At 64.6% G+C, this 229,221-nt stretch carries 197 protein-coding genes and 2 pseudogenes (2 of these 199 cut by a window edge); 92 read left to right on the forward strand and 107 right to left on the reverse strand.

The genetic code is table 11. The features are described 5' to 3' along the window. The 7 genes from glpK to AB4Y35_RS03390 all read left to right on the forward strand — a co-directional run. A protein-coding gene (gene glpK, locus AB4Y35_RS03360) for a glycerol kinase GlpK (protein WP_368703322.1) crosses the window boundary here: on the forward strand, positions 1-1,307 show its 3' portion. It extends 196 nt beyond the left edge of the window; the window shows 1,307 of its 1,503 coding nt (coding positions 197-1,503); its start codon lies beyond the left edge, outside the window; the stop codon is at positions 1,305-1,307. 113 nt (positions 1,308-1,420) lie between these two features. Then, a complete protein-coding gene (locus AB4Y35_RS03365; protein ID WP_028203061.1) occupies positions 1,421-2,137 on the forward strand; it encodes an MIP/aquaporin family protein in 717 nt (238 codons plus the stop codon). Positions 2,138-2,374: 237 nt separating this feature from the next. Continuing rightward, positions 2,375-3,238, forward strand: coding sequence for a fumarylacetoacetate hydrolase family protein (locus AB4Y35_RS03370; RefSeq protein ID WP_368703323.1), 864 nt, complete (start codon positions 2,375-2,377; stop codon positions 3,236-3,238). Continuing rightward, complete coding sequence (locus AB4Y35_RS03375; protein WP_368703324.1) at positions 3,235-3,987, forward strand: SDR family NAD(P)-dependent oxidoreductase; 753 nt, start codon at positions 3,235-3,237, stop codon at positions 3,985-3,987. Before AB4Y35_RS03370 ends, AB4Y35_RS03375 begins: the two co-directional genes overlap by 4 nt. A 166-nt stretch (positions 3,988-4,153) precedes the next feature. After that, positions 4,154-5,452 carry an MFS transporter gene (locus AB4Y35_RS03380; RefSeq protein ID WP_368703837.1) on the forward strand — a complete coding sequence of 433 codons (1,299 nt, stop codon included), beginning with the start codon at positions 4,154-4,156 and terminating at the stop codon, positions 5,450-5,452. A 24-nt stretch (positions 5,453-5,476) separates the two neighbouring features. Further along, positions 5,477-6,655 carry an L-rhamnonate dehydratase gene (rhmD, locus tag AB4Y35_RS03385; protein WP_133180329.1) on the forward strand — a complete coding sequence of 393 codons (1,179 nt, stop codon included), beginning with the start codon at positions 5,477-5,479 and terminating at the stop codon, positions 6,653-6,655. A gap of 53 nt (positions 6,656-6,708) precedes the next feature. After that, positions 6,709-7,491, forward strand: coding sequence for an SDR family NAD(P)-dependent oxidoreductase (locus tag AB4Y35_RS03390; protein WP_069266104.1), 783 nt, complete (start codon positions 6,709-6,711; stop codon positions 7,489-7,491). 16 nt (positions 7,492-7,507) lie between these two features. Here the strand turns inward: AB4Y35_RS03390 and AB4Y35_RS03395 are convergent, their stop codons facing one another. Further along, complete coding sequence (locus AB4Y35_RS03395; protein ID WP_324161797.1) at positions 7,508-8,500, reverse strand: LysR family transcriptional regulator; 993 nt, start codon at positions 8,498-8,500, stop codon at positions 7,508-7,510. 222 nt (positions 8,501-8,722) lie between these two features. Between AB4Y35_RS03395 and rhaM the strand changes: the two genes are divergently transcribed. From rhaM to rhaS, 6 genes are all read left to right on the forward strand, one after another. Then, positions 8,723-9,037: an L-rhamnose mutarotase gene (gene rhaM / locus AB4Y35_RS03400; RefSeq protein ID WP_368703325.1), complete on the forward strand. Its 315-nt coding sequence runs from the start codon at positions 8,723-8,725 to the stop codon at positions 9,035-9,037. Positions 9,038-9,057: 20 nt separating this feature from the next. Continuing rightward, complete coding sequence (locus AB4Y35_RS03405; RefSeq protein ID WP_368703326.1) at positions 9,058-9,963, forward strand: amidohydrolase; 906 nt, start codon at positions 9,058-9,060, stop codon at positions 9,961-9,963. 28 nt (positions 9,964-9,991) lie between these two features. Next, the gene (locus AB4Y35_RS03410; protein WP_368703327.1) at positions 9,992-11,533 is read left to right on the forward strand and encodes a sugar ABC transporter ATP-binding protein; all 1,542 of its coding nucleotides are present in this window, start codon (positions 9,992-9,994) and stop codon (positions 11,531-11,533) included. Continuing rightward, complete coding sequence (locus AB4Y35_RS03415) at positions 11,530-12,585, forward strand: ABC transporter permease (protein WP_324156572.1); 1,056 nt, start codon at positions 11,530-11,532, stop codon at positions 12,583-12,585. Before AB4Y35_RS03410 ends, AB4Y35_RS03415 begins: the two co-directional genes overlap by 4 nt. Further along, positions 12,578-13,597 carry an ABC transporter permease gene (locus tag AB4Y35_RS03420; RefSeq protein ID WP_368703328.1) on the forward strand — a complete coding sequence of 340 codons (1,020 nt, stop codon included), beginning with the start codon at positions 12,578-12,580 and terminating at the stop codon, positions 13,595-13,597. The genes AB4Y35_RS03415 and AB4Y35_RS03420 overlap by 8 nt, the downstream gene beginning before the upstream one ends. A gap of 78 nt (positions 13,598-13,675) precedes the next feature. Further along, the gene (gene rhaS / locus AB4Y35_RS03425; RefSeq protein WP_368703329.1) at positions 13,676-14,683 is read left to right on the forward strand and encodes a rhamnose ABC transporter substrate-binding protein; all 1,008 of its coding nucleotides are present in this window, start codon (positions 13,676-13,678) and stop codon (positions 14,681-14,683) included. Between the two features lie 61 nt (positions 14,684-14,744). Here the strand turns inward: rhaS and AB4Y35_RS03430 are convergent, their stop codons facing one another. Then, positions 14,745-15,431, reverse strand: coding sequence for an SOS response-associated peptidase (locus AB4Y35_RS03430; protein WP_368703330.1), 687 nt, complete (start codon positions 15,429-15,431; stop codon positions 14,745-14,747). Positions 15,432-15,511: 80 nt separating this feature from the next. On the opposite strand from AB4Y35_RS03430, the gene AB4Y35_RS03435 reads away from it, so the two are divergent. From AB4Y35_RS03435 to AB4Y35_RS03445, 3 genes are all read left to right on the forward strand, one after another. After that, positions 15,512-15,838 (forward strand): hypothetical protein, encoded by a 327-nt coding sequence (locus tag AB4Y35_RS03435; protein ID WP_368703331.1) that lies wholly within the window; start codon positions 15,512-15,514, stop codon positions 15,836-15,838. A gap of 202 nt (positions 15,839-16,040) precedes the next feature. Beyond that, on the forward strand, positions 16,041-16,886 hold the full coding sequence (locus AB4Y35_RS03440) for an alpha/beta hydrolase (RefSeq protein ID WP_368703332.1): 846 nt from the start codon (positions 16,041-16,043) through the stop codon (positions 16,884-16,886). A gap of 250 nt (positions 16,887-17,136) precedes the next feature. Beyond that, the gene (locus AB4Y35_RS03445; protein ID WP_028210724.1) at positions 17,137-17,301 is read left to right on the forward strand and encodes a DUF1328 family protein; all 165 of its coding nucleotides are present in this window, start codon (positions 17,137-17,139) and stop codon (positions 17,299-17,301) included. Positions 17,302-17,425: 124 nt separating this feature from the next. Here the strand turns inward: AB4Y35_RS03445 and AB4Y35_RS03450 are convergent, their stop codons facing one another. The 7 genes from AB4Y35_RS03450 to AB4Y35_RS03480 form a co-directional block, all read right to left on the reverse strand. Further along, the gene (locus tag AB4Y35_RS03450) at positions 17,426-18,220 is read right to left on the reverse strand and encodes an SDR family NAD(P)-dependent oxidoreductase (RefSeq protein WP_368703333.1); all 795 of its coding nucleotides are present in this window, start codon (positions 18,218-18,220) and stop codon (positions 17,426-17,428) included. 146 nt (positions 18,221-18,366) lie between these two features. Further along, positions 18,367-20,499 (reverse strand): phosphocholine-specific phospholipase C, encoded by a 2,133-nt coding sequence (locus tag AB4Y35_RS03455; protein WP_368703334.1) that lies wholly within the window; start codon positions 20,497-20,499, stop codon positions 18,367-18,369. 102 nt (positions 20,500-20,601) lie between these two features. Further along, complete coding sequence (locus AB4Y35_RS03460) at positions 20,602-21,123, reverse strand: PRC-barrel domain-containing protein (RefSeq protein WP_368703335.1); 522 nt, start codon at positions 21,121-21,123, stop codon at positions 20,602-20,604. A 133-nt stretch (positions 21,124-21,256) separates the two neighbouring features. After that, on the reverse strand, positions 21,257-21,463 hold the full coding sequence (locus AB4Y35_RS03465; protein WP_368703336.1) for a hypothetical protein: 207 nt from the start codon (positions 21,461-21,463) through the stop codon (positions 21,257-21,259). Positions 21,464-21,734: 271 nt separating this feature from the next. Then, the gene (locus AB4Y35_RS03470) at positions 21,735-22,085 is read right to left on the reverse strand and encodes a response regulator (protein ID WP_368703337.1); all 351 of its coding nucleotides are present in this window, start codon (positions 22,083-22,085) and stop codon (positions 21,735-21,737) included. A gap of 167 nt (positions 22,086-22,252) precedes the next feature. After that, entirely contained in the window at positions 22,253-22,555 is a 303-nt protein-coding gene (locus AB4Y35_RS03475) for a DUF2795 domain-containing protein (protein WP_368703338.1), read from the reverse strand. 140 nt (positions 22,556-22,695) lie between these two features. After that, complete coding sequence (locus AB4Y35_RS03480; protein WP_324150797.1) at positions 22,696-22,998, reverse strand: antibiotic biosynthesis monooxygenase; 303 nt, start codon at positions 22,996-22,998, stop codon at positions 22,696-22,698. A gap of 291 nt (positions 22,999-23,289) precedes the next feature. Between AB4Y35_RS03480 and AB4Y35_RS03485 the strand changes: the two genes are divergently transcribed. Continuing rightward, the gene (locus tag AB4Y35_RS03485; protein WP_368703339.1) at positions 23,290-24,459 is read left to right on the forward strand and encodes a GGDEF domain-containing protein; all 1,170 of its coding nucleotides are present in this window, start codon (positions 23,290-23,292) and stop codon (positions 24,457-24,459) included. 588 nt (positions 24,460-25,047) lie between these two features. Beyond that, entirely contained in the window at positions 25,048-26,349 is a 1,302-nt protein-coding gene (gene cqsA / locus AB4Y35_RS03490) for an alpha-hydroxyketone-type quorum-sensing autoinducer synthase (RefSeq protein ID WP_368703340.1), read from the forward strand. A gap of 60 nt (positions 26,350-26,409) precedes the next feature. Here cqsA and AB4Y35_RS03495 read toward each other — a convergent pair whose 3' ends face one another. From AB4Y35_RS03495 to AB4Y35_RS03510, 4 genes are all read right to left on the reverse strand, one after another. Beyond that, on the reverse strand, positions 26,410-27,435 hold the full coding sequence (locus AB4Y35_RS03495; protein ID WP_324150790.1) for a response regulator: 1,026 nt from the start codon (positions 27,433-27,435) through the stop codon (positions 26,410-26,412). Continuing rightward, positions 27,432-28,793: a sensor histidine kinase gene (locus AB4Y35_RS03500; protein ID WP_368703341.1), complete on the reverse strand. Its 1,362-nt coding sequence runs from the start codon at positions 28,791-28,793 to the stop codon at positions 27,432-27,434. The genes AB4Y35_RS03495 and AB4Y35_RS03500 overlap by 4 nt, the downstream gene beginning before the upstream one ends. Before the next feature lie 284 nt (positions 28,794-29,077). Further along, positions 29,078-29,899 carry an alpha/beta fold hydrolase gene (locus tag AB4Y35_RS03505; RefSeq protein ID WP_368703342.1) on the reverse strand — a complete coding sequence of 274 codons (822 nt, stop codon included), beginning with the start codon at positions 29,897-29,899 and terminating at the stop codon, positions 29,078-29,080. A 14-nt stretch (positions 29,900-29,913) separates the two neighbouring features. Beyond that, entirely contained in the window at positions 29,914-31,527 is a 1,614-nt protein-coding gene (locus tag AB4Y35_RS03510; protein WP_368703343.1) for a benzoate-CoA ligase family protein, read from the reverse strand. A 129-nt stretch (positions 31,528-31,656) separates the two neighbouring features. On the opposite strand from AB4Y35_RS03510, the gene AB4Y35_RS03515 reads away from it, so the two are divergent. The 5 genes from AB4Y35_RS03515 (at position 31,657) to AB4Y35_RS03535 (ending at position 37,796) form a co-directional block, all read left to right on the forward strand. Further along, positions 31,657-32,613, forward strand: a complete 957-nt coding sequence (locus AB4Y35_RS03515; protein ID WP_133180285.1) for a helix-turn-helix transcriptional regulator — start codon at positions 31,657-31,659, stop codon at positions 32,611-32,613. Positions 32,614-32,739: 126 nt separating this feature from the next. After that, complete coding sequence (gene boxC, locus AB4Y35_RS03520) at positions 32,740-34,416, forward strand: 2,3-epoxybenzoyl-CoA dihydrolase (protein WP_368703344.1); 1,677 nt, start codon at positions 32,740-32,742, stop codon at positions 34,414-34,416. Positions 34,417-34,455: 39 nt separating this feature from the next. Further along, positions 34,456-35,883, forward strand: a complete 1,428-nt coding sequence (boxB, locus tag AB4Y35_RS03525; RefSeq protein ID WP_368703345.1) for a benzoyl-CoA 2,3-epoxidase subunit BoxB — start codon at positions 34,456-34,458, stop codon at positions 35,881-35,883. A 52-nt stretch (positions 35,884-35,935) separates the two neighbouring features. Next, positions 35,936-37,195, forward strand: a complete 1,260-nt coding sequence (gene boxA / locus AB4Y35_RS03530; protein WP_368703346.1) for a benzoyl-CoA 2,3-epoxidase subunit BoxA — start codon at positions 35,936-35,938, stop codon at positions 37,193-37,195. A gap of 151 nt (positions 37,196-37,346) precedes the next feature. Then, on the forward strand, positions 37,347-37,796 hold the full coding sequence (locus AB4Y35_RS03535; protein ID WP_368688203.1) for a PaaI family thioesterase: 450 nt from the start codon (positions 37,347-37,349) through the stop codon (positions 37,794-37,796). Between the two features lie 31 nt (positions 37,797-37,827). On the opposite strand, the gene AB4Y35_RS03540 is transcribed toward AB4Y35_RS03535, so the two are convergent. Both AB4Y35_RS03540 and AB4Y35_RS03545 read right to left on the reverse strand, forming a co-directional pair. Next, a complete protein-coding gene (locus tag AB4Y35_RS03540) occupies positions 37,828-38,739 on the reverse strand; it encodes a ketopantoate reductase family protein (protein ID WP_368703347.1) in 912 nt (303 codons plus the stop codon). Between the two features lie 61 nt (positions 38,740-38,800). Continuing rightward, positions 38,801-39,658: an NADPH-dependent oxidoreductase gene (locus AB4Y35_RS03545; protein ID WP_368703348.1), complete on the reverse strand. Its 858-nt coding sequence runs from the start codon at positions 39,656-39,658 to the stop codon at positions 38,801-38,803. A gap of 271 nt (positions 39,659-39,929) precedes the next feature. On the opposite strand from AB4Y35_RS03545, the gene AB4Y35_RS03550 reads away from it, so the two are divergent. Beyond that, on the forward strand, positions 39,930-40,790 hold the full coding sequence (locus AB4Y35_RS03550; protein ID WP_368703349.1) for an oxidoreductase: 861 nt from the start codon (positions 39,930-39,932) through the stop codon (positions 40,788-40,790). Positions 40,791-40,799: 9 nt separating this feature from the next. Here AB4Y35_RS03550 and AB4Y35_RS03555 read toward each other — a convergent pair whose 3' ends face one another. Then, a complete protein-coding gene (locus AB4Y35_RS03555; protein WP_368703350.1) occupies positions 40,800-41,441 on the reverse strand; it encodes a hypothetical protein in 642 nt (213 codons plus the stop codon). 14 nt (positions 41,442-41,455) lie between these two features. Next, on the reverse strand, positions 41,456-42,850 hold the full coding sequence (locus tag AB4Y35_RS03560) for a selenium-binding family protein (protein WP_368703351.1): 1,395 nt from the start codon (positions 42,848-42,850) through the stop codon (positions 41,456-41,458). 250 nt (positions 42,851-43,100) lie between these two features. Here AB4Y35_RS03560 and AB4Y35_RS03565 point away from each other — a divergent pair, with 250 nt between their 5' ends. Next, positions 43,101-43,436, forward strand: coding sequence for a DUF4148 domain-containing protein (locus AB4Y35_RS03565; protein WP_342918681.1), 336 nt, complete (start codon positions 43,101-43,103; stop codon positions 43,434-43,436). 131 nt (positions 43,437-43,567) lie between these two features. Here the strand turns inward: AB4Y35_RS03565 and AB4Y35_RS03570 are convergent, their stop codons facing one another. Further along, positions 43,568-44,125 (reverse strand): TetR/AcrR family transcriptional regulator, encoded by a 558-nt coding sequence (locus AB4Y35_RS03570; protein ID WP_368688221.1) that lies wholly within the window; start codon positions 44,123-44,125, stop codon positions 43,568-43,570. Between the two features lie 110 nt (positions 44,126-44,235). Between AB4Y35_RS03570 and AB4Y35_RS03575 the strand changes: the two genes are divergently transcribed. From AB4Y35_RS03575 to pbpC, 3 genes are all read left to right on the forward strand, one after another. Next, positions 44,236-45,024, forward strand: coding sequence for an SDR family NAD(P)-dependent oxidoreductase (locus tag AB4Y35_RS03575; protein ID WP_368703352.1), 789 nt, complete (start codon positions 44,236-44,238; stop codon positions 45,022-45,024). 355 nt (positions 45,025-45,379) lie between these two features. Then, on the forward strand, positions 45,380-51,424 hold the full coding sequence (locus AB4Y35_RS03580; RefSeq protein WP_368703353.1) for an MG2 domain-containing protein: 6,045 nt from the start codon (positions 45,380-45,382) through the stop codon (positions 51,422-51,424). Continuing rightward, positions 51,421-53,697: a penicillin-binding protein 1C gene (pbpC, locus tag AB4Y35_RS03585; RefSeq protein WP_368703354.1), complete on the forward strand. Its 2,277-nt coding sequence runs from the start codon at positions 51,421-51,423 to the stop codon at positions 53,695-53,697. Before AB4Y35_RS03580 ends, pbpC begins: the two co-directional genes overlap by 4 nt. A gap of 13 nt (positions 53,698-53,710) precedes the next feature. Here the strand turns inward: pbpC and AB4Y35_RS03590 are convergent, their stop codons facing one another. From AB4Y35_RS03590 to AB4Y35_RS03615, 6 genes are all read right to left on the reverse strand, one after another. Next, the gene (locus AB4Y35_RS03590; RefSeq protein ID WP_368703355.1) at positions 53,711-55,255 is read right to left on the reverse strand and encodes an efflux transporter outer membrane subunit; all 1,545 of its coding nucleotides are present in this window, start codon (positions 55,253-55,255) and stop codon (positions 53,711-53,713) included. Then, positions 55,252-56,232 carry an efflux RND transporter periplasmic adaptor subunit gene (locus tag AB4Y35_RS03595; RefSeq protein WP_368703838.1) on the reverse strand — a complete coding sequence of 327 codons (981 nt, stop codon included), beginning with the start codon at positions 56,230-56,232 and terminating at the stop codon, positions 55,252-55,254. The genes AB4Y35_RS03590 and AB4Y35_RS03595 overlap by 4 nt, the downstream gene beginning before the upstream one ends. A 7-nt stretch (positions 56,233-56,239) precedes the next feature. Next, on the reverse strand, positions 56,240-56,449 hold the full coding sequence (locus AB4Y35_RS03600; RefSeq protein ID WP_027818583.1) for a DUF1656 domain-containing protein: 210 nt from the start codon (positions 56,447-56,449) through the stop codon (positions 56,240-56,242). A 37-nt stretch (positions 56,450-56,486) separates the two neighbouring features. Then, positions 56,487-58,625 carry an FUSC family protein gene (locus tag AB4Y35_RS03605; RefSeq protein ID WP_342918687.1) on the reverse strand — a complete coding sequence of 713 codons (2,139 nt, stop codon included), beginning with the start codon at positions 58,623-58,625 and terminating at the stop codon, positions 56,487-56,489. Positions 58,626-58,642: 17 nt separating this feature from the next. Next, positions 58,643-59,107, reverse strand: a complete 465-nt coding sequence (locus AB4Y35_RS03610; protein WP_069266182.1) for a MarR family winged helix-turn-helix transcriptional regulator — start codon at positions 59,105-59,107, stop codon at positions 58,643-58,645. Positions 59,108-59,280: 173 nt separating this feature from the next. Continuing rightward, positions 59,281-59,967 (reverse strand): HAD family phosphatase, encoded by a 687-nt coding sequence (locus AB4Y35_RS03615; RefSeq protein WP_324155459.1) that lies wholly within the window; start codon positions 59,965-59,967, stop codon positions 59,281-59,283. A 223-nt stretch (positions 59,968-60,190) separates the two neighbouring features. Here AB4Y35_RS03615 and AB4Y35_RS03620 point away from each other — a divergent pair, with 223 nt between their 5' ends. Continuing rightward, positions 60,191-60,937, forward strand: coding sequence for a class I SAM-dependent methyltransferase (locus AB4Y35_RS03620; RefSeq protein WP_368703839.1), 747 nt, complete (start codon positions 60,191-60,193; stop codon positions 60,935-60,937). 31 nt (positions 60,938-60,968) lie between these two features. On the opposite strand, the gene AB4Y35_RS03625 is transcribed toward AB4Y35_RS03620, so the two are convergent. Continuing rightward, positions 60,969-62,114, reverse strand: a complete 1,146-nt coding sequence (locus AB4Y35_RS03625; protein ID WP_368703840.1) for an alanine--glyoxylate aminotransferase family protein — start codon at positions 62,112-62,114, stop codon at positions 60,969-60,971. Positions 62,115-62,465: 351 nt separating this feature from the next. On the opposite strand from AB4Y35_RS03625, the gene AB4Y35_RS03630 reads away from it, so the two are divergent. Continuing rightward, positions 62,466-62,867: a PaaI family thioesterase gene (locus AB4Y35_RS03630; RefSeq protein ID WP_368703356.1), complete on the forward strand. Its 402-nt coding sequence runs from the start codon at positions 62,466-62,468 to the stop codon at positions 62,865-62,867. Positions 62,868-62,972: 105 nt separating this feature from the next. On the opposite strand, the gene AB4Y35_RS03635 is transcribed toward AB4Y35_RS03630, so the two are convergent. The 3 genes from AB4Y35_RS03635 to AB4Y35_RS03645 all read right to left on the reverse strand — a co-directional run bounded on the left by AB4Y35_RS03635 (position 62,973) and on the right by AB4Y35_RS03645 (position 65,816). Continuing rightward, positions 62,973-63,767, reverse strand: a complete 795-nt coding sequence (locus AB4Y35_RS03635) for an ABC transporter ATP-binding protein (RefSeq protein ID WP_368703357.1) — start codon at positions 63,765-63,767, stop codon at positions 62,973-62,975. A 1-nt stretch (position 63,768) separates the two neighbouring features. After that, positions 63,769-64,665 carry an ABC transporter permease gene (locus AB4Y35_RS03640; protein ID WP_368703358.1) on the reverse strand — a complete coding sequence of 299 codons (897 nt, stop codon included), beginning with the start codon at positions 64,663-64,665 and terminating at the stop codon, positions 63,769-63,771. Positions 64,666-64,826: 161 nt separating this feature from the next. Further along, complete coding sequence (locus tag AB4Y35_RS03645; RefSeq protein ID WP_324155443.1) at positions 64,827-65,816, reverse strand: ABC transporter substrate-binding protein; 990 nt, start codon at positions 65,814-65,816, stop codon at positions 64,827-64,829. Between the two features lie 1,014 nt (positions 65,817-66,830). On the opposite strand from AB4Y35_RS03645, the gene AB4Y35_RS03650 reads away from it, so the two are divergent. From AB4Y35_RS03650 to AB4Y35_RS03670, 5 genes are all read left to right on the forward strand, one after another. Then, positions 66,831-67,946, forward strand: a complete 1,116-nt coding sequence (locus AB4Y35_RS03650; RefSeq protein WP_368703841.1) for a branched-chain amino acid ABC transporter substrate-binding protein — start codon at positions 66,831-66,833, stop codon at positions 67,944-67,946. 136 nt (positions 67,947-68,082) lie between these two features. Beyond that, complete coding sequence (gene livH, locus AB4Y35_RS03655) at positions 68,083-69,009, forward strand: high-affinity branched-chain amino acid ABC transporter permease LivH (protein WP_069266061.1); 927 nt, start codon at positions 68,083-68,085, stop codon at positions 69,007-69,009. Between the two features lie 7 nt (positions 69,010-69,016). Continuing rightward, on the forward strand, positions 69,017-70,288 hold the full coding sequence (locus AB4Y35_RS03660; protein ID WP_368703359.1) for a high-affinity branched-chain amino acid ABC transporter permease LivM: 1,272 nt from the start codon (positions 69,017-69,019) through the stop codon (positions 70,286-70,288). Continuing rightward, a complete protein-coding gene (livG, locus tag AB4Y35_RS03665) occupies positions 70,285-71,055 on the forward strand; it encodes a high-affinity branched-chain amino acid ABC transporter ATP-binding protein LivG (RefSeq protein WP_368703360.1) in 771 nt (256 codons plus the stop codon). Before AB4Y35_RS03660 ends, livG begins: the two co-directional genes overlap by 4 nt. Further along, the gene (locus AB4Y35_RS03670) at positions 71,055-71,756 is read left to right on the forward strand and encodes an ABC transporter ATP-binding protein (protein WP_028203114.1); all 702 of its coding nucleotides are present in this window, start codon (positions 71,055-71,057) and stop codon (positions 71,754-71,756) included. The genes livG and AB4Y35_RS03670 overlap by 1 nt, the downstream gene beginning before the upstream one ends. Positions 71,757-71,852: 96 nt before the next feature. Here the strand turns inward: AB4Y35_RS03670 and AB4Y35_RS03675 are convergent, their stop codons facing one another. Then, positions 71,853-73,064, reverse strand: a complete 1,212-nt coding sequence (locus tag AB4Y35_RS03675; RefSeq protein ID WP_368703361.1) for a helix-turn-helix transcriptional regulator — start codon at positions 73,062-73,064, stop codon at positions 71,853-71,855. Positions 73,065-73,429: 365 nt separating this feature from the next. Between AB4Y35_RS03675 and AB4Y35_RS03680 the strand changes: the two genes are divergently transcribed. After that, positions 73,430-74,032: a DUF4337 domain-containing protein gene (locus tag AB4Y35_RS03680; protein WP_069266055.1), complete on the forward strand. Its 603-nt coding sequence runs from the start codon at positions 73,430-73,432 to the stop codon at positions 74,030-74,032. Between the two features lie 4 nt (positions 74,033-74,036). On the opposite strand, the gene AB4Y35_RS03685 is transcribed toward AB4Y35_RS03680, so the two are convergent. Together AB4Y35_RS03685 and AB4Y35_RS03690 are read right to left on the reverse strand one after the other, a co-directional pair. Continuing rightward, positions 74,037-74,573 (reverse strand): hypothetical protein, encoded by a 537-nt coding sequence (locus tag AB4Y35_RS03685; RefSeq protein ID WP_368703362.1) that lies wholly within the window; start codon positions 74,571-74,573, stop codon positions 74,037-74,039. Positions 74,574-74,666: 93 nt separating this feature from the next. After that, on the reverse strand, positions 74,667-75,098 hold the full coding sequence (locus AB4Y35_RS03690; protein WP_368703842.1) for a DUF2501 domain-containing protein: 432 nt from the start codon (positions 75,096-75,098) through the stop codon (positions 74,667-74,669). Positions 75,099-75,835: 737 nt separating this feature from the next. Between AB4Y35_RS03690 and AB4Y35_RS03695 the strand changes: the two genes are divergently transcribed. After that, the gene (locus AB4Y35_RS03695) at positions 75,836-77,071 is read left to right on the forward strand and encodes a transposase (protein WP_368688237.1); all 1,236 of its coding nucleotides are present in this window, start codon (positions 75,836-75,838) and stop codon (positions 77,069-77,071) included. Positions 77,072-77,130: 59 nt separating this feature from the next. Here AB4Y35_RS03695 and AB4Y35_RS03700 read toward each other — a convergent pair whose 3' ends face one another. Continuing rightward, positions 77,131-78,651, reverse strand: a complete 1,521-nt coding sequence (locus AB4Y35_RS03700; protein WP_368703363.1) for a mannose-1-phosphate guanylyltransferase/mannose-6-phosphate isomerase — start codon at positions 78,649-78,651, stop codon at positions 77,131-77,133. A gap of 498 nt (positions 78,652-79,149) precedes the next feature. On the opposite strand from AB4Y35_RS03700, the gene AB4Y35_RS03705 reads away from it, so the two are divergent. The 10 genes from AB4Y35_RS03705 to AB4Y35_RS03750 all read left to right on the forward strand — a co-directional run bounded on the left by AB4Y35_RS03705 (position 79,150) and on the right by AB4Y35_RS03750 (position 92,041). Next, a complete protein-coding gene (locus AB4Y35_RS03705) occupies positions 79,150-80,529 on the forward strand; it encodes an undecaprenyl-phosphate glucose phosphotransferase (RefSeq protein ID WP_368693164.1) in 1,380 nt (459 codons plus the stop codon). 77 nt (positions 80,530-80,606) lie between these two features. Then, complete coding sequence (locus tag AB4Y35_RS03710; RefSeq protein ID WP_069266050.1) at positions 80,607-82,022, forward strand: UDP-glucose/GDP-mannose dehydrogenase family protein; 1,416 nt, start codon at positions 80,607-80,609, stop codon at positions 82,020-82,022. Positions 82,023-82,075: 53 nt separating this feature from the next. Beyond that, on the forward strand, positions 82,076-82,525 hold the full coding sequence (locus AB4Y35_RS03715) for a low molecular weight phosphotyrosine protein phosphatase (protein WP_368688240.1): 450 nt from the start codon (positions 82,076-82,078) through the stop codon (positions 82,523-82,525). Further along, entirely contained in the window at positions 82,522-83,697 is a 1,176-nt protein-coding gene (locus tag AB4Y35_RS03720) for a polysaccharide biosynthesis/export family protein (RefSeq protein WP_368688241.1), read from the forward strand. The genes AB4Y35_RS03715 and AB4Y35_RS03720 overlap by 4 nt, the downstream gene beginning before the upstream one ends. A gap of 60 nt (positions 83,698-83,757) precedes the next feature. Next, complete coding sequence (locus AB4Y35_RS03725) at positions 83,758-86,004, forward strand: polysaccharide biosynthesis tyrosine autokinase (protein ID WP_368703843.1); 2,247 nt, start codon at positions 83,758-83,760, stop codon at positions 86,002-86,004. A gap of 40 nt (positions 86,005-86,044) precedes the next feature. Continuing rightward, positions 86,045-86,971 (forward strand): glycosyltransferase family 2 protein, encoded by a 927-nt coding sequence (locus tag AB4Y35_RS03730; RefSeq protein ID WP_368700088.1) that lies wholly within the window; start codon positions 86,045-86,047, stop codon positions 86,969-86,971. 34 nt (positions 86,972-87,005) lie between these two features. Beyond that, a complete protein-coding gene (locus tag AB4Y35_RS03735; protein ID WP_368703364.1) occupies positions 87,006-88,151 on the forward strand; it encodes a glycosyltransferase in 1,146 nt (381 codons plus the stop codon). 2 nt (positions 88,152-88,153) lie between these two features. Further along, the gene (locus AB4Y35_RS03740; protein ID WP_368703365.1) at positions 88,154-89,635 is read left to right on the forward strand and encodes a glucose-6-phosphate isomerase; all 1,482 of its coding nucleotides are present in this window, start codon (positions 88,154-88,156) and stop codon (positions 89,633-89,635) included. Further along, on the forward strand, positions 89,632-90,852 hold the full coding sequence (locus AB4Y35_RS03745) for a glycosyltransferase family 4 protein (RefSeq protein ID WP_368703366.1): 1,221 nt from the start codon (positions 89,632-89,634) through the stop codon (positions 90,850-90,852). The genes AB4Y35_RS03740 and AB4Y35_RS03745 overlap by 4 nt, the downstream gene beginning before the upstream one ends. Positions 90,853-90,883: 31 nt before the next feature. Then, the gene (locus tag AB4Y35_RS03750) at positions 90,884-92,041 is read left to right on the forward strand and encodes a glycosyltransferase family 4 protein (protein ID WP_368688246.1); all 1,158 of its coding nucleotides are present in this window, start codon (positions 90,884-90,886) and stop codon (positions 92,039-92,041) included. Positions 92,042-92,121: 80 nt separating this feature from the next. Here AB4Y35_RS03750 and AB4Y35_RS03755 read toward each other — a convergent pair whose 3' ends face one another. Genes AB4Y35_RS03755 through AB4Y35_RS03765 form a run of 3 tightly spaced genes read right to left on the reverse strand, consistent with a single transcriptional unit; the run spans position 92,122 to position 95,240 of the window. Continuing rightward, positions 92,122-93,078 (reverse strand): GDP-mannose 4,6-dehydratase, encoded by a 957-nt coding sequence (locus AB4Y35_RS03755; RefSeq protein WP_368703367.1) that lies wholly within the window; start codon positions 93,076-93,078, stop codon positions 92,122-92,124. Next, entirely contained in the window at positions 93,065-94,108 is a 1,044-nt protein-coding gene (gene gmd, locus AB4Y35_RS03760; RefSeq protein ID WP_368703368.1) for a GDP-mannose 4,6-dehydratase, read from the reverse strand. Before gmd ends, AB4Y35_RS03755 begins: the two co-directional genes overlap by 14 nt. A gap of 37 nt (positions 94,109-94,145) precedes the next feature. Then, a complete protein-coding gene (locus AB4Y35_RS03765) occupies positions 94,146-95,240 on the reverse strand; it encodes an acyltransferase family protein (protein ID WP_368688248.1) in 1,095 nt (364 codons plus the stop codon). A gap of 410 nt (positions 95,241-95,650) precedes the next feature. Here AB4Y35_RS03765 and AB4Y35_RS03770 point away from each other — a divergent pair, with 410 nt between their 5' ends. Genes AB4Y35_RS03770 through AB4Y35_RS03780 form a run of 3 tightly spaced genes read left to right on the forward strand, consistent with a single transcriptional unit; the run spans position 95,651 to position 101,802 of the window. Continuing rightward, positions 95,651-97,822: a hypothetical protein gene (locus AB4Y35_RS03770; protein ID WP_368703844.1), complete on the forward strand. Its 2,172-nt coding sequence runs from the start codon at positions 95,651-95,653 to the stop codon at positions 97,820-97,822. Between the two features lie 30 nt (positions 97,823-97,852). After that, positions 97,853-99,319, forward strand: a complete 1,467-nt coding sequence (locus AB4Y35_RS03775; RefSeq protein ID WP_368703369.1) for a flippase — start codon at positions 97,853-97,855, stop codon at positions 99,317-99,319. Continuing rightward, positions 99,316-101,802 (forward strand): glycosyltransferase family 4 protein, encoded by a 2,487-nt coding sequence (locus AB4Y35_RS03780; RefSeq protein ID WP_368703370.1) that lies wholly within the window; start codon positions 99,316-99,318, stop codon positions 101,800-101,802. Before AB4Y35_RS03775 ends, AB4Y35_RS03780 begins: the two co-directional genes overlap by 4 nt. 624 nt (positions 101,803-102,426) lie before the next feature. Here the strand turns inward: AB4Y35_RS03780 and AB4Y35_RS03785 are convergent. Further along, the gene (locus AB4Y35_RS03785; RefSeq protein ID WP_368703371.1) at positions 102,427-103,611 is read right to left on the reverse strand and encodes an acyltransferase family protein; all 1,185 of its coding nucleotides are present in this window, start codon (positions 103,609-103,611) and stop codon (positions 102,427-102,429) included. A 199-nt stretch (positions 103,612-103,810) separates the two neighbouring features. On the opposite strand from AB4Y35_RS03785, the gene AB4Y35_RS03790 reads away from it, so the two are divergent. The 4 genes from AB4Y35_RS03790 to AB4Y35_RS03805 all read left to right on the forward strand — a co-directional run bounded on the left by AB4Y35_RS03790 (position 103,811) and on the right by AB4Y35_RS03805 (position 108,921). Then, on the forward strand, positions 103,811-103,954 hold the full coding sequence (locus AB4Y35_RS03790; protein WP_165979327.1) for a hypothetical protein: 144 nt from the start codon (positions 103,811-103,813) through the stop codon (positions 103,952-103,954). A 265-nt stretch (positions 103,955-104,219) separates the two neighbouring features. Beyond that, positions 104,220-105,110 carry a UTP--glucose-1-phosphate uridylyltransferase GalU gene (gene galU, locus AB4Y35_RS03795; RefSeq protein WP_368688252.1) on the forward strand — a complete coding sequence of 297 codons (891 nt, stop codon included), beginning with the start codon at positions 104,220-104,222 and terminating at the stop codon, positions 105,108-105,110. A gap of 363 nt (positions 105,111-105,473) precedes the next feature. Then, complete coding sequence (locus AB4Y35_RS03800; protein WP_368703372.1) at positions 105,474-107,111, forward strand: protease pro-enzyme activation domain-containing protein; 1,638 nt, start codon at positions 105,474-105,476, stop codon at positions 107,109-107,111. A 136-nt stretch (positions 107,112-107,247) separates the two neighbouring features. Beyond that, on the forward strand, positions 107,248-108,921 hold the full coding sequence (locus AB4Y35_RS03805) for a S10 family peptidase (RefSeq protein WP_368703373.1): 1,674 nt from the start codon (positions 107,248-107,250) through the stop codon (positions 108,919-108,921). Positions 108,922-108,958: 37 nt separating this feature from the next. On the opposite strand, the gene AB4Y35_RS03810 is transcribed toward AB4Y35_RS03805, so the two are convergent. Beyond that, complete coding sequence (locus AB4Y35_RS03810) at positions 108,959-109,483, reverse strand: nucleoside 2-deoxyribosyltransferase (protein WP_342918716.1); 525 nt, start codon at positions 109,481-109,483, stop codon at positions 108,959-108,961. Positions 109,484-109,687: 204 nt separating this feature from the next. On the opposite strand from AB4Y35_RS03810, the gene AB4Y35_RS03815 reads away from it, so the two are divergent. The 9 genes from AB4Y35_RS03815 to recD all read left to right on the forward strand — a co-directional run bounded on the left by AB4Y35_RS03815 (position 109,688) and on the right by recD (position 126,601). Then, a complete protein-coding gene (locus tag AB4Y35_RS03815) occupies positions 109,688-110,995 on the forward strand; it encodes an MFS transporter (protein ID WP_368703374.1) in 1,308 nt (435 codons plus the stop codon). 202 nt (positions 110,996-111,197) lie between these two features. Further along, entirely contained in the window at positions 111,198-112,106 is a 909-nt protein-coding gene (locus tag AB4Y35_RS03820; protein ID WP_368703375.1) for a glutamate/aspartate ABC transporter substrate-binding protein, read from the forward strand. Positions 112,107-112,269: 163 nt separating this feature from the next. Then, positions 112,270-113,511, forward strand: a complete 1,242-nt coding sequence (locus tag AB4Y35_RS03825; protein WP_368703376.1) for an NAD(P)/FAD-dependent oxidoreductase — start codon at positions 112,270-112,272, stop codon at positions 113,509-113,511. 383 nt (positions 113,512-113,894) lie between these two features. After that, positions 113,895-114,776, forward strand: coding sequence for a sn-glycerol-3-phosphate ABC transporter permease UgpA (ugpA, locus tag AB4Y35_RS03830; RefSeq protein ID WP_133180179.1), 882 nt, complete (start codon positions 113,895-113,897; stop codon positions 114,774-114,776). Next, complete coding sequence (gene ugpE, locus AB4Y35_RS03835) at positions 114,776-115,621, forward strand: sn-glycerol-3-phosphate ABC transporter permease UgpE (protein ID WP_368688261.1); 846 nt, start codon at positions 114,776-114,778, stop codon at positions 115,619-115,621. The genes ugpA and ugpE overlap by 1 nt, the downstream gene beginning before the upstream one ends. Before the next feature lie 25 nt (positions 115,622-115,646). After that, a complete protein-coding gene (locus tag AB4Y35_RS03840; protein WP_368703377.1) occupies positions 115,647-116,723 on the forward strand; it encodes a sn-glycerol-3-phosphate import ATP-binding protein UgpC in 1,077 nt (358 codons plus the stop codon). Positions 116,724-116,976: 253 nt separating this feature from the next. Further along, positions 116,977-120,561, forward strand: coding sequence for an exodeoxyribonuclease V subunit gamma (recC, locus tag AB4Y35_RS03845; RefSeq protein ID WP_368703378.1), 3,585 nt, complete (start codon positions 116,977-116,979; stop codon positions 120,559-120,561). After that, on the forward strand, positions 120,558-124,394 hold the full coding sequence (gene recB / locus AB4Y35_RS03850) for an exodeoxyribonuclease V subunit beta (protein WP_368703379.1): 3,837 nt from the start codon (positions 120,558-120,560) through the stop codon (positions 124,392-124,394). Before recC ends, recB begins: the two co-directional genes overlap by 4 nt. Continuing rightward, on the forward strand, positions 124,391-126,601 hold the full coding sequence (gene recD / locus AB4Y35_RS03855) for an exodeoxyribonuclease V subunit alpha (protein WP_368703380.1): 2,211 nt from the start codon (positions 124,391-124,393) through the stop codon (positions 126,599-126,601). The genes recB and recD overlap by 4 nt, the downstream gene beginning before the upstream one ends. 75 nt (positions 126,602-126,676) lie before the next feature. Here the strand turns inward: recD and AB4Y35_RS03860 are convergent, their stop codons facing one another. The 4 genes from AB4Y35_RS03860 to AB4Y35_RS03875 all read right to left on the reverse strand — a co-directional run bounded on the left by AB4Y35_RS03860 (position 126,677) and on the right by AB4Y35_RS03875 (position 129,520). After that, positions 126,677-127,102, reverse strand: coding sequence for an organic hydroperoxide resistance protein (locus tag AB4Y35_RS03860; protein WP_324157093.1), 426 nt, complete (start codon positions 127,100-127,102; stop codon positions 126,677-126,679). Positions 127,103-127,381: 279 nt separating this feature from the next. Further along, entirely contained in the window at positions 127,382-127,948 is a 567-nt protein-coding gene (locus AB4Y35_RS03865) for a TetR/AcrR family transcriptional regulator (RefSeq protein WP_069266028.1), read from the reverse strand. Positions 127,949-128,049: 101 nt separating this feature from the next. Continuing rightward, positions 128,050-128,685, reverse strand: coding sequence for a LysE family transporter (locus AB4Y35_RS03870; protein WP_342918724.1), 636 nt, complete (start codon positions 128,683-128,685; stop codon positions 128,050-128,052). Between the two features lie 112 nt (positions 128,686-128,797). Next, positions 128,798-129,520, reverse strand: a complete 723-nt coding sequence (locus AB4Y35_RS03875) for a CerR family C-terminal domain-containing protein (protein WP_368693146.1) — start codon at positions 129,518-129,520, stop codon at positions 128,798-128,800. 95 nt (positions 129,521-129,615) lie between these two features. On the opposite strand from AB4Y35_RS03875, the gene AB4Y35_RS03880 reads away from it, so the two are divergent. From AB4Y35_RS03880 to AB4Y35_RS03890, 3 genes are read left to right on the forward strand one after another with little or no spacing between them, the layout of a single operon-like run. Beyond that, positions 129,616-130,752 (forward strand): HlyD family secretion protein, encoded by a 1,137-nt coding sequence (locus AB4Y35_RS03880; RefSeq protein WP_368703381.1) that lies wholly within the window; start codon positions 129,616-129,618, stop codon positions 130,750-130,752. Next, complete coding sequence (locus AB4Y35_RS03885) at positions 130,688-132,334, forward strand: MDR family MFS transporter (protein WP_368703382.1); 1,647 nt, start codon at positions 130,688-130,690, stop codon at positions 132,332-132,334. Before AB4Y35_RS03880 ends, AB4Y35_RS03885 begins: the two co-directional genes overlap by 65 nt. A gap of 16 nt (positions 132,335-132,350) precedes the next feature. Next, a complete protein-coding gene (locus AB4Y35_RS03890; RefSeq protein WP_368703383.1) occupies positions 132,351-133,859 on the forward strand; it encodes an efflux transporter outer membrane subunit in 1,509 nt (502 codons plus the stop codon). Here AB4Y35_RS03890 and kdgR read toward each other — a convergent pair. The 3 genes from kdgR to kduI form a co-directional block, all read right to left on the reverse strand. Next, a complete protein-coding gene (kdgR, locus tag AB4Y35_RS03895) occupies positions 133,856-134,677 on the reverse strand; it encodes a DNA-binding transcriptional regulator KdgR (protein ID WP_266227188.1) in 822 nt (273 codons plus the stop codon). The two genes, AB4Y35_RS03890 and kdgR, sit on opposite strands and share 4 nt — an antisense overlap. A 127-nt stretch (positions 134,678-134,804) precedes the next feature. After that, positions 134,805-135,575, reverse strand: coding sequence for a 2-dehydro-3-deoxy-D-gluconate 5-dehydrogenase KduD (kduD, locus tag AB4Y35_RS03900; RefSeq protein ID WP_368703384.1), 771 nt, complete (start codon positions 135,573-135,575; stop codon positions 134,805-134,807). Positions 135,576-135,618: 43 nt separating this feature from the next. Further along, a complete protein-coding gene (gene kduI / locus AB4Y35_RS03905) occupies positions 135,619-136,455 on the reverse strand; it encodes a 5-dehydro-4-deoxy-D-glucuronate isomerase (protein WP_368703385.1) in 837 nt (278 codons plus the stop codon). Positions 136,456-136,745: 290 nt separating this feature from the next. Here kduI and kdgT point away from each other — a divergent pair, with 290 nt between their 5' ends. After that, positions 136,746-137,762 (forward strand): 2-keto-3-deoxygluconate transporter, encoded by a 1,017-nt coding sequence (gene kdgT / locus AB4Y35_RS03910; protein ID WP_368703386.1) that lies wholly within the window; start codon positions 136,746-136,748, stop codon positions 137,760-137,762. 47 nt (positions 137,763-137,809) lie between these two features. On the opposite strand, the gene AB4Y35_RS03915 is transcribed toward kdgT, so the two are convergent. Together AB4Y35_RS03915 and AB4Y35_RS03920 are read right to left on the reverse strand one after the other, a co-directional pair. After that, positions 137,810-138,355, reverse strand: coding sequence for a cytochrome b (locus AB4Y35_RS03915; protein WP_368703387.1), 546 nt, complete (start codon positions 138,353-138,355; stop codon positions 137,810-137,812). Beyond that, positions 138,352-139,410: a catalase family peroxidase gene (locus AB4Y35_RS03920; protein ID WP_368703388.1), complete on the reverse strand. Its 1,059-nt coding sequence runs from the start codon at positions 139,408-139,410 to the stop codon at positions 138,352-138,354. Before AB4Y35_RS03920 ends, AB4Y35_RS03915 begins: the two co-directional genes overlap by 4 nt. Positions 139,411-139,633: 223 nt before the next feature. Here AB4Y35_RS03920 and AB4Y35_RS03925 point away from each other — a divergent pair, with 223 nt between their 5' ends. Further along, on the forward strand, positions 139,634-140,032 hold the full coding sequence (locus AB4Y35_RS03925) for a GFA family protein (protein WP_368703389.1): 399 nt from the start codon (positions 139,634-139,636) through the stop codon (positions 140,030-140,032). 35 nt (positions 140,033-140,067) lie between these two features. Here the strand turns inward: AB4Y35_RS03925 and AB4Y35_RS03930 are convergent, their stop codons facing one another. The 4 genes from AB4Y35_RS03930 to AB4Y35_RS03945 form a co-directional block, all read right to left on the reverse strand. Then, positions 140,068-141,510 carry an NAD-dependent succinate-semialdehyde dehydrogenase gene (locus AB4Y35_RS03930; RefSeq protein WP_254317584.1) on the reverse strand — a complete coding sequence of 481 codons (1,443 nt, stop codon included), beginning with the start codon at positions 141,508-141,510 and terminating at the stop codon, positions 140,068-140,070. A 266-nt stretch (positions 141,511-141,776) separates the two neighbouring features. Next, positions 141,777-143,909, reverse strand: a complete 2,133-nt coding sequence (locus tag AB4Y35_RS03935; protein WP_368703390.1) for a phosphocholine-specific phospholipase C — start codon at positions 143,907-143,909, stop codon at positions 141,777-141,779. A 78-nt stretch (positions 143,910-143,987) separates the two neighbouring features. Further along, entirely contained in the window at positions 143,988-144,434 is a 447-nt protein-coding gene (locus AB4Y35_RS03940) for a hypothetical protein (protein WP_368703391.1), read from the reverse strand. A 157-nt stretch (positions 144,435-144,591) separates the two neighbouring features. Beyond that, positions 144,592-144,939 (reverse strand): DUF1330 domain-containing protein, encoded by a 348-nt coding sequence (locus tag AB4Y35_RS03945; RefSeq protein WP_368703392.1) that lies wholly within the window; start codon positions 144,937-144,939, stop codon positions 144,592-144,594. 311 nt (positions 144,940-145,250) lie between these two features. On the opposite strand from AB4Y35_RS03945, the pseudogene AB4Y35_RS03950 reads away from it, so the two are divergent. From AB4Y35_RS03950 to AB4Y35_RS03965, 4 genes and pseudogenes are all read left to right on the forward strand, one after another. After that, a pseudogene (locus tag AB4Y35_RS03950) lies at positions 145,251-145,733 on the forward strand (Hcp family type VI secretion system effector). A gap of 19 nt (positions 145,734-145,752) precedes the next feature. After that, entirely contained in the window at positions 145,753-146,271 is a 519-nt protein-coding gene (locus tag AB4Y35_RS03955; RefSeq protein WP_342918741.1) for a DUF2778 domain-containing protein, read from the forward strand. Further along, positions 146,252-146,533 (forward strand): hypothetical protein, encoded by a 282-nt coding sequence (locus AB4Y35_RS03960; RefSeq protein WP_342918742.1) that lies wholly within the window; start codon positions 146,252-146,254, stop codon positions 146,531-146,533. Before AB4Y35_RS03955 ends, AB4Y35_RS03960 begins: the two co-directional genes overlap by 20 nt. 187 nt (positions 146,534-146,720) lie before the next feature. Further along, positions 146,721-146,939: a hypothetical protein gene (locus AB4Y35_RS03965; RefSeq protein ID WP_028206128.1), complete on the forward strand. Its 219-nt coding sequence runs from the start codon at positions 146,721-146,723 to the stop codon at positions 146,937-146,939. A 43-nt stretch (positions 146,940-146,982) separates the two neighbouring features. On the opposite strand, the gene AB4Y35_RS03970 is transcribed toward AB4Y35_RS03965, so the two are convergent. Together AB4Y35_RS03970 and AB4Y35_RS03975 are read right to left on the reverse strand one after the other, a co-directional pair. Continuing rightward, a complete protein-coding gene (locus AB4Y35_RS03970; protein WP_368703393.1) occupies positions 146,983-149,118 on the reverse strand; it encodes a tetratricopeptide repeat protein in 2,136 nt (711 codons plus the stop codon). 329 nt (positions 149,119-149,447) lie between these two features. Continuing rightward, entirely contained in the window at positions 149,448-150,512 is a 1,065-nt protein-coding gene (locus AB4Y35_RS03975; protein ID WP_368703845.1) for an alcohol dehydrogenase, read from the reverse strand. Positions 150,513-150,713: 201 nt separating this feature from the next. Between AB4Y35_RS03975 and AB4Y35_RS03980 the strand changes: the two genes are divergently transcribed. Next, the gene (locus AB4Y35_RS03980) at positions 150,714-151,130 is read left to right on the forward strand and encodes a MarR family winged helix-turn-helix transcriptional regulator (protein WP_368688283.1); all 417 of its coding nucleotides are present in this window, start codon (positions 150,714-150,716) and stop codon (positions 151,128-151,130) included. 77 nt (positions 151,131-151,207) lie between these two features. Next, positions 151,208-151,357 (forward strand): hypothetical protein, encoded by a 150-nt coding sequence (locus AB4Y35_RS03985; RefSeq protein ID WP_324151143.1) that lies wholly within the window; start codon positions 151,208-151,210, stop codon positions 151,355-151,357. 51 nt (positions 151,358-151,408) lie between these two features. On the opposite strand, the gene zwf is transcribed toward AB4Y35_RS03985, so the two are convergent. Beyond that, positions 151,409-152,884 carry a glucose-6-phosphate dehydrogenase gene (zwf, locus tag AB4Y35_RS03990; RefSeq protein WP_368703394.1) on the reverse strand — a complete coding sequence of 492 codons (1,476 nt, stop codon included), beginning with the start codon at positions 152,882-152,884 and terminating at the stop codon, positions 151,409-151,411. 224 nt (positions 152,885-153,108) lie between these two features. Further along, positions 153,109-154,434: an Nramp family divalent metal transporter gene (locus tag AB4Y35_RS03995; protein WP_368703395.1), complete on the reverse strand. Its 1,326-nt coding sequence runs from the start codon at positions 154,432-154,434 to the stop codon at positions 153,109-153,111. Positions 154,435-154,671: 237 nt separating this feature from the next. On the opposite strand from AB4Y35_RS03995, the gene AB4Y35_RS04000 reads away from it, so the two are divergent. The 3 genes from AB4Y35_RS04000 (at position 154,672) to AB4Y35_RS04010 (ending at position 157,981) form a co-directional block, all read left to right on the forward strand. Next, positions 154,672-155,658: a beta-propeller fold lactonase family protein gene (locus tag AB4Y35_RS04000; RefSeq protein WP_368703396.1), complete on the forward strand. Its 987-nt coding sequence runs from the start codon at positions 154,672-154,674 to the stop codon at positions 155,656-155,658. Between the two features lie 13 nt (positions 155,659-155,671). Next, the gene (locus AB4Y35_RS04005) at positions 155,672-156,679 is read left to right on the forward strand and encodes a sterol desaturase family protein (protein ID WP_368703397.1); all 1,008 of its coding nucleotides are present in this window, start codon (positions 155,672-155,674) and stop codon (positions 156,677-156,679) included. Positions 156,680-156,859: 180 nt separating this feature from the next. Continuing rightward, the gene (locus tag AB4Y35_RS04010) at positions 156,860-157,981 is read left to right on the forward strand and encodes a 3-deoxy-7-phosphoheptulonate synthase (RefSeq protein WP_324151138.1); all 1,122 of its coding nucleotides are present in this window, start codon (positions 156,860-156,862) and stop codon (positions 157,979-157,981) included. A gap of 5 nt (positions 157,982-157,986) precedes the next feature. Here the strand turns inward: AB4Y35_RS04010 and AB4Y35_RS04015 are convergent, their stop codons facing one another. The 7 genes from AB4Y35_RS04015 to AB4Y35_RS04045 form a co-directional block, all read right to left on the reverse strand. Beyond that, a complete protein-coding gene (locus AB4Y35_RS04015; protein WP_368703398.1) occupies positions 157,987-158,634 on the reverse strand; it encodes a DUF2894 domain-containing protein in 648 nt (215 codons plus the stop codon). Next, a complete protein-coding gene (locus AB4Y35_RS04020) occupies positions 158,624-159,271 on the reverse strand; it encodes an OmpA family protein (protein WP_368703399.1) in 648 nt (215 codons plus the stop codon). The genes AB4Y35_RS04015 and AB4Y35_RS04020 overlap by 11 nt, the downstream gene beginning before the upstream one ends. Next, the gene (locus tag AB4Y35_RS04025; RefSeq protein WP_368703400.1) at positions 159,268-162,147 is read right to left on the reverse strand and encodes a DUF802 domain-containing protein; all 2,880 of its coding nucleotides are present in this window, start codon (positions 162,145-162,147) and stop codon (positions 159,268-159,270) included. Before AB4Y35_RS04025 ends, AB4Y35_RS04020 begins: the two co-directional genes overlap by 4 nt. A gap of 22 nt (positions 162,148-162,169) precedes the next feature. After that, on the reverse strand, positions 162,170-162,886 hold the full coding sequence (locus AB4Y35_RS04030; protein WP_368703401.1) for a DUF3348 domain-containing protein: 717 nt from the start codon (positions 162,884-162,886) through the stop codon (positions 162,170-162,172). A gap of 161 nt (positions 162,887-163,047) precedes the next feature. Continuing rightward, positions 163,048-163,698 (reverse strand): DsbA family oxidoreductase, encoded by a 651-nt coding sequence (locus AB4Y35_RS04035; RefSeq protein WP_368703402.1) that lies wholly within the window; start codon positions 163,696-163,698, stop codon positions 163,048-163,050. A gap of 95 nt (positions 163,699-163,793) precedes the next feature. After that, positions 163,794-165,200 (reverse strand): ATP-dependent RNA helicase DbpA, encoded by a 1,407-nt coding sequence (gene dbpA / locus AB4Y35_RS04040; protein ID WP_368693128.1) that lies wholly within the window; start codon positions 165,198-165,200, stop codon positions 163,794-163,796. A 102-nt stretch (positions 165,201-165,302) separates the two neighbouring features. Next, positions 165,303-165,479: a hypothetical protein gene (locus tag AB4Y35_RS04045; RefSeq protein ID WP_368703403.1), complete on the reverse strand. Its 177-nt coding sequence runs from the start codon at positions 165,477-165,479 to the stop codon at positions 165,303-165,305. 318 nt (positions 165,480-165,797) lie between these two features. Between AB4Y35_RS04045 and AB4Y35_RS04050 the strand changes: the two genes are divergently transcribed. Next, positions 165,798-166,952 (forward strand): porin, encoded by a 1,155-nt coding sequence (locus AB4Y35_RS04050; RefSeq protein ID WP_069266003.1) that lies wholly within the window; start codon positions 165,798-165,800, stop codon positions 166,950-166,952. A gap of 194 nt (positions 166,953-167,146) precedes the next feature. Here AB4Y35_RS04050 and AB4Y35_RS04055 read toward each other — a convergent pair whose 3' ends face one another. From AB4Y35_RS04055 to AB4Y35_RS04100, 10 genes and pseudogenes are all read right to left on the reverse strand, one after another. Continuing rightward, positions 167,147-168,433, reverse strand: a complete 1,287-nt coding sequence (locus AB4Y35_RS04055; protein ID WP_368703404.1) for an MFS transporter — start codon at positions 168,431-168,433, stop codon at positions 167,147-167,149. A 61-nt stretch (positions 168,434-168,494) separates the two neighbouring features. Then, entirely contained in the window at positions 168,495-169,304 is an 810-nt protein-coding gene (locus AB4Y35_RS04060; RefSeq protein ID WP_368703405.1) for a siderophore-interacting protein, read from the reverse strand. Between the two features lie 65 nt (positions 169,305-169,369). After that, a complete protein-coding gene (locus AB4Y35_RS04065; protein WP_368703846.1) occupies positions 169,370-170,014 on the reverse strand; it encodes a helix-turn-helix transcriptional regulator in 645 nt (214 codons plus the stop codon). A gap of 957 nt (positions 170,015-170,971) precedes the next feature. Further along, a complete protein-coding gene (locus AB4Y35_RS04070; protein WP_368703406.1) occupies positions 170,972-171,535 on the reverse strand; it encodes a hypothetical protein in 564 nt (187 codons plus the stop codon). Positions 171,536-172,582: 1,047 nt separating this feature from the next. Further along, a complete protein-coding gene (locus AB4Y35_RS04075) occupies positions 172,583-173,467 on the reverse strand; it encodes a hypothetical protein (protein WP_368703407.1) in 885 nt (294 codons plus the stop codon). A gap of 629 nt (positions 173,468-174,096) precedes the next feature. Then, positions 174,097-174,837, reverse strand: a complete 741-nt coding sequence (locus AB4Y35_RS04080; protein WP_368703408.1) for an SDR family NAD(P)-dependent oxidoreductase — start codon at positions 174,835-174,837, stop codon at positions 174,097-174,099. Between the two features lie 317 nt (positions 174,838-175,154). Continuing rightward, positions 175,155-175,298, reverse strand: a pseudogene (locus tag AB4Y35_RS04085) (pseudouridine-5'-phosphate glycosidase); the annotation flags it as partial. A gap of 12 nt (positions 175,299-175,310) precedes the next feature. Then, on the reverse strand, positions 175,311-176,891 hold the full coding sequence (locus tag AB4Y35_RS04090; protein WP_368703409.1) for a phytoene desaturase family protein: 1,581 nt from the start codon (positions 176,889-176,891) through the stop codon (positions 175,311-175,313). Positions 176,892-177,139: 248 nt separating this feature from the next. Then, the gene (locus AB4Y35_RS04095; RefSeq protein ID WP_368703410.1) at positions 177,140-177,892 is read right to left on the reverse strand and encodes an SDR family NAD(P)-dependent oxidoreductase; all 753 of its coding nucleotides are present in this window, start codon (positions 177,890-177,892) and stop codon (positions 177,140-177,142) included. 476 nt (positions 177,893-178,368) lie between these two features. Beyond that, positions 178,369-178,632 carry a hypothetical protein gene (locus AB4Y35_RS04100; RefSeq protein WP_368703411.1) on the reverse strand — a complete coding sequence of 88 codons (264 nt, stop codon included), beginning with the start codon at positions 178,630-178,632 and terminating at the stop codon, positions 178,369-178,371. Between the two features lie 342 nt (positions 178,633-178,974). On the opposite strand from AB4Y35_RS04100, the gene AB4Y35_RS04105 reads away from it, so the two are divergent. After that, on the forward strand, positions 178,975-179,973 hold the full coding sequence (locus AB4Y35_RS04105; RefSeq protein WP_368703847.1) for a lyase: 999 nt from the start codon (positions 178,975-178,977) through the stop codon (positions 179,971-179,973). Between the two features lie 445 nt (positions 179,974-180,418). Here the strand turns inward: AB4Y35_RS04105 and AB4Y35_RS04110 are convergent, their stop codons facing one another. From AB4Y35_RS04110 to AB4Y35_RS04120, 3 genes are all read right to left on the reverse strand, one after another. After that, positions 180,419-181,618 (reverse strand): dienelactone hydrolase family protein, encoded by a 1,200-nt coding sequence (locus AB4Y35_RS04110; RefSeq protein WP_368703412.1) that lies wholly within the window; start codon positions 181,616-181,618, stop codon positions 180,419-180,421. Between the two features lie 511 nt (positions 181,619-182,129). Then, positions 182,130-182,474 carry a putative quinol monooxygenase gene (locus tag AB4Y35_RS04115; RefSeq protein WP_368703413.1) on the reverse strand — a complete coding sequence of 115 codons (345 nt, stop codon included), beginning with the start codon at positions 182,472-182,474 and terminating at the stop codon, positions 182,130-182,132. Between the two features lie 12 nt (positions 182,475-182,486). Next, positions 182,487-182,792 carry a DUF1330 domain-containing protein gene (locus AB4Y35_RS04120; protein ID WP_165979362.1) on the reverse strand — a complete coding sequence of 102 codons (306 nt, stop codon included), beginning with the start codon at positions 182,790-182,792 and terminating at the stop codon, positions 182,487-182,489. A 168-nt stretch (positions 182,793-182,960) separates the two neighbouring features. On the opposite strand from AB4Y35_RS04120, the gene AB4Y35_RS04125 reads away from it, so the two are divergent. Continuing rightward, positions 182,961-183,590 (forward strand): TetR/AcrR family transcriptional regulator, encoded by a 630-nt coding sequence (locus AB4Y35_RS04125; protein WP_368703414.1) that lies wholly within the window; start codon positions 182,961-182,963, stop codon positions 183,588-183,590. Between the two features lie 109 nt (positions 183,591-183,699). Here AB4Y35_RS04125 and AB4Y35_RS04130 read toward each other — a convergent pair whose 3' ends face one another. The 5 genes from AB4Y35_RS04130 to AB4Y35_RS04150 form a co-directional block, all read right to left on the reverse strand. Further along, positions 183,700-184,554 (reverse strand): SDR family oxidoreductase, encoded by an 855-nt coding sequence (locus tag AB4Y35_RS04130; protein WP_368703415.1) that lies wholly within the window; start codon positions 184,552-184,554, stop codon positions 183,700-183,702. A gap of 14 nt (positions 184,555-184,568) precedes the next feature. Continuing rightward, entirely contained in the window at positions 184,569-185,075 is a 507-nt protein-coding gene (locus AB4Y35_RS04135; protein WP_368703416.1) for a hypothetical protein, read from the reverse strand. A 156-nt stretch (positions 185,076-185,231) separates the two neighbouring features. Next, positions 185,232-186,155 (reverse strand): LysR substrate-binding domain-containing protein, encoded by a 924-nt coding sequence (locus tag AB4Y35_RS04140; RefSeq protein ID WP_368703417.1) that lies wholly within the window; start codon positions 186,153-186,155, stop codon positions 185,232-185,234. Between the two features lie 364 nt (positions 186,156-186,519). After that, the gene (locus AB4Y35_RS04145; protein WP_368703418.1) at positions 186,520-187,503 is read right to left on the reverse strand and encodes an NAD-dependent epimerase/dehydratase family protein; all 984 of its coding nucleotides are present in this window, start codon (positions 187,501-187,503) and stop codon (positions 186,520-186,522) included. Positions 187,504-187,509: 6 nt separating this feature from the next. After that, positions 187,510-188,085, reverse strand: a complete 576-nt coding sequence (locus AB4Y35_RS04150; RefSeq protein WP_368703419.1) for a TetR/AcrR family transcriptional regulator — start codon at positions 188,083-188,085, stop codon at positions 187,510-187,512. A gap of 349 nt (positions 188,086-188,434) precedes the next feature. Here AB4Y35_RS04150 and AB4Y35_RS04155 point away from each other — a divergent pair, with 349 nt between their 5' ends. After that, positions 188,435-188,905, forward strand: a complete 471-nt coding sequence (locus AB4Y35_RS04155; RefSeq protein WP_368703420.1) for a hypothetical protein — start codon at positions 188,435-188,437, stop codon at positions 188,903-188,905. 142 nt (positions 188,906-189,047) lie between these two features. Here AB4Y35_RS04155 and AB4Y35_RS04160 read toward each other — a convergent pair whose 3' ends face one another. Both AB4Y35_RS04160 and AB4Y35_RS04165 read right to left on the reverse strand, forming a co-directional pair. Continuing rightward, a complete protein-coding gene (locus AB4Y35_RS04160) occupies positions 189,048-189,452 on the reverse strand; it encodes a DUF934 domain-containing protein (RefSeq protein WP_368703421.1) in 405 nt (134 codons plus the stop codon). Further along, positions 189,449-191,239 carry a nitrite/sulfite reductase gene (locus AB4Y35_RS04165; protein ID WP_368703422.1) on the reverse strand — a complete coding sequence of 597 codons (1,791 nt, stop codon included), beginning with the start codon at positions 191,237-191,239 and terminating at the stop codon, positions 189,449-189,451. Before AB4Y35_RS04165 ends, AB4Y35_RS04160 begins: the two co-directional genes overlap by 4 nt. 338 nt (positions 191,240-191,577) lie before the next feature. On the opposite strand from AB4Y35_RS04165, the gene AB4Y35_RS04170 reads away from it, so the two are divergent. Both AB4Y35_RS04170 and AB4Y35_RS04175 read left to right on the forward strand, forming a co-directional pair. Then, on the forward strand, positions 191,578-191,892 hold the full coding sequence (locus AB4Y35_RS04170; protein WP_368703423.1) for an ArsR/SmtB family transcription factor: 315 nt from the start codon (positions 191,578-191,580) through the stop codon (positions 191,890-191,892). After that, a complete protein-coding gene (locus AB4Y35_RS04175; RefSeq protein ID WP_368703424.1) occupies positions 191,889-192,293 on the forward strand; it encodes an SRPBCC domain-containing protein in 405 nt (134 codons plus the stop codon). The genes AB4Y35_RS04170 and AB4Y35_RS04175 overlap by 4 nt, the downstream gene beginning before the upstream one ends. Positions 192,294-192,405: 112 nt before the next feature. Here AB4Y35_RS04175 and AB4Y35_RS04180 read toward each other — a convergent pair whose 3' ends face one another. Continuing rightward, positions 192,406-192,750 carry a cupin domain-containing protein gene (locus AB4Y35_RS04180; protein ID WP_368703425.1) on the reverse strand — a complete coding sequence of 115 codons (345 nt, stop codon included), beginning with the start codon at positions 192,748-192,750 and terminating at the stop codon, positions 192,406-192,408. A gap of 366 nt (positions 192,751-193,116) precedes the next feature. On the opposite strand from AB4Y35_RS04180, the gene AB4Y35_RS04185 reads away from it, so the two are divergent. Further along, entirely contained in the window at positions 193,117-196,056 is a 2,940-nt protein-coding gene (locus AB4Y35_RS04185; protein ID WP_368703426.1) for a GH92 family glycosyl hydrolase, read from the forward strand. Between the two features lie 397 nt (positions 196,057-196,453). On the opposite strand, the gene AB4Y35_RS04190 is transcribed toward AB4Y35_RS04185, so the two are convergent. Together AB4Y35_RS04190 and AB4Y35_RS04195 are read right to left on the reverse strand one after the other, a co-directional pair. Further along, on the reverse strand, positions 196,454-197,377 hold the full coding sequence (locus AB4Y35_RS04190) for a transporter (protein ID WP_368703427.1): 924 nt from the start codon (positions 197,375-197,377) through the stop codon (positions 196,454-196,456). A gap of 1,109 nt (positions 197,378-198,486) precedes the next feature. Beyond that, entirely contained in the window at positions 198,487-198,738 is a 252-nt protein-coding gene (locus AB4Y35_RS04195; protein WP_368703428.1) for a DUF4148 domain-containing protein, read from the reverse strand. Between the two features lie 676 nt (positions 198,739-199,414). Between AB4Y35_RS04195 and AB4Y35_RS04200 the strand changes: the two genes are divergently transcribed. After that, positions 199,415-200,086, forward strand: coding sequence for a hypothetical protein (locus AB4Y35_RS04200; RefSeq protein WP_368703429.1), 672 nt, complete (start codon positions 199,415-199,417; stop codon positions 200,084-200,086). A gap of 1,285 nt (positions 200,087-201,371) precedes the next feature. Here the strand turns inward: AB4Y35_RS04200 and AB4Y35_RS04205 are convergent. Both AB4Y35_RS04205 and AB4Y35_RS04210 read right to left on the reverse strand, forming a co-directional pair. Further along, entirely contained in the window at positions 201,372-202,175 is an 804-nt protein-coding gene (locus AB4Y35_RS04205) for a hypothetical protein (RefSeq protein ID WP_368703430.1), read from the reverse strand. Between the two features lie 326 nt (positions 202,176-202,501). Then, entirely contained in the window at positions 202,502-203,266 is a 765-nt protein-coding gene (locus tag AB4Y35_RS04210) for a TerC family protein (protein ID WP_368703431.1), read from the reverse strand. A gap of 779 nt (positions 203,267-204,045) precedes the next feature. Between AB4Y35_RS04210 and AB4Y35_RS04215 the strand changes: the two genes are divergently transcribed. Then, positions 204,046-205,854, forward strand: a complete 1,809-nt coding sequence (locus AB4Y35_RS04215) for a diguanylate cyclase (RefSeq protein ID WP_368703432.1) — start codon at positions 204,046-204,048, stop codon at positions 205,852-205,854. Positions 205,855-206,226: 372 nt separating this feature from the next. Here the strand turns inward: AB4Y35_RS04215 and AB4Y35_RS04220 are convergent, their stop codons facing one another. The 5 genes from AB4Y35_RS04220 to glaH all read right to left on the reverse strand — a co-directional run bounded on the left by AB4Y35_RS04220 (position 206,227) and on the right by glaH (position 212,125). Further along, on the reverse strand, positions 206,227-206,673 hold the full coding sequence (locus tag AB4Y35_RS04220) for a MaoC family dehydratase (RefSeq protein ID WP_368703433.1): 447 nt from the start codon (positions 206,671-206,673) through the stop codon (positions 206,227-206,229). A gap of 85 nt (positions 206,674-206,758) precedes the next feature. Next, entirely contained in the window at positions 206,759-207,718 is a 960-nt protein-coding gene (locus AB4Y35_RS04225; RefSeq protein ID WP_368703434.1) for a LysR family transcriptional regulator, read from the reverse strand. A gap of 57 nt (positions 207,719-207,775) precedes the next feature. Beyond that, a complete protein-coding gene (locus tag AB4Y35_RS04230; protein ID WP_368703435.1) occupies positions 207,776-209,788 on the reverse strand; it encodes an FUSC family protein in 2,013 nt (670 codons plus the stop codon). 80 nt (positions 209,789-209,868) lie between these two features. Continuing rightward, the gene (locus AB4Y35_RS04235; RefSeq protein WP_368703436.1) at positions 209,869-211,107 is read right to left on the reverse strand and encodes an alpha-hydroxy acid oxidase; all 1,239 of its coding nucleotides are present in this window, start codon (positions 211,105-211,107) and stop codon (positions 209,869-209,871) included. Between the two features lie 85 nt (positions 211,108-211,192). Then, positions 211,193-212,125 (reverse strand): glutarate dioxygenase GlaH, encoded by a 933-nt coding sequence (gene glaH / locus AB4Y35_RS04240; protein ID WP_368703437.1) that lies wholly within the window; start codon positions 212,123-212,125, stop codon positions 211,193-211,195. Positions 212,126-212,220: 95 nt separating this feature from the next. Here glaH and AB4Y35_RS04245 point away from each other — a divergent pair, with 95 nt between their 5' ends. After that, entirely contained in the window at positions 212,221-213,138 is a 918-nt protein-coding gene (locus tag AB4Y35_RS04245; protein ID WP_368703438.1) for a LysR family transcriptional regulator, read from the forward strand. A 65-nt stretch (positions 213,139-213,203) separates the two neighbouring features. Here the strand turns inward: AB4Y35_RS04245 and AB4Y35_RS04250 are convergent, their stop codons facing one another. The 3 genes from AB4Y35_RS04250 to AB4Y35_RS04260 all read right to left on the reverse strand — a co-directional run bounded on the left by AB4Y35_RS04250 (position 213,204) and on the right by AB4Y35_RS04260 (position 215,160). After that, positions 213,204-213,839 carry a glutathione S-transferase family protein gene (locus AB4Y35_RS04250; RefSeq protein WP_368703439.1) on the reverse strand — a complete coding sequence of 212 codons (636 nt, stop codon included), beginning with the start codon at positions 213,837-213,839 and terminating at the stop codon, positions 213,204-213,206. Between the two features lie 4 nt (positions 213,840-213,843). Next, on the reverse strand, positions 213,844-214,470 hold the full coding sequence (locus tag AB4Y35_RS04255) for a glutathione S-transferase family protein (protein ID WP_368703440.1): 627 nt from the start codon (positions 214,468-214,470) through the stop codon (positions 213,844-213,846). A 66-nt stretch (positions 214,471-214,536) separates the two neighbouring features. Continuing rightward, positions 214,537-215,160 carry an isochorismatase family cysteine hydrolase gene (locus tag AB4Y35_RS04260; protein ID WP_368703441.1) on the reverse strand — a complete coding sequence of 208 codons (624 nt, stop codon included), beginning with the start codon at positions 215,158-215,160 and terminating at the stop codon, positions 214,537-214,539. A 252-nt stretch (positions 215,161-215,412) separates the two neighbouring features. Between AB4Y35_RS04260 and AB4Y35_RS04265 the strand changes: the two genes are divergently transcribed. Next, positions 215,413-215,925, forward strand: coding sequence for a winged helix-turn-helix transcriptional regulator (locus AB4Y35_RS04265; RefSeq protein WP_368703442.1), 513 nt, complete (start codon positions 215,413-215,415; stop codon positions 215,923-215,925). 20 nt (positions 215,926-215,945) lie between these two features. Here the strand turns inward: AB4Y35_RS04265 and AB4Y35_RS04270 are convergent, their stop codons facing one another. From AB4Y35_RS04270 to AB4Y35_RS04285, 4 genes are all read right to left on the reverse strand, one after another. Continuing rightward, positions 215,946-217,169: a YbfB/YjiJ family MFS transporter gene (locus AB4Y35_RS04270; RefSeq protein ID WP_368703443.1), complete on the reverse strand. Its 1,224-nt coding sequence runs from the start codon at positions 217,167-217,169 to the stop codon at positions 215,946-215,948. A 43-nt stretch (positions 217,170-217,212) separates the two neighbouring features. After that, on the reverse strand, positions 217,213-218,199 hold the full coding sequence (locus AB4Y35_RS04275) for an MDR family oxidoreductase (RefSeq protein ID WP_368703444.1): 987 nt from the start codon (positions 218,197-218,199) through the stop codon (positions 217,213-217,215). An 85-nt stretch (positions 218,200-218,284) separates the two neighbouring features. Further along, positions 218,285-219,463, reverse strand: coding sequence for an MFS transporter (locus AB4Y35_RS04280; RefSeq protein WP_368703445.1), 1,179 nt, complete (start codon positions 219,461-219,463; stop codon positions 218,285-218,287). 85 nt (positions 219,464-219,548) lie between these two features. Next, positions 219,549-219,734 (reverse strand): hypothetical protein, encoded by a 186-nt coding sequence (locus AB4Y35_RS04285; RefSeq protein ID WP_368703446.1) that lies wholly within the window; start codon positions 219,732-219,734, stop codon positions 219,549-219,551. A 338-nt stretch (positions 219,735-220,072) separates the two neighbouring features. On the opposite strand from AB4Y35_RS04285, the gene AB4Y35_RS04290 reads away from it, so the two are divergent. Together AB4Y35_RS04290 and AB4Y35_RS04295 are read left to right on the forward strand one after the other, a co-directional pair. Continuing rightward, positions 220,073-220,363 (forward strand): muconolactone Delta-isomerase family protein, encoded by a 291-nt coding sequence (locus AB4Y35_RS04290; RefSeq protein WP_368703447.1) that lies wholly within the window; start codon positions 220,073-220,075, stop codon positions 220,361-220,363. Positions 220,364-220,462: 99 nt separating this feature from the next. After that, positions 220,463-221,035 (forward strand): hypothetical protein, encoded by a 573-nt coding sequence (locus AB4Y35_RS04295; RefSeq protein WP_368703448.1) that lies wholly within the window; start codon positions 220,463-220,465, stop codon positions 221,033-221,035. A gap of 374 nt (positions 221,036-221,409) precedes the next feature. Here AB4Y35_RS04295 and AB4Y35_RS04300 read toward each other — a convergent pair whose 3' ends face one another. The 5 genes from AB4Y35_RS04300 to AB4Y35_RS04320 form a co-directional block, all read right to left on the reverse strand. Further along, positions 221,410-222,117, reverse strand: coding sequence for a RibD family protein (locus AB4Y35_RS04300; protein WP_368703449.1), 708 nt, complete (start codon positions 222,115-222,117; stop codon positions 221,410-221,412). Between the two features lie 337 nt (positions 222,118-222,454). After that, positions 222,455-222,682 (reverse strand): hypothetical protein, encoded by a 228-nt coding sequence (locus tag AB4Y35_RS04305; protein WP_368703450.1) that lies wholly within the window; start codon positions 222,680-222,682, stop codon positions 222,455-222,457. A gap of 24 nt (positions 222,683-222,706) precedes the next feature. Then, complete coding sequence (locus AB4Y35_RS04310; protein WP_368703451.1) at positions 222,707-223,228, reverse strand: SRPBCC domain-containing protein; 522 nt, start codon at positions 223,226-223,228, stop codon at positions 222,707-222,709. Continuing rightward, on the reverse strand, positions 223,221-223,634 hold the full coding sequence (locus tag AB4Y35_RS04315) for an ArsR/SmtB family transcription factor (RefSeq protein ID WP_368703452.1): 414 nt from the start codon (positions 223,632-223,634) through the stop codon (positions 223,221-223,223). Before AB4Y35_RS04315 ends, AB4Y35_RS04310 begins: the two co-directional genes overlap by 8 nt. 294 nt (positions 223,635-223,928) lie before the next feature. Beyond that, entirely contained in the window at positions 223,929-224,894 is a 966-nt protein-coding gene (locus AB4Y35_RS04320; RefSeq protein WP_368703453.1) for a GlxA family transcriptional regulator, read from the reverse strand. A gap of 83 nt (positions 224,895-224,977) precedes the next feature. Between AB4Y35_RS04320 and AB4Y35_RS04325 the strand changes: the two genes are divergently transcribed. Both AB4Y35_RS04325 and AB4Y35_RS04330 read left to right on the forward strand, forming a co-directional pair. Further along, complete coding sequence (locus tag AB4Y35_RS04325) at positions 224,978-225,784, forward strand: GNAT family N-acetyltransferase (protein WP_368703454.1); 807 nt, start codon at positions 224,978-224,980, stop codon at positions 225,782-225,784. 31 nt (positions 225,785-225,815) lie between these two features. After that, a complete protein-coding gene (locus AB4Y35_RS04330; RefSeq protein ID WP_368703455.1) occupies positions 225,816-226,028 on the forward strand; it encodes a hypothetical protein in 213 nt (70 codons plus the stop codon). A gap of 26 nt (positions 226,029-226,054) precedes the next feature. On the opposite strand, the gene AB4Y35_RS04335 is transcribed toward AB4Y35_RS04330, so the two are convergent. From AB4Y35_RS04335 to AB4Y35_RS04350, 4 genes are all read right to left on the reverse strand, one after another. Then, positions 226,055-226,342, reverse strand: a complete 288-nt coding sequence (locus AB4Y35_RS04335; RefSeq protein ID WP_368703456.1) for a DUF1330 domain-containing protein — start codon at positions 226,340-226,342, stop codon at positions 226,055-226,057. 216 nt (positions 226,343-226,558) lie between these two features. Then, positions 226,559-227,380, reverse strand: a complete 822-nt coding sequence (locus AB4Y35_RS04340) for a DUF4377 domain-containing protein (RefSeq protein WP_368703457.1) — start codon at positions 227,378-227,380, stop codon at positions 226,559-226,561. A 295-nt stretch (positions 227,381-227,675) separates the two neighbouring features. Beyond that, positions 227,676-227,903 (reverse strand): hypothetical protein, encoded by a 228-nt coding sequence (locus AB4Y35_RS04345; RefSeq protein ID WP_368701183.1) that lies wholly within the window; start codon positions 227,901-227,903, stop codon positions 227,676-227,678. 235 nt (positions 227,904-228,138) lie between these two features. Further along, positions 228,139-229,221, reverse strand: the 3' portion of a protein-coding gene (locus AB4Y35_RS04350; RefSeq protein WP_368703458.1) for a GNAT family N-acetyltransferase. It continues 210 nt past the right edge of the window; the window shows 1,083 of its 1,293 coding nt (coding positions 211-1,293); its start codon lies beyond the right edge, outside the window — the gene reads right to left on this strand; its stop codon occupies positions 228,139-228,141.

Consider the following 229,221-nt stretch of genomic DNA (forward strand, 5'->3'; position numbering starts at 1 on the left):
GCGCCGGCATGAACGGCACCAACATCGCCGCGATCGGCATTACGAACCAGCGCGAGACGACGATCGTCTGGGACCGCGAGACGGGCCATCCGGTCTATAACGCCATCGTGTGGCAGGACCGTCGCACGGCCGACTTCTGCGACTCGCTCAAGGCGCGCGGCCTCGAAGAGAAAGTGCGTGCGAAAACAGGTCTGCCGATCGATTCGTACTTCTCGGCAACCAAGATTCGCTGGATTCTCGACAACGTGCCCGGCGCACGCGAAAAAGCGCGTCAAGGCAAGCTCGCGTTCGGCACCGTGGACAGCTGGCTCGTGTGGAACTTCACGAAGCACGAACTGCACGTGACCGACGTGACGAATGCGTCGCGCACCATGCTCTTCAATATTCACACGCGCCAATGGGACGACGAGCTGCTCGACGCGCTCGAAATTCCGCGCAGCATGCTGCCCGAAGTCCGTTCGTCATCCGAAGTGTATGGTCCGACCAGGACCACGGTGTTCGCCTCGAAGATTCCGCTCGCCGGCATCGCAGGCGACCAGCAGGCCGCGATGTTCGGCCAGATGTGCACGAGCACGGGCATGGTGAAAAACACCTACGGCACGGGCTGCTTCCTGATGATGAACACGGGCACGAAGCCCATCGAGTCGAAGAACAACCTCGTCACGACGATCGCATGGCAAATCGGCGACGAAGTCAACTATGCGCTCGAAGGCAGCATCTTCATCGCCGGCGCCGTGGTGCAGTGGCTGCGCGACGGCATGGGCATCATCAAGAGCGCGCCGGAAATCGAAGCGCTCGCCGCAAGCGTGCCGCATACGGACGGCGTGTACCTCGTGCCGGCGTTCGCTGGCCTCGGCGCGCCGCACTGGAACGCGCACGCACGCGGCACGCTGTTCGGCGTGACGCGCGGCACGACCTCGGCGCATCTCGCGCGCGCGGCGCTCGATTCGATCGCGTACCAGTCGCTCGACGTGCTGGCGGCCATGGAAGCCGATTCGGGCATCAGCGTGGGCGAGCTGCGCGTGGACGGCGGCGCGAGCGCGAACAATCTGCTCATGCAGTTCCAGGCGGATCTGCTCGGCGTGGATGCGGTGCGCCCGAAGATCACCGAAACCACGGCGCTCGGCGCGGCCTACCTCGCCGGCCTCGCGACCGGCTACTGGCAGAACGTGGGCGAATTGCAGAGCCAGTGGAAGCTCGACCGCCGTTTCGCGCCGTCGATGCAGGGTGCGCAGGTGGACGCCTGTCGTGCGGGCTGGCAGCGTGCGGTGCGCGCGGCCAAGGCCTGGGCGGACGACTCGCACTGAGCAGCGCAGTCAGTTTTACAACCTACAAGCATAACTAATTAACATAACCCGCAGCGGGATCGCATGCGCTTCGTGCGCATGCACCGCGCGGGCAGAGAGAGACTACGACAATCATGTCACCCTATATTGCGGAATTCATCGGCACGGCCATTCTCGTGCTGCTCGGTAACGGTGCCGTTGCAAACGTGCTGCTGGCAAAAACGAAGGGCAAGGGCGCCGACCTCATCGTCATCGTGATGGGCTGGGCCATGGCCGTGTTCGTGGCGGTCTACGTGACCGCTTCGTTCAGCGGCGCGCACCTCAACCCGATCGTCACGATCAGCCTCGCGCTCGCGGGCAAGTTCGCGTGGTCGAAGGTCGGCGGCTATATTGCGGCGCAGATGCTTGGCGGCATGGCGGGCGCGCTGCTCGTGTGGCTTGCCTATCGACAGCACTTCGCGAACGAAGCCGACCCGGATATCAAGCTCGCGGTGTTCTGTACGGCGCCCGCCATTCGCAGCAAGCGCCACAACGTGTTGACGGAAGCGATCTGCACCTTCGTGCTGATCCTCGGCGTGCTCTATCTGGCTTCGCCGCAGGTGGGACTCGGCGCACTCGACGCGCTGCCCGTGGGCCTGCTCGTGCTCGGCATCGGCATTTCGCTCGGCGGCCCGACCGGCTACGCGATGAGCCCGGCACGCGATCTCTCGCCGCGCATCATGCACGCGCTGCTGCCGATTCCGGGCAAGCGCGACAGCGACTGGCGCTATGCGTGGATTCCGGTGTTCGGGCCGCTGGCCGGCGGTGCCGCGGCGGCCGGTCTCTATCACTACCTGCACGCCATGCACTGACTGCGCTGACCGAGTTGCCCCGTAACGCGCCTGCGCGACAGGCGCGTTGCAGTGCACCAAGCCCGCGTACGCCCCGGCGTTCGCGGGCTTTTGTTTTTCTGCGTACCCACGACGCATCACGCGACAAAGGGCGCGATCCGGTTTCGCTATCGCCTCATGCGGCTTTCGGATTGTTCGGCTATCGCGGCACCCCTATATTGGCTGTCAACGATCCATTCCAATATCAGGAGACGCCGCATGAAGCTGGTCCGCTGGGGCAGTAAGGGAGCTGAAAAGCCGGGTGTGATCGATAACGAGGGGCGCGTGCGCGATCTCTCCGGCGTCACGCCGGACGTGGCGGGCACGGGCCTCGGCGCGGCCGCGCTGCGCCAACTCGCCGGCTGCGATCTCGCTGCCTTGCCGCTCGTTCCCGCCAACACGCGCCTCGGCCCCTGCGTGGGCGGCGTCGGCAAGATCGTCTGCGTGGGCCTCAATTATTCCGACCACGCCGCCGAATCGAACATGCCCGTGCCCACCGAGCCCGTGCTCTTCCTCAAGGCAACGAGTTCCATCACCGGCCCCAACGACGACGTGCTGATTCCCCCGGGCGCGACGAAGGTCGACTGGGAAGTCGAGCTGGGCGTCGTGATCGGCGAAGCAGCGCGCAACGTGCCGCGCGAGCGCGCGCTCGATCATGTGGCCGGTTATTGCGTGGTCAACGACGTTTCCGAGCGCGCGTGGCAGATCGAGCGCGGCGGCCAGTGGGACAAGGGCAAGGGCTACGACACCTTCGCGCCGCTCGGCCCCTGGCTCGTCACGCGCGACGAAGTCGCCGACCCGCAGGCGCTCGACATGTGGCTCGAAGTCGACGGCAAGCGGTACCAGAACGGCAACACGCGCACGATGATCTTCGACGTGGCGACGCTCGTTTCCTATATCAGCCAGTTCATGAGCCTGCAGCCCGGCGACGTGATCTCGACGGGCACGCCGCCCGGCGTCGGCATGGGGCAGAAGCCGGAGCCGATCTATTTGCGCGCGGGACAGACCATGCGGCTGGGCGTGAGCGGCCTGGGCGAACAACAGCAACGCCTCGTGGCGGAACAAGGAGGGCAGGCGCAATGAATCAACTGGATCTGAACAATCGCGTGATGGTCGTGACGGGCGGCGCGCGCGGTCTGGGTTATGCCGTGGCGCAACGCGCACTGCGTTCGGGCGCGTCGGTCGCGCTCTGGGACATCGACGCCGAACGGCTCGAACGCGCGCGCGCCGAATTGTCGGAACTGGGCAACGTCTCGGTGGTGACGGTGGAACTGACCGACGAAGCGTCGGTCGAGGCCGCCGCACAGCAAACCGTGAAAACGCACGGCGCGATTCACGCGCTCGTGAACAGCGCGGGCATCACGGGCGGCAATGGCCTCACGTGGGAACTGCCCGTGGACGTGTGGCGCCGCGTGATCGAAGTGAACCTGATCGGCAGCTATCTCACCTGCCGCGCCGTGGTGCCGCGCATGATCGAGCAGGGCTATGGGCGCATCGTCAATATCGCCTCCGTGGCCGGCAAGGAAGGCAATCCGAACGCTTCGCACTACAGCGCATCGAAGGCCGGGCTCATCGGACTGACCAAGTCGCTCGGCAAGGAACTGGCCACGAAGGGCGTGCTCGTCAATGCGGTGACGCCGGCGGCGGCCAAGACCGAGATTTTCGATTCGATGTCGCAGCAGCATATCGACTACATGCTCGCGAAGATCCCGATGAACCGCTTCCTCATGCCGGACGAGGCGGCTTCGATGATCGTGTGGCTCACGACGGAAGACTGCGCGTTCAGCACCGGCTCGGTGTTCGATCTTTCGGGCGGGCGCGCGACTTACTGAAGCGGGAAGCAGGACCCGCGCGCATCGGCCGGATAACGCGCGGGATCACGATAACGGCGCGGTGGTAATAGAAGAGCGCCGACAGGAGACATCGATGTCGATCGAGGCACCTACCCTGGCACCCAAGCTGGCAACTACGCTGGCAGAAGCCGCGGGCCGCAAGGCCATGCGCCGCCTTTTGCCTTTCCTGCTCTTGATGTATGTGCTCGCGTTTCTCGACCGCGCGAACATCGGCTTCGCGCAAAAAGCGCTGTTGCACGATACGGGTCTTTCGGACGCGGCATTCGCGTTCGGCGCGGGCGTGTTCTTCGTCGGCTACGCGCTCTTCGAAGTGCCGAGCAATCTCGCGCTGCACCGCGTGGGCGCGCGGATCTGGATGTGCCGCATCATGGTCACGTGGGGTTTGATCTCCGCGGCGATGGCGTGGGTGCAGTCGCCCACTTCGTTCTATGTACTGCGCTTCCTGCTGGGCGTGGCCGAAGCGGGTTTCTTCCCCGGCATCATCTATTACCTCACGCAGTGGTTTCCGCAGTCCTCGCGGGCGCGCGCCATCGGCCTGTTCTATTTCGGCGCGCCGCTGGCGTTCATCTTCGGCGGACCGTTGTCGGGGCTTCTGCTCGAGATGCACGGCACCTTTGGGCTCGCGGGCTGGAAGTGGCTCTTTCTCGTGGAAGGCGGCCTGGCCTCGGCCGTGGGCGTGTGGGCCTTCTGGTATCTCGTCGACAAGCCCGCGGACGCGCGCTGGCTCTCCGCCGACGAGCGCCGTGCGCTTACGGGCGCGATCCAGCTCGACGCCCGTGAAGCCGCCGCACACGGTCCGCGCGATGCGCTCGCCGCGCTGTTCGACCGCCGCGTGCTCGCCTATGCCGGCATCTATGCGCTGATCCAGATGAGCGTGTACGGCGTGATCTTCTTTCTGCCGCAACAGGTGGCCTCGCTCGTGGGCGCCTCCGTGGGCTTCAAGGTGGGCCTGCTCGCGGCTGTGCCCTGGCTGTGCGCCGTGGCGCTCACGTGGATCGTGCCACGCCGTGCGGACCGTCTCGGAGGCCATCGTGCATGGGCTGCGCGTCTGCTCATGATGTCGGGTGTCGGCATTGCCGTGTCGGGCCTGGCGGGAGGCCTTGGCGGCACCGCGGGCGCAATCGTCGCGATGCTCGGCCTGTGCTGCGCGGCGAGCGGCTTCATCGCGGCGCAGCCGCTCTTCTGGACCTTCCCGGCGCGCGATCTCGCGGGCGCGGCCTCGGCCAGCGGCATCGCGCTCATCAATTCGCTCGGCGGTCTGGGCGGCTTCATCGCGCCGATGCTGCGCGCCGCCGCCGATCGACACTTTGCTTCCCACGCGGCGGGCCTCGAACTGCTCGGTCTTGCGAGTATTGCCGCCGCGCTGCTCATTCTTGTCGTCGCGCCGCGCGCCGTTGCGCCGGCGGCTCGCTCGTTCGAGCCGCCCGTGCGGCGCGCGCGCTAATCCTTTACCCAGGAGCTACGTAACATGGCCATGCCAACCATCAAACACGTGCGAGCCTTCACCGTGCGCGGCGGCGGCGCCGACTATCACGATCAACCCGACGGCCACTGGATCGACGACCATATTTCCACGCCGATGGCGCGCTATCCCGAGTATCGTCAGAGCCGCCGCTCGTTCGGCATCGACGTGCTCGGCACACTCGTCGTGGAAATCGAGGCAAGCGACGGCACCGTGGGTTTCGCCGTGACCACGGGCGGCGAGATCGGCGCATTCATCGTCGAGAAGCATCTCGCACGCTTTCTCGAAGGGCAGCGCGTGACCGACATCGAAAAGATGTGGGATCAGATGTACTACGCCACGCTCTACTACGGCCGCAAGGGCGTCGTGCTCAACACCATCTCGGGCGTCGATCTCGCGCTGTGGGACCTGCTCGGGCAGATCCGCAAGGAGCCCGTGTATCAGCTGCTCGGCGGCCCCGTGCGCGACGAATTGATGTTTTACGCTACCGGCGCGCGCCCCGATCTCGCGAAGGAAATGGGTTTCATCGGCGGCAAGCTGCCGCTGCTGCATGGTCCGGCCGAAGGTGAGGAGGGCCTCAGAAAGAACCTCGAACTGCTTGCCACGATGCGCGAGCGCGTGGGCGACGACTTCTGGCTCATGTACGACTGCTGGATGAGCCTCGACGTGCGCTATGCCACGCGCCTCGCCCAGGCCGCGAAAGAGTACGACCTCAAGTGGATCGAGGAGTGCCTGCCGCCCGACGACTACTGGGGCTATGCCGAACTGCGCCGCAATGTTCCGCGCGGCATGATGGTTTCGACCGGCGAACACGAGGCCACGCGCTGGGGCTTTCGCATGCTGCTGGAAATGGGCTGTTGCGACCTGATCCAGCCCGACGTGAACTGGTGCGGCGGCATGACCGAACTCATCAAGATTTCGGCGCTCGCCGACGCGCACAACGTGCTGGTCGTGCCGCACGGCTCCTCGGTGTACAGCTATCACTTCGTCGTGACGCGCCATAACTCGCCGTTCGCGGAATTCCTCATGATGGCGCCGAAGGCCGACAAGGTGGTGCCGATGTTCACGCCGCTGCTGCTCGACGAACCGGTGCCGGTGAAAGGACGGCTCAAGGTGCCGGACGCACCGGGCTTCGGCGTGCGGCTCAATCCGGACTGCAAACTTTCGCGGCCATACACGCACTGAGCGCGCCGAACGCGCACCAGGCGAGGCGCATCACAAGCTACGAGGAGAAACACGTGCTGCTCAAGGACAAGGTGGTGATCGTCACCGGCGGTTCGCGCGGCATCGGCCGCGCCATTGCGATTGCGAGCGCCCGCGAGGGCGCCGATGTCGCGATCAACTACTGGGGCGACAACGACGCCTCGTACGGCCGCCGCTCGGCGATCGACGAGGTGCTGGGCGAGATCGAGCGGCTAGGGCGCCGCGCGATCGCGCTGGAAGGCAACGTGGCCGCGCCGCAAACGGGCGTGGATCTCGTGCGCCAGACGGTGGAGCGCTTCGGCAAGGTCGATGTGCTCGCCAGCAATGCGGGCATCTGCCCGTTCCACTCGTTTCTCGACATGCCGCCCGCCGTGCTCGAACGCACGATCGGCGTGAATTTGAACGGCGCGTTCTACGTGACCCAGGCCGTTGCGCGGCAAATGAAGGAGCAGGGCACGGGCGGCGCGATCGTGGCGACGAGTTCGATCAGCGCTTTGGTGGGCGGCGGCATGCAGACGCACTACACGCCCACCAAGGCCGGCGTGCATTCGCTGATGCAGTCGTGCGCGATCGCGCTTGGACCCTATGGCATCCGCTGCAATTCGGTGATGCCGGGCACCATCGCCACCGACCTGAACGCCGAAGACCTCAGCGATGAAGGCAAGCGCGCGTACTTCGAAAAGCGCATTCCGCTCGGGCGGCTGGGCGCGCCCGAAGACGTGGCCGAATGCGTCGTGTTTCTCGCCTCGGACCGCGCGCGCTATGTGACGGGCGCCGCGCTGCTCGTGGACGGCGGGCTATTCGTGAATCTGCAATGAGCCCAGGGCCAGCGTTTCAATGAGGAGCGAGCACGGTCGCGTGCGAACCATCGTGAGCGATATCGTCCATCTTGAAGGGCTGCGAAAAGCGCCGCAGCAAGCCGACGAAATGCTCGGCCGGCTCGGCGAGCGGCTCGTTCTTCCGTGTGAGCACGCCGTAGCCCGGCAGGCTCTTGCCGATTTCGAGCGGCAGCACGACGAGCAGCTTGCCGCGCACATGGTCGCGCACGACCGACTCGGGCAGCATGGCCACGGCGTCGAAGCTTTCGAGCAGTTGCAGCGTGGCGAAGATCGAGGCCGACTCGGTGAGATTGGCGGGCGTGCCGAGACCGGCGCGCGCGAGTTCGCCTTCGAACAACTCACGCGCGGGACTCGTGATGGGCTGCGCCACCCACGGCCAGTCCATCAGTTCCGCGAGCGTGACCTGTTCGCGCCGCGCAAGCGGATGGCGCGCGCGCACCACGAGCACGAGCGTTTCCCGCGCGATCGGCTCGAAGCTGAAGTCGTTGTGCTGCAGCGGCGTGGTGAGGCGCCCGAGGGCGAGATCGACTTCGCGGCGATGCAGCAGCTGCACGACCTGGTCGCTCGTTTCGCCGAGAATGCGCACGTGCAGCAGCGGCCGTTCGGTCTTGAGCGTGGCGACGGCTTGCGCGAGCAGGTCGGGCGCGGCGCCCATGATCGCGCCCACGGTGAGCTGGCCGTGACCGCCGCGGCGCTTCACGTCGAGGTCTTCGGCAAAGCGCGTGAGTTCGGCGAGCGCGCGGCGCGCGTAGGCGAGCGTGACGACGCCGAGCGCGGTGGGCTGCATGCCGCGCGCGTTGCGCTCGAAGAGCCGGAAGCCAAATGCTTCTTCGATGTCGCTCAGCATGCGGCTCGCGCTGGGCTGGGCCACGTTGATGGCGTCGGCGGCCTGATGAACGTTGCGCGCGTCGTCGAGCGCGACGAGCAGGGCAAGGTGCTTGAATCTGAGCCGGTTGACGAGTGCGACGACGGAAGTGTGATGGTTCATGGAGCGATCCGGTTTGTGCATCGCCCGATCCCAACATCGGATTGGTTGGCTATCGATGCGGGAATTATAGTCGGATCACAACGCAGCTAACCACGTAAAAAACGCGTGCCATCGCACGCTGCGAAGCCAGGGCAAATACCGAGTCAACGCGTACCCCTGGTCACATAAGCAGCGAAGGCGGCATAAGCGCACGACGTAACAAGGCTGGACGGAGACACGATCATGGAGACAATGGCGTTTCGCATGCAGCTCGATCCCGGCAAGCGGGACGAATACGAGCAGCGTCACCGCGAAATCTGGCCCGAGCTGGCGAGCGCGCTGCGCGACGCGGGCGTGAAGAATTACCGCATCTTTCTCGACGAAGCGACCCACCATCTCTTTGCCGTGCTCGAACGCCGCGACGATCACACCATGGACGCGCTGTCCGAGTTGCCCGTCATGCGCAAATGGTGGGATTACATGGCCGACATCATGCAGACGGATGCGCACAACGTGCCGCTGCAACAGCCGCTCGTGCAGGTCTTTCATTTGCCTTGAGCTCACGCGAGGAACATGCCATGCAGGTCGTCGATCCACACGTCCACTTCTGGAACCTCGATACGCATCATTACCCGTGGCTCGCGAATCCGGGTACGTCGTTCGTCTGTGATGCGCGCGAACTCAAGCACAACTATCTGCCCGCCGACCTGTTGCGCGAGGCCGGCGACATCGACGTGCTCAAGGTCGTGCACGTCGAGGCGAATCACGATCCGGACGATCCGGTGGAAGAAACGCGCTGGCTGGAAGGGCTCGCGGACATTGCCGCGAACGCGGGGGAGGCGCGCGCGTTGCCCGACGCGATCGTCGCGGCCTGCGATCTCAGCTCGCCCAATGCGCCCGCGGTGCTGGAGGCGCATGCGGCGTTTGCGCGTACACGCGGCATTCGCCAGATTCTCAACGTTCACGAGAACAAGCTCTACGACTACGTGGGGCGGCATTACATGCATGAGGCCACGTGGCGCGAGAACTTCGCGCTGCTGGAGAAGTACGGTCTTTCGTTCGATCTGCAGCTTTATCCGTCGCAAATGGAGGAGGCCGCCGCACTCGCGCGTGCGCATCCCGGCATTCAGCTCGTGATCAACCACGCGGGCATGTTCGTCGACCGCAGCAGCGTGGCGGGCTACCGCGCGTGGCGCGACGGCATGCGCCTGCTTGCGGCGTGCCCGAACGTGGCCGTGAAGATCAGCGGACTGGCGATGTTCGACCATGCGTGGAGCGTCGAAAGCCTGCGCCCTTATGTACTGGAGACGATCGACGCATTCGGCGCGGAGCGCGCGATGTTCGCCTCGAACTTTCCGGTCGACCGCCTGTTCGGCGGCTATTCGAAGCTCTGGCAGGCGTATGCGTCGATCGTGAGCGGCGCGAGCGAGAGCGAACACACGGCGCTGTTTCGCGGCAACGCGGAACGTATCTACCGCATTTGAGCGTGCGCGCAACGACAGGGAGACAGGCGTGGAAGCAGAAGCAAACAGCAGGGCCGATGACACTCCGCGGCTCGAACTGCGTAGCGCGAGCAAGGCGTTCGGGCGCGTGCGCGCGCTCATCGACGGCAGCTTGAGGCTCATGCCCGGCGAGGTCCATGCGCTGCTCGGCGAAAACGGCGCGGGCAAGTCGACGCTCGTGAAGATTCTCGCGGGGGTGTATCAGCCCGACGGCGGCGAGATGCGCATCGACGGCGTGGAGCGCGCGTTCGCGACGCCCGCCCAGGCACGCGACGCCGGTATCGCGGTGATTTATCAGGAGCCCACACTGTTCTTCGATCTGTCGATTGCGGAGAACATTTACATGGGGCGTCAGCCCGTGGATCGCGTGGGCCGTATCGACTACGACACGATGCATCGCGAGGTCGCGGCGCTGCTCGAATCGCTCGGCGTCGAGCTGAAGCCCGAACGGCTCGTGCGCGGCCTGTCGATTGCGGACCAGCAGGTGATCGAAATTGCGAAGGCGCTTTCGCTCAACGCGAACGTGCTCATCATGGACGAGCCCACGGCCGCCCTCTCGCTGCCCGAGGTCGAGCGGCTCTTTACGATCGCGCGCACGCTGCGCGACCGTGGCGTGGCGATTCTCTTCATCACGCACCGGCTCGAAGAAGTCTTCGCACTCACGCAGCACGTGACGATCATGCGCGACGGCGCCAAGGTGTTCGACGCGCCCACGGCGACGCTCAAGACCCAGGACATCGTCGCGAAGATGGTGGGACGCGACCTCGCGACGTTTTACCCGAAGGCGGACGTGCAGCCGGGCGAAGTGATGCTGCGCGTGCGCGGCCTCACGCGCCGCGGCGTCTTCAAGGACATTTCGTTCGACGTGCGCGCGGGCGAGATCGTCGCGCTCGCGGGACTCGTGGGCGCGGGGCGCAGCGAAGTGGCGCGCGCGATCTTCGGCATCGATCCGTGCGACGCGGGGCAGGTGCAGATCGCGGGCAAGCCGCTGGCCTCCGGCATGCCCGCTGCGGCCGTGAAGGCCGGGCTCGCGCTCGTGCCCGAGGACCGGCGCCAGCAAGGTCTCGCGCTCGAATTGAGCATTGCGCGCAACGCCTCGCTCACGGTGCTCGGGCGGCTCGTGCGCTTCGGCCTCATCTCCACGGGGCGCGAGGTGGAGCTGGCCGGCCAGTGGGGCAAGCGCCTGCGCTTGAAAGCGAGCGATCTGAACGCACCCGTGGGCACGCTCTCGGGTGGCAACCAGCAGAAGGTGGTGCTCGGCAAGTGGCTCGCCACCGGGCCGAAGGTGCTCATCATCGACGAACCGACGCGCGGCATCGACGTGGGCGCGAAGGCCGAAGTCTACGGCGCGCTCGCGGAACTCGTGAAAGAGGGCATGGCCGTGCTGATGATTTCGAGCGAACTGCCCGAAGTGATCGGCATGGCCGACCGCGTGCTCGTCATGCACGAAGGCCGCATCACCGCCGACATCGCGCGTGCCGACGCCAACGAAGAGCGCATCATGAGCGCCGCGCTCGGCGAAACCAACATTCATCTGGGGCACGCCGCATGATGCGCCATTCCACTTCTCCTCATCCCCTGCACGGCGGCGAGCCGCGCCCGCAGCGGCGCAACGCGGGTGCGTGGGCCGAAGCGCTGGCGCGCAGCCGCGAGACCACGCTTTTCGTGGTCCTGCTGCTGATCGTGGGCGGCACGGCGCTCGCGCGGCCGCAATTCCTCAACCTGCAGAATCTGCGCGACGTGCTGCTCAACGTCTCCATCGTGAGCTTGCTCACGGCGGGCATGACGATCGTGATCCTGATGCGCCATATCGATCTCTCGATCGGCTCGACGGTCGGCATCAGCGCCTATGGCGTGGGCAGTCTCTACGTGGCGTTCCCGCACATGCCCGTGCTCGTGGCGCTGGTCGCTGGGCTCGCCATCGGACTCGTGGCGGGCGCGATCAACGCGCTGCTCGTGGCCGTGGGACGCGTGCCGTCGCTCGTCGCGACGCTTTCCACGCTCTACATCTTCCGCGGCGCCGATTACGCGTGGGTGCATGGCGGCCAGATCAACGCCACGAGCCTGCCCGACGCGTATTCGCGGCTCGCCACGGGCTCGGTGCTCGGCATCCCGGTGCTGGCGCTCATCGCGATCGTGCTGCTGGCCGCGCTCTCCGTGTATCTCAAGCAGTTCCGGCCGGGCCGCGAGTACTACGCGATCGGCTCGAACCCGGAAGCGGCGCGCCTTGCCGGCATCAACGTGGAACGGCGCGTCGCGACGGGCTTCTTGATCAGCGGCGCGATTGCGGGCCTGGCGGGCGCGCTGTGGCTCGCCCGCTTCGGCACCGTGGACGCGAGCACCGCGAAGGGCATCGAGCTGCAGGTGGTCGCGGCCGCCGTGGTCGGCAGCGTGGCGATCACGGGCGGCGTGGGCACGATACTCGGCGCGACGCTCGGCGCGCTCGTGCTGGGCGTGATCAGCATCGCGCTCGTGGTGCTGCACGTCTCGCCGTTCTGGGAGCAGGCGATCCAGGGCGCGCTGATCGTGGCCGCCATCGCCGCCGATACGCTGCTCGCCCGCTCAGTGGCAAAACGCATGATGAGGAAACGCGACCATGGCTAAGAACGCCCCGAAACCCGACGCCGCGCTGCTCACGCGCAAGCCCGGCCTGCCGCTCAGCTGGGAAGCGCTGCTGGTCGTCATTCTCATTGCATCGCTGGTGGCGGGGCGCGTGCTCTCGCCCGTGTTCCTCACGGGCGCGAACATCAGCAACGTGCTCGCGGACCTCACCGAAGTCGCGCTCATGGCCTTGCCGATGACGCTCATCATCGTCGCCGCCGAGATCGATCTTTCGGTGGCCTCGGTGCTCGGCGCCTCGAGCGCCTTGCTCGGCGTGCTCTGGCACATGGGCTTGCCGATGCCGGTCGCCATGGCGCTCGTGCTCGTGGCAGGCGGCCTTGCGGGCCTCTTCAACGGGCTCGTGATCGTGAAGCTCAATCTGCCTTCGCTCGCGGTGACGATCGGCACGCTCGCGCTGTTTCGCGGGCTGGCTTACGTGTTGCTCGGCGACCAGGCGATTGCCGACTTCCCGCCGGGTTACACGCTCTTTGGCATGAGCAACCTCGGCAGCACGTTCATCCCGTTGCCGTTCCTGATCGTCGCGGCGTGCGCCATCGTGTTCACGATATGGCTGCAGGCCACGGCGTTCGGCCGCAGCCTCTTCGCGATCGGTGCGAACACCACGGCCGCGTCGTTCTCGGGCATCGACGTGCCGAAGATCAAGCTGCGCCTCTTCGTGCTCTCGGGCGTCATGAGCGCGCTCGCGGGCATCGTCTATACGCTGCGCTTCACGAGCGCGCGCGGCGACAACGGCGAGGGCTTCGAGCTTTCGGTGATCGCGGCGGTGCTGTTCGGCGGTGTGAGCATTTTTGGCGGGCGCGGGTCGATGTACGGCGTACTGCTCTCGCTCCTGATCGTCGGTGTACTGAAGAACGCGCTCACGCTCGTCGACGTATCGAGCGAAACGCTCACGATCGTGACCGGCGCGCTGCTGCTGGCTTCGGTGCTGATCCCGAATCTCGCCGCGCGCTGGCGCACGATGCGCGACCGGCGCGCGCTGGCGCGGGCGGCGTGAACGTGGTGTGAAGAGGCAAGGAAGTCAAGAGGCAGTCAATCAGCCGGACGCGTCCGGTACCCATCGAGGAGACGATTCATGAGAAAGCCAGTACGTCACATGTGCACGGCCCTGCTGTGCGCGATGCTAGTGGGAGGCGGTGTCGCGGCGCATGCGGCCGGCATCAAGGAGGGGGTGAAGATCGCGTTCGTGCCCAAGCAGATCAACAACCCCTACGAGGTGATCGCCGATAACGGCGGTCTGGACGCGATCAAGGAGTTCAAGGGCGAGGGCAAGGCGGTCGGGCCTTCGGACGCGGGCGCGTCCTCGCAGGTCTCGTACATCAATACGCTGACCACGCAGCACCAGGACGCGATCGTCATCGCGGCCAACGATGCGAATGCGCTCGTGCCGTACTTGAAGCGCGCGATGGACCAAGGCATCAAGGTCGTCACGTTCGACTCGGACACGGCGCCCGAAGGGCGGCAGATCTTCGTGAACCAGGCGAACGCGGAGAGCATTGGCCGCGGCCAGATCCAGCTCGTTTCGAAGCTGATGGGCGGCGAGGGCGAGTTCGCAATTCTCTCGGCCACGCCCAACGCGACGAACCAGAATACCTGGATCAAGTGGATGCAGGAAGAGCTGAAGAAGCCCGAGTATTCGAAGATGAAGCTCGTGAAGATCGCCTACGGCAACGACGACGACCAGAAGTCTTTCGTCGAGACGCAAGGCTTGTTGCAGGCGTACCCGAACCTGAAGGCGATCGTTGCGCCCACCTCGGTCGGCATCGCGGCGGCGGCGCGTTATATCTCTTCGTCGCCGAGCAAGGGCAAGGTGGCGGTGACGGGCCTCGGCACGCCTAACCAGATGCGCGCGTTCGTGAAGAACGGCACCGTGAAGGCGTTCCAGCTTTGGGATCCGGGTGCACTCGGTTACCTCGCCGCGTATGCGGCAGCCAATCTTGCTTCGGGCACGATCACGGGCAAGGAAGGCGAGTCGTTCGAGGCGGGCAAGCTGGGCAAGCGTACGATCGGCAAGAGCGGTGAAGTGATTCTCGGGCCGCCCACGACGTTCGATGCTTCGAATATCGATAACTTCAACTTCTGATTCGCGTTGCTGGTTTGATCGATGTGGAATGCCAGACGACCCGGCCTTGCCGGGTCGTTTGTTATTGGCCGTTCGAATCGGGCTTCGGGCTCGCGCGCGGGGGCAGGGGCTGAGGCTCGGCCGCCATTCCCTCCACTGGGTACAGATTGAGAAACGACCTTGCCTCGTCCATCGAACGGCTCGCCAGCCAGTTCTCATACTCGGAGGGCGGCACGATCACCACGGAACGTTTCTCGTCCCCGGGTTTGTGGAAACGCTTCATGAGCGGATGATCGCTCGCGTTGACGGTGAGCATCGTGAACGAGTACGCCTTGCCGGCCTCGCCTTCGTCCCACTCGCGCCATAAGCCGGCAATGGCGAACGGCGCGCCATCGGCAAGACCGATGCGCCAGCGCACCGCCTTGCCGGTCTCGTAGCTCGGCTCGAAAAATGCCTCGCAGGGAATCAGACACAGCTGCAGCTTCTTCCACGCGCCGCTGAAGCTGCGCTTCTCGCCCACCGATTCGGCACGCGCATTCATCGTGTCGAACACTTTCACACCGGGCGGAATCTGTTTGCGCGGCACCATGCCGAAGGTCGCGAGCAGGGCTTCGGGCGCCTCGGGCACAGTGTGCGATGGGCTCGCACGGCGGATCACCGGCGCGGCATAGTCCTTGAAGATCTCGTCGCGCCACGGGTCGTCCGGCGGCAGGACACCGTAATGCCTGAAGAGGTAGTCACGGCGTGCGGCGGCGTAGTTCGTGCACATGGTCGTCTCTCCGTCCCGTCCTTCAGAATCATTCTGACATGTGATAGGCTGTATAAATATACAGTGTTTTGGGGCGGAAAATGGGACGGGATCATCGTCACTTCCCTCCGCTCACGGCGGCGGAGCTGGCTGAAATCTACGACCGGCATCCCTTGCCCGTCGTACTGCGGTTGCTATGGGAAATCCACCGGTTGCGCTCCACCATCAGCCGGGCGAACCAGATCCGGCTCACGATCGGCACGCGCGTCGGTAAGGCGAATACGCCTGCGGGCATGTGGGAGCGTTTCGAACAGGAACTCGACGCGGAGCCGTGTTTGACCGATCCGCTCACGGCGCGTCAAAAGGGTTTGCTGCACGAGGGCGAGCCCGAAGGGCGGCTGAGGCGCAGGCGGCGCAACGGCGATTGAGGGTTGGCCTGCACTGCGGAGCTTCAAAGATAGAGGGCTCTCTCGAAAATGCCGGCGTGCGGGGTTTCATCTCCCATCATGTGGGCTCGCACACGCTTGCCAACCATTCGTATGGCACGCTGAAATTTGGCTGTAAGTGGCGCTTGTTAGAGTCCATGAAAGCAGTTGTCTTTCGTGGCAGTCAACACAAGAGCGACTTCTCATGGCCATTCTCCGCGCATGCTGGTTCGTTCTGGCGCTGCTTCTCAGTGCTCCCGTCTGGGCCTACCAGACACGTGTCGTGTCGATCCCCAGCGCCGCAATGGAGCGCTCGTTCGACGCGACCGTCGTCTTGCCCGACGACTACGCACGCGGCAACCACGCAGCGCGCTTTCCGGTGATCTACGTGCTGCACGGTTCGGGCGGCAGTTATGCCGACTGGACCTCGAACACCCGCATCGGCAAGCTCGCCGACCGCTATCACGTAGTGCTCGTGATGCCGGACGGCGGACACGAGAGCTGGTATATCGACAGCCCGTTCGATCGCAGCAGTCGTTATGAAACGTATGTGGGCAGCGAGGTCGTGTCGTATATCGACATGCATTTCCGCACGATCGCCACGCGCGAGGCGCGCGCGATCACGGGTTTGAGCATGGGCGGTTTCGGCGCGCTGCGCATCGCGCTGGACCGGCAGGAGACCTTCGGCGCGGCCGGCAGCATTAGCGGCGCGGTCGATCCGCGCAACTGCGAAGACGAGCCCGGTATCGATCACGTGTTCGGCGATCCCGCGCGGCACGCGTCGTTCTGGAACAGCAATGCGATCGTGGATAGCGCACAGGACTTCGAACAAGCCCATATCGCGCTGACCATCGACTGCGGCGTGAGCGACTTCTTCGTGCAATCGAACCGCACGCTGCATGAGAAGCTCGTCGAACTGGGCGTGCCGCACGATTACGCGGAACGTCCAGGCGGCCATACGTGGTCCTACTGGTCGAACTCGATCCGCTACCAGGTGCTCTTCTTCGCCACGGCGTTCCAGCGCGCCGGCTGGCATCCGCAAGTGGCGTGACGCATCACGAAGCGCGCGCTTTTCCGGCGCGCGCGCGTGTTTGCCAACGTCTTTTCAACCTCATTCCGTCACACCATTTCCCGCGAAGCCCTGCCCGGTCTCGGGCACCGCGCTTGCTGTCATGATCCTGCAGGGGCGGGCGCGTCGATCCGTCCTGCTCAACCAGATGCCGGGCATCAGGCGACCGCACGCGGCGCCGGGGCGCGGCGACCACCCTTGAGCCGGTTCGCACCGGATGCAGGAGGACGTCATGCTTCAATACGCTGTCATTTTCTTTATCATCGCGATCATCGCGGCCGTGTTCGGTTTTGGCGGCATCGCGGCGGGTGCGGCATCGATCGCCAAGATCCTGTTCTTCATCTTCCTCGTGATCTTCCTCGTCACGTTGGTGCTTGGCGTCGTGAGACGGGGCTGATCAACGAACCCCCTTGTTGCAGTTGAATCGCAGCCCGCTCGTGCGGGCTGCGTTTTTGTATTCGACAGCCGCGTCCGGATACTTCGTATGACGAATTAACTAATCTCGCTGGCAGCCTGATGCATCACGCGATCGTATCCACCACGCCGCCGTCCACGCGCAAGGCCGCGCCCGTGGTTGCGGACGCCTCTTTCGAGCACGCGTAGACGATCATGTTCGCCACTTCCTCCACGCTCGCCGCGCGCCGGATGATGGAAGAGGCGCGATGTGTCTGCACGAACTGCGCGGCGACTTCCTCGACGGTTTTGCCCGAAGCGGCCACTTCGTCCTTGAGCATGTGCGTCACGCCATCGGAGAGAGTCGGGCCCGGCAGCACCGAATTGACCGTAACACCCGTACCCGCAAGGCGCTTGGCGAGGCCGCGTGCGAGCGCGAGTTGCGCGGTCTTCGTCATGCCGTAGTGGATCATGTCGCCGGGAATGTTCAATCCCGATTCCGACGAGATGAACACGATGCGCCCCCAGCCGCGCTCGACCATGGCATTCGCATAGGCGCGCGAGAGCCGTACGCCCGACATCACGTTCGTTTCGAAGAAGCGCAGCCACTCGGCGTCGGGAATTTCGAAGAAGTCCTGCTGCTGAAACACACCGAGATTGTTCACGAGGATGTCCACCTGCGGATGCGCTTTCACGAGCGCGTCGCATCCCTGGGCACTGGAAAGATCGCCGACGAAACCCTGCACGCGCGCGCCGGGCGCGGCGGTACGCAGCGCCGCTTCGGCTTCGCGCACGTTTTCGGTGTGACGGCTGCTGACGATCACGTCGGCGCCCGCGAGCGCGAGGCCCTTGGCCGCGGCAAGGCCGATGCCCGCAGCCGAGCCGGTGACGAGCGCGAGTTTTCCAGTCAGATCGATTTTCATGCGGGCTCCTCGAGGAGAAGGCTGGCCACGCTTGCGAACGCCCATTGAACGTGTGTCGAACGTTCTGGACGCAACGTCGCGCGCGGCCATTGTGAAGGGAACGGGCAGTGTACTGCGCAGGCGCTCCGGATGCGTTCTGAGGCGCCTCACGCGCCCATTGCCGGATCGCTCACGCTGTCCCTGCCGGTTTCCACCCGGCCCGCGAAGCGCCTTAGCACGCCGTTCTCCGCCCTCAGCGTGAAGTCGTACCAGCCGCCCGAATCCGCGAGCGCCCAGTTCGACTGAACCTGCTCGCCGGCGCGCAACGCGTAGGTCCAGGGGCCGTCGCTGCGGTAGGCATTGGCCGCCAGGCTCACATTCGACGCCGCGCTCGCGCGGTTCGCGATGCTCAGCACGAGTGCATTGCTCGCGGCGTCGTAGCGCACGCGCACTTCGGGATTGGGCCCATGCGCCGCCGCGCGCACGTTGCCCTCGAAGGCGCGATGAAAACCGTTCGGGCCAAGCACCCACAGGCGGTATGCACCGTCGTCCGCGGCGCTGGGCGTCCACGTGTCGCGCAGGGTCTTGCCGGCTTCGACGGTGTAGCGGCGCGGCGACCTGTCGAGATGAAGCGTGTCGTACACGTGAAAGACGGCGCCGGCTTTGCCTTCGTTGCCGAACTCCAGCTGAACCTTGTGATGACGCCCATCGACGCTCGCATCCACGTCGAGGCGGTACGGCAGCGCGCGCGAGGGCCGCGCCTTGCGCGCCTGCTGCGGCAGGGTCTGCATATCGGGCTGCGGCACGGGCACGGGCTTGAGCGCGTTCTGCTGCTTGTTCAACGCATCGGCGTCGGCCTTCGTGGGCGCGGAAAACGCCTGCACGGGCTTTTCGTTCGGTGTGCCGAAGTTGAATGCCGAGGTGAGATCGCCGAATACCGCGCGCCGCCACGGGCTGATATTCGGTTCGCGCACGCCGAAGCGCGTTTCGATGAAGCGCAGCACCGACGTGTGATCGAAGACTTCGGAGTTCACGTAGCCGCCCGTGCTCCATGGCGAGACGACGATCATCGGCACGCGCGGCCCGGGCCCGAACGGCAAGCCGTCTGGCTTGACCGGCTTGCCGTCGCCGGGCGGGTTCGGCAGGGTGAAGTATTCGTGGCGCGTGGTGGCCGTGGATTTGCCTGCGTACTCGCCGTCCTTGATGGGCGAGGGCGGGCAAGGCGGCGGCATGTGATCGAAGAAGCAATCGTTCTCGTCGAAGTTCACGAAGAGCACGGTCTTGCTCCAGATGTCCGGGTTGCGCGTCAGCGCTTCGAGCAGCTTCTGGAGATAGTAGGCGCCCTGGCCCGGTGTCGAAACGGCGGGGTGTTCGGAATAGGCCTGCGGCGCGATGATCCAGCTCACCTGGGGCAACTGGTTCGCCGCGATGTCGTCATTGAGCGCCTGCAGGAAGCCGCCATCGGGCATGGTATTGCCGACGCCCTTATAGAGCGGCTCGCGTGCGTCGAGCGCCTCGGTCCACGGCACGTTGGGCGAGCCTTCGATCGTCTCGAGCACCTTGCGATAGCTCGCGAATCCGACGAGCGGATTGTCGGTGTAGTTATCGGGCTGGTTTTCGTAAACCTTCCATGTCACGCCTGCGGCCTGCAGGCGCTCCGGATACGTGGTCCATTTCAGGCCCGTGGACGGCGCACCGATGTTGTCCCAACCATTGTTGTCGACCACGGCATAAGCGGAGGCCGTGGGGCCGTTGGTGCCGGTGAACAGAAAGAGCCGGTTCGAATTGGTGCCGCCGTGCAGCGAGCAATAGTAGGCATCGCAGATCGTGAAGGCGTTGGCGAGCGCGAAATGAAACGGCAGGTCGGAGGCCTGAAAGTAGCCCATCGAGGCATCGCCCTTGAACTTGGGCCAATGCGTCATGCGGCCGTGGTCCCAGGCCGCGTGGGCGTCGGCCCAATTGTGCGCGCCGCCCGCGAGCAGCGCGTTGCCCTTGCGGCTGTCCAGGTAGAACGGCAGCAGCGTGCGTGTGCCGTCGCTCTGTTGCCACACGTTGTCGCCGTCGGGCAGGGGAATCGTGATGCGGTCCGAGAAGCCGCGCACACCGGGCAGCGTGCCGAAGTAGTGGTCGAACGCGCGGTTCTCCTGCATGAAGACGACGATATGCTGCACGTCTTCAATCGTTCCGGTTGCGTTGTTGGCAGGAATGGCCAGGGCACGCTGGATGGCGGGCGAAGCCAGGCTGAGCGTCGCGCCCGCGGCGGCGGCGCGAAGGAAATCACGGCGGTCCATCGAAGTCATGGTGGGTTCGCGTTGTTGTCGTTGTGCTCGCGACCATTAGCATGACACGTTGGCGCCGCCGCGGGCGCTCGATGAACGATTACGGGTGCGCGTGCGCGCCCGTCAGAGCTTCACGCCGCCGGCCTCTGGCGGCTCGCGCCCCGGCTCGTCCAGCGGCAGTCTCGCGGCGTCGTCGCTCCAGTACGGCTCCCGGCCGTAGTACTGGTGCACGGAACTGGCCCAGGTGCGATCGGCCATCGAGGGCCATTCGCCTTTGTCGAAGCCCGGTGCGTTCTTCACGCGCTCGGAGTTGAGCGCAATCACGAAGCACTTGCGTGCCGCGTCGAGCGTGAGGGCATTCCACGGCACCGCGAGCAGCTTGTCGCCGATGCCGAGAAAGCCGCCGCTCGACATCACCATGTAGGCGATGCGGCCGCTTTCCACGTCGAGCATGATCTCCTTGACCTTGCCGACTTCGTCGCCGTCCGAACTCATCACGCGGTCGCCGTCCAGCGTACTGGCCGCCATCACGTCGGGGCCGGGGCCACGCGTGTCCGACTGGTCGCGGCCGACGATACGTGCACCGTCGCGTGCGCCTTCGCCGCTGGGCGACGCTGAACCGATCGGGGTTTGCGAGTAGGCCATGATGTTCTCCTTGTTCACGATGAAACACGCACGCCGGGGGTCTCCCGCGCGGCGCGCGCCGGTTATGCAGCAGATTGCGGAAGTTGAGGGCGCAACCATGCGCCCTGGCGGTCGTGGTGGCTCGAAGGAAGATTCAGCTGCTCTTGCCGCCGCCGTCCAGGCCGGCGCCTTTGCGCCACACTTCCTTGCCTTGCTCAGAGAGCTCGCCGCTGCTGTGGGTGGCGTCGGGCTCGGTGCCGTGTACGGCCATATCGCCGCCTGGCGGCTCCGTCGCGCCTTTCTTCTCGCGCTTGCGTTGCGCCACGCGCTCGTCGTGCGAGCGGCCTGCGTATTCGCTCATTTCGACCTCCCTCGGTTATGCGCATCGCATGACGACGCAATGCGGCTAGGGTTCGATCCCGTGCCGGCCCGAAATGGACCGGCCACGCCGATTCCACAGCATCGGTCATGCCGTGGCGCGCGAGACGCGGCTATCGATCGAGAACCGGTCAGGATGCCGAATCAAGGAAACGCCCGCGAACCGCAGCGTTGGGCGCGCCGGTGTCGCGTCAGTCGCTACAACGAGGATGTAAATCGTTCATGCGGCGCAGGAGGCAGGTGGCTCGAGCCTGTCAGGGCGTGGCGACCCGGTGGAGGATGTCGAGCAGTTGCGAAACCGCGAAGGGCTTGCGCAGGAAGCCCACGACGTCGGCGTCGGGCGGCAGGGTGACGAGCGCGGAGACGAGCACGAGCGGCACACCCGCGAGCTTGCTGCTGCGCTTCATTTCGCGCATGAGGGAGAGACCGTCCATGCGCGGCATCATGCAGTCGGAGATCACGACATCGGGAGGGTCGTCGAGCGCGCTTTGCAGGGCATCCGAACCGTCTGCGGCAGTTCTGACCCGATAACCTTCCTGCCCGACCAGTTCCTTGAGCGCGTCGAGCGCGTTCGTGTCGTCGTCGACTAGTAGTACGGTAGCCATACGTTTCTTGCGTGAGCGGCCCGGCAGATCGTGGCGGCTGGGCCTTTGTTCTTCGCGATCGCGTCGCGGCGGGCCGAGGGTGTCCGGCGGCCGTCCCGCAGCGCGCAATTTCTGTTCCCGCGGCGCGCAATTGCGATCCGCGCTCGGCATCGTCGCCGTTTCGTTCGTCATCCTTGCGTCGCCGCGCCGCGTTGCGCGGTCGAGCCGCGCGCGCCCAGTTGCGCCGCGACGATGAGTGCCGAGACTTCGGCAAAGCTGCCGAACGCCTCGTCGGGCAAGCGGCGCAGGGCGTCGATCACGTCGCGCGGCGCGCCGCTGCGCTCGGCGGTTTCGATCAGCGTGGCGGGGTGCGCGGGCCAGGTGACGCGTTCGAGGGCGTGCAGCACGCGATCGCTCAGCGCCTCTGCATTCGAACGCGCCTCGTCAGGGGTGTCATATCGTGCGGCTTCGCAAGCGGAAGCAGGCTTCATCGGCTCCTCCTTCGAAGATCGCGACGTCTCCCGCAGTTGCCGTTCCCGGCGCCCATTACCTGTGCGCGCCGTGCACCGTGGTTACGGGCTGGGAGAGGACGTGGCCGCGCGCACGTCCTCCCGGGCGATCGGGCGGCCGTTCAGGCGGGAAGCTTGTCGGCGAGCACGTCGGCGCGGCGGATCTGCGGCGGCGCGGCCAGCAGTTCGCCTGCGCGCGCCATCAATGCCGCGGCCACCTGGCCGTTCAGATGCGCGCTGCGGCCGGCTTCGTCGTCGAATGCGTCGAAGATCGCAAACGTCGTGGCGTCGAAGCGCACGCCGAACCAGGCCGGCGTGCCGGGCTCCGCATCGACCAGCGGCTTCGCACTCGCGAGAAATGCCGCGAGTTCCTCTTCCTTGCCGGGCTGCGCGTGCAGCTCGACGTACAACGCATGCTGGGTCATGACATGGCTCCTGTTACGTCGTGGCGTCTCAGGCATGGTCGCGGTCCTGCGGGGCGTTCGTCAAGCGCCAGGAGGGCGCGGCGGGTTTTTCCCGCCTGCTGCGTGCAGATTACGATTCGTAGTCCAAATAGAGCCCGGGGGTTTCATGGTTTTGTCTGACTACGCCGGGGGCACCGGCGCGCTTCGGCCGGCCAGCCATGCGGTTTTGAATAAACCTTCTACACGCGGCCAGGGCGAATGTTTTTCAAATTGATGCCGTAAACTCAGGCATATCTTCAGACCACGCTGTACATGCTAGATCCGGTCAATATCCTTCTCGTCACGGTGCTTTCGAGCATCATGAGCCTCGCCATTCTCGGCTCGCTGCGGCCTGCGGGTATTCCCGGTGTCGGGCGGTGGATCGGCGCCTATTTGATGGCCAGCGTGGCGCTCCTGCTCGCGGGCCTGCAACGGCTTGGTTTTCCCATCCTCACCGTGTTCGTTTCGAACACCTTGCTGGCGCTCGCGGTCGTGCGGCTGCTCGAGGGCTGCCGTCAGTTCTTCGGGCTCAAGCCGCGTGTGCCGCTCGCCTACGCGGGAACCGTTGCGCTCGCAATGGGTATTGTGTGGTGGTATTGGGTCACGCCCAGTCTCGGCGCGCGCGTGGCCGTCGTCTCCGCATTTCATGCGGCTATCTACGCGTCGCTCGGCTGGCTCTCGCTGCGTTGCCGCCCGCCTGAGCGCCCCGTGTACAGCTATCGGTTCGTGACCCTCGCGGCGTGGCTGGGCGCGTTCGCGCACGCGCTGCGCGGGGTGATGTACGGCAGCGGCTTCGTGAAGCAGTACGGGCTGCTCGACTTCACGCCGCTCAACGTCGCGTGGCTCGCGCTCGGCATTCTCGTGCTGCCTGCGCTTTCGATCGGCATGGTCCTGCTCGCGCACGATCGCATGGCCGAGCGGCTCGAACGCCTCGCGAACCAGGACGAGCTGACCGGCGCACTCACGCGCCGCGCCTTTCTCGCTCAGGCGAACGCGTCGCTCGAAGCCGCGCGCGAGAAGGGCCAGCGGGTCGCGTGCGCGATTGTCGATATCGATCACTTCAAGTCGATCAACGACCGCTACGGGCACGCCACAGGCGACCGCGTGCTCGCGCAGTTCTGCCGCGTCGTGAAGGGCGGCGTGCGCGTGGAGGACTTGTTCGGCCGCCTCGGCGGCGAGGAATTCGCGCTGCTCTTCGTGGGCATGACCCGTGACGATGTCGTGACGCGTCTCGATGAATTGCGCGTGTTGACGCTCTCCGTGCGCCGCAGCGCCGACGCTCACGCCCGCGAATCCGGCGAGGAGCCCCACGACGGCCTGACGTTCAGCGCCGGCGTGGATGAACTGCGGGCGCAAGACTCGCTCGCCACGTTGATGGCGCGCGCCGACGCCGCGCTATACGTCGCCAAGTCACGCGGGCGCGACCGCGTCGTGGCCATCTGACGATTCCGTCGCTCTCCTCCACGCAATCTATGCGTGGTGAATCAGCGCTCGCGCCCTTTCGCGGTGCGACGGGCAATCCTTGTCGAAACTCCATGCGCTACGCATAGTTGCGCAATGCGAGGCGCTTAACAGCGCTGTTTTTAAACGATAATTATCAATGGCGCGACTGACGTTGCGTGCAGCGTGAAGGCGCTTTCGCTGCATGACGTGCATGTCCAGGTGGCCTGCGTGGCGCGCCTCAAAAATTTTCGGGCGGGCGTTTCTTCCCTTGTAACCAGTGGCGATCACGCGAAGCGGGATTCGTGCGGATATGAAGGCGCCTGCTCCCGGCGCCCCGCGCCCGCATTGGTTTTCTCTCGAGCGCGCTCTGGCGCCGCCGGCCGTGACCACTCCCCGCCGCGCGCCGCGACTCACGCGCTCGCCAGTCATTGCATCAGCCACATTCATAAGTCCGCTGCCGGAATGCGCACGTCAGGCCTCATCGCGCGTGTCGTTTCGTTGCGGGCACATTACGGGCCTGCCTTTCGGAATCCTTCCTGACCAGACAAGTCGCCTCCGGGGCCGGCCTTTAACCACAAGGAGCCTGAGATGAAAGTTGGCAGCAACTGGCGTAACGCACATAACAACGACGCGGCATTGCCCGCATTCCTCGCAGCACGTGTCGATCGCTACTACACCGAGCGCGTGCAGGAAAGCTGGGCCGGGGGCCACATCATGAAGGGACGTGTTGCCGATGCTGATGCCTTGCACCTTTCGAGTAATGACTACCTCTCGATTGCACGCCACCCCGAGATTCTCGATGCAATGTGCATGAGTATCCGCTCGGAGGGCAACGGGCTCCTGATGTCCGGTGTGTTCCTGCACGGCGACGACTGCCCGCAGCTCGCGCTCGAAGACCGCTTCGCGTCATACATGGCGGCCGAAGCGAGCGTGCTGTGCCAGTCGGGTTTTGCCGCGAATACGGGGCTGATCCAGTCGATCGCCAATGCGCAGACGCCAGTGTACGTCGACATGATGGCGCATATGTCGCTGTGGGAAGGCATCCGCAGCGCCGGTGCGCGGGCGATTAGTTTCTTCCACAACGATGTCGATCACCTCGAGCAGCGCATCCAGCGCTACGGGGCCGGGATCGTGATCGTCGATTCGGTGTACAGCACGAACGGCAGCGTGGCGCCGCTCACGGCGATCGCCGAAGTGTGCGCCGAGCACGACTGCGTGCTGGTCGTCGACGAGTCGCATTCGCTCGGCACGCACGGCCCGCACGGTGCGGGCATGGTGGCCGAGCTCGGGCTCATCGACCGCGTGCATTTCCGCACCGCGAGTCTCGCGAAGGCGTTTGCCGGGCGCGCGGGCATCATCAGCTGTTCGCGGCGTTTTCAGGAGTATTTCAAATGCGAGGCGCTGCCCGCCATTTTCAGCTCGACGCTGCTGCCGCATGAAACGGCGGGTCTCGCGGCGACGCTCGACGTGATCGAGCGCGAAGACTGGCGGCGTGCGCGTGTCGCGGCCAACGCGCGTTACGTGCGCTCACGGCTGGCCGAGCTTGGCTACAACCTGAACGGCAGCGAAACGCAGATCATCGCGCTCGAAGCCGGGCCGGAGCCGCAGACGATCGTGCTGCGCGACGCGCTCGAGGCACGCGGCATTTTCGGTTCGGTGTTCTGTGCGCCCGCCACGGCGCAGAACCGCTCGCTCGTGCGGCTCTCGCTCAATGCGGCGCTGTGCGATGAAGAACTGGAGCGGCTCGTCGAAGTGTGCGCGGAGATTCGCGACGAGGTGCAGATGTGGAACTGGCCGTCCACGCGCCGCAACGAACGCAACGCGGGCCGTGCGCGCATGCGTCTGCCGCAGGCCGTGGTGAACATGCCGATGGTGGCCGTGGCGGCCTGAGCCGTGCGCGATTGAGGCGGCATGGAGCGAGACTGCGGTAGCGTGGGGTGCGCCCGGCTATCAGGGCGAGTCCCACGCCGCCTGGATCTCGCGGTCCAGCTGGTCGAGATGCCGGTCGTAGGGCAGCACGTTGTCGAGCGCGAGCCCCGCCGGCTTCTTCACCACGGCGTAGAGATAGCGGCGGTCGCCGTGAAACTCCGATGCGGGGTGCATATACGGCTGCCATTCCGCGCACTGTGACGGGTAATAGCCTTCCGTGCGCCAGAAATAAGGCAGGCTGCGACGGCTGTCGAGCTCGGCCAGAAAGCTGATGGGCGCACCTTGTTCGACGGCGATTTCGCGCACGCCGCGCAGCGATTCGTCGGTGTGAATGACGAGCAGGTACGCGGTGCCGACACCGTCGAACATCAGGAGTCCGTGCGGTTGATACGAGAGATAGTGCTCGACGATGCCCAATGAATCGGCAATGCCCTTCACGTGCGCGGCGAGCGCATGGTCCTTGAGGAAGGCATATTCGGAAACGGCGAGCGCGTCGAGCACCGTGCTGCAGCAGCGGTCGAAATACGCACGCTGCATATCGTCGATCGCCTGGTTCAGCGTTTCCACCGCATCGACTTCATGCTTGCGGATGAAGCGGTCGATCAGCCCTTCGTTGAAGCTCTTCACGGCCACGTGCTCATCGGCTTTGCCGGTCAGCACGATTTTCCTGATCGACGGGTCGGTAATGCGGCGGCAAAACTCCATGCCGTTGAGTTCGGGCATGTCGTAATCGACCACCACGACCGAAACCGACTCGAAGCGCGAAGCGTTATGTACGAGACTACGTATCGCATCGACGCGCATGGCGATGACCTGGTGCGCATCGTTTTCTTCCGTGCGGTCCAGATAGGGGCTGAAGATAGGCTCCGCCGCGCGGTCGTGCGGCGTACGGCCGTTGAGGAATTTCAGCGCCTCGGAAGGCGAACTGAACAGGCGGAAGGCCAGGTCGGGGTCGAGTTGCAGGCTCAGGTTCGAAAGGAACGCGGCGCTGTCGTCGACGAAGGCGACGGTGGTCGGATAGGAGAACGGCTGAATGGCTTTCGTCATGGCGCAGGGAATGTCAAAACGAACTCGGTGTATTCGCCTTTTACGGAAGAGCAGGTGATTGCTCCACCCATCGCTTGCATGACATCGCGGCAGAATGCCAGCCCGATTCCTGCTCCGAGCGTCACGTCATCGGTGGCGGTTGTCGAAGTATAAAAGCGCGTGAAGATGTGCGGCAATACCTCAGGGGAAATACCGGTGCCCGTATCGCTGAAAATCAAACGATTGGCCCTTTGCCCTGATTCAAGACGAATCGAAATCTGCGCGCCTTCGATGCTGCCCATATGCCGGAAGGCATTTTTGAGCAGATTGAAGAGCACGTGAACGGTTAGCATTTCAGATCCGTGGAATTCGAAATCGGGGCGCAGATTGCAGATTACCCGACGCCGGTCGCCTTCGCGAAACGGAAAACGCGCGAGCGCGGTTTCCACGCAATGTACGATCGAACATATCGTTGCGTTTTGCATGTTGCCGCCCGTGAAGCGCGCCGTGGCGAGCAGCATGTCGATGATCGCATTCGAATGCAGTGCTTCCTGTTCGATGCGGCCTACCACGCCTTGCAGGGAATGCAGATGCGCCACGCGTATTTTGGGTACCGGCAAGCGGCTGCGCTGGGCGAGTTGATAGGTGTCGAGCAGCGCGGGCAAATAGCGCATGAGGCCCGCGGCGCCCACGCGGATCGCCACGAGCGGCGTGCGCAGTTCGTGCGCCACGCTGCCCGCCGTGGCCAGCATGGCGCGCTCCTGTTCGATCTGAATGCGGTCCTGATCGTAATTGGCCACCGCGCCGATCGCCACCGCGAATGAAAAGATCGCCAGATGCGTGAGGTAGTTCGGCCCGAGCACGATGGGGTAGGTGGTGAGGCAGTACGCGACCACCGCGAGGCTGATGCCCACGAGGAACTGCAGCACGAGCATGAGCCAGTCGAGCAGCAGCACCATCACGAACGCCGCGATCAGCGCGCTTTCCACCCACACTTCGTTGCCGTTGTTCTTGAGCAGCATGAACGTAAAAAAGAACGGCAGTGCGTAGAGCGTGCAGAAGTACCAGTACCACGGCAGCAGCTTTTTCAGCGCGGCGGGCCAGCGCTCGAACGCGAGGATCGGTATGAACAGAAACGAGCCGATCAGGCGCAGCGTGAGATTTTCATACGGCTGAGGAAAGAGGTCTTTCCAGACGTAGTAGTAAAGCGGGAAGCCCACGCTCGCCACCACGGCGAGCGGGCGCATGCGGCGCTTCACGTATTGCAGGTTGCGCAGCGCGGGCGCGAAGGCGCGCACGAAGCGCGGACGCATCGACGCCCAGGCTCGCCTCAGTCGCACCGAGGTTCTTGAAACGTTCATCAGGATGGAATCGCTCATCGTTCTGGCCGGCGCGCGTGATCCGGCCGGTCTTCTTGCGTCTCGCTTTTTTGGTGCCCCGTTCTGCCATTGGGTTCGCGTGGTCGGACCCCGTCTCCACCCCGCAAAGAAAGACAATATCACCAAAGGATTGCAGCGATGAGGCGGGTTTGGCCCTTAGTTCGGCCTGCGATGGGCTTCGGCGCCGCGTTGACGGGGGAATGTTATGCGCGGTGCATCGATTCGCCCCTGTCTGGAGGCGTTCGATGGGCGCAGGAGGGTCTTGCGGGGGCGCTGGGGTGTGTTCAGGCCGTGGGCTTGCGTGGTGCGGAAACGAATTGCTCGATGCTGTCGTTCAGCGGCTGCGGCGCGTCGCGATGCGGGGAATGGCCGCCCTGCGTGAGCGCGTGGACGCGCGCGTGCGGCACGGCCGCGCCGATCGCTTCGACTTGCGCCATGGTGCCGTAGTGGTCGTCGAGCGCCTGCACGGCGAGCAGCGGCACGCGAATCGACGCCAGCTCGCCGACGATGTTCCAGGACCGGAAGGCGGGATCGAGCCAGATATCGTTCCAGCCGTAGAATGCGGAATCGACATCGTCGTGATAGCGCGCGAGCTTTTCGCGCAAGCGGGTCGTTTCGTACGCAACCTTCGCCTCGCCGATGCTATCGACTGAAACGTCTTCGACGAACACGTGCGGCGCAATCGCCACCGCGCCCGCGAGTGCTTCGGGGAAAGCGGCGGCGTAGAGCAGGGCGATGGTGGCGCCGTCGCTATGACCGATCAACCACATGCGCGCGCGGTCGGCCGCGCTCACGCCAAGCGTGTCGAGCAGCGCGGGTAACACGTCGCGCGCCTGCGCCGACATGAAATCGACCGGCCATTTCACGCCTTGCGCGCGTGGTGTGGAACGCCCGTAACCCGGACGCGAATAAACGAGCCCGCGCATGCCGAGGCGCTCGCAAAGCGCGGCGGGCCAGTCTCTCCACATCGCGATCGAGCCGAGACCCTCGTGCAGGAACACAGCGAGCGGCGCGTCGCTGGCGGCCGCGGCGATCCAGCGATATTCGATGCGCAACGCATCGCGCGTGGACGTGGCGGGCAGATCGGCGAAAGCGCTTTCGTTCATGGCGTTTGTCACTGTCACGACTGAAACTGCTGACGCAGCCGGAAACGCTGGATCTTGCCGGTCGCCGTTTTGGGCAGGTCGTCGACGAACAGAATGTCGCGCGGATACTTGTGCGGCGCGAGCCGCGTTTTCACGAATGCCTTCAACTGGTCGGCCAACGCGTCGTGCGCGGTTTCCATGGCTGTTTGCTTGAGGACGACGAACGCGCAGGTCTTCACGAGCCCGCCCTGATCGACGCCGATCACGGCCGCTTCGAGCACGGCTTCGTGCTGCATGAGCACCATCTCCACTTCGATGGGCGAGACATACTGGCCGCTCACCTTGAGCATGTCGTCGCTGCGGCCCGCATAGACATAGGCGCCGCCCGGCAGGCGCCGGTACTTGTCGCCGCTCCTCACCCAGTCGCCGAGGAAGGTCGCGCGCGACTTCTCGCGATTGCACCAGTACATCACGGCCGCGCTCGGCCCGCGGATGAAGAGGTCGCCGATCTCGCCGTCGGCCACGAGTGCGCCGGTCTCGTCGCGCAGTTCGATTTCGTAGCCGGGCACGGGGCGGCCCGTGGTGCCGTATTCGACCGCGCCTGGCCGGTTCGAGAGGAAGATGTGCAGCATTTCCGTGGAGCCGAGGCCGTCGAGAATGTCGCTGCCGAAGTGCTCCCTGAAGCGCTCGCCCAGTTCGCGCGGCAGCGCTTCGCCCGCGGAGGTGCACACGCGCAGCGCGACGTCGGCGCGTGCGGGGAGATTGGGTGAGGCCATCATGCTCGCGTAAAGCGTGGGCACACCGTAGAACACCGTGGGCCGGTGCTGCACGAGGCGCGCGAATACGGCGCTGGCGGTGGGGCGTTCGGCCATCAGGATCGTGGTCGCGCCGACCGAGAGCGGAAACGAAAGGCCGTTGCCGAGGCCATAAGCGAAGAACAGCTTGGCTGCCGAAAATACGATGTCGTTTTCGCGTATGCCGAGTATCGGCTTCGCGTAAGTCTCGACGGTCCAGTAGAGATTGGCGTGCGTATGCACCGTGCCTTTGGGCTTGCCCGTCGATCCCGACGAGTACAGCCAGAATGCGATGTCGTCACAACCCGTTTGCGCGGCGCGCGGGGCGGGCTCGGCGCGTGCGATCAGATCGGCGAGGACGTGTTGGGGTTCGTGAGAAATGGACTGCGACGCAGGCAGGGAAGCGGGCTGCGAAACGATTAACTGGCAGTCCTCACATTGGGCTTCGGCCAGCGCGGCGCTCACGGCGGCCAGCACCGCGCCCGACGCGATCGCCACGCGCGCACGGCTGTGCGTGAGCATATACACGTAGTCGGCCGGTGTGAGCAGCGTGTTGACGACCACCGGCACGATACCCGCATAGAGCGCGCCGAGAAACGCAATCGGCAGCTCGACGGTGTCGAGCATCACGAGCAGAACGCGCTCTTCCGTGTGGACGCCTAGCGCGCGCATGGCGGCCGCGAAGCGGCGGGCCTGCGTTTCGAGTTCGCCGTAGTTCAGCGCGAGCGTGTCGTCGATATACGCGGTTTTCGCAGCGCGCGCGGCGTTGAGCGAGAACAGGTGTGTGGCGAAGTTGAATTGCGCGGGCGGCGGCGCGGCCGCGGCGTGTTCCTGCGACGCTGCTGGGATGGGCACGGTGTTGTCTCCGCTCAGTCTGATTCGATCCGATTTGTCGTCGATCAACCTTTTCGCGGAAAATTAGCCGTTAGCAAAATGCATGTCAAGCACTATAGTACACAAACACGGGTTCAGGGATTCCCTAAGATGAAGCAAACTTACATTGCCGAGCCGCCGGCGGAAGCCGCCGACGACGCTTCGCGCGGCGAGCGCACCGAACGCGATCCGTTCCTGACCGCCATGGGCGAGCGCGTACGCATGCTGCGCGCGCGGCGCGGCATGACGCGCAAGACGCTGGCGGCGGAAACCGGGCTCTCGGAGCGGCATCTGGCGAATCTGGAGTCCGGGGTGGGGAATGCCTCCGTGCTGGTGCTGCGGCAGATCGCGACCACGCTGAACTGCCCGCTCGCCGAGGTGATCGGCGACGTCACGACCTCGTCGGCGGAATGGCTGCTGATCCGCGAGCTGCTGCAGGGGCGCGATCCGGCGGCCTTGCAGCGCGCGCGCGTGGCGCTCGCCGAGATGTTCTCGCACACGAGCGCCGACCCGCACCGCAACGAGCGCATCGCGCTCATCGGCCTGCGCGGCGCGGGCAAGTCCACGCTCGGGCGCATGCTCGCGCAGGAGCTGAAGGTGCCGTTCGTCGAGCTGACGCGGGTGATCGAACAGCTGGCGGGCTGCCCGCCTTCGGAGATCCATTCGCTGTATGGCGCGAGCGCTTATCGCCGCTACGAGCACCGGGCGCTCGAGGCCGTGATCGCGGAGCACCCGCGCGCCGTGATCGCCTCGCCGGGCGGCCTCGTTTCCGAGCCCGCCACGTTCAACGTGCTGCTCGCGCATTGCTTCACGGTCTGGCTGCAGGCCGCGCCCGAAGAGCACATGCGCCGCGTCGTGGCGCAGGGCGACCTGCGGCCCATGTCGGGCAACTCGGGCAACAGCGAGGCGATGGACGACCTCAAGCGCATCCTGGCCGGCCGCAGCGAACTGTATGGCCGCGCCGACATGACCTTCGACACCAGCGAAAAGACGCTCGCCGACGCCTACCTGCAACTGCGCGACCGGCTCGCCGCCCGGCTGGCCGCGGAGGCGCCCCGCATCGAGTGAGTGGCGGGCGCGGACTGCGGCATCGCGGGTTTACCCCTTTCATGCATTAAAATGCACTAATGTACTTTACATGAGCAATCCATTGCACTATCGTTCATTGAAATGATGTGTAGACAGGAGACGCTCATGGCCGCAGCCGAAACCGCCGTCGCCCCGCAGCGGGTCGATTACCGCACCGATCCCTCGCAGTACCGGCACTGGAAGCTCACGTTCAACGGCCAGGTGGCGACGCTCGGTATCGACATCGCCGAGGACGGCGGCATTCGCGACGGCTACAAGCTGAAGCTGAACTCGTACGACCTCGGCGTCGATATCGAACTGCACGATGCCCTCCAGCGCATCCGCTTCGAGCATCCGGAAGTGCGCACGGTCGTGCTGACCAGTCTGAAGGACCGCGTGTTCTGCTCGGGCGCCAACATCTTCATGCTCGGCCTCTCCACTCACGCCTGGAAGGTCAACTTCTGCAAGTTCACCAACGAAACGCGCAACGGCATGGAAGACTCGTCGCGCCATTCGGGCCTGAAGTTCATTGCAGCCGTGAACGGCGCGTGTGCCGGCGGCGGCTACGAACTCGCGCTCGCCTGCGACGAGATCATGCTCGTGGACGACCGGTCGTCGTCGGTGGCGCTGCCGGAAGTGCCGCTGCTCGGCGTGCTGCCGGGCACGGGCGGCCTCACGCGCCTCACCGACAAGCGCCGCGTGCGCCATGACCGCGCCGATATCTTCTGCACCGTGGTGGAAGGCATTCGCGGCGAGCGCGCGAAGGCCTGGCGTCTCGTGGACGACGTCGTGAAGCCGAACCAGTTCGGCCAGGCCGTGCAGGCGCGCGCGCTCGAGCTGGCCGCCGCGAGCGATCGTCCCGCAGACGCGCAGGGCATTGCGCTCCCGCGCATCGAACGCGTGGAGCACGACGGCGGCCTGAGCTATGCCACCGTCGAAGTGGCGATCGACCGCGCGAAGCGCATCGCGACGTTCACGGCCAAAGCGCCCGCTACGGCGCCTGTTTCGGATCTCGAATCAATCGTCGCCGCCGGTGCATCGTGGTGGCCGCTGCAGTTCGCGCGCGAGCTGGACGACGCAATCCTCTCCATGCGCACCAACGAGCTCGACATCGGCACGTGGATTCTCAAGACCGCAGGCGACGCCCGCACCGTGCTCGCCGCCGACGCCGCGCTGCTCGCGCACCGCGACCACTGGTTCGTGCGCGAGACCATCGGCATGCTGCGCCGCACGCTGGCGCGCATCGATGTCTCTTCGCGTTCGCTGTTCGCGCTGATCGAGCCGGGCTCGTGCTTCGCCGGCACCTTCGCCGAACTCGCGTTCGCCGCGGACCGCACGTACATGGCCGCGCTGCCCGCGAACGAAGACGAAGAACCGGCCATCACGCTCTCCGAAGCGAATTTTGGGCTCTATCCGATGGTCACGCATCAGTCGCGCCTTGCGCGGCGCTTCTATGAGGAAACCGAACCCCTCGATGCCGTGCGCGCGAAGATCGGTGAAGCGGTCAAGCCTGTCGAGGCGGAGCGCCTTGGCCTCGTGACAGCTTCGCCCGACGACATCGACTGGCCCGACGAAATCCGCCTCGCGCTGGAAGAGCGCGCTGTCATGTCGCCCGACGCGCTCACGGGCCTGGAGGCGAATCTGCGCTTCAACGGGCCGGAGACCATGGAAACGCGCATCTTCGGCCGGCTCTCCGCGTGGCAGAACTGGATCTTCAACCGGCCCAACGCCGTGGGCGAGAAAGGCGCGCTCAAGGTGTACGGCAAGGGCAGCAAGGCGCAGTTCGACGTCGCCCGCGTTTGATAGCCGTCTCCGCCAAGGCGTTTGCCACAAGGAACCGCAATGTCCACGATCAATTACAGCGAAAAGATCCCGAACAACGTCAACCTCGCCGACGACCGCGCGCTGCAGCGCGCGCTCGAACAGTGGCAGCCGAACTTTCTCTCGTGGTGGGGCGACATGGGCCCCGACGGCTCGCACGGCTACGACGTCTACCTGCGCACGGCGGTGAGCGTCGACGCGGGCGGCTGGGCGCACTTCGACCATGTGAAGATGCCTGACTATCGCTGGGGCATCTTCCTCACGCCGGGCGATGCGGACCGCAAGATCCATTTCGGCGCGCACAAGGGCGAGGCGGCGTGGCAGGACGTGCCGGGCGAGCACCGCGCGAACCTGCGCCGCATCATCGTCACGCAAGGCGACACGGAGCCCGCCTCGGTCGAGCAACAGCGCCATCTCGGCCTCACCGCGCCTTCCATGTACGACCTGCGCAACCTGTTCCAGGTGAACGTGGAGGAAGGCCGGCACCTGTGGGCGATGGTGTATCTGCTGCATCGCTACTTCGGCCGCGACGGTCGTGAGGAAGCCGAAGCATTGCTGGAGCGCCGCTCGGGCGACGACGACAACCCACGCATTCTCGGCGCGTTCAACGAGAAGACGCCCGACTGGCTGGCGTTCTTCATGTTCACGTACTTCACCGACCGCGACGGCAAGTTCCAGCTTTCGGCGCTGTCCGAATCCGGCTTCGACCCGCTCGCGCGCACGACGAAATTCATGCTGACCGAAGAGGCGCATCACATGTTCGTCGGCGAGTCGGGCATCTCGCGCGTCGTGCAACGCACCGCGCAGGTCATGAACGAACTGAAGACCGACGACGTGAACCGTTTGCGCGCCGCGGGCGTGATCGACCTCGAAACGATCCAGCGTTACCTGAATTTCCACTACTCGGTGACGATCGACCTGTTCGGCGCCGATCACTCGTCGAATGCCGCGACCTTCTACAGCTCGGGACTGAAGGGCCGCTACGACGAGACCAAACGTGACGACGACCACCAGCTCGAAGGCCAGCAGTACCGCCTGCTCGACGTGCAGGACGGCAAGCTCGTGGAGCGCGAAGTGCCGATGCTCAACGCGATGAACGAAGTGCTGCGCGACGACTACATCAAGGACTCGATTGCGGGCGTGAACCGCTGGAACAAGGTGCTGGAAAAGGCTGGCATCGATGCTCGCCTCAGCGTGCCGCACAAGGCCTTCAACCGCCAGATCGGCACCTTCGCGGGCGTGCGCGTGTCGCCGGACGGCCGCGTGATCGGCGAGACCGAATGGGCCACGAACGAAGCGAAATGGCTGCCCACCGCGGAAGACCGCGCCTACGTGGCCTCGCTCATGGGCCGCGTGATCGAGCCGGGCAAGTTCGCCAACTGGATCGCGCCGCCGGCCATGGGCATCAACCGGCAGCCGATCGATTTCGAATACGTACGCTTTAACTGAGGGGAGCGGCGGCGCGCAGCCACGCGTATGCGCGCCGCGGTGGGAGACAATCATGAACGGTCCGCTACCCGTGGAAATTCTCAGGCAACACCTGATCGATCCTGAAATTTGCATACGCTGCAATACGTGCGAGGAAACGTGCCCGGTCGACGCGATCACGCACGACGGCACCAACTATGTGGTGAAGGCCGATGTCTGCAACGCCTGCATGGCGTGCGTGCCGCCTTGCCCGACCGGCGCGATCGACAACTGGCGCAACGTGCTCAAGGCCGAGACGTACAGCATCGACGAGCAGTACACGTGGGACGAGCTGCCCGCGCAGAATCCATCGGTGGGGGCGCCAGTCGTTGCGCAGGAAGCGGGCGATGCGGCGAGCGTTGCACAAGCGGCGCCGAATGCCGCCGATGCACCGGTGGGCGGCTCCGACATGGTGCGGGGCTCGACCGTGCCGCCGTGGTCGGCGGCGCGCCCCTATGTCCAGCTCTACACGCACAAGGCGCCCACCACGGCGACCGTGGTCGGCAACTATCGCCTCACCGACGACGCCACCGAAAGCGACATCCATCACATCGTGCTCGACTTCGGCACCATGCCGTTCCCGGTGCTGGAAGGCCAGTCCATCGGCATCCTGCCGCCGGGCGCGACCCCTGAAGGCCGGGTCCATCACGCACGCCAGTATTCGATTGCGAGCCCGCGCGACGGCGAGCGCCCCGGCTACAACAACGTTTCGCTCACGGTGAAGCGCGTGACGCGCGATCACAGCGGCAACGCAACCGATGGCGTGTGCTCGAACTATCTCTGCGATCTGAAGAAGGGCGACGTGGTGACCGTGATCGGGCCGTTCGGCAATACCTTCCTCATGCCGAACCATCCGAACTCGCATCTGCTGATGATCTGCACGGGCACCGGTTCCGCGCCCATGCGCGCGATGACCGAATATCGCCGCCGCCGCAGGCTCAAGGGCGCCACCGGCAAGCTCATGCTCTTCTTCGGCGCGCGCACGCAGCAGGAGTTGCCGTACTTTGGACCCCTGATGAATCTGCCGAAGGATTTCATCGACACGAACCTCGCCTTCTCACGCACGCCGGGCCAGCCCCGGCGCTATGTGCAGGACGCCATGCGCGAGCGCGCCGTGGACGTCGCGCAACTGCTCAAGGACGGTAACACGCATGTCTACGTCTGCGGCTTGAAGGGCATGGAAGATGGCGTGCTGCAGGCGCTTCAGGAGATCGCCGAAAAGCACGGCATGGGCTGGGAGGCGTTGTGGGAGCGCCTCAAGCGGGAAGGGCGGCTACATCTCGAGACGTATTGAAACGTTCGGTGCAATGAATCGAGGCCTGAATCGAAACAGGTGAGAGGTTCGCGAAAATTTAAGCACGATCGTTCGAAAGGCGTTACGATGGCGCATCGCATAGGCGCACACAGTCACGAACAGACGCGCGCCATAGACGGAGATCGCCTCGATGAACCTCGTTGCTGAAATGCCCGCCGGACTGACCGGCGTCGAACAGTTGCAGCGCATGCTGCACGGGAGCCGTGGCCCGGCCATCGGCGAAACGCTCGGCTTCAGGCTGGTCGAAGTCGAGGAGGGCCGCGTCGTGTTCGAGGGCACGCCCGGGCTGCACGTGTACAACCCCATCGGCACGGTGCACGGCGGTTATGCGGCCACGCTGCTCGATTCCGCGTGCGGGTGCGCCGCGCACTCGCGGCTCGGCGCGACTCAGGGCTACACCACGCTGGAACTGAAGGTCGCGTACCACCGGCCCATGACCGCCGACACCGGCACCGTGCGCGCAGAAGGGCGTGTGCTCAGCATCGGCCGCCGCGCGGCCTTCGCGGAGGCCAGCATCACGGATGCGCAGGGCAAGCTCTACGCGTCCGCCACTTCCACCTTGCTCGTGTTCGACCGCTGACGCAGCGCGAGCGATGCATGAGCGGCGCGCGCTAGATCGCTGCGCGCGCCTTGTCCTCGATGAGCCGCACGAGCGTCTGCAGCATCCGGTTCGCGGGCGTGGGCACGCCAAGCGCCGCGCCGCGTTGCACGACATAGCCGTTGAGATGATCGATCTCGCTGAGCTTGCCGCGCGCGAGGTCTTGCGCCGTCGACGAGTATTGGCCCGGCATGGTCTGCGCGATGCGCGTCACCGCGCTGTCCATGTCCGGCGGCAGCGTCACGCCGTCGGCCTGCGCGACGGCCATGCATTCGCCCACGATGTCGCGCATCGTCTCGCTCACGCCCGCACCCTTCACGAGACGCCCATAAGGCAATTGCGTGATCGCCGAAAGCGCGTTGTACGCGCAGTTCACGATCAGCTTCGCCCAGAGCGCGCCGCGCACATTCGGTGAGATTTCCGTGGGCACGCCGGCGTCGATCAGTGTGCGCGCAGCGGCGTCGCTCGAACGCGAAGGCTCGATCACCAGCTCGCCGCGGCCGTGATGCCGTACGTGGCCCGGCCCCGCCATCTCCGTGGCGACATAGACCACGGCGGCCGCCACGTCCTGCGGGATCACCGTGCGCAGGCGCTCGGCGTTATCCGCGCCGTTCTGCAATGTGAGCACGAGCGTGTCGGCGCCCAGGTGCGGTTTGATCGCGGCGCCCGCGCTTTCGGTATCGGTCGACTTCACGCAGAACAGCACGAGGTCCGCGCCCGCCACGGCGGCGGCTTCGGTGCTGGCCGTGAGATGCGGCGCGCCGATGCGCTCGTCGAACTGCTGCGCTTCGAGGCGCAGCCCGTCGCGCGTAATGGCCTCGACATGCTGAGGCCGGCCGATCAAGACCACATCGTGTCCCGCGCGCGCGAGCATGCCGCCGAAAAAGCAGCCTACTGCGCCTGCGCCCATGACGGCGACTTTCATTTGCGTCTCTCCTGTGTGGCGTGCTTCGTTGCCTGAAATGTCCCGCGGCGTGCCGGTGCGTTCAGCGCAGCTCGAAGCCGAGGGCGTTGAGCGCGTCGCGCAGGCGGTCGCGGCCGTGCAGCGACTCGCGGCTGCGCCAGCGCGCGAGCGATCGCACGGTCCAGCCTGCCGCGCTCAATCCCTGGGCGGTCTGGAAGCCGCCCATGACTTCGTCGTAGCGGGCAATCGCGGCTGCCTGCGAAGGCGCGTCGTATTGCTCGCGGTGGAGCACGACCTCCTGCGGCAGGCGCGGCTTCACATCCGCAGGGCGAGTTTCGTCGGGATAGCCCACGCACATGCCGAATACGGGGAGCACGCGCGGCGGCAGGCCCAGTTCCGCGGCCACCTGCTCAGGCTGATTGCGGATGCCGCCGATATACACGGCGCTCATGCCGAGCGATTCGAGCGCGACCACGGCGTTTTGTGCAGCGAGCGCCGCGTCGATCATGCCGACGACGAGCGTCTCCATGTAGTGCAGACCTTCGACGCTCGCCCCGCTGCGCGCGCCGGCCGCTTCGAGGCGCGAGAGGTCCGCGAGCCACACGAGAAAGAGCGGCGCGGCGCGAACGTGCGACTGGCCGCCCGCAAGCTCGGCGAGGCGCGCCTTGCGTTCGGGGCTTTCGATGGCAACCACGCTCCACGTTTGCAGGTTCGACGAGGTCGAGGCCGATTGCGCCGCGGCGATCAGCGTTTCGAGCGTGCCAGCGGGCAGCGGACGGTCTGCGTAGTTGCGCACCGAGCGGTGCGCGAGCAGCGTGTCGAGCGTTTCGTTCCAGGCCGGCAGCGGCGCGGACCACGGCGTGCCATAGCGCGCTTCGAGGGCGCGCACGGCATCGGCGAGATCGGCAGCGGGTCGTGCGGGCGTGGTGACGGTGGACATCGGGTTTCTTCTCCGGCAAATGACAGTGGATGCGTGGCGCTGAAATTCGGGGCGCCAGGCGCCGTATGGTACATGGGACGGGCGATCGGCGCAGGCGTTCATCGGCGCGGGCCCACGGACCCACGGGCGCGCCAGCAGAGTTCTTGCGTGACCGGTATCATCAAAGGCTGCGCATGCGTTCGAAAGCGACCTGCTTCGTGCGGCGGCGCCATCTTCCGCTTTCCCCTGTCTTCGGCAGCCCTGTCTGCCCCTTCTTCCGGGAGGCCTTCCCATGTCCGTTGATTCCCCGAATGCGTCGCCGGTCTGGTTCGTGACCGGCTGTTCGACCGGCTTTGGCCGCGAGCTCGCCCGCGCGGTGCTCGCGCGCGGCTGGCGTTGCGTGGCGACCGCACGCAACAAGGCGTCGCTCGACGATCTCGCGCCCGAGGCCGGCGACTGCCTGCTGCCCGTCTCGCTCGATGTGACCGACGCCGCGCAAATCGACGCCGCCGTCACGGCCGCGCAGAAGCAGTTCGGCGCGATCGACGTGCTCGTCAACAACGCGGGCTACGGCTATCAGAGTTCGATCGAGGAGGGCGAGGAGCGCGAGATCCGCGCGCAGTTCGACGCCAACGCGTTCGGCCTGTTCGCGCTCACGCGCGCGGTGCTGCCGGGCATGCGCGCGCGCCGCAAGGGCCACGTCGTCAACATTACGTCGGTGGCGGGGCTCGCGGGCTTTCCGGGTTCTGGCTACTACGCGGCCTCGAAACACGCCGTGGAGGGTTTCTCCGATTCGCTGCTGGCGGAAGTCGCGCCGCTCGGCATCAAGGTGACCTGCGTGGAGCCGGGGCCGTTTCGCACGGACTGGGCAGGCCGCTCGCTCGTGCAAACGGCGAACCGTATCGACGACTACGCCGAAACGGCGGGCGCGCGGATGCAGCGCACGGCGCAAGGCAGCGGGCATCAGCCGGGCGATCCGGTGCGCGCGGCGCAGGCGATGATACGCATCACGGAAACCGACAAGCCGCCGCGGCATCTCGTGCTCGGTGCATTCGGCGTCGATGCGGTGGCGAACCGCTTGCGCGCGGCGCTTGCCGATATCGAGGCGTGGCGCGAGTTGAGCCTCGGCACGGACTATCCGGCGAAGAGTTGAGCCGGCGGCTCACGCCGTGGCGATCATCAGCGTGCCGGTTGCCACGAGCGCCCCGCGCCAGAGCCAGTCGAAGTTGATCCAGCCTCGCCGCAGCACGCCAAGACCGAGATACTCGTAGGCGAGCAGCGCGATGACGGCCGTGGTGGCGAGCGTCGTGGCGGTATGCAGCGCGGTGAACGCAAACGAAAGCGCAAGCGGGTTCGCAAGGCCCGCCGCGCTGCCCGCCCCACCGCACAGCGGCAGCATGGCGGGCATCAGCATGAGTCCCGCGCCGTGCAGCGTGGCCATTAACGCGGACCACGCCACAAGCCCGGCAAAGCCCACGGTCATCCCCACGCGCACGCGGTGCCGATGCCCATACGCGTACTGCCATGCGGCCCACGCGATCAGGAGTGCGCCCAGGCACCCGTGCAGCGCCGCGCCCGGCAGATGCGCGCCCAGCGCCGCCGTGGAACTCGTGAATAGCAGAATGGACGCGGCGTGACCGAGCGCGATGGGCGGCAAGGCGAGCAGCAACGCCGTGCGGCTGCCGCGCTGCAGCCCGAGCGCGGTCGCGAAGAGCCAGCCCATCGCCGGATTCACGCCGTGGAAGACGCCGCTGCCCACCACGGCTGCCCAGGTGCCCCAGTGCGCGCCGAAGACCTCCTCCATATCGTGCTCCGCGCTTATGGGTAGCAGTACGAATCGGATGAGCAGTCGCCGCCTTCGAGCCGGATCTGGTGCGGCCGGTGCGACTTCGGCCATTTGACGAAGAAGCGCTCGTCGAATTCGAGCCCGCCTTCGGGCGCGGCGTCGAGTTTCACCATCCAGCCGTCGATGCCTTCGGGATAGAACTGCGCGTCGATCGCGCCATACAGCGAGTTGCTGAAATAGACGCGCCGGCCGTCGCGGCTCACTTCCACCATTTGCGGGCCGCCGTTCAGCGCGCGTTCGGGCGCGAATGGATGCGCCGCGCGCGCTGCGATGCCGCCGATGCGCACGCAACCCGTCAGGCGCGCATTCTCAGGGTCCGACACATCATACTGGCGCAAATCGCCCGTTCCCCAGCACGCCGCGTAGAGGAAGCGGTCGTCGAGCGAGAGCGCGATATCGGTGACAAGCGGCGGCACGGCCGCAAATCCCTTGAGCATGGGCGGCAGATGCTCGGGATCGGCCGGCTCGGCCGGAATTTCGATGATCTTGCGTGCGGCCCACTGGTCGCCGTCGAGATACCACTGCCAGATCGAGGCCGAGAGGTCCTTCAGGCTGATCACGGAGTTCACGAAACCGTAGGGCCGCGTGGGGTTGTGCGCGGGGCGCAGCTCGAACACGAGCTGGTTTTCGGCGCCGAAGTCGAGCACCTGCTTGTGCTGGCGCGTGTGCAGATCCCAGAAGTGCAAACGATGGCCATACTGGCCGCCGAGCAGGACCTCGGGCACGAGGCCGTTCTCGAAGGTCGCGGGCAGCCCCCACTCGCTCGTCACGAGCGTGTCGTAGCCGAGGTGCCACCAGCCGTCGTAGGCGAGCTGCTGCGGGCCGCGGTCGATCTCCCACTGGCCGAGAATGTCGAAACTCTCGTGGTCCATCAGGAAAACGCCGCCGGGCGCCTCGCCCTGCGCGTTCGCAAGCGACGTCACATAAATGCCATCCGGCCCGCAATGCACGGTGTGCGGACGCGTGTAGCCCGCGCGCTGCGCGACGCTCTCGGGCTCGTGCACGCGCGCGATATGCGGGCGGCGCGCGTCAGGCCGGGTATCGACGATATGAATGCGCGAGGAGCGCAGCCCGGGCACGACGAGATAGCGGCGCTCGGTATGCGCGTGGGGGGCGTTGGGGCACAGGCACGAACTGCAGGCATTCCAGCCGAAATGGTGGAGCTCGTCGCCGACGTTGGGCATTGCCAGCCGATGCACGATGCGCCCGAATTCCGGCGAGCGCGGGTCCAGATCGACCACGTCGAGCGAATCGGGCACGCTGCGCGTGGGGTCGAAGCTGGCGACGTATGCCAGGGTCTCCGGCGGGGCTTCGCCTGCCATGCGCGCAGACGGGTAGAAGGTCGGGTCCGGTTGCCACGTCGCCATTGCTGCCCCCTCATCGAAGATTCGGAAGAGTTCCTATCATGCATCAGAGTGGCACAGTGCGTTGCACACGTGTTCCATATTCCATCCGGATAGAAGCTTATGCATTGAAGCAATGAAAGCCGATTAGGTGCGCTGCGGGAATAGTAAATTCGCTTTTGCAGCATTTATTCGCGAGGCCAACGTTCCTAGACTTGTAGCCAACGGATGCAGACAAGCAACTGCGCCGATTTCAAGTTACTGGAGGTTAGTCATGAGAACGCTCATCAAGGCCGTTGCGATCGCTGCCGTGCTTGCAGTGCCGGCCATTTCGTTTGCACAGTCGCAAGGCACCAATGGTCCTGTGACGCGTGCGCAAGTGCGTAGTGAACTGAAGCAGCTCGAAGCCGCGGGTTATCGTCCCTCGGTGAACGATCTGTATTACCCCGATGATCTGCAACGGGCCCAGGCGCGCGTGAACGCGCAAAGCGGTGGGGCCGTTGCGCAGGCAACCGGCTATGGCCCGGCTACGAGTGGCTCGTCGCAAAGCGGTGCGCGTACCGATGGCGCGGTTAGCAGCTATTCGCCGCCGGTATATAACGCGCATTGAGTTTGACCGCGGCAGGAAGCCGATTCATGCCGCATGATGACTATCAGCCCGCAACGGCGCGAAGGCGCACCGTTGCGGGCTGATTCGTTTCCCGCCTGCGCATGCGGCACACAGAGCGGCCACGTTCAGTCTCAGTCTCGCGGCGCCGCACGCTCGACTATCCACAGGCGCGTGGACTCGAGGATCTCGTTCGATAGCGCGGGATCGTCGCACAGCCGCGCAAGCACGACTGCACCCACCATCGCGGCCCAGCCGCCGATCGCCGCCTGGCGCGCCACCGCGGCGCCGGCGCCGTTCATACCCCCGCTCAGACGCTCGATTTGGCGCTCCAGACCGGCCGCCATGACGGCGCGCGCTTGCGGCGTTTGCCGCGCGGTTTCGGCGGCGAGCGCCGCGGTCGGACAGCCGTCCGCCACGTTGTCGCGATGTTCGGCACTGAGGTAGCGCGCCGCATAGCGCACCAGATCGGAATCGCCGCCTTCGCCCTGGGCAAAGACGTGGGCGAGCGTTTGCGCGATCAACTCGTCCTTCGACTTGAAATAGCCATAAAAGCCGCCGTGCGTCAGCCCGGCGGCGCTCATCACGTCCGCGACGGTCACCGCATCGTAGCCGCGCTCGCGAAAGAGCCGGCCGGCGGCTTGCAGGATCTGCTGGCGATTCATTTCCACCTGTTCGCGACTGACCCTCATTGTTCTCTCCGCTTTCCATCATTCGACGCTTGACATTATACATGATGGTCATCATGATTCCGTTTACATGACGTTCATCATGTAAACGGAATCCCCAAGGAGAAGTTTCGATGTCTGCTAAACCTGCTGTCCTGATCACTGGCGCGTCCACGGGTATCGGCGCCGTCTACGCCGACCGTTTCGCAAAGCGCGGTCATGACCTCGTGCTGGCGGCGCGCGATCGCGCCCGCATGGAAGACCTCGCGGCGCGCCTGCGCGAGCGCGATGGCGTGAACGTGGAAGTCGTGCGCGCCGATCTGGCCTCGCACGCCGACCTTGCGCTGCTGGAGGCGCGCCTCGCCGACGACGCACGCATCGGTGTGCTGATCAATAACGCGGGTGCGAGCCTGCCGGGCACCTTCGTCGAACAGGGCCCGGACGCCGTGGCCGGCCTCATCGGTCTGAACGTCACGGCGGTTGCGCGCCTCGCCGCGGCAGTCGCGCCGCGTTTCGCGCGCGAAGGCAAGGGGGCGATCGTGAATGTCGGTTCCGTCATTGGCCTCGCACCCGAGTTTCGTTCGAGCGTGTACGGCGCGACGAAGGCGTTCGTGCTGTATTTCTCGCAGTCGTTGAATCTGGAACTCGGCGGCAAGGGCGTGTACGTGCAGGCCGTCGTACCCGGCGCCACGCGCACCGAAATCTGGGAGCGCTCCGGCAAGGACGTGAATGCACTGCCGGCCGTGATGGAAGTGGACGATCTCGTCGACGCGGCGCTCGTGGGCTTCGACCGGCGCGAGACGGTGACGATCCCGCCGCTGCCCGACGCGCAGCAGTGGGACGATTACGAAGCCGCGCGGTCTGCAATGTTCGCGAACTTCGGCCAGTCGCAGCCGGCGGCGCGGTACCGCGAAGCCATGTAGTCCGATGTATTGCGGGCGGCCAGTGGCCGCCCGCGGTCCATGGCGAGCCGCGAGGCGCGGCCGCCGTCCCAGCGCATCCTCACTCCCACTCTCACCGGCTCGCGTCCGCAAGCCCGGCTAGCCTCTTCCCCGCAGTCCTCCCTTCGCCTTAGCCCGTTCGCAATTTCAGCGGTTTCCGATATCGCGATTTCCCGATTCGCGGCAAGCTGCGCGCCGGCGCTCGCGTTCTTCGCGAGCCGCCCGCATGGGGGCGCGGGCGGCCATTCCTGGCGCGCGGGCGCGCGGCGCCCTGTACCATTCACCGCACGCCGCCCGGCAATGGCCACGCGGCGCGCGTGCAAACGAGGACCGGTCGATGCAACGAATAACACGAACAACTCGCGGGTGGTGGACGTTGGCGCTTGCCCTGGTGCTGGGCTTGAGCATGGCGTGGGCGTGGCGCGCCTATGCCGCGCGCGCGGTGAGCGTGTCGCCGCAGGGCACCGTGGCGCAGGTGCGCCAGGTGGTGGTGAAGTTCGACGAGGCCATGGTGGCGTTCGGGGCGCCCGATGCGAAGGACCCCGCGCGCCTGCAATGCAGCAACGCGGCGGCCAGCGCGGGCCAGGGTCGCTGGATCGACGGGAAAACGTGGGCGTACGATTTCGCCGCCGATCTGCCGCCCGACGTGCAATGCAGCGTCACGCTCGTCGACGCGCTCAAATCGCAGGCGGGCAACGCAGTGACGGGCGTGCGCCGTTTCACGTTCTCCACGGGCGGCCCGTTCCCGCTGAGCGTACGTCCCTACGGTGGCGAAATAGAGGAAAACCAGGCATTCGTGCTGAAGCTCAATGGTCCCGCCACGCCGGCTTCCGTGCGCGAACACGTGTGGTGCGAGTCGGGTGGACTCGGCAACCGCATTCCGGTGCAGCCCGTCGATGCGTCCACGCGCGCGGCGCTGCTCAAACACTTCCGGCTCGAAAAGGACAGCGGGAGCGTGCTCACGCTCACCTGCCAGCAAACGCTGCCCTCCAGCGCGAAGATGCAGCTCGTGTACGGCAAGGGTGTGCTCGGACCGAACGGCACGCCCAACGACGTGGAGCGCCGCTTCGATTTCACGGTGCGCGAGCCGTTCACCGCGAGCATGAGTTGCGAGCGCGAGAATGCGAAGGCGCCATGCACGCCGCTGCGGCCCCTGCGCATCGACCTGAGCGCGCCGATTGCGCGCGCCGACGCGCAGAAGTTCCGTCTGCAAGGGCCGAAGGGGGAGGTCGCGCCGACTTTCCGCCCCGATGACAAGAACAACGAAGTCAGTTCGATCTCGTTCTCCGCGCCGTTGCCAGAGCGCGCGACGCTCACGATCACCGCACCCGCCGGCCTCGAGGACGTCAGCGGGCGAGCGCTCGCGAACGCCGATCTGTTCCCGCTGCATACGGCGACCGCGCCGATGCCGCCGCTCGCGAAATTTCCGTCCTCGACCTTCGGCATCATCGAGCGCTATGCGGAGCCGGGCACGCCGCCGCTCGTGCCGGTCACGCTGCGCAACGTCGAAGCCGACCTGCACGTGCAGGGGCTCAACGCGGGCGAGGCGAAGTTCGCCAGGCTCGCGGTGCAGTCCGATGCCGACATGCGCCGCTGGATGCGCCTCGTCGACCAGTTCGACAATTTTGGCATGAGCGAAACGTCGATCGACAAGCTGATGCCGGGGCTGCTCGCGCGCGCGAAGTCGCCCGTGGTGATTCCGCGCACGACGGGCGAGGGTGACGACGACGCGAAGGCGCGCATCATCGACGTGCGCTCGCTCTCGCTGCTCGACGGCCAGTCCGGCGTGCAGACCCTCACGCTGCCCAAGGCCGACCCAAAGGCGTTGCGGCCGTTCGAAGTGGTGGGCATACCCGTGCCGAAGCCGGGCTTCTACGTGATTGAACTCGCTTCGCCTGCGCTGGGCGCGTCGCTGCTCGGCAAGCCGGCACAAATGTACGTGCGCACGGCCGTGCTCGTCACCAATCTGGGCGTGCACTTCAAGCAGGGTCGCGAGAACAGCGTGGTGTGGGTCACCTCGCTCGACAAGGGCGAGCCGGTCGCAGGCGCCGACGTGCATGTATCGGATTGCAATGGCGAGACGATCGCCACGGGAAAGACGGATTCCCATGGACTCCTGACGATAGACGGGCCGCTGTCGAATCGTCGCGACTGCGGCGAAAACAGCTTTAGCGGGCTGTTCGTTTCGGCGCGCATCGACGACCCGAAAACGGGCCCCGACATGGCCTTCGTGCAATCGGACTGGAATCGCGGCATCGAGTCGTGGCGCTTCAATGTGCCGACCGACACGAGCCTGCAGCCCACGGTGCGCGCGCATACCGTGTTCGACCGCACGCTGCTGCGCGCGGGCGAGACGGTGTCGATGAAACACTTCATCCGCGCCCAGACGATGCATGGCTTCGCGCTCCCGCAGCAGTACCCCACGCGCGTGACGATACGCCATACCGGCAGCGGGCAGACCTGGCATCTGCCGCTCAAGTGGGCCGCCGACCATACGGCGGACTCGACCTTCGTGTTGCCGCCCGAAGCGAAGCTCGGCGAATACGACGTCTCGCTCGACGACGGCGACGCGAACGCGAACGCGAGCACGGCCAGCGACGGCAACGACAAAGCGGACAACAGCGCGGACGCCATTCATATGAGCTACGACAGCGGCAGCTTCCGCGTGGAAGCGTTCCGCTTGCCGGTGCTCAAGGGCACGATCGCGGTGCAGAACGAGAAGACGTCGCCGCTCGTCGCCGCTACCCAGGCGAGCGTGGCGGTGCAGATCGATTATGTGTCGGGCGGCGCGGCTTCGAATCTGCCCGTGCAGGTTTCGGCGCTCGTGAAGGACACGACGCCGTCGTTCGCCGGCACGTACAGCGATTTCAGTTTCGCGCCGTATGTGAGCGCGAACCAGGCCGACAACACGTCTGAAGACGAGGACAGCGGCCCACGGGAGGACAACGAGGTCGCGAAGCTCGTCGCCGACAAGGAGCCGCTCACGCTCGACCGCAACGGCGCAGGCACGCTCGTGCTGAAGAACCTGCCGGCCGTGGACGCGCCGAAGCGCCTCGCGCTCGAAGCGACTTTCGCGGACCCGAACGGCGAGGTGCAGACCGTCAGCGGCGCGGCCACACTCTGGCCCGCTGCCGTGGTGGCGGGCATCAAGTCGGGGCATTGGGTCTCCGTGGGCAATACCGTGCCGGTCACCGCGCTCGCGCTCGATCTGCAGGGCAAGCCGCACGCGGGCGTGAAGCTCGAAGTGCGCGGCGTGGCGAAGATCACGACGACTTCGCGCAAGCGCATGGTGGGCGGTTTCTACGCCTACGACAACCACACGGAAACGCGCGATCTCGGCACGCTGTGCAGCGGCACGAGCGACGATCACGGCTTGCTCACCTGCGACGCGAAGCTCAAGGAGGCGGGCAACATCCAGCTCGTGGCTACGGCGCGCGACGGTGACGGCCATGCCTCTACGGCGACGACCTCGGTATGGGTCACGCGCGAGGACGAACTCTGGTTCGGCAGCGAGAACACGGACCGCATCGACGTGCTGCCCGAGAAGACGAGCTACGAACCCGGCGAGACCGCGCGCTTCCAGGTGCGCATGCCATTCCGCTTCGCGACGGCGCTCGTCGCCGTGGAGCGCGAGGGCATCATCGAAACGCACGTGGTGCAACTCGACGGGCGCGACCCGACCGTCGAACTGAAGGTGAGCGACGCGTGGGGGCCCAACGTCTACGTTTCGGTACTCGCGCTGCGTGGGCGCATTCACGAAGTGCCGTGGTATTCGTTCTTCACCTGGGGATGGAAAGCGCCGCTCGAATGGGCGCGTGCGTTCTGGTACGAGGGGCGCCAGTACGAGGCGCCCACGCCGCTCGTCGATCTTTCGAAGCCGGCTTTCCGTTACGGGCTCGCGCAAATCCGCGTGGGCGACGCGGCGCACCGCCTCGCGGTGAGCGTGACGCCCGACGCGAAACGCTACGCGGTTCGCGCGACGTCGCACGTCCAGTTGCGCGTGCAGTTGCCGGGCGGCCAGGCGGTGCCGGCGGGTACGCAGATCGCCGTGGCGGCCGTGGATGAAGCACTGCTCGAACTGATGCCCAACCGCAGCTGGGATCTGCTCGACGCCATGCTGCAGCAACGCGCCTACGGCGTGGAGACGGCGACGGCGCAAATGGAGATCGTCGGGCGGCGGCACTTCGGGCGCAAGGCGGTGCCGGCGGGCGGCGGCGGCGGGCATGGCGCGACGCGCGAACTCTTCGACACGCTGCTCTACTGGAACCCGCGCGTCACGCTCGATGCGAAGGGCGAGGCGCAAGTGAGCGTGCCGCTGAACGACTCGATCACGCGTTTTCGCATCGTCGCGATTGCGGCGAGCGGGGTGGCGCGCTTCGGCACGGGCAGCGCGACCATCGAGAGCACGCAGGACCTGCAGCTGATCTCGGGCCTGCCGCCGCAGGTGCGCGAGGGCGACACCTTCCGCGCGCAGTTCACGCTGCGCAATACGACCCCGCGCGCGATGAAAGTGCTGGTCACGCCGAACGTGCCGCCGCTCGCGCTTGCCGCGCAGAGCGTGAACCTCGCACCCAATTCCTCGCGTGAGATTGCGTGGACCGTCGCGGTTCCCGACGATCTCGCCGAAGCGGAACGGCCCGCGCTCGCGTGGAACGTGAGCGCAACGGAGCAGGGCGGCGCGCATGCGGCTGATGCGGTGAAGCTCGCGCAGCAGGTGAGCGCGGCGATACCCGTGACGGTGCAGCAGGCCACGCTCGCGCAGGTGGACGGCACGCTCTCGATTCCCGTTGCGCCGCCGGCCAACGCGAGCATGACGCGTGCCGGCACGGTACGTGGCGGCATTGCGGTGTCGCTGCAGCCGAAGCTCGCGGACGGCCTGCCCGGCGTGCGCCGCTGGTTCACGCGCTACCCGTATTCCTGCCTCGAGCAGCAGACGTCGATCGCGATCGGCTTGCGCGACCCCGCGCGCTGGCAGGCGGAACTTGCGCGCCTGCCGGTGTATCTGGACCGCGACGGCCTCGCGAACTACTTCCCGCCCGCCGACGACAGCGCGAGCCGTGGCAGCACCGCGCTCACCGCGTATCTGCTCACGGTGAGCGACGAGGCGTCGAAGCTCGACCCGCGCTTCGCGCTTCCCGACGCCTTGCGCAGCAAGATGGTGGAGGGCCTCACGCGCTTCGTGGAAGGCCGCGTCGAGCGCAATGCGTGGGCGCCGCGCCGCGACCTCGATCTGCGCAAGCTGGCCGCTATCGACGCGCTGTCGCGCTACGGCGCGGCGAACGCGCGCCAGTTCGGCTCGATCGAGATCGCGCCGAACCAGTGGCCCACGTCGGCGGTGATCGACTATGCGGAAAGTCTCGCGCGCATGCGCGACGTGCCGGATCGCGCGGAGAAACTGGCGCAGCTCGAGCAGATCCTGCGCGCGCGGCTCACGTGGCAGGGCACGCAGCTGACCTTCTCGACGGCCGCCGAAGACGACTTGTGGTGGCTCATGACGGGCACGGAGGTCAACGCGGCGCGCCTCGCGCTGGCCTTTGTCGACAACCCCGCGTGGAAGGAGGAAATGCCGCGGCTCGTGGCGGGCCTGCTCGCGCTGCAACGCAACGGCGCCTGGAGCACGACGACGGCGAACGCGTACGGCTCGCTCGCGGTCGAGCGCTTCTCGCGCGTGTTCGAGCACGATCCGGTGACGGGCGCGACGAAGATCCAGCTCGGCGATACGTCTCGCCTCGTCGGCTGGAACGCGGCGGCGCAAGCGGCGGCGCAAGCGGCGTCGGGCGCCAGCGGGGCCACGGCGGCGACGCGCAATTCGCCCGCGCGCAGCACGCTGCTCGCATGGCCAAAGCAGAACGCGGCCGTGCCCCTCACGTTGACACAGGAAGGGAGCGGCAAACCGTGGGCCACGGTGGAAAGCCTCGCGGCGGTCGCCTTGCGTGCGCCGTTCGCGGCGGGCTATCGCATCACGAAGACCATCACGCCGGTGAGCGCCGCCGTGAAGGGCGTGTACACGCGCGGCGACGTCGTACGCGTGCGCCTCGACATCGACGCGCAGACCGACATGACGTGGGTCGTCGTGAACGACCCGATCCCTGCGGGCACGACGATCCTGGGCTCCGGACTCGGGCGCGATTCGGCCGTGGCGACGCAGGGCGAGAAGCAGGACGAGAACGGTCCGTGGCCCGCGTTCATCGAGCGCGGCTTCGACGGCTATCGCGCGTACTACGAGTTTCTGCCGAAGGGCAAGGTCACGGTGGAGTACACGGTGCGGCTCAACAACGTCGGCACCTTCGGGTTGCCGCCCACGCGCGTGGAGGCGCTCTACGCGCCGGCCACGTTCGGCGTCGCGCCGAATGCGCCGGTGGTCGTGAAGGCGGCGCCATGAGCGGTCCCTACGCGCTCCGGCATCGCGCGGCGGGGGCACTCGGCGTTGCCGCGCTGTGCCTCGTGCTGCTGCCGCTGCCCGCGTTCGCCCTGCCGACTTTCGATGATGTGCGCGGCCAGTGGCAAAGCTCCGACTGGGTGCTGCTGGCGCGCGACGGCACGCCGTTGCAGCGCACGCGGGTGGAGCATACCGCGAGGCGTGGCGACTGGGTCGCGCTCGCCGACGTGTCGCCGGCGCTGCGCGAGGCGATCGTCGTTTCGGAGGACAAACGATTCTACGAGCACAGCGGCGTGGACTGGCGCGGCGCGACTGCCGCCGCGTGGGCGAACCTCTGGAGTACACGCACGCGCGGGGCATCCACGGTCACGATGCAGCTCACGGGCCTGCTCGACGACGACCCGAAGCACTCGGGCCAGCGCTCGCTCGCGCAAAAGGCCGTGCAAGCCGTGGACGCGCTGCGGCTCGAACGCACCTGGCGCAAGGACCAGATTCTCGAGGCGTATCTGAACCTCGTGCCGTTCCGCGGCGAGACCGTGGGTCTTGCCGCGCTTTCGCAAACGCTCTTCGGCAAGGCGCCGTCGGGCCTCGACGAACGCGAATCGGCCGTCGCCGCCGCGCTGATCCGCGCGCCCAACGCGCCTTATACGAAGGTCGCCACGCGCGCGTGCCGCATCCTGCGCGACATGCATGCGGCGAACGTCGATAACGGCTGCCCGAATCTCGATGCCTTCGTTCAGATGGCGTTCGCGCGCCCGGCCATCGCTGCCGACGATCCCTCGTTCGACGGGCGCAGCGAAAACTCGCCGCAGCTGGCACCCCACTTCGCGCGCCAGATCGCCAACGCCGTGCATCCCGCGCCCGGCATGCGCGTGCGCTCGACGCTCGACGCGAACCTGCAACGCTACGCGCGCGACACGCTCACGCGCACGCTCATCGAACTCAATGCGCGCGCCCATCCGCGCAATGTGCAGGACGGCGCGGTCGTCGTGCTCGACAACGCAACGGGCGAAGTGCTCGCGTGGGTCGGGTCGTCAGGCGGCCTGTCGAAGGCGCGCGAGGTCGACGCGGCGCTCGCGCTGCGCCAGGCGGGCTCGACGCTCAAGCCTTTTCTCTACGCCGAGGCCATTGACGAGCGCCGCGTGACGACTGCCTCGCTGCTCGACGACGCCCCGCTCGATCTCGCGGCGGGCGGCGGCCTCTACATGCCGCAGAACTACGACAAGGGATTCAAGGGCTGGGTGAGCGTGCGCACTGCGCTCGGCTCGTCGCTGAACGTGCCGGCCGTGCGTACGCTCGTGATGGTGACGCCGCACCGGTTCGCGAAGACGCTCACGGCGCTCGGCCTGCCGCTCACGCAGGCGGGCGACTACTACGGCTTCAGCCTCGCGCTGGGCAGCGCGGATGTGAGCCTCGTCACGCTCACGAACGCGTATCGCGCACTGGCCAATGGCGGCGTCGCGAGCCCGATCGCCGAATTGCCTGCGCCTGCGCAGGCCGCATCGAATAGCGCGTCAAAGCGGGTTTTCAGCCGCGAGTCCGCGTTCATCGTCACCGACGTCCTCGCCGACAACAATGCGCGCACGCGCACTTTCGATTTCGACAGTCCGCTGGATACGCGCATGTTTTCCGCGGTCAAGACGGGCACGAGCAAGGACATGCGCGACAACTGGACCGTGGGCTTCACGTCGCGCTATACGGTGGGCGTGTGGGTCGGCAACGCGGATGGCTCGCCCATGTGGGACGTGTCGGGCGTCACGGGCGCGGCGCCGGTGTGGGCCGCCATCGTCGGCTATCTGCATCGGCGCATGCCGAGTGTCGCGCCGGCCGCGCCGCCGGGCGTCGAGCGCGTGCGCGTGCAGTTCGCCAATGCCGTGGAGCCCTCCCGCAACGAGTGGTTCATCGCGGGCACGTCTACGCCGCTCGTGGGTCTCGCATCGAATGCCGCCGATCTCGCGCGTGGGCCCGCGCAAATCGGCAGCCCCGTGGACGGCACCATTTTCGCGCTCGATCCCGACATTCCCGCGCAGCGTCAGCGCGTCTGGTTCGAGCGTGCCACGGGGTCGAGCGCGCGCGTGAACTGGCGCCTGGACGGCAAGGCGCTGGGCGGCGCCGCGCGCGTCGCGTGGCTGCCCTGGCCGGGCAAGCACACGCTCGAACTCGTCGATGCGAGCGGGCAGGTCACCGATACCGTGCGCTTCGAGGTGCGCGGCGCGCTTGCGAAGCCACAGAAGTCGATGCGCGCCGACGCCGCGCAAAGCGGCGTGGCGCGCTGAAGGAGAGGCCAGCTTAATTCGCGGGCGCAGTCGCGGCGGTGGCCGCCGGTGCCGCTGATGCCGGCTGGCTGCCTTGCGCCCCTTGCTGCTGCAGCGTTTGCTGATTGCCTTCCCAGCCGCCGCCGAGCGCGAGGAACAACCGCACCTGGTCGAGCGCGACCTGGCCTTCGGCCGCGGCGACCTGTGCGTGCACGGTGGTGAGCGTGCGCGTGGCGTCGAGGTCGGAGAGGAACGGTTCGCGGCCCGCCGCATAGAGACGATGCGTTTCGTCCGCCGACTGCTGTGCGGACGTATAGGCCGTGCGCAGCGCATCGGCGCGCTGGTCGTCGGCGGCATAGGTCGCGAGGCTCGACTGCGTTTCGCGCAGCGCGTTGAGCACGACGCCGTCGAAGTGCGCGAGCGCGCCGCCCGTCGCGGCCTCCGCGGCGCGCACGCGGTCGCGCTGGCCGTTGACCGGGAAGGTCCAGCTGATCAGGGGTCCGAACGACCACGCATTGGTCGCGGGGGTGAACAGGTCGCTGGTCAGGCCGATCGTGCCCACGCCCGCGCCGAACGTGACGTCGGGGTACATCGAGGCGATCGCCACGCCAATGCGCGCCGTCGATGCCGCGAGCTGGCGTTCGGCCTCGCGCACGTCGGGGCGGCGCTTGAGGAGCCCGGCGCCGTCACCGACGGGAATCGGCTGCTTGAGCCTGGGCAGGCGTTTGCACGCGAGCGCGGCGGGCGGCAGGTCCCTGGGCGCGCGTGCGAGCAGCATGGCGAGCTGATACTGGGCCACGCGCCGGCGTCCCTCGAAGCGCGGGATATCGGCGGCGATCGTGTTGGCCTGGGTCTGCCCGCGCGTCACGTCGGGCTGGTTGCCGCGGCCCGCGTCGCGCAGGCGCTTCGTGAGCGCCACGCGCTCGTTCTGCAGCTTGAGCGATTCCTGCGCGATCTCCAGTTCCTCGGCGGCCGAGCACGATTCCACGTAAGCCTGCGCCACGTTGGCGACCACGGTGATGCGCGCGAGATCGGCTGCGGCTTCGACGGCTGCGTCGTCGGCGCGCGCGGCTTCCACGCCGCGCCTAAGCTTGCCGAACAGGTCGAATTCATACGAGATGTTGACGCCGAGGTCACCCAGCGTCGCGACAGGCACCTTTTCGAACAGGAGGAATTGCTCGCCCGACACCTGCGCGCGCTCGGCCGCGGCATGTGCGTTGCCCGAGAAGCCGCCCTGTGCGTTGGCGACGTCGACGGCTGCACGCGAGCGCGCGAGATTCGCCGCCGCCACGCGCAGGTCCGTGTTCGACTTCAACGCTTCCTGCACGAGTTCGTTGAGCGTGGGGTCGTCGTAAAGCTGCCACCAGTTGGCGGGCACGCCCAGTTGCGAGACGGGCGCGCGGTCCGCGCCGTCGATCGGGCCTTGCGCGAGCGGCGCATTGACCACGGCTTCCTGCGGCACGTGGTAGTTGGGACCGAGCGTGATGCACGCGCCCAGCGCGAGCGTGAGCGGCGCGAGCGCGAGGTTGGGCCAGACGTTGGGCGAAAAGCGGCGGCGCCAGAAACTACGGCGTGTCATTGCGAAGCTCCGGCAGCCTGGGAAGCGGTGGGGGCGCTCGCACCCGTGGCGGGCTGCGAAGCGACGGCGCCGCTGGCGTTGTTCGCGTGGGCGGCCTGGCGGTCGTTGTTCGCTTCGGTGCGCACGGCCACGGTTGCCGTGCGGCCCGCGATCATGCGGAAATCGGCGGGCACTTCGTCGAGCGCCACGCGCACCGGAATGCGCTGCGCGAGACGCACCCAGCTGAACGCCGGATTCACGTTGGGCAGCAGGTTCGGCGCCGCCTGGCGGTCGCGGTCCTCGATCGCCGCGACGATGCTCTGCACATGACCACGCAGCGGGCGCGTCTCGCCCATCACCGTGATCTCCACGGGTTGGCCGATCTGAATGCCGTGCAGGCGCGTTTCCTCGAAGTAACCGTCCACGCGGAACGAATGCATGTCCACGACGGCGACCACCGCGCGGCCCGCCGTGACGTACTCGCCGACACGCGGCGCGCGGTCGTTCAAATAACCGTCCACGGGGCTCACGATCGTCGTGCGCTGAAGATTGAGCCTGGCGGTGTCGACCTGGACCTGGGCGTCGGCCGCTGCGGCTTCGCCCTGATCGACGCGCGTGCGGCTTTCCTCGAGCGTTTCCGCCGCCACGAGATTGCCGAGCGCGATATTGCGCGCGTATTCGCGCTTCGCCTGGGCGAGCGTGGCCTTGCGCTGCTCGAGCGTGGCCTCGGCGAGGCGCAGCGCGAGCGAGTAGCGCGCCTGGTCGATCACGAACAGCACCTGGCCTTGCTTGACCTGCTGGTTGTCGGCAACGTCGACGCGGGTGATGAGTCCGCCCACGTCGGGCGCGACCTGGATCACGTCGGCGCGCACGCGGCCGTCGCGCGTCCACGGCGAGAACATGTAGTAATTGACGATGCGCCACAGCACGAGGGCGGCGACCACGACGACGATGAGCGTCAGCAGGATCTGTCCTGCGGAGAACCAGGTTTTTTTCACGTTCACGTTAATTCACGAAGCGATGCGACACGATGATGACGGCAGCCAGCACGAAGACATAGATGCCGAGATCGAAAATGGAACGATGCCACACGAGCCGGTAAAAGCCGACGCGCGTGAGCACCTTGCCGATCACGACATTGATGAGGTACGCGATCAGCATCAGCACGAGCACGGCGGGCACGAACACGCCAAAGATATCGATTTCGCCGATCATGATGCGGGTTTCGAAAAAGGATGAGAGGGACGCGCGCTCATGCCGTGGCCTCCGGGTTGGAAGGCGATTGCGCCGCAAGCGCCGGATAGAGCGCGATGCGCAGGCCCACCAGCGCGTGCAGCGTGTCGCGCAGCCAGCGCTGCGAGACGAGCGCGCGCGGCGCGGGCTGGGCATCGGCGTCGGCAAGCGTGGCGGGCGGCAGTTGCGCGCGCGCGCGAGCCGCGACGCGTCGCATGGCGTCGTCGATGCTGGAGAGCAGCGCGGACGGGGCGTCCTGGCGCTCGCTCGCACGCGCGCAGCGCGCATAGTGGTCGCTGACGCCCGCGAGCACGCGGTCGATCGCGTCGGGCACGTCGCCGTCGAGCTTGTGGCGCGAGCGCCGCAAATCGAGCGAATTGAGCGCGATACGCAGGTCGCGGAAGCTCTCGATCGACGGATGGCGGTGCTCGTCGGAAGCGGCGAGACGCGGAATGAGCTGCATGAGGCGATCGACCATGCGCGAGGTGAGATTGCGCTGGTCCGCGATCGGCGTGGGCGATGCCGAGAGCGCGACGTCGCTCCAGCTCGAGCGCAGGAGGCGCCGCGCCGCGAGTTCGGCGCCGAACGGGCGCGTGACGCGGGTCCACAGATAGGCGAACAGCAGGCCCGCCACGCCGGCAATATTGCTGTTCAGGAAGACGAAGAAGTCCGACTCGTAAGCACTCTGCACGCTGATGAAGGTGGCCGTGTTCACGGCCACGAGCATCGTCACCATGTTGAAGGCCGGGCGCGGAATGAGCGTGCCGATCAGGATGAACGGGCCCGCGAACAGCAGCACGAGCATCGCGAAGTCGTGCACCTTGGGCAGCGCGACGAATAGATAAAGGCCCGCGAATACCACGCTCGCCGCGGTGGCGAGGAAGAAGCGGAACACCAGCGGCGCGGGCTCGTCGGATGCCGCAAAAAAGCAGCAGGCCACGGCCGCGAGGGTCACCGCGCCCGCGCCGTCGTGCCAGCCCGAGCTGACCCATAGCCAGCAGGCCACGAGAATCGCGCTCACCGGCACGAGGCACGAGAACAGCATGAGGCCGCGATCGTAGAAGCGTTCGGTGCCGCCAAGGCGCCAGTGACGATAGCGCGGCCGCCACGAGCCGATTTTTGCTTCGTGCGCGATGAGCGCGCGCAGCGCGCGGCAGTCCTGCCACACGTCGATCACCTGGCCGAGCCGCCAGAGCGCGTTCGAGAGCAGCGCGCCTTCCCAGCTCGAAAGCGCGTCGCGCGCGGGCTGCAGCGTCGCGATGCGCTTGCGCAGATTCTCTGCGGTCGGGTCGCCCGCGTCGTCGTGCATCTCGGCGGCGCGCGTGGGCAGCGGCTCGTCGAACCAGCGCGCCGCGTCGGCGAGCAGGCTGTCGAGGCCCTCCGGCCACACGTGCAGATCGCGGCGCAGCGCGACGAGCGGGTCGGCGAGCGCGGAGATCATCGGCAGAAAGAGCTGCATGCGTCCGCGCAGCGACTCGGCGCGCTCGAGGATCTCGGGGTGCGTGTGGTCGTAGCTCAACTGGCTCAGCAGGAATTCGAGCTGGTTGACCGTGGCGGCGAGACGTTGACGGCAGGCCGAAAGCGCCTTGCCCGCAATATGGCCCGAGAGCGTTTCGCTGCCGTACCAGGCGGCGTCGCGGAACCATGCGTCGGCGCGCTCGATGAGCGTGGGCGCGAGGCGGCTAGGCAGGATGTTGCTGCCCACCACGCTCGCGCAAATGATGCCGACCGTGATTTCCTGCGTGCGCGCGATCGCCACGTCGAACACGGTGGTGGGATCGGTTACGGTGGGCAGCGCGATGAGCGGCATCGTATAGCCCGCGAGCATGAACACGTAACTGCGCGCGGTGCGGTCGGAGATCGCCAGATAGAGCAGCGTGCCCGTCCAGGTCGCGACGATCGCGCTGAAGAGCAGCGGCGTTTCGACGAAGGGCGGCACGAGCGCGATGGCGGCGGCCGCGCCGAGCGCGGTGCCGAGCGCGCGGTACAGGGCCTTCGAGCGCGTGGCGCCCACGAACGGGTTCGAGACGATGTACACGCTGGCCATCGCCCAATAGGGGCGCGGCAGCTGGAATTTGAGCGCGATATAGAGCGCCAGCATCGACGCGGCGAAGGTCTTGACCGAAAAGAGCCAGTCGCGGATGGAGGGGTAGGTCATGAGTCCGCTGTCTGCTTTCAGTCGTGTAAGGGCCGGTCAGCCTGGTCTGCGGGGGGAACTGCGTTGAACGCGTTGAGCACGCGCAGCGTCGCTTCGAGGTCGGCGCGGCTCACGCCTTTGAGCACGCGGGCGCGCAGCGAGCGCAGCTCGTCCTCCATGCGCTCGGTCACGGCGCGGCCTTCGCTCGTGAGCGAGATCGTTTTTGCGCGGCGGTCGTCGGGGTCTTCGTCGCGGCGCACGAGGCCCGCGGCGCAGAGCTGGTCGAGCAGGCGCACGAGCGAAGGGCCTTCGATGCCCACGTGCTCCGCAAGCGTCACCTGGCGCACGGCTTCGCCAAGGCGCCCGGCGGTGAGCAGCGGCGCGGCGCATGCCTCGGAGACGTTGTATGCGGTGAGGGCGCCGTGCGTCGTGCGCCGCCATTTGCGTGCCGCCACGACGAGCGTGCTGCTGACCGCAAGGCGTAAAGTATGAAGATTCGACATCGGCGGATCATAGCCCAAAGCGATTCGATAGCAAACTATCTTTTTCTTTCGCAGCGCTACGAATCGGATGGTATGCGACTCGTCGGCAGCCTGCTTTCTATCTGATGCGTGGTGATGCGTACGGCCAACAGTGCGCGCGGCGCATGGCTCTTTTAGCGCTGTTTTATACGCGCTTAACTATTTGACCAGCGGGAAAGCAGGGCGGGAAGCTGCACCATGTCGGTGAATACGTGCGCGACGCCTGCCTCGAGCAGCGCCTGCGCGCTGCTGTGGCCGGGCTCGGGCGGGCTGTAGCCGAACACGGTGGCGCCCGCGGCGAGGCCCGCGCGCGCGCCCGTGACCGTGTCCTCGATCACGGCGCAGCGGGCGGGCGCCACGCCGAGGCCGGCCGCCGCCGCGAGATAGACATCGGGATGCGGCTTGCTGCGCGGCGTTTCGTGGCCGCTGTAGATATGCCCTGCGAAGCAGCCGAGCAGGTTCACCTTGCGCAGTTGCAACTCGACCTTGCGCCGGTCCGCACCCGAGGCGACGGCGATGCGCCCGTTCATGGCCGCGTACACCGCACGCACGGCCGCGGGCGCGCCCGGGATCTCGACGAGATCGCGCTCCAGCGCTTCATTGCGGCGCGCGCGAAAGCCTTCGAGCCAGGCGTCGGTAATCGCGAATCCCGTATGCGCTTCGATGCGCGCGGCTTCGTCTTTCACGGCCTTACCAACGAAGATGCCCATGGCTTCGTCTACCGTGAGCGTCCAGCCGAGTTCGCCCAGCATCTGCGTGAGCACCACGTGCGTAATGCGTTCTGAGTCGACGAGCACGCCGTCGCAGTCGAAGAGGATGGCGTCGAAGGGGATGGGGGACATCGTTTGCCTGCGGTTGCTTTCAGTTGCCTGCGGTTGCGTCATGCGGCGCGCATCGGGATCGCGCACGCAAGAGCGCGATGATAACCGGGGTCGCGTTTGCGTGGGTTTTTCGCGGGCAAGATGCGGAGGCGGCCCGGGGCGGCCCGCCGTGCAGGGTGCAGCGTTGGTCGGCCCGTGCGAAACGATGGACAATAGCGTACCCAATCGCTACCCCACCGCTCTGATGTCCACCGACGAAAAGACCCCCAACGAACTCCCCGGCCGCGCCAACTACACACAATTCGCCGACCGTTACGCGGAGCGGGCGCCCGTCAAGCCGCACAACGCGCTCTACGAGCGGCCCGCCACACGATCGCTGCTAGGCGCGGTGGCGGGGCTCGACGTGCTCGACGCGGGCTGCGGTCCGGGCATCGTGAGCGCGGAGCTGGCGCGCGAGGGCGCACGCGTGCAGGCCTTCGACGTCACGCCCGCGATGGTCGAACTGGCGAAGGCGCGTTGCGCTGGCCTCGCCGTCGACGTCGCGCAGGGCGACCTCGCGCGGCCGCTCGCATGGCTCGCGAGTGCTTCGGTCGACCGCATCGTGTGCTCGCTGGCCCTCGACTACGTCGAGCACCTCGCGCCGACGTTTCAGGAGTTTCACCGCGTGGCGCGCCCCGGCGCGCTGCTGGTGTTTTCGATGTCCCATCCCATGCGCGACTGGATCGACACGCGCACGCGCGGATCGCGCACCTACTTCGAGACGACGCGATTCGGCCTGCATTGGGGCGGCTTCGGCGAGCCGAAGCCGTGGGTGGAAGCGTTCAGGCGCCCGCTTGCCGATATCTTCAACGCGCTCATGGAAGCGGGCTGGGCCATCGACCGTGTGCTCGAGCCCATGCCACAACCGGAAATGAAGGCGGTGTCGCCGGCGCTGCACGCGGAACTGGCGCAGGCCCCGGCGTTCATCTGCGTGCGCGCACGGCGCGTTTGAGGGGTCGAGCGGCGCCTGGCGCCGCAAGCGCTTAGCGTCGCGCTTCGCGCGAACCGGCCGAAAGCGACTCTTCGAGCGCGGCAACCCCGGCGGGCAGATCGACTTTCACGCCGAGATCGCTCATCGTGCGGCCAAGCGCGTGCACGGTGCGAAAGAGGTTGTGCTCGCGGCACTGCTCGCCCATCTGCCCGATGCGAACGATCGGGAGACCGAACGATCCGGCGATCTCCACCTGGTATTGCTGCGAGATGTGATTGCACACCTCGCGTGCGGTGACGCCCTCGGGCAGCTCGATGCCGACCACGGAATTCAGGCGGCACGTTTGCGGCGTGTAAAGCGCGAGGCCCAGCGCGCTCACGCCGCTTTGGAGCGCGAGCGAGCAGCGCAGGTGGCGCGCAAAGCGTTTTTCCAGCGTTTCCGTGCACACGAGGCGCAGCGCTTCGTGCAGCGCCAGCACGCCTGAAACGGGCGCGGTGTAGTGATAGCCGGCGTTGTGCCAGAAGTTTTCGGCGAGCATGGCGTCGAGGCACCAGTGCGTGTTCGGCGCGGTGCGCGTGCGCACGCGCTCCCAGGCGGCATCCGAGAAGGCGATGAGCGACACACCAGGGATCGAGGAGAGGCCCTTCTGGCCGCCCGTGATGACGACGTCGATGCCCCAGGCGTCCATTTCCAGCGGCATGGTGCTCAGCGTGCAGACGGCGTCCACCACCACGAGCGCGCCGGCGGCCTTGGCGAGCTGCACGATTTCCTTGAGCTCGCGGTTCCATACCGTATTGGAGGTTTCGCCGTGCACGATCGTGACGACGGCGGGGCGCGTGCGCTCGATGGCTTGCGCCACGGCTTCGAGCGAGGCGATCTCGCGGTTCGCCACGTCGAGCGTCGTGACCTCGGCGCCCACGCGGCCCGCCATTTCGGCCATGCGCTGGCTGAAGAAGCCGTTGACGATGGAGAGCACGCGGGTGCCTGGCCACGCGAGGTTCGAGATCGCCATTTCCATGGCCGCCGAGCCAGGGCCGGCCACGCCGAGCACCCAGTTCGAACGCGTCTGGAACACGTAACGCGCCATCGTCTTCACCTGGTGAATGACGCGAGCCATGGTGTCGCCGAGGTGATTGATGACGACGGTATTGGCCTTGGCCACGGCGTCGGGAATCGGCACGGGGCCCGCACCCATCATGAGGAGCGGTTCCTCGGGCAGGATGCGGTCGAGCGTTTCGACGCTGGGGCAAGGCACGGGCGCGGCCTCGGCCGCTGCCGCCGCCGCCGCTGTGCGCGAAGTGGCCAGCGGGTCGGGGTGGAGCGCGTTGTCGTTCATCTTGAGTACCTGGTTTTACCTGAAGAGGGTTGCGTGAGACGCGCGCGATCGGCGCGCCATCAGGCAGTGTTGTGCGGCGCGGCAGCGCTGGCCATGTACAGTTGCGCGGAATTTCGCTGAACAGTCGTATGGGCGGCGCTGCGGTCCGCTGCGGCATTGCGGCAGCCACCCTATAATCAATCGCATCGCCAGATAATGCAAGGAAGACAGCGTATGTCGCAATTCGCCGTGGACAACCCGTTTCTCGAAACGCTCGGTGTGAGCGTCGCGCAGTGGCGCGAGGGCTACGCGGAGCTCGTGATGCCCATCGACGCCTCGAAGCTCAATCGCCAGGGCGTGCTGCAAGGCGGCGCGATTGCCACGCTGCTCGACGCCGCTGCGGGCTACGCGGGGCTCTTCGCGCCGGTTGGCGACCCGCCGCGTCATGGCTTTACGCTCTCACTCACGACCAACTATCTCGACAAGGGGCTTGGCCAGTTCGTGCGCGCGAAGGGCTTTCTGGAGCGCGGCGGCCGTTCGATCTTCTTTGCGCGCGCCGAGGCGTGGGTGGACGATCGTTTGCTGATCGCGAGCGCGCAGGGGACGTTCAAGTATTCGTATCCGAAGCAGGTGTGATCGAGACGTCTTCCGGTTGAATCGGTATCCGAATTAATTTCGCTGAAAAGCCAAAGCCCGCCGCTTCGACCGAAGGGCGGGCTTTTTAACGCTGCGCGCGGACACTTATCCCAGCAGCAGCGCGTCGTCGTCGAGCTTCTCGTGGCGGGTCTGCTCGAACATGCGCAGCAGGTCCGGCACGTCGAGGCCGCGGCGCGCATCGCCCGACACGTCGAGCACCACCTGCCCCTGGTGCAGCATCACCGTGCGCTGGCCGTAGTCGAGCGCCTGGCGCATGCTATGCGTGACCATCATGGTTGTGAGCCTGGCCTCTTCCACGATGCGTGCGGTCAGCTCCAGCACGAACGCGGCCGTTTTCGGATCGAGCGCCGCCGTGTGCTCGTCGAGCAGCAGGATGCGCGAAGGCTGCAGCGACGCCATCAGCAGACTCACCGCCTGGCGCTGGCCGCCCGAAAGCAGGCCGATGCGATCGGTCAGGCGATTTTCCAGGCCCAGATTCAGGAGGCGCAGCTTCGCGCGAAACAGTTCGCGATCCTGTTTTTTGAGCGCGGGGCCGAAGCCGCGGCGCTTGCCGCGCGCCATCGCGAGCGCCATGTTTTCTTCGATGGTGAGCGCCTCGCAGGTGCCGGCCATCGGGTCCTGGAACACGCGTGCGACGAGATGCGCGCGGTCCCAAGCCTGCTTCTTCGTGACGTCCTGGCCGTCGATGGTGATCGTGCCGCCGTCCACCCTCTGGTCGCCGCTGATCGCGTTGAGGAAGGTGGACTTGCCCGCGCCGTTCGAGCCGATCACGGCCACGAACTGGCCGCTCGGGATTTCGAGCGTGAGGCCGCGCAGCGCGCGTGTTTCGATCGGCGTGCCGGGGTTGAAAGTCAGTTTGAGGTCTTTGGCGCTGAGCATCTCATGCCCTCCCGTTCTTGCGGCCAAACAGCTTCTTGCGCGTCGCGGGCAGCACGAGCGCGATCGTCACGAGCACGGCGGTGACGAGATTCAGGTCCTGCGACTTGAGGCCGATGAAGTCGCTGTTGAGCGCGAGCGCAATGAAGAAGCGATAGAGAATCGCGCCGAGCACGGCGGCGAGCGTCGTGAGCATGAGCCGGCGCGCGGGCAGGATGCTCTCGCCGATGATCACGGCCGCAAGCCCGATCACGATGGTGCCGATGCCCATCGAAATGTCCGAGCCGCCCTGGGTTTGCGCGAAGAGCGCGCCGGCCAACGCGACGAGCGCGTTGGAGAGCGCCATGCCAGCGAGCGTCGCGCGGCCCGTGGCGATGCCCTGTGCGCGCGCCATGCGCGGGTTCGCGCCGGTTGCGCGCAGCGCGAGGCCGTATTGCGACGAGAAGAACCAGTCCACGCCGAACTTCGCGGCCACGACGACGACGAGGAGCGCGAGCGGACGCAGCACGTAGTCGGGCAGCCAGGCGGGCTGGATGAGCGTGAATACCGTCGACTCGGAAATGAGCGGCACGTTCGGCGCGCCCATCACGCGCAGGTTGATCGAATAGAGCGCGATCATCATCAGGATGCTCGCGAGCAGATCCATGATCTTCAGGCGCACGTTGAGCCAGCCGGTGATGAAGCCGGCGATGCCGCCCGCAACGATCGCACAGGCGGTGGCGAGAAACGGATCGTGACCGGCCGCGATCAGCGTGGCGGCGACGGCGCCGCCCAGCGGGAAGCTGCCGTCGACGGTGAGGTCGGGGAAGTTGAGGATGCGAAACGAGATCAGCACCCCGAGGGCCACGAGACTGAAGATCAGGCCGATCTCGAGCGCGCCCAGAAGCGAGTAGAGGGACATGGGGAAGAATCCTGTTGCGGTCTGCGGCGGCGGTGCGCCGGAGTCGACGCGCGGCGCACCGCCCGGATGGGGTGGCGCGCCGTGGCGTACGTAAGTGGCCGTTATCGGGCCTGGCAGTGTGACTGCGTGCGATGCGCCATGCTGGCGCCCACGCCGGCGCCTTACTTTACGACCGTGGTTGCGTCCTTGAGCAGGTCGGCGGAGAGCGTCACGCCCTGCTTTTGCGCGGCAGCCGGATTGACGAACAGTTGCAGCTTGCTGCTGGTTTCCGAGGCGATCGCGCCGGGCTTTTCGCCCTTGAGAATACGCACGACGACCTTGCCCGTTTGATGGCCGAGGTCGCTGTAGTCGATGCCGAGCGCCGCGATGGCGCCGCGCTTCACGCTGTCCGTATCGGAGGCGACGAGCGGGATCTTCGCGTCGTTGGCGACCTTCACGAGCGCTTCGTAGGCCGAAACGACGTTGTTGTCGGTGTTCGTGTAGATCACGTCAACCTTGCCGATCAGGCTCTTCGCTGCGGGGCCGATGTCCACGGTGCGCGGCGCGGCGGCTTCCTTGAGCGTCATGCCCTGTTGCGCGAGCAGTTCCTTGAGCGCCTTCACGACGACGACCGAATTCGCTTCGCCGGGGTTATAGACCATGCCGACGGTCTTCGCGTTGGGCACGACGCGCTTGATGAGCGCGACCTGCTTGTCGAGCGGCAGCTTGTCGGACACGCCGGTCACGTTCGTGCCGCTGGGCGTCCACGTCTTCACGAGCTGCGCGGCCACCGGATCGGTCACGCCCGAGTACACCACGGGCACGGACTTCGTTGCGGCCACAACGGCTTGCGCCGAAGGCGTTGCGATGGCCACGATCGCGCTCGGGTTGTCGCCCACGAACTTGCGGGCGATCTGCGCGGCGGTGCCCGTGTTGCCCTGCGCGCTCTGGTATTCCCACTTGAGGTTCTTGCCGGCGTCGTAGCCCGCGGCCTTCAGTTCGTCGCGCACGCCGTCGCGGATCGCGTCGAGCGCGGGGTGCTCGACGATCGACAGCACTTCCACGGTCGCGGTTTCGGCGGCGCGTGCGGCGGGCGAAGTCAGCGCGAGTGCGGCGGCGCCGGCGATCAGGGAAAGGGTGGCGGCAGCGGCTGCCTGCTTGAAGGTCTTCATTCTGTTTGATCTCCCCCGAGTGCTGGGTTCTTGCGGTTTTTTCGGATCTGCACGGTGCAGCGTCGCCGGCTTCACGCGTGGCGCGAGAGCACGCGGCATGCGCCGTAGTGGTGCATGCGGGCGCGGCGAGGGAGCGAGGATACCACCGTCCCTTGCGGGGCTGGAACGCGGTGCCGAGGCAGTGAGGCGGGCGCGCCACGGTGTCGCGCAGATTAATTCGAAATCACTCGATTCGATTATGAGAAAAATCCGCGCTTCGGCGAGAGCTTTCGCGTTTTCGGATTGGAGGGCGGAAAGTGGAGTGATGCGGAATTTATGGCGCCAGATCAATCTGCATAAATATTCAATTTTAAGGTTTTCGTAATATTTATCCTTTTGGATCAATGATTTGGCGCATTTTGCATTTAGGGTATTCCCGGTTCATGGAGAATGTGGTGAGCGCCTTTATTGCGATAAAAAATTAATAGTGAATTTTCTCGTAAGGTGCGATTCAGTGATCAGATTTCGCTGTAATTAAATTAATGATCGAGAGCGCGTTAAAATCAGGAAATCCAGTCATTCCATACACCCGCGCCAGCCGGTCATCCTGGCGTGGGAAGGGGGCCGCCACCGGCCTGAAAGGCCATTTTCCCGAGCGTTTTCAAGCGCTTTCCAGCATGCCCCTCTATTGACCGATGTCAAAACTCAACTCGATATCCGAAAAAACCCTTGGTTGCGATGAAATGGGATTATTGATAGCATCCGCGGGTCGCTGATTCAGGCCGGTCCACCTTTCCGGTATGAATTGCAGCGAACGGGGCAGGCGGAATGCTTGCGCAACAGAGTCTGTAACTCAGCAGTCTCTCCGAACTCAGCCGCCTACCAGGGCGCTGATACACGCCGGGCCCCGTCACGTCTTTTTTCTCTGGTGCTCGTCGTGGTTGTTCCCCATTGAAACTCATTGGGGCGCTGTTCGTTTGCGCAGGTCATTCCGTCTGACCGGTTGACCCGAAAACAATCGAGGAGCTCCTGATGATGTTGTTGTCCCGCCTTACCTCCGTTTCCGTGGCCGCCGCGCTGCTCGCCTTTGGTGCAAGCGCAAACGCCGACACCGTGAAGATCGCCATTGCCGGCCCGTTCAGCGGCCCGGTCGCCCAGTACGGCGACATGGTCAAGGCGGGCGCGCTGACTGCGATCGAGCAGATCAACGCCGCCGGCGGTGTGAACGGCAACAAGCTCGAAGCCGTCCTGATGGATGACTCGTGCGAGCCGAAGCAGGCTGTCGCCGTCGCCAACAAGATCGTTTCGCAGCACATCCAGTACGTGGTCGGCCACGTCTGCTCGGGCTCGACGATTCCCGCTTCGGACATCTACGAGAACGAAGGCGTCGTGATGGTCACGCCGTCGGCCACCGCGCCGCAGCTGACCGAAGGCAAGAAGCGCCAGTTCATCTTCCGCACCATCGGCCGCGACGACCAGCAAGGTCCGGCTGCTGCCGCCTACATCATCAACAAGGTCAAGCCGAAGAAGGTCGCGATCCTGCACGACAAGCAGTCGTACGGCCAGGGCATCGCCACCTCGGTCAAGGCCGCGCTCGACAAGGCGCACATCCCCGTCGTCGTGTTCGAAGGCATCAACGCCGGCGATTCGGACTACTCGGCAGTCGTCACGAAGCTCAAGTCGCAGGGCGTGGACTTCGTCTACTTCGGCGGCTACCACCCGGAAATGGGCCTGCTCATGCGCCAGTCGCGTGAACAGGGCGTGAAGGCCACGTTCATGGGTCCGGAAGGCGTGGGCAACAAGGACGTGACGGCCATCGCCGGCCCGGCTTCGGAAGGCATGCTCGTCACGCTGCCGGCCGACTTCGCCTCGGACCCCGCCAACGCCAGGCTCGTGAAGGCCTTTGCCGACGCGAAGCGCGACGCCAATGGCCCGTTCCAGATGCCGTCGTACGCAGCAGTCGAAGTGATCGCCGACGGCATTGCCGGCGCGAAGAGCACGGACCCGACCAAGGTCGCGGCCTACCTGCACAAGAACGCGTTCAACACGCCGATCGGCAAGGTCGAATACGACGCACAGGGCGACCTGAAGTCGTTCCGCTTCGTCGTCTACACGTGGCACAAGGACGCTACCAAGACCGCCGCGAACTGATCCCGGCGCTGCACGCTGCCAACGCCCCGCCTTTCCTCGTGGCGGGGCGTTTTCATGGCGGTTGTGCGCGCAACTAAAAAAGGGTTGGTACGGTTCCAAAGGTCTCTCATCGGCTTCACGGCCGCGGGGCTTACGCATGAATGATTTTCTTCCTCAGTTCACCCAGCAGCTCGTCAACGGGCTCACGCTGGGTGCGATCTATGCGCTGATCGCCATCGGCTACACGATGGTCTACGGCATCATCGGCATGATCAACTTCGCTCACGGCGAGATCTACATGATCGGCGCCTATGTGGGCCTCGTCACGCTCACGGCGATCGGCACCTCGGCGGGTTATCCGCTGCCGCTCGTGCTGGGCGCGGCGCTCATCGTCTCGGTGGTGGTCACCGGGCTCTACGGTTTCGCGGTCGAGCGCGTGGCGTACCGGCCGCTGCGCGGCGGGCCGCGCCTCGTGCCGCTCATCTCCGCCATCGGCATGTCGATCTTTCTGCAGAACTACGTGCAGATCGGGCAGGGCGCGCGCGACGTGTCCGTGCCGATGCTCATTTCCGGCGCGCTCGACTTCAACATGGGCGGCAACTTCGAAGTGACGGTTCCGTACTCGCGCATGCTGATCGTCGGCGTGACGCTCGTGCTGATGATCGCGCTCACGCTCTTCATCTCGCGCTCGCGCATGGGCCGCGCGTGCCGCGCCTGCGCGGAAGACATGAAGATGGCGAACCTGCTCGGCATCGACACGAACCGCGTGATCTCGTTCACCTTCGTGCTCGGCGCCATGCTCGCGGCGGTGGGCGGCGTGCTGATCGGCCTCACGATCGGCAAGCTCAATCCGTATATCGGCTTCATCGCGGGCATCAAGGCGTTCACGGCCGCAGTGCTGGGCGGCATCGGCAGCATTCCGGGCGCGATGCTCGGCGGCGTGCTGCTCGGCCTCGCCGAAACCTTCGCCTCGGGCTACATGCCTGCGGAGTACAAGGACGTCGTGGCCTTCGGCCTGCTCGTGCTCGTGCTGCTCTTCCGTCCCACCGGCCTGCTCGGCAAGCCGGACGTCGAAAAGGTGTGAGGTCGAAATGAGTCAGACTGTTTCGGTTCGCGTGGCCGCAGAGGGCCCGTCCTCGTCGCAAACGGTGAAAGGCGCGCTCGCCGCCGCCGTGGCGACCATCATCCTCACGGCCCCCATTCTCGGCCTGCAACTCACGCTGGACGGCTATCAGGTCGTGCTGCAGCAGCACTGGCGCCCGGTGTGGATCGCGGCTGCCGTGGTGTTCGTGTTTCAGCTCGTCAAGCCGATGTTCGTGCGCGCCACGAGTCAGGTGCGCTTGCCCCGGGCCCCCGCGCTCGGCGCGCGCCAGCAGCGCGTGGCGATCTGGGTGCTGCTCGCGTTCGGCGCGGTGTTCCCGTTCCTCGGTTCGCGCGGCGCGATCGACGTGGCGACGCTCGCACTCATCTACGTGATTCTCGGCCTCGGCCTCAATATCGTGGTGGGTTTCGCGGGTCTGCTCGACCTCGGCTACGTGGGCTTCTATGCGGTGGGCGGCTATACGTATGCGCTGCTCAACCAGTACTTCGGCTTCACGTTCTGGGAATGCCTGCCGCTCGCCGCGCTCGCCGCGGCCACCTTCGGTTTCGTGCTCGGCTTCCCGGTGCTGCGCTTGCGCGGCGACTATCTCGCCATCGTCACGCTCGGCTTCGGCGAGATCATCCGCGTGCTGCTCAACAATCTCACGAGCATCACGGGCGGCCCGGATGGCATCTCGAGCATTCCCAAGCCCACTGTGTTCGGCTTCGAAATGGCCCGCCACGCGAGCGTGGAAGGCGCGAAGACGTTCAACGAGCTGATCGGCATTGAGTACAGCGGCGAGCACATGGTGATCTTCCTGTACCTGCTCGCGCTCGTGCTGGTGGCGTTCACGCTGTTCGTCACGAGCCGCCTGCTGCGCATGCCGATGGGCCGCGCCTGGGAAGCGCTGCGCGAAGACGAGATCGCGTGCCGCTCGCTGGGTCTGAACCCCACGCGCATCAAGCTCTCGGCGTTCACGCTGGGCGCGTCGTTCGCGGGTCTCGCTGGCGCGTTCTTCGCGGCGCGCCAGGGGCTCGTCACGCCCGAGTCGTTCACCTTCATCGAATCGGCGCTGATTCTCGCCGTGGTGGTGCTGGGCGGCATGGGCTCGCAGCTGGGCGTCGTGCTCGCCGCGATCCTGCTCACGGCGCTGCCCGAAGTGGCGCGCGGCTTTGCCGAGTACCGCATGCTGATCTTCGGTCTGGTGATGGTGCTGATGATGATGTGGCGTCCGCAGGGCCTGTTGCCCGCGAGCCGTCCGCACGTGGAGTTGCCGCAATGAGCGCACAAGCGTTGTTGAAAGTAGCCGGCCTGCAGATGCGCTTCGGCGGTCTGCTGGCCGTGGACGGCATCGACTTCGACGTGCGTCCGGACGAAGTCTTCGCGATCATCGGGCCGAACGGCGCGGGCAAGACCACGGTGTTCAACTGCGTGGGCGGCTTCTACAAGCCCACCGCGGGCGACGTCGTGCTCGAAGGTCACGCCATTACCGGCCAGCCGAGCCACCAGGTCGCACGCCGCGGCCTCGTGCGCACGTTCCAGAATATTCGCCTCTTCAAGCAGCTGACGGTGCTGGAAAACCTCATGGTCGCCCAGCACCTGAAGGTCAACCGCAACATGCTGAGCGGCCTGTTCGCGACGCCCGCCTATCGCCGCGCCGAGCGCGCCGCGCTCGAGCGCGCCGCGTACTGGCTCGAGCGCGTGGGCCTGAAGCCGGTCGCGAACCGCGAGGCGGGCACGCTCTCGTACGGCCATCAGCGCCGGCTCGAAATCGCGCGCTGCATGATCACCGATCCGCGTCTGTTGATGCTCGACGAACCCGCGGCGGGCCTGAACCCGCAGGAAAAGGTCGAGCTGCAGCAGATGGTCGATGGCCTGCGCAACGAGTTCGGAATTTCCGTACTCCTGATCGAACACGACATGAGCCTCGTGATGGGCGTGTCGGACCGCATCCTGGTGATGGAGCACGGCAAGCCGATCATGATCGGCAAACCCGACGAAGTGCGCAACGACCCGCGCGTGATCAAGGCCTATCTCGGAGAGGACTGATGCTGAAGCTGGAAAAGGTCCATACCCACTACGGCGCGGTGGAAGCGCTGGCGGGCGTGTCGATCGAAGTGAACAAGGGCGAGATCGTCACGCTGATCGGCAGCAACGGCGCCGGCAAGACCACCCTCATGATGACCGTGTGCGGCACGCCGCGCGCTTCCGCAGGGAAAGTGACGTTCGAAGGCGAGGACATCACGCGCATGCCCACGCATGAAATCATGCGCAAGGGCATGGCGATTTCGCCGGAAGGCCGCCGCGTATTCCCGAGCCTCACGGTGCTCGAAAATCTGCAGATGGGCGGCTTCTTCGCCTCGCAGCACGAGATCGATGCGGGCATCGAGCACGTGTTCAAGCTGTTTCCGCGCCTGAACCAGCGTGCGAAGCAGCGTGCGGGCACGATGTCGGGCGGCGAGCAGCAGATGCTCGCCATCGGCCGCGCGCTCATGAGCAAGCCGCGTTTGCTGCTGCTCGACGAGCCCACGCTCGGCCTCGCGCCGCTCGTGATCGCGCAGATCTTCGACATCATCCGCACGATTCGCGAAGAGGGCGTGACGGTGTTCCTCGTCGAGCAGAACGCGAACAAGGCGCTGCATGTGGCCGATCGCGGCTATGTGCTCGAAACCGGACGCGTGGTGCTCGCCGACAGCGCCGACAATCTGCTCGCCAACGACAATATCAAGCGCGCCTACCTGGGCGGTTGATCGTCGCGGACAAGACCGCACTGCGGCCCGCGCCATCCACGTTCATCGAACGCGGGAGGCGCGGGCCGCTTCTTTTTGCGTCGACGAAATGTCGGATCAATCGCCGCGTGCAATCGCAAGCTGCGCGATCAGGCGCATCAGCTCGGCCTGGCGGCGCGTGGTGGTTTTCGCGAACACGTGATGCAGATGCGTGCGCACCGTCGAGGGCAGCACCTGCAGCGCTTCGGCCACGTCTTTCGGGTTGAGGCCCTTGCCGACCTCGCAGGCCACCCGTGCTTCCGCGGGCGTGAGGCCGAACAGCGCGATCAGGCGCGTTTCCACGCCGCGCCGCGACGATTGCGGATCGATCACGATGAGCATGGCCGTGCCGGCGCGCGCGCCGTGGGCGCAGTAGTCGGCGTGACGGTGCTCGCCTAGCGGCGAAACGAGCGCGTGCAGCGGCTCGTCGGGCGGCTGGCGGGCGATCAGCATTGCGCCGCCGCTGCGCCCGCGCACGTCGCGCCCGGCCGCTCGCGCGATCAGCGAGCGCAACTGCTGGGTGGCGGCAGCCGTGGTGGCGCTGAGTGCGGCGTGTTCGGTGCGCAACCCGTTTGCGCGGGCGAGCTGCGCCGAGGCGGCGCGATTCGCGAACACGATGTGCGCGTCGGCGTCGACGATCAGCACGCCATGCGCGAGCGCGTCGAGTGCGTCCGCAGGGGCATTCGCGCTTTGATCGCGCGAGGCGAGCGTGCGGGCCGTGTGCCGCTGCACGCGCAAGGCATTGCGCAGATGCGGCAGCAGCGTGCGCAGCGCGTCCAGTTCGTCCTCGCTATAGAAGCGCGTTTCATGGCGCAGCGCGCCGAGTACGGCGGCCATATCGCCTTCGCGCAGCACGTTCGCGAAGGCCACCGTGTAGAAGCGCTGCGGGCGCACCCACTCCTGCACGAAGGCGCTGCGTTGCAGACTCCCCTGCGGGTGGATCATCGTGTCGGTGACGAGCGTGCCGGCGGCCCAGCGGCGCACCTGCGGCACGAGCGGATCGAAGCTGCCGTAGTGCTGCGCGTACGATTGGGCAAACGAAGCGTCGATGCCGTCCCACTCGGCGAGCGAGAACGTGCTTTCGGGCGGCAGCATGGTGAGATTGACGTGTTGCGCACCGATGCGTTGCGCAATGCGCGCGCACACATCGGGCCAGCGTTGCGCGTCGAAGCCGGCATCGTAGATCGCGTCGATCAGGCCGCCGGTATCATCCGGCTCGCCGTACCGCTCGCGCGCGCTGTGTGCCACAGTATCGATAGCCGCGGCGTGTGCGGCCGTGGTGGGCCCCATGATGGTCTCCGGGCTGAAATTTATTAACGGCAGAAGGCCTCAGGGCAGGCCGCGCGAGGTTGCATATAGGGCCATGTGGCACTGCAGCGACGCGAGGGGGCGCTCAGGGCGCAAATCCACGTTTGCAAACGGCAGGCGGGAGGGGATGCACTGCAACATCCCGAGTTACCTATTCTGAATGAATAGACGATAAAACCTACGATTCGCTTTCGTCGGGAGAGATTTCGGGTTTCGTTACACCCGATGCATTCCGGGTACTGGACAAGCGCGCCGCGCTCACGATAATTGAGCGTCCAAACAGGCGCGCCGCACGGGGAAAAGGCGGTGCGCGCCAGTAAAAGTCAGAGATAGCGGAGAGTCTTTGGATGTCTGAAGAGTACGAAGTGCATGGGCCGCACGACCACGCGGTCGAACACGCCGCGGCGGGCCATGGCGGGCACGGCGAGGGCGATCCGTTCCCGGGCCGCATGGCGGTGATGACGGCCATCCTCGCTTCGATTGGAGCGATCTTTGCCTATCAGAGCGGCAACAGCGAGAACCAGGCGCTCTATTACAAGAACGAAGCGGCGATCCGCAAGACCGAAGCCGCGAATCAATGGGCCTACTATCAGGCGAAGGGCGAGAAGCAGAATCTCGCGGAGCTGGGCGCGCAACTCTCGGCGCTCGCGCCGAATTCGGACGCCGCGCAGAAGCGCTTCGCCGCCGACGCCGACCGCTATCGCCAGCAGAAGGAGCCGATCCGCGCCAAGGCGGAGGCGCTCGAAAAAATCGTCGAGCAGGACGATGCGCTGAGCGAGCACGTGCTGCACGGCCATCATCGCTGGGCTCAGGCCACGACGCTCATCCAGATCTCGATCGCGCTCACGGCGATTACGCTGCTCACGCGGCGGCGCTGGCTGCTCAATACGTCGGTGGGCGTTGCCATCGTCGGGGTGGGGCTGGGCGCGTTGGCGTTCTTCGGCGGCTGAGCGCTCACCCGCCGCACACGATCGCCGTGAGCAGCAGCGGCACGACCGATTGCACGGTCGCGTCGCTGTTGGCTTCGCGCACACGCGAGCGCACCTTCTCCGCGGGCGCGGACACGACCACGCCGTAGAGCGGCGAGGTGATCTCCTTGCCGGCGCCGCGCTTGAAGAGCGTGTCGTCGCGGTCGTAGCCGAGCACCACGTAGATGGGGAAGCCGAACGCGCTCAGGCGGGTGCCGCGCACCGGGCTGAACGCGTTCACCGAATTCGCTTCCACGCGGCTCGGCTCGGGATCGATGGATTTTTCGTCAATCAGCGACGAAATGAACGTGTGGGGATCGGACTTGCAGTCGAACTGCTGGTCGTGCGCGGCGGATTGCGTGGATTGCGCATGCGCGGCCACCGGGACCAGCAGGGCGGCAAAAGCGGCAAGGCCGCTCAGCGCGTTCCGCAGCGTGCTGGCCGGGAACGCGAGTATCACGGGAGTGTGGCGCTTGGTCATGGCTACGAGCAGCAATGCCGGGAGAAGACCGGTTGATTCCATTCGACAGCCGGACTTCGTTCGTGTTCAAAGCTTACGGCACATAAATTGCGCGGGCGGTGCGCCCGCGCACATCTGCATACCGGATCGGGGCGGCTAGAGCATCGACTTCGCCTGGCTCAGGATCTTGTCGCAGACCTGCTTCGTGGCCTCCTCCTTGAGGCCGCCGCCCGTGAGGTCGAGTTTCTGTCCGTTGCCGGCCGTGAGGATGCCGCTCGTGCCCTGCGTATAGCCGCTATCCGTCGTGTTCGCGCCGCCGGGCAGCTTGCCGAGCAGCGAGTCCTTCACGTTGCTCGCGGCGTCGGCGTTCAGGTAATTGTTCTTGATGCAGTACTGCAGCACGCCGGTGACATTGCCGAGACTGTTCGAGGTAAGCGAGGGCGCCGAAAGCGAGTTGCCGAGGCCGCCCAGATTGCCGAGCGCGCCCTGTGCCGAACCGCTGTTGCTGCCGCCCTGGTTGAGCAGGTTGCCGAGCTGCGCCTGTGCGGCGCCCCAGGGGGCGAGCAGCCCCACGGTCAGGGTGACCATCAACGCCGTGGCGATGCGGGGCGTGGCGACGCGCGGCGTGGCGACGCCCGGCGTTGCGACGCCCGGAACAGAGGTTTGCATACACGAATCTCCGTGGTGGTTCAGTGCGCCCTTACTATAGACGGATTCGTTTACCCGGCTTCGCTACGTGACGCCGCACGAGCGTTCGGTTAGCGGCGGTGCAACCGGTGCGAAGTGCGACCGCCGGGTCTCGCGTGAAGGTTTCATGATGCGTCTGATGATTTCATCGCCATGTCATTTGTTGCGGGCACAACGATAGCGCTGCAGGAGCAAACCTGGCATCCGCCGGGGCGGATGTGTCTTAAGTGGTATGCATGCGTTCGGAATTGTGAGGGCACACGGCGTGTGCCGGCTACGCAACGATTGAACCTGTTACAAGTGTATCTACGCTGTAAAACACTGCGTTTTCAGGCCTTTTTCGGCGATCTTCGCGGCTATTCAAGGTGGAGATTGTTTCTAACCGTAACACTTATTACGGCCCTCCTCATCGGCTGGTTTCAGGTGGTATGCTTCCTGCACAAATTCTCCCTTGCACGAGTGAGACCACGTGTATTGCGTCAATACAGTGAAAGAACGCACTGCCAGAGTGCGCATCGCGACGCAAATGAACACGTCATACAAGCATATGGTGCAACCGAGCTAGCCAACGCGGGCAACAAGATCCGCAAGCCAGTGCTCCGTCACTGCAGCCCCGGTCCGGCTGCGTGGAGAACAGCATGAATTTCGAAGAACTGAGCGACGACGAGTGGATGCAGGTGTCTTCGCTCGTGTCAGATGAACCTCCAATCAGACTCAACCGGCGCGGCCGCCCTCGTGCCGAGCCGCGCGTCGTGGCCAATGCCGTCCTCTGGATTCTCACCACCGGTGAGTCGTGGTCGCGCTTGCCCGCGCGTTATCCGTCCGGGCCTACCTGCCGTCGTCGTTTCGAGGAATGGCACGGCAGCGGCACGCTGATCGAACTGGTCGAGCTGCTCTCGCAGCGCGGCCGCAAGTTCGTTTATGTGCCGCAGCCGGCGCAGGCCGATGCGCAACCCGTTGCAGTCGCAGTCGAGGAAGTCGCCGAGGACGATGGCCAGCCGGCCGTGTTCTGGAAGAGCCCCGAAGCCTGGCAGGCGCCCGCTGCGCTCGCCGACGCGCCGCTTGCCGATCCCATGGAAAGCATGATGCGTCAGCTCGCGGGCGGCGAACCGGCATTGCCCGTTTCGATCGACGCGCCTGTCGTGTCGGCCGCAACGAGTGCAACGACGGTTGCGAGTGCGACGCGTTCGCAGAGCGATGGGCCGTTCGCACCGTTCTCGCCTTCCCGCGTGAGCAAGCCCGTTGCGACCCGCGCGATGCCGCGCGACGCGTCGCATCGCAGCGCGCACCCGGCGGGCGGCGTGGTGCAGGTCGCGGAATGGCGCGGCTACACGATGAGCCTCACCGTGCAGCCCGTGCGCAACCGCATGTTCCGCGGCGCCGTGGAAATCCTCAAGGACGGCAAGCGCATCGAGCGCTCGGGCCTGATCGGGCCGCCGTTCCAGGATCGCGAATCGGCACGCAATTTCGCCTTCGACTGGGCGCGTGAATGGCTCGATCGCGAAGGCATGGCCGAGTCCGCGTCCGGCGCTACGTGGCCGGGTTCGCCTCTCGCCAAGCATGCCGCGTCGAAGGGCGCTGCACAGAGCGCTTCGCAAACGGCGTTGCCCGGTGCCGCACCGCACGCGCCCATCCAGGCGCCAGGCGTGACGCGCGGCGATCCGTCCAATGCCGCCGCCGCACGCGCATTGCCTGCCGCCGTGCCGGGCAGCGTGCGGCTCGCGCCGCTGCCAGCGCCGGTACAGCGTTACACGGCTACGGGCGCACTGCTCACGGGCAGTGAAGCGCGCGATGCCAATACGTCGTCGTCCGGCACTGCCGAGCGACGCACCGTCGGCACCACCGGAACGCGCTACCGCACGCTTTCGCGCTGATCCTGCAAGGCCGCGCGCATTGCGCGCGCGGCCTTCCTGCATTGCCTCTCCTGCTTGCTTCACTGCCTGCCGTACTGATCGTCGAGACGCACGATATCGTCTTCACCGAGATACGAGCCCGACTGCACCTCGATGATCTCGAGCGGCATCTTGCCGGGATTTTCCAGTCGATGCGACACGCCGAGCGGGATGTACGCCGACTCGTTTTCCGAAACGATGAAGCGTTCTTCCCCACGCGTGACGAGCGCGGTGCCGCGGACGACGACCCAATGCTCGGCGCGATGGTGATGCATCTGCAGCGAGAGGCGTGCGCCCGGTTCGACCACGATCCGCTTGACCTGGAAGCGCTCGCCGCTGTCCACGCTGTCGTAGTGACCCCACGGGCGATGCACGAGGCGGTGCGCCACGGCTTCGGTGCGGCGTTCCTGCTTCAGGCGCTGCACGATCTTCTTGACGTCCTGGGCGCGCGAGCGGTCGGCGACGAGCAGGGCGTCCGGGGTCTCCACGACCACGAGGTCCTTGGTGCCGAGGCAGGCCACGAGCCGGCCGTCCGAATGCGCGAAGGTATCGCTGGCGCCTTCGAACATCACGCGGCCGTGCGCGACGTTGCCTTCGTCGTCTTTGGGCGAAACCTGCCAGACGGTGTCCCATGAACCGAGGTCGGTCCAGCCGGCCGTGAGCGGCACGACCACGCCGCTTGCGATCGTCGGGTCGCCGGCGAGCGGTTCCATCACGGCGTAGTCGATCGAGTTCGAAGGCGAACGTGCGAACGCTTCGCTATCTACGCGGAAGAAGTCGCCGTCTGCCTTGCCGTGCTCGATCGATTCCGCGCAGGCGGCGTAGATGGCCGGATGGAAGTGGCGAATCGCCTTGAGCCAGGTCGATGCGCGCACGATGAAAATGCCGCTGTTCCACCAGTAGCGCTGCGAAGCGACGTACTGCTGCGCCAGCTCGAAATAGGGCTTCTCGACGAAACCGTTCAGACGGCGTGCACCGTTGGGTTCGGCGTTCGCGAGCGGCTCGCCCACGTGAATGTAGCCATAGCCCACTTCGGGATGCGTGGGCACGATGCCCATCGTCACGATCTGGCCGTTCGCCGCGTGCCGCACGCCTTCGGCCACGGTGTTCTGGAACGCTTCGAGGTCGGCAAGCGCGTGGTCGGCCGGCATCACCACGAGAATGCCGTCTTCCTGCTTCGCGACCACCGACATCGCGGCGATCGTGAGCGCGGGCGCCGTATCGCGGCCCACTGGCTCGAGAATCAGACGCGCCTGCTTGCCCGCCGCGCGAACCTGGTCGGCGGTGGTGAAACGATGTTCTTCATTGCAGACGATCAGCAACTCCTCTGCGAGCGTCACGCGCTCGGCGAGCGCATCGAGGCGGCCCGCGGTGTTGGCCAGCAGCGACTGCTCGCCAACGAGGTTGATCATCTGCTTCGGATATTGCTCGCGCGACAGTGGCCACAGCCGCGAGCCCGCGCCGCCCGCAAGCACCACAGGGCATACCTGCAATGCACTGCGCGTTTCGGCACGCGTCTGCGACGCGTTTGCCGATGCCGTAGCGGAACCCGTATCCGTCATCTCGCTCTCCTGAAAAAGGTATCGGTGATGCGATTTGTAGCATGCTTAAAATCGTCATAAATCGAGTCGTAAAGAAGAAAACGGAAAATATTCGAATTAAATTTAAATCACGCTTCCGTCACAGCGAAATTCCGATAAAAAATTCAATAAAAATTCCGCTGCCGGCCGCCGCAATTTCTTGTCGGAACCCAAAATCAGGCGTCCAGGCAGGAAAAATCTGCCGGAATGGCCGGGGTTTTGAGCCAGTGTGGGTGTGAGCTTCGGCAATCTTTGCCGACAAAAGTCGCGAAAAATTGACCCGAAAGGGGCGAAACAATTGGAGATACTTTTGAGGCTTGCGGCCGGAATTTTTATCGCGCCTTATTAGGGTTTATTCGGATCAGAATTCGCGACGCCAGACGTTTTTCGCGGCGACGCAGTCCCAGAAACTTTTGAAGCGACCGGCCATGATTTGCAGTGCGTGGCCGCGTTTCATTTTTTAAACCCGAGGTGCCGGACATGCTCAGCGTTCTAGCCAGAATTTTCGACGTTGCCGCCATTGCCGCTGGAGCGCTGCTCGCGGCCGCCTTGCACCGTGGCCAGTTCGTGCCGCTCACCGACGCGGAGAGCGTGGCGCTCGCGTTCAACTGCGTGCTCGCGATCTGGATGTTCCCGGCGTTCGGGATCTACAAGTCGTGGCGCGGCAAGTCGCTCTACGTCCTCTTTGCGCGCGTGTGTGCCGCCTGGCTCGCCGTGGAGGGCACGGGCATCCTGCTGAGCTTCAGCCTGCACCGCGCCGATTCGCTCTCGCGCCTGTGGCTCGCGTACTGGGTCGTCGCCTCGGTGGCCCTGCTGATCGTCTCGAAGGCGCTCGTGCACATGGTGCTGCGGGGCATTCGCCGCGAGGGCTACAACCAGAAGGCCGTGGCGGTGGTGGGCGGCCCGCGCTACGGGCGCTTCCTGATCGAGCACATGCGTTTTCACCCGGAAGCGGGCTTTCACCCGGCGCTCGTGTTCGACGAGGACAGCGACGCGGACGGCGACGCGGCAATCGACGGCGTGCCCGTGGAGCGCAACCTCCAGGCGATGCTCGAATTCGTGCGCAAGAACGAGGTCCGCGAGCTGTGGCTCGCCTTGCCGATCACCAAGGAGCGCACGATCCATCGCATCGTCACGGCCTTGCGCAACGACTTCGTGAACATCCGCTTCATTCCGGACGTGCGCAGCCTGTCGTTCTTCAGCCAGCCCGTGGTCGATCTGCTCGGCGTGCCGGCCATCAATCTGGCGGCCTCGCCGGTCACGGATCTGCGCGTGCTGCCCAAGCGCTTGTTCGACATCGTGTTCGCGGGCGGCGTGCTGGTCGCGCTGGCGCCGCTGCTGGCGGTCATTTCGCTCGCCGTGAAGCTCACGTCGAAGGGTCCGGTGTTCTTCAAGCAGCGCCGCAAGGGGCTCGATGGCAATGAATTCGAAATCTACAAGTTCCGCTCGATGAAGGTCCATGCGGAAGTCGCGGGGCAGATCACCCAGGCGCGCCGCAACGATCCGCGCGTGACGCGCGTGGGCGCGTTCCTGCGCCGCACGAGCCTCGACGAGCTGCCGCAGTTCATCAACGTGCTCAAGGGCGAGATGTCGGTGGTGGGTCCGCGCCCGCACGCGCTGGCCCACGACGACATCTACAAGGACCTCGTGCGCGGCTACATGGCGCGCTATCGCATCAAGCCGGGCATCACGGGCTGGGCGCAGGTCAACGGCTTTCGCGGCGAAACCGATCGCGTGGAAAAGATGCGCGACCGCGTGCGCTTCGATCTGCACTACATGCAGCACTGGAGCTTCGCGCTCGACCTGCGCATCGTGGCGATGACCATGTGGAAGGGCTTCGCAGGCCAGAACGCATATTGAGGCGAAGCGAGTGCGCGCGATGCAGGTGTGCGCAACGTTTCGCGTGACATGAAGAATCAATCACTTTTGAGGTGGGCATGAATCTGACGATCATTGGCAGCGGTTATGTGGGTCTCGTGACGGGCGCCTGTCTTGCCGACATTGGCAACGACGTGTTTTGCCTCGACGTCGACGAACGCAAGATCGACCTGCTCAATCAGGGCATCGTGCCGATTCACGAGCCGGGCCTGAAGGAAATCATCGAGCGCAACGTGCGCGCGCGCCGGCTGAAGTTCTCGACCGACGTGGAAGCGGCGGTCGCGCACGGCGACGTGCAGTTCATCGCCGTGGGCACGCCGCCCGACGAAGACGGCTCCGCCGACCTGCAATACGTGCTGGCGGCCGCGCGCAACATCGGCCGCCACATGACCGGTTTCAAGGTGGTGGTGGACAAGTCCACGGTGCCGGTCGGCACGGCCGCGCTCGTGCACGACGCGATCGCCTCCGAACTGCGCAAGCGCGGCGAGAGCCACATGTTCTCGGTGGTCTCGAACCCCGAGTTCCTCAAGGAAGGCGCGGCAGTCGAGGACTTCGCGCGGCCCGACCGCATCGTGCTCGGCTGCAACGACGACGTGCCCGGCGAGCGTGCGAAAGAGGTCATGAAGCGGCTCTATGCGCCGTTCAACCGCAATCACGAGCGCACGCTCTACATGGACGTGCATTCGGCCGAATTCACCAAGTACGCGGCCAACGCCATGCTCGCCACGCGCATTTCGTTCATGAACGAACTCGCGAATCTCGCCGACCGCGTGGGCGCCGATATCGAGGCCGTGCGCCGCGGCGTGGGCTCGGACCCGCGCATCGGCTACGACTTTCTCTATGCGGGCTGCGGCTACGGCGGCTCGTGCTTCCCGAAAGATGTGAAGGCGCTCATGCGCACTGCCGAGGATTTCGGCGAGCCGCTGCAGATCCTGCGCGCCGTGGAGTCCGTCAATGAAGCGCAGAAGCAGGTGCTCGCACAGAAGATCGTTACGCGCTTCGGCTCCGACCTCACGGGCCGCACGTTCGGCGTCTGGGGGCTCGCGTTCAAGCCGAACACCGACGACATGCGCGAGGCGCCGAGCCGCACGCTCATCGCCGAACTGCTCGCGCGCGGCGCCACGGTCAAGGCTTACGACCCGGTCGCGACCGCCGAGGCGCAGCGCGTACTCGCGCTCGATCTCGCGCACGCGCCGGAACATCAGGCGCGGCTGTCGTTCGTGAACGACGCGATGGAAGCCGCAAGCGAAGCCGATGCCGTGGTGGTCGCCACCGAATGGAAGGTCTTCAAGGCGCCCGACTTCGAAACGCTCAAGTCGCAGCTGAAGATGCCGATCGTGTTCGACGGCCGCAATCTGTACGAGCCGTCGGCACTGCAGGAACTCGGCATCGAGTACCACGCCGTGGGCCGCGCCAGCGCGACCCAGGCAAGCCGCGCACGCGCCGAAACCGCCGCAACGCAGGCAGTGGCCTGAGCGTTGCCGGGCTTCGCGCATAGCGTCATGTAAAGGAAGGGAGTCACGCGATCATGATCAAGAACGTGCTCATCGTCTGCCACGCCAACGTCTGCCGCTCGCCGGCGGCGGAACAGCTTTTTCGCGAGCGTCTGAGCGAACAGACAGGTTCACGGCCGGAATCGTTTCAATCGGCGGGCCTGCGTGCGCGCGATGGGGACGACATGGACCCCGTGATGCAGTGGCTCCTTGCCGAGCGCGGCATGAAGGTGGGCGAGCATCAGTCGCGCCGCCTCACCAGCCGCCTCGTGCGCTCCGCAGACCTCGTGCTCGTGACCGAGCGCCGCCAGGTCGCCGCGGTCGAGCGCATTGAACCCACCGCGCGCGGCAAGGTGTACGCGCTCGGTAATTGGGAGAACTCTGATGTCAGCGATCCTCATGGGCTCCATGAGTCCGCGTATCGCCAGAGTCTTGAATTGATGGATCGTATGGTTAAGGGATGGTTGAGCCGAATATGCCAATGACAAAACTGAAACTGACGGCTGTGGTCGCGTTGAGCGTCTTCGTTTCCGCGTGCGCGACGGCGCCCGGCAATTATCTCGACACGTCGAGCCTGAAAGAACAGCCGAACAACCAGCCGCAGCAGCAATTCAACGTGACGCTCATCACGCAGCAAGTCGTGCTGCAGCAGGCGCAAGCGGCCGCAGCCCAGCCGAAGGCGCCGCTGCCGCCCTCGAAGTTCTCGAGCGCTGCCGACTACACCTATCACATCGCGCCGCAGGACATTCTCGGCGTGACCGTGTTCGATCACCCCGAGCTGTCGACGCCGCAGGGCTCGACGTTCTCCACGGGCGGCAACACGACGCAGACGGTGGGTCAGGCGCTCACGCAGCCCTATACCAACGCGCTGCCGGGCCAGGCCGACCCGTACGGACAGACCGTGGCCAAGGACGGCACGATCTTCTTCCCGTTCGTGGGCCGCATCATGGCCGCGGGCAAGACGCCCGGCCAGATCCGCGACCAGCTCGCGTCCGGCCTCGGCCCCTACGTGAAGAACCCGCAGGTGGACGTGCGCGTGCTCGCGTACCGCAGCCAGAAGGTGCAGATCACGGGCGACGTGAAGACGCCGGGCCCGCTCTCGATGAGCGACGTGCCGCTCACGCTGGTGGACGCCATCACGCGCTCGGGCGGCACGACCGACAACGCCGACATCAACCGCGTGCGCCTCACGCGCCACGGCAAGCTGTACATCCTCGATGCGAACCGCATGCTCGACGGCGGCGATTCGACTCAGAACGTGCTGCTGCAGGACGGCGACGTCATCAATATTCCGGATCGTTCGGATAGCAGAATTTTCGTGATGGGCGAAGTGAAGACGCCGCTGCAGACGAACCTGATTCGCGGCGACCTCACGATCGCCGACGCGCTCACCCAGGCGGGCGGCATTCTCGATACCGACGCGAACCCGCGCCAGATCTTCGTGATGCGCGGCATGAAGGACAACCCGACGCAGCCCGAGATCTACCGTCTCGACATGACCAAGCCCGACGCGATCATGCTTTCGTCGCAGTTCCAGCTCAAGCCGCTGGATGTGGTGTACGTGGGCACGGCCGCTTCGACGACCTTCAACCGTGTGTTGCAGCAGGTGCTGCCGACCATCCAGACCGTCTTCTATCTGAAGCAGATCGCGAAGTAACAGCGTGATCGAAACGCTTCGAAAGAGGATGCAGGAGCAACACCTAAACAACGGGATTGAATCGTGACCATACAAGCCAATAGCCAGGCGGCCCCGGCGGCCCGCACCGAGGAAGAGGACGTCGTCCTCGGCCAGTTGCTGCGCGTCATCATCGACGACATCGGCTGGCTCATCGCGATCGCGGCGGCGGTGATCGCCATGGCCGTGTTCTACTGCTTCATCGCCAAGCCGGTCTATACGGCCGACACCCAGGTTCGCGTGGAGCCTTCCGACTACACGTCGCAGGCCCTCACGCAAACGCAAACCGGCGCGAACATCAGCTCGGGATCGTCGACGGGCAGCCTGCCCACCGACGCCGAGATCCAGATGATCAAGAGCCGCAGCGTGGTCGAACCGGTGGTGAAGCAGTTCAAGCTGAACACCACCGTCACGCCGGTCATGCTGCCGTTGATCGGCAGCCTGTCCGCGCGTCTCGCGACACCGGGCACGCCCTCGCGCCCGTGGTTCGGGTTGAGCAACTGGCTCGGCAACTTTGCGTGGGGCGGCGAAGTCATCAACATCGACTCGATCGAGGTCACGCCCGAGCTCGAAGGCAAGAAGCTGTCGCTGACCGCCCTCGACAACGATCGCTACGTGATTTCGACGCCGGACGGCGCGCGCCTGCTCGAAGGCACGGTCGGCCAGGTCGAGCAGGGCGGCGGTGTCAAGCTGCTCGTCAACAAGCTCGTTGCGCGTCCGGGCACCCGCTTCAATGTCGTGCGCCTGAACGACCTCGATGCGATCAGCGGCTTCCAGAACGCGATCCAGGTTCAGGAGCAGGGCAAGCAAACGGGCGTGATCGACATCTCGCTCGAAGACAACGACCCCGAGCACGCGGCCGCGATCGCGAACGCGGTGGCGCAGTCGTACCTGCGCGAGCACGTGGCGACCAAGCAGGCCGACGCGAGCAAGATGCTCGACTTCCTGCGCAGCGAACAGCCGCGCCTGAAGTCGGACCTCGAGAACGCCGAAGCGGCGCTCACGGCTTACCAGAGCAAGTCGGGCTCGATCAACGCGAGCGACGAAGCGAAGATCTATCTCGACGGCAGCGTGCAGTACGAGCAGCAGATCTCGGCGCTGCAACTGCAGATCGCCTCGCTCCAGCAGCGCTTTGGCGACCAGCACCCGGTGCTGATCGCGGCGCGCCAGCAGCTCGCGCAACTGCAGGGCGAGCGCGCGAAGTACGACACGAAGTTCCGCGACCTGCCGGCCACGGAAGTGAAGGCCGTGCAGTTGCAGCGCGACGCGAAGGTGGCCGAGGACATCTACGTGCTGCTGCTCAACCGCATCCAGGAGCTTTCGGTGCAGCGCGTGGGCACCGGCGGCAACGTGCATATCGTCGATCCGGCCCTGCGCCCCGGCAAGCCGTCGAAGCCCAAGAAGCTGCTGATCGTCTCGGCGGCGTCGCTGCTCGGCGTCATTCTCGGCACGGGCTTCGTGCTCATGCGCCGCAACATGTTCAAGGGCATCGTCGATCCGGATCAGATCGAGCGCTCGTTCCAGCTGCCGGTGTACGGTCTCGTGCCGCTTTCGCCGGAGCAGCTGGCGCTCGAAAAGCGCGCCCCGGTGCGCGGCGGCACGCGTCTGCGTGAAGTGCTCGCGAACTCGCGCCCCAAGGACCTCACGGTCGAAAGCCTGCGTAGCCTGCGCACCTCGCTGCAGTTCAGCGTGATGGACGCGCGCAATCGCGTAGTCATGCTGACGGGTTCGGTGCCGGGCGTGGGCAAGAGCTTCCTGACCGCGAACCTCGCCGTGCTGCTCGCGCATTCGGGCAAGCGCGTGCTGATGATCGACGGCGACATGCGCCGCGGCGCGCTCGAGCGTCATCTGGGCGGCCCCCAGGAAAACGGCTTCTCCGAGCTGCTCTCGGGGCAGATTTCGCTGGACGAGGCAATTCGCGCGACCGAAGTGGACAACCTGCACTTCATGTCGTGCGGCCGCCGTCCGCCCAATCCTTCCGAGCTGCTGATGTCGCCGCGTCTGGGCCAGTACCTCGAAGGCCTGTCGAACCGCTACGACGTGCTGCTCATCGACACGCCGCCGGTGCTTGCCGTGACCGACGCCGCCATCATCGGCGGCCATGCGGGCTCGACGTTCCTCGTGCTGCGTTCGGGCATGCACACCGAAGGCGAAATCGCCGAGGCGCTCAAGCGACTGCGCAACGCCGGCGTGCGGGTGCAGGGCGGGGTGTTCAACGGCGTGCCGGCGAACACGCGCGGCAACTACGCCTATGGCTACGCGAACGTGCGCGAGTACCTGAGCGCATGACGCAAACGCCTCCATCAAGCACAGCAAAGGAGAACTCGCGATGAAAGTGACCGTGCTCGTGCCGACCTATCGGCGTCCTGACGATCTGTCGCGCTGTCTTTCGGCGCTGCTGCGCCAGCAGCGCGCGCCCGACGAGATCGTGGTGGTGGCGCGCGCCGACGACGAGGCGACGCACGCGTGCCTCGCCGAACACGTCACGCCCCGCGTGCTCAACGTGGCGGTGGCCATCGTCGAGGAACCGGGGCAGGTGGCGGCGCTCAATCGCGGCATCGAGGCCGCGACGGGCGACGTGATCGCCATTACCGACGACGACGCCGCGCCGCGCGCCGACTGGGTCGCGCGCATCGGGGCGGCCTTCGAGGCCGACCCGAAGCTCGGCGCGCTGGGCGGCCGCGACTGGGTGCACGAAGGCGGCCGCATGATCGACGGCGAGCGCACGCTGGTGGGCAAGCTGCAGCGCTCGGGCCGCATCATCGGCAACCATCATCTGGGCGCGGGCGGCGCGCGCGAAGTCGATCTGCTCAAGGGCGCGAACATGAGCTACCGGCGCGCGGCGATCGGCGACCTGCGCTTCGACCGCCGCCTGCGCGGCACCGGCGCGCAAACGCACAACGACATGGCGTTCAGCATGAGCGTGAAGCGCTCGGGCTGGAAGCTCGTCTACGACCCGCTGGTGGCCGTCGACCATTACCCCGCGCCGCGCCCGGGCGAAGACCCGCGCAACGCGCAGACGCTCGCCTCGATCCGCAACGCCGCCTACAACCTGCATCTGATCCTGCTCGGCCATCTCACGCCGCTGCGCCGCGAAACCGCTTGGTGGTGGTACGCGCTGGTCGGCACGCGCGTGTATCCGGGCCTCGTGCATACGGGCCTGAGCGCCGTGCGCGGCGATTCCGCGGGCGCGGCGTTCGCACGCTGGCGCGCGGTGCGCGGCGGCGCACGAGAGGCGCGCCGCGCGCTCGTTTGAGCGGCGCGGCCAACGACTACAGGGAGGACCCCGAATGAGCGGTACGCAAGTCCACGTCCACCTTTTCTATGGCGCCGATCCGCGCCGCTATCGCAAAGGCGAGAACATCGGCAGCCTGTACGGCTACCATCACGCGGAATCTGCGGAATTCGCCCTCAACTACGCGCAGGACGCGAGCGAGAGCACGCCCATGCGCTTCATGCGGCGCGCGCTGAAGGCCGCGGCCGGTTTCGACTTCATTCATGCGTGGCGTAATCGCCGCGCCATTCTGCAATCCGACGTCATCTGGACGCACACCGAGCAGGAGCATCTGGCCGTGGCGCTGGTGCTGCTGATGAACGCGAAGAAGGGCGGCGCGCGCCCGCTGCTGCTCGCACAAAGCGTGTGGCTGCTCGACCGCTGGCCGGGCTACGGCGCGCTGCGCCGCGCGATCTACCAGCGGCTGCTCAAACGCGCCGATCTGCTCACCACGCTCGCGAGCGAGAACGCCGCGCTGTGCGGCGAATATTTCGGCCGCGAGGCGCGCCACGTGCTCTATGGGCTCAATACCAGCGACTTTCCGCTGCGCCCGCCTGCGCAGTGGACGCCGCATACGCCGGTGCGCGTGGCCGCGATCGGCAACGACCGCGACCGCGACTGGACCACGCTCGTCAGCGCGCTCGGCAACGATCCGCGCTACCAGGTGCGCATCGCCACGCGCCGGCGCATGCCGGCCTCGGCGCGCGCGGACAACGTCGAAATCGTGCGCGTGTCCGGCATCAAGCAACAGCATGCGCTGTATGACTGGGCGGACATCATCGTCGTGCCGCTGCGACCCAACACGCACGCTTCGGGCATCACGGTGATGCTGGAAGCCGCGGCGCTCGGCAAGCCGATGATCGCGACGAAGGTCGGCGCGCTCGAAGACTACTTCGACGACAACGCCGCCTCGTATGTCGAGCCGTTCAACGCCCAGCAGCTGCGCGACGCGGCGAATGCGCTGGCGGCCGACCCGGCGCGTGCGCTCGCCCAGGCGCGCGAAGCCTGCGAGCAGCTGCGCACGCGCGATCTCACGACGCAGCACTTCGCACGGCAGCACGCGCAGCTCACGCGCGAGATGCTGCACGAGCGCGACGCGCGCAACGGCGAGTCGATCGCGAGCGAACCCCAAGGCCGGGGCGTCGCTGCGCGCGGGATGTGATCATGGACGTCACGACCGCTATCCCCGCACCCGCGCCGGCGAGCCAGCCGGCCCGCCGCCGCGGCGGCCTGCGCGGCCTGTTCAGCCGCGATACGCTGCCGCCGTTCGCGTTGTGGCTATTAACGGCGCTGCTGATCGGCGCGCACCAGGGCACCGTGCTGACGCTGGCGTTTCCCGTGCTGTCGATCGCGGTGGGATTCTGGCTCTACTTCGTGAACCCGGTGCGCTATATCGGCTTCATGTGGTGGCTGTGGTTCCTGAGCCCCGAAGTGCGGCGCCTCGCCGACTACGGCAAGGGCGGCTTCACGCCGACCAGCCTCATTCAGGTCGCGCCGCTCGCCGTCACGATGATCAGCGGCATTTCGCTGCTGCGCTACTACCCGATCCTCGGGCAGCGGCGCGGTCTGCCGCTCCTGCTCGCGCTGCTCGGCATCGGCTATGGGTTCGTGGTGGGCGTGGTGGGGAGCGGCCCCGCCGCGGCCGTCTATGACCTTGCCAACTGGATCTATCCGTTCCTGATCGGCTTTCACATCATGGTGCTCACGCGCCAGTATCCCGAGTGCAGCAAGACCATCATCAACACCTTCATCTACGGCATGCTCGTGATGGGCGCGTATGGTCTCGTGCAGTTCTTCATCATGCCGCCGTGGGATGCGATGTGGATGATCGGCTCCGACATGAACTCGCAGGGCGACCCCGTGCCGCTCGGTGTGCGTGTGTTCAGCACGATGAACTCGTCGGGTCCGTTCGCGTTCGCGATGATGGGCGCGATGGTGTTCGTGATGGCCGCGAAGCATCGGGTGCGCTGGGTCGCGGCGGCGTTCGGCTTCTTCTCGTTCGCGCTCTCGCTGGTGCGCTCCACCTGGGGCGGCTGGGCGATCGCCATGGTGATCCAGCTGATGAAGTCGAGCAACAAGGTGCGCATTCGCATCATCGTCAGCGCGATCGTGCTGGCGGGCGTGTGCGTGCCGCTGCTCACCTTCGGTCCCGTGGCGGACCGCATGCAGCAGCGTCTGAATACGCTCGTGAACCTGAAGGACGACCAGAGCTACGAGGCGCGTAACCAGTTCTATGCCGACTTCGCGAAGAAGGCCTTCACCGACGTGACGGGCGAGGGCCTCGGCGCCACCGGCGCATCGACCAAGCTCTCCAGCAATAACGGCCAGCTCGGCCAGTACGGCAGCTTCGACAGCGGCGTGATGAACATTCCGTTCGTGCTGGGCTGGCCCGGCACGCTGCTCTACATGTCGGGCGTGCTGTGGCTGCTCGTGCGCGCGGTGCGCGTGTCGATGCGTTTTCCCGAGGACCGCTACGTGTGCGCGTGCCTGAGCCTCGCGGTATCGATCTTCGCCATGCTCGTTTTCACCAACTCGCTCGTGGGCACCGGCGGCCTGCTGCTCTTTTCGAGCGTGTTTTCCATTCTCAGCGCGGGGCACTGGGCGAAGCTGCAACGCCAGGCCCTTACCACGGAGGTCTCCGATTGAGAGTCGCAATCGTCACGCATGTCGTGCGCCACAATGACGGCCAGGGCCGCGTCAATCATGAAATCGCGCGCGCCGCGCTCGACGAGGGGTTCGAGGTGACGCTGGTCGCCTCGCATGTCGCGCCCGAGTTGCTCGCCCACCCCAAGGTGAAATGGGTCAATGTGCAGCCTTCGCGCGCGTGGCCCACCAACCTGCTGCGCCAGCAGGTATTCGCGGTGAAGAGCGCGCTGTGGCTGCGCCGCAACCGGCGCGCCTACGACGTGCTCCATGTGAACGGCTTCATCACCTGGGCGCACGCCGACGTCAACACCGCGCACTTCGTGCACGGCGGCTGGGCGCGCAGCAAGTATTACCCGTTCGGGCTCACGCGCGGCGTGTGGTCCGCTTACCAGTTCGTCTACACGCGCGCCAATGCGGTGCTGGAGCGCTGGGCGTACCGGCGCTCGCGCGTGATCGCGGCGGTTTCGCGCAAGGTCGCCGATGAAATTCGCGCGTCGGGCGGCAACCCTGTCGAGCGCCTGGACGTGATCTACAACGGCGTGGACACGCGCGGCTTCTCGGCCGCGAGCGCGGACCGCGCGAAGTTCTCGCTGCCCGCCGAAGCGTTCCTGCTGCTGTTCGTGGGCGATCTGCGCACGCCGCGCAAGAACCTCGGCACGGTGCTGCACGCCATGAAGCAGATGCCCGAACACGTGCATCTGGCCGTGGCGGGCTACCTGCCGGGCAGCCCGTATCCCGATCTCGCGCGCGAGCTGGGCATCGAGAAGCGGGTGCATTTTCTCGGCCTCGTGCGCGAGATGCCCACGCTCATGCGTTCCGTCGATACCTACGTGTTTCCTTCGCGCTACGAAGCAATGAGCCTTTCGCTGCTCGAAGCGATGGCGGCGGGCCTGCCCGTCGTCACCGCGCGCACGGCCGGCGGCGCGGAAATCATCACGCGCGATTGCGGCATCGTGCTCGAACACCCCGACGACGTGCCGGCGCTCGCCAACGCGGTGAAGACGCTCGCCGCCGACACGCCGCGCCGCCTCGCGATGGGCGAGGCCGCGGCGGAACTGGCCACGCAGTTCGGCTGGGCGCGCATGGCGGCGCAGTACATCGCGCTCTACCGGCAACTGGCCGGCGACGCGAGCGAGGCCGTACGCCGCGAAGAACCCGCGTTCGCTGCTGCGACGCTGCCGGGCGGTCAATCGCTCCAGCGCGCAGAAACCCCCTGATAACCGCATACATGCAGAATAAGGACACGCGATGACCACACAATCCATTCAATCGCTGCAGATCGGCATGCACTGGTTTCCCGAGCGCGCAGGCGGTCTCGACCGCATGTACTACTCGCTCGTCGGCGCGCTGCCCGGCGCGGGCGTGCGCGTGCGCGGCGTCGTGGCCGGCTCGCCCAAGGTGGCCCAGGACAGCGGCGGCGCGATTCACGGCTTCGGCTCCGCTTCGCGCTCGCTGCCGTTTCGCCTGATGGACGCGCGCCGGGCGCTGCGCAGCGAGATTCGCCGCCACCGTCCCGACGTGATTTCCTCGCACTTCGCGCTCTACACCTTCCCCGGGCTCGACGTCACGCGCGGCATTCCGCAGGTTTCGCACTTCCAGGGGCCGTGGGCCGACGAAAGCTTCGTGGAAGGCGCGGCCACGCTGAGCCAGCGCATCAAGCACTCGCTGGAGCAGTCGGTGTATGAGCGCTCCTCGCGGCTCATCGTGCTCTCGAAGGCGTTCGGCGACATTCTCACGCGCCGCTACGGCATTTCGCCCGAGCGCGTGCGCATCGTGCCGGGCTGCGTGGATACGGCGCATTTCGACCCGGCCTGCACGGCGGCGGAAGCGCGCCTGAAGCTCCAGTTGCCGCAAGGCCGTCCGATCATCCTCGCGGTGCGCCGCCTGGTGCGCCGCATGGGCCTCGAAGATCTCATCGACGCGATCAAGATGGTGAAGCAGCGCCACCCGGACGTCCTCCTGCTGATCGCGGGTCGAGGCCGTCTGGAGTCCGAACTTCAGCAGCGTATCGACGAAGCCGGGCTGGCCGACAACGTGAAGCTGCTCGGCTTCGTGCCCGACGCGCACCTGCCTGCGCTCTATCGCGCGGCCACGCTGAGCGTGGTGCCGACGGTCGCGCTGGAGGGCTTCGGCCTGATCACGGTGGAGTCGCTTTCCGCGGGTACGCCGGTTCTGGTGACGCCCGTAGGCGGTCTGCCCGAGGCGGTGGCGGGTCTGTCACAAGACCTCGTGCTGCCGAGCACGGGCGCGAACGCGATCGCCGACGGCATCGACGGCGCGCTCTCGGGCCGCATCAAGCTGCCGGATGAAGAGGCATGCAAGGCGTACGCGCGCGAGCACTTCGATAACGCCGTGATCGCGAAGCGCGTGGCCGGTGTCTACGCGGAAGCGATCGCCGCGCACTGAAGCGGGTCGATCGACCCAAAGAAAACCGCCGCTCGGGAGAGCGGCGGTTTATTTGTAGAACAGAGCAAGCGAGCAGGGCGCTACTGCGTTTCGGGCACGCGTTCGCGCGCTTCTTCGTACATCCAGCGCAAGGTTTCTTCGAGGTGCTTGCGCGAGCTGTCGCCGACGATGGCACGCAGCTTCGCGTTCGACCCGATCAGCTGACGCACCTCGTTGGCGCGCACGAAACGCGGATCGACGTGTACTTCGATCTCGTAGCCGGCGATGCGCGCCAGCATGTCGAGCAGCGCGCCGAGCGTCTGGCCGGTGCCCGAGCAGACGTTGACGATGGCGCCGCGCGGCGCGACTTCGACGAGCCGCGCATAGGCGTTCACCACGTCGCGCACATCCGAGAAGTCGCGCGCCACGTGGAGGTTGCCAAGCGAAATCTGCTTGTCGCCGCGTGCGTAGTGATCGACGATCTTCGGAATCAGGAAGTCCGGCGACTGGCCCACGCCCGTGTAGTTGAACGGGCGCGCGATGATGATCGGCAAGTGCGCCTGGAAGCGCCTCGCGACGTATTCCATCGCGAGCTTGCTGACTGCATAGTCGTTGGCGGGCTGGGGCTCGACATGCTCGTCGATCACGCCGTTGGTGGCGTTGCCGTAGACGTTCGCGCTGCTGGCCAGCAAGACGGCGCGCGGCACGTGCTTCTGCTGCGCGAGCGCCTCGAGCAGATTGCGCGTGCCGACGACGTTCACGACGTAGGTGCGCGCCACGTCGCTGTCGGCCACGTGGGCCACTGCGGCGAGATGCACGACCACGTCGGGCTGCACGGATTCGAGCGCATGGGCGATCGCGGCGCGGTCGAGCAAGTCCGCTTCGATGGCGGTGGCGCCGAACGGGAAGGCTTCCGCGTCCAGCGATTCGCCCGTCCGCACGGTGCCCCACACGCGGTAGCCGTCCGCCGCGAGGCGGGCGGCCATATAGCGGCCCGTAAAGCCGCCAATGCCCGTGATGAGCGCGCGCGGACGGCTAGCGGGATCAGAATGTGTCATGGCGTTCGTTGCGCGCAAGGTCGGCCGCTACCATCATCTGGCAGAGCTGCTCGAGCGAAGTCTGCGGTTTCCAGCCGAGCTTTTCCTGCGCCTTGGTCGCGTCGCCGATCAGCAGATCGACTTCGGCGGGGCGGTAGTAGCGCGGGCTCACGCGCACGAGCGTGCGGCCCGTGGCGACGCAGATGCCGGTTTCGCGCTCGCCCTTGCCCGACCATTCGAGCTGGAAGCCGGCGGCGGCGAAGGCCATCTTCACGAAGTCGCGCACGGTTTCGGTGCGGCCGGTGGCGAGCACGTAGGTGTCGGGCTCGTCGGCCTGCAGCATGCGCCACATGCCTTCGACGTATTCGGAGGCGTAGCCCCAGTCGCGCTTGGCGTCGAGGTTGCCGAGTTCGAGCATGTTCAGCTTGCCAAGCTTGATCTTGGCGACGCTGTCGGTGATCTTGCGCGTGACGAACTCGCGCCCGCGCAGCGGCGACTCGTGGTTGAAGAGAATGCCGCTCGTCGCGAAGATGTCGTAGGACTCGCGGTAGTTGATGGTGGACCAGTGCGCGAACAGCTTGGCCACGCCATAGGGGCTGCGCGGATAGAACGGCGTGTCCTCGCATTGCGGGATCGCCTGGACCTTGCCGAACATTTCGGAGGTCGAAGCCTGATAGAAGCGCGTCTTCGGATTCACGACGCGAATCGCTTCGAGCATGTTCAGCACGCCGATGCCGGTGACTTCGGCGGTCGTGGCGGGCTGATCGAACGACACGCCCACGAAGCTCTGGGCGGCGAGGTTGTAGACCTCCTGCGCCTGGGCGCGTTCGACGAGGCGCAGGGTCGAGCCCGCGTCCGTGAGGTCGTGTTCGACGAGATCGAGCGACGGATGGTCGAGGATCCCCAGCTCGTTCATGCGCCAGAAGTTGACGGAGCTGGTGCGGCGATACGTGCCGGTGACGTTGTAGCCCTTGTCGAGCAGAAGGCGCGTGAGGTAGGCGCCGTCCTGGCCGGAAACACCGGTGATGATCGCTTTGCGACGTTCGTTCATGTGATGTGCCTTTGAAGTGTCGAACGGGATTCAGGAATTACGATTGCGGGCTCGACTGGCTCACGCGTGCGGTGAGGTCGACCGGCTCAGCCGCTGAGCGGCGGCGCGGGCCGCGTGTGAGGCGGCGCTCGAAGAGGAACCAGCTCGCGCTTGCATAAGCGAGCGTGAGAACGAGCGCGATCGCGGCGCTCTTGATGCGGCCGTAATGGAGCGGCCACACGGCATAGAGAATCGTGAGGTGAATGAGGTAGATCGTGTAGCTGATCGTGCCGACATACACGAGCACCGGGTTGGACAGCAGGCGCCGCACGATGCCTTTCGACTGCAGCGCGAACACGACGATGGAGGTGCAGAGCACGAGCGAAACGCTATAGAGCATGGCGTTCGAGAGCGGCGTGTTCATGCCTCGAAAGCGCGGGTAGTGCAGATGCAGCCAGGCCAGCACGCCGAGCGCCGCGAAGAAAAGCACGGCGGCGGGCCACTTGAAGGGCTCGAGCGCATTGCGGTCGCGGCGCACGAGCACGGCGAGCAGCGCGCCGGCGGCCAGCAGGTCCATGCGGAACGGCGTGAGGTAGTAGATCGGCCAGTACGAGTCGAACCACGGCGTCGCGACGGCGCGCAGCACCGGCACGACAAAGATGAGCGCGGCGGCCACCACGGCCATGAGCCGTTGCGGCAGGAGCAGCACGACGAAGGGCCACACGATGTAGAACTGCTCTTCGACGGCAAGCGACCAGAGGATGTTGAGGCTGTCGTGCCCGCTCTGGCCGAGTGCGTCGCCGATATTGGTGGCGAAGAATGCGTACCACGGCCAGTAGTGCGCCCAGCCGAAGCCGAACAGCAGCGACGAAACGATGAGCAGCAGCAGGTAGGGCGGCAGGATGCGGCGCACCCGGCGCGCATAGAAGTAGCTGAAATACGATTGCCCGCGCGCCTTGCGCTCGAGCAGGATGCCGGTGATGAGAAAGCCGCTCAGCACGAAGAACAGGTCGACGCCCATCCACAGCGGCGCGCGCAATGCGTGCTGCGCGAACACGGCGAGCACGGCGAAGGCACGCAGACCGTCCAGCTGGACGATGCGGTGGGAATGGCCGGCGGGGCCTTGTTGACTGACGGGGCGGCTAACGGTCATCGATTCTCCGGTGGGTTCATGCATGCGCGATTGCTTCGCGGTTCATTCTAGAAAGAATTAAATGTTCAAAAAGCCGAAATATATTGATTCCGGATTTTTAAATTTAAATGCCGGAATTTGCGCGATATGAAATGCGCATTGCCGAATGGAAATCGGGTTGGACCCGCCGGACACGGCGTCGCACGGGCTTTCCGGCGTGGTATCGGTGTTTGGGAATTTATTTCCGGATGACTCAGAAATGGGTCATAAATACTGAATTTTTTTGAATTATTTTCCCTTTTTTGGAGGCGATTTTTCACCGGGTTTGTACGGCATGATCCTGGCAGATTGCCGTCATCAGACCGGAGGAATTTGCCTTGCCGTTATCGAATCCCGATCGCCGCTTGCGCAGGACGTTGGCACTGGCCGCGATGTGCACGTTTATCTGCACGTCGTCGGTTCAGACCATCGCCGCGCCGCAACTCAATGTGACGACCTCGTGGATCGGCAATAGCTTTGGCAACGGCCAGGGCACGTGGATGCAGATCAACGTGACGGCCATCGCCGTCACGCCCGAAGGCAAGGTGTTCACCAACGCGCCGTGGGACGAGAGCGGCGCCGAGATCAGCGCGTACCAGGACGGCAAGCCGCTCGGCTTCGCCGGCGGCACGCATGGCTGGGGCGGCGCAGGCGGCAACGCCGTGGCCGTGAATCATCGCTATCTGTATGCGGCGGTTGGCGTGGGCAACGAGAAGGGTCATCTGGTCGGCAGCGGCATCTGGCCTGCGAAGGGCAGCCAGTGGTACGGCATCACGCGCCGGCCGCTCGACGAGCCCAAACGCGCCGCCGCGTTTCAGGCTTCGCCCGATCCGCTCAATCCGCATGCGCAGCTTTCCGCGTCGTTCCTGAAGATCAACGAGGTGCCCACCGGCACGCATGCCGATATCGGCGGACTCGCCGCGACGGATTCGACGCTCTATGTGAGCAACACGCCGATGAACCGCATCGAGGTGTACGACGCGAGCTCGATGCAGCGCAAGGGGCAATGGGACGTGCAGGCGCCGGGCCGCATCGCGCTCGCGGCCGACGGGTCGGTGTGGGTGCTGACGGGCGCCGAAGCGGGCAAGGGCGGCGCTCACGCGCGCGTCGAGCATTACTCGGCGGACGGCAAGCGCCTCGACGACACGCTCGCGCTGCCCGACGATTCGGTGCCGGTGGATCTCGCGTTCGATCCGCAGCAACGCCTGCTGATCGCCGATAACGGGCCGCGCCAGCAGATCCTCATCTTCACGCGCAACGGCAAGACGTGGACGCAGAGCGCCACGCTCGGCGAGCGCGGCGGCATTTTCTCGGGCGTCGCGGGCCGGCCGGGTCCGGGCCGTTTCAACGGACTCACGGGCGTCGGCACCGACGCGCGCGGGAACATCTACGTTTCGACCAACGGCGTTGGACCGCAGCACGAAGACAACATCGGCGCGGGTCTTGGCGCAACGCTGGAGGCCTATACGCCTGCCGGCAAGCGCTTGTGGAACCTGGAAGGGCTGCTGTTCGTGGATGGCGCGTGGGTGGACCCGCAGCGCCCCAGCAGCGTCTATACGGGCAACAAGCGCTTCGAACTCGACTTGTCGAAGCCGCCGGGGCAGGACTGGAAATATGTCGGATTCCTGTCCAATCGGTTCCGCTATCCCGACGATCCGGTCTTTCACACCGACCAGTGGCCGGGCCTGCCGACCGCGCGCGTATTGAACGGGCACACGTTCCTGTTCCTCACCGACATGTACGCGGACCACCTGAAGATCTACCGCTTCGACGCGCAGCGCGACGGCGAGACCGCGATCCCGTCGGGCTTCATCGCGGGCCGCGGCCGCGGGGTGCAGAACGTGCCGAACGCGCCGCCGCCCGGCGGCGACTGGATCTGGCGCGACGCGAACGGCAATGGCGCCTTCGACGCCGACGAATTCACGCGCAATCCGGGCCGCGACCATCTGGCGGGCGGCTGGGGCTGGTGGATCGACACGCGCGGCGACATCTGGCGCGCGCGCGACGACAAGGGCATCTGGCGCTTCCGCTTTGGTGGGCTCGACGCGAAGGGCAACCCGATCTACTCGTACGACAAGCTCGACAAGTACGCCGTACCCGCGCCGTTCACCGAAGTGCATCGCGCGATCTACGAGCCGCAGACCGACACGCTCTACGTGACGGGCTACACGGCCGATGCGCCCCACGAGCCCGGCTTCTGGAAGGAAGCGGGGCGCGTGCTGGTGCGCTACGACAAGTGGTCGAGCGGGCACCCCGAGCAGCACTACATGCTGCGCCTGCCGTGGGACCCGAAGGCGAAACCGCCGGTCACGCCCGCGGGGCTCACGGTGGAAGGCCAGTACGTGTTCGTGGTCGAGCCCGCGGGCAACGTCCACGTGTACGACAAGGACAGCGCGAAGGAGATCGGCACCTTCGGCCCCGGCGCGGAAGTGGGCAACACCTCGGGCTGGGTCGACGTGCCGTTCGGCATCACCGCGCATCGCGAAGCGAACGGCGAATACCTCGTGTTCGTCGAGGAAGACGCGCGCGGCAAGGTGCTCATGTACCGCTGGAAACCGGCCTGACCCGCTACGGGCCACGCAACTGGATACCTAATGGATAAAGGCATACTGCGCAACGTCGCAATCAATCTGTTCGGTCTCGTGCTGCCGACCTTCGTGTCGCTCGTCACGGTGCCTTCGTATATCCGCCTGCTCGGCGTGGAGCGCTACGGCGTGATCGCGCTCGTCTGGACCCTGATCGGTTACTTCAGCGTGCTCGATCTCGGCATGAGCATGGCCGCGCAAAACCAGATCTCGAAGGCGTATGCGTCGAAAGACGCCGACGCCTGCGAGCGCGTGTTCTGGAGCGCGTTCTGGCTGAACTTCACGACCGGCGCGATCGGCGGCCTGCTGATCTATTCGGGCGGCGCGCTCTATACCGCGTATTTCACGCACGTGACGCCCGAATTGCGGCACGAAGTCTATCTCGCGCTGCCCTGGCTCGCCGTGGCGATTCCGGTGGCGAACGTCTCGTGGGTGTTCGCGGGCGCGATCAACGGTGCGGAGCGCTTCGGCATCTACAACACGAACCAGACGCTCGGCACGTTCCTGTTCCAGCTGCTGCCGCTCGCCGCCGCCTGGGCCTACGAGCCGAATCTGCAGACCGTGCTGGCCGCCGCCGTGTTCGCGCGTCTCGCCGCGGCGATCCTGCTTGGCCGTTCGGCGCTGCGCGTGCTCGGTATACGCAAGGTGCGCGGGCCGCGCCTCGATACCTCGAAGGCGCTCTTCAATTTCGGCGGCTGGATGCTGGTCGCGAGCATCACGACGATGGTCGCGGATTCGCTCGACCGCATGATGCTGGGCGCGGGCCTTGGCGCGCGCTTCGTCACGTACTACACGGTGCCGCAGAACCTCGTCACGCGCCTGAACATGGTGCCCAATGCGCTCGTGCGCACGCTGTTTCCGCGCCTTTCCGCGCTGGGCCGCGAGCATGCCGATGAAATCGCCGCGCAGTCGCTGCAGTTTCTCAATGCCGTGTTCACGCCCATCGCCATCGGTGCGATCGTGGTGCTCCAGCCTTTCCTGCATGCGTGGGTCGGGCCCGTGATCGCCGAGCATGGCGCGCCGGTTGGGCGCGTGCTGATCATCGCCGTGTGGCTCGTGGGGCAGGCGGGCGTGACGCGCATTCTCATCCAGTCGCAAAACAATCCTGCCGCCGCTGCGCGCGTCGGGCTCGTGGAGCTGCCGCTCTTTGCCGGTCTGCTGTGGCTCGGCATCTCGCGCTTCGGCTTGCCGGGCGCGGCCGCCGCCGTGCTGTTTCGCGCCCTGTTCGACTACGTCGTGCTGCTGTGGCTTTCGCGCATTCATAGCCGCACGATCATCGTCGATATGTTTGCCCACCTGAGTTTTCTCGCCGCTGCGCTCGCTTTTGCGTGGTGGCTGCCGGACGCGCTGTACGCAATCGGCGCCGGTGTCGTGCTCGCGCTTGCCAACGTGGTGTGGTCCGTTGCGACCACGCCGATGCTGCGCGGCTACGCCCGTTCCCTTCTCTTTCGACTGAATTCACGGAAAAGCGCATGAGTCACGAACTGATCGACGAAGCGGCGCCGTCCGAAAGCGCTGCCGCGCCCATTCAACGGCGCGACGCCACCAAACCGCGACGCCCCGAAACGGGCGCCGTCATGCCGCTGCGGCCACTGCGGCCGGCGCTCGCCGCAGGCCGTGCGCCGCGCGTGGCCATCGTGCACGACTGGCTCGTGACCTACGCGGGCGCGGAGCGCGTGCTCGAGCAGATCCTGGCCTGCTTTCCCGATGCGGACCTGTTCTCGGTCGTCGACTTCGTCGATGCGAAGGACCGCACGTTCCTGCGCGGCAAGCGCGCCACGACCTCGTTCATCCAGAAGCTGCCGGGCGCGCGCAAGCGTTATCGCGCGTACCTGCCGTTCATGCCGCTCGCCATCGAGCAGCTCGACGTGTCGGGCTACGACGTGGTGATTTCGAGCAGCCACGCGGTGGCCAAGGGCGTGCTCACGGGACCGGACCAGTTTCATATCAGCTACGTGCATTCGCCGATCCGCTATGCGTGGGACCTCCAGCATCAGTACCTGCAGGAGTCGAGCCTCACGCGCGGGCCGAAGTCGATGCTCGCGCGCCTGATCCTGCACTACATCCGCAACTGGGACGTGCGCACGGCGAATTCGGTGGACCAGTTCGTCGCCAACTCCGAGTTCATCGCGCGGCGCATCCAGAAGGTGTATCAGCGCCAGGCCGAGGTGGTTTATCCGCCCGTGGATATCGATGCGTTCGAGCTGGAGACCACGAAAGAAGACTTCTATTTGACCGCCTCGCGGCTCGTGCCGTACAAGAAGATCGACCTGATCGTCGAGGCGTTTGCACGCATGCCCGAGCGGCGCCTCGTGGTGATCGGCGATGGCCCCGACATGCACAAGGTACGCGCGAAGGCGACGCCCAACGTGGAAGTGCTGGGCTATCAGCCGTTCGCCGTCCTGCACGACCGCATGCGGCGCGCCAAGGCGTTCGTGTTCGCAGCGGAAGAAGACTTCGGTATTTCCGTGGTCGAGGCGCAGGCTTGCGGCACGCCCGTGATTGCATTCGGCAAGGGCGGCGCCCTCGAAACGGTGCGCGACACCGGTTCGCGCCCCACGGGCCTCTTCTTCGAAGAGCAAGACGCGGACGCGATCATCGACGCCGTCGAATCGTTCGAAGGCGATCCAGGCCGATTCCGCGCCGAGGATTGCCGCGCGAATGCCGAGCGCTTTTCTTCGCGGCATTTCCGCGAGCAATTCTTTGCGCGCGTGGCGAAGGCGGTGCCGGCGATTGCGCAGGCGGGCTCGGCACACGGCGCGGCTCCGTACGAGATCGAAGCGGACGCAGCGGACGCGCCGCGCGTGCTCGCCATCGACCAGAGCGGCGTGCTGGGCGGCGCCGAGCTATCGCTGCTGGAAGTGGTGAAGGGCTTGCGCTCGCGTATCGACGTGCTGCTCTTCAACGACGGTCCCTTCAGGGAGGCGCTCGACAAGGCCGGTGCGCGCGTGGAGGTGCTCGATTCGGGCGCGTTGAACAAGGTGCGCCGCGATGGCGGCACCGCGCCGCGACTGGGCGTGCTTGCGGGCATCGCCGCGCTCGTGCGCGAGACGCGCCGCCGCGCGCGCGAAGCCGACGTGCTTTACGCCAACACGCAGCGTGCCATGGTGATCGGCGTGCTCGCGGGCAAGCTCGCGCGCAAGCCGGTGGTCTGGCATTTGCGCGACATTGTTAGCGACGAGCATTTCGGCCGCGTGCAGCGTGCCGTGATCAAGGGCTGCGCGAAGCTGGGACTCGCGCATGTGATCGCGAACTCGCATGCATCGGCGAAGGTGTTCGCGCAGCTCACGCGCTTTGACACGAAGCGCATCGACGTGGTGCACAACGGCGTGGATGAATCGCCGTTCCGTGCGCTTGCGCGCGTGCCGCAGGCTCAGTTGCGGGCGCAAATCGGGTTGCCCGAGGATGCGTTCCTGATTGGTGCTTTCAGCCGTCTTGCGCGCTGGAAGGGCCAGCATGTGCTGCTCGAAGCGTTGCTCGACGAGCCGCGTGCGCATGCTGTGCTCGTGGGTGCGCCGCTGTTTGGTGAGGATGCTTATGCCGCGGAGCTGCGTGCGTTCGTCGAAGCGAACGGGCTGCAGGAGCGTGTGCATTTTCTCGGCTTCCGGCATGACATTGCGGCTTGCATGCGGGCCGTGGATGTCATCGCGCATACGTCTATTACGCCTGAGCCGTTTGGGCGGGTGGTCGTTGAGGGGATGCTGGCGCAGCGGCCTGTGGTTGCTTCTCGCGATGGCGGGGTGACTGAGATCGTCGAGCATGGTGAGAGCGGGTTGCTCTGTACGCCGGGTGATGCGAAGGAGCTGGCTGCTACCATCGGCAGGCTGCACGATGACGCTGCGTTGCGGGAGCGGCTTGCTGTGCGAGGGCTCGCTACTGCCCAGGAGCGGTTTGGGAAGCAGCAGTATGTTGATGCTGTCGAGCGGGTGTTGGATGGGGTTGTTGCTCGGGGTAGGTAAGTTTTTGCTTTTTTAGGCCTTTGTCGCGGCTTCTGGCCGCTTTGGCCTTTTCTTGTTTTCGCGTCGGTATACAAGTGTTGCCCCTGTGCGGGGCGGCACCTACTATCTTTGTCCCCCAAGGGGACTTCCTTCGGGGCGCACGGCAAAGAAAAGTAGGCAAAGAAAGCCGCTCAAACCGCTAGCGCCTGCCACCGTTCACATCTCGTCGTACATGGTGAATGGCTCCGGAGCGTCCGTCACCTCGCACCACCAAAGTGAGTGACAAGGCAGTCATTCATCCCGCTGCTCGCTGCGCGCGCTGCGGTCGGGTCTGCAAGAGAAACCAGTGGGCATTTCAGGCTTCGCGATAATGCACGCGCCCCAACGGGTTTTGGTTATGCCCTTCGGCGCGCGCAGCGCCGCCGGAAGTATGAGCGCCTTGTCACTACCTTTGAAGGTGCGAGGTGACAGACGCTCCGGAGCCATTCACCATTTACGGCCAGATGCGAACGGTGGCAGGCACTGGCGGTTTGAGCGGCTTTCTTTGCCTCCTTTCTTTGCCGCGGCAAAGAAAGGAGGTGCCGCCCCGCACAGGGGCAACGCTGGCACACCGACGCGAAAACAAGGAAATGCCAACAAAGAAGCTCAAGCGACAACCCGCTTCCGAAGCCGAGCAGCAGCATTGAGCGCGGGCTTCTCGAAAAGCCGATAGAACACCCATCCAACGGGAATCACGGCCAGCGTGAACCCAAACGAAGGCCATATCGAAGTCTGCAGTTCCGAGCGGAACAGTAGCGACCCGAGCAGCACAAAGAGCGGCAAGTGAATGAGATAGAGCGAGTAGCTGAAATCGCCGATCCTGGAGAACAGCGACTGCAGCAACCCAGGCGAAGCAGGCGCAGGCCGCGCAAGCGCTTTGACGAGATAGCAGGCAAACGCGCAAGCCCAAAGCTGAAACGCCCCAAACTGCCCGAAGTGAAACGCCACACAACCGGCGACAGCAAAAAGCGCCGCAGCAGGATAGGCGAACCGAAAGCCAGAAGACCCGCGCAAACGCACTTCGGCGATCCATGCGCCGAGCATCCACGAGAACCAGTACGAAGTGAAAACGATGATGTCATGCCGCTCCAGCGTCAACGCGGAAACGACGTTGATGAGGGCCACGGCGGCGAGCACGACATTCAGGCCAAACCGGCGCCGCGCAGCGAAGAGCAGCGGATACAGCAGGTAAAACTGCACTTCGAGCGAAAGCGTCCAGAGCGCGCCGTTCGACCCATACGTCTTACCGGCCACGCCCTGCAGCGAGAACAGGTTCACGAAGAAATCGCGCGCCCCGATCTCGTTGATCTTGTGGCTCACCGGAAGCAGCGAGAGGCTGACCGAATCCACTGCCAGCGTGAGCAGCAACGCGGCGAGCAGCACCGGATAGATGCGCACGAAACGCCGCAGCCAGAACTGCCGCGCGTCGAGCCGGAAATCGGGGTTCGAAAAGAGCCGCGCGGCGCCGCTGCGGTGAATGCAATAGCCGCTGATGACGAAAAAAATCGGCACGCCCGCCGATCCCCACGCAATCGGGAACGTCAGCCACGCGGCAACGGTGCCGGGGCTCGCGAGGCTGGCATGCAGCTGGTGGAACGCGCCCATGCCGATCCAGGTGACCTGGCGGCAATGGAAATACGCCACCAACAGGGCCGCAAAGCCACGCAGGGCTTCGATCAGATGCTCGCCGGCCAGCTCGCGGGCCGCGGCCGCGGGTCGCGCTGCAGGGGCAGCGGCGGCGGGCAGGGCGGATGCAGGCGGCATGGCGGTTTGGAGTACGGGATCGCTCATCGGTGTCAGCCGGTCCTTGGGGAGAGTACCCGGCGATCTTAGGGGCGCGCGCGCGAGGGAAGTAAGGAAAAGATTTTCAAAATGTATTCGTGATGAAATGAGAAATGGAGAAATAAATGGATTGAAAAACAAAGCGGTTTATTTATCGAATTTGGAATGCTAGTTTGAGTGCGATCGACTATGGTCGCTGGAGAATCCGATGAACCTGCACTTGCTGGCCGGCGTGGCCGTGCTGTTGATACTCGTGGGGGTGTCCGCGTATCGCGAGGCGTTGCGCAATGAGCCCATCCGGCGCGCACGCACGCGCTCCGGCGCCTTGCCGCCCGTCGACGAGGCGGAGTAGACTGCGCCCGAACAGGACGCGTCATTGACACAAGACGGAGCAGGAAATTCATGCCGATCCGGCTGGAATTATTCGGTGTGAATGGCAATAATTTCCGGTGTTATGCCGGAAGCGAGTCATCCGAATTTATTGGCCTTTTTTTATTCCTTAAAAGGCGCTAAACAATCTCATTCAACACAAGAATCTGCCACGGCAGAACCTCGGGGAAGTCGGCTTGCCTCGCTGCGAGACCGAGACTCAAACGAACGATCTGGGAATGGACATCATGCTGAAAGTAACCAAAGCGGTATTTCCTGTTGCAGGCCTTGGGACGCGCTTCTTGCCCGCCACCAAGGCGAGCCCGAAGGAAATGCTGCCGATCGTCGACAAGCCGCTCATTCAGTACGCGGTGGAAGAGGCGATCGCTGCGGGGATTACCGAAATGATCTTCGTGACCGGCCGCAGCAAGCGCGCGATCGAAGACCATTTCGACAAGTCGTACGAGATCGAATGCGAACTCGAAGCCCGCAACAAGCAAAAGCTGCTCGACGTCGTTCGCAGCATCAAGCCAGCCAATGTGGACTGCTTCTACGTGCGCCAGGCCGAGGCGCTCGGTCTGGGCCACGCCGTGCTGTGCGCGGAAAAGCTCGTCGGCGGCGCGCCGTTCGCCGTGATTCTCGCGGACGACCTGCTCTACAGCCCCACGCCGGTCATGAAGCAACTCGTGAACACGTTCAATCACTATCACAGCTCGGTGGTGGGCGTCGAATCGATCGCGCGTGAAGACAGCGCGTCGTACGGCATCGTCGACGGCCGCGAATGGGAAGAGGATGTGTTCAAGCTGTCGGGCATCGTCGAAAAGCCGGCGCCGGAAGTCGCGCCGTCGAATCTCGGCGTCGTGGGCCGCTACGTGCTGATGCCCACGATCTTCGAACATCTGCGCGCACTGAAGCCGGGCGCAGGCGGCGAACTTCAGCTTACCGACGCCCTGCAGTCGCTGCTCACCGAAGAACAGGTGCTCGCGTACCGCTATATGGGCACGCGTTTCGACTGCGGCAGCAAGCTCGGCTACCTCAAGGCGACGGTGGAGTTCGCGCTGCGCCATCCGGAGGTCAAGGACGAGTTCGAAGCCTATCTGCAGGCGCATCTGCCGGCGGCGCTGCCCGCTGCAGCATAAAACTCCATAGCGCCACAATCACGCTACGGGGTACTTCAAGCGCGCGGGCTCGACGCCCGCGCGCGTTTCGCCCATCTCGCATCACGTCCCGACATTCTCCGCGACCTGGCCTTCCCGCGTCGCCGTGACAACTTTGCAATCGTCACCGGTGTATAACGGTTCTGGCGGGCATGCCGAATGCGCTCAGCGCGTCGTTTGCGTTCGTGCTGCGTGCCGGGCCGCTCGCGCGGCGGCCATGCTGCGTGAATATCCCAACGATTCTGTACGGCATTCCGGGCCGGTTTGGCGCGCGGAACTCCCGTCATTCAACGCGTGTCCGAAGGCCAGAATCCAGGCACGCGCTTCAAGGAGGAGCAACCGTCCATGACCAGGCACCTTCCCGTGGCAGGCAGTGAACATCCCGCGCCCGCTGGCGCGCAGTGCGTCGGCGCTTGCGACCCGGCGGAGCGTTTCAGGATCGTGCTGATCCTGCGGCGTCAGGCGTCGGCAGAATTTCACGAGCTGGTGGACCGGCTCGCCGCGAACGATCCCGCCGCGCAGCCGGTTTCGCGCGAGGAATACGAGCGGCGCTTTGGCGCCAGCGCTGCCGACATCGAACGTGTCGAGCAGTTCGCGAGCGCGCATGGGCTCACCGTGGATCAGGCCGATGCCTCGGCGCGCCGCGTCGTGCTCTCGGGCACGGTGCAGCAGTACAACGCCGCCTTCGGCATCGACCTGCAGCGTTTCGAGCATCAGGTCGGCAAAACCACCCATCACTTTCACCAGCCGAGCGGCCCCCTGCACTTGCCGGAAGACATGCACGAGGTCGTCACCGCCGTGGTGGGGCTCGACAATCGCGCGAAGGCGCAGCCGCACTTTCGCATCGTGCCGACGAGTCTGACCAACGCGCCGGCAGACGCGCCAGGCACACCCGGTGCGCCCATCCGTCCGCCTATCCGCGCCGCGCGCGCGGTGACCAGATCGTTCACGCCTTTGCAACTCGCGGAGCTTTACAGCTTTCCCGCGGGCGACGGCAGCGGCCAGTGCATTGCCGTCATCGAAATGGGCGGCGGCTATGACACGGCAGACCTCAGCGCGTATTTCAACGAGTTGGGCGTGAGCGCGCCGCGCGTGGAGGACATCTCCGTCGATCAGGCGACGAACGCGCCGACCGGCGACCCCAACGGCCCCGACGCCGAAGTCACGCTCGACGTCGAGATCGCCGGTGCGCTGGCGCCCGGGGCGCTCATCGCCGTCTATTTCGCACCGAACAGCGAGGCAGGTTTCGTCGATGCGGTGAGCGCCGCGCTGCACGACAGCCAGCGTAAGCCTTCAGTCATCTCGATCAGCTGGGGCGCGCCGGAGTCGGCGTGGTCGCAGCAAACCCTCGGCGCGCTGAACGACGCGCTGCAAACGGCTGTCGCGCTCGGCGTGACCGTGTGCGCGGCTTCCGGCGACAGCGGCTCGTCGGACGGCGTGAGCGACGGCGCCGATCATGTCGACTTTCCCGCGTCGAGCCCTTACGCGCTCGGCTGCGGCGGCACGCACATCGCGGCGTCGAACGGACGTATCTCGCAGGAAACCGTGTGGAGCGAAGGCGATAACGGCGCGACCGGCGGCGGCGTGAGCGCGACGTTCGCGCTGCCGGACTGGCAAAAAGGCCTGCGCGTCGTGCGCGGCAGCGGCGGGGCGGGCGCGTTGGTGCGGCGCGGCGTGCCCGACGTCTCCGCCGACGCCGATCCGGCCACGGGCTACGAAGTGCGCGTGGCGGGCGCGGATACGGTGGTGGGCGGCACGAGCGCCGTCGCGCCGCTGTGGGCGGCGCTGATCGCGCGCATCAACGCGGCGCGCGGCACGCCCGTGGGCTTCGCGAACGCGAAGCTCTACGCGCAGCCCGGCGCCTTCAACGACGTGACGAGCGGCAGCAATGGCGACTTCTCGGCGGCGCCGGGCTGGGACGCCTGCACGGGCCTCGGCACGCCGGTGGGCAGCAAGGTGGCAACCGCGCTCGGCTCGGCGTAGGATGAGCGCGGCACGCCGCCGCGACGCGAGTTGAACACGAGAGCCAGGCGGCGGGCGCGATGCGGGTTGCATGAGAGGTTGCATTCGAAGTTGCATTCACTGTCTCAAACGCACACACACAGAAAGTGGAGACGACATGAACGACGAAGCGCAGTCCACCAAGGGCAACGGCGGTGCTCAAGGGGCCAGCCCCGCGAGCGGCAACGGCAAGCATCGCTCCCAGGCCGACCAGCCGTGCTTCGATCCCACCGCTTACGGCAACGGCCCCGACGACTTCGTCACCGACATGACCGAGAACGCCGCGGTCACGCACCACGCCATCCAGATCGGCAAGGAAGTCATTGCCTATACGGCGACGGCGGGTCACCTCGTGACGGTCGATCCGAGCAGCTCGCAGCCCAACGCCAAGATCTTCTACGTGGCGTTCACGAAGGACGGCGTGCAGGCGCAGGACCGTCCCGTCACATTCTTCTACAACGGCGGCCCGGGCTCGTCTTCCGTGTTCGTGCTGCTCGGCTCGTTCGCGCCCAGGCGCATCAAGACCTCGATGCCGGGCTTCACGCCGCCCGCGCCCTATACGCTCGAAGACAATCCGGACAGCCTGCTCGACAAGAGCGACCTCATCTTCATCAATCCGGTGGGCACGGGCTATTCGGCCGCGATCGCGCCGCATCACAACCGCGACTTCTGGGGCGTGGATCAGGACGCGGATTCGCTCAAGCAGTTCATCAAGCGCTACCTCTCGGCGAACGATCGCTGGAATTCGCCGAAGTTTCTCTATGGCGAGTCGTATGGCACGGCGCGTAGCTGCGTGCTGGCCTACCGGCTGCACGAGGACGGCGTGGATCTGAACGGCATCACGCTGCAGTCGTCGATTCTCGATTACACGCAAGCCGGCAACCCGGTGGGCGCGCTGCCCACGGCGGCCGCCGACGCGTGGTACCACAAGCGTCTCGGTGTGACGCCCGCGCCGAAGGACCTGCAGGCGTTCGCCGCGCAGGTCGCGCAATTCGCGCGCACCGATTACCTGCAGGCGCTGTCGAAGTTTCCCGATCCGAACGACAAGAGCATTCCGGCCACGCTCAAGACCTTGTCGCAATACACGGGCATCGACACGCAAACGCTGGAGTCGTGGAATCTCGACATCGCCTCGTACGACAGCCGCGGCAATTCGCTTTTTCTCACCTCGCTGCTGAAGGACAAGGGCGTGGCGCTCGGTTCGTACGACGGCCGCGTGACCGCCATCGACACGGGCATTGCCGGCAACATCGACCCCAACTCGGGCGGCAACGATCCCACCATGACGGCCGTGAGCGGCGTCTATACGGCGATGTGGAACAGCTACCTGAACGAGCAGCTCAAGTTCCGCACGAACTCGTCGTTCACGGACCTGAACGACCAGGCGTTCAAGAACTGGAACTTCGGCCATATCGATCCGACGGGCGCGCAAAAGGGCGTGGACGCGCAGGGCAATATCGTGCTCTACACGGCCGGCGATCTCGCGGCGGTGATGGCGCTGAATCCGGATTTGCGCGTGCTTTCGGCGAACGGCTACTACGATTTCGTCACGCCGTTCTACCAGACCGTGATCGACCTGCAGAAGATGCCGCTGCTCGACCAGAAGGTGCGCGACAACCTGAGCGCGCGCTTTTATCCTTCGGGTCACATGGTGTATCTCGACGCCGGCTCACGCACGGCGCTCAAGGCCGATCTCGCGAAGCTCTATCAGGTCGCCGTGACGGACCGCCCCGCGGTGGCGCGCATTCGCGCGCTCCAGCGCATGAGCACGATGAGCACCATGCATCATTGATCTTTTCGCTGGCACCGGCGCAGGCGTTTGCACGCGGTTATGGCGTGCGCCCCTGCGCCATGGCTTCGAGACACGCGCGCGCGTCGCCCTGCACGAGACGCGCCGCGCACGCGATCATCAGGTTCTTCGCCAGGCCGAAATCTTCCACCAGATAGCCGCGTTCGCACACGCGCCCCTGTGCGTCGGGCACGGACGGCACGCGTTCGATGAGCGTGCCCTGGTCGGATGAGTAGGCCCAGATTTCCTTGCCGAGTGCGGCCGCATAGCCGATCTCGAAGGCGGTGCCCGAGTCGGGCTCGCCGGGGCCGCGAAAGTCGTTGACGTTTGCCATCACGATATCGGCGGCGCGGATCGATTCGACGTTCGCGCGATAGATCCACGCGGCCTGGCGCGGGCCGTCGAGGTCCGCTGGCGCCTGCGCGTCGAGCGGATAGACGCCCTCGAAGCCGAATTCCGCACACGCGGCGACGAGGCGTGCGCCGTGCTCGAGCGCATCGCGCCGGAAGACGTCGAAGCCGGCGAGATACACGCGCGGGCGGCGGGGCAGCGGGGTCGAATTCATGGCGCGCGGTCCTCCAGTGCAAGGGGTTCGTCGAGACCCCGGTTCGACGATTCTAGCGCCTGGTCCCGCGCGCACGAGATTTCGTGCGTCTTCCTGTTGCTTACAAACGATTGACAACATTTGTTGCCTCTCGCTACGATCATGCACTTTGCATCGTGCCGTGCGCCGTTGTGCGGCATCTGGATTTGCACCATGTTGGAGACCATGAATACGATCGCCGGTGGCCAGTCGAAGGCCGCATTACAAAATCTCGAGACGCGCGCCTATTCGAAGGCGACGTTGCGTCTGCTGCCGTTTCTCTTCCTCTGCTATGTGGCCGCGTATCTCGACCGCGTGAACGTAGGCTTCGCCAAGCTCCAGATGCTGAGCGACCTGCAGTTCAGCGAAACCGTCTACGGTCTCGGCGCGGGCATTTTCTTTATCGGCTACTTTTTCTTCGAAGTCCCGAGCAATATCCTCATGCACCGCGTGGGCGCGCGTGTGTGGATCGCGCGCATCATGATTACGTGGGCCGTGCTTTCGGCGGCCACGCTGCTCGTGCAGACGCCCACGCAGTTCTATTTCGTGCGCTTCCTGCTGGGCGTGGCCGAGGCGGGCTTCTTCCCCGGTATCGTGCTCTATCTCACCTACTGGTTCCCGGCCGCGCGCCGCAGCCGCATGAATGCGCTCTTCATGATCGGCATTCCGATTGCGGGCGTGCTGGGCGGACCGCTTTCGGGCTGGATCCTCTCGGCCTTCACTGGCGCGAACGGCTGGACGGGCTGGCAGTGGCTCTTCCTGATCGAAGCGGTGCCTTCGCTCGTGCTGGGCGTGATTACGCTGTTCTATCTGCCCAACGGCATTCGCGCGGCGAACTGGCTCTCGGACGACGAGAAGGCCGTGCTCGAACGCAATATCGCGCAGGACCAGGCGGGCAAGGGCCACGCATCGATCGGCTCGGTGTTCGCCAATGGCCGCGTGTGGCTCATGGCCGTGATTTACTTCTGCTGCATGATGGGCCTGTACGGCATCAGCTTCTATCTGCCCACGCTCATCAAGGCGAGCGGCGTGAAGAATGCGCTCGACGTGGGCCTGCTCACCGCCATTCCGTACGCCTGCGCCGTGTTCAGCATGCTGTTCGTCGCGAAGAGCGCCGACCGCACGGGCGAGCGCCGCTGGCACTTCGCCATCGCCTCGCTGGCATCGGCAATCGGCCTGTATTTGAGCACCGTGTTCGGCAACAATGTGCCGCTCGCCATGCTTGCGCTTTCGGTGGGCGCGGCCGGCATGCTCGCCACGATGCCCGTGTTCTGGACCTGGCCGAGTGCGATTCTTGCGGGCGGGTCGGCTGCCGCCGCCATCGGCATGATCAACTCGATCGGCAATCTCGCGGGCTTCGTGAGCCCGTCGATCATCGGCTGGATGAAGGACGTGACGCACAGCACGAACGCGGGCATGTACTGCGTTTCGGCGGCCATGGTGCTGGGCGCGGTGCTGGCGCTGCTGCAGCCGAGGAAACTCGTCAACGGCTGATCGCATGCGCCGTGACGATTGCGCGGCATGAGCGATGAAAGCAGCGGCCATGCCCGCTGCTTTTTTTCATGATCGGCTTAACATCGCGGGAAACGCCTGGTATTTCCCGCATGTTGCGCGATGATCGATTGTGGCGACAAATGGATGCTTCGACCGCTCGAAATCACGGCGGCAGACGAAGCATGACGACGAGGACCGACCCATGAACCGACTGAAGCGGCTGTCGCTGGCTTGCTGGGCCATCGTGCCGTGTCTCTCTCTGCTGCAGCCGGCGGCCGCCCAGGTCGCGCAGCCTACGCTCGAGAAGATCCGCTCGGCGAACATCATCGCCATTGGTTATCGCGAGACTTCGGTGCCGTTCTCCTACGTGATTGGCGACAACCAGGTGATCGGCTTTTCGCAGGACATCTGCGACAAGGTGATCGACGCCGTCAAGCTCAGGACGAAGCACCCGAACCTGCAGGTGCGTTTCATTCCCGTCACTTCGCAAAACCGCATTCCACTCGTGCAGAACGGCACCGTGGACCTGGAGTGCGGCGTCACGACGAACCTGAAGGCGCGCCAGGCCCAGGTGAGCTTCTCCAATACGTTCTTCGTCGCGACCACGCGCCTGCTCACGCGCAAGGACTCGGGCATTCACGACTTCGCCGATCTCGCGGGCAAGACCGTACTCACCAACCAGGGCACGACGTCCGAGCGCATCTTGCGGCGCATGAACATCGACAAGCAGATGAACATGCGCATCATCAGCGCGCGCGATTATGGCGAGGGGCGCGCCACGCTCGAGTCGGGCCGCGCAGTGGCCTACATGATGGACGACGTGCTGCTCGCCGGTACGCGCTCGCTCACGGCGAAGCCCACCGAATGGGTGATCGTGGGCACGCCGCAATCGTCGGAGGCCTATGCCTTCATGATGCGCAACGGCGACCCCGAGTTCCGGCAACTCGTGAACGACACGATGGCGGCGCTCATGAAGAGCGGCGAAATCAATGCGATGTACGCGAAGTGGTTCGAGAAGCCGGTGCCGCCCAAGGGCGTGAACTTCGCGTTTCCGATGAGCGAACAACTGCGCGCGCTCTATGCCGCGCCGAACGATCGCGCCTTCGACTGATTGCCGTGTGCACGTGCGAACCATGAGATGATCTCGTTCCTGACGCGGCGGACGGCGCGGGCGGCTCATGGGCGCGAGGGTTCACGCGTGCGTATGAGTCATGGCCGCCGATGCGCGCGATGAATCAATCAACGGGTAGACAGCGGAAAAAGCGGGAGCGGACATGCAAGAAGACGGCAGCACGGTGGTGATCGTTGGGGCTGGGCACGCGGGCGGCAACGCCGCGGCGCTGCTGCGGCAATACGGGTTCGGCGGCCGCGTCGTGCTGGTCGGCGAAGAACCGGTGCCCCCTTATCACCGGCCGCCGCTCAGCAAGGCCTATTTGAAGGGCGAGGCCGACATCGAGCGCCTGTGGCTCAAACCGCGCGCGTTCTACGACGAGCAGCGCATCGAGCTGAAGCTCGGCGCGAGCGCGCAGTCGCTCGACCGCGCGAGCCGCACGCTCTCGCTCGCCGACGGCAGCCCGCTGCAATACGACAAGCTGATTTTCGCCACTGGCTCGACGCCGCGCGCGTTGACGGTGCCGGGCCACGATCTCGCGGGCGTGATCGCGCTGCGCTCGCTCGCCGACGCCGATGTGCTGCGCGAGCGCGTGAAACCGGGCGAGAAGCTCGTGGTGATCGGCGCCGGTTATATCGGCCTCGAAGCGGCCGCGGCGGCGCGCCAGCTCGGCCACGAGGTCACCGTGCTCGAAGCCGCGCCGCGCGTGCTGGGCCGTGTGACGGGCGAGACCGTTTCCACGTTCTACGCGAACGAGCATCGCGCGCAGGGCGTGGAACTGCGCCTGAACGCGAAGATCGAGGCGCTCGTGGGCGAGGACGGCAAGCTCACCGGCGTGAAGCTCGCGGACGGCGAGATCGTACCCGCCACGCTCGCGCTGGTCGGCATCGGCATCCTGCCGAACGAGGCGCTCGCGAAAGCAGCGGGTATTACGTGCGCCAACGGCATTCAGGTGGACGACGACGCGCGCACGAGCGACCCGGACGTCTTTGCGATCGGCGATTGCGCGCACCGGCCGCTTGCGCACTATGGCCGCGCGGGGCGCCTGGAAAGCGTGCACAACGCCGTGGAGCAGGCGAAGCTCGCGGCCGCCGCGATCGTCGGCAAGCCGCGCCCCGCGTGCGACGCGCCGTGGTTCTGGTCCGATCAGTACGACCTAAAGCTGCAGACGGTGGGCCTGCTCGAAGGCCATGACCAGGCCATCGTGCGCGGCGACCCGGCCGCGCGGCGCTTCGCGGTGTACTACCTGAAGGACCGCGTGCTGCTCGCGGTCGACGCCGTCAATTCGATGCCCGATTTCCTGTGCGGCAAGAAGCTCGTGGGCAAGGGCGTGAAGCTCGACCTCGACGCGCTGCGCGATCCGGCCACCGACATGGGCAAATTCGCCGCGGCGGCGCTCGCCTGAGCGGCCAGTCGAACGATGAAGTCAGGGGGCGCGCGACGCCCCCGCTATTTTCGCGATCGGGAGACGCTGCGCGCCGGATCAACACGCTCCGCAGCCCGATCGCCCGCCGCCTCCCTGCGTCAATCCCTCTCCCGGCGCCCCAGCGCGGCGTCCAGTCCCGTGCTTCGCCCCGTGCTTCGCCCCGCGCTTCGCCCCGCGCTTCGCCCCGCGCTTCGCCCCGCGCTTCGCCCCGCGCTTCGCCCCGTGCTTTGACCCGCATTGTCACGAGTCTCGGCTAGAATGCGAACGCGGCGCCGCCCATGAGGCGGCTCAATTCGATCAACAAGCCGCGTCAACCGGTGTTCGCGCTCGTCCGAACGCCGCCACTCGAGGAGAGTGACGCAATGGAACAACGCTCCCGTTTTGGGGCGAGCCTGCTGCCGTACCTGCTCGTCGGCCCGCAGCTTGCGGTGACCGTGATCTTTTTCCTGTGGCCGGCCGGGGTGGCGCTGCTGCAGTCCACCCAGGCCCAGGACGCCTTCGGCACATCGTCGGTCTTCGTCGGCTTCGCCAACTTCACGCGGCTCCTGCGCGATCCGCTCTATCTGGCCTCGGTCCAGACGACGCTCGTGTTTACGGCGCTCGTCACGTTCGGCGGCCTCGCCATTTCGCTGCTGCTGGCAGCCATGGCGCACCATGTGACGCGCGGCAAGCGCTTTTATCAAACGTTTCTGATCTGGCCGTATGCGGTCGCGCCGGTCATTGCCGCCGTGTTGTGGGGTTTTCTGTTCAACCCGAGCATCGGCCTCGTGACCTTCGCGCTCGCACGCTTCGGCGTGACGTGGAATCACGCGCTCAACCCGGGGCAGGCCATGACGCTCGTTGTGATCGCATCGGTCTGGCAGCAGATCAGCTATAACTTCCTGTTCTTCTACGCGGGCCTGCAGTCGATTCCGCAATCGCTGTTCGAGGCGGCCGCCATTGACGGCGCGGGCCCCGTGCGGCGCTTCTTCGGCATTGCGTTCCCGCTGCTTTCGCCCACGAGCTTTTTTCTGCTCGTGGTGAACGTGGTCTACGCGCTCTTCGACACCTTCCCCGTGATCGATGCGGCAACCGGTGGCGGGCCCGGCCAGGCCACGCGCACGCTCGTCTACAAGATCTTCGACGAAGGCTTCCGGGGCCTCGACATCGGCAGTTCGGGCGCGCAGTCGGTCGTGCTGATGGTGATCGTGACGGCGCTCACGATCTTCCAGTTCCGCTTTATCGAACGACGGGTGCAGTACTGATGGTCGAGAATCGTAAGTACTTCAACCTGTTCTGCCACCTCATGCTGCTGCTCGGTGTGGCGGTGGTGGCCTTCCCCGTGTACGTGGCGTTTTGCGCTGCCACGATGAACGAGAAGGAAGTCTTCTCGGTGCCGCTCTCGCTCGTGCCGGGCACCCATCTGTTCGCGAACATGGCCACCGTGTGGAACGTGGGTACGGGCAGTGCGGCGAGCCCGTTCGGCGTGATGCTCATGAACAGCGTCATCACGGCGCTCGTGATTTCGGTGGGCAAGATCGCCATATCGATCATTTCGGCCTATGCGATCGTGTTCTTCCGCTTTCCGTTCCGGCGCCTCGCGTTCTGGCTGATCTTCGTGACGCTCATGCTGCCCGTGGAAGTGCGCATTTTCCCCACGGTGCAGGTCGCGGCCACGCTGCATCTCACGAACACGTACGCGGGTCTCACGCTGCCGCTGATCGCGTCGGCCACGGCCACGTTTCTGTTCCGCCAGTTCTTCCTCACGCTGCCCAACGAGTTGATCGAGGCCGCGCGGATCGACGGCGCGGGGCCGCTGCGTTTCTTCTGGGACGTGGTGCTGCCGCTTTCCAGAACGAACATCGCATCGCTGTTCGTCATCACGTTCATTTATGGCTGGAACCAGTATCTGTGGCCGATTCTCATGTCGAGCACGGCTTCGATGACGACCGCCGTGGTGGGCATCAAGAGCATGATTTCGAGTGGCGACGCGGCCACGCAATGGCATCTCGTGATGTGCGCGACGATGATCGCCATGCTGCCGCCGCTCGTGGTGGTGCTGGCCATGCAGCGCTGGTTCGTGCGCGGCCTCGTGGACGTGGAGAAATAAGCATGAAGGCAATTCGGGGGACGGCATGGCGGCATTGAGCATACGGGGCGTCACGAAGTCGTACGACGGCGCGCAGCAGGTGTTGCACGGCATCGACGTGCAGGTGGCGGACGGCGAATTCATGGTGCTCGTCGGCCCGTCGGGCTGCGGGAAGTCCACGCTGCTGCGCATGGTCGCGGGGCTGGAGACCATCACGTCGGGCGAGATCGCCATCGGCGAGAAAGTGGTCAACCGCGTGGAACCCAAGGATCGCGACATCGCCATGGTGTTCCAGAACTACGCGCTTTATCCGCACATGACGGTCGCGCGCAACATGGGCTACAGCCTCAAGCTGCAGGGGCTCGACCGCGCGACGATCGATTCACGCGTGGCGGCGGCCGCCGAAATCCTCGAACTGGGCGAGCTGCTCGAGCGCAAGCCGCGCGAGCTTTCGGGCGGCCAGCGCCAGCGCGTGGCGATGGGCCGCGCGATCGTGCGCGAGCCGTCGGTGTTCCTGTTCGACGAGCCGCTCTCGAACCTCGACGCGAAGCTGCGCGTGCAGATGCGCCTTGAAATCCAGCGTCTGCATGCGCGCCTGCGTACGACGAGCCTGTACGTCACGCACGACCAGATCGAGGCGATGACGCTCGCGCAGCGCGTGATGGTGCTCAACGGCGGGCGCGCGGAGCAGATCGGCACGCCCAGCGAAGTGTACGACCGGCCCGCTTCGATGTTCGTCGCGAGCTTCATCGGCTCGCCGGCCATGAACCTGCTGCGCGGGCGTGTGAGCGACGACGGCCGGCGCTTCGAAATCGCGGGCAACGGGCCGCATTTGCCGCTCGGCGATGCGCCGGCCTGGCTGCCGAAGGGCGCCGAATGCGTGCTGGGCGTGCGGCCCGAGCATATGCACGCGCGCGGCGCCAACGAACCGGTCACGCTCGAAGTCGAGACCTGTGAACTGCTCGGCGCGGATAACCTCGCGCACGGCCGCTGGGGCAGCGCGGATGTGGTGGTGCGCCTGCCGCACGAAACGCGGCCCACGCCCGGCGAGCGGCTGGCGGTGCACCTGCCGCCGGCGCGCCTGCATTTCTTCGATCCGGCTACCGGCAAGCGTTTGGGCTAGGCCGCGCCTGCCGATGCCGACACCGCGGCCTGCGCGCGAAAGCGGCGCTCGCCGCGGTCCCGATTGTCGTAAACTGTCGCATCGCGTGGGCGCAATGCCGCCTGCGCCATTCGTATCGGCAAGTGCCGGCGCATACCGGCGCGTACCGGCACCAAACACGAACAGGCGACATGGCCGCAATTCCTTTTCTCCGCTTCCTCGCCCCATCTGCCCAACCCGCGCGTAACCTGTGTCAGGCGCGCCGGAGCCTCGCTTGAGCGCGCGCGAACTGCCCACCGGGCTGATGCTCGTCCACGGCAATCAGCCCGAGCGCATGCGCGACCTGATCGTGAGCTGGATCGGCCAGAACCCGATCGCGCCGCTCGAAAAGGAAATGTTCCTCGTGCAGAGCAACGGCATCGCGCAGTGGCTCAAGCTCGCGTTTGCCGCCGATCCCGAGGAGGGCGGCTGCGGGATCGCGGCGGCGTTCGAAATGTCGCTGCCGTCGCGTTTCCTGTGGCAGGTGTATCGCGCCGTGCTCGGCAACGACGCCGTGCCCGCGGTCTCGCCGTTCGACAAGTCGCGCCTCGTCTGGCGTCTCATGCGTATGCTGCCGGCGCTGCTCGACGAGCCGGGCTATCAGCCGCTCAAGCGCTTCATGGCCAACGACGAGGACCAGCGCAAGTGCTTCCAGCTCGCGCAGCGCGTGGCGGATCTGCTCGACCAGTACCAGGTCTATCGCGCAGACTGGCTCGCAGCGTGGGCCGCGAACGAGGACGTGCTGATCGACGCGCGCAACGTGCGCACACCGTTGCCCGAGGAGGCGCGCTGGCAGGCGGCGCTCTGGCGCGCGCTGCTCGCGGACGTGGGCGCACAGGCGCAAGACGGCATCGGCCTGCGCGACACGGGGCGCGCCGCCGTGCACGAAGCGTTCATGGCGCGCGCGCAGTCATGGCAGGAGGGCGAGGCTCGGCCGAAAGGCTTGCCGCGCCGGCTCGTGGTGTTCGGCATTTCGAGCCTCGCGCGCCAGTCGGTGGAAGTCCTCGCGGCGCTCGCGCGCTGGAGCCAGGTGCTGATGTGCGTACACAACCCCTGCATGCACTACTGGGCCGACATCGTCGCCGACCAGGACCTGCTGCGCGCACGCCACGCGCGCCAGCGCCGCCGCGCGGGCGCACCGAACCAGCTCGACGAGGCGCAGCTGCATCTGCATTCGCAGCCGCTGCTCGCGGCCTGGGGCAAGCAGGGGCGCGACTTCATCGGCCTGCTCGACGAATACGATAGCGACGAAGCGCGCGAGACGTACACGCCGCATTTCACGCGCATCGGCCAGCGCATCGATCTGTTCGACGGCGAAGACGCGCTCACGCTGCTCTCGCAATTGCAGGACGACATTCGCGATCTGCGGCCGCTCGGCGAGACGCGCGAGCACTGGGAACCGGTCGATGCGCAGGAAGACGAATCGATTCGCTTTCACATCGCGCATAGTGCGCAGCGCGAAGTGGAGATCCTGCACGACCGCCTGCTCGCCGCATTTGCGGCGGACCCCACGCTGCGTCCGCGCGACGTGATCGTGATGGTGCCCGACATCGAGGTCTACGCGCCGCATATCCAGGCCGTGTTCGGCCTGCTCGACGGCAACGATCCGCGCAGCATTCCGTTCAGCGTGGCCGACCGCGCGCAGCGCGCGTTCGATCCGCTCATCGGCGCGCTGGAAATGCTGCTTGCGCTGCCGTACTCGCGCGTGACGGTGAGCGACGTGCTCGACCTGCTCGAAGTGCCGGCCGTGCGCGCGCGCTTCGGCATCGACGCCGAAGACGTGCCGACGCTGCGCAACTGGATCGACGGCGCGAATATCCGCTGGGGCCTGCATGCGGGCCAGCGCGCGAGCCTCGGGCTCCCCCAGGCCGACGAACTCAGCGCACCCAACAGCTGGGCGTTCGGTCTGCGCCGCATGCTGCTGGGCTACGCCGCGGGCGAGCGTGCGGGCGCATGGCGCGGCATCGAGCCGTACAGCGAAATCGGCGGGCTCGACGCCGCGTTGCTGGGCCCGCTCACGCGCCTCGTGGATGCGCTCGATCACGCATGGCGCACGCTGCGCGAACCGGCCACGGTGGAAGCGTGGTGCGAGCGTCTGCGCGCGTTGAAGGCGGCCTTTTTCGCGGCGCAGGACGAAGACGCCTACACGCTCGACCGCCTCGACGGCGCGCTCGAAACATGGCGCGAGGCCTGCGATGAAGCGGCGCTCACGCAGACCCTGCCGCTCGCCATCGTCGCGGAAAACTGGCTCGCGGCGCTCGAAGGCGGCGGCCTCTCGCAGCGCTTCTTCGCGGGCGCGGTGACTTTCGCCACACTCATGCCGATGCGGGCGATTCCGTTCCGGTGCGTGTGCCTGCTCGGCATGAACGACGGCGACTATCCGCGCAGCCGCACGCCGCTCGACTTCGACCTCATGCGCCGCGACTATCGTCCCGGCGACCGCTCGCGCCGCGAAGACGACCGCTATCTGTTTCTCGAAGCGCTGCTCTCGGCGCGCGACCATCTGCATGTGTCGTGGATCGGGCGCAGCGTGACCGACAACACGCCGCGCCCGCCTTCGGTGCTGGTCGGACAGTTGCGCGATCATCTGAAGGCCGGCTGGCGGCTCGAAGGCGACGAAGACAACGATGGCGAAGCGCTGCTCGACGCGTTGACCATCGAGCATCGCCTGCAGCCGTTCAGCCCGGACTATTTTCCGCCGCGGCCGGAAGAAGCGACGCTCTACACGTATGCGCACGAGTGGGGCAAGCCCGCCCAGATGCGGCCCGCGGCTGAAGCGAACGCCGAAGTCCTCGCGCCGACTGAACGCGACGAGCCGCTGTCGATTCGCGAACTCGGCGAGTTCCTGCGCGAGCCGGTTCGCAGCTTCTTCCGGCAGCGTCTGCGCGTGGCTTTCGAAAGCGAGGACGCGGCGAGCGAAAATCACGAACCCTTCGAGGTGGATGCCTTGCAGGCGTGGCAGCTCCAGGACCAACTGATCCGCGCACAGGTCCTGGCGATGGAGCGCGGCGAAGACGATCTCGAACCGGCCGCGCTGGCGCGCCTCGAGCGCATGCATCGCAGCGGCGACCTCGCGACCGGCGGCTTTGGCGAGGTGATCGGCGAAGAGCTGCTCGCGCCCATGCCCGAGTTGTTCGCCGAATATCGCAAGGCGCTCGCGCGCTGGCCCGAACCGCTCGAGCATCAATACGAAATTCGTCTCGATGCGACGCGGGAAGGCCGCATCGTCTCGCTCGACGACTGGCTCGACGATTTGCGCGCGGGCCCGGACGGCGCGCTCGGCCGTGTGATTCTGGAGCCGGGCACGCTCGTGAAGGACCACCGCTATCGCAGCGACCGTCTCGTGCCTTATTGGGTCGCGCACGTGGCCGCGCAGATCGCGGCCGGGCCGGTGACCACGGTGATCGTGAGCAAGGTGGGCGTGGTGGAGTTCGCGCCGCTCGACGCGCAGGTTGCGCGCGACTATCTGCTCGCGCTGCTGGCCGCATGGGACGACGGCGCGCGCCGGCCCTTGCCGCTCGCGGTGAAGACCGCGTTTGCATGGCTGCGCAAGTTGCCCGATCCATTCGACGGCACACGCGCGATGGTGCCAGCCGAAGCGTGGGAAGCCGCACACGTGGCCTACGAGGGCAATGCCCGCACGCCGGGCGAGTGCGAGACGAACGCGTATTTGCGCCGCGCTTTCCCCGATTTCGACGCGCTCGTTGCCCACGACGATTTCATCACGCTTGCCACGACGCTGCTGCTGCCGGTGAGCCGCGCGCCGCTCGCGTCGTCGCGTGCGAAGCGGGGCTCGAGCGAGGCAGGAGAGACGGCATGAATCCGCTCGGGAACATGGACGCACAAGTCCTGGAGCCGCTGCGCTTCCCGCTCTACGGCAGCCGCCTGATCGAAGCGAGCGCGGGCACCGGCAAGACCTTCACGATCGCGATGCTGTACGTGCGCCTCGTGCTGGGGCACGGCGCGCTCAACGCAGCAAGCGACGAAGCGGATTTCGATGACGAGACGCGCACGGCAGGCCGCGCGCTCACGCCGCCCGAAATTCTCGTCGTGACCTTCACCGACGCGGCCACGAAGGAACTGCGCGAGCGCATTCGCGCGCGCCTCATCGAAGCCGCCGAATGCTTCCGCGTCGAGCCCGAAGACGTGCCCGGGCGCGAGCCGGGAGAAGACCTGTTGCACGACCTGCGCGAGGACTACGCGCCGGAGCAGTGGCCCGCGTGCGCGCGCCGCCTGCAACTGGCGGCCGAATGGATGGACGAGGCCGCGGTCTCGACGATCCACGGCTGGTGCAACCGCATGCTGAGCGAGCACGCGTTCGACAGCGACAGCCTCTTCTCGCAGACGCTCGAAACCGACCAGACGGAATTGCGCGCCGAAGTCGTGCGCGACTACTGGCGCACCTTCATGGCGCCCCTCGACGCGGCTAGCGCCGCCGAAGTGAGGGCATGGTTCGCGAGTCCCGACGAATTGCACGACGCGATACGCGGGCTGCTCGCGCACGCCGATCTCTTGCCCGATGCATGCGACCCCGGCGCGGCGCTCGCAGACGCCCGCCAGCGCGCGCGCGACGAACTCGAAACGCTGAAGGCGCCGTGGCGCGTCTGGATCGACGAGGTCGAGGCCTTGCTCAACGCGGCGCGCGCCGCGAAACAGTTCGACGCCAGAAAGCTCAATTCGAAGCACAGCGAAACATGGATCGGCAAGCTGCGCGACTGGGCCAACGATCCCGAATCCGCGCATCCGGGCTTCGACGACAAGGCCGCCGCGTGGACGCGCCTCACGCCCGCCGGTCTGGCCGAGATCTGGGTGAAGGGCGAGCCGCCCGAGCATGCGGCCTTCGTGGCAATGGAAAGCTTGCGCGAGTCGCTGGCTGCGCCGCCCGAGGCGAAACAGGACCTGCTGTGTCACGCGGCGCGCTGGGTGGCGAAGCGCTTCGAGGAAGAAGAGGCGCGCCGTTCGCAAATGGGCTTCGACGATCTGCTCACGCGGCTGCGCGCGGCGCTGCTGCGCGAGAACGGCCCGCGTCTCGCGGAAATCATCCGCAAGCAGTATCCAGTCGCGCTGATCGACGAGTTTCAGGACACCGACCCGGTTCAGTACCAGATCTTCGATACGGTCTATCGCATCGCCGAACACGACGCCGAAACGGCCATCGTCCTGATCGGCGATCCGAAGCAGGCGATCTACGCGTTTCGCGGCGCGGACATCTACACCTACCTGCGTGCGCGCCGTGCCTGCGAAGGGCGGCTCTACACGCTCAAGAAGAATTTCCGCTCGACGCGCGCCATGGTCGAGGCGGTGAACCGCTGCTTCGAAGCGGCGGAATCGCGGCCCGAGGGTAGCGGTGCGTTTTTGTTTCGCAGCCCTGATGGACGCGAAAACGCGTTGCCGTTCGTGGCTGCCGATGCGCATGGGCGGCCCGAGAAGCTGGTTGCGGCCGGTGCGGCGCTGCCCGCACTCAACGTCTGGTGGATGCCGCCTCCCGCGGATGGCAAGCCGCTCAGCAAGGGCGCGTACCTCGCGGGCATGGCGGGCAGCTGCGCGACCGAGATGGTGCGCCTGCTCAATCTCGGCCAGGAGCAGGCAGCGGGTTTCTCGGGCGAACGCGGCATGCGGCCGTTGCAGCCCGCCGACATGGCGGTGCTCGTCAACAACCGCAGCGAGGCGCAGGCGATACGCGAAGCGCTGGCCGCACGTGGCGTGCGCAGCGTCTATCTCTCGGATCGCGACTCGGTGTACCAGACGCCGCAGGCCGAGGAACTGCGCTTCTGGCTCGCGGCCTGTGCCGAGCCCGACGACGGCCGCCTCGTGCGCACGGCGCTCGCCACGCCCACGCTCGGGCTCGCATGGTCCGAACTCGACCGGCTCGGGCACGACGAGATCGCGTGGGAGTCGCGCGTGCTGCAGTTTCGCGAGTACCGCGAATGCTGGCGCCGGAAGGGCGTGCTGCCGATGTTGCGCCGCTTGTTCAACGACTTTCACGTGCCGCAGCGCCTGCTTGGCGAGGCGGCTGGCGCAGGGCTCAATGGCGAGCGCGCGCTCACCAACCTGCTGCATCTCGCCGAACTGCTGCAACAGGCGAGCACGCAGCTCGACGGCGAGCACGCGCTGATCCGCTATCTCGACGAGCAGCGCGAAGACGAAAGCGCGGGCGGCGGGGGCGACGCGCGCCAGTTGCGTCTGGAAAGCGATGCGGGACTCGTGCAGGTGGTCACGATCCACAAGTCGAAGGGCCTCGAATATCCGCTCGTGTTTTTGCCGTTCGCGTGCGCGCACCGCGCCGTCAAGCCCGACGACGTGCCGTTCAAGTGGCACGACGACGAAGGCGAATTGCGCGTCACGCTCGAGGCCGACGCGCGCGTGCTGCGTCAGGCCGATCGCGAGCGCCTCGGCGAAGATCTGCGCAAGCTCTACGTCGCACTGACGCGCGCGCGTTACGCGACGTGGGTCGGCTATGGACCGGTGCAGGGCGTCGAGGCGAGCGCGTTCGGGTATCTGGTGGGCGGCGGCGCGGCCATTCCTGCTCAGGAAACCGAAGCATGGCTCGACACGTTGCGGGGCCCGTGCACGGACATCGTCGTCGCGCCTGCGCCCCACGCGCGCCGCGACGTGCTCGCGTTGCGCGACACCGGCGCCGTGCGCGGCGAGGCGCGCACGCTCGCGCATCGCGAGCGCGAACGCTGGTGGATCGCGAGCTATTCGAGCCTGAAGACGCTCGAAACGTCGATCGGTTCGGGCGTGCCCCTCGAAGCGGACGATGCGCGCAGCGCGCCCGACACGCGCAGCGAGGACGTGTTCCTCGAACTGCTCGAGGCGAGCGTGCCGCCCGAGGACGACGAAGCCTTCGCCAGCGCGGGCCAGACGCTCGTCGCACCCGCGCTTGCGCCGATGCACGGGTTCGAGCGCGGCGCGGACGCGGGCACCTTCCTGCACGAACTGATGGAATGGGCCGCCAACGAAGGCTTCGCCGAAATCGCACAGGACGAAACGCGCGTGCGCGACATGGTCGCGCGCCGCTGCAGCGTGCGCGGCTGGTCGCACTGGATCGAGACGCTCACGGCGTGGATGCTGGAACTCGTGCGCACGCCGCTGCGTCTGCCGGACATCGAAGGCGAGCGCGTGGCGCCCGTGGCGTTCGCGGCGTTCGAACCCGGTGCGTATATGGCCGAACTGGAATTTTGGGTCACGGCGCATGCCGTCGATACGCTCGCAATCGACGCGCTCGTCACCGCATTCACGCTGGACGGCGAGGCGCGTCCCGCACTCGACGCCGCCACGCTCAACGGCATGCTCAAGGGCTTCATGGATCTCGTGTTCGAACACGAAGGCCGCTATTACGTGGCCGACTACAAGTCGAACTGGCTCGGGCCTGACGATGCGTCGTACACGAGCGCGAAGATGCGCGCGCAGATCCTGCATTCGCGCTACGAACTGCAATACGTGCTCTATCTGTTCGCGCTGCACCGGCTGCTCAAGTCGCGCCTGCCCGATTACGACTACGACCGCCACGTGGGCGGCGCCGTGTATCTGTTCCTGCGCGGCGGCCGCGCGCCGGGGCAGGGGCTGCATTGCGAGCGGCCGCCGCGCGAGCTGATCGAACGACTCGACGCGCTGTTCGCGCGTCGCAACGCGCTGGAGGATGTGGCATGACGAGGCGCCGCACGAAAGGGCAGGACGGCCTCACCGGCGATCTGTTCGAGCATCTGGAGATGCCGGAAGCCGCGCCGGAACCGAGGCCAGTGGCCGCACGCGAAACGGCCGGGCAAATGCTCGGCGTGCTCGACAATTGGGTCGAGCGCGGCTGGCTCCGTACGCTCGATGCCGCCTTCGCACGCTTCTTGTGGACGGAAGCGCCGCACAGTCCGCCGTTGTTGCTGCTGGCGGCTGCGCTTGCGAGCCATCAGCTTGGGCGCGGTCATGTGTGTCTCGACCTGAAGGCCACGCTGGAGGATCCGGCGTTCGCGCTGTCCCTGCCGCCCGACGGGCCGCAAATGCTGGCCGCGGTGCCGGCGCAGCCGCCTGCCGAAGTGCTCGCGGGCGTGACACTCGCGCAGTGGCGCGCGGCGCTCGCGGTGCCCGATCTCGTGAGCGAGGAGACAGCGGTTGCCGACGTGGCGCAAGGCAATGCGCCGCTCGTGCTGGCGGGCACACGGCTCTATTTGCGGCGCTACTGGCAATACGAGCAGGACGTGCGGGAGGGCATCGAGCGCCGCCTCACACGCGCTTCGCAGCTCGAAGCCGCGTTGCCGCTCGATATCGCGCGCGCGGCGCTCGATGCGCTGTTTGCGCCACGCGCCGGTCAAGTTGCGCGCGCCGCCGACTGGCAGAAGCTCGCCTGCGCGCTCGCCGCGCGCAGCGCGTTCAGCATCGTCACGGGCGGGCCGGGCACGGGCAAGACGACGACGGTCGTGAGATTGTTGGCACTCCTGCAGACACTCGCGCTCGGCCGTGCGGAGCAGGGAGCGCGTGCCGCGCGGCCGTTGCGGATCCGGCTTGCCGCGCCCACCGGCAAGGCCGCGGCGCGTTTGAACGAATCGATCGCGGGCGCGGTGGAGCGGCTGCCTTTCGACGCGCTGCAGGCGCACGTCGACGCCGTGGCGCTGCGCAACGCGATTCCGACCGTCGTGACCACGCTGCATCGCGTGCTCGGCACGCGGCCCGGCAGCCGGCGCTTCAGGCACGACGCCGCGAATCCGCTGCCCGTGGACGTGCTCGTGATCGACGAGGCCTCGATGGTCGACCTCGAGATGATGGCCGCCGTGCTCGACGCGCTGCCGCCCTCCGCGCGGCTCATCCTGCTTGGCGACAAGGACCAGCTCGCTTCGGTCGAGGCCGGGGCGGTGCTGGGCGAATTGTGCGACCGCGCGCGCGAAGGGCACTACACGCAGGCGTCGCGGGCGTGGCTCGAAGCGGCCACGGGCGAGCGCATCGACGCGGCCATGCTCGACGCGCACGGCCTGCCGCTCGACCAGGCCATCGCGATGCTGCGCGAGAGCCATCGTTTCGCATCGGAGAGCGGCATCGGCGCGCTGGCCGAGCTCGTCAACCTGGGCGATGCGGTGGGAGTCGCGAAGGTCTGGTCGCGCGGTTATGAGGATCTCGCGCGCCTCGTGTGTCCCGCCGATGATGACGGCCCGTTGCGCTGGCTGATCGTCGATGGCCGCGTGGGCGAACACGGCGCCGCGCACGCGCAGCGCCAGGGCTACCGCCACTACCTCGAAACGATGCGCACGACCCGGCCCGAGCCCGGCGCGACGCCCGAGGCGCTTGCCGGCTGGGCCGCTGGCGTGCTCAAGGCGCATGGCGCGTTTCAGCTGCTGTGCGCGCTGCGGCGCGGTCCGTGGGGCGTCGAAGGCCTGAACCGCCGCGTGGCGCGTCTGCTGCACGAAGAAGGACTGATCGACCCGCACGGCGACTGGTACGCGGGCCGGCCCGTGCTCGTCATGCACAACGACTACGAGCTCGGGCTCATGAACGGCGATATCGGCATCGCGCTGGAACTGCCCGTTGCGGCGGGCGAGCCGCCCGTGTTGCGCGTCGCGTTCCCGGCCGGCGACGGCTCGGGCGGCGTGAAGTGGGTCTCGCCGAGCCGGCTGCAGGGCGTGGAGACGGTGTTCGCGCTCACCGTCCACAAATCGCAGGGCTCGGAGTTCACCCACGCCGCGCTCGTGCTGCCCGATACGTACAGCCCCATCCTCACGCGCGAACTCGTCTACACCGGCATTACGCGCGCGCGTTCGTTCCTCACGCTCGCGGTGCCCGAGGGGCGTTCCGTGCTCGATCGCGCGGTGCTCGCCAAGGTGCAGCGCGCCAGCGGCCTCATGGCGGGACTCGCGCGCGACGCTCAGGCTGCGTGAACCTGCGTGAGAGGCGGGCAAAAAACCGAGGGCCGCTCATGGCGGCCCTCGACTCATGCTGATGCGGCTCGCGGCTTAGACGATCGTGAGCGTCACGTCGATGTTGCCGCGCGTGGCGTTCGAGTACGGGCACACGATGTGTGCCTTGTCGACGAGCGCCTGGGCAGCCGCGCGATCCATGCCGGGCAGCGAAATCTTCAGTTCGACTTCAATGCCGAAGCCATTCGGAATCTGGCCGATGCCGACATTGCCGGTGATCGAGACATCGGCGGGCAGGGCAATCTTGTCGCGCGCCGAGACGAACTTCATCGCGCCGATGAAGCACGCGCTGTAGCCCGCGGCGAACAGCTGCTCGGGGTTCGTGCCGTCGCCGCCCGCGCCGCCGAGTTCGCGCGGCGTGGTGAGCTTGAGATCCAGGTTGCTGGCGGGAACGACGGCGCGGCCATCGCGGCCGCCGGTGACGTTGGCTTCGGCGCGGTAGAGGACTTTTTCGATCGACATGACAGGCTCCTTTGAGCAAAGACGGTTCGTTGAAGGTACGGCGGAGTACGGCATTCAATTTAGTGGTGCAAGGCGACAGCCATGTGCACCAGGGTCCAGCAGAAGAGCAGCGCTTGCGAATTTCCGGTCGTCAACTTCTGCATTCTATCTATTACCAGATAGATTTCCGGCCGTCGAAACACGTTCATGATGCTCCTCTTTCTAGCTATCTATCAGAAGATAGAATTCGCGACCCAATAAAAGGGCGATGAGCCGCCCCGTATTACAGGCCAGAGTACGTTACTGAGCCACGCGCCACATGGCTTCGACATCTTCGAGGCGCGACTTCGTGTGGAACAGCCGGCTCGCCAGGACGCTGCCCTGCAAGGCCGCGAACAACGTACGGGCCGAGCTTTCCGGCTTGCCCCGCACGACCAGCGTGCCTTCTTTCGCGCCTTGGGCCAGCACCTCGGCCAGCCAGCTTTCGTTGGCGCGGAAGAACGCCTGCACGGCGTGACGCACGGTTTCCGGCAGCGACTCGATGTCGGCGGCGAGCATGCCGCACAGACAAATCTGGTTGCCGTCGCCCAGCGTCTTGCCGAACAGCCGCGTGTACGTAGCGAGCTTTTCGCGCGCCGGCAGCGCCGCGTCGATCGACTGCAATCCCGCCATCACTTCGCCGCTGTACTGGCTCACCGCTTCGAGCACCAGGTCGTCTTTCGACGGGAAGTAATAGTGGATGCTCGACGTTTTCACGCCCACCAGCTCTGACAGGTCGCGGTAGCTGAACCCGTTGTAGCCGCGCAGCATCATGAGGGTGATGGCGTGGTCGAGAACTTGCTCCCGCACTGTCAGCTTCGTGTTCATGGGCTCTAATATATCTACTGGAAGATAGATTGTCAAGCGCCTCACGAAATAAATTCCGGTGCGCCGGGCGCGACCTGCTGGCCGCGTCCGGCGGGGCGACGTCAGATCCCGCGATGCCCGGCGCTGAAAATCAGGCGCAGACCCAGCGCCCCGATCGCGCCGGCCGCAATGCGGTCGATCCAGCTCTTGGCGCGCAGATAGAGATCGCGCGGACGCTGGCTCGAAAAGCACAGCGCGACGACCGTGTACCAGCCGGTTTCGATCGCGAAGACGAGCGGCGGCAGCGCGAAGTAGCACCACAGCGGCGGGTTATGCGGCAGCAGCGCGACGAAGATGCCGCCGTAGGCAATGGCCGTTTTCGGGTTGCTCAACTGGGTGGTGAGGCCGCTCCAGTACGACTTGCCGGGGCGCTCGTCCGGTGTGGCCGTTCTGCTCACCGTGACGGGCGAGCCCGCGCCGCGCCAGATGCGCGAAGCGATGTAGAGCAGATAGACGCCGCCCGCGATCTTGAGCGCGGCGTACAGCCAGGCCACGGTGGCGAGCAGCGTGTAGAGCCCGGCGAGCGCGATGCCCGCGAAGCAGATCGCACCCGTGCCCATGCCGAGCGCGGTGGCGACGCCGTCGCGGCGCGAGAGACCGATCGAGTTGCGCGCGACGAGCACGAAGCTCGGGCCGGGACTCATGGCCCCGAGTAGAACAGCGAGGAGAATGCTGGCAACGGCGGCGAGGGGTGACATGCTGGCGGCTCCATGCGGGAGGGAATCCCGCACACTAACATGCGCGCGGAGGCGCCGCGTGGATTCCCCACTGGCGCCGCGGGATCGTGCCCGCCGCCTGAATAGTGCTTAGTTATCTTGAGCGATTGGGCTTGTCGCGCTCGCGATTCCAGTGGCGCAACAGCACACGCGTCTGTTCCGCGATGCTCACCTTCAGAAAATCGGCCTTTGCCCTGTCGATGTCGTCCCAGCCGAGCATCGTGAGCGTGGAGCGGCGCGCGATGAAGAACAGCAGAAACTGCCCATACAGGCTGAACATGCGCACCACGGTGAGCGGATCGTCGGCCGGCATGCCGGTAATGCGTTCGAGCAGTTCCACGTTGATGGTGTTCAGCGGCGAGCGCACACGCTCACGCAGGATTTCCGAGCCGATCTCCGGTTCGCCGCCGCCCTGTTCGCGCGCGAAGAACAGGCGCTGGTCCGGCCCGTGTTGCTTGACGAAGGAACGGTCGGCCACGGCCGACTGGATGTCGAGGAAGGCGTCGATCAGCGCTTCAGTGTCCGCATTGCGCTCGAGCGCTTCGCGCGCGCGCTGCACGGCCGGCTCGAACGACTGCCACGATTCGTCGGCGATCGACTCCGCGCAGGCGCGGTAGAGGCCTTCCTTGTTCTCGAAGTAATACTGCAGCGCCGGTGCATTCACGCCCGCGCGCGCGGCGATGTCGCGCGTGGAGGCGCCGTCGAAGCCGTGCTGCCCGAACAGGCTGATGGCCGCCTCGATGATCTTGCGACGTGTCTCGTCGCCACGCGCATAGCCTCCTTCGGGCGAACGTCGCAGTTTCTTACCTTCGCTCATGCATTTCCTTTCGTATCCCTGCGAAATATAACACTTGACACAATTTTTCCAGGTGGAATAATTTTGCCGACTGGAATAAATTGAGAATCAACAACATGTCTACGACTGCAGGCGCGCCCGGACGCGACGTGCCGGACGCCGCCGCTGCACCTGCGCGCAGTGGCGCGAAACGAACCCTTCTGATCCTGCTGGGACTGGCGGCGCTCGTCGCCGCGGCGGTGTGGCTGGGCCACTGGTGGGTCGTCGGGCGCTTCATCGAATCCACGGACGACGCCTATCTGCAGGCCGACAGCGTGACGATCGCCCCGAAGGTGAGCGGCTATGTGACGGACGTCTACGTGGCCGATAACCAGGCCGTGAAGGCGGGCGACCCGCTCGTAAAGCTCGACGCGCGCCAGTATCAGGTGGCGCTCGACCAGGCGCAGGCCACCGTCGATGCGCGCACGGCGGACATCGAGCATGCGCAGGCGCAGATCGAGCAGCAGAAGGCGAACGTCGCTCAGGCACAGGCGCAGCAGGAAGTCGCCCAGGTGAGCCTGCGCCACGCGAACGACGAAGTGGCGCGCTACGCGCCGCTCGCGGCCACGGGTGCGGAAACGACCGAACGGCTCGCCGAACTCAAGAGCGAACGCGACAAGGCGCAGGCCACGCTCGCCGCCGACGCAGCCGCCGTCACGTCCGCACGCTCGCAGATCTCGGCGCTGAACGCCCAGCTCTCACAGGCGCGCGCGCAGCTCGAGGCAGCGCGTGCGAACGCCGCGCAGTCGCAACTCGACCTCGACAACACCGTGGTGAAGAGCGCGCTGGCGGGCCGCGTGGGCGACCGTAGCGTGCGCGTGGGCCAGTACGTGCAGCCGGGCACGCGCATGCTGACCGTCGTGCCGGTGCAGCGCACCTACCTCACGGCGAACTTCAAGGAAACGCAGATCGGCCGGATGCGCGCGGGCCAGCCCGTGGAGCTGCACGTCGACGCGCTGCCCGGCCACACGCTGCACGGCGTGGTGGACAGCTTCTCGCCGGGTACGGGCGCGCAGTTCGCGCTCTTGCCGCCTGAGAACGCCACCGGCAACTTCACGAAGATCGTGCAGCGTGTGCCGGTACGCATCCGCCTCGAAACCGGGCCGGAAACGCGCAGCGTGCTGCTGCCGGGCATGTCGGTTACCGTCGATGTCGACACGCGCTCCGCGCGTGAGGACGACCGCCGTATCGACCAAGAGAACCACCGTGGCTAATACGGCTCGCGCAGCGGTGCCGCATCCGCATGGCGAGCGCGCGAGCGCGGCCGACTGGATCGCCGTCGCGGCGGGTGCGCTGGGCGCATTGATGGCCACGCTCGACATTTCCATCACGAACTCGGCGCTGCCGCAGATCCAGGGGCAGATTGGCGCGACGGGCACCGAGGGCACGTGGATCTCCACGGGCTACCTGATGTCCGAGATCGTGATGATTCCGCTCGCCGCGTGGCTCACGCGGGTGTTCGGACTGCGAAATTTCCTGCTCGCGAACTCGGCGCTCTTCATCGCCTTTTCGATGATGTGCGGCTGGTCGACCACGCTCGGCATGATGATCGCCGGGCGCATCGGCCAGGGCTTCACGGGCGGCGCGATGATCCCGACCGGGCAGACCATCATCCGCACGCGCCTGCCGCTTTCGCAGCTGCCCGTGGGCATGACGGTGTTCGGCCTGATCGTGCTGCTCGGCCCGCTGCTCGGGCCCGTGGTGGGCGGCTGGCTCGCGGAGAACATCAGCTGGAGCTGGTGCTTCTTCATCAATCTGCCCGTGTGTCTCGCGCTCATCACGCTGCTTCTCGTCGGCCTCGAACCCGACCGGCCGCACTGGGAAGCCTTTCTCAAGGCGGACTGGCTCGGCATTACCGGGCTGGCAGTGGGCCTGAGTTCGCTGACCGTCGTGCTCGAAGAGGGCCAGCGCGAACGCTGGTTCGAGTCGAGCTTCATCGTCACGCTCACGTGGGTCTCGCTCGCGGGCATGGTGCTCATCGCGCTTTCGCAGTTCACCGCGAAAAAGCCGATTCTGCGCCTGTCGCTCATGCGCAATCCGCGCTACGCGAGCGTCATCATCATCGTATTCGCGGTGGGCGCGGGGCTTTACGGCATTTCGTACCTGCTGCCGCAGTTTCTGAGCCTCGTTGCCGGCTACAACGCGCAGCAGTCCGGCGCGATCATGCTGCTTTCGGGCGTGCCCGCGTTCCTCGTGATGCCGATTCTGCCGCGCCTGCTGGGCAAGGTGGACTTTCGCATCCTGGTGGTGTCCGGGCTGCTGCTCTTCACGCTGAGCTGCATGCTCGACATTTCGCTCACCGCGCAGAGCGTCGGTCACGATTTCGTCTGGTCGCAGCTCGTGCGCGGCGTGGCGCAAATGCTCGCGATGATGCCGCTGAACCAGGCCTCGATGGCGGCGGTGTCGCGCGAAGATTCCGGCGACGCGGCCGGGCTCTACAACATGGCGCGCAATCTGGGTGGCTCGGTGGGGCTTGCGATCATCGGCACGCTCATCGACCGGCGCGAAACCTTCCATACGGCCGTGCTGCGCGAATCGCTCAGCGCCAATTCGGTCATCGGCCAGGAGCGCGTGGCCGCGAGCGCGGCCAGCTGGTTCACGCAGACCGGCGACATGGCGCACTCGCAACTGCAGGCGCTCGGCCAGATCGCGGCGCAGATCACGCAGCAATCGATGGTCATCACGTACTCCGAAACATTCTGGGTGCTCGGCATCGCCCTGGCGGCGTGCGTGCCGCTCGCGCTCCTGCTCAAGAAGCCGCAGCCTGGCGCACAGGCGCCGTCCGGCGGCCACTGAAGATTATCACTGACTCATGACGGCAACCCGTTACTTCCGACTCTCCTATGCCGCGCTGAGCGCGTGCGCCGCTGCCTGCGCGCTGGCCGCCTGCACCGTCGGCCCCGACTATCACGGCGCACCGGCGGTCGCGCCCGAAGCGGCGAACGCCACATCGTTCCTGCGCACGCCCGCGCAAGGCGTGACGCCCGCACGCGCACCGAGCCAATGGTGGCTTGCGCTGAACGACCCGCAACTGAACACGCTGATCGACGCGGCGCTCGCCCACAATCCCGATGTGCGCGCGGCGCAGGCGCGTTTGCGCGCCTCGCGCGCGCAACTGCAGCAGCAACGCGCCGCCGAGCTGCCGAAGGTCGGCGCGAGCGCGGCGGCGATCCGTATGCGCCAGCCGAACCTGAGTGCCTTGACATCGTCGAGCAGCAGCTCGGGGCAGGGCGGCTCTTCGGGCGGCGGCCCGATCACGTTCTACACGGCGGGCTTCGATGCCTCGTGGGAAATCGACCTGTTCGGCGGCACGCGCCGCGCCGTGGAAGCGGCAAGCGACGAGGCCGATGCCGTGGACGCCGATCTTGCGGACACCCAGGTATCGCTCGCGGCCGAAGTCGCGCAGGCCTATATCGACCTGCGCGACGAGCAGCAGCGCCTCGCCATCGCGCAGCACACGGCGCAGCTGCAGCAGGAGATGCTCACGCTCACCGAGCAGCGCCGCGCGGGCGGCACCGCGGCCGAGGTGGACGTGGAGCGGCTCACCACCCAGGTGGAAAACACGCGCTCCACGATCACGCCGCTCGCGGCGCAAGTCGAAATATCGCTGGATCAACTGGCGGTGCTCACCGGCAAGGCGCCTGGCGCGCTCGATGCGGAACTGGCACAGACGCAGCCGCTGCCCACGATGCCCGCCAGCGTGCCCGTGAGCGATCCCACCACGATGCTCGCGCAGCGCCCCGATATTCGCGCGGCGGAGCGGCGTCTCGCCTCGAGCAACGCGCAGATCGGCGAGCACGTGGCGGACTTTCTGCCCAAGCTCACGCTGTTCGGCGACCTCGGCTTTACGGCCGCGGAGCCGGGGCACCTGTTCCGCAAGAGCAATTTCAGCTGGGTAGGGGCGCCGTATCTGCAATGGAACGTGTTCGACTTCGGGCGCACGCTGGGCGCGGTGCACGGCGCGCAAGCGTCGCGTGACGAAGCCGAAGCGCATTACGAAAAGGCCGTGCTCGCCGCATTGCAGGACGCCAACGCGTCGCTGTCGCGCTATGGCTATCAGCGCGAGCATCTGGTGACCTTGCAGAAGGTGCAGGTTTCCGCCGAGCGTTCCGCGACGCTCATGCGCCAGCGCTACCGCGCGGGGGCGTCGAGCCTCGTCGATCTGCTCGACACGCAACGCACGGAGTTCGCCGCGCAGCAGAACGTGGTGTCGGGCCAGGCCGATTTGCTCAAGGACTTCGTGTCGCTGCAGAAGAGCCTCGGTCTCGGCTGGCAGACCACCACGACGGCCACGGCCGCGACCGCCGCTACGCCGGGCTAACCGGGTTCGGCGGGCGCATGCTCGTGCGCGGCCGGCTCGCGATAGCCGAGCCGCGCCGAGATCGCCGCGCCTGCGCGCTTGAGCAGGGCGACGTAGTGCGCTTTCGTGTCCGCGCCGCAGCGCATGGTCGGAAACGAGATCGAGAGGCCGGCGATCACATGCCCGAACCGGTCGAACACCGGCACCGCCAGGCACTGCAAACCGTCTTCCTGCTCTTCGTTGTCTTCGCCGTAGCCTTGCTCGCGCACATGCGGAAGAATGTTGAGCACCGCGTCGGCGGAAGTGAGCGTTTTCTGCGTCGACTTCCTGAATTCCACATGCGACAGCGTTTCCTGCGCGTCGGCGGGCGGCATGAACGCGAGCAGTACCTTGCCGATCGCCGTGCTATGCAGCGGATTGCGCCGCCCGATGCGCGACTGCATGCGCAGGCCGTAATCGCAGTCGATCTTGTGAATGTAGATGATCGCGTCTTCGTCGAACGCACCGAGATGAACCGCTTCACGCGTGGCTTGCGCAATGCGCCGCATCTCGATGTCGGCCTCGCGCACGAGGTCGACGCTTTCGAGCGCTTTCGCGCCGAGTTCGAACAGCCGGATCGTCAGACGATAGCGGTCCGTTTCAACTTCCTGCGCGACGTAGCCTAGCGCCTTCAGCGTTTGCAGCACGCGGTGCACGGTGGTCTTGGAAAGCGCAAGGCGCTGCGAAAGCTCGCTGATGCCGATCGGCCCGTTCTCGCCCAGCGCGCCGAGGATCGCAAACACGCGGCCGATCGACGAAACCGATTCGCCTTTCTCCGTGCCGCCGTCCATTTCGTTCATTGCGTGCTCCTGTGCGCTGCGCTGCCCCTTGCCCGGATTTGCCGTTTTTTCTACGCCTGCTGCCATCGTCGCTGGTCCATGTGACTCCCTGACGGGAGCATACCGCGTCCCGTGCGCGCCGCGTGGGCTAGCGCGCAAGCCAGCCGCCGTCCACGGCGAGCGTATGGCCATGCACGTAATCGGCTGCCGCCGAGGCGAGAAACACCACGGGGCCGGCGAGATCGTCCGGCTCGCCCCAGCGCGCGGCGGGAATGCGGTTGAGGATCTCGCCGTTGCGCTGGGCGTCCTCGCGCAATGCGGCCGTATTGGCGGTCGCCATATAACCGGGCGCGATCGCGTTGACGTTGATGCCGTGGGCGGCCCACTCGTTGGCGAGCAGGCGTGTGAGGCCCAGTACGCCGCTTTTCGAGGCCGTATAGGAGGCCACGCGGATGCCGCCCTGAAACGACAGCATCGACGCGATATTGATGATCTTGCCGCCGCCGCCCTGCGCGACGAACCGGCGTGCGGCCGCCTGGGCGAGAAAGAACACGCTCTTGAGGTTGACGTCCATGACAGCGTCCCAGTCGTCCTCGCCGAAGGCGAGGGCGTCTTCCCGGCGAATCACGCCCGCGTTGTTCACGAGGATGTCGATCCGTCCACAGGCTTCGACGGCGGCGCGCACGATGTCCTCCACGGGCGCGATCGAGCCGAGGTCGGCGCGCACGTCGACGAAGCGGCGCCCGAGGGCCGCGACACGCGCGGGCGTGTCGCCGGGCTCGCCCCTGCAAACGCCGACGATGTCGCAACCGGCCTGCGCGAGCGCGAGCGCCATGCCCGCGCCGAGGCCCGTGTTGCTGCCGGTGACGATGGCGATCTTGCCGCTGAGATCGAACGGATTGAACGTGCTGGATGTCATGAATGCGCGGCCCTCGTGTCGTAGGTCGATGCCGGTGTGGAGTTCAGCGCAGATCGCGTACGGCGAGATGGTCCATGTCGCCGAATACCTGGTTCTCCCCGACCATGCCCCAGATGAACGTATAGGCGCGCGTGCCGACGCCCGAGTGGATCGACCAGCTCGGCGAAATCACGGCCTGTTCGTTGTGCACGAGGAGGTGCCGCGTTTCGTGCGGCTCGCCCATCATGTGGAAGACGGCGGCGTCGTCGGCGACGTTGAAATAGAAGTACACCTCCATGCGCCGCTCGTGCGTGTGGCACGGCATGGTGTTCCAGAGGCTGCCGGGTTCGAGCTTGGTCATCCCCATCGAAAGCTGGCAGGTGGGCAGCACCTCCGGCACGATGAACTTGTAGATCGTGCGCCGGTTGCTCGTGGCCGCCTCGCCGAGCGTTTGCGGCGATGCTTCGGATAGCGAAATGGTGCGCGTGGGATACGCCGTATGCGCGGGCGCGCAGTTGAGGTAGAACTTCGCGGGCTGCGCCGGATCGTCGCTGCCGAATGCGACGGCCTGCGTGCCCTTGCCGATATAGATCGCTTCCTCGTTGCGTACCGCGTGACGCACGCCGTCCACGTCGACCCAGCCGTCGCCGCCGATGTTGATCGCGCCCAGTTCGCGCCGCTCCAGCAGATAGCTCACGCCGATCGACTTGCCGAGCGCGGCGCTCACCTCGACGGCGCGCGTGGCGGGCATCGCGCCGCCCACGATGATGCGGTCCACGTGGCTGTAGGTGAGCGTCAGCGCATCGGGCTCGAACACGCGTTCGATCAGGAACTCGCGGCGCAGTCCTGCCGTGTCGAGCGTCTTCGCGTATTCGCTGTTGAGGCTTTGTCTGACTTCCATGCCATGTCTCCGTCGGATGGGCGGTGCACCGTCTCTCGTGGACTATAGTGCAGATTCGCATTTTCGGAATAGCGGTCCGGAAATGTTGCGACGCCATAGTGTGTTTGGCAAGCGCTCTGCCCACATAGTGAGGCGTTAGCGGGTAAACGTGGACGATTTTCCACGTAAAAATCGGAACGGCGTTCCTTTCACGCTGCTATCCTGTTTCCGGAAAGGGAGCACCGCGAGAAAAAAGCCGGACGCGCCAACGTGCCGATCCGGCAGCCGGATGCAAAGTCCACGGAGGAGGCATGAAGCTCAAGAAGGCCATAGACCGCATACCAGGCGGCCTGATGCTGGTGCCGCTGCTGCTCGGCGCCTGTGTTCATACGTTCGCGCCGGGCGCGGGCAAATACTTTGGTTCGTTCACCAATGGATTGATCACCGGCACCGTCCCGATTCTCGCGGTGTGGTTCTTCTGCATGGGGGCGACGATCGACCTGCGTGCGACCGGCACCGTGCTGCGCAAGTCCGGCACGCTGCTGGTCACGAAGATGATCGTGGCCTGGGTCGCCACGCTGGTCGCCGCGCATTTCATCCCCGTCGACGGCGTGAAAACCGGGCTCTTCGCCGGGCTCTCGGTGCTCGCCATCACGACCTCGATGGACATGACCAACGGCGGTCTCTACGCGGCCGTCATGCAGCAATACGGCACGAAGGAAGAGGCGGGCGCGTTCGTGCTGATGTCGGTCGAGTCGGGGCCGCTCGTCAGCATGATCATCCTCGGCGCGACCGGCGTGGCCTTTTTCGAGCCGCGGCTTTTCGTGGGCGCTGTGCTGCCGTTTCTGATCGGCTTTGTCCTGGGCAATCTCGATAGCGATCTGCGCGAACTGTTTGGCCGCTGCGTGCATCCGCTGATTCCGTTCTTTGGATTTGCGCTCGGCAACGGCATCGATCTCAACGTGATCGTGACGAGCGGCATCCCGGGCGTGGTGCTCGGCCTCGGCGTGATCGTCGTGACCGGCATTCCGCTGATTCTTGCCGATCGCCTGATCGCGGGCGGCAACGGCGCGGCGGGGCTTGCGGCTTCGTCCACGGCGGGCGCGGCGGTGGCGAATCCGGCCATCATCGGCGAGATGATTCCTCGCTTCAAGCCGCTCGTGCCGGCGGCAACGGCGATGGTCGCCACCGCCTGCCTCGTGACCGCGATCCTCGTGCCGATGCTCACGGCGCTGTGGGTGCGCCGGCGCAGCGCGCGCGAGGCGCTGCTTCAGGAACTCATGGAACCGCCCGTGCCGCCCGTGGCCGGGCGCGACGCGCACGTGTGATTCACAGGCAGGGCTCCTGCGCGCTTTGCCCGCGCAGGAGCCTCGCGTCAGCTGCGTGCCTCGCCGCGCGCCATGCTGGCGAGCACGCCGTCACGGCGAATGAGCGCGTGAAAGAGCGCGGCGCCCAGATGCAGCAGCACGGTCGCGTAGAGCGCCATGGCAAGCCACGTATGCGCGGCGCGCAGCCATGCATAGAGCGTGACGTCGTGCGGCACGATCGGCGGCAGGTGCACGCCGCCGAACATCACGATGGGATAGCCGCCCGCGGATAGCATCGACCAGCCGATCAGCGGCATGGCGATCATCAACGCATAGAGCACGAGATGCGAGGCGTGCGCGCCGAGGCGCTGCCAGATGGGCAGATCGGCGGGCAAGGGCGGCGCGCCGCGCGTGAGCCGCACGGCCACGCGCAGCAGCACGAGCGCGAGCAGTGCGATACCCAGCGGCCGGTGGAGCGCGAGCAGCGTGTCATGCAGCCGCGAGACGGTCGAGACCATCCCCACGCCGACGAACAGCATCGTGACGATCAGGACTGCCATCGACCAGTGCAGCAGGCGCTGGAGCGCGCTGAAGTGTTGGCCCGGTTGTTTCATGGCTGCGCGCCTCCATGCGTTGGCGCGAGGTTGGCTTCCTCGCGTGTGCGTCGATTGAACGAAACGGCATACGCTGCCGAACGGGCGGCGAGCAGGGGGTCGTCCGAAGGCTTCAGGCCGTTGGGCAGGATGGTCGGATCGTAGTTCACGTCGCGGCACATGCCGTTGGCTTGCGGTTCGGCGCGCTGCAGGACCAGCGTGCCGGCGTCGATCTGCTGGCGGTCCGCGGGCCATGACTGCGTGGCGTCGTTCGTGGGGTCGCCGGGTGCGGCGACCGTGAGCACCAGATGCCAGCGTAGCGGTCCTCCGGCGAAACGCGTGGTGAAGTCGTCGGCGAGGAAGTTCGGATCGGCTTTTTCTGCCGGCGTTTGCGGTGCATAAGCCACCTCGGGCACGGTCTGCCAGCGCACGGCATGCTGGTTGCCGGCGGCATCGGTCGCGATGAACGCGTTGACGCTATAGAACGCTGTATTCGCGAAACTGGAGGCGGGCGGGTGCGCCTTCAGCCACTGGCGGAACGGCAGCGTTTCCGGGTTAGCCTGGAAGAAGGCGTCGAGCTTTGCGGGGTCGGGCTTGCCCGTTGCCGGGTCCGGTTTCGAGGCGACCAGCTGGCTATAGAACTGCTTCGGGGTGCGAACGACGAAGATCGGTACGGAATTCATGCCGGTGCGCCACTGCTCGCCGTCCTGCAACTGAAACAGCAGCGCCATGCTGCGCACGGGCGTGCTCGCATCCGGCGCGGCCGGGTTGCTGCCGGGAATGGCGAAGCGTCCGATCACGGGCGTACGTCCGGGTGCGAACACGGCCGCACGCGAGACCTGCGCGCCGTTGCCGTTGCTTTCGAACCAGCCTTCCACGCAGAGCCCCTTGGCGTGATTGCGCCGATAGCCCGTATGGATGCCGTAGTTCGACTCGAACGTATTGATGATATGCGGCGCGGTGAGGCGCTTCGGCGTGAGCCAGCCGGCCGTCCATGCAAATGCCGCGCCAGCGCAACCCACCACCACCGCAATGGCCGCGAGCCGGCATGGCACGCAGATCGGGGCGCGGTTCACGGGCGGGCTCCGCTGCCCGCGCGCTGCAACGCATGCGAAAGCGAAAAGTGTGCGAGTGTATGCATGATGGATCCAGTCGATGGCCCGAGGGGCGTTACTGGCGTCAACAACACGTCACTGCGTTTTATTCCATGCGCGAAGCGAATTCGTGCAACCATGCCGAGGCGGTCGTGCTTACAGCGCTGAAAGCGATGGACAGGCGAGGTGCGCGAAGGAGAGAGCGATGCTGACTGGCGGCTGTTTATGCGGCAAGGTCCGCTACCAGATTTCGGCTGCGCCGGTCGGCAGCACGGCATGCCATTGCGTGGATTGCCGGCGCGCATCGGGCGCGCCGTTCGTCGGCTGGCTCAGCGTGCCGTGGAGCACGTTCCGGCTCGTTGCGGGCGCAACGAAAACGCATGCGTCGAGTCCGGGTGTCGAGCGCGCATTCTGCGCCGATTGCGGCACGCCGCTCACCTACCGGCACGCGGCGTTCGCGGGCGAGATCGACGTCGCGACGGGCACGCTCGATCGTCCCGACGACGCGCCGCCCGACAATCACAGCTGGACCTCGCAAAAGCTGGCCTGGGTGCAACTCGCGGACGGCCTGCCGCAATATCCGCGTGCGCTTCCCGGACCGTAAGCCGGGAAAGCGCGCGCGTTTTCAGCGTGCAGCGATCAACGATGCTCGGTCACGAACTTCGTGACGAGATAGGCTTCCATCGCCTCGCTGCCGCCTTCCGAGCCATAACCCGAGTCCTTCACGCCGCCGAACGGCGTTTCCGGCAGGGCGAGGCCGTGATGGTTGATCGACAGCATGCCGGTTTCCACGTCGTCGGAGAGGGCGGCCGAGGTCGCGCTCGAACGCGTGTAGGCATACGCGGCGAGACCGTATGGCAGACGGTTCGCTTCGACGATCGCGTCCTTGTAGCTCGAGAAGCGCGAGATCGGCGCGATCGGGCCGAACGGCTCTTCGTTCATGATGCGCGCGGAAAGCGGCACGTCGGTGAGCACGGTCGGCGCGAAGAAGTAGCCTTCGCGGCCCACGCGCTCGCCGCCCGTCAGCACCTTCGCGCCCTGTTCGCGCGCGTCGGCCACGAGGCGTTCCATCGCGGCGAGGCGGCGGTCGTTCGCGAGCGGGCCCATCTGCACGCCGTCTTCGAGACCGTTGCCCACCTTGATCGCGCGCGTCGTCGCGACGAAGTGCTCGACGAACTCGTCGTATGCAGCGTCTTCCACCATGAAGCGCGTGGGCGAGATGCACACCTGACCCGCGTTGCGGAACTTGGCGCTCGCGAGCAGCTTGGCGGCACGCGGCACGTCGGCGTCGGCGAACACGATGGCGGGGGCGTGGCCGCCCAGTTCCATCGTGGCGCGCTTCATGTGCTCGCCGGCCTTCGAGGCGAGCAGCTTGCCCACCGGCGTCGAGCCCGTGAACGAGATCTTGCGGATCGCCGGATGCGCGATCAGGTACGACGACACTTCCGCGGGCACGCCGAACACGAGGTTCAGCACGCCGGCGGGCAGGCCCGCGTCGGCGAACACCTTCACGAGTTCTGCGCAGCTGGCCGGCGTTTCTTCCGGTCCCTTGAGCACGACGGTACAGCCCGAGGCGAGCGCGGCCGACACCTTGCGCACGGCCTGGTTGAGCGGGAAGTTCCAGGGCGTGAACGCGGCGACCGGACCCACCGGTTCGCGCGTGACGATCTGGCGAACGGCGTCCGAACGCGACGGGATCACGCGGCCATAGGTGCGGCGGCCCTCTTCGGCGAACCAGTCGATCGTGTCGCCGCCCGCGAGCGTCTCGAGCTTCGCTTCGCCGAACGGCTTGCCCTGCTCGCGCGTCATGATCGCGGCGATGTCGTCTGCGCGATCGCGCAGCAGTTGCGCGGCACGGCGCATGAGCTTGCTGCGCTCGAGCGGCGAGACCTTGCGCCATTCGCGGAAGGCGCGCTCGGCTGCGGTGGCCGCATCCGAAAGATCCTGTTCGCTTGCGAGGCTCAGGCGGCCGATTTCCGCTTCGGTCGCGGGGTCGATCACAGCAATCGTCTTCGCGCCGGCGCGCCAGGCGCCGTCGATGTAGATCTGGGTGTCGGGATAGGGCTTCACGCTGGAACTCATGATGGGACGATCCTTGTCAACGGTTCAACGACAGGCGCCCGCCCGCGCGCACGGCAATGCGCGCGGGCGGGCGCCGGAAAATGCGGAGCGCCCATTGTGCCACCGGATCGCCGAGGCTGCAGGGCGTGCCATTGCGAAGGGTGCGTTGGCCCCTTTTACCCACACTGTGAGACGGAACGGATCTTCTGCGCAAAAAAAACGGCGCCCGAAGGCGCCGCAAATAGGGAAACAGAAAAGAAATCGTAAAACCGCGTCTTGCTCTGGGCTCAGCTCAGCTTCGTGACCGGCGCAACGGCCGCGGGGTCGCTGATGCTCGGCCGGCCGTTCTCGATGTGGCCGGCGAAGCGCCAGGCGAACGTCGCGTCGTCGCGGCTCGTGACCGTGAGGTCGTACCAGTGATGGCTCGAGGCGAGGACCCAGACTTCGTCGATTTGCGCGCCGGCCGGCACGACCACGTTGCGCTCGTGCGCACCATAGGCGTTGTCGCTCACGTTCAGGTGCGCGACGCTGCTGCCCGCGTTCGAGAACCTGAGGAAGAGGTTGCCGTTGGCCACGTCGTAGTGCGCCGTCACAGCGGGCGCCGGGGCGCGGCCCGACTTGCCCGGACCCGATTGCGCGGCCGTGCCAGCAAAGCGGCGCAGGAAGCCGTTCGGGCCATGGACCTCGAACGCATAGACGCCGTTCGTCACGGTGAGGTCCCACGTGTCGTCGAGCGCCTTGCCCGCTTCGACCGTATAGCGCCACGGGCCGTCGCTACGGTTCGTGCCGTAGACGTAGAAGTGCGCGCCCTGGCGGCCCTTGTTCGCGAACGTGATCGACAGCGTGTTGTTCTGCGCTTCGGCCTTCCCGTTCACATGTAGCTCGTAGGGCAGCGCGCGCGCGTAGCGCACGCCGGGCTCCTGCGCGTCGATCGGCAGCGGCGTGGCCGGCACCGTGGGTGCCGAGTTGGCCGAACACTGGTTGTCGGCGAGCGCCATGTAGTTGCTCGTGTCGGGCAGCGTCGGCATCGTGGCGTCGGGCGTGCGGAAGTCGAAGCACGTGGTGAGGTCGCCGCACACCGCGCGGCGCCATGCCGTGATGTTGGGCTCCTGCACGCCGAAACGCGCCTCGATGAAGCGGATCACCGACGTGTGGTCGAACACCTGCGAGCAGACGAAGCCGCCCTTGGTCCACGGCGAGACGACCGTCATCGGCACGCGCGGTCCGAGGCCGTAGGGCAGGCCGTCGGCGGTGTACTTGCCGCCGCGGCCCGCCGGGTTGATCACGTTGTGAATTTCGCCGTCCACGCTCACCGTCGACTTGCCCTGCGTGGACGTCGTGGGCGGCTGCGGCGGCACGATATGGTCGAAGAAGCCGTCGTTCTCGTCATACATGATGAAGAGCACAGTCTTGCTCCACACATCGGGATTCGAAGTCAGCGCTTCGATGATCTGCGAGGTGTATTCCGCGCCATAGGCCGGCGCGTATTTCGGGTGCTCCGAGAACGCCGCCGGCGGCAGCAGCCACGAGACTTGCGGCAAATTGTTCTGGAGTACGTCGTTTTTGAGGTCGGCGATGGTGCGCACCGTCTGCGCGCGCTGGTAGAGCGCCGAACCGGGCTGCGCGTTGATGAAGTTCGCGAAGTTCTGCAGGATGTTGGTGCCGTAGTTGCCGTTCAGCGGGTCGCTGCCGTTCGTGCCCTGCTGGTAGATCTGCCAGGAGATGCCGGCGGCCTGCAGGCGCTCGGGGTAGGTCGTCCACGAAAGCTCCTGGTACGTGGGCGGCACGTCGCCATCCACGAAGTCGTTGTTGTCCAGCAGCGGGCCGCCCATCGTGCCGGTCGGATCGACCATGCCGGTCATCAGATACGAGCGGTTCGGGTGCGTCGGGCCAGGCAGCGAGCAGAAGTAGTTGTCGCACACCGTGAAGGCGTCGGCCAGCGCGTAGTGGAACGGAATGTCCGCGCGCAGGTAGTAGCCCATCGTCATGTCGGTCTTGTACTGCGGCCACTGGTTGTACAGGCCGTTGTTGATCGCGTACTGCGTCGGGTACCACGAGTGGTCGAGGTCGCCCACGCATTGCGCGCTCGTCTTGAACGTGTCGAGGTGGAACGGCAGTACGGGTTTCGTGGCGTCTTCCTTCGACGGCTGATACCACACCGGCAGGCCGCCCGGCAGCGGAATGGGCAGGCGGTCGTTATAGCCGCGCACGCCGCGCATATGGCCGAAGTAGTGGTCGAACGAACGGTTCTCCTGCATGAACACGACGATGTGCTCGACATCGCGGATCGTGCCCGTGCGCGAATTGGCCGGAATGGCCAGCGCATTGCGGATCGATTCGGGAAGAACGGTCATCGCTGCGGCGGCGGCGCCCGATTGCGCGACGGTCTGCAGGAAACGGCGACGGCTGTTTGACGTCATTGTTGCTCACCTTTCTGCTTGGGGTTGGAGTGTCGTGCCCGACGGCGTACTCGCACGAGGGCACGCAGGTGCAATGCTTCAATGGCTGGATGTTGCTGGACTGCTGGAATCGTTGCCGTTGCTGGCCTGGGTCTGCGTGCTGTCTCCAGGCGCGTAGCTCAGGACCGGCGTGACCTGGTCGCTGTCGGCGGCGAGGCTGGCCTGTGCGCCTTGCACGGGGTCGTTCGCGGTGTTCGTGGCGGTTGCCGCGTTTGCGCCATAAGCGGGTATGGCGCTCGGGTTCGTCGAGGCGTTAGCCGACGTATTCGCCGACGCATTCGTGTCGGTCGGCAGCGGCGATATGCGCGCGCTATTCGCCAATGGCGATTGCGTTGCGGCGCTCTGGCTTTCCGATGGATCCGGCGTCGACGAAGCCGCCGACGAGCCGTAGCCCGGGCCGCATGCATCGAGCATGATGGTTGCGAGTACAACGATCGCCGCGGTCGACAGGGTCGTCGACACGCGGTTTTGAAGGCGTATTCTCATGTGCGCATCCGTTCTGTGGGGATGGGTCGCGCACAGTTTCGCCGTCGATGAAGAAAGAATTGTGAAACGCACGAAAACGTTTGCAGGCGATGGATTTCCTTTGCAAACGTGCCGTGCGAAAACCAATCGCTGCCGATTGCCAGCTAACGAAATGCTTTCACTTCGCAGAGCCGTTTTCGTGGGCGGGACGCAGCACATCGGTCGCGCGATGCGGCATCTCGACTTGATCGATCAGGAACACTTCGCCGCGCGAGTGCTCCGCGCGCAGCGGCAGGATCGCCTGATAGGCGCTGGAGCGATACCACGCGCGCGCGATCTCGCGGCTCGCGAATTCGATCATGATGAGGTCGCCGGAAAACTTGCCCTCGAGCCGCTCCACGCGGCCTCCGTGAATGATGAAGCGGCCGCCGAAAGGGGCGAGCGTGGCGTCGATCTTCTCCAGATATTCGACGATGGCGGGGCAGGGTTCGACGTCGCGCAGATGGGCAATGGCGTAGGCGGTCATGGCAGGTCTCGTGAGCGTGAAAGGTGGGGTCCGCTTGCGAGAATAGGGCGCGCCGGGCAGGGAATCGATTACCTGGGAGGTAAAGACCGCGGGTGCGGCAGCCCTTCCTCTCGATTAATCCTCTCTCGAAAGGCTTTTTTCTTGACCTGTATCGGGCTAAGGCACGATTTACCCAATTCCCATTGCATCTTGATTGCACAGGAGATTTCCCTCGGGTAGAACTGTGGGTTCGCCGTTCTAATCGCGCATGGCTGTTCAAATGGCCCGGTTGTGGCGCGAGGCTCATTCGCTTTTCCAGGGAGTATTTCGATATGCCAATTCCTGCTCATTTATGGCTTAAAGATGATGGTGGCGCAGATATCAGGGGCTCGTCGACGGTCGAAAGTCGTGAAGGGAGTATCGAAATCATCAGCTTCAGTCATGGAGTCAACCTTCCCGTGGACAGCATCGCCGGAAAAGTTACCGGTGCGCGCACGCATGCGCCGATGGTGATAGAGAAGGAATTTGATGCCTCCAGCCCTTATCTTTATAAAGCAGTATCATGAGGGCAAACGCTGAAATCAGCGGAAATAAAGTGGTATCGCATAAATGACGCCGGCAAGGAAGAGGTGTATTTCATCATGCTCCTGGAGGGTGTGAAAATCACCGGTGTCAATCCCGGTATGGTTAATATCAAGCTGGCACAAGCATCCGCGCTGAATCACGTTGAATGTGTTTCCATGATGTACGATCGCATCACGTGGCACTACACGGATGGAAATATAAAACATACCGACGCATGGACTGAGCGCTGATTATTGGGAGAGGCGTCAAATGGCCCTGCAAGGAAAATTCCTCGTGAACAACGCGCCTTTCTCACCTTTGGCGATTTGCGGAGTCGGAACGTTTAGTGCGTTCTCGGGTAACGGTATATATCGTAACCGGGGAGGGTGTACAGCAATTCCGGACAACGGTCCGATCCCTTCCGGTCGATACTGGATAGTGGACCGGCCTAAAGGCGGTATCGGATCGCAGGCCTGGACCTGGACAAAAGATGCGTGGAATACCGTCACTGGCATCCCTTCCCATCATTCGGAGTGGTTCGCGCTCTACCGCGACGACGGCAAGATTGACGATTTCACGTGGGTTAAAGGCGTAGAGCGCGGACACTTCCGCTTGCATCCGGCTGGAGGCCGCGGTATCTCGTTAGGCTGCATCACTTTGCCGAGTTATGCCGATTTCGCGAGGATCCGGCAGGCTCTGTTGCACACGCCTGCCGTCTCGGCTCGTGACTCGGGACTTCGCGCATATGGAACCATCGAGGTAATAGCATATGGCGACACTTGCCCGTAGGCTCGCTAAAGCGGCATTGATTATCGGATTGTTTTTGCTTTCCGTTCGCTACGTCCATACGTATCCGCTGCGGATGCCTGAGAGTCAGCTTTCCGTATGGCTATCTGTTTCAAACCGCATGGGTATCCGGGATCCGGACGATCTCTACATTCCGGTGATGCTCATTGCAGAACTCGTCGTTACGCTCTTTCTATATGCGACGATCGTCAAAATCTGGCGCTACTACTGGACAAAGCGCCGGGGCATGACGGCCCGAGGCTAACCGTAACGACGTCGGAGTGCGATGTTGGTGAGAGGAGCGTCGAGCGCTGTGATCTGCTCAGGTTCGAGCGGCGATGTCCATGCAAATGTCTATTGTGGCGCGGGTCAATCGCCTGGCATCTCTGAGAGTAAAATACCCACCATCCGCACTCCGGATCGAGACGCTTTCGTTTTCCGCCATCGCCGCCATGAACCCGTCACCCGAGAATAAACCCGCGCGCAAGCAGCCGCCCACGTGGCTGCTGAACACCCTCACGGCGCTCGTGGGTGTGCTCACGCTCGCGCTGGGTATCGGCTGGATCGTCTACAAATGGGTCGTCGATCTGGAGATTCCGTACTTCGCTATTCCGCTCGTGATGTGCGTGCCGGTGATCGCCGCCGTGGCGTTCCGCAACATCTGGGATTGAGGCGCGCGAGCGCCTCCCTCATCCCCCGAAATCCCGCGAAATTTCAAACGCCGAAGCGCTCCGCGCACGCCGCGCGCACGCGCTCCACGACGGCGCTCCACGCTTCGTTCATGCGCTGGCGGAACAGGCGCATCGTGCCCGGATACCACGGCGAGTCTTCGCGCTCGTGCATCCAGCGCCAGTCGAGGTCGTACTGCGGCAGCAGCACCCAGCACGGCTTGCCGAGCGACGCCGCCAGATGCGCCGTGGACGTATCCACGCAGATCACGAGATCGAGCTGCGCGATGATCGCCGCGGTATCGACGAAATCGTGCACGTCGCTGCCGAGGTGCAGCAGCGGCAGGCTCGCAGGCGGATTCTGTGCCTCGTCTTCTCCCTGGCCTTTTTGCAGGCTCACGAACTGCACGCCCGGCAGGTTCCAGAGCGGGGCGAGCGCGGCCAGCGAGGGCAGCGAGCGGTGCGTGTCGTTGAAATGCTTCGGGTTGCCCTTCCAGACGATGCCGATGCGCGGGCCCGGCGCGAGCGTGGCGAGGCGCGCGCCCCAGTGCTCGACGAGCGCGGGCTCGGGCGTATGGACGAGCGGCGCGGGGATCGTCTCCAGCGTCGTGCCCAGGCGGTGGGGCACGCTGATCGGACTCACCCAGTAGTCGAACTGGCCGGCCGCCGCCGCGCCGGCTTCATGGCCTAGCACGGCGTCGATGCCGTCCACGCCGCGAAAGAGCCGCTGCAGGGGCGGCTGGCAGGCGAACGCGACGTGCGCCGCGCCCTGTTCCTTGAGGACGCGCGCATAGCGTCCGAATTGCAGCATGTCGCCGAGCCCGTCCTCCTGCCACAGCAACAGCGATTTGCCAGCAAGTGGCTCCCCCTGCCAGCCGGGACACTGCAGCAGACGCTGCGTCGCGTGATGCACGAAGCCGGGCATGGTGTAGCGGCACTCGTAGCGCGCGAAGCCTTCTTCGAAGCGGCCCATGCTGATGAGCAGCGTGGCGAGGCGGAATTTCGCATCGCCGTATGCCGGGTTCGCGTCGAGCGCGCGGCGGTAGCCGGCCTCCGCTTCGTCGAGCCGGCCGTATTCCTTGTGCAGGCTCGCGATATTGAAGTGCGCCTCGGCGAAATCGGGCCGCACGGCGATGGCTTCGTGGAGCACCTCGAGCGCTTCGGCGCGGCGCCCGAGCGCCATCAGCACACAGGCGAGATTGTTATAAGCCTCGACGCGGCCCGGCAGGCGGCGCAGCGTCTCCCGATACGCCGCCTCGGCCTCGGGCAGCCGCTCGAGCGTATGCAGCGCGACGCCGAGGTTGTACTGCGCTTCGGCGTGATTCGGCGCGAGTGCGAGCGTCTGGCGAAAAGCCACCTCCGCCTCGGGTACGCGCTTGAGGTCGGTGAGCACGCAACCCAGGTTGTTCAGCGCATCGATGAAATTGGGGCGAATCTGCAGCGCGAGGCGAACCGCGAGTTCCGCTTCGGTGAGCTTGCCGGACGCCTTGAGCAGCGTGGCGAGATTGTTGAGCGCCTCCGGATACTGCGGGTGGATCAGCAGGGCCTGGCGAAAGGCCTCGGCGGCTTCGTCGCCGCGCGCCTGATCCCGCAGCAGGGTGCCCATTGCGTTGTACGTCTTCGCATGGCGCGCATTCGCGGCGATGGCGCCGCGAAACGCGCTTTCGGCTTCCGCGTGGCGGCCTTGTCCCTGCAGCAGGAGGCCGAGGTTGTAGTGGGCGTCGGCGTGCGTGGGACAGTGCGCGAGCACGGCGCGAAAGGCGGCTTCCGCTTCGGCGTGGCGCGTCTGGCGCTGCAGGACGACGCCCAGGTTGCTGCGTGCGTCGGCATCGGCGGGCGTGAGGCTCAGCAGCCGTTCATAGAGCACCTGGGCCTGATCGAGGACGCCGAGCGCCGCAAAGAGTGCGGCGAGGCCGCTGTACGCTTGCGCGAAGTCGGGCTTTGCCGCGAGGCAGCGCTGCCACAGCGCCTGGGCGCGCGCCGCGTCGCCCGTGCCCATCGCGCTCAGGGCCGCGAGATGGAGCGCCGGCGCGAGCGCGGCGTCGTCCGTTGCCCCGGGTTGGCCGCCGACATGCGGTTCGAGCAACGCGAGCGCGTCGGCGAAGCGGTGCGCTTCGCAGTGCGCATTGGCTTCGCGCAGGATGTCGTCGAGGGCGGGCGCGAGGGGCGTCGAAATGGTCACAGTGAAAATCGTAAGAGACGGGGCGCGGCGCGTGGGCGACACGGACAATGCGGCAGTGTCGAGATTACGACAGCTCGTGCTCAGTCAACGGCGCGAATTGAGCGCATCCGGTGCGCTTATTCGGGCGATAAGCGCATCTGGCCCGCAAAAGCTTGCAGATGGCTTGCAAAACGGAGCGAGCACCGGGGGTAGACCGTAGGAGGGCTTCGGGGGGCGCTTGCGCGCGTAGAACGGGGGATCGTCACCGTGAGCCGATCTCCCCGTTTGATTCGAATTCCGAACGATTCATCATCGCGCGCGCCGCACCAGGCCGCGCGCGATGCCACGCATCAGGGCACCAGTATCTGCCGCCCGACCACCTTGCCCTGCACGAGCGCTTCGAACGCCTCGTTGATTTCCGTGAGCGGCCGCGTGGAGACGGGCGAAGGCTGCATCTTGCCTTCGCGCATCAGCGTCACGAGTTCGCGCAGCTCGGGCAGCGTGCCCACGTAGCTGCCTTCGATCTTCAGCGGCCGCATCGGGATGATCGGCAGCGAGACCGTGAGGTCGCCGCCCATCAGCCCGACGATCACCACGTGGCCGCCGCGCGCGCAGGCGTCGAGCGCGAGCTTGACGGTGGGCGTCGCGCCCACGAGGTCGAGCACCGCGCGTGCGCCGCCGCCCGTCGCCGCGATGATCTGTTGCACGGCGTCGTCCGCGCGCGCATCGATGGCCGCGAGCGCGCCCGCCGCAAGCGCGGCTTCGCGCTTGGCGGGGTCCACGTCCACGACAATCGCGCCTTGTGCGCCCATCGCCTTGAGCACTTCGAGCGCCATCATGCCGAGGCCGCCCGCGCCGATCACGACCACAGGGCCTTCGTGGATGCGCGCGCCGAACTTCTTCACGGCCGAATACGTCGTGACGCCCGCGCAGGCGAGCGGTGCGGCCTTGACGGGATCGAGGCCGGCGAGATCCACGAGATAGCGCGGATGCGGCACGATCACGTAATCCGCGAAGCCGCCGTCGCGCAGTACGCCAAGCGACTGCGGCTTCGCGCAGATATTCTCTTCGCCGCGCTGGCAGGCCGCGCATGCGCCGCAGCCGATCCACGGATGCACCACTGCCGACGTGCCCGCCGCGAGCGCTTCCGGCGCGCCTTGCGCGTCGGGGCCGAGCGCCGCAACCTCGCCGCAGATTTCATGGCTCGGCGTGAGCGGCAGCTTGATGCCGCGGTCGGCGAGCGAGAGCTTCTTGCCGCCGCCCAGGTCGTAATAGCCTTCCCAGATGTGCAGATCGGAATGGCACAGGCCCGCGGCCTTCACACGCAGCAATACCTCGGTGCCTCTGGGCTCGGGCACGTCGCGCTCGACCAGTTCGAGCGGCTTGCCGTGATGGATAACGCAGTAACAGCGCATTTGCATCGATGTCTCCGTGAGTGTTGTGTACGGCGGCCAGACACAGCCAGGCGATTGCGGCGTCTTTGCATCATAGCCGATGCGATATGAATTCGTCCGATCGTTCTATTTTGCTGATGCGCGCTTGATTTGTCAGAAGGCAGAGATGCGCATTCGGTGCAGATCGTTGCATAGCTAACTATATTGGGTTATCCTGTGGCCATGTTCGATCATTGCCTTTACTTCAACACCACGGCGCTCGCGCGGCGCCTGGAGCGCGAGTGGGCGCAAGCCTTCGAGCGCTTCGAGCTCACGCCGCCGCAGGGTTTCATGCTGCGCGCCGTGCTGGAGCGTCCCGGTTTGCCGCAGCGCGAACTGGCGGAGCTGCTCTCCATCGCGCGGCCCACGGCCACGCGCGTGCTCGACGGCCTGGAGGCGCGCGGCTACGTGGAGCGTCAGCGCACGGATGGCGACGGCCGCGAAGTGGCGATCGTGCCCACGGCGCAGGCCATCGCGATTCGCGAGGCGCTCAATGCGGCGAGCGCGACAGTCGCGAGCCGCCTGAAGCGCACGCTCGGCGGCGAGGCGTTCGTGGATACGGTGTCGCGCCTGCGCACGGCGCGCGCGACGTTGGGCTGATCTCGGGCTGAAATCGCGCGGCACGCGTTATGCGCAGCCACGCTTTAGAAGGGCATTAAAGAGTAGGGAGTGGCATCATGCGGCGCATCGGCGCTTTCTGTCTTTCAACCTGGCTTGCGGCCGCGGTTCTTTTTCTTGGGCGCCATTCGGTGCCCTTGATGGCGCTCAGCGGTGTGATCGTATTCGCCGGCTTCGATCTTTTTCGTCCGGATTCGGGCGACCAGTAAAGCCGTGCTGCGAGCGCCCCGCATGATGCGGGGCGCTCGCGGTCCTTCGCATTACATCTCTTCGGCCCACGACATGCTTTCGCGCGCGAGCAGCGCCGACGATGCCGCCGGCCCGAACGTGCCCGCCGTGTAAGTGCGCGGGCGGTCGTTCAGTTCCTTCCAGCCGTCGAGAATCGGCTCGACCCACGTCCATGCGGCTTCCAGTTCGTCGCGGCGCATGAAGTGCGTGAGACGGCCGCGAATCACGTCGATCAGCAAACGCTCGTAGGCTTCCGCGCGGCGCTCGGGAATGGCCTGCTGCAGGTCGAGATTCAGGCTCACGGGCAGCATGTTCATGCCGCTGCCCGGCTCCTTCGCGAGCATCTGCAGCTGGATCGACTCTTCCGGCTGAAGCTGGATCACGAGACGGTTGCCGTAATTGCGCGGGCCGCTCGGGAAGATCGAGAACGGCAGGTCCGCGAATTCGATCACGATTTCCGACTGGCGCTTCTGCATGCGCTTGCCCGTGCGCAGGAAGAACGGCACGTTGGCCCAGCGCCAGTTGTTGATATGCGCGCGCAGCGCCACGAACGTTTCCGCCTTGCTGTCGGGCGGCACGTTGTCTTCCTGCAGATAGCCCTTCACCGGCTGGCCGTCCACGGCGCCCGCCGCGTACTGGCCGCGCACGGTGTCGCGCGCGATATCGGCGAGCGACATGGGGCGCAGCGAGCGCAGCACCTTGAGCTTTTCGTCGCGCACGGCGTCCGGGTCGAGCGAGACGGGCGGCTCCATCGCCACGATGCACAGCAGTTGCAGCAGGTGGTTCTGCACCATGTCGCGCAGCGCGCCCGTGTGATCGTAGAAGCCCGCGCGGCTGCCCACGCCCACCGTTTCCGCCACCGTGATCTGCACGCTGCGGATATACGGCGCCTGCCACAGCGGCCCGAAGATCGGGTTGCCGAAGCGCAGCACCATCAGGTTCTGCACCGTTTCCTTGCCCAGATAGTGGTCGATCCGGTAGATCTGCGATTCGGAGAAATGCCGGCCCACCGACTCGTTGATCTCCTGCGCCGAGGCGAGATCGTGGCCGAGCGGTTTTTCGAGCACTACGCGCGAGCTGCCGTCGATCAGGCCGCCCGCCGTGAGGTTGTCGCAAATCGTCGTGAACAGTTCCGGCGAAGTCGAGAGATAGAACACGCGCAGGGCATGCTCGCGCGACGCCGCCTTCAGGTTCGCGTAGTTGCCGGGATCGTTCACGTCGATGATCACGTACTGGAACAGGTTCAGATAGCGGTCCCACGCTTGGGCATCGAACGCTTTCGCGTCGATGAACGGACGCGACTGCTCTTCCATGAACTTGCGATAGTCGTCGATCGTCCAGTTCTTGCGGCCCACGGCGATGATGCGCGTTTCCGGCGGCAGGTTGCCGTGCAGGTGCGCCATGTAGAGCGCGGGCAGCAGTTTGCGCGCGGCCAGGTCGCCTCCGCCGCCGAAAATGATCATGTCGACGGGCTGTTCGGGCAAGGCTTGGGCAGGCTGATTCGTCATGGCAGGTCGGAGGTGACGCGCGCTCGGGCAGCGTGGTTGAGCACGACCGCTAGCGCGCGGTTGCAAAACCCGCACCCGGCGCAAGAGCGGGGCGCGGCGAAAACGCTAATGGTGCATGGTTTCGCGCGAGTTTGCACGCATGGCGCGAACGAGGCGTCGCGCGAGACGTTTATCGTCGATAAACCGACCGGCCGTTCATGCATCGCCTGGCAGCGAGCCGATCCTCACCCGAGCCCCGGCACCGCCACGCCCAGGGTCGTGAGCACCAGCACGAGATTGAGCGAGAGCACCGCGGCCGCGCCCGCCACGGCTGCCGCAGCCGTGAGCGCGCGGTTACGATGAGACCCCATCACGTCGCCGCGACCCGTGAACCAGACGAGCGCGGCCATCGGGAACGGCAGCGCGAGGCTCAGCACGACCTGGCTCATGACGAGCGCGTCGGTGGCGTTCACGCCCAGCGCCACCACGATGAAACTCGGCACCATCGTCACCGCGCGGCGCAGCCACAGCGGAATGCGGAAGTTCACGAAGCCTTGCATGATCATCTGCCCCGCGAGCGTGCCGACCACCGAACTCGAAATGCCCGAGGCGATCAGCGAGACGAGGAAGATGCTGGCCGCCGCCGCGCCCAGCAGCGGCGCGAGCGTGCGGTAGGCGGTCCCGATTTCGGCGACATCCGCGTAGCCCTGGTGGAACGCGCCGGAGGCCATCACCACCATCGCCATGTTGATGAGCCCGGCCACCGAAAGCGCGACCACCACTTCGACGTTAGAAAACTTCACGAGCCGCTTGCGCTCGGCGTCGTTGCGCGCGAGCACGCGCGCCTGGGTGAGCCCCGAGTGCAGAAAGAGCGCATGCGGCATGACCGTTGCGCCGATGATGCCGACCGCGATCGTCACGGCTTGCGCGTCGGGCAGGCGTGGCGTGGCGAGGTGGCGCAGCAGGCTTTGCCACTCGATCGGCGTGATGAAAAGCTCCAGGACGTAGCAGATGCCGATCACGCCGACGAGCGCGCCGATCAGTAGTTCGAGTGGCCGGAAGCCCGCGCGCTGGAGAAACAGCAGCGCGTAGGTCACGACGGCCGTCACTGCCATGCCCGCGAGCAGCGGCAGATGAAAGAGCAGCGCAAGGCCGATTGCGCCGCCGAGGAATTCGGCGAGATCGGTGGCCATGGCCGCGATCTCGCTCACGCCCCACATGAGCCACACGAGCGGCGCGGGCAGGCTGTCGCGGCACAGTTCGGCGAGATTGCGTCCCGTGGCGATGCCGAGCTTCGCGGAAAGCCCCTGAAACAGCATGGCGATGACGTTGGCGAGCAGCACGACCCAGAGCAGCGCGTAGCCGTAGCGCGCGCCGGCCTGGATGTTGGTCGCGATATTGCCGGGGTCGATGTAGGCCACCGAGATGACCACGGCCGGACCCGCAAGCGGCAGCAGAAGGGCGACGCCGCGGCGGCGTCCTTCGAGCGCTTCGCGCACCGCGGCGGCCGTGTTGCGGGTGAGGCCGTCGGGGGCGCGCTGCGCCTCGTCATCGCGGGCGCGATGATCCATGCAACTTCTCGCGCGTGCCGGGGTCTCCAGGCGCAGCCCATCGCCCTGTGGCACGCATCGAGCATTTGTGAATACGTTGAAATTGCGTCATCGGAATCGGGCCCTCACGCGTTAAGCAGGCAATCCGCGCGCCTGCCTTGGCGCTATCTCAGCACAAACCGGCGCGGCGCGCCTTCGCTGCTCTCTTTCCCTTACGAAATGCCTGAATTCCCGATCTTTTCGTTTACACCGGTTCGTATGAAAAAACCGTTCGCGACTGCGCTGCTGATGGGCGGCCTCGCATGGGGCGCGCTCGCCCACGCCGACGACAAAGTCATCGTGCTCGACTCGGGCGAGGCGAAGCTCTCGCTCATCGATCAGGCGAGCCGCACCGTGGTCGCCACCGAGCCCACGGGCAAGGAACCGCATCACCTGATGATCACGCCCGACGGCAAGTCGCTCATCGTCGCCGATTCGGTGTCGAACGACCTGCTGTTCCTCGACCCGCATACGGGGCAGGTACAGCGCCGCCTCGAAGGCATTGAAGATCCGTATCAGCTTGGCTTCTCGCCCGACCACAAATGGTTCGTGACCGCCGGCCTGCGACTCGACCGCGTGGACGTCTATCACTACGACGGCCAGAACCTCACGATCGCCAAGCGCATTCCGCTCGGAAAGACGCCGAGCCACATCACGTTCGCCTCCGACAACAAAACGGCGTTCGTCACGCTGCAGGACACGGGCGAAGTGGCCGCCATCGATCTGCCGACGCAAACGGTGCTCTGGAAGCTGCAAGTGGGCAACACGCCCGCGGGCCTGTGGATGACCCCGGGCGACAAGTACCTGCTGGTGGGCATGACGGGCGAGGACAACGTGGCCGTGGTGGACTGGCACAACCGCACAGTCGTGAAAAAGATCCAGACCGGCCGCGGCGCGCATAACTTCCGCAATCTGGACGATGGCAAACATATCGCCGTGTCGAATCGCGTGGAGAGCACGATCAGCATTCTCGACTACACGACGCTCACGAAGGTCGCCGACATCACGGGCCTGCGCCCCGGTCCCGACGACATGGAACTTTCGGCGGACAAGCGTTACCTTTGGGTGACGTTCCGTTTCGCGAAGCACGTGGGCATCATCGACCTGAACACGCGCAAGCTGATCGACACGATCGCGGTGGGCCGCTCGCCGCACGGCATCTACTTCGCGAACAGCGCGCCGGTGTACGCGCCGAACCCGGACTGATTGAGGAGTCTCGATGCTCGATACGCTGATTTCGCAGGCCGACAACCTCGTTTCGTGGCTGCAGACGCTCGTCTACGTGGACGTGGTGCAGCCGATCTTCTACAAGGTCGGCCTGATGGGCTACGACGAGGACACCTATGACGCGCTCTACTGGGTGATCGTCGGCGTGCTGCAGATCTGCGCCTCGTATGTGCTGCTGCGCCCGCTCGAAGCGCTGCGGCCCGCGGAAGACTGGGGCGATCGCCGCGCGCTGCGCGCCGACGTCTGGTACACGTGGATCGCGAAGCTCGGCATTCTGAACATCGCGTTCTTCTTTTTGCTCACGCCCGTGTTCAATCACTGGCAGAGCCTGATGGCGATCCACAACATACCGAACATCGAAGTGGATAGCCTCTGGCCCGGCGTGACCGACAAGCCGATCGTGTCGTTCCTGATCTATCTCGTCGTGCTCGACTTCGCGGGCTACTGGTATCACCGCTGGCAGCACCGCTTCGGCGTGTGGTGGGAACTGCACGCCGTGCATCACAGCCAGCAGCAGATGTCGCTGTGGTGCGACGATCGCAATCACTTCCTCGACGACATCGTGCAGGCCGCGTTCTTTGCGGGCATCTCGCTCTTTATCGGCGTGCCGCCCGCGCAGTTCGTCGTGCTCGTGGCCGTGAGCAACTTCATGCAGAGCGTGCAGCACGTGAACGCGCGGCTCGACTTTGGCTGGCTGCTCGAGCGCATTGTGGTGAGCCCGGCGTTTCATCGCCGCCATCATGCGATCGGCTATGGCCACGAGGGCACGCGCTATGGCTGCAACTTCGGCGTGCTGTTTCCGTGGTGGGACGTGATGTTCCGCACGGCGTCGTGGAACAAGGAGCATGAGCCCACCGGCATTCGCGACCAGCTGCCCGCGCCGCACGGCCGGGGCGCGAACTATGGCGAAGGCCTGCTCGCGCAGCAGTGGTTTGCGCTCGTGCGCATCGCGCGGCGCCTCGCGGGCAAGGGGTATCCGCTGGGGGACGCGGCGCGCTGAGCTGCGCGGCGTTCGTTGGGGTTCCTCGTGCGAGGCGGTCTTCGGGCCGCCTCGTTGCGTTTCAGGGTGGCGTCCCGGGATGCTGTTTCAGGATACCGACGGCGCGCCGGATGCGATAATCGCGCATTCATCCCCCACACATGCATGATGCGCGCGTCAAAAGCGCAGTTGGAGAACATCTTGAGCCGTATCGACAATCCGCAGCACGACCAGGAGGTCGGCGTGGCCGACGCCACCCAGGACACGACCCGCATCGACGACACGCGCATCGGCGCCGTGCGCCCGCTCATCTCGCCCGCGCTGCTGCTCGACGAGCTACCGGTGCCGCAGGAGACGCAAACGCTGGTCGAAACGAGCCGCAGCGAGATCGCCGAGGTGCTCGCGCAGCGCGACGACCGGCTCGTGGTGGTGGTGGGCCCGTGCTCGATCCACGACCACGACCAGGCGATCGAGTACGCGAAGCTGCTCAAGGCGAAGGCCGATACGCTCGAGGACGACCTGCTGATCGTCATGCGCGTGTACTTCGAGAAGCCGCGCACCACGGTGGGCTGGAAGGGCTATATCAACGACCCGCGTCTGGACGGCAGCTTCCGCATCAACGAGGGCCTGCGCGCCGCACGTCAGCTGCTGCTCGACATCAACGCGCTCGGCCTGCCCACGGCCACGGAATTCCTCGATCTGCTGAGCCCGCAATTCATCGCCGACCTCGTGGCGTGGGGCGCGATCGGCGCGCGCACGACCGAAAGCCAGAGCCACCGGCAGCTCGCCTCGGGCCTTTCATGCCCGATCGGCTTCAAGAACGGCACCGACGGCGGCGTGCAGGTGGCCGCCGACGCCATCGTCGCGGCGCGCGCGAGCCATGCGTTCATGGGCATGACGAAGATGGGCATGGCCGCGATCTTCGAAACGCGCGGCAACGACGACTGCCACGTGATTCTGCGCGGCGGCAAGAGCGGGCCGAACTACGATGCGGCTTCCGTGGCGGCGTGCTGCGCGGCGCTCGCGAAGGCGGGGCTGCGCGAGCAGGTCATGATCGACTGCTCGCACGCGAACTCGAACAAGGCGCATCAGCGCCAGATCGACGTGGCGCGCGATATCGGCGAGCAGCTGGCGGGCGGCGACAAGCGCATTGTCGGCGTGATGATCGAGAGCCATCTCGAAGAGGGGCGCCAGGACCAGAAGCCGGGCGTGCCGCTCAAGCGCGGCGTGTCGATCACCGATGCGTGCATCAGCTGGGCGCAGACGGCCCCGGTGCTCGATGGGCTGGCCCAGGCCGTGCGCGAGCGCCGCAAGGCGGGCTGAGGGCGCTAACGCCCCTTGCGCGACCCTTTCTTCGCAGACGTTGCCCGCGGCGCCTCTTTCACCGGCGCCGCCACTCCCACGCTCGCATTCAATTGCTCGAGCCACGAAAGCGCATCGGCATAGGCGAGAAATTGCTGCAGATAGCCCGGCGACACTTCTCGCATCAGCGAGAGCGCGCGATGCACGAGGCTGCTCGAATTGAGCGGCCCCGCGTTTCTGGGCACCTGATCCAGCGACTGCCGCAACTGCTTTTCGGAGCGCACACGCGACCACGTTTGCCGGAAGTATTCGACCAGTTCCGGGTCCGGCTCGTGCCGCACGCGCGTCGCCGGTTGGGCGGGTTCCGCGCGCGCAAGCGAATCGACGAGGCGACCCAGTTCGCTTCTCTGCGTATCTGTGTCGAGCCCGTGCGTGATTTTCGATGCCTCGCGCGCGAGGTCGTCTGAAAAGGCTTTCAGTAGTTGTGCGAGTCGCGCGTCGATGAGCCGGCGCGCTTCGCCCGCGTGTGCGGAGGCGCGGCGTTCCAGCGCCTCGATGAAGTGAAAGCGCACGGGGTCGAGCTGGTCGGCGCCGCGGGCGCGCCAGGCATCGAGCAGGGCGCGGGCGTCGGGCGCAGCGGTTCGTTCGACCTGCAGGCCCGCATCATTGCGCATGCTTGCCCTCGCCGACGGCCGGCCGCGGCACCGGCGCAATCTCCACGCGGCGGTTCTTCGCGCGGCCAGCTTCATCCGTGTTGGCGCTCACCGGCTGCTCCGAGCCGAACGCGGCCGCGAACACCGACGACGCGGGAACGCCCGCGTCGACGAACGAGCGCGTGACCGTCAGCGCGCGTTCGGCCGACAGCTCCCAGTTGTCGGCGAAGCGGCGGTTGCCTGCGTGCACCTGCTGGTCGTCGGCGAATCCGCTGACCATCAGGATTTCGTCGCGGCTCTTCAGGTACGCCGTGAGCGGCCCGGCGAGGCTCTTGAGCAGATCGTGGCCTTGCGGCGTCAACTGGTCCGAGTTCAGCGCGAACAGCACGCTGCCGCTAATGCCGATGCGTCCATTCACGAGCGTCACGCGCCCCGCCGCGAGCGGGCCCGCGAGCGCCTCTTCGAGCGTCTTGCGGCGCTCGGTTTCGGCCTTGCGCTGCTTCACCTCGTTGGCGAGCCGGCTCGACAGTTCGAGCTGCATGCCGACCACGCCCACGAGGATCAGCAGAAATGCGCCCAGCAGCACCGACATCAGGTCGGCGAACGCGGGCCAGACCGGCGCAGCGGGGGCCGCGCCGCCGTCGATTTCGTCGTTCATGCCGCGTCCACTCCGGCGGTGGCGCGCTGGCTCGCGAGCTGCTGCAGGTTCTCGACGATCTGCTTCTGCGACAGCATGCTCAGGTCGATGACCTCACGCGCCTGCGCCACGTAGTAGGCGAGCTGGTCGTCGCTGCGCGCGAGCGACTTGTCGAGCGCGGCCTCGATGCGCTCCAGGTGCGCCACGAGCTTGTCGTTCGATTCGCCGAACACGCTCACGGCCGCGCCGAACGCGTCGCCGAGGCTCGCCACTTCCACGGCGCTGCCGCTGACCTGCGCGGCGATCGCGCCGAGCTTGCCGCTCTGGGTTTCGACGCTCGCGCTGAACTGGCCGCCCACGCGCTCGAGCAGATCCGACGACGTGGAGACGAGCGCGTCGATCGCCGAGCGCTGCTCGGTGGAGGCGCGGTTCACGGCGTCGAGCAGCGTTTCGAGCGTGGCGAGCAGGCGGTTGCGCTCGTCGAGCATCGCGGTGTCGCGGACCATGCTGTCCGACAGTTTCTGGCGCAGCTCGGCGATGACTTCGGCCGCGGCCTGCGGTGCGGCCGATGCGGCCCGCACGAGGCTGCCGATTTCGGCGATCGTGCTGGCGTTATGGGCCTGCGATTGCGTGGTGATGTCGCTGGCGGCCTGGGCGAGCGTGGCGCAGATTTCCTGCTGGCGCTGCGCGGTGGCCGCGCTCGTGGCTTCCCATTCCTCGCGCAAGGCGGCCGACATCGTGGCGAGCGACGCGCTCCATGCTTCGAGGCGTTGCTCGTCGCGCGAGGAGATTTCGGCGTGCAGGTTTGCGGCGGCCTTCGGCGCGTCGGCGGCGGCATCGACCAGACGATCGATCTCGGCAATCGTCTTGCTGGCCTGCTGCTGCGATTGCGTCGCGATTTCGTTCGCGGTCTGTGCGAGCGTGGCGCAGATTTCCTGCTGACGTTGCGTGGTGGCCGCGCTCGTTTCTTCCCACTCCTTGCGCAGCCCGGCGGCCATCGTCGCGAGCGACGCGGTCCACGTTTCGATGCGCTGATCGTCGCGCGCGGAAATTTCCGCGTGCAGGTTCGCGGCGGCCTTGGGCGCTTCCGAGGCAGCCTCGACCAGACGATCGATCTCGGCGATCGTCTCGCTGGCGTGCTGCTGCGATTGCGCGGCGATATCGTTCGCGGTTTGTGCGAGCGTTGCGCAGATTTCCTGCTGACGTTGCGCAGTTGCCGCGCTGGTTTCTTCCCACTCTTTACGCAGCCCGGCGGCCATCGTCGCGAGCGATGCGGTCCAGGTTTCGATGCGCTGATCGTCGCGCGCGGAAATTTCCGCGTGCAGGTTTGCGGCGGCCTTCGGCGCTTCCGAGGCAGCCTCGACCAGACGATCGATCTCGGCGATCGTCTTGCTGGCGTGCTGCTGCGCTTGCGCCGCGATGTCGTTCGCGGTTTGCGCGAGCGTCGCGCAGATTTCCTGCTGACGTTGCGCCGACACCGCGCTCGTCGCTTCCCATTCCGTGCGCAAGGTGGCGGCCATCGCCGCGAGCGCTTCAGCCCAGCTTGCGAGCCGCGCTTCGTCGCGCGCGCCGAGTTTCGCCTGCAGGTCCGCGTGGGATGCATCGACCGCACGCAGCAGCGACGCCGAGTGCTGTTCGAACGCGGCCGCTGCCGTGGCGAGCGCCTGCTGGTTGCCCGCGGCGAGCTTCTCGCCGGCGCGTTCTTGCTGTTCGAGCGCTGCCTGCCACGCCTGCGACATCGTTCCCGATGCGCTTTCGAAGCGCGTCGACACGCCATCGAGCAGGCCCGAGGCACGTTGCTCGAAGCTGGCGTTGAAGCGCTCCAGCGCGCCGCCCAGGTCGGCGGCAAGCGCCTCGTTGGTCTGGCGGTGCTGCGCGAGCGCGCGGTTCCAGATGTCGGCGACGTTTGTCGTCGACGCCTCGAAGCCGCGCGCGAGCCCTTCGAGCTGCTGCTGCACCGCCTGCGTGAGCGCGCCCTGCATCGACGCCGATTCGCGCGCGAGCCCCGCCATGGTCGCTTCGACCACGGGCTGCAGCGCCGCGCCCGCGGCGCGTGCGCTTTCGGCGGCGCTCGACTTGAGCGACTGGCCCACAGAAGCCGCGAGGCGGCTCCAGGCGGCTTCGGCGTTCGCGGCAAAGGCCTGTTGGGTCGCGATCTGCTGTTCGTGCTGCGCGGCGCCCTGGCGTTCGATCAGCGTCATCAGCGCGCCGAGTTTGTCGACCAGCGCGGGCATGGCGTCGGCCTGGCGCTGCAGCAGCTTGAACGAGGCTTCGCGCTGATGGGCCGGCGAGAAGGCGCGCAGCGTCGTCGCGATCTTCACGTCGAGCTGCTGCCCGGCTTCGATGCGTTCACGGCGGCAAAGCGCCGAGAGCAGGCCGAGCATGGCGGAGGTGGCCACGCCGGCGATCGAGGTGCCGAACGCGAAGCCGAGGCCGTTCACCGGCGCGGCGAGCGACGCGCGGATGGCATCGAGGTCGGTGGCGCTTTCCAGCGCCGCGCCGGTGCCCTTGAGCGTGACGACCATGCCGAGCAGCGTGCCGAGCATGCCGAGCAGCACGAGCAGCCCCGTGAGATAGGGCGCGAGCGCCGGGCCCGGCAGGGCCACGCGCTCGCCTTCGATGCGCGCGCGCACGGCGTTGCGCAGGCCCGGATGCAGCGTGTCGAGCCAGCCGGCCAGGCGCGCGGGCGGCGCGTTCAGTTGCGCGATGGCCCGGGCGAGCGTGGTCGTGGCCTGCTGGAAGCGATAAAGCTCCCAGGCGCCCGTGACATAGCACGCGCCGATCAGCAGCGTGACGGCGCTCGCAAGCGGGTTCGTGACCGCGTAGCCGGCGCCGATCCAGCACACGGCGGCGAGACCGACGACGAAGACAACAGGTTCAATGCGAAAACGGGACATAGCGCGGGACATAGCGTTTGGGTTAGCTGGTGCGAAGGGCGGCAAGCAGCCCCTCCACCGGTTGAAACCGAATCTCAAGTTCGGCGAGCAACACGCTCTGCATATCTTTGCGAAAGCCGGCGAGCCAGGCGTGCGGCGCCGCGCTTTCTCCGGCGGACTCCGCCGCGGCCGCTGCGGCTGCACGCTGCCGCTCGAAATGCGCGCCGAGCAGCGCGGGCACGCCGGCGAGCAGGCTGCGCTCGCGCGTGCCGAGCGCCTGCTCCATCACGGCGTCCACCGTCGCGAGGCGCGCGAGCGCAGGCGCACGGGCGGCCAGCGCGGCACGCAGACGGGCGCGCAGCGCGGCGATGTCGGTCTCCATCGCCTGCTGCAGGGCGAGGTAGCGCTGGCGGAAATCCGCGAAATCGGGTTCCACATCGGCAGGCTGGCTGGCGGCCTGCGTGCGTCGTCCGTCGCGCCGCGCAGGCGCACCTTCGCCCGCAATGGCCTTTCTCAGCGTCGCGCGCACGCGCTCGCTCTGGCTTTGTTCGGCGCTGGCGCCCACGCGCGTGGCTGGCTCGCCGCCCGGCGTCTGGACGCTCAGCGCCGTTGAAAGCGCGATGGCGTCCGTCCAGCCGAGCCACTGGCTCAGCTGGTCCGAGATCGATTGCCGGGATTCGGGCACTTCGGCGTCGCCGAAGCGGGCAAGTAAGCGAACGAGCGTCGGGCCGCTCAACGCGAGGCGCTGCGGGGCTAGCACTTTTCCACCTGGGCAAAAAACCCGCTAGTTTACACGCCCGCGAGGGGGCGGCCGGCATCGGCCGTCTGCCGGCCGCCGGAACGACGGCGCGGCGGCTCGTGAAAGCGCGGCGCCCGCGGGCGCGAGGCCGCGCCGCGCGGGGGCTTCAGGCGCCTGAGCCGTCAGGCCTTGGCGCTCTCGGCCAGGATCTGCTGGATCGCCTGCTCGAAGGTTTCGACGGGCTGGCCGCCGCTGACCAGATACTGCTGGTTGAAGATGATCGCCGGCACCGACTGGACACCGGCCGCCTGGTATTCGTGCTCTTCGGCGCGCACCTCGTCGGCATACTGGCCGCTTTCGAGGACGGCGCGCGCTTTGTCTGCGTCGAGCCCCACGGACTGCGCCGCCGCGACGAGCATCGCATGGTCGCTCGTGTCCTTGCCTTCGCCGTGATACGCGCGCAGCAGCGCGAGCTTGAGCGGCAACTGCTTGCCTTCGATGGCGGCCCAGTGCAGCAGACGATGCGCGTCGAAGGTGTTGTAGACGCGCTCGCGCGGCCCGAACGCGAAGCCGACGCTCGCGCCGCGCTCGCCGATCATGGCCTGCGTTTCGGCGATCTGCTCGGCCGTGCGGCCGTACTTCTTGCCGAGATACTCGACCACGGATTCGCCGCCGGGGCCCATCTGCGGATTCAGTTCGAAGGGGTGCACGACGATCTGTGCGTCGACGGTGTCGCGCAGTCGTTCGAGCGCGAGGTTCAGCGACGAGAGGCCGATTGCGCACCACGGGCACGCGATGTCGGAGACGAAATCGATTCTGAGCGGTTGTTTCATGGCTTTCCTGATCCGGTTGAACGCCGGGCAACTGAGGCGCGGTGCAGCGCGGGTGCGCAAGCAGCGTGCGCACCCGGCGGGGAGGATTCGTCAGTTCATTCGTCCATCATACGGGCTTTGACCTTCTTGCCCTTGACCTTGCCCGCGTTGAGCTTGCGCAGCGCGTCGCGCGCGATGCTGCGCTCCACGGCCACGTAGGTCGAAAAGTCGGTCACGTTGATCTTGCCGATCTGCGAGCCGCTGAAGCCGGCTTCGCCGGTGAGCGCGCCGAGCACGTCGCCGGGGCGGATCTTTTCCTTGCGGCCGCCCAGGATCTGCAGCGTTTCCATCGGCGGCAACAGCGGCTCGTTGCTGGCGGGCTTCAGTTCCGCGAGGGGACTCCACTCGACTTCGCGCTTGAGGGCCTGTTCGATGCCGCCCACGCGGCCCATCTCGTCCATGCTCGCGAGGCTGAGCGCCCAGCCGTCCTGGTCGGCGCGGCCCGTGCGGCCGATGCGGTGCACGTACACCTCCGGGTCGGGGGTGACGTCCACGTTGATCACGGCTTCGAGCTGCGCGATGTCGAGCCCGCGCGCGGCCACGTCGGTCGCCACGAGCACGGAGCAGCTGCGGTTGGCGAACTGGATCAGCACCTGATCGCGCTCGCGCTGGTCGAGCTCGCCGTGCAGCGCGAGCGCGTGAAAGCCCTGCGCGCGCAGCACGTCGAGCAGGTCGCGGCATTGCTGCTTGGTGTTGCAGAACGCGAGCGTGCTCACGGGGCGGAAGTGGTTGAGCAGCATGCCCACGGCGTGCAGGCGCTCGTCTTCCGTGACCTCATAGAAGCGCTGACGGATCTTGCTGTCGTCGTGATGCTCTTCGAGCTTGACTTCCTTCGGGTTCCGAAGGAATTGCTGGCTCAGCTTCGTAATGCCTTCGGGATAGGTCGCCGAGAAGAGCAGCGTCTGGCGCTCCTTGGGACATTGGCGCGCCACGGTGGCGATGTCGTCGAAAAAGCCCATGTCGAGCATGCGGTCGGCTTCGTCGAGCACGAGCGTATTGAGCGCGCCGAGCGCGAGGTTGCCGCGCTCCAGATGGTCCATGATGCGGCCCGGCGTGCCCACGACGATATGCGCGCCGTGTTCGAGGCTCGCCGCCTGGGGACGCATGGGCGTGCCGCCGCACAGCGTCAGCACCTTGATGTTCTCTTCGGCGCGCGCGAGGCGGCGGATTTCCTGCGTGACCTGGTCGGCCAGCTCGCGCGTGGGGCAGAGGATCATGGCCTGCACGTCCTGACGGCGCGGGTCGAGGCGCGACAGCAGCGCGAGCGAGAAGGCCGCCGTCTTGCCGCTGCCAGTCTTGGCCTGGGCAATCAGGTCGTGGCCCGCGAAGGCGATGGGCAGGCTCGCGGCCTGGATCGGCGTCATGTCGACGTAACCGAGGCGCGTGAGGTTCTCGAGCATGGCGGGCGCGAGCGGCAGCTCGCTGAAGGGCTGGGCTTGCGTAGGAGTGGCTTTGTTTGTCATGACGGGGTCTCGCGCCGGACGGGTGAGGGCGACGCGGCCGTTCGGTAGAAGTGGCGTCGATGCGGGTGGTGCGCGCGCGATGCGCGCGAGCGTTCCGGGATTTTAACGGATGCGCGCGCTCGCGCCCGCGCGCGTGCCGCGCGAGGGGCGACGGCGAGCGCCGCCGAGCAGGCCGAAAATCATTCGTTTGTTAATCGTGATTTCGCGCAATAATAATCGCCGTATATAGCAATAATGCACGCGCGCGATATGACTAAGATCATGGTCATAAAGTTTCATCGGCCGCGAAGATTTTAATCTCGCGAAATCACCTGCAATTAATCCACTTTCCACAATAATCGAATTTCCGCGCCGAAGCGGGCGTCGCGTCCTTGCCACACGGCCTATCTGTGCCGATCTAAGTATTACTCCGTATTTCCCATTTGCCACAATGACTTACGGATTATTATTCCGATATTTCCAGATTCAGCAAATAACTGTTACATCGTTTGCCAAGGCGATTTAAAGCCATTGACACGTAGACTTCGCCCGGGATTGCCGGTGTGGCTCCAATACCCGGAGCCGCGTCAGCGCGGTCTGAATGTCATAAGGAAAGTCATGAAGAATACTTTGATTATCGCGGGCGTCCTCGGCGCATTCGCAGCCTCCGCTCACGCACAAAGCAGCGTTACTCTCTACGGCGCACTGGATGCGGGTATCGTCTACGCGAACAATGCAGGCGGTCACGCCGCATGGAACCAGGGTAGCGGCACCGTCGGCGACACGTACTTCGGCCTGAAGGGCAGCGAAGACCTGGGCGGCGGTCTGCATGCGATCTTCACGTTGGAAAACGGCTTCAACCTGAACAACGGCAAGGACACCGAGAGCGGCACGATGTTCAACCGCCAGGCGTTCGTCGGTCTGCAAAGCGACCGCTTCGGTACGCTGACGCTCGGCCGTCAGTATGACTCGATGGTCGACTACCTGGCACCGCTCTCGGCAACCGGCAGCGGCTACGGCAACAACCTCGCGGCTCACCCGTTCGACAACGACAACCTCGACCACTCGTTCTCGATCAAGAACTCGGTCAAGTACCAGAGCGTCAACTACCAGGGCTTCAAATTTGGCGGCCTGTATGGCTTCAGCAATGACGCCGGCCAGTTCGCGAACAACCGCGCATGGAGCGCAGGCGCATCGTACGGCAACGGCCCGCTGAACTTCTCGGCTGCCTACCTGCAGATCAACAACACGCGCACCGGTAACACGAACGGCGCGAGCTCGGCATCGAACGGCAACAACTTCAACCTGTCGGCTCAAACGCAACGCACGTTCGGCGCAGGCGCGAACTACAACTACGGCCCGGCAACGGTTGGCTTCGTGTGGACGCACACGCAGTACCAGAACCTGATCGCCGGCGGTCAGGGCGGCACGACGTTCTCGATCCCCACGGGCACGAACCTGCACCTCGACAACTTCGAGCTGAACGGCGCCTACGCACTGACGCCGGCTCTCGCCCTGAACGCGTCGTACACGTTCACGGACGGCAAGGTCACGGGTTCGAACGGTTCGGGCGATCCGAAGTGGCACACCGTCTCGCTGACGGCTGACTACTCGCTCTCGAAGCGCACCGACGTCTACGCCGGCGCTGTGTACCAGCACGCTTCGGGCGAACTCGGCGACGCCGGCGCGAACGTTGCGATGATCAACACGCTGTCGCCGTCGACCTCGCAGAACCAGGTCGCCGCAACGGTGGGTCTGCGTCACCGCTTCTAAGCATCGTTGGCTCGCTCCCTCGTGGAGCGACGCAGCGCGGAACCCGATCGGCCGGTCGGGTCCCGCGCAGCACGCGGGCGAATCTACCCGAGGCCCGCGGTTTCATCCGCTTTCTACCTGAAGCACGACCGGTTCGCGGTGCGTGGCGCGCTCATGAGGCGCGCCACGGCTGCGAACCGGTTCTCTTTTGTGGCTCAGGATTTTGCAGCCGCCGCAGCAGCGGTCGCAGCCGCAGGCACTGCACTTGCCGACACGGCGACGTCATTCAGCACGTCTTCCGATGCCCCCCGCACCCGCGAAACCCACAGCACCGCCACGCACGTGAGCGCCGCGGCAATCCACCCGTTTTGCCCGAAGCCGATGATCGCGCCATGCGCGCCATTCGTGAGCCACTGGCCGCCCAGCCACGCGCCGATGCCCGTGCCGAGTGCCTGCACCGCGCTGTTGGCGCTCAGGAACGCGCCGCGTCGCGCGGGCTCGGGAATCGTCGTGAGCAAGGCCTGCATCGGTACCATGCGGCCCGACATCGAGATCATGAACAGGGCGAAGAACGCCACGAGCGCGAGGAACGGCAGCGTGGGCAGATGCGTGACGAACAGCACCGGCACGAGCGAAACGAGTGCCATCACGCGGAACACGCGGCGCTTGCCGTAGCGGTCCGCGAGACGGCCCACCGCGCGCGAGGTCACGAACGTCGCCGCGCCGCCCGCCATATAGAGCCACGAGAGCTGCTGCGGCGCGATGCCATGATTGCCGACGAGCATCGGCGCGATGAACGGGATCACGAGCATGTGCCCGGCCATCATCGTGAAGGTGAGCGCAAAGGCCTTCAGGTGACGCGGCAGTGTGAGCAGTCGCCAGAGGTTCGGCAGCACGTGCGCGAGCGGCGTGCGCTGGCCGAGATGCGCCGTGAGCGAGGGCACGACGCGCGAGCCCGCGAGCCAGATCGCCACCGAGAGCACCACGAGCAGCATGAACGGCGCGCTCCAGCCGTAGTGCGCGCCGAGCAGCACGCCGGCCGGCACGCCCGCGATGGCGGCGATGGAGAACGCCGTCATGATGACGCCCGTGGCCGCGCCGCGCCGCGCGGCGGGAATCACGTCGCTCACGATCGCCATCACGATCGAGCCGAGCACGCCGCCGGTGAGACCCGCGAACGCACGCGCGGCGAGCAGCAGATGAAAGTTCGTGGCGAGCGCGCAGGCGAAATTGGAGAGCGCGAACAGCGCGTAGGCCACCTGCAGCAGGCGGCGGCGATCGAAACGGTCGATATACGTCGCAGCAAGGAGTCCTGATAGACCCGAACAGAGCGAATACGCGGACACGGCCGTCGCGAACGCCGCGGGCGTGATCGCGAACGCGTGCATGATCTGCGGGCCGAGCGGCATCATCACCATGAAATCCATGATGACGGTGAACTGCGTGAGCGCCAGCAGCCAGAGCAGGGTGCGTTCGCGCAGCGGTGTGAGAGAAGTGGTCATGTATGGGCTTGGCGCCTGAAAGTAAAAAGGCGCGGCAGTGTTGCCGCGCCAGCGTGATCGATCAGTCGTCGATCGTTTCGTGGGCCCCCTGCGCGCCGCGGCGCCAGTAGGCGGAAGCGCGAATGCGCTTCTTGTCGACGCCGCGCTCGTTGCACAGATGCGCGCGCACCGCGCGGATCGCCGAGGCTTCGCCGGCGGCCCAGACGTAGCCCTCGCCCGGCGGCAGCCACACTTCGGACACGCCGTCCACGAGCGGATGTTCCGACTCGCTTTCGTCGCGATAGCACCACGTTGCGTAGAGATCGGCGTCGGTGGGCAGTTCGATGCGGGCCTCGCGATTCGCCACTTCGACGACCACCGCTACACGCGCGCCGGCCGGCAGCTCCGTGAGGCGGCGCTGAATGGCGGGCAGCGCCGTTTCGTCGCCGATCAGCAGATGCCAGTCGAAGCCCGTGGGAATCACCATGGAGCCGCGCGGGCCGCCCACGCCGAGATACTGGCCGGGCTGCGCCTGTGCCGCCCATGCCGTGGCCGGACCGGCTTCGTGCAGCGCGAATTCCAGATCGAGTTCATTCGCCTGCGTATCGAAGCGGCGCGGCGTGTAATCGCGCGCCGCGGGGCGCTCGACGCCTTCGGGGAACACGACGCCGTCGGGACCCAAAGTTGGCAGTACTGGCTTTTCCTCGCCGGCGGCGGGAAAGAACACCTTGATGTGATCGTCGAACGACGCCGAGACGAAGTCGCTCAGATCGCCCGTGAGCGTCACGCGGACGAGCGAGGGCGAGAGCGCCGTGACGCGCGCCACACGCAACAATCGGAACTTCAGCGGGTGACGCACACGGACGACTTCGAGTTGGGACGGGTTCTGCATGTAGGGCTCCGATGATGTTGGGGTGGCGCGGCGCGGGCCGCCGCGTGGCGCGTGCAAGCGGACGGTCAAACGTCGCTGTTGTCGCTGCCGGTTTCGATCTCCTCGGTGGCGCGCGCAAGAATCGCGGCGATGCGGCGCTGCTCTTCCGGCGCGGCGTCGGTGCGGCGCAGCAGCGCGCGCTTGAGCGCGCGGCGCGCCTCGATCAGCTCGCGCACCCAGGCGCTGCCTTCGGCCGGATCTTCGCCGGCCATGGCGCGGCGCATGACTTCCATCTTGCGGCCGAAGTGCGTGAGTTTCGCGAGGATCAGGTCCGCGCGTTCGCGGTTGGTCTCGAGGTACGCGCGGCCTTCGGGCGAAAGCTCGTAGCGCTTGCGGTTGCCTTCGAGCGTCACGCTCACATAGCCCAGTTCTTCGAGGTACGTGAGGGCCGGGTAGACCATGCCGGGGCTCGGGCTGTAGAAGCCGTTCGAACGCGCGTCGAGTGCCTTGATGAGCTCGTAGCCGTGGCTCGGGCGCTCGGCGAGCAGCACGAGCAGCATGAGTTGCAGGTCTTCGGACGTGAACTTGCGGCCACGGCCGAAACCGTCGCCGTCGCCGAAACCGCCGAAGCCGCGGCCGAAACCCTCGCCGAAGCGATCGCCAAAATCGCCAGGACCTTCGCCGCCGCGATGGCGGCCCATTGCGTGGCGCAGCGCATGCAGCGCCTGCATGGCCGGGTGGCGGCCGCCGAAGAAGTCGCGCGGATCGCGCGCGGGGTGGCCGTGACGGCCGGTGTGACCAAAGTGCGGATGGTGGCGCATAGGGCCTCTTTGTCTGGTGAGTGTCTTAAAACATGTCTTAAGATATATATCGTAAGAGTGTTTGTCAAAGAAAATATTTGGGTTTATCGGCGCACAACAAAGTGTGCGGGAACGCAAAAATTGCGTTTCAGGAACAACAAAGTGTGCGGGAACCGCGAAATTTGGTGTGCAGCGCACAATTTTTCGCTAGTTTTGCTATCGAGAGGTAATTTTGATAGCGCCGGGGTTTGCACAAATGACATGCAGATTGGGCGCACTGCGGAACACTGGTTCGAGCGGCATCGCTTGTCAGTAAATAGGGGCATATTTAAACCGACGCGCTCGCGTGTTTGGCGCGCCGAAGGCGGTTCTCAGCTCTGGATGGACTTTCAAAAATTAGTGTGAAGGCGAGTAGGGCATTCGCCTCGACAATCGCGCACTTCTGAACTGCCTTTTCCATTCGGCGCGCTGTTTCTGGTTTGGCGCGCTTGAATAAAAAGGCCGCCGGAGAAGGTGTTTGCTGGCGGCGCTATATGGAGCTTGTGGCGAGGGTGCTCGACAGTTCACGCGATGAACTGGAGCAACCGTCTTTAACCTGGCTAGAGGGCGAGCGCCTCCTTGAGAGGTCGCCTGACGTGCAACCTGACTTACCGACTCCGATACGGTTAACCAGAGTGGGATAGCTGCGGCGGATGTAAATAACAGGCCGGCGACAACCGTCACGGGGGAAGCGAACGCATCAACAGGCCGGTCATGCCAATTGGCGTCGGGACGTTGCAGCGTAAGAGACGTAAATGATGCGTCGCAAAGTATCTGGTAGCTCAAAGAAAAAGCCACCGGGGTCTGCACCCAGATGGCTTCAGTTTCGTGTTTTGTATTGTCTGGTTATCAATCGGACGGAGCGCTGCTTCGCACATCGATCAAGTTAAACCACGCTGAACTGCTCGCGACGAAAAGCAACGCCGATCCCGCGCCAAACGCAACGTAAAGCCAACTCAGCAGGGGAGCTTTGTGCCTCGCTTCGAACGTCAGGCTGGTGAGGGTCCAAAGAGCAAAGGCGGTGAGTACAAATACCCGTGCAAACTTCTTACGGCGAACAATTGCCACGATGACAAACAGCCCCAGGGCAAGCGCTGCGGCCCACAATGCGCCAAATAGCACCGCTCCCTTCACTTGAGCTGGCGTGAGCGTAAGTTCCGCGAACGAAACAATGGCCATCCTGATCAATGCGTAGACCTGAAATGCATACGTGGGAAGGATGAGAAGCAACGCGAGGACCACGGTTCGCGGTGCGTCTTTATTGAAGCGGCGAAGACTGTCTACCAGCAAGGTTTTCTCCCGTCCGTTTCGTGAGCGGCAAGTGTCGCCGGAGGTGTTTGACAACTCAAATGCCACCATAGCCAGGCTAAACAGCAGGGTGAGCGCGCTCCAGCAAACCCAATGAATTTTCATTGTGCGCAGAGTCCTCTGCGGTTCCCTGATGAGGGTCGCCTAGCGAATCTCGCCCAACCAACTAAGTACGGTCGCATCGATGGAGGTACATCCTGTCGGTAACTGGGCACTAAGAATGTACGGTCTCACACGGAACTACCTTTGCGAAACTGCAACGGCCGCTTGTGGGCCGGCTACAGCCTGTGCGCAATCGGTCTCCACGGCAATCCGAGAAGATCCTAAAAGAGCCGCTACATCGCGCGGTGCTCGGCGTTTGGTCCGGAAAGCTATCTGGATGGCAGCGGTATTTGTTGTGTTCGCAACCGTACAATCTTCGGCGCGAGAACGACGCCTTGGCATGGTGGTTCTGACAATTGCTGACAGTGGCGCGACGCCAATGCACATAACATTAAGTTATGTATGCATTCGGATAATAAATATGGTTCCGCTTCCCCTTGCTTTCTTGGCCTCGATCCTTTTTTGCGCAGCCCTTTGTGTACTCGGCCTGCTGCTGCTCGGTTGTCCGATGTAGGGTATTTGGGATGGGAGCGAGAACCGCTATCCGGAGCGCCCGCGAGCTAGTCCCTTGTGGGCGGCTTATTTCGGCGGGCAATCAAAAAGGCTCTTCGCAGATCTCCGGGCTAGGGCTCTGTTCGACCCTGAAGAGACCTACGTCTATGCCCAGATCAGCGGCAACTTCTGGCGAGCAACGGCCGTTCGACCATTTGAATACATGAGGTGCGTGCAGCAAGCAAACGAACAGGCCCTTCAGGATGTCCCGGACGCTGGATCGGCAAAGAATACGCACCCACGCGCTCATCTTTCGGCCTCGTCTGTTTGCAACACCGACTTCTAACGATTTCCGACAAGCCAGTCGGCAAACACACGTATCCTGCGGATACCGGTCACTGGGAGTGTGACAGCAGCTGGTGCGCTCCACGCTTTGACCACACTTAACCTCGCGACGTAACATACAGCGGCCCGAACCGCCAACGTCCGCTGTGGTGATCGTGCTTCGGGTCGCGCTCCTGCGCCGCTTATGGTCGAAGGCAACTCGCCCGCAGGCAATCAAGTCTTGATTGGACGATGAGTGCCCTTGGTGAGCCTCTGCCGCTTGGAGGGAGGCGACCCATCGTCGTCTGAATCATCGTCATCCCCGCCTCTCCTGAAGAGACCCCGAATGCGGTCGACGTCATCGTGGAAAGCGATGTAGATCGGCAGGTGATCGCTCTGACACTCCCGCCAATCCGGATCAACAATATCGCTGACTTGGTCCGAACCTCCAGGGGAAGGCATAACACGGCGGCTTGAGGAGCCCGGGATGATCCGGCCCGCCTGGAATGAATTACCGATCGAATTGCTAACATAGGCCTTGTCGAGCGGTGAGCCGGATCCCTTTGCACTTGTCGCGCCGAGCGAAGGCGTTTGGTAGTTACTGGGGTTGCGGCTACGCGAGGCGCCAGGAGTTCTCGTTCCGTAAGTGTTCATATCGCCAATCACGCAGTGCACGCCATCCGACTGGGCTGCGTTAATGGCTCTGACCGCGTATGCACTACGGGCAGCAATGTCAAACGGAGCGTGGCAAGTAGCAATCTTCATCCGCTCCCTGTCCTCCTGTGCGTCGAAGACGACAAGAGGGTTGGTCCGGGTAATCGAGTATGTACCTTGGCCGACGTTGACATCTACACCTTTGACGTTGCTGACTACGACACCTTCACGCGAGATGATCACTATGTCGCCTTGCGAACTACCCTTACTCTCGTGAAGGTGGCCGCGCCACGATGACTCGCATCCACGCGGCTGAGATTCCTTGCGGCGCGACCCGAAGTCGCGTAGCGATCCGGTAGGCTCCTGAATCACAAGCAAGCTGGTTCCCCATCGCTCACAGTCCTTCAGTACCTGGTCGAACGGAATATTCCTCGACTTAGCCATATTCCAACTGACGACAACCATGCGGAACCTCCCGGCGACGTTGCGTTTTTTGTACTACAGGTCGATCGGCCCTCAATGACAGGGCCACCCTTAAAACACGCAACTCCGGCTCGTTATTCCGGCGCTCGCGCCGCGGCCAATCCCAGCACAATCTCTAGAAGCGCTGCCTGTCACCATCCGAAAAAAGATCGACCATTTCCTGCGAAAGTTCACGGCGTGTACGTCCTGCTGTATCTCCGCCAAGCCCGGCCCTAACGTGCTTCGACGAGGGAGCTGATCAGCGTGCCAGGTTTCTCGCGTGCTGCCTCGGGCACATCAACCTCCGCGATACATGGGATCGATGCTGTCGCCCGGTGCGCGCTTGCCGGACTGAGACCTCGCCGATGCGCTGCCGCTGACGCCGCGATGATTCTTGTGAACCACGCTGCTGTAGGGCGATGACGTCGTTTGACCGCTTTGCGTTGGTGGCGCTCCGCTGTCGGAGCGAGAGTCGGATGCAGGTACGTAGTCGCCTGCGAAAGCAGGCGCGGCCAGCGATGCTGAGCATGCGACCCAAAGGGCGATGAAAGTTTTCGCGTTCACGGGAACTCCAATGATTGAGTCGCGGACGTTGCGCGAGCAAGCCCCACCGGAGATGGCTGTCGTGCCCCTCAGGCGTTGGTGCCGCCGTCGACGGTGAGGCTTGCGCCGGTGATGTAGCTGGCCTCGGGGCCGGCGACGAACGCCACCATCGCGGCGACGTCGTCGACGTGGCCGAACCGCTTCAGCGCGGTAATCGCGATCTGCGGCGGCGCAAAGTCGCCGGTCGCGGGGTTGTTATCGGTGTCGATCGGCCCCGGCTGGATGTTGTTGACCGTGATGCCGCGGGGGGCGACCTCGCGAGACAGGCTCTGGGTGAACATCTTCACAGCGCCCTTGGTCGCGGCGTAGGTCGCCAGGACCGGCATCATGTTCCGCTCGCCGACGCAGGAGCCGATAGTGATGATGCGGCCGCCCGCCTTCAGGTGCTTGAGCGCGGCCTGGGTGGCGGCGAACACGCCGCGCAGATTGGTGCCGATCACGCGGTCCATCTCCTCGAGCGTGGTCTCCTCGAACGGCTTGGGGATGAGTATGCCGGCGTTGTTCACCAGAATGTCGAGCCGGCCGAAGGTGGAGACAGTCTGTTCGACCGCGGCCGTGACGGCCTTCGCGTCGGCGGCGTCTGCCTGGATCGCGATCGCCTCGCCTCCGGCGCTTTCGATCTCCTTCACCACCCGGGCGGCGGCCTCCGCGTCCCGGATGTAGGTGAACGCCACCCTGGCGCCGTCGGCGGCCAGCCGTCTGGCGATCGCGGCGCCAATGCCGCGCGAACCGCCAGTGACGAGGGCGGTCTTGTTGGTCAGTTTTGCCATGGGACACTCTCCTAAAGATTTTAGATTCCGTGACGCTATGCGCGTGTGCATCCGTGCCCTGAGACCTCGTACATAGCGGGTCTCTAACGGAGAACAGTCGGATTGGACAATCTATTCCGCATTTGCCGCACTCAGGACGATGGTTACTCTCCCTGTCTTTCTGGCACCGTATTCTGTTGAAGCTGGTCGAGTCTTTTTCTGGAATTCCATAAATGCTTCAGCGTTTCACGCTACGATCCGTAAATAATTAGGGAGATAATTTGGATTCCTGAGTGAATCGGATTGGCTCAAGGTAAAAATCAAGCGAGCCTTTAGCGCACTGTCTTGCAGGATTGGAGATCGTCAGGCATGCCGTGGGCGATGATGGTCGATTCCAGCGCCACGATTGGGCGACCGATGGCGTGTGCAGCAGCAACAGGCGCGCTGCGGGTCAGCCAGGAACGTGCACGATCAGCAACCATGTCGATGTCTCGTCAACTGAGCTGGTTCGCTACCATCCAACCCGAACCGCCGCCGAGTCCGGGACCAGGATGGGTCGATGCGCCGATGTGGTACAGGTTCGCATACGGCGCGGTATGCCCGCGTTTGCCTGAGACGCCTGCGAACGGACGCAGCCAGAAGAACTGGTCCGGCGAGCACACTCCCGAATAGGGGTCGCCGCCCACGAGATTGCAGTTCAGGCTCTCGAGGTCTGCAGGCGAATATGCGCGCCGGCCGACGATCCTGGCGGCGAGTCCCGGCATCACCGTTTCGAGGCGCCGCTGGATGCGGTCGGCCACCTGCTCGCGCACGGCCTCAGTCCAGCGGCCGTCCTGCGGGACCTCGATCTCGCCCGCGGCGTCCCCCGAGAGGCGTGACGGCATGTCCTGCATCTGCAGCCACAGGATCGCCGCGCCGTCGGGGGCGCGACTCGGATCAACGGCAGTGGGCTGCCCGATTGCGATCGTCGGGCGGGAGGGAATCAGGCCGTTGTTTGCTTGTGCCACAGCCATGCACACCGCTTCCAGGCTCTCGGTCAGATGCACGAGCGGCACTTTCGCGAGTTCGGGGTCGCACCACGCAGGCGGCAACGATAGCGCAAAGTGAATCTGCATGTCGCCGCGCCCGAAGTGATAAGAGCGTGCGCGCTCATGCCAGAGTGCGGGTACGTCCGGCAGCAGGCGCTCATACAGCTGGCGCGGCGTGACGTTGCACACCACGGCGCGTTCGGCCTGCCATAGCTGGCCATTCGCTTCCACACCGACCGCGCGGCCATCCTTCACCAGAACCCGCTGGACATCGACGCCGGTCGCGAAGCGGCCCCCATGCCGTTCGATCACGCTGCGAAACGCCTTGACGATATTACTGCTGCCGCCCTTGACGAGCGGCATGCCGCCGGCCACCACGGCCGCGAAAGTCAACTTGCCGAACATGGCGGAGCCGGCGTCGTCGGGACCGAGGCCGGCGTGCAGCACCCACGGCGCGATCGCCGCACGCGCGAGGTCGGAGGCAAAGGTCCGCGTGCTCCAGCGCCTGAAGCTTTCTAGCGATGCGCCGCCGAACTCCACGAGACCGTCGAGGCCGCGCTTGCGCCTTTCGTCCCACAGCAGCTTGACCATGCTCCAGCCGTACGGATTCTCGCCGAGCAGGCCGAACGTGAGCGCCGCATCAGCGCCGAACAGGCGCCGGGCGGCGGCTGCGAAGGCGGCGCCATCGCCTTGGCTTATGGTGTCAAGACGCACGGCGGTGTCGGCGATATCCTGGCGAAACGCGAGCGAGCGGCCATCCGGCGTGACCACCCCTGTGGTGTAGCCGGTCTGCACGAATTCGAGACCGGCCGCGTGCAGATCGTCCTTCATTTCCGCATAGGCAGGACTGCCCACGAAGAGCGGATACCACGATGACATGATGTCGTGCGTGTAGCCCGAAAACAGCGTTTCGCTGCGAATGCACCCGCCCAGCTCGTCGTTGCGCTCGATCACAAACACGCGCTGGCCGCGCCGCGCCAGCACAGCCGCGCACACGAGCGAGTTTATCCCGCTGCCCACGACAATAACGTCTGCCTTGTCCTGCATGTCTGCTCCCACATTGTCTGCCTGATTGCTTAAGCTATGGCTGGCTCATGGCATCGTACGCCGCCTTCAGCGGTGCATCCGCTGTGTCCCAGAACGGCAGATTGCCGTACTCGACGACCCCTACTGGTTGCGCGGACGAGAACGATGCGGGCCGTACCACGAGGCCCTGCAGTCTGGATGTCCGGAATCGCAAGGTGAAGAACAAGGATCGGGAAATGAAGCGACTGCGAGCGCAACCGAAGCGGCGGTTACCAAGGGATGATCTGATCAAGATGAAAGAAGGCGCCTGAGAGGCCATCCCCGCCGAGGAGCGCCGCTTTCACGCTTGACTGTGCTCCTTGAGAGGGTTGCAGCGGCGCAGCATCAGTACCCAGGCGGGTCTTGACCCATCCCGGATGAATCGAATTCACCTTGATGTTCGTTCCCTCCAGTTCCTGGGCAAGTTGAATGGTAAACAGATTCAAAGCAGCCTTTGAGGCGTTGTAAGCGTAACGCTTGGTGTAAGCGACGGCCTGATCATTTCTCGCGTGCAGCGTTAGCGAACCGAGGTGGCTGGACACGTTCACGATCCGTGCACCACTACTCTTGCGAAGGAGGGGAAGCAGTTGGCCTGTGAGCAGGATCACCGCAAAGACATTGATTTCAAACAGGAGCCTGAGCTCTTCCAGCGAAGTGCCACTCGTGAGGTGATCAATCACAGTCCCGGCGCCCTCTGGTGTTGCCACTCCGGCGTTGTTTACAAGGACATCAAGTTGCCCGAATTGGCTCGCAATGAGCTGCGAGACCGCAACACGGTCCGCAGAATTCGTGATGTCCATCTTTACCGGAAAGACTGTCGTCAATCCTTCCTCTTTGAGGCTTGCTACAGCCTGTTCCGCTTCCTCCAGATCCCGGGCGGCGAGCAGAACCGTTAGACCCTTTTCAGCGAGTTGCCTTACAGTTTCGAACCCAATTCCACGGTTGCCTCCAGTGACGAGGGCTACTTTTGCACTGGCTTGCATATTCACTCTCCTAAAAAATACAGCGTCCGTAGCACTATGCATATGCGCATCTATACCCCGAAACGTCGTACGTAGTGGGTCTCTAACAGAGAACAGTCGGCTAAGACAATTTATTCCGCTTTTTGCCGCTACAAGACGATGCCTACGCACTTCCCCCAGGCTATCGGGCACCGTATCACATTGAAGGTAGTCGATTCGACTTCTGTCATTCCAAAGACGCTTTAGCGTTTTAAGCCATGACGTGTCAAAATTAATGATGTAATTTAGGTTTCCTGATATATGAGAATATTCTGAATGGTACGACGGACGTCATGGATCAAACCAATCGCGCCCAAAGCGCTTACCGCGGCGGCTGCGGTCCCGCTCCAGAGCGTCATTGGTCAACGCTGGGTTCGACGCATATTGCTTCGACTGCCCGGTCAGGTCTTCCCTTTGGCTGCATCGGGTTGACTCAAGGTTAAAATAAAACCCGCCATTTAGGCTTGGTACAGTCCTTCAGGATCGGAGATCGTCAGCTGGCGTAGACCTAAACGCAAGCTGGAAACTTCCCTCTGCTCATGAATGACAGAAACAGAGTAAAGGCAGCCTGCAGGAATGATAATCAGCTGATTTTTCATATGGCTGATTCCCGAAGAGAATCGATCGCTGGCGAACGCTTTTTTGGCGACATCCACAAGAACAAGCAGGCGAGTGGATGTCACGTGTATGGTCGAGCGCATATATACGCTCTGTCTTGCCATCGGATCACCTGAGAGTCCGCTATGTGATGAGGAAGTGACGTGCGAGTGACTATCCGCGCATACGGTCGAAGGACCGCTCCTGGCCGAATTCACGCATTCGCCCTCAAGACGGCCACCGCGCGCGTGGCCGCTCCTTTGCACAGTTCGCCATGCGTCGTTGCGCGCCCATCGAGCCGCCTGCTAATCGCAGACAAATGCTTGTCACACACTTTGTCTGCGCCCAGGCCGAGAATTTTCCCGGTTAGTGCCACAATAAGCACGCATCAGTGCCAGCAATATCCCGTCACGGAGGCGGACGTGGTTCACATCGCAAATACAGCGGTTTGCGCGACGGTGAACGGAATTAACGCATCCCGTTTCTTCCGATATTTTGCGTCGGTTCTTGTTGGTGCGATATTGGCACCAGGTTCGGCGCAGGCTCAGTCCCTTTCGTTCGACTCATTTGCTGTGCCCTCCGGCAGCGCACCGCACGATGTCGCGCCAGAGCCTGGCGGCACCGTCTGGTACACCGCGCAGGCGCAAGGCGCAGTCGGAAGGTTGGACCCGCGCAGCGGCAAGACCGAGCGGATCCCGCTCGGCAACGGATCGGCGCCGCACGGCGTGATCGTCGGTCCGGATGGAGCAGCATGGATCACCGACGGCGGGCTGAACGCGATCGTACGCGTCGATCCGAAGACACTCGCTGTCGCGCGCTTCCCGTTGCCTGAAGACCGACAGAACGCCAACCTGAACACGGCGGTCTTCGACAAACGGGGGCACCTTTGGTTTACCGGACAAGGCGGAATCTATGGTGAGCTTGACCCGCGCAGCGGCAGCATGCGCGTGTTCGATGCGCCGCGAGGGCCGGGCGCCTATGGCATCTGTGTCACCCCTGATGGCAGCTTGTACTTCGCTTCATTGGCTGGCAGCTACCTCGGCCGCATCGATCCGGTGAGCGGCGCGGCGGAGGTCATCGAGCCGCCAACACCGAAACAGGGAGCGCGCCGGGTATGGTCCGATTCAAAAGGACGCGTCTGGATCAGCGAGTGGAACGCAGGAATGGTGGGAGTGTTTGACCCGGCGACGCATCGGTGGCGCGAATGGAAACTCCCGGGCTCCGATCCGCATGCGTATGCGATATTCGTTGACGACAGAGACATCGTCTGGCTCAGCGAATGGAGCACTAATGCGCTAGTGCGCTTTGACCCAATAACCGAACGATTCGAGACGTTTGCGCTGCCGCGGCCACACGCGAACGTACGCCAGATGATGGGCCGGCCGGGAGAAGTCTGGCTGTCGGAGTCTGGCACGGATCATCTGCTGCGCTACCGGTCCAGCGCAACGCTTGACGGCAGCAAGTGAGACCACTGCAACCGTTGTTCTCTCCAGGCACCCCCAATGACAGACGATTCCGATTCCGATCCCGACAAACTGAAGGGTCCTGGTGGCATGACGCTGCGGCAGATCCACGAACAGGTACGCAAATCCGTCCAGCGGGATCGCGAAGCGCAGCCCGCGCACAACGCGCCCGCGCCTAAAAGCCGATGGCATCGGTGGGTACGGTACGTATGGGGCCGCAGCGGGCGACGCTAGCTGCTGACAGGCAGCCTGTGAGTGCCACTGACCGGCGGCTCGACTGTTTCCGCCGTCATGCGCTCGCATGAATGTCTGCTACGACGCGGATTGCGGTCGTTGCGGATGCGAGCGTGTGCGTCGCCTTGTGGCCGACGGCAGCCTGACGCGGTCTGGAGTTGTCGGTATCGAAAAATGGGTGCCCGGCAACCTATCGCGCTGGAGGCAATAAAAGTCACTCACGCCAGACAACAGAGTTATCGACCGCATAGAGCCTGCAAGGATTGGCACTCTGCTTTTGACAATTCGCCACCGCGACAGACATCGGATCATCGCCACCCTCCGCCCACGACCACGCGCCGGAGTCCGAAACAGCAAACGCACGGCCCGGATACTGCTGCAGGAAGTTCCGGTACGCACTGCGCCCAGATTCGTCAAGGAACGGCACAGCCTGGACCGAGTCGACCGCCGCATAGCCGGTCGCTTTCGGCCGGACCGGGTCCGCAACGCTGTAGCGCGCACGAGTCGGCATTCCTGCCCGCGCGAGGAACGATTCGACTGGCGGCCACCACACGCGCACGCCATTGCGATCCCCGACCAGGCGATGCGCGTCTTTTTTGTACGAACCAAAGTTGACCATCTTTGCGCTCGCACCGCTTGCCGCAAAGGCGGCATGCATCTTCGTACTCAACGTGGCCGGCCAGACCGAATCGTTTTCACCGTATAGCCACAACGACGGCACTCGCGCCTTCTCGCCATATGCGCCGAAAGCACGCGTCAAATTTCCCTGCCAATCAGTGCACGTGTCCTGCCGTAGACCGCCTGAGAAATTAATCAGCGCCCGCACGCCGGGAGCCGCTTCGGTGCCATATGCCATTGTCGCAAGACCGCCGTGCGAAGTGCCGGCTACGACAATGTGCTGCGCGTCCACATAGGGCTGCTTTGACATGAAATCGACGGTCGCGGCAATATCGGTCGCCTGGCCCATGCCATTGCGTTCGACATCGCAGCCGTGCTGTTCATACGTGCCGCCCGAGTGCGCGAAACCGCGCCGGTTCGGTGCTACGACCACGTATCCGCGACGCACGAATTCGCGAGCGAGCGGGAGCGGTTCGCTGCGTGCCTGCTTGTGCGGATCGCCCTTAATCTTGCCGTGGTTGAAGACGATCATCGGGAACGGGCCAGGGCCGTCCGGCTTGTACACCGTCGTTTCGAGCAGGACCTTGCCGGACGCATCGGCCGGAATGCCAATGACCTGTTCGTTCAGGCCTGTGGCAGGTAGGGAGGTTTCGTTGACCGCAATGGGGCGGACCTGTGTGTTGGCGAGAGGGTGTGCGTCCACGTCCACGATCGGATGGGCGGGCGCAGTGGGCACGACAAGCGCCAGGCATGCACACGCGATCACACAATTCGTCAGAACTTTCCCGAATCGCATCCGCTACACCCTCCTGAGTTGATACCTCGAATCCCTGGCGGCTCTGTGAATAGTGTTGCCGCAGGGCCTGTTTCTTTAGAGACCGCTCCGGTGGCCGCCGAGACCACCCGCCAAAACTGGGCGCGACGCGATGACGCCTGAACCCTTCGCGGTGTGTCCGCATCGACCGAACATCTATATTGTAGATAAATCAACCAAAAATCAGTGCGGGCAGAACGTCGCAGTGGCGGCAATCGTCGTTGGACGGAGAGGGTATCCGCCTGAAACAAGGTAATATGTTGAGAGTTAATACTGACGCATACAATTTGCTGGCATGGATATATATGGTTGATATATCAACTTAGAAGTGATGTAAATTAACTTTGATGAAGGGGCGATGTTTCACGAAGTCATTCCGGGTCCGCTTGCGCGATCCTCCACTCGGGCTTGCTTTCGGCCACGTACCCGGTCCGGCAAGCCATCGCTCTATGGGTTGGCTTGATGATGGCCGCCCCGACGGCCATCATCTCTTCTATTCGCCGTGCTCCATGACGTCAGTGAGGTAGGCGACGTCTTCAGTCTCCGAGAGTGGCTTCGCCAGATGTTGGTCAAACAGCTCCAGCGCTTCTTTCGTATAGGGCTGCTGCCAGTGCCAGTCCAAGGCGGCCTGATCTTTCCAGCGCTCGAACACGACGTATTTGTCCTCCTGCCCTTGCACCTTGAACAACCGGAATTCATTATTGCCCGCCTCCTTTCTCGTGAGACGGATGCCTGGCACCATTTTGTCCAGCACCTTCGCCGCAGAACCCGGCTTGAAGTGGAGGTTGAGCATCACGATTACTTCACCGGAAGCCTTGTTTCGAGTGTCCTGGTTCATGTCTCCGATTCCTCAGGCAGCGGGCGGTTCAGCCTTGTCCACGACGATGATCCCATTCGAGCGCGCTGCCTGCAGCCTTAACGCCTTGAGTGGCTGATATTCCGCCGAATCGTAGAAATGGCGGACAGCCTGGCGATCAGGGAATTCCAGGATCACAAAAAAATTCGGCGCCCAGGCTCCCTCATAGTTTTCGGCCCGGAGTTCCCGGGCCAGCGGTCTGGCGCCATGGCGCGCCATCAACTCAATAGCCCCTTGCTCGTATTGCTCCATCCTGGCGCGGTCGTGTACTTCAAGATCGATGATGACTAGTGCTGACATGCCACGGCTCCTGTCGGGTTGCGAAGGTATTGTTCTGAACATTCGAGACGATACCGATCGGTATCGTCTCGAGTCGGAGTATGATACCGATCGGTATCCTGGTCAGCAGGACTGCCGGAATTCTCCAGTTGGCTACATGCGGTAGAACAGACGAAATCCCCAGATAACATGACCACTTCAGCACTTGCGCCCCGTGAACGCATCATCGAAGCCGCGCAGTCGCTCTTTTACCGTGAGGGCATTCGCGGCATTGGTGTAGAGGCTATTGCCTCAGCGGCAAACACCAACAAAATGGCGATCTATCGTCACTTTGAGACCAAGGACGATCTGGTCACCTACTGGCTGTCGTCCGTGGCTCAGGAGTACGAAAAGATGTGGGCTCAGTGGGAAAATCTGTACCCCGGGGATCCCGCATCGCAACTCAAGGCATTGGTCCAGTCCGTGGTGCAGCGCCTGCGCACCGAAGGCAACCGCGGATGTGCTCTCGCGAACAGCCTGGCGGAACTCCCGGACGAGCGCCATCCCGCCCGCGTGGTGATCGACCAGCACAAGAATGCCCAGTTGAGGCGCATTCAGGCTTTGTGCAGCGAGGCGGGGCTCGAAAATCCCCAACATTCCGCCATGATCCTGCACCTGTGCTTCGAGGGTGCTCAGGTGGCGGCGCAATCGTTAGGCGCGGATCATGTGGCTGCACACCTGGTAAGTTTGATCGACGCGATGCTGGTGACCCGCGATGGGATACATTCCAGGCCTGGCGCAGGAAGCGGTCGATTGCGCAAAGCCCGTGATACGAAATGATCCGTATGACCAGGGGCGAGAGCGATCCCGTCATGCATTAGTGTCCTGAGGCAAGGGGTTACGAGCTTTGCTCATAACTCCTTGTGCTGTTTTGGCAGTGAAATGTCGATCAGGTTTGCAGCGCAGCCTTGATTGCCTCGGCGAGTGATGTCGTGTTCCTGCCCAGAAGCCTGGAGAGGTCGCGGGAAGCGCTATCTAGTTCACCTTGCGCAGATTTCACGTCCGCATCGATCACCACATCGACGATCATTTGCGGCAGGCCGAACCCATGTAGCGCTGACGCATAGTCGGAGGAAGGCAGGTCGTTATAGGCAATCTGGCGACTCACCTGCTTCGATACCTCCTCGACCAGTTCAGCCATCGAGTAGGCATGGTCTCCGGCGAGTTCATACGTCTTGTGGGCATGACCGGGCTGGGTTAGCACGGCAACGGCCGCGCCTGCGTAATCGGCCCGCGAGGCAGATGCAAATCGCCCTTGTCCTGCGCTCCCGTTGATCGTGCCATGTGCGAGCGCAGCCGGCAGGGCATCCGTGTGATTCTCGAGATACCAGCCGTTGCGTAGCAATACGAAATCAATGCCGGAACGCTTCAGATACGCTTCCGTCCGTTTGTGTTCGTCGGCCAGAATCAGCCTTGAGGTATCGGCGCGCAGTAAGCTTGTATACGCAATCAGCTTGACGTCAGCGTGCCTGGCGGCATCGATCACGGCCTTGTGTTGCCGGAATCGTTCACCCGGCTGTACTGCCGATATCAGCAGCAGTTTCTCCACGCCCTGGAACGCCTGTTCCAGTGTCTCGGGACGATCGTAATCCGCTTCGCGTACCTGTACGCCAAGAGAGTGCAGTGCGTCGTGTTTTTCCGGATTACGAACTGCAGCAATGATGTGCGCTGCGGGGACGACTTGCAGAAGTTCCTTGATGACCAGTTGTCCAAGCTTCCCGCTTGCTCCAGTAATGGCGATCATTTTGTATCTCCTTTTCAGCAACGGCGGATGATCAACGAGATCGGCAGGCCAAGAGCGAACATATGGATCAGCAAGGCGGCCACGTAAGGCATGGGCGAAACCGATGCAGGCGTGGTGAAGGCGCTGTGCGGCAGCACGACTATGCCCATGAAAAAGAACACGATCAGGCCGAGCACCGGACCCGCAATCCACGCCAGGCGATTCACCACCGGCAGGCGCGACGCGACCAGGCCGTAGGCAAGTGCCGGAACGATCGACACAAAAAAGTGGAGCAGGGTCCCGAGGATCAGGCCTGCGGCGCCTTCATAGGCGGCCATGCCCATCAGGCTGCTGGCGGCGAGTTGCATCTCCGGAACGACGCCGATACCCCGTGCCAGTTGCAGGATCAGTACCGGAACGAGAACGATAAGGCCGGCGGCCACTCCGGCGGTCAGCCCTTTGGTCAGGGTGCGGGATAACCCGTCCACCGATTTCGTAGTATGAAGCGATTGCTCGCCCGGTGTTGCATGTGTCGTGTTCATGATCTGCTTCCTCATATCCTCTTGAAATGTGAGCGGCGGAGCGGCTTGTCCGTCGTTGGAAGCAGTCTAAAAAGCTGGGGGCGGGAGAGAAACTCCTGGATTATTAAAAGATTATTGTCGATTACCCCCCCTAATCGCGCAGCCTCGGGAAGTAAATCACCCGTTGTCAGGCTTCATTTGCGACGGATGCGCGGCAAACAATTCAACGATCCAGTCCACGAACACGCGCACCTTGGTACTTAGATGCCGGTTCGGCGGATAGACAACCGAAACGGGCATCGGCGGAATCTGCCACGCTTCGAGGCAGCTCTCCAGCTCGCCGGAGGCAACGAGTGGCGCAGTCATGAACGTGCCGCCAATCACAATGCCGAGGCCGGCTTTGGCGAGATCGGCACACGTCGATACGTCGTTGCAAAGAATGGTTCTTTTGCCCTGGATATCGACGGATTCGCCATCGTGGTGAGCGACGAGCGGAAATGGCTTCGCGGTTCGTGCCGAGATCATATGGATCACTGTATGGTGAAGGTCGATCTCGCCCGGGTGGGAGGGTTTGCCATGTCGCTTCCAATAGCCGGGCGATGCACAGATACCCATGTGGCTGAGCCCGACCCGGCGAGCCACCAGTAATTGATCGGTGAGCGTGCCGATGCGTAACGCGCAGTCCACGTTGTCCGCAATTAGATCGACTGGCGTGTCACTGGCACCGATCTCCAGATCGATGTCCGGATATCGCGCAAGAAAATCGGGCAGAGCGGGTACGACCACCGAGTGGGCAAGCGGTCGCGGAAGATCGATGCGCAGCCTGCCTTTTGGATTGGCCTTGACACCGGTCATAGAATTTTCCAGCTCCTCCAGATCGGCCAGCAGGCGCACGGCGCGGTCGTAATAGGCCGCGCCGTCGGGCGTGACCGTGACGCGCCTGGTGGTCCGATTGAGCAGTTTGGTGGCCAGTTCGTCTTCGAGTAGTTGAACCAGCCGCGTCACGGTGGGTTTCTGGATGTTGAGGGTCTCGGCGGCCTTGGTGAAGGTTCCCGATTCCACCACGCGCACAAATATGCGCATCGCGTCGAACTTATCCATTCGTCCTCGGGCTCAAGGGTTGGGCGTCAATCTGCATCCAGGTCATCACGGGGCTTGATAAGGTTTCCACACCGGTAGTGTGTTGATTTGCGGTGGAGTTTGAAATCAGCACAAACGTTGTATTTTTTTCGCATCCTTGCGTGGATAGGGCGGATCCATTACAGATACCTTTAAAGCAACGATTTGCTTCGTCGCGTCCTCAACCGGGCGAGCCCGCACCAATGCTGAACTTCCGTAGCTGCCCGTATTCCAGCAGTTACATACCGTCGCAGGAACTGCCGCGCACGACCTGTAAATGTAAATCAAGGGGCGAGTCGGATTACAGAGCCAGCGCGGGATTTCTCAACGGGCATTTTGGCGAGGATTACGCTCCCGCGGAACGGGCGACCTCATAGCTCCGCAAGCCATCGTCAAGAGAGGTCATTCCGACATAGCCCAGTTCGCGGCGTGCGGCAGCATCACTCACGCTGAATTCCCGTCCGATCATGCGTACCATCGAACGCGAGAGGGGTGGGTCGCTATTTTTCCGCAGAATGGCCCAGACGGCATCCATCAATCGCCCTGAGCCTGAAGCCAGCCAATAAGGTATTGAACGCAATCCCTTGACCGAAAGACCCTGCACGCCTGCAATCAAACCGATGAATTCGCGGAACGTTTGCGTCTGCTGATCAGCGATGAAAAAGGCGCGTCCACCGTCGCCGCGTGTCAGCGCGCACTGGACGGCTTCGACGACGTTATCCACGTGGCAAGTGGAGAACGCATAGTCCCCACGGTCGATGAAAGCGAACTGGCCTGATGCGAGCGCCCGGGGAAGCTCGCGGCTGAACGGGTCCCCCGGCCCCCAGATTGCAGGCGGCCGCAATGCGATGGTGCGAAAACCCGGCTTGTTGGCAGCCAGCACGATTCGCTCGGCCTGCGCCTTGCTCGCCAGATAGGCCGAAAAATGCCGCGCAAAGGTAGGAGCGCTCTCCTCGGCATGACGGATGGGCAAACCGGTTTCGTCCATGATGACGCCTGCCGCGCTGATATGAACGAAATTCGGCACGCCAGCTTGCTCTGCCGCTGCCAATAATTTCGCGGTGCCATCCACATTGGCGTGAAAGAACGGCGCACGCGGTCCAGAGAAGCGAAACATGGCGGCCGCATGAACGACGGCATCGAGCGCGGGCAGTACCAGCGGCGCGTTGCTTTCCAGGTCGCCATCTAGAGGCTGAGCGCCCAGTTCCCGCACTCTTTCACGGGACGACGCCGAGCGCGCAAGTGCAAAGACCTGATGGCCTGCCGCAGCGAGCGCGGGGAGCAAGCGACTGCCGAGAAGGCCGGAGCCTCCAGTGACGAGGATCTTCATGGTCGATCAGCCTTTCGTGTCCGTTGCATCCGTTGTCAGAATGGCGCGCATGGCGTTCTCGCGGATGTCCCCAAGTACGGCGGGCGAGGGTGCCGCCGCATGGCGCAGTTGCGCCGTGACATAGAGCAGGGACGCGGCGTTAGCCGATGCCCACATCACGTCCGCCGCGGCTTCCACCGCGAGCGCGAGCCGCCCCTCGGCGGCAATGGCGGAAATGCGCTCGATGAGGAATCCGAAAGCTTGCTGGGCGGCCGGTATCTGCGCCCCCTGCAGAACCCGTCCCAACATCGCTGCATAGAGTCTGGGCCGTGCCGCCGCGAAGCGCACGTAATCGTCCCAGCCATCTCGCAGAACGGTCACGGGATCAGGCGATTGCGCGGCTGCATGTTTGCTTTCCAGAAACTGCGCGAACGCCTCCGCCATCGCGGCACTTAGCAGACCATCGGCGCTGCCGTAGTGGTGATAGAGCGTCGGCGCGGTGACTCCCGCCAGGGAGCAGACCGCGCGCGTCGAAAACTGCGCCTCGCCTTCCTCCTCGAGAACCTTCAGCGCCGCAGCAAGCAGGGTGGCCCGTGTATCCATGGTCGTACTATAGCGCTGATATAGGCGAATGTATAGCGGTGATATAGTCGGTTGTGGGGGCGTTCTTTCCTTGCAGGCAGAACGGACAACCGCGCAAGCGGCTCGGAGCTGTCATTCATCGACTCAGGGAATGCTGCTGCCACACTTGCTGGCTTCGAGGATTTCTCGCGCACAAAGCCACATTTGTGTGTGGCCTGAGGCGGGCCCGGCGAACGTGGAACCCATCGCTCCCCTGCGACGCGTTGCGCGTCGATCACGCATGTCGTGTGAAGGTTTCGTTGTCACTGGCGCGGGTGACTTGCGACTGCTGCTGAGTCCGTAGCCGCCGCTCGAAGGGCAAACTGCCAAGTTGGGGAGTGACGCTTCATGGCCGACTGCCGCCTCACGCGGCGTAACGCGGACCACGTCGAGCGGAGTGCCGGCCAATGCAGTGATTGCGTCGAGTTGCGTCGCCTTTCTTGCCTGCGCTTCGAATTATCTTGCGCCGAAATACGTGTTCGACGCCTTGCTGGCTACCACCGGAGCACTCGCGTTGCTCGTCTATCTTGTCATCACGGTGTGTCAATTGCGGCTACACAGGACCCTTGCGGCCGAGGGCCGTCTGAAGGTGAAGATGTGGCTGCACCCTTTCCCTGGGCTGGTCGCGGTGGCGCTGATTGCGGGTGCGTTTGCCGTCATGCTGTGTAGCGAGGATCACCGGCGTGAAGTCGTCGCCACGCTTGGTTGCAGTGCGGCGCTCGCTGCTTCTGCCTACGTACGCCAGCAGCGCCGTCGCGTGAAGGCGCACGTGGCGGGAGCAGGCGTCGCTGGCAGGACGTGATGTTGGTGTCGACGTATTCGGCCGCAGTCAATCGGGAGCTCGCGGCCGAAAACGTCGCATCGTGTCGGCGATCTGATCGGGAGCCTGCTCGCAGGGCGCAATCGCTCGGTCGCGCGGCCCAACGCCGTACGACCATAGGCGATCAGTCCAGCGCCTTCTCGCGCCAGGGCGCCTCGCGCAGGGCGTCACCCTGATAAAACGCAGGAAAGCGTTCGAGCTGGAGAAGCGCATCGGTCATGGAGACTTCAGCGCCCAGCACGGCGCTCGAGAAGCCCATGCGCTCCATCTGCAGCAACTGGTCGACGAGCACTTCGCCGGTCGCGCGCAAGTCGCCTTCGAAGCCGAGCCGCCGCCTGATCAGGTAAGCCTGGCTATAGGCCCGCCCATCGGTGAACGAGGGGAATTGAAGCTCCACGCGCGATGCATTTGCAATTTCAGTGGCGTACGCGAGTGGGTCGGCATCGTTCGGGAGCATCAAGGTGGATGCCGCAGTGTCGCCCGCATGATCATGAGCGTCGAGAAGACGTATGCGTGAAGCGGTCTTCATACAGTGTCCTCCGCGGTTGCGCGAGCCGTATCGGCGGCCGCCTTGAACGGTTCGAGCCCAACGCGGCGCACCGTTTCGATGAACGTCTCGCTGCATTCGCCGCGCGCTTCGCGCAGCGCGACGTAAGCGCCGATCAAGGCGTCGATGACCTCCGGCACTTCCTGCGCCGAAAAAGACGGACCGATCACCTTGCCGGGACGCGCATCGCCGCTGCGTGCCGATCCGTCCGAGCCGCCGAGCGTCACCTGGTACCACTCCGCGCCGTCCTTGTCGACGCCGAGTATGCCGATGTGTCCGCTATGGTGGTGGCCGCACGAGTTGATGCAGCCGCTGATATGCAGGTCAATCTCGCCGATGTCGTTCAGTTCGTCGAGGTCCTGGTAGCGTTCCATGATGCTTTGCGCGACCGGCAGCGACCGTGCATTGGCGAGCGCGCAGAAGTCGCCGCCGGGGCAGGCGATCATGTCAGTGAGCAGGTGCACGTTCGCGCTCGCGAGGCCGGCCGCGGTTGCCGCTTGCCACAGGGCGAGCAGATCGTCGGCGTGAACCCACGGCAACACGATGTTCTGCGTGTGCGTGACACGCGCCTCGCCCGCGGAGAAGCGATCGACGAGATCCGCTACGCGTTCGAGCTGCTCGGCGGACGCATCGCCGGGTGCTTGAAGCACGCGTTTGAACGAAAGCGTGACGATGCGCAGCGACGGGTCCCTGTGCGGCGCGACGTTGCGTTCGAGCCAGCGCTGCAGCTGCGGCGTGCTCGCGGCTGCGGCCTCGAGCATGGTGGGGGCGTGCGGCTCGGCGGTGCGTGCCGTGTCGAGCTTCGGCGGCTCGAGAAAGCAACGGCTTACCCGCTCGAACTCGGCCGGCTCGATCGTGTGCGGGCCGCCGTCGATGTCGACGATCTGCCGGAACTCGTCCTCGACTTCGTCGACAAAGCGCTGGCCTTCGGCTTTCACGAGGATCTTGATGCGCGCCTTGTACTTGTTGTCGCGGCGCCCGTACTGGTTGTACACACGCACCACGGCCTCGATGTAGTTCATGATGTGCCGCCACGGCAGGAACTCACGCATCAACGTGCCGATCATCGGCGTGCGCCCCATGCCGCCGCCCACCGTCACGCGAAAGCCCAGTTCGCCCCGTTCGTCGCGCACGAGGCGCAGGCCGACGTCATGCCAGTCTGTCGCCGCGCGGTCTTCGGTCGCGCCGGTGATCGCAATTTTGAACTTGCGCGGCAGGAAGGCGAACTCGGGGTGCAGCGTGGTCCACTGGCGCATGATTTCGGCGAACGGGCGCGGGTCCGCGATCTCATCGGGCGCGACGCCCGCGCGCTCGTCGCACGAGATATTGCGGATGCAGTTGCCGCTCGTCTGGATGCCGTGCATGTCGACGCTCGCAAGCAGGTCCATCACGTCGGCCGCCTTCGAAAGCGGTATCCAGTTGAACTGAACGTTGGTGCGTGTCGTGAAGTGGGCGTGATGCGTGGGCAGGCGCGTCGTGCCGAGCTTGCGTTGCGCATCGAGCGCGCTGCGGTATACCTCCGCTTCGGGCTCGTCGTACTCGCGGGCCACGCGAGCGAGCACGCGAAGCTGTTCGCTCGACAGTTCGCCGTACGGGACCGCTACGCGCAGCATGGGCGCGTGCCGCTGCACATACCAGCCGTTTTGCAGACGCAGGGGGCGAAACGCATCCTCGCTCAGCTTGCCTTGTTGCCAACGCTCGATCTGATCGCGGAACTGCGCCGCGCGGCTCGCCACGAAGGCCCTGTCGAATTCGTTATAGCGGTACATGGTGAGTGCGGAAATGCCGTGACACGGCGGACAGAGAAGGAGCGACGTTATCGCGTCCGCATCGGTGTCTCAAGAAGCAGATGCCGCAGAAATGAGCGTAGCAGGAGCGTGCAGTCCACCCAGGCGCCTTCGGCCGACGGCAGCGCGGGGTGTGAAAGCATCGACCGTTCCCGGTCGAGCGCTCGACGATCTGGGTCGTGCGTTCGAGGCGCGTGGATTCATCACGCGACTGGCTTCTGGGAGATTGTCCTGGTATTGCGCGCCGAGATTCTGCCGCGACGAGGACGAGCGGTTTCAGGCAATTGACGCGTCGGAGATTTCCGACGTATTATGTGCAAATGACTACGACCGATGTCTTTGGGGCGATTGCAAACCCGACGCGCAGACGCATCCTCGAGATGCTGCGGGGTGGCCCGCGTGCGGCCGGGCAAATCGCGTCCGCGTTCGCCGTGAACCGCCCGGCGGTTTCCGAGCACCTGCAGGTCTTGCGTCTCGCGGGCCTGGTCACGGAACAGGCGAGCGGACGGCAGCGCCTTTATGGATTGAACGCAGGCAGGCTGAGGGAACTCGCGGAGTGGCTGCATCCGTTCGAGCAGTATTGGGAGCAACGTCTCGATGCACTCACTGAAATACTCGACAAGGACACGCAATGACAGAACCCGGGCTCATCCAGCTCACCCGCTTCATTCCGCACTCGCCGGCGAGGGTCTGGACTGCCCTGACCGACCCTGCCATTCACGCCAGATGGTGGGCGGCTGGCGATGTGCGCGCGGTCGTCGGGCATCGCTTCACGCTGGATATGGGACCGTGGGGCCTGCAGCCCTGTGAGGTCGTCGCCGTCGAGCATGAACGGCTGCTGTCCTATTCGTTCGCACCCGGCACGCTGAACACGACGATCACATGGCGGCTCGAAGCCGAAGGAAGCGGTACCCGCCTGTCACTCGAGCACAAGGGCTTCGACCTCGATTCGCCGCTCGGCAAGGCAGCTTTCCAGGGCATGGGCAAGGGATGGCCGGACGTCATTCAGCGGCTTCAGGACCTACTGGACGTATGAGGGCGCGGGTGCTTGCACTCTTGGTGCAACGCTCGATATTGTCGCTCCGTATTACCTGATAATCCTGCCGGCGACTTCGACTCGATTGCTCCGCCGTTCGACCTCAATGCAGTCACCCTTCCCGGGGAGCGTCACAGCGGATCGTCGTGGCATTGGCTTTTTCCACCGTCAGGTTGATCGAGCGTGCGCCGCCGGGACGCGTGCGGTGGCGCACGCCTGCGGGAATGGTCAGCAACTGACCCGCGCGCAACTCTATTGCCCCTTCTTCAAAATCGATTATCAATACGCCTTCGATTCCGATGAACGTCTCATCGGAATCGGGATGGAAATGCCAGAAGTACGGCACCTCCATCACGCTGACGTGAATGTCGTGATCGTTGACCGTCGTGAGGACCTCATTGCGATAACCCTCGCGTAAGGCCGCTGTCATGGCCAGAAAGTCAGTCGGTTCAATCATGCGCTCGCTCCTGCCTATGGGCTGATAAAAACGCCAGGTACGCATCGATTGTTCCTGCCACCGTTCCGGCACTTTTAGCGCAGTTGCGCGCCTGCATAACAATCTGACACGCGCGAACTCAGTCGTCTTCGCCGTGAACATGCTCGTACATGTTAGACCGGTTATGCGAAGCGACTAACACGCAAAGTTGCGTCAGGAATTCGCTTGTTTAGTAATTTCTGATAAACACAAAACGCCAATAGATAATCAATTGACGCCATTCAAATGTCTCGTATAGCATGACTTCGAGCCGGATACCACATGCTACCTGGATAAACAGGATAACTAAACAAATCAGATACGCGTAGTGATACTCAGGAGACAGCCATGATAGATTTACGCCGTCTTGCGGCCGCCATGATCATCATTGGTTCTTTGGCGGGTTGTGGAGGAGATAGTCCAGGCCAGTCCGGCTCCGCCGCTGTCGCGGCTGACCAGCTTCAGGGAACGGCTCAGAGTAGTCCCAGTGCGGGTTCCAGCAATGCAAACGCGGCTGTCGCCGCCGCCGAGGAAATTCCCGCTTCCGATCATGGCACCATGCAATTGACGCGGTATGTCAATCCGCTGATCGGCACGTTGGCCAGCAACTCTCCGAACCCAGTGCCAGCAGGGCAGGCTGGCAGTGTCGTACCCGCAGCGGGCCTGCCGAACGGCATGGTGCAGTGGGCACCCGATACGAATACCACCTCGGCTCCCTCGAACAGCGCGGAGCCCGGTTCGCCGGCCGGTTACTACTACGACATCGGCTCGATCCAGAGTTTCAGTCTCACCCATATGAGCGGCGCCGGTTGTTCCGGCAACGACGGCGAATTCCCCGTCATGCCGACGCTCGATGCCAGCAAGCCGCTCGCGCAAACATTTAGCCATACCAACGAGAAGTCGGTAGCAGGCGCCTATTCCGTCGTGCTCGATAACCAGGTCAAGGTCGAGTTGACTGCAACCCTGCGTACCGGCTTTGGTCGCTTCACGTATCCTGACAATCAGCCTTCGACGCTCGTGCTCAACACGACGTATACAAACACACAGACGAGCGTAGCCAGCTCGGTCACTCAGGTCGATGCGAGAACCATTTCGGGCAGTACCACCGGTGGACATTTTTGCGGTAATTCAACCAATGTTCCGGTGTACTTTTATGCGGAGTTCAGTCAGCCATTTGTAAAGACGTCATCCTTCAACAATGGCGTTGCCGTGATGAATTTCGGCAAAGGCGCCACTGTCATGATGAAAATCGGTATTTCATATGTGAGCGTCGCAAACGCCAAAAATAATCTCCAGAAAGAAAACCCCTCCTGGGATTTCGACGGTGTCAAGAAGGTCGCCGATGCGATATGGAATCAGCGCCTCAACGCCATTCAGGTGAGCAGTAGCGATACCACGGCGTTGACGAAGTTCTACACGGCTTTCTATCACGCATCATGGGCGCCGAGCGTATTCAGCGATGTGAACGGCCAATATATCGGCTTCGACCAGAAGGTTCATCAGGTCAGTGCTGGCCATGCTGCGCAGTACACCAGTTTTTCGGGTTGGGACATCTATCGTTCGCTGATACCGCTCAAAGCCACGCTCTTCCCCGAGGAAACGAGCGATATGGCGCAGTCGCTCGTCAACGACGCGGATCAGTGCGGGGCAATTCCACATTGGGTCAATGACAACGTCGAAGACGGCGTGATGCCGGGCGACGCCGGCTCGATTATCGTGGCGGGCGCGTATGCCTTCGGTGCGCGCAAGTTCGATACGGCGGGCGCCTTGAGCCATATGATCCAGATGGCCAACATTCCCGGCACCGCGTGCAACGGCGTGACGACCAACGGCGGGCGCGCCAGCTATCTACAGTTCGGCTATATCACGAACGGTGAATGGGGGCAGGCTTCGTCTACGCTGGAGTACGGCAGCAGCGATTTCGCGATCTCACAGTTTGCCGGTGCACTGGGCAACACGGCGATCCAGAAAATGCTGCGTAGCCGCTCGGCTTACTGGCAATACCTGCTCAACACTTCCTTGACGCCGCCTCTGATTGCCGGACGCAACTCCGACGGCACGTGGATTGCGGAGAACCAGGGCAGCACCGACAACTACGTGGAGGGCAACGCCGAGCAGTACACGTGGATGGTGCCGTTCAACCCGACCGGGCTGTTCGCGCAACTGGGCGGAAATACGGCGGTGGTGTCGCGGCTGAATACGTTCTTTACCGTGCTGAACGCGGGGACGACGCTGCCCAACTTCTATATGGGCAACGAGCCGACCTTCGAGGTGCCCTGGTTGTATAACTGGGCGGGTTCGCCGTCGGGCACGCAGAATGTCGTCCAGCAGATCATGGCGAGCGCCTTTGGCACAGGGCCGAACGGTTTGCCCGGCAATGACGACCTGGGCGCCGTGTCGGGCTGGTATGTGTGGGGCGCGCTGGGGCTCTATCCGGAGATCCCGGGTGTCGGGGGCTTTGCGATCGGCAGCCCGCAATTTTCCTCGATCGTCGTTCATCTCGGGAACGGCAAGACCTTGCGCATCAATGCACCCGGCGCGCCTGGCGCGAATTATGTGCAGGGGCTCACCGTCAATGGCAGCGCTCACAATAGTTCCTGGCTGGACGTTGACGCACTTGCCAACGGCGCGACGCTGAACTTCGCAATGGGTACGTCGCCTTCGCAGTGGGGCGCGAGCCCGGCCGAGGCGCCGCCGTCCTATGGGGTGCCGGTTGCGCGTAACGTGGCGGATGCTTTCAACAACCACGGCATCAGCGCCGACGGCAGCACCGACACCGACGGCCTCGGTTCGGACTTCGACGGCTCTCTGTTCAGCTACTCGTCGAGTGCGTTGGCGGCGGCCGGCGCGACACCGGGCAAGCCGTTCGTTGTCGGCGGAGCAAGCTTCGTTCTGTCGGGTGGACCGCTCGACAATGCGGTGGCGGTAGGACAGACGATTGTGATGCCGCCCGGCACGACCGGCCATTCGCTGGTTCTGCTGGGTTCGGCCAACAACGGCCCCGGCTCGGGCGCGGCGCTCGTGACCTATACCGATGGGACGACCACGCCGTTCACGCTCGCCTTTGACGACTGGACCCTCAATGGCGGCAGCGCGGCACCGGTGGACCCGATCGCGTTGACTACCGCGTATCGCAATGGCGGCAATGGTTCGACCGACGGCGTCAAGACTTATCTGTTTGCGCAGTCGGTGCCGCTGACACCCGGCAAGCTGGTGGCGAGCGTCACATTGCCGAGACAGTCCAGCGAAGGCAAGTTGCACGTGTTCGGTATCGCGGCAGCGCCTTGAACACGTTGGGCGCCGCGCAGGCGGCGCCCAACGTGCACCCGATCTCGTCGATGCAGGCGGGTGGGCAAGCGCACAATCGGGAACTCCCTGTGCGGCCAGGAATCAGCCTGACGTCGCTTGCCGATTGGCTCGTGCGATCGCAGCCGCTTCTCCAGGCCGACGCATTGTGGGCCGTCGGGGCTTTCCGCCTGGCGTTGGCAAATTGAGCGAGCTCACTGAAGGTTGGAACGGCCGGTTGCTTTGCGATGCGGGTGGCTGAAGTCGGATCCCGTTGCGGACGTTCGTCGTTGCACCAGACGAACGTCCGTGTTTGAGCGGATTGCGGACTTTACGCAGCGTTGAAAGCCGGGACGGCAAATGGTCGGGCGCGCCTGCGGGCGCTGCCAATGACGCCGACTCAATGATCGAACCACCGATATTGGATCGCGACAGAAACGATCCGGTAATTGCCGCCAGCGCGCACGACAAAGCCTTGTGAGTAGGCGAGCTTGGCAGACCAGCCACGCCCGAGTGGCACAGCAAGCGTGACGCCTGCGCGCGCGTTAGCCTGGTGGGCGCTGCTTGATCCACCATTCACTTGAGTTGCTCCACCGAGCGCATAGCCGAGATCGACGGCAAGCCAGAGCCCAGGCCGAAAGCTGTATCCGCCATGCAGCTGGGCGACCGCGAGAGGAGACTGGCTTTTGTTCTTGTCGTTGAAGAAGTTCGTGTTGTCCGTGAACAACCAGACACCGGCTGAGGCCTCAAAGAACCAGTTCCCCCACGGCTGTGATATCCCGAACTCCGGCTTGAATGCCCAGCGGTTATTGCCGACGTTGACGAGACGTGAGGGGACGTACTGACCTGTGGGCGCCTGAATTGTCACGCTCGCCCCGAGTGAGGTGGCGGGCGGTGCGCGGGCGAACTCCTCGGGCGAAAGCGCAGGGGTGCCGATCAGATTCAGCGCGAAGCGAAACTGCACATCGCCGAGACCTGCGCGATGGACTTCAGTCGGAGCACCAATGACGAGCCCACTCAGATCTCCGCTCACGAATGGCACCGCAACGCCGATCGACGCCGCGCGGCCTGCCAGTGCGAACGTGCGCACATAGCCGAGAACGAGGTTGTTGAGCTGTGCGCTCACACCCGTGATGGGGAGGGACGGATCGGTGAGTACGTCGCCGCTAACGTGCGCGTAGCCCAGAAGGAGAAAGTTCGTGCCGACCGGCGAAGGAGAATAGGTGCGGGGCTCCAGTTCCTGCGCGTGGGGAGCGTTTGCCAGCCACGGCAGGACGACGGCACAGCAACAGAGACGCAACCACAGAGTGGATTGCCTGCTCATGGCGGTGCATTCCGGTTTGCCAGCAGGAGGGGGGCGTGCGGTGTGCCTGCATGCGCCCGCGAGATCACGAGCCAGGATAGCAGCGACTCCCACAGCGGTGAATAGGACGATGGTCTGATTGTCCTGGGGAGGCGGTGCGCAACCGCCTTGTTCCATCCTGATGGCTTGAGCAACGATTGGCCGCCGAGTGTCGTCGCTGCAGTTCCGGTCCAGGACTATAGGCCAATATTCAACAGACGCCGTAGTTCGAACATCGCGGGTTCACGGATGTTCGCAGACATTCGTGAACTGGTGCGAATCTAGCAGCTTTCAGGAAGCTTCATTCCAAGGCACATGGCAGCCAGCGACGCTGATCTGCATTCCTGCGACGATCTCCTTCCAGTTGAAGGGAGATTTACCGTGAGTGGTTGCCGACGGGCCTGGACCGGCCCACACACGCCTCACTCTGCTCGGCATGATTGCCCGACCATACGGGCAGCCCGATTTAAACAGGCATTGGCGACACGCTGACACATACAAATTGCTTACGTCTCCGTATATAGTTGATTTATCAACTTTGTAATGATGTAGATCAACTTCAGTGGAGAAGACGATGTTTCACAAAGTCACCCCTGGTGGGCTCGCGGGATTTTCGCGATTGAATCGGCGCACGTTAGGGGGCGTTTGATATGGCGACACGGAGCGAATGGGCAAGAGGCATGCGTGCTCCAGCGTACGAATCACTGAATCCCCTTGAAATCCTCTTCGACGGCGCCAGGCACAGCGGCACCTTTCGTGTGATGACCGGGTCAGTCATCGTCTACTACGAAGGGGAAGTCAAGTCCGCGTCGTTTGGCATGGACCGGCCCGAAGTGGTTGCCAGGTGGCTCCTGACTGACCTCGTTCGGCGTGCGGAGTCGGACAAGCGGAAGCAACGACGTGACTATGCAAGCAACACCCCCCGATAACCGGTCAGGAAGCCAAAGCCATGGCCCGACTCATAATTCTTCGCCGAGCTGCCCTGACGAAGGGCTGAACTTCTCCGGTTGCGCGTGCCGCGTAGTGCCCCGGACGAAGCTTGCAGGGAGCCCCCACGCAAATGGACAAATGGCCGAGCAGCCGTTCAGTCACTACTGGGCAGTCGATGCTCCAGTGTGCCGTTGCGCGACGATCTGCTCAGCCGCCTCCGCGTTCTCAGGATAGCGGTACCAGTCATCGGGGTTATACCCGGCGGCAACCCATTCGTTCAATTCAGCGACCACCTCGGCGCGCGTTTTGGGGGCAGATGGATCACTCGTTTGCGAAGAGACTTGGGCAAGTGCGGGCGCCACAGAGCATGTGACGAGGAGAAAACCGAGGGCAAGGCGGGACGAGGTGCTCATGATTCGAGCCTCCAGCGAGATACTTTCTTAATTTTAGGCGTCGGGCCGTCGTATGCCCAGAGGCGCACTGGCGGCACACTCGATTCGGTCCCTGCAACCTGGGCGTTGGCGCCCGTATGCTGCGGACGACCGGTAGCGAATGACTCTTCAGTAGAAAACCGTGGACATTCGGTTATACATATCGACCGTCCCTTCCGGGCCCGAACTCCGACTGAGGAAACCCGCGCGCCTTGTCGTCACCGAGACGACTCAATTCGCTATCTACGTGATGGGTGGGTATCAAGCGCGCCGGATAGCCGCTTCAGGAGTTCAGATGGTGCATTGACACGGTCATGTGCCTTCCTGGCGTTTTCAGCGTGGCCTGTCCGACGGGGGGCATTAGGAGCGACCCGTGGGATTGATCCATTCTCAACGCTTCGTTCCCGCAAGTAGTGTCGTGGCTTCAGCGGATCTATCGGACGAAAGTCCGATATCCCCTATGACTACGGGTGCGTAACCTGATCAAGAAACCTGGATATTTGCCTGGTGGCGCAATGAAAATTGGATCGATCGTGTTCCTGAAAACGCTTTCTGTCCGTTTCGCATTTCCGTTTCAGCGCCACCAGATCGTCGCGGGGGCAACGCGCGCCCGGATGCTGGCTGCAAAGCGCTGCGCTCGCGGTCAGCGGGAGGTGCGATGAAGGCAAGCGATGGTATCAACCCGATTGAATGTCGGGAGATCATTCGACAAAGGGCATTCGAGCTTGCGAGCAGCGGTATCTTTGACGACTGCGAAGCGGTCAAACGGGTGCTTTGTGCGTGCTTTGATGCCGCACACCTGCATCAGATATTTTCGAGCCCGTTCTGCCGTATTGATATCGACCAGCGCTGCCAGGCCGCCCGTACGAGCGGCGCGCTGAATGGAGATGCTCAGTCAGGGGATGGCAACCCGAAGCACGCCAATCCGCATCTGGCGGAACGGGCCGTGCCGACGTCGTCTCGTCCGCTGGCCGGTTGTCCCCGGCAACGACCTCCTGCTCCGGTGACGCGCAGCGAGTTGGCAACACTGACGGGGGCAATCTCTGGCCTGCTGGCCGACGGTAAGGAACTGACTGCGATGCAGATGGCACAGCAACTCGACGCTGGGGAGCGCAAAGTGCGGCGCGCCTTGCGGGAAATGTTGGCCAGTTGGGAGGTGCGTGTCGTACGACGCACCCCGCGTTGCCCAAGTAGGCGCCCGGCACGCATTTTCGCGCTTGCGGATCGGGCTGAGGGGGGCGCTGCAGTTGCCGCCGGCTTGCCCTCCTGTTGGCCGAAAGTGGATCCAGTGGTGCTGCGTGCCATGGATGCATTTGTTCGCCACGGATGACGCATTGTGCTGCGCCCAGAGTCATCACCCGGGAGAAGTCTGAATAAGTTTCTGCCATCCTGCGGCCGCCCAGTTTCTGATAGCAAACTTCCTACGTGTCGTGTTGCGTCAAGAGGGACGTGTCCCTGTCGCGATGTACATACTTGCACCTGCGTGCTCGTCATGGACGAGCAAGATGTCTGCAAGGTGTTTTGCTGTCTGATGCGGTTGTTCGCATAGAGGCCTGGCCGCTTGGCAGCGTCAGCACATCTACCGAGGACGCGGATCTGACAAGCGTCACGCTGCTGCTTGATCGTGAGCGTGGCCGGACGCGGGTGGAATCGAACTGCACGCGAGCCGGCGGCAACCTGCCAATCGACTTCAATACAGCTTAAGCAGCGGTGGGCACGGCGATGAAAGCGATAAAGGTGAGCGCAATGGACATTCGGTCTGCTCCCACACTGAGCACGGAGTTCCTCAAGTTCCCCAGCGCGCGCATGATGCAGAAAATGGAGGCCAGGACACTGGCCGAACTGGTCAGTCTCGTCGCAAACGCTGGCTTTGAACTCCCTGATCCGCTCGTCCATGGACGTCAGTAAAGGAACGGCGGCCGAGACGCATTGGCGCCGTGCGCATCGAGCATCATGTATTCCGTAAGTCAGACGGCAGAATAGTTGCTGGGTAGCAATTTCAACCGGACTGGTCACGATGGCTGACGATCGTTACCAGTGCAGTGCGAACGCCATGATGTTCAAAGCGCAAAGGACAGCGAACGCGGCGATGGCCCACCGCAGGTCACGCCAGAGCGCCCGCATTCTGTGCCGGTGTCCCGCCTTTGCATGGGGCGCCGCCTTTCCGCATTTGCTGCCGTCTGCTTGCCTTTCATCCGGTCCCGCTAGTTCCATCTGTGCCTTCCTGCGACTGAATTTCCGATGGTTATCACCATGCCAACAGCTTGCTTTCAAAGTGGCATCGCGTGCAACATCGTCAACGCGATCGCGGCAAGCGATACGATTGCGACCGGCAGATAGCCACGTTCTTCACGCATTTCGTACTCCACAATTAAACACAGAGTGTGCATCTCGAGAGTGAGGAACGGACGCTCCGGTATGCACAGCACGCCCACTGGATCTGGTATCTACGCGCCGGTGACGGGCGAGACATCGTGCAATCGTGGTGCGCCGCAATATAGCCTGGGGCGTGAGCGTCCTGCTGTGGCGATCCGCCGCATTTTCGCGGTAAGCGAGCATTGGCTCTAGATACCTCCACGGCGGCTCGCAGACCCTGCGTTACAGGGTTGCAAACGCTAGCGCAGCAACGCGGCAAGTGCGTCACGCAACGGGTGGCTAGACACGACAATCATGCCGCGAAAGAGGGTATCGAGGTCGACGATGACGTACGCGACAGAAGCAATCGAGACTGCCCCGAGTGAAATCGTGATGAGCACGAGCGTGTTGCGAGGCGCCATCAACCCGAAGCTCAGAAAGATAACAAACAGCCAGAAAGCGAGAGTCATGAAAAACGGCAGCGAGACTGAGCTGTGGACTTCCTGGATCAGTTTCCAGTGCGCCTGGATGATCCGCGAGAACTGGTCTTGGCCGACACTGAGCAGATCTCGATGATTGCGATCGCTGGCAACCAGCCGGCGCCACTCGATGCCCGCCGAGTTCAGCATCGTGTCGAGCTGGACATCGTCGAGATTCTCGGTCACGTCCTTCGGCGCCAGGTTCCGCGGATAGTAGTCGCCAGGCGGTGGCGCCTCGTTTCGCCAGGTGCTGGCGATCGCAGCTGCCAGATAGGCCCGCATCAGCTTGCGCACAGGAACGGCGTCCGCACCGTATTCGCGTGCCGTGTTGTCGAACTGGATGATGTCCGAGGCGAGGGCACGGAAGTCGTCGGATGCATTGTCGAAGGTGCTTTTGGCCGAAGCGGTCATCAATCCGAGCACAAGTGCTGCAAACGTGACGAGCATGCCATCGACGAGATGCACGAGCTGAACCGTCTGGTGGGCCTTATGTTCCTCGGGCAGGAGCGGCCGGACAACGACGCCGATCAACGCACCCAGCAGCAGCAGCGCCAGGACCATCAGGGCGGAGGAAAGAGGATACACGGTGCGCCTCATCTGATTCGTCGTTCGCGCAGGTGAATTACCCGTTTCATAATGTTGCTTGGACGGCCCGCTGCAAATCATGGTCGTGCGCTGCGGTGAAAGTCTGGCGTTTGACTGGAGGACGCCCGTGTGAGCTTGTCAATCATCGTAGGCGATCAGGGGCACCGTGTATCAGGACAGTAGTGGCTTTGAGGGACTACGCGATTCCTTCCCATCGGTGCGTCCACATACCTCGGGGACACTCCCGTTCGGGAAACCCGCTGCGAGCCTCACACTGAGAACTGGTTTTTGCCACGCTACATTTTTCTGAAGGGAACCCTCGCGGGTTACCTGGCAACCCTGGACGTTTGCCCCTGCATCTTCCTGACCTTTACGCGTCTCGCAAGCATGTTCATGCCTTCAACGAACGCCGAGAAGGCCATCGCGGCGTAGATGTATCCCTTGGGCACGTGCGACCCAAAGCCTTCTGCAATCAGCGTCATACCGATGACGAGCAGGAAGCTCAATGCCAGCATCACGATGGTCGGGTTGCGCTCAATGAATCGGGAAAGTGGCCCCGCGGCAAATAGCATTGCGGCGACGGCGAAGATGACCGCCACGTACATGATGGCGACATGTGAGGTCATTCCGATGGCGGTGATGATGCTATCGACCGAAAACACAATGTCGAGCATCAATATCTGCAGGATTGCTGCGCGCACCGTGATACTGACAGCGTCGGCGGGAGACATCTCGTCTACATCGTCGCCTGCGACGTGCTGATGGATTTCCCGTGTCGCCTTCCAGACGAGAAACGCGCCGCCACCGAGCAGGATGATATCCCTCCATGAAAATGGATGGCCGGCGATGCCGAACGCTGGTTCGCTCAGTCGTGCAATCCACGCGACGGTTGACAGCAGCGCCAAACGCATGATGAGGGCGAGACCGATGCCGATGCGCTGCGTGCGTGCGCGTTTTGCTTCGGGAAGCTTGTTGCTGAGGATGGAAATGAATATCAGGTTATCGATTCCCAGCACGATCTCCATGACGATGAGCGTCACGAGGGCGGCCCATGCAGCGGGATCGCGTGCGAGAGCGACAAGGGAGTCCACGATCTACGGTTCTCTCTGAGCTAGCCTTTGAGTTGGTTCCACAGCACGTGCAAGCGAGTGACAATCAATCTGCGCTACACAGGCTAGATCGCCAGCCTTGCGGGCGATATCGGACCTTGGTCTGATATGAAACGGCCGCGCAGGGTGGTGCTGAATGTCTGCGCGGCGGAGACGGGATTCGTCGAACGCGATCGTGCAAGTCATTTGTCGACACTCGAAGGCGTGGGACCAAGGTCCGATGCCCGGTCCAGCCGAGCGTTGTTATAACCTGCCGGGGATCTCTGCGCCCTATCTGGAGCATTCGCAATTCATTAAACCGGCTCACGAGTCGTAGAGAGTGAGGGCGTCGCAACTTGAACGATGCGACGGACCACGGCGTTTGTTTTATGTTTAAGCGATCCGCGCAGGGGCATCCAGGGAAGTCCATGGGACTCGCGAGCAGGAGCAGACAGGTCGCGCCTACGGGATCAAACTCGAATGCCGGCCAGATGTTTGTTGCGCGCAGTCCAGGAGCTATCGTCGAACTGGTGCGCGCACGGGTGTATAGGGCAAGTTGCGTTGATGCGAATCGCGGTCGCATACGACCAAAGTCCCATGGCACGCGTCCCTTGCAGTGCTACGCTGCGACAAAACACGCACCCACCAAAGCACTCCGAACAAGGGACGACGCCCTCCTGGCCGCTGTTTTCGAACGGTGCTCGACCATGCACTCCGACTCTACGTCCATGGCAGTCTCACAAGCCGTTCATCGGCTCAATCTCGCCTTCCGGAATTGGGGCTTGCTGCTCGTAACCATCTTCACCGTTCTGGCCCTGGCTGGCCAGTTCCTGCAGAGTCTCCATGACTTCAACGCCCTGGAGGAACGAACCGCCATCCGTATCGGCAACCTCGCCAATCTGACGCGCGACATCGTCCATCACCAGGTGGTGAATGTCCAGCAACTCTTCGGCGTCCTGGAACTTTCGATGGAGCCGGAAACGAACGGGAGCGGCACGGTCACGCTCCCGCGCACGGAGCAATTACAGGAAATCCGGGAGCTCTATGAAACATCGCTTCCCGGCCTCGAACTGCTCGTGCTCGACGAACAGGCGAATTATGTGGCCGAGTCAGATCCCGACGTGCGTAACAGCACACCGGCGATTACGCGGCTGGTCGACAGGTTACGGGAACGACGCAACCCTTCGGTAGCGCTGGACATCACGACTACCCTGCGAGGCGATTCCCTGGTAATGGGCAAGGCCCATGTGGACTCGCGGGACCGTAGACGCGCCTTCATGATCGCCGTCATACCAGTAAAGAGCGTCACCCAGTCTCTGTCACAACTGGAACTCCAGGCGGACCCGCTCGTTACGCTACAGAACGCGTCTGGCCAACTGCTGGTCAGCTATCCGGAAATGCCAACGGCTGTCGTTGGAAAGGCACTGGCTGCTTCCTCGAGAGTGGGCGTCGGCCCCCGCCCGGGAAGCTACTATGAGGAATCCTCACTCGACGGTGTGCGGCGGCTCACGGTGGAGCGTGACATTCCCTTGCCACTAGCCGACGAACACTGGACCTTGCGAGTCGGTTATTCTGTGCGCGAATACCGGCAAGGCTGGTACGTCAGCACGGGAATCAATATCGTCATCTGCTCGATTCTTGTTCTGTCCTGGCTTGCAATGTTCCTCTCCAGGTTGCGGTTAGTCGGAGCGGTCCGGCACCTCACCGCATCCCGGGGAGTCGTCGAGCAACTGCTTGCGGATTTGCCCATGCCGTTTGTTCTCGTCAAACAGGGCGATCAGCGCATCACGCGAGGTAACGATGCACTCCTGAAGCTGTTCGGCGCGGTGGCTGGACCGGGCAGCCCGGTAAGCCGCCTGTTCAGCAACGAGGAGGATTGCGCCGCGCTGATGTATGCGGGGGCCCGGCAGACCGTGAGCATGGTCACGCGCAGCGGCGTCGCCTATATGCTGGTCACCTGCTCGGAAGTCAGCGGCCTGACCGGTCAAGCAGACCCGTGCTGGCTCTTTACCCTCGTTGACGTAACCGAGCAGTACGTCCAGCAGAAACAGTTGCAAAGCGAGGCGACGACTGACCCGCTTACCGGACTGGCGAACCGCCGCTCGTTCTCGATGGCGGCCGAACTGGAAGTCGCACGGGCGCGCAAGCAACAAAGCCCGCTCGCCTTGCTATCGTTCGACCTGGACTTCTTCAAACGGGTCAACGACAAATTTGGCCACGCTACCGGCGATGTCGTGCTGGTACAGACAGCCAGATTGCTCAGAGGCGCGATGCGCGATGGCGATCTGGCGGCCCGGCTGGGCGGAGAGGAATTCGCGGCCTTGCTGCCCAACACGATGCTCCAGCAAGCCATGGCGGTCGCGGAGCGTATCCGTCTTGCCATCGCCACGAGTCCCGTGGTGCTGCCCGATGGCGGCAGCCTGTCGGTGACCGTGAGCATCGGGGTCGCGCTATTTCACGAGGATGAGTACGATTTGAGCGCTGCATTGGAGCGCGCCGACCAGGCCCTGTACCGCGCCAAGGAAGCGGGCCGCAACCGGGTCGAGCCGGAAACGCCGCCGGACCTCCGCGAGCCGACGGCCGCGACCTAGCGTGCGGATTTTCGGGGGGCAGCCTCACAGAAAACAACTGCGAGTGAACGTCAATGCAAAGGTGATCATGCCGACGACACTATGCGTATTTCGGCGTTGCGACTGATCGGGGGGCAGATGGACGAATGTCAGGCATGCAGACGGTAATCGCGTCCCCGGAATGGTCGGTTCCTGATGCGGAGCCGACGCCCGAATGTCTGAGTGAGTATGCGCGTGAATGACTCGTCATGGTCGGCTAGCGCCCGATGCGGGCGGCCGCAGCCGACCCGTTGCGGTCTCACGGTATCAGCTCAGGAGGACGGCCGGTTCCAGCGAACAAGCGGCATCGGCCAGTCGACGATGACCGCCGAAGTCTGGTCCGGGCGCGCGTCGTCAACTGCGTCTGAAAGCGAGGAGGCGGGCAACAGATCGCTGGCACACTTCGCCATGCTGGTTCACCGTGTCGCTCTGCACCGTCACCATTCCTCGGTCCTGCTTCGATCTGGATGGCGCAATCTCCACGATCGTGCTCACGACGTGGAGGACGTCGCCGGGCCGGGTTGGGCGTGGCCAACTGATCTCGCTTCCCGCGCCGATCACTCCACCCGCCAACGGCAGGCTCTCCACCAGTAGCTTCATCGTGATGGCCGCTGTGTGCCAGCCGCTAGCCGCAAGGCCTGCAAAGAAGGTCTCGCGCGCGGCTTCCTCATCCAGATGGAAGGGCTGGGGATCGAAATGCTCTGCGAAAGTGCGTATCTGCTCGGCGTCGAGCCTGTGCTCCGAACTCGTGTATATCGCGCCCGGCGTGAGGTCTTCCAGATAAATCGGCTCTGCTCCCATGTGACGTCTCCTTGCAATTGGTCCCGGACGGTCCGCTCGTTGTTGGCTCGCGGCATCGTGTGCGTCAATGCTGGCGTAATCTGCGTTACATCGTCAGATCTGCGTCAGTAAGCACGGTCGCGGGTGGCACGTTATCGCCGTCATCGAGCGTTTGTGGAATGAAGTCTCTCAGAAAATCCACCCAGCTTCTGATCTTGGCATCCAGATACTCGCGAGACACGTATAGAACGCGGATGTGAGTCTCATTCATGCGATGTGTCGGCAGTACACGTAGCAGCGTGCCGTTGCGCAGCCACGGCATCGCAGTCCATAGCGGCAGCGCGCCAATGCCTCGGCCGTCGCGTAGTGCGAGCGCCATGGCTTCCGCCACGTTGACCTGAAAGGGCGACGGAGGAAGCTCAAAGGTTTCCGTGCCATGAGGACCATCCAGATTCCACCGGCTTTGCGGGAATACCGGACTACTGGTGCGCATGCAGGTGTGAGCGGCGAGGTCGGCTACCGTGGAAGGGATGCCATGCCGGGCGAGGTACGAAGGCGACGCGCACAGAATGTTACAGGTCTTCGCGACCGGGACAGACACGAGACCGGAGTCCGGCAACTCAATCGCGCCCAGTTGAACCGACACGTCGTAGCCTTCTTCGATCAGGTCGGGAACGTGCTGTGAAAGCGTCAATTCGACGGAGACCTGTGGAAACAGCTCCTGATACCGCAGGACTGCAGGCATCACATAGTGCTGACCGAAACTGGCGGTGGCATGTACGCGCAGGCGCCCCGACGGCTGCAAGTGCGCATTCGACGCCTCTGCCTCCGCCTGATCCACAAAAGCCAGAATCCGGTAGCAATGCCGCAGGTAACGCTGACCTGCGTCCGTTACGCCGACGTGGCGAGTCGAACGGTTCAGCAGGCGCGTCTGCAGATGCGCCTCCAGTTCCGTGACGGCCCGCGAAACCTGACCGGTCGATTTATCCACGGAGTTGGCTGCCGCGGTGAAGCTGCCAGCCTCAACGACGCGCACAAACATCCTCATGTTGCTTAACGTGTCCATCGTATTTCCTTTTTTCCGCCGCATGGCGCAGGGCGGGATGGGTGGCGGCAACGCCACTCATGCCGGATTGGCGTGCTCGCGCGATGCGTCCATATACTCTTTTGCCGAAACAGCGATCGTCTGCACAAGTGCCGCGCCATCCAGAAGCTCGTGTGCGGCCCGATCGGCAGGGACTGAGGCCTGCCGCAGCAATCGGACTGCGAGTGTGTCGCAAGCCGTTGCGAGGCGCGCGAAATCGAGCTTGCGCAGCCTTCCCCGAATGACTGTCATCGCGCGCCGCAAGCCTGGATGGGACGACGTACCCATTTGCAGCGCGAGCAGGCTGTCGCCTATCGTCCACGCCGCGAGGAGTTCGCGCAGGCCGGTTGGCGCACCTGATCCCGGCTTGAAGCCGGAGGCTTCCGAGGCGAAACGGCGGCCGAGTCGGTCGGCTGTGCAGCTAAGCCAGGCATCTCGCCGCCATTGTTGCGGGTTGCTCGCCAGGTCGGAGAGATCACGCCGGACCGCGCGTTGCAGCCGCGCGATACTCGACGCACGGTCTGCCGGAAACACCACCGAAAACGCGAGCGTGGCCCACGCGATGGCCAGCAGGGTGGACAGGGCATCGTTCAGAAACGCGGCATCGTTGATGCGCGCCACGTTGCTGGGTGACGTGAAGTTCCAGAGAAACAGCGCGAATCCGCTGCCAATCGATGCCGTTCGTGGATTGCGCATGGCAAGACCGGCGCCGATCATGAAGAAACCAGCAATACACGCCAGCGGAACGAAGTCCGTCACTGCCGGTAACAAAACGAAATTACAGAGGATGCCTACCAGTGCCGCGAAGAATGCGCCCTTGAACCATCCCATCGCGGCGGTTATGGAGTTGGGACGCGTGGCGAAGAGCGCGCTTACCACCCCAACCGTGGCCACGAAGCCCGCTCCCGACGGCCACGCGCTACATAACCAGAACATCGACGCGGCGACCACGGCGAAGAACGCACGCATGCCGTTGTGCCAGGCCAGCACGAGGTCGAGGTGGAAGGCAAATTTCACGGGCGTTCGCGGAGGATTCACCTGATCCAGACAGGATTTGCGTGCGATAACCTGCTCCCATGCTGTGAGAAGCAAGGTTAGCCGGTCAAGAACGACCAGCCTGCCACTCTGCGAACCGCGCTGGCCGGATGCCTCCAAAGTAAGAGCGTGCCTGATTCTTGACTTCAGAGACGCGATTCTGGCCGTGGCAGTGGAGGCAGCGGTGTGATCGCCTGCCAGCAGGGTTGCCGTCTCATCGACAACGTCGATCTGAAGATCGGGGTAGCGAGTCAGTTGCGCTCGCAGTGCGTGGATTGCGCTCAGCTGTGTGAGGACTGCGACGATTGCGCCGCGCAGATGTCCAATGGCGAGGCGGACCTCCGCGGATGCAGCGGCAGCATATTCGGCCGCAGTGTCCAGTTCGAGGGCGGCTGCAAACAGCTTGTGCAGGGCGACTTCATCCGTCTCGCGGCGAAGCGCGCGTGCGCCGACCTGCGAAGCCTTGTCCAGGTAACCATGAAATTGTTTGCGCACCTCTCGTAAAGGCGCCCCAGGGGCGAGGATCGCAGTGAGGGTGGCTTCGACCAGAATGCCGACGACAACATAGACAAAGCGCGCGAGCGCGATGTCGAATGCGTGAAGGGGCGCGGAAGCGGCATCCAGCCCGATGATCGCTGCCGTATAGCCTGCCAGTACCGCCGCATATGCGCGAAAATTCCGCAGTGCCGTCGCCAACCCGGTGCACAGTCCGATCCAGCCGGCGAGCCCCAACAGGAACAATTCTGGCGTCTGCGCAAACAGGGCGACGAGCACGAGTGCGGCGACTGCACCCAGCGCAGTACCGAGGATCCGGTACTGGCTCTTCGATACGCTCATGCCGCGGCTATTCTGGGCGACGACCCACACGGTGATTGCAGCCCATTTCGGGTCGTCGAGGTTCATGCAGAACGCGATGTACAGCGCGATCAGCGATGCGCCTGCGGTCCGGCCGGCGTACGCCAGCCCCTCCCATGTAACGCCCGGGATGGGCAGAGGGGGAAGTTTCTTGAAGTCCACGAGATCCGGGGTCCTAATTGATTGGTGACCGATTTTCGTACCCCAGCCGGGCCGCACGTCATTCGGTCGGAACGCGCCGTTCAGGCCAGTATTGCGCGATCGATCTCGCGAATCGCTACCGTGCCGAGCATCGCCATGTTCCGGTCGACTTCGTCCCTGAGCAGGCCGATCGCATGTCGAACACCCGGTGCGCCGCCTACCGCGGCGGCGTACATGAACGGGCGCCCGGCGAATACGAACTGCGCACCGAGCGCCAGCGCCTTCAGAACATCGCCCCCTCGCCGGATTCCGCTGTCCATCATGACGACGGTCTTGTATCCAACCGCTTCGCAAATCTGCGGCAACACGGATAGCGGTTCGACTGCCCCGTCCAGTTGGCGCCCTCCGTGGTTCGACACGATGATCCCGTCCGCGCCGATCGCGACTGCGCGGCGCGCGTCATCCGCGTGGAGGATGCCTTTGATGACCAGGTTGCCGCTCCAACGTTGACGAATGCCTGCGATGTCCGACCATGACAGATGATCGCGTCCGGTGGTGTCGCGTATAGCCGAAGCGGACAGCATCGGCGCCCCGCGTGTCGCGAACGAGTTCTCGAAGTGGGGCATGCCGTGATTGATCAGCGTCCGGGCGAACGTGCCTAGCAGCCAGCGCGGATGGGAAATTCCGTCCATCGCGAGTCGCAGCGACGGACGCAACGGTAGCGAGAAGCCCGTCCGCACGTTGTTTTCGCGGTTCGCCCATACGGGAATGTCGACGGTGAGGACGAGCGTCGCGAAGCCGGCGGCCTTGACGCGCTCGATCAGGGCGTCGCGGCGCGCGGCGTCGCCGGGGAGGTAGGCCTGGAACCAGGTGCGCGGCGCTGCCGCCTGCACCGTCTCCATGGGAATGAGCGAGGAGCCGCTCATGATCGCCGGGATGTTTTCATCCATCGCGGCCGTGGCCAACGCAATGTCGCCTCGATATGCCGAAATGGCGCTGATTCCGACCGGAGCGATTCCGAACGGAGACGAGTAGGTGTGGTTGAAGATCGTTGTCTGCTGTGACCTGCGAGACACGTCGACAAGCACTCTCGTGCGGAACGTCAAGCGTTCGAACGCGGCGCGATTTGCGGCGATCGACATGCCGTCCTCCGCCGCGCCGGCAATATAGCCGAAGAGCGGACGCGGCAGAACGCGCCGTGCCGCCTCCTCGAAGTCCGCAAGTGAAAGGATCTGGCGCAGCTGCCGGGGGAGATGTTGCTTGACCCCGTAAGCCGTTTGTTCGATTCGCCCGATGGGCGTCGTCTCCTGCACAGTCACGTGCTCTGCATAGTCGTTCATTTCACCGTCTCACTGGGTTACATCGAAATCGCTGCGTCGGCCCTCGGCGGTCGGTGGGCCCGCTAACGCCTGAGAGCCGGTGACATCAATACGCAAACGAGCCGCGCTGGCGCATCAACTCGCGGAACAGCGATTCGTTCGGCTGGAATGGCGCCCGGCCGTGGAGGTAGAAATAGTTGTTCAGCACCACCAGCCCGCCGACCGGCAAAGACACTTCCTTCGTGCCGGCCGATGCTTCCATCGACCGGGACAGTGCGCGCAGAAATGCCGCTTCCTCGCGGTTGGACGGCTGAACGAACTGGTCGATGAACGAGATCGACAGACCGAATTCGCTTTGAAAGAACAGCGGCCGCTCGATCTGCTCGCTGACGTTCTTGGAACCGGATCCCTTGTAGAAGAACGGCGTGGTGCCGAGCTTGTGATTGACGAAGCGATCGCGCTCTTCCCAGTCGTCGAGGTGTAGAAAGCGCGATTCGCCGCCTAGGGCGTTTTGCTCTGCGAATTTCATCATCAACAGCCAGTCCGTTGCGTCGCTCACGTACGTGCCGTCGGTGTGCATCGTGAACAGCCGGTAGGCCTGGCGAAGATACGAGTCGCTGTTGTCGGTGTGCTTCACAACGAAGCGGGCGTAGTACGTTCCCGACATCGCATCGTGATTGCTCGGGCCGAGGATATGGCCGATTGCCGTACCGAACTTCACGAAGTCGGAAGGGTCTTGCGAAAGGTCCTGGAGGCCGATGGTGAAACCGCCGTGCCGACGGTCCTTGACGAGTTCGACGAGCATGTCGGCAAAGTCGTCGCCGAGACGCTCGACCAGCAGATCGGCAAGGTGATGGCGCATGAACGGGACATACTCGAGATTCTGCACGTCGATATCCCGTACGTCCGCCAGGAATCCGGCCAGCGCGTTGGGGTCGACCGTCACGTTCATGATGCGGTGATGGGTGGGATGCGCCGACAAGCGGAAAAGCGGCTGCCGGTGCGTGATGGAACCAGGGTGGGTGATCAGTGCGTCCATGTTGTCCTCCTGTTGTTTCAGGGCTCTATTTGATGCCTCTTCTTTGATATCATCCAGACGCTATACGCGAATGTTTATTCGCTCCTGGAGATTAAATGATCGACGCCCGTCAACTGCGATACTTCGTTGCTGTGGTGGAGGATCTGCACTTTGCCAAGGCAGCGGATCGACTGAATGTCGCGCAATCGGCGCTCAGCGCCCAGATTCAACGGCTCGAGCAGGAGATCGGCGTTCGTCTCCTGAACCGGAACAAGCGACAGCCCGTTACGCTGACCGATGCGGGGCGGTTGTTCCATGCCGAAGCGGTTGCAGCGCTACGTCATATCGAACGCGCGGATCAGGTTGGCCGGCTGGCGGCCAGGGGCCTCGCCGGTGTGGTGCGGATCGGATCGGTCGCATCCGGCGTGAGCAGCGGCGTGCTCTCGAGGATGCTGCATCAGTTTCGCATCACGCACGGCGACGTGCGCATCGAGGTCGTGGCCATGGAGACGCCGCGTCAGTTCGAGGCGCTCGTCGACGGCGAGATCGATGTGGGTATCGTGAGGCCCTGGCGCCAGCATCCGGCAGGGATCGTGGCCACGATCGTGCAGACCGAATGCCTTTTGGTTGCGATGGCCGAAGACCATTCATTGGCGGCACGCGGCCACGTGTCGGTCAGCGATCTAAAAGATCAGCGTTTTATTTCTCCCCACTTCGACGACGACGGGGGATTCAGCGAGGTGCTTACCGCGCTGGGTGCAGCGGGAGGCTTCGTTCCTTTTCTGGAACATCGCGTTCATGACTTCATCGCCGCGATCAGTCTCGCATCGGCCGGTTACGGCGTGGTCGTCGTCCCGGAATCGATGCGCAACTTCACACAGCCGGGAATCTGCTATCGGCCGATCGCGGATTTCGAGTATCCGTGTCATCTCGCGATGGCCAGCAGGCGGCGGGAGCTTTCTCCCGCCGTTCGCGCATTCGTGAAGGAATCCCTCGCGCTGTTCACCGGCCGCGCACCAGCCGACCCAGCTTGAATTGAATGCGCGGGTCTTTCAGTGACGATCCATGGAGAGTCAATCAGGATGGCTATGTAATTATTCTAGTCAAGCTTGACCTCGAAGCCGCGTCGTACCGCGGGGCGCTCGAACATGGTCTCGTACCATCGCTTCACGTTCGGGTAGTCCGCAAGATCGACCTTGTGACGCTCGTGCCGCCACGCCCAGCCAATGATGGCAAAATCGGCGATCGAAAGCTCGCCGGCCACGTATTCATGGCCGGCGAGCCTTTTGTTCAGTACCGAATAAAGCCGTCGTGTTTCGTCTGAGAAGCGCTTGAGCCCGTAGCGTCTATCGTTTTCTGAAGTGAGAGCGGCGAAGTGATGGACCTGTCCGGGCATGGGCCCGAATCCGCCCATCTGCCACATCAGCCATTCGATCACGGGCACCCGCTCGCGTAGACCGCGTGGGAGAAAGCGGCCAGTCTTTTCTCCCAGATAGAGCAGGATCGCGCCCGACTCGAACACGCTGATGGGCTGACCGTCGGGGCCGTCTGGATCGACGATGGCCGGAATCTTGTTGTTCGGGCTGATGGATAGAAATGACGCCTCGAACTGCTCGCGGTTGCCGATATTCACAGGCTGAACGACGTACGGCAACGCCATTTCCTCGAGCGCGACGCTGGCCTTGCGGCCATTAGGCGTGTTCCATGCATAGAGCGTGATCGGTTCGGTCTTCATGGATTCAGCTCAATTCGACATCGACATGCTTGTTGAAACCCGGACGCGTGGCGAGCGACGCGTACCAGCGTTCGAGATTGGGCATTCGAGCACGTTCTATGCCCGGTAATCCAAACCATCGCTTCGCGAACGCACCGAGCACGATATCCGCAATCGTGAACGACTCGCCTTCGATGAAGTCGCGATCCTTCAACTGTGCGTCGAGCACTTTCCAGACTTCCGCGACCTTGACGACGTCGGCGGCGATTTTCTCGATGTCCCGCCCGGCTTCCGGTGTGCGCACGATGGCCCAGAACACGGGCCGCTCGGCTGGCTGCAAGGTCGACAGCGACCAGTCGAGCCAGCGGTCGATGCTGGCCCGCGCCCTTGCATCGGCAGGATAAAGTGCGCTGGGTCCGCCGTACTGCATCATGATATAGCGCAGGATCGAGTTCGACTCCCAAAGCACGAAATCGCCGTCGACGAGGGTGGGGACTTTGCCCATCGGATTCATCGCGAGGTAGTCAGGTTCGGTGTTGTGTCCGAACTGCAGACCGGCGTCTATCCGGTTATAGCGTAGGGAGATCTCTTCGCAAAGCCACAAGACCTTCTGGACGTTGACCGAATTGGCACGTCCCCAGATGGTAATCATGCGTGAGTCCTTCTAGTGTTTTGTTATTAGTGGATTGACCGCTTCACTCCGTCGTCGGCATAACGCTTACGCTGGCAATGCTGCCACCAATTCGGCCGTCGTCACGATCGAATGGGCAAACGTGGGTCCGTTCAGTTCGTGGGCGGCTCGCATCAGTTCCGGCGAGAAGGCGGCGGTCGCGTCGCGCACGAGTGTCACGTGATAGCCGAGTTCCATCGCGAATCGCGCGGTGGATTCGATGCAGGTGTTCGCGAGCAGGCCGACGGCAATGACATGCGAAATCTTGTGCTGCTTGAGCTGGAAATCGAGGTCCGTGTTGGCGAAGCCGCTTTGCGCCCAATGCTCGTGGATCACTATGTCGTTTTCCTGGGGAACGAAATCGGGGTGCCATTCACCGCCCCACGTCCCCTTTGCGAAGGTCTGGCGCTTTTGCACGAGCCGTTGCGTCGGGTTCGGATGGTCCCAGTCTTCGTAATCGCCAGGCTGCCAGCGGCGATGCGGCACGTAGAACACCTGGATACCAGCCTTGCGTGCTGCGCCGACCGTTGCGCGCAAATTGTCGAGGAGCCGAACGTCGTTGGCGACTGCCTCGATCATCGGAAAGATCTTGCCGCCATGTGACAGGAAGTCGTTGTACGGGTCAACCAGCAAAAGGCCAGTGTGTTCGACGTGATAGACGGGGTCCGACATGATGTTCTCCGGAAAAGCGATGCGGGATGGGACACGACACAGCCGACACCCGTTGCGCGAAACTTCTGCACGACGTCGAGCACTTCGTTGCCTCACGAACTGAGTATATATATGAATTTCATAGTTGCAACTGGAACGTAAACACCATACCCACTGCGCGGGTATCAAGTGCAGGATTCGTCACGGATGCAGATGTCATTGCCGTGACGCAATCCGTGATACTATGAAAACCGAAGTTACGATGGAGGCAAAATGAAGCGCAGAGAGAAGGGGGTAGCCACGGTGTGCCCGGTGGCGCGATCGACCGAAGTTGTCGGTGACAAATGGACGACGCTTGTGCTGCGCGAGTTGTACATGGGCGCGACCCGATTCGAGGAAATCCAGATTCAGACGGAGGCGACGCCCCAGATGCTGGCGACGCGGCTGAAGTCACTCGAGGCGGACAGGATGGTCGAGCGCCATCCGTATCAGGAAAGGCCGTTGCGCTACGAGTACCGTCTCACGGAGAAGGGCCGGGCGTACTATCCGGTGATCCAGGCGCTACGCACCTGGGGCGAGACCTGGTGCAAGAGCAAAGGCGAGGAAGTCGCTGTGCATTTTACGCATCGTGTGTGCGGGCACGAGGTTGGCCTCGACTATATCTGCCCGTCGTGCGGCGAATACGTGGAGCGTCGCGACCTCGATGCAACCTTGAGTGCTCCGTTTGCGAAAGAGCGCGAGAAAAGGCGCGAGACATATCGGGCCGCGAAAGCCAGATCCGAATAGTTCGGTCAGCGCGCAGCGGGCTATCGTCCGGTCTGTTCCGTGCGTCGCGCGTTCACCAGGAAGTCCGCGACGAAGGCTAGCGCGAGAGCGCCCGCGCCGCACAGGAATACGAGCGTGTAGTCGTTGTGAAGGCGAGAAAACAGATACGAGTCTCCATAGCCGCCGAGTGCCTGGAAGAGGGCAAAAGCCGTGGTTGCACGGCTCCACGCTGCGCGCTGTTCCAGGAAATTGTTCGGTAGCAACTCGTTGATGCGTCCGAGCACGAGCGGCACGATGCCGGGCGTGAACACGCCGAGGATGACTGTGGCGCCTGCGAGAACATAGGGATTTCCTGTCTTCGCCAGTACCACGATCGCGGTCGCCTGTAGCACAAGGCCGGCGCGCCAGGCTGCCCGAAAGCCGATGCGGCTGGCCAGATTGCTGCAGATCATGGGCCCCGCGATGGCGGCGAGACCATATAGCACCCAGTAGTCGGCGCCCACTGCCGCGCCGCGCCCGAGGCCGCGCGCCACGTAGTCCACGAGCAGCACAATCACAGGCACGAGGCCGAGCGCGTTCGCGGCGTATTGTGCGTAGAGCACGCGCAGCGCAAGGCCGCCGGACTCAGCCTTGTGCGCTGAGCCGGCCTGCGCAGCGGGCGCATTCGTCGCCGGCCAGCCGAACCAGCTCAAGGCCGTGAGCGAGAACGAGAGCATGCCGAGGCCGAGCCACGTGTCGCGCAGGCCGGCCGCCAGGAGTTGCGGGATCAATGTGCCCGATGCCGCAACGCCGAGGCCCAGCCCGAGAAAGATCATCCCGCTCGCGAAGCCGCGGCGGGGCGCAGGAATGTGCGGGAGGATCGACGTCGCGACGAGTACCATGATCGCGCCACCGGAAAAGCCCGACAGCAGACGCCAGAAGAAGAACCACGCGACAGAGACGGGCCACGCGCACGCGAAGAACGCGATCGTCACCGCGGCCATCAGGAGTCGCAAGGCGGCCCGGTTCGACAGCTTCGCAGCGAGCGGCCGTCCTGCCATCGCACCCATCAGATAGCCGGCGAAATTTGCCGCGCCGAGCGTGACGGTCTGCGAGGAAGAGAACCAGTGCGCCTGGATCATCGAGGGAATGAGCGGCGTGTAGGCGAAGCGCGCGAGACCGATGGCGACCAGACTGCCGCAAAGCCCGGCGAACGCTGCGAAGAGCGCGCGGGCATCGAGCGACGAGGGTTCGCGCCGCTGGGGCGAGGAAGGAACGGCAGACACGATGAACTCCGGAACTCAGGGGCGTTGCGGGGGCAAGAAACGTCTATGCGTTGACGTCGACGACTGTGCGGCCCTGAATCCTGCCTTCCAGTATCTGGGCCGCGACAGCAGGCACGTCGGCGAGTCCGATGACCTTCGTCGCGCGGCCGAGTTTGTTCAAGTCGAGGTCGCGCGCCAGCCGCGCCCAGGCATCGATGCGCACCGAGCGTGGGGCATTGACCGAATCGATGCCCGCGAGGGTCACGTTGCGCCGGATGAAGGGCATCACCGACCCGGGGAGGCCCGAGCCCTGTGCGAGGCCGCAGGCGGCGACCACGCCGCGGTACTGCGTCTGGGCCAGCACGTTAGCCAGCGTGTGATGCCCGACGGAGTCCACGGCACCCGCCCAACGTTCGCGGGCGAGCGGCACACCTGGCTCCGAGAGCGTTCGCCGGTCGATTACTTCCGCGGCGCCGAGGCTGTGCAGATAGTCGGCTTCCGCGGGGCGTCCGGTTGATGCGACGACGCGATACCCGAGGCCCGACAGGATGGCAATGGCGATCGAGCCGACGCCTCCATTGGCACCTGTGACGAGGACGTCGCCGCTTTGTGGCGAGAGGCCGCCATGTTCCAGCGCCAACACGGCAAGCATGGCCGTATATCCGGCCGTGCCGATTGCCATCGCGTCGTGCGCGGAAAAGACTTCTGGAAGCTTGACGAGCCACTCGCCCTTCACGCGTGCCTTTTGCGCGAATCCGCCGTGATGGTTCTGACTGAGCTCCCAACCGTTGAGGACGACACGGTCGCCGCTGGAAATGCCGGGATACGTGGATGCCTCGACGGTCCCGGCCAGGTCGATGCCCGCGACCAGTGGAAACTCGCGGATGATCTCCGCGCGTCCAGAGATGGCGAGTGCGTCCTTGAAGTTCACGGTCGAATATTCGACTGCAATGGTAACGTCTCCGGGCATGAGGTCCTGCTCGCGCATATTGACGATGCGAGTCGAGATCACGTCACGCGGTTTCGTCGCGAGCAGTGCTTTGAAGGTCATGTGATTCTCCTGAGCAAATGGTTTCCCGATGGCTCGAGCTATCTGCGAGTTGCCAAACGGGGAGTGATATTTACGGGTGCCTGGGTCATGCGCGCCCGTCAGCAACGGCTGAACGGGATCGTGGGTATGCGAGCGTATTGACCACAACAGCGGCGAGCGAGAGCAAGGCGCCGATCGCTGCGAGGCCGAGCCAGGCAGCGTGCAGGGCCCCCGCACCGCCGAGCGCCGCACCGACTGCGCCACCAAGAAAGTACGAAACCATGAAAACGGTATTCAGGCGGCTGCGGGCTTCGGGACGCAGTGCATAGATCCGCGCCTGGTTGGCAATGAAGCCGGCGCGATTGCCCAGATCCAGCAATACCATCCCGATGATCAGCCATGCCAGGCTGTGTCCGCCCGCTGCGACAAACGCGAACGCGATGGCGACCGTGAGTGCGCCCGCAGTCGCAACATGGCGCGCGCCAACGCGGTCGACGATCGCGCCAAGTCGTGGCGATACCGAAAGCCCGACAAGGCCGATCAGCCCAAATGCCCCGATCGTGGCGGGGCCGTAATGGTAGGGCGCGCGTGCGAGTAGTACCGCGAGTGTTGCCCAGAGTGCGCTGAAGGCGGCGAACACAAGAAAACCCATCGTTGCCGAGAGGCGTAGCAGCTGTTCCTTGCGGACGAGGCCGGCGAGCGAGTGCATCAACTCGCGATAGCGGATCGCCGCGAGCGAATTCGACACGGGCAGTTTCCTGATGACAAGCAGAAGGCCAATGTCGATGGCGCAAGCGATCACGAATATCGAACGCCAGCCCCAAAGCGCGCCGACGATGCCACTCAGCGTGCGCGCCAGCAGGACGCCAGAGGAAAGTCCACCCAGCAGGGAACCGACCACGCGTCCTCGCGTCTCGGGCGTCGCCATGCCCGAGACCGTCGGGATGATGATTTGCGCCGAGATTGACGTCATGCCAACGAGGAAGCTGCATAGTGCCAGCACGAAGAAGGACGGTGCCGCTGCGCAGGCGAGCAGCGCCACTGCGTTCGCGATGATCGCTCGCGTAGCGAGTTTGCGTGGTTGGACACCGTCGGCGAGCGGGACGAAGAGCAGCAGTCCCATCGCATAGCCGAGCTGGGTGAGGGTGGCGATGAGGCTCCCACGCGCCGACGGCACAGCAAACGTCGATGCGATTTGCGGCAGCAGCGGCTGATGGTAGTAGATGGGCGAGACCGCGAGCGCGCAGCAAAGTGCCATCAGGAAGACCTGGCGCGGGGAGATCATGGGTGCCTTCGCTAAGGTGGGGGGGGCGGGATTGCGCGGATTTCGCAGAATCGTCGGAGTCGGACGAATGACTGCGCAAGCGTGATCAGGCTTTGGGCAATGCGTCGAGGAACTCGCGGGTGCTCACGATACTGTGCGCGTAGGTCGGCCCGTTCAGCTCATGCGCTGCGTGCATCGATTCCCGCTTGAGAGCGCCCCCTTCGAAAAGGACGTTAAAGGGGTCGACGAACAGCAGTGCGGTCGACCTGGCCTCGTAGACGAAGCGGCTCATTGCATTTCTCCGGAAGGGGTTCACACCAAAACGCTGACTTGAAACGGCTCGCCTCTCATCCGGACATGCGTACGACTCGCGACGCCGGTACCGAGGTGAAGCCTCTCTGCTCCGGCATTGTATATATGAAAAACATAGCGTCAAGTTAGGCGTGAATCCCATACCATGCTTGCGGGTTTATTCGGAGATTCTTGTCGAGATGACGGGTTTGCATGCGAGGCAAAACCTTGTTACTATGAAAAACATAGTATGAAGTCTGAAGCAGAAAGCCCGGTGTTGTTCGTATTGTTCGTACGAAGCCACCCACCTGATCGCAGTGCCATACCCTGGAGAGCAACATGCAATACCTCGTGATGATTTCCCGTTCCGAAAACGCATCTTCCATGTCCCCTCATAAGGAAGAAGTCGAGGCGGAGGCTGAGTTTGTCCGCCGCCTTTACGCCTCCGGGATAGTCCGGCAGATATGGCTGCGGGCGGAAGGGGGAGCCTGCATGATTTCGGAAGCACAAGACGAAGACGGCCTGAAACAACTCCTCGGCGAACTCCCTTTGGTCAAGAGCGGCTATCTTGCGCCGCCACAGATCAGCCAATTGCGCTCGTATTCGGGATTTGGTCCGCGTGGTCTCTGAGCCACTCCAGCTCTCACGCCGGTACGGGCCGGCCAATCGGTTGAGACGGCGACTGTCACATCATGTCGTCAAGTTGACAATCATCCTGGAACAATCCAAATGACGCGCTGGAAACTTTTCGGCATACTAACCATAGTCGTTGCGCTATTCGCCATGGTTGCCTCTGCGTTGGCGCCGGACCGCGTGGAATCGCTGCAATACGCAATACGAGCAACGGCTCGCACTTCCTTTGTCCTGTTTCTGGCGGTGTTCCTTGCCACCTCGTTTGCGAGACTCGTTCCGTCGGCGCTAACCCGCGCCCTGGTCAGGGAGCGGCGCTATATCGGATTGTCGTTCGCCGCTTCGCAATATTTGCACGCGACAGCGCTCGTCATCTACATCAGGACAGCGCCCGAGTCTTTCTGGGTGGGGCGTACGCCCGCGACGAACATACCGGGTTCCATCGGCTATTTGATGATTGTGTTGCTGACGGCCACGTCGTTCGCAATGCCGGCGCGTCTCATCGGTCCGGCCAACTGGAAAAAGCTGCATCTCGCGGGCGTATGGATCCTCGCTGTCATTTTCGCGCTTTCTTTCCTCACTCGAGTCCATCAACATGCCGCTTATCTCGTTCCCGGCATGGTTATGGTTGTCGCTATGTTGGTACGCATGGCCGAGCGCTTCGAAGCGTGAGCTCAGAGATTCGCCACACATCGAGGACACCTCTCGCGCAAGCCATTCATGCTGGCGCAGCATTCAAAACTCGCAATCTGAGAAGGCGTATCAAGGAATCCCCATGGTCCGAGCGCGAACACTGTCAAGTGTGCAACTCGCAACGCTCCATCACCGCGTGCGCTATTTTGCCACTGCCTACGACTGGCGCAGTGCGAAGCGAGGTTGGATTCGTCATGGCGGTCCGTTACCTCTAGAGGAACGGACGGTTAAATCGTCGCAAGGACGCGCCGGCGAACGACTCCTGTTGGCCCGTTTGGCGACCAGATCACTTGCATCCGGTCGCTTTCACTGCGGTGCAATTCACCAATCAATCGCCGAATACGGATGCCAGATCACGCCGGGGATTCGACGCTATAACGCACCCATACACTGCCGCCCTCGAGCGTCTCGACCGATTTGAAGGCGAGCGATCGACCGTAACCGGGATTTCCCTCTTCGGGGCCTTCGAAGATGGTCTGGACACCTCGCACGCCGTCGATTCCCGGGCAGATCAACACACTCACTTCGTCGATCAGACCGGCTTTCAGAAAAGCCGCGTTGATAGCGGCGCCGCCTTCGAGAAGCAGTGTCTTGATACCCAGCGTTTCACCCAGTGCCTCGACACCGGTCTTCAGATCGTGTCCATCTTTACCCGCGAACACGTATGACACGCCGCTTTGTCGCAACTCGGCGAGATAGTCGTCCGATACGTGCTCGCCGAGCACCGCGGCGATCTGATCGTCACCCACGGTCGGGCGCGCGTAGTGAAGCTTGCCATCGGGGTCGAGGCCGATCGCGAAGGTCGGTTTGCGATCGGGATTGAGCCATGCTTTGCGCGCGCCGACATCGCTCGTTGCGATCGAAGCGCCGCGTTCGTCCTTCACGATTTCGGCCATCGTTACGCGGCCGACGAGCCAGCCGTCTCCACCGAGACCCGCGGCCACGTTTTCGTATTGCGTCACGAAATGACGCCGGTCGAAGCCGTGCGGCATCGAATAGCGGCTCGGATGCAGTTTGCCGTCGATCGAAGACATCATGTGGCAGATGATTCGGGGGCGCATGGTTGACTCCTGGCTTCTTTCGCAATGGTTTGCTGGGGGAATCAAACGGAATCGCTCAGGTTGCAATTCGCGTACCTGGGGGGTGCCCAGGCTTCATCATTCAGCCCGGCATGTCCGTGAATTGTGGTACGTCCAGGTGCTTTGTCCATTTGAAGCGGCGCTTTGTAAAGGTGGTGCCTCGGACAACGATCCGGCCGCATTGTCGCGCGACCTTACAAAATGAGGCGCGCGACCGTGCGATATCGCAAGACCCGGTGTCAATCGAACATTGGGTAGGGCAAGAGAAATCAGGCAGGTGCGCCGCGGCCTGGCCCGGCGCGCCTGAGCGCGGCACCCGTTAGAAGATAACGACAGCCCGCCCGACGAGCGTGCCTTCACGCAGTCGATCAAGCGTTTCGCTTATCTGCTCCAGACGAATCGGCGTGGTCTTGTGCTGGATCTTTCCTTTCGCGGCAAGGCTCATGACCTCGCTCAGGTCGACGTAATTTCCCCAGTTCGAACCGTAGAAGCTCTGCTCCCGATTGATGCGGGGAAACAGCGGGATATCGACACGATCGCCGGGCAATCCGACATCGACATGTCTCTCGACTCAGCGCTCGCCTTGCTGCTGCTTGAGGTACTTGTCGAGCGCGTCCATGGTTCCGCCCCAGCCTTGAGACATACTGGCGTGCGACGCGTCGAAGATGGCTTCCTCGGCTTCGCTGGCGTCCAGCGCGCGCCACTCGAGGTGCATCAACGTGCCACCCTCGACTTCGCTGAGCGTCGTCGTCGATAGCGTATAAAGCGGCCATTGCGCCGACATTGGATGTCGCGTCACGCCGCCTTCGGCATCACTAAACTGCACGACGACGACAATGCGCTCGGGGGGCGTCAATTCGCGGAACGTCCACTTGCCCCACATCGCGGGAGCGTCGGGCACGCCGCGCGGCTTCATCGCGTAGTGGAAAACGCCACCGACTCGCGCATCTACTGTGCAGTGGGACATTTCCATCCCGGGTGGGCTCATCCACGTACTCAAATGCTCAGCTTCAGTCAGCGCGGCGTATACCAGTTCGCGCGGCGCAGCGAAGCGGCGCTCGATGACGAAGGGGGCTGAAAGTTTGTCAGTCATGGCGGCGAGTCTTCCTGGTTCGAGTTGGGGTAACGTTGGACGTGGTTTTCGGCGCAGGCTTTCCGTGGGAGTCCCCGGCAGGCTTCTGTTGCAGTTGTTGCAGGTAGCTGTCGAGCTGGTCGAGGCGCTGCTCCCATAGGGCGCGATACTGCAGTGCCCAGTCGGCGGCCTGCTTGAGCGGCGCAGGCGCAATGCGACACGGGCGAAACTGGCGATCTCGCCCCTGAGTGATGAGGCCGGCTCTTGCGAGAACGCGCAGGTGCTTGCTGATGGCCGGCGCACTCATATCGAAAGGGCCGGCCAGATCGCCGACCGTGGCTTCGCCTTGCGCCAGCCTGGCGAGGATGGCGCGTCGCGTTGGGTCAGCCAGCGCGGCAAACGTGGCGCTGAGGTGGTCCGCTTCCAATTATTTTTCCAATTGGTTAATTAGCTGATAGGTTAATCATGGTGCAAAGCAAATCCGCTTGTCAAGCTATCTGTGCAGGGTCGGTCCAGTCCGGAAGACTCCTGGCGGTTGCACAGCCGACACTGGGGTGGCCCGGCAGAGTCCCGACCAACGTCGGCCAGTCGCCAGCGGTGACACTGACAGCCTACATCTCCGGACACTTCAAACGGACCCAGTCGAGTCGTCGTCTGAGCGCGGCACAAACGCAACATCGAGTTGATAGCGCCCACGGCTGGCCGCGCGCTGTACCGGCGATCAGCGCGCATCGCGGCGCAATTCACGCACGCCTCGTCCGAGGCGTTTGCGAAGCAGGGTACGGAGCGTCACGCCGTCGGCGTAGCCAACCTCGGCGGCGATCGCCTCGATATCCAGGTGAGTCGTCCTAATCAGATGAAGTGCGCGCTCGACGCGCAAATCCTGGAAGTACGCCAGAGGCGATTTGCCAAGCACCGACTCGATACGACGCTGCAGGGTTCGCTTGCTCGTCGCGAGAGCGTCGGCCGCCGATTCGAGCGAAAAGCCTTCTGCGAGCCGCGAACGGGCCCAGCGCTCAAATCGCTCGACAAGTGGATCCGCGCGCGCCAGATGCTCCGGGATCATGTACGGCGCCTGCGACGGCCGCCTGTCTACCAGCATATAACGTGCAACAAGAGTGGAAAGCTCGGGGCTCGACTGACGTATCAGCCACAGTGCGAGGTCGAGATGCCCCATTGCGGCTCCCGCTGTGACGAACTCGCCCGAGGGAACCAGCATTCTCGATTCGTCGAGACGTACGTCCGGATAGCGCTGGCGGAACAGGGGACTCAGCCACCACGACGTCGTGGCATCGTGGTCCTGCAGCAGTTGCGATTCCGCCAGCACGAACGTGCCGATGCATGACGCCGCAATGCGCGAGCCAGCGGCATGCCAGCCACGCAATCGGGCCATGGCGTCGATGACGTCGCGCTGCCCGAGAGACAACACCAACTGCTCGGGCTTCTTCGTGCTCAGCCCGGGCACGATGACCCAGTCGGACCCGTCGGCGGCGCTCGTCGGCTGAACGGACATCCGCATCCCGAGCGCCGTGCGCACCTCACGCTTCACTCCCACCACACAAAGATCGAAAGGCTGCACATGCGGATCTTGCTGCGCCGCCAACTCATTCGCAGTGTTGAAGGCATTCAGTACTGCAGTCAGGCCGGTGTCGAACACGTTATCGAGGGCCAGGACGCTCAGCTTCATGGCGTAAACGCTATCAAAGTTGACATTTATCGCAATAGTACAGCGGCGGCGCGGCACATACATTACTCACCAACGAAACCCGTTTGGCGAGGTTCGAACTGCTGCCGGAACGGCTCCTCCTGCCCGGCGCCAACGGCATCCTCGAAGACGCAACGCACGCACAAGGAATCGATATGAATTGCCTGTCCCGACATATCCTCGACACCCCCATCTGGTCGGCCTTGACGACCCGGCACGGGCATCTGCGGCAAGGCGGTTCGTTTGCGCGTCGCTATCATCCGGAAATCGCGCCGTTCGCGGCCGTCGTGTCGGACACTGCGACGGCCTGGCATGAGCTTCACGGGCTTCTGCAGCCCGGCGAACAGGCGAGATTGATGACACTCAATCCCGTAGAACCGGTCCAGGGACTGCAAGCCGACCAGGTCGGCATGCTCCATCAAATGGTGGCAGTGAGTCGTGTGGCTGCCAGCACGGACAGCACTGACAGCAAGCATGACCCGGCGGTGCTCCGCCTGAGTCACCTCGACGCCGAGGACATGCTCGACCTCGCAACAATGACCAAACCGGGTCCTTTCTCCAGGCGTACGCACGAGACGGGCAACTACATCGGAATCCGCGAACGAGGACAGCTCATCGCAATGGCAGGTGAGCGCATGCACATCGATGGTTACGTCGAAATAAGCGCGGTTTGCGTGCACGACGAGCATCGCGGCAAGGGCTTTGCAGGGCGGCTTGTGAATGTCCTGCGCCGGGATATCGAGGCACGCGGGTGTACGGCGTTCCTGCATGTCCGCAGTGACAATCGAACTGCAATCGGGTTGTATGAACGCCTTGGATTTGAGTTGAGGCAGGCCTTTCACCTGATCAGGATCAGGCTCAATTCGGAGTGAGATTAAGGCACGCGGGGCCGATGTTCGCGACATGTCCGCCTCTCACGCCCACATCGAGAAAAATCACGCCGGCGATCAGCCCTGCAATCGTGAGTACGCATCAGCGTGCGGTGTGGTGATTCGCCCCGGACCTGATCTCGTCGTCGACCAGCCGTTTTTCGCCAGGGCGTGGGTGCCGCCGTTCGTTGGGGAACCCCTGACGGACGGCCGCGTCGATGAGATCGTCTTTGCGCTCGATGGATAACTCCGCGGCCGAACTTCGTCGCCTTGTCACACGCCTTCGACAAGAACGGCGCGATAGCGCGCGCCCTTGAACCGGTGCTGCGCGACTTCCTGGTACGCCGGGCTGTCGTACCACGCATGGGCGGCCGCAGTCGATGGAAACTCTACGATCACGACACCCTCTGGCGCTTCGCCCTCAAGAACCTGTTGAGGTCCGTAGGCAGCGAGAATCTTGACCGGATGACCTTTGAAGGTCTCGCCCACCTTGCTTTGGTAGATGTCGAGCTCACTCTGATCCTGCGTGCTTTCCTTCGTGAAGACAATAAAAGTCGCCATCGTGTCGCTCCTCGGGTTGTGTGAAGGTCCGCACGATGATGCCATGAAACCGCATCGGGCATCGATACGCAGTGTCGGCGCGGATGTCGACCCACGATGAAAACCCGACTGCTGAAACTGACTGGTCGGGAGACTCACCGGCGCGTTGGACTCGGCACGTGCGACTACCGACGCTATGCTGCGCCGTTTCTCAAGCGCCGAGCGTGAAGCGTCGAGCTAGTTCTCAACCTTTTCCGATTCAACCACCATGTCCAGCACGTATGCAATGGCGGGTCCGTCGGCGGGCGGGTTCTTGATGGTATAGCGCTTGACGCGCAATACATCGCGCATGCCAGGCGTGTGGGTATAGCCCTCGATATCCTGATGCAGCGGTTGCCATGCACCGGGTGTTCCGGTTGGCAAACCGTGCTCGTCGAAGTGGCGCTCACGCACCAGCAGGCATTGCTTGTCCGGAATGAGCGGATGATGGCACTGCACCGCTTGCGCGGCCACTTCGAGGAAGGTCGTTTCACCGGGGCCGCCGAAGCGCGTCTGGGCAGTGGGCACACCCGTAAATGCCAGCGTGTCGCCGCTATCGGTGACCAGTTGCATGCGGGGGGTATCGCTACGGGCCAGCAGGCTCACGCCGAGGCTGCCACGCAGGCGCTGGGCAATAGCGTCGTCGAGTGCGGCGCGAGCGGCGTCAGGGCAAGCCATCATGGTGCTCACCATCTGGCCAATCTGCAGCCGTCCTTTCTTGACGCTGTAACTGGCTCCCATATTGTTGCAGCTATTGACTACGTTTAACCGGTCGCTGCTGAAGTCCAGTTGCACTGGCTTTTCTGCACTGACAAACAACGCATCAATGCGCATGCCTTTGCTGTCAAATGCGTCGCTGAGTTGCCAGTGATACTGACTGAGGATCCCAGGTTCGATCGCCGGTAGCGCGCTCGCTGCGGCAGTAGTCGACGCGCTCGTCGAAGGCGCCGGGCTGCTCGCGTCGGGTATTTGCGAGCATGCGGCAAGGGCGAGCAGCAGAAAGAGCACGTTGCGCTTCACGGCGGTACCTCAGCTGGTTCGGTGGATGTTTCAGGCAGCTTGTCGCGTGAAATGAGCCGCGACATAGTCCAATCGCAAATGGGGAGACCGGGGGAACTAGTGAATGATACAACCCCGGGGCGTTGCGCCCCGTTGATAAAGTCACTGTGAGGCGAGGGCGTCTTCTAGCGCGGCGGCGCCATCGGCATGGTGCACCGGGCCGGGCATGGCTCGCCACGCCCGGACTAACCCGGCGACGATTCGTGCATTACGGCGCGTTTCGTGACTATTGCCGCCGGCGCGAACCTCGGCCCGATCAACTCAACGACGCCAGCAAGATCGACAGCTTGCGGATATGCGCCCTGAACGCTTCGGTCATCTCGCGGTTATGGCCGTCACTCAGATGCGGCGCCTCGGCCAGCTCGACCTGGCCGTGGAACTCCTCGGACACTTTGCGCCGTTCGTCGGGCGGAAGTATGCGGATGAGGGACACCATCAGGAGTTCCTGCGCGTGGATGATACCGAGCACGGATTGTTCGTTCATGTCGACCTCCGTCTGAACGCGGCGATGCCAGCGGCTGAACAGCAGGACAAAGCGGGCAGGTGACGGCAGCACCAGGCCGGTGCTGTCTTCGATCCGCCTTTTCGCTCGTCCATACTAGCGCAACGATCGGGTCATCTGCACGCCGGCTGACCCTACGAGCCGCGAATCGAGCAAGGGCGTTTCCATCCCCAGTTTTGCCTGGTTGAACAATCTCAGTGAGCAATCGCTCTGACATTCAGCCAGCGCGCTTCCATTCCATTTTCTGCACGATGATGCCGGGTTGATTGGCTAGCGCTTCTCGTTCGGGCAACAACTGGAAACCATGTCGGCGATAGAGACCTACCGCGCGGGTGTTGTCTGGCGAGACTCTCAACACGACTCTCCGCTGTCCGCGTTCGATCGCGCGCGCCTGGATTGCATTGACCAGGCGACCTGCAACTCCCAGGCCTCGGTACTGCGAGTGAACCCACATGGCAATCAGGTTGTATTCGCGCGAGCGGCTCATAGCGTCGCCGATAAGACCGACTGCTTGCCCTCGCACCATGGCTACCAGATATTGCGGCTGCGTCTGACCTGAAGCACATTCGCGCCATTGCTGCTCGCTAAACGCAGCCGCGGTGGCGTAACTCAGGCCGAACGCCGTTGGGCTGTCGAGCAGCGCAGCAAGGAAAACCGTCTTCAAGATTTGCCAGTCGTCTTCCGAGGTCGGGCGAATAAGAGCAGGGCTCGACGCTGTGTCCATCAGGATTCCCGGGAGTTGAAGCTTATCATTTCGGATATCTAAAGGTACTCTTTCCTGACATCGAGGGTGCGTTGCGTACGCGTCACGCGGCTCGCCGAGCGCCGCATTCGTATAGAAGCCGTCGGTGAGCCACGCCGGATTCTCCGACACGACCACGACGCCGCCGAAGCTGCCGTCCGGGCGGTCGATGCGCCGCGTGGCCTGGATCGACGTCTGACGCGAAATCCGGCCGATGACCGGATGGCTGAGAAAGAGCCCGACATCCGCGCGCTCGCGATGCACCCGAAAATGCTCACGGTCGCTCAAGTCAACCTCGCCGGAAAACGGAATGGTCGATACGATCACGCGTCCTTCTGCGTCCACGATCGTCACCTGCAACGCGGTGTCGGCCGTCACCAGTCCGTAGGCCTGGTATTTCCTGATGTCGAACGTCGTGGGCGAACTCTCGTACCCGAACTTGATGAGCAGCGCAATCTCGTCGACGTCGTGGATCGTTTTAAGCGTGTGCGTTTTCAGCGCGCTCGCCTCTGTTCGCGCCGCGACGCGCGCATCGTTGAGCGCGGCGTCTTTTTCGAC

The organism is Paraburkholderia sp. EG286A, assembly GCF_040965375.1.
Lineage (GTDB): Bacteria > Pseudomonadota > Gammaproteobacteria > Burkholderiales > Burkholderiaceae > Paraburkholderia.

Excerpts from the sequence above, each read along its gene's own strand:
- AB4Y35_RS03365 (WP_028203061.1), top strand. The coding sequence starts at position 1,421 with ATGTCACCCTATATTGCGGAATTCATCGGCACGGCCATTCTCGTGCTG.
- AB4Y35_RS03370 (WP_368703323.1), top strand. The coding sequence starts at position 2,375 with ATGAAGCTGGTCCGCTGGGGCAGTAAGGGAGCTGAAAAGCCGGGTGTG.
- AB4Y35_RS03375 (WP_368703324.1), top strand. The coding sequence starts at position 3,235 with ATGAATCAACTGGATCTGAACAATCGCGTGATGGTCGTGACGGGCGGC.
- AB4Y35_RS03380 (WP_368703837.1), top strand. The coding sequence starts at position 4,154 with ATGCGCCGCCTTTTGCCTTTCCTGCTCTTGATGTATGTGCTCGCGTTT.
- rhmD (WP_133180329.1), top strand. The coding sequence starts at position 5,477 with ATGGCCATGCCAACCATCAAACACGTGCGAGCCTTCACCGTGCGCGGC.
- AB4Y35_RS03395 (WP_324161797.1), bottom strand. The coding sequence starts at position 8,500 with ATGAACCATCACACTTCCGTCGTCGCACTCGTCAACCGGCTCAGATTC.
- rhaM (WP_368703325.1), top strand. The coding sequence starts at position 8,723 with ATGGAGACAATGGCGTTTCGCATGCAGCTCGATCCCGGCAAGCGGGAC.
- AB4Y35_RS03405 (WP_368703326.1), top strand. The coding sequence starts at position 9,058 with ATGCAGGTCGTCGATCCACACGTCCACTTCTGGAACCTCGATACGCAT.
- AB4Y35_RS03415 (WP_324156572.1), top strand. The coding sequence starts at position 11,530 with ATGATGCGCCATTCCACTTCTCCTCATCCCCTGCACGGCGGCGAGCCG.
- AB4Y35_RS03420 (WP_368703328.1), top strand. The coding sequence starts at position 12,578 with ATGGCTAAGAACGCCCCGAAACCCGACGCCGCGCTGCTCACGCGCAAG.
- rhaS (WP_368703329.1), top strand. The coding sequence starts at position 13,676 with ATGAGAAAGCCAGTACGTCACATGTGCACGGCCCTGCTGTGCGCGATG.
- AB4Y35_RS03430 (WP_368703330.1), bottom strand. The coding sequence starts at position 15,431 with ATGTGCACGAACTACGCCGCCGCACGCCGTGACTACCTCTTCAGGCAT.
- AB4Y35_RS03435 (WP_368703331.1), top strand. The coding sequence starts at position 15,512 with ATGGGACGGGATCATCGTCACTTCCCTCCGCTCACGGCGGCGGAGCTG.
- AB4Y35_RS03440 (WP_368703332.1), top strand. The coding sequence starts at position 16,041 with ATGGCCATTCTCCGCGCATGCTGGTTCGTTCTGGCGCTGCTTCTCAGT.
- AB4Y35_RS03445 (WP_028210724.1), top strand. The coding sequence starts at position 17,137 with ATGCTTCAATACGCTGTCATTTTCTTTATCATCGCGATCATCGCGGCC.
- AB4Y35_RS03450 (WP_368703333.1), bottom strand. The coding sequence starts at position 18,220 with ATGAAAATCGATCTGACTGGAAAACTCGCGCTCGTCACCGGCTCGGCT.
- AB4Y35_RS03455 (WP_368703334.1), bottom strand. The coding sequence starts at position 20,499 with ATGACTTCGATGGACCGCCGTGATTTCCTTCGCGCCGCCGCCGCGGGC.
- AB4Y35_RS03460 (WP_368703335.1), bottom strand. The coding sequence starts at position 21,123 with ATGGCCTACTCGCAAACCCCGATCGGTTCAGCGTCGCCCAGCGGCGAA.
- AB4Y35_RS03465 (WP_368703336.1), bottom strand. The coding sequence starts at position 21,463 with ATGAGCGAATACGCAGGCCGCTCGCACGACGAGCGCGTGGCGCAACGC.
- AB4Y35_RS03470 (WP_368703337.1), bottom strand. The coding sequence starts at position 22,085 with ATGGCTACCGTACTACTAGTCGACGACGACACGAACGCGCTCGACGCG.
- AB4Y35_RS03475 (WP_368703338.1), bottom strand. The coding sequence starts at position 22,555 with ATGAAGCCTGCTTCCGCTTGCGAAGCCGCACGATATGACACCCCTGAC.
- AB4Y35_RS03480 (WP_324150797.1), bottom strand. The coding sequence starts at position 22,998 with ATGACCCAGCATGCGTTGTACGTCGAGCTGCACGCGCAGCCCGGCAAG.
- AB4Y35_RS03485 (WP_368703339.1), top strand. The coding sequence starts at position 23,290 with ATGCTAGATCCGGTCAATATCCTTCTCGTCACGGTGCTTTCGAGCATC.
- cqsA (WP_368703340.1), top strand. The coding sequence starts at position 25,048 with ATGAAAGTTGGCAGCAACTGGCGTAACGCACATAACAACGACGCGGCA.
- AB4Y35_RS03495 (WP_324150790.1), bottom strand. The coding sequence starts at position 27,435 with ATGACGAAAGCCATTCAGCCGTTCTCCTATCCGACCACCGTCGCCTTC.
- AB4Y35_RS03500 (WP_368703341.1), bottom strand. The coding sequence starts at position 28,793 with ATGAGCGATTCCATCCTGATGAACGTTTCAAGAACCTCGGTGCGACTG.
- AB4Y35_RS03505 (WP_368703342.1), bottom strand. The coding sequence starts at position 29,899 with ATGAACGAAAGCGCTTTCGCCGATCTGCCCGCCACGTCCACGCGCGAT.
- AB4Y35_RS03515 (WP_133180285.1), top strand. The coding sequence starts at position 31,657 with ATGAAGCAAACTTACATTGCCGAGCCGCCGGCGGAAGCCGCCGACGAC.
- boxC (WP_368703344.1), top strand. The coding sequence starts at position 32,740 with ATGGCCGCAGCCGAAACCGCCGTCGCCCCGCAGCGGGTCGATTACCGC.
- boxB (WP_368703345.1), top strand. The coding sequence starts at position 34,456 with ATGTCCACGATCAATTACAGCGAAAAGATCCCGAACAACGTCAACCTC.
- boxA (WP_368703346.1), top strand. The coding sequence starts at position 35,936 with ATGAACGGTCCGCTACCCGTGGAAATTCTCAGGCAACACCTGATCGAT.
- AB4Y35_RS03535 (WP_368688203.1), top strand. The coding sequence starts at position 37,347 with ATGAACCTCGTTGCTGAAATGCCCGCCGGACTGACCGGCGTCGAACAG.
- AB4Y35_RS03540 (WP_368703347.1), bottom strand. The coding sequence starts at position 38,739 with ATGAAAGTCGCCGTCATGGGCGCAGGCGCAGTAGGCTGCTTTTTCGGC.
- AB4Y35_RS03545 (WP_368703348.1), bottom strand. The coding sequence starts at position 39,658 with ATGTCCACCGTCACCACGCCCGCACGACCCGCTGCCGATCTCGCCGAT.
- AB4Y35_RS03550 (WP_368703349.1), top strand. The coding sequence starts at position 39,930 with ATGTCCGTTGATTCCCCGAATGCGTCGCCGGTCTGGTTCGTGACCGGC.
- AB4Y35_RS03555 (WP_368703350.1), bottom strand. The coding sequence starts at position 41,441 with ATGGAGGAGGTCTTCGGCGCGCACTGGGGCACCTGGGCAGCCGTGGTG.
- AB4Y35_RS03560 (WP_368703351.1), bottom strand. The coding sequence starts at position 42,850 with ATGGCGACGTGGCAACCGGACCCGACCTTCTACCCGTCTGCGCGCATG.
- AB4Y35_RS03565 (WP_342918681.1), top strand. The coding sequence starts at position 43,101 with ATGAGAACGCTCATCAAGGCCGTTGCGATCGCTGCCGTGCTTGCAGTG.
- AB4Y35_RS03570 (WP_368688221.1), bottom strand. The coding sequence starts at position 44,125 with ATGAGGGTCAGTCGCGAACAGGTGGAAATGAATCGCCAGCAGATCCTG.
- AB4Y35_RS03575 (WP_368703352.1), top strand. The coding sequence starts at position 44,236 with ATGTCTGCTAAACCTGCTGTCCTGATCACTGGCGCGTCCACGGGTATC.
- AB4Y35_RS03580 (WP_368703353.1), top strand. The coding sequence starts at position 45,380 with ATGCAACGAATAACACGAACAACTCGCGGGTGGTGGACGTTGGCGCTT.
- pbpC (WP_368703354.1), top strand. The coding sequence starts at position 51,421 with ATGAGCGGTCCCTACGCGCTCCGGCATCGCGCGGCGGGGGCACTCGGC.
- AB4Y35_RS03590 (WP_368703355.1), bottom strand. The coding sequence starts at position 55,255 with ATGACACGCCGTAGTTTCTGGCGCCGCCGCTTTTCGCCCAACGTCTGG.
- AB4Y35_RS03600 (WP_027818583.1), bottom strand. The coding sequence starts at position 56,449 with ATGATCGGCGAAATCGATATCTTTGGCGTGTTCGTGCCCGCCGTGCTC.
- AB4Y35_RS03605 (WP_342918687.1), bottom strand. The coding sequence starts at position 58,625 with ATGACCTACCCCTCCATCCGCGACTGGCTCTTTTCGGTCAAGACCTTC.
- AB4Y35_RS03610 (WP_069266182.1), bottom strand. The coding sequence starts at position 59,107 with ATGTCGAATCTTCATACTTTACGCCTTGCGGTCAGCAGCACGCTCGTC.
- AB4Y35_RS03615 (WP_324155459.1), bottom strand. The coding sequence starts at position 59,967 with ATGTCCCCCATCCCCTTCGACGCCATCCTCTTCGACTGCGACGGCGTG.
- AB4Y35_RS03620 (WP_368703839.1), top strand. The coding sequence starts at position 60,191 with ATGTCCACCGACGAAAAGACCCCCAACGAACTCCCCGGCCGCGCCAAC.
- AB4Y35_RS03625 (WP_368703840.1), bottom strand. The coding sequence starts at position 62,114 with ATGATGGGTGCGGGCCCCGTGCCGATTCCCGACGCCGTGGCCAAGGCC.
- AB4Y35_RS03630 (WP_368703356.1), top strand. The coding sequence starts at position 62,466 with ATGTCGCAATTCGCCGTGGACAACCCGTTTCTCGAAACGCTCGGTGTG.
- AB4Y35_RS03635 (WP_368703357.1), bottom strand. The coding sequence starts at position 63,767 with ATGCTCAGCGCCAAAGACCTCAAACTGACTTTCAACCCCGGCACGCCG.
- AB4Y35_RS03640 (WP_368703358.1), bottom strand. The coding sequence starts at position 64,665 with ATGTCCCTCTACTCGCTTCTGGGCGCGCTCGAGATCGGCCTGATCTTC.
- AB4Y35_RS03645 (WP_324155443.1), bottom strand. The coding sequence starts at position 65,816 with ATGAAGACCTTCAAGCAGGCAGCCGCTGCCGCCACCCTTTCCCTGATC.
- AB4Y35_RS03650 (WP_368703841.1), top strand. The coding sequence starts at position 66,831 with ATGTTGTTGTCCCGCCTTACCTCCGTTTCCGTGGCCGCCGCGCTGCTC.
- livH (WP_069266061.1), top strand. The coding sequence starts at position 68,083 with ATGAATGATTTTCTTCCTCAGTTCACCCAGCAGCTCGTCAACGGGCTC.
- AB4Y35_RS03660 (WP_368703359.1), top strand. The coding sequence starts at position 69,017 with ATGAGTCAGACTGTTTCGGTTCGCGTGGCCGCAGAGGGCCCGTCCTCG.
- livG (WP_368703360.1), top strand. The coding sequence starts at position 70,285 with ATGAGCGCACAAGCGTTGTTGAAAGTAGCCGGCCTGCAGATGCGCTTC.
- AB4Y35_RS03670 (WP_028203114.1), top strand. The coding sequence starts at position 71,055 with ATGCTGAAGCTGGAAAAGGTCCATACCCACTACGGCGCGGTGGAAGCG.
- AB4Y35_RS03675 (WP_368703361.1), bottom strand. The coding sequence starts at position 73,064 with ATGGGGCCCACCACGGCCGCACACGCCGCGGCTATCGATACTGTGGCA.
- AB4Y35_RS03680 (WP_069266055.1), top strand. The coding sequence starts at position 73,430 with ATGTCTGAAGAGTACGAAGTGCATGGGCCGCACGACCACGCGGTCGAA.
- AB4Y35_RS03685 (WP_368703362.1), bottom strand. The coding sequence starts at position 74,573 with ATGGAATCAACCGGTCTTCTCCCGGCATTGCTGCTCGTAGCCATGACC.
- AB4Y35_RS03690 (WP_368703842.1), bottom strand. The coding sequence starts at position 75,098 with ATGGTCACCCTGACCGTGGGGCTGCTCGCCCCCTGGGGCGCCGCACAG.
- AB4Y35_RS03695 (WP_368688237.1), top strand. The coding sequence starts at position 75,836 with ATGAATTTCGAAGAACTGAGCGACGACGAGTGGATGCAGGTGTCTTCG.
- AB4Y35_RS03700 (WP_368703363.1), bottom strand. The coding sequence starts at position 78,651 with ATGACGGATACGGGTTCCGCTACGGCATCGGCAAACGCGTCGCAGACG.
- AB4Y35_RS03705 (WP_368693164.1), top strand. The coding sequence starts at position 79,150 with ATGCTCAGCGTTCTAGCCAGAATTTTCGACGTTGCCGCCATTGCCGCT.
- AB4Y35_RS03710 (WP_069266050.1), top strand. The coding sequence starts at position 80,607 with ATGAATCTGACGATCATTGGCAGCGGTTATGTGGGTCTCGTGACGGGC.
- AB4Y35_RS03715 (WP_368688240.1), top strand. The coding sequence starts at position 82,076 with ATGATCAAGAACGTGCTCATCGTCTGCCACGCCAACGTCTGCCGCTCG.
- AB4Y35_RS03720 (WP_368688241.1), top strand. The coding sequence starts at position 82,522 with ATGACAAAACTGAAACTGACGGCTGTGGTCGCGTTGAGCGTCTTCGTT.
- AB4Y35_RS03730 (WP_368700088.1), top strand. The coding sequence starts at position 86,045 with ATGAAAGTGACCGTGCTCGTGCCGACCTATCGGCGTCCTGACGATCTG.
- AB4Y35_RS03735 (WP_368703364.1), top strand. The coding sequence starts at position 87,006 with ATGAGCGGTACGCAAGTCCACGTCCACCTTTTCTATGGCGCCGATCCG.
- AB4Y35_RS03740 (WP_368703365.1), top strand. The coding sequence starts at position 88,154 with ATGGACGTCACGACCGCTATCCCCGCACCCGCGCCGGCGAGCCAGCCG.
- AB4Y35_RS03750 (WP_368688246.1), top strand. The coding sequence starts at position 90,884 with ATGACCACACAATCCATTCAATCGCTGCAGATCGGCATGCACTGGTTT.
- AB4Y35_RS03755 (WP_368703367.1), bottom strand. The coding sequence starts at position 93,078 with ATGACACATTCTGATCCCGCTAGCCGTCCGCGCGCGCTCATCACGGGC.
- gmd (WP_368703368.1), bottom strand. The coding sequence starts at position 94,108 with ATGAACGAACGTCGCAAAGCGATCATCACCGGTGTTTCCGGCCAGGAC.
- AB4Y35_RS03765 (WP_368688248.1), bottom strand. The coding sequence starts at position 95,240 with ATGACCGTTAGCCGCCCCGTCAGTCAACAAGGCCCCGCCGGCCATTCC.
- AB4Y35_RS03770 (WP_368703844.1), top strand. The coding sequence starts at position 95,651 with ATGTGCACGTTTATCTGCACGTCGTCGGTTCAGACCATCGCCGCGCCG.
- AB4Y35_RS03775 (WP_368703369.1), top strand. The coding sequence starts at position 97,853 with ATGGATAAAGGCATACTGCGCAACGTCGCAATCAATCTGTTCGGTCTC.
- AB4Y35_RS03780 (WP_368703370.1), top strand. The coding sequence starts at position 99,316 with ATGAGTCACGAACTGATCGACGAAGCGGCGCCGTCCGAAAGCGCTGCC.
- AB4Y35_RS03785 (WP_368703371.1), bottom strand. The coding sequence starts at position 103,611 with ATGAGCGATCCCGTACTCCAAACCGCCATGCCGCCTGCATCCGCCCTG.
- AB4Y35_RS03790 (WP_165979327.1), top strand. The coding sequence starts at position 103,811 with ATGAACCTGCACTTGCTGGCCGGCGTGGCCGTGCTGTTGATACTCGTG.
- galU (WP_368688252.1), top strand. The coding sequence starts at position 104,220 with ATGCTGAAAGTAACCAAAGCGGTATTTCCTGTTGCAGGCCTTGGGACG.
- AB4Y35_RS03800 (WP_368703372.1), top strand. The coding sequence starts at position 105,474 with ATGACCAGGCACCTTCCCGTGGCAGGCAGTGAACATCCCGCGCCCGCT.
- AB4Y35_RS03805 (WP_368703373.1), top strand. The coding sequence starts at position 107,248 with ATGAACGACGAAGCGCAGTCCACCAAGGGCAACGGCGGTGCTCAAGGG.
- AB4Y35_RS03810 (WP_342918716.1), bottom strand. The coding sequence starts at position 109,483 with ATGAATTCGACCCCGCTGCCCCGCCGCCCGCGCGTGTATCTCGCCGGC.
- AB4Y35_RS03815 (WP_368703374.1), top strand. The coding sequence starts at position 109,688 with ATGAATACGATCGCCGGTGGCCAGTCGAAGGCCGCATTACAAAATCTC.
- AB4Y35_RS03820 (WP_368703375.1), top strand. The coding sequence starts at position 111,198 with ATGAACCGACTGAAGCGGCTGTCGCTGGCTTGCTGGGCCATCGTGCCG.
- AB4Y35_RS03825 (WP_368703376.1), top strand. The coding sequence starts at position 112,270 with ATGCAAGAAGACGGCAGCACGGTGGTGATCGTTGGGGCTGGGCACGCG.
- ugpA (WP_133180179.1), top strand. The coding sequence starts at position 113,895 with ATGGAACAACGCTCCCGTTTTGGGGCGAGCCTGCTGCCGTACCTGCTC.
- ugpE (WP_368688261.1), top strand. The coding sequence starts at position 114,776 with ATGGTCGAGAATCGTAAGTACTTCAACCTGTTCTGCCACCTCATGCTG.
- AB4Y35_RS03840 (WP_368703377.1), top strand. The coding sequence starts at position 115,647 with ATGGCGGCATTGAGCATACGGGGCGTCACGAAGTCGTACGACGGCGCG.
- recB (WP_368703379.1), top strand. The coding sequence starts at position 120,558 with ATGAATCCGCTCGGGAACATGGACGCACAAGTCCTGGAGCCGCTGCGC.
- recD (WP_368703380.1), top strand. The coding sequence starts at position 124,391 with ATGACGAGGCGCCGCACGAAAGGGCAGGACGGCCTCACCGGCGATCTG.
- AB4Y35_RS03860 (WP_324157093.1), bottom strand. The coding sequence starts at position 127,102 with ATGTCGATCGAAAAAGTCCTCTACCGCGCCGAAGCCAACGTCACCGGC.
- AB4Y35_RS03865 (WP_069266028.1), bottom strand. The coding sequence starts at position 127,948 with ATGAACACGAAGCTGACAGTGCGGGAGCAAGTTCTCGACCACGCCATC.
- AB4Y35_RS03870 (WP_342918724.1), bottom strand. The coding sequence starts at position 128,685 with ATGTCACCCCTCGCCGCCGTTGCCAGCATTCTCCTCGCTGTTCTACTC.
- AB4Y35_RS03875 (WP_368693146.1), bottom strand. The coding sequence starts at position 129,520 with ATGAGCGAAGGTAAGAAACTGCGACGTTCGCCCGAAGGAGGCTATGCG.
- AB4Y35_RS03880 (WP_368703381.1), top strand. The coding sequence starts at position 129,616 with ATGTCTACGACTGCAGGCGCGCCCGGACGCGACGTGCCGGACGCCGCC.
- AB4Y35_RS03885 (WP_368703382.1), top strand. The coding sequence starts at position 130,688 with ATGTCGACACGCGCTCCGCGCGTGAGGACGACCGCCGTATCGACCAAG.
- AB4Y35_RS03890 (WP_368703383.1), top strand. The coding sequence starts at position 132,351 with ATGACGGCAACCCGTTACTTCCGACTCTCCTATGCCGCGCTGAGCGCG.
- kdgR (WP_266227188.1), bottom strand. The coding sequence starts at position 134,677 with ATGAACGAAATGGACGGCGGCACGGAGAAAGGCGAATCGGTTTCGTCG.
- kduD (WP_368703384.1), bottom strand. The coding sequence starts at position 135,575 with ATGACATCCAGCACGTTCAATCCGTTCGATCTCAGCGGCAAGATCGCC.
- kduI (WP_368703385.1), bottom strand. The coding sequence starts at position 136,455 with ATGGAAGTCAGACAAAGCCTCAACAGCGAATACGCGAAGACGCTCGAC.
- kdgT (WP_368703386.1), top strand. The coding sequence starts at position 136,746 with ATGAAGCTCAAGAAGGCCATAGACCGCATACCAGGCGGCCTGATGCTG.
- AB4Y35_RS03915 (WP_368703387.1), bottom strand. The coding sequence starts at position 138,355 with ATGAAACAACCGGGCCAACACTTCAGCGCGCTCCAGCGCCTGCTGCAC.
- AB4Y35_RS03925 (WP_368703389.1), top strand. The coding sequence starts at position 139,634 with ATGCTGACTGGCGGCTGTTTATGCGGCAAGGTCCGCTACCAGATTTCG.
- AB4Y35_RS03930 (WP_254317584.1), bottom strand. The coding sequence starts at position 141,510 with ATGAGTTCCAGCGTGAAGCCCTATCCCGACACCCAGATCTACATCGAC.
- AB4Y35_RS03935 (WP_368703390.1), bottom strand. The coding sequence starts at position 143,909 with ATGACGTCAAACAGCCGTCGCCGTTTCCTGCAGACCGTCGCGCAATCG.
- AB4Y35_RS03940 (WP_368703391.1), bottom strand. The coding sequence starts at position 144,434 with ATGAGAATACGCCTTCAAAACCGCGTGTCGACGACCCTGTCGACCGCG.
- AB4Y35_RS03945 (WP_368703392.1), bottom strand. The coding sequence starts at position 144,939 with ATGACCGCCTACGCCATTGCCCATCTGCGCGACGTCGAACCCTGCCCC.
- AB4Y35_RS03955 (WP_342918741.1), top strand. The coding sequence starts at position 145,753 with ATGGCCCTGCAAGGAAAATTCCTCGTGAACAACGCGCCTTTCTCACCT.
- AB4Y35_RS03960 (WP_342918742.1), top strand. The coding sequence starts at position 146,252 with ATGGCGACACTTGCCCGTAGGCTCGCTAAAGCGGCATTGATTATCGGA.
- AB4Y35_RS03965 (WP_028206128.1), top strand. The coding sequence starts at position 146,721 with ATGAACCCGTCACCCGAGAATAAACCCGCGCGCAAGCAGCCGCCCACG.
- AB4Y35_RS03975 (WP_368703845.1), bottom strand. The coding sequence starts at position 150,512 with ATGCGCTGTTACTGCGTTATCCATCACGGCAAGCCGCTCGAACTGGTC.
- AB4Y35_RS03980 (WP_368688283.1), top strand. The coding sequence starts at position 150,714 with ATGTTCGATCATTGCCTTTACTTCAACACCACGGCGCTCGCGCGGCGC.
- AB4Y35_RS03985 (WP_324151143.1), top strand. The coding sequence starts at position 151,208 with ATGCGGCGCATCGGCGCTTTCTGTCTTTCAACCTGGCTTGCGGCCGCG.
- zwf (WP_368703394.1), bottom strand. The coding sequence starts at position 152,884 with ATGACGAATCAGCCTGCCCAAGCCTTGCCCGAACAGCCCGTCGACATG.
- AB4Y35_RS03995 (WP_368703395.1), bottom strand. The coding sequence starts at position 154,434 with ATGGATCATCGCGCCCGCGATGACGAGGCGCAGCGCGCCCCCGACGGC.
- AB4Y35_RS04000 (WP_368703396.1), top strand. The coding sequence starts at position 154,672 with ATGAAAAAACCGTTCGCGACTGCGCTGCTGATGGGCGGCCTCGCATGG.
- AB4Y35_RS04005 (WP_368703397.1), top strand. The coding sequence starts at position 155,672 with ATGCTCGATACGCTGATTTCGCAGGCCGACAACCTCGTTTCGTGGCTG.
- AB4Y35_RS04015 (WP_368703398.1), bottom strand. The coding sequence starts at position 158,634 with ATGCGCAATGATGCGGGCCTGCAGGTCGAACGAACCGCTGCGCCCGAC.
- AB4Y35_RS04020 (WP_368703399.1), bottom strand. The coding sequence starts at position 159,271 with ATGAACGACGAAATCGACGGCGGCGCGGCCCCCGCTGCGCCGGTCTGG.
- AB4Y35_RS04025 (WP_368703400.1), bottom strand. The coding sequence starts at position 162,147 with ATGTCCCGTTTTCGCATTGAACCTGTTGTCTTCGTCGTCGGTCTCGCC.
- AB4Y35_RS04035 (WP_368703402.1), bottom strand. The coding sequence starts at position 163,698 with ATGAAACAACCGCTCAGAATCGATTTCGTCTCCGACATCGCGTGCCCG.
- dbpA (WP_368693128.1), bottom strand. The coding sequence starts at position 165,200 with ATGACAAACAAAGCCACTCCTACGCAAGCCCAGCCCTTCAGCGAGCTG.
- AB4Y35_RS04045 (WP_368703403.1), bottom strand. The coding sequence starts at position 165,479 with ATGAAACTTTATGACCATGATCTTAGTCATATCGCGCGCGTGCATTAT.
- AB4Y35_RS04050 (WP_069266003.1), top strand. The coding sequence starts at position 165,798 with ATGAAGAATACTTTGATTATCGCGGGCGTCCTCGGCGCATTCGCAGCC.
- AB4Y35_RS04055 (WP_368703404.1), bottom strand. The coding sequence starts at position 168,433 with ATGACCACTTCTCTCACACCGCTGCGCGAACGCACCCTGCTCTGGCTG.
- AB4Y35_RS04060 (WP_368703405.1), bottom strand. The coding sequence starts at position 169,304 with ATGCAGAACCCGTCCCAACTCGAAGTCGTCCGTGTGCGTCACCCGCTG.
- AB4Y35_RS04065 (WP_368703846.1), bottom strand. The coding sequence starts at position 170,014 with ATGCAGGCGCTGCATGCGCTGCGCCACGCAATGGGCCGCCATCGCGGC.
- AB4Y35_RS04070 (WP_368703406.1), bottom strand. The coding sequence starts at position 171,535 with ATGAAAATTCATTGGGTTTGCTGGAGCGCGCTCACCCTGCTGTTTAGC.
- AB4Y35_RS04075 (WP_368703407.1), bottom strand. The coding sequence starts at position 173,467 with ATGGTTGTCGTCAGTTGGAATATGGCTAAGTCGAGGAATATTCCGTTC.
- AB4Y35_RS04080 (WP_368703408.1), bottom strand. The coding sequence starts at position 174,837 with ATGGCAAAACTGACCAACAAGACCGCCCTCGTCACTGGCGGTTCGCGC.
- AB4Y35_RS04090 (WP_368703409.1), bottom strand. The coding sequence starts at position 176,891 with ATGCAGGACAAGGCAGACGTTATTGTCGTGGGCAGCGGGATAAACTCG.
- AB4Y35_RS04095 (WP_368703410.1), bottom strand. The coding sequence starts at position 177,892 with ATGCAAGCCAGTGCAAAAGTAGCCCTCGTCACTGGAGGCAACCGTGGA.
- AB4Y35_RS04100 (WP_368703411.1), bottom strand. The coding sequence starts at position 178,632 with ATGGCAAGACAGAGCGTATATATGCGCTCGACCATACACGTGACATCC.
- AB4Y35_RS04110 (WP_368703412.1), bottom strand. The coding sequence starts at position 181,618 with ATGCGATTCGGGAAAGTTCTGACGAATTGTGTGATCGCGTGTGCATGC.
- AB4Y35_RS04115 (WP_368703413.1), bottom strand. The coding sequence starts at position 182,474 with ATGAACCAGGACACTCGAAACAAGGCTTCCGGTGAAGTAATCGTGATG.
- AB4Y35_RS04120 (WP_165979362.1), bottom strand. The coding sequence starts at position 182,792 with ATGTCAGCACTAGTCATCATCGATCTTGAAGTACACGACCGCGCCAGG.
- AB4Y35_RS04125 (WP_368703414.1), top strand. The coding sequence starts at position 182,961 with ATGACCACTTCAGCACTTGCGCCCCGTGAACGCATCATCGAAGCCGCG.
- AB4Y35_RS04130 (WP_368703415.1), bottom strand. The coding sequence starts at position 184,554 with ATGATCGCCATTACTGGAGCAAGCGGGAAGCTTGGACAACTGGTCATC.
- AB4Y35_RS04135 (WP_368703416.1), bottom strand. The coding sequence starts at position 185,075 with ATGAACACGACACATGCAACACCGGGCGAGCAATCGCTTCATACTACG.
- AB4Y35_RS04140 (WP_368703417.1), bottom strand. The coding sequence starts at position 186,155 with ATGGATAAGTTCGACGCGATGCGCATATTTGTGCGCGTGGTGGAATCG.
- AB4Y35_RS04145 (WP_368703418.1), bottom strand. The coding sequence starts at position 187,503 with ATGAAGATCCTCGTCACTGGAGGCTCCGGCCTTCTCGGCAGTCGCTTG.
- AB4Y35_RS04150 (WP_368703419.1), bottom strand. The coding sequence starts at position 188,085 with ATGGATACACGGGCCACCCTGCTTGCTGCGGCGCTGAAGGTTCTCGAG.
- AB4Y35_RS04160 (WP_368703421.1), bottom strand. The coding sequence starts at position 189,452 with ATGAAGACCGCTTCACGCATACGTCTTCTCGACGCTCATGATCATGCG.
- AB4Y35_RS04165 (WP_368703422.1), bottom strand. The coding sequence starts at position 191,239 with ATGTACCGCTATAACGAATTCGACAGGGCCTTCGTGGCGAGCCGCGCG.
- AB4Y35_RS04170 (WP_368703423.1), top strand. The coding sequence starts at position 191,578 with ATGACTACGACCGATGTCTTTGGGGCGATTGCAAACCCGACGCGCAGA.
- AB4Y35_RS04175 (WP_368703424.1), top strand. The coding sequence starts at position 191,889 with ATGACAGAACCCGGGCTCATCCAGCTCACCCGCTTCATTCCGCACTCG.
- AB4Y35_RS04180 (WP_368703425.1), bottom strand. The coding sequence starts at position 192,750 with ATGATTGAACCGACTGACTTTCTGGCCATGACAGCGGCCTTACGCGAG.
- AB4Y35_RS04185 (WP_368703426.1), top strand. The coding sequence starts at position 193,117 with ATGATAGATTTACGCCGTCTTGCGGCCGCCATGATCATCATTGGTTCT.
- AB4Y35_RS04190 (WP_368703427.1), bottom strand. The coding sequence starts at position 197,377 with ATGAGCAGGCAATCCACTCTGTGGTTGCGTCTCTGTTGCTGTGCCGTC.
- AB4Y35_RS04195 (WP_368703428.1), bottom strand. The coding sequence starts at position 198,738 with ATGAGCACCTCGTCCCGCCTTGCCCTCGGTTTTCTCCTCGTCACATGC.
- AB4Y35_RS04200 (WP_368703429.1), top strand. The coding sequence starts at position 199,415 with ATGAAGGCAAGCGATGGTATCAACCCGATTGAATGTCGGGAGATCATT.
- AB4Y35_RS04220 (WP_368703433.1), bottom strand. The coding sequence starts at position 206,673 with ATGGGAGCAGAGCCGATTTATCTGGAAGACCTCACGCCGGGCGCGATA.
- AB4Y35_RS04225 (WP_368703434.1), bottom strand. The coding sequence starts at position 207,718 with ATGGACACGTTAAGCAACATGAGGATGTTTGTGCGCGTCGTTGAGGCT.
- AB4Y35_RS04235 (WP_368703436.1), bottom strand. The coding sequence starts at position 211,107 with ATGAACGACTATGCAGAGCACGTGACTGTGCAGGAGACGACGCCCATC.
- glaH (WP_368703437.1), bottom strand. The coding sequence starts at position 212,125 with ATGGACGCACTGATCACCCACCCTGGTTCCATCACGCACCGGCAGCCG.
- AB4Y35_RS04245 (WP_368703438.1), top strand. The coding sequence starts at position 212,221 with ATGATCGACGCCCGTCAACTGCGATACTTCGTTGCTGTGGTGGAGGAT.
- AB4Y35_RS04250 (WP_368703439.1), bottom strand. The coding sequence starts at position 213,839 with ATGAAGACCGAACCGATCACGCTCTATGCATGGAACACGCCTAATGGC.
- AB4Y35_RS04255 (WP_368703440.1), bottom strand. The coding sequence starts at position 214,470 with ATGATTACCATCTGGGGACGTGCCAATTCGGTCAACGTCCAGAAGGTC.
- AB4Y35_RS04260 (WP_368703441.1), bottom strand. The coding sequence starts at position 215,160 with ATGTCGGACCCCGTCTATCACGTCGAACACACTGGCCTTTTGCTGGTT.
- AB4Y35_RS04265 (WP_368703442.1), top strand. The coding sequence starts at position 215,413 with ATGAAGCGCAGAGAGAAGGGGGTAGCCACGGTGTGCCCGGTGGCGCGA.
- AB4Y35_RS04275 (WP_368703444.1), bottom strand. The coding sequence starts at position 218,199 with ATGACCTTCAAAGCACTGCTCGCGACGAAACCGCGTGACGTGATCTCG.
- AB4Y35_RS04280 (WP_368703445.1), bottom strand. The coding sequence starts at position 219,463 with ATGATCTCCCCGCGCCAGGTCTTCCTGATGGCACTTTGCTGCGCGCTC.
- AB4Y35_RS04285 (WP_368703446.1), bottom strand. The coding sequence starts at position 219,734 with ATGAGCCGCTTCGTCTACGAGGCCAGGTCGACCGCACTGCTGTTCGTC.
- AB4Y35_RS04290 (WP_368703447.1), top strand. The coding sequence starts at position 220,073 with ATGCAATACCTCGTGATGATTTCCCGTTCCGAAAACGCATCTTCCATG.
- AB4Y35_RS04295 (WP_368703448.1), top strand. The coding sequence starts at position 220,463 with ATGACGCGCTGGAAACTTTTCGGCATACTAACCATAGTCGTTGCGCTA.
- AB4Y35_RS04300 (WP_368703449.1), bottom strand. The coding sequence starts at position 222,117 with ATGCGCCCCCGAATCATCTGCCACATGATGTCTTCGATCGACGGCAAA.
- AB4Y35_RS04310 (WP_368703451.1), bottom strand. The coding sequence starts at position 223,228 with ATGACTGACAAACTTTCAGCCCCCTTCGTCATCGAGCGCCGCTTCGCT.
- AB4Y35_RS04320 (WP_368703453.1), bottom strand. The coding sequence starts at position 224,894 with ATGAAGCTGAGCGTCCTGGCCCTCGATAACGTGTTCGACACCGGCCTG.
- AB4Y35_RS04330 (WP_368703455.1), top strand. The coding sequence starts at position 225,816 with ATGTCCGCCTCTCACGCCCACATCGAGAAAAATCACGCCGGCGATCAG.
- AB4Y35_RS04335 (WP_368703456.1), bottom strand. The coding sequence starts at position 226,342 with ATGGCGACTTTTATTGTCTTCACGAAGGAAAGCACGCAGGATCAGAGT.
- AB4Y35_RS04345 (WP_368701183.1), bottom strand. The coding sequence starts at position 227,903 with ATGAACGAACAATCCGTGCTCGGTATCATCCACGCGCAGGAACTCCTG.